This is a genomic window from Acinetobacter sp. YH12241, assembly GCF_013417535.1.
Taxonomy (GTDB): Bacteria; Pseudomonadota; Gammaproteobacteria; order Pseudomonadales; family Moraxellaceae; genus Acinetobacter.
This window is the reverse complement of record NZ_VPDQ01000002.1, coordinates 1-209,647: the sequence shown is the minus strand read 5'-3', so window position 1 is coordinate 209,647 and position 209,647 is coordinate 1. Positions and strand designations below refer to the sequence as shown.

Here is a 209,647-nt window from a genome sequence, read left to right as displayed (position 1 = left end):
TTACTGGAGAAATCTAGGAGGTATGTTTTGCCTGAGAGGAGGGTTAGAAGTTGCCCAAGAGTTGTGAAAGGTAAACCACTGAAATACCCAAGAAAATGCCAGTCAATTTCTTAACTGACTGGCATTACTCCACGGAGAGGTTTTTTATATCGATTCTTTAACGAGTCATACGATGCCAAGCATCTTTGATCGCAAATTTTGCTTCTTCCCAATTCAAACGGGATTCACCTTTTACCTGTTCCCATTTGGTTCGTAATTCAGGTTCGGCATGTTCGAAGTCAGTCTGACGGTCATATAGTGGACGGTTTTCATAACCCACTCGATAAGCACCACGATAGTCACGATCATAGTCGAGATCGCTGTAAGTAGTACGTGATTCGGTATAATACGGACGGTTGGTATGCTCATTTCTCCAGTAATCATCTTCCTGCTTAATCGTGTCCGGATGCTGATAATTATCTGCCTCTGGATGATTTTCTGGATGCTCATAGTTATCCGTTTGTTTCGGATGATCAGGTGAAGCAATATCATTCCCTGCAATACCGCCTACAACACCGCCAATGATACCGCCTACTACTGCCCCTGGAGGACCACCTACCAGACCGGCAGTCGCTCCAACTGCTGCCCCGCCTAAAGTACCTGCACTGGTAGCAAGTACATTATCCTCACCTTCATTCATATCTGGCACACGAGGATTATCTTTTTGAGGTGAATTTAAATCTGGTCGAGCACTGGCATCTGTTGCATCTTGATTTAATGCGTCACTACGTTCCTCTGGTAATTCAGTCGAGGTTTTATTGCCAAAGTCTGTAACTGGACGATTGGTATTTGTCATTATAGATCTCCCTTGATCATGAGAATGAACAAGATTGAATAAACATCTTGCCATGCTAGAAATTCAGCTTAGAGCAATTTCACGTAAACAATGTCTATGTCATGTCCAGTTTCAGTGAACTTAATATGCGGCTATGTTCACTACAGTCTTTAATGTAACGGAAGCATATAAAATTTTAGCTATAAGATAAAAAAGGTACTGTATTTACTACAGTACCTTTTGAAATAAGTAGGAAATCTATCTTTTTATTTAGTTTCTAACAGATTTACCTGATCTATTTGTACATCGCTCATGATATGTCCATGTTCCAGTAATCCATTAAAATAGTTTTCCACCACTTTATATTGATCGGCAGTGTTTTCTACTTGATACATATTTTGACGGAATTCATTACTCGAACGTAGTCCTTTGGTATACCAGGCAATATGCTTACGCGAAATACGGCAACCTGAATATTCACCATAAAATTCATAAAGCTCAGATAGATGTCCTAATAACACATCTTTCACTTCAGCAATACTTGGCGCAGCAAGATGCTCTCCAGTTTCTAAATAATGTGCAATTTCACGAAAAATCCAGGGACGTCCTTGTGCAGCACGGCCAATCATGATGGCATCTGCACCTGTATAGTCCAGTACATATTTGGCTTTCTCAGGGCTATCAATATCTCCGTTCGCAATCACGGGAATACTCAACATCCCTTTCACTTCCTTGATTAAGGAGTAACGTGCCGTATTGAGGTACATGTCTTCACGAGTACGACCATGTAATGCCAGCGCTGCAATCCCCGCGTCTTCAGCACGTTTTGCAACTCGCAGAATATTTTCATGACCGTTGAGATAGCCCAAACGGGTTTTTAAAGTCACAGGAACATCAACTGCAGCAACGACTGCATCTAAAATACGTGCAACCAGATCTTCATCCTTTAACAAGGCAGAACCGGCCAGCTTATTACAGACTTTCTTTGCTGGACAACCCATATTAATATCAACAATTTGTGCCCCATTTGCGACCTGATAGCGTGCTGCCTCAGCTAAGTCATGCGGATCAGAACCAGCAATCTGTGCTGAGATTGGTGCCAGCTCACCATCAAAATTCGCCCGATATAAGCTTTTTTTACTCATGCGCAAGGTCTTGTCAGAAGTCATCATTTCACTGACCGCATGACCCGCACCGAAGTACTTGCATAAGGTTCTAAATGGACGATCGGTGACACCTGCCATGGGAGCGACCCAAAGTTTCTTATCTATTGACCTATCAAACAATTCTGAAATTACATTATTTTTACTCAAAATCTTTAACCTCATTTAACTTCGTTTAGTCGCTCCGTATTGACTTTTAACGCTCTTTATTTGCAACCTATTTGCACCACTACATTTTTATGGTGCAAATTCATGGGCATGGTCACTAAGCGACAAACAAAAGACGGTACAACTCGGTATAGAGCTCAGATCCGTATATAACGTCAAGGCTACCCTGAATTTAAGCAATCCAAAACGTTCAGCAAAAAATCATTGGCTGAGGAATGAATCAAACGCACGGAAGCCGAGATTGAATTGCACCCTGAAAAAATATTGAACCCTGAGATGCAACTTAAGCACAAAACCCTTAGAGAACTCATATTTCAGTATTTGGATGAAGCGGACAGTTTTGCTAGGACAAAAACAGGAGCACTACAGCATATCGCTAGTTTAGATATTTCTAACAAGGATATCTATTCCTTAACCTATGAGTACTTCTAAATGATGGGATTTTGAAAGAAAAATGATGGGATTAAAGGATTATTCTTAGGGAGTTACTAATACTCATTCACCACCAGTAATTATAAGTATGTCAAAAGTACAAATTATATTTTTATTAATTTAAAAAACCTAACATGATGGAAAACTTGTTTACATTGAAATTAATGGTTTTTTAAACCAAAATTATACTTTTTAAGGGAAAAGTAAAAAATTAAAATAGATAAATTTATATTTTGATTCTCCAGTATAGCTACAGTGGTTGATCTTTAGAGCCTTTCACATTGTTGTTGAGTTCAATAACCTCCCACGACTTTCAAAATTTTTACAAGATCAAAATATAACCAAAAAACTTTAATACTTTAAATTAATATTAACATATATAGTTAAAAAAACATAAAAAATATTATTAAAATCAAATAAATATTTATACATCCAACTTAGGAAGTAAATCGTTATAAAGTTTAATGTGGTTAAGGTTCTTCATGATTCAAGTTTCCAGTAAATTTAAGAGCAATAGCTCTATTGATAAAAAAAACAGATCAATTTGTATTAAATATGTATATTTTCCGTTTAAAATAAGTTAACAATTAATTAATAATTCTGCTATTTTTCTCAACATAATTTGCAATATTGTGATTGAGTTCATGTCTAGATTGTTTTTTTTAGTAAGTTTTAATTTTTGGGTACTTTCCTGCATAATTTGTTTAGGGTTATCAATAGTTTTTAAAGATATTTTCTTCTTGGAAATTTCAGGACTGATTGCTCTAATTGCAATTTTAACTCACCTAGAAATTAAGCTAATCAAGAATGATCCTTTTCTTCAATAAAGTCTTTTTTAGAGGTTAATTTGTTTTTTGATTGTAATTTATACAATCTCTATTATAGATATTCGATTAAAAAATCAACTATAAGAAGGCCTCCTATAGGAGGCATTTTTATATAATAGACCTCTTTCATAAATCATTTTTTGCTCAGTTCCAAGTTGTAGATTCCAGCGACTAAACTGAATCTCAAACCAACCCTTTTACCTCTATTTCGATAACGCTCAGCAAGGATTTTGAAGGTTTTCAGGCTGCCAAATACATGCTCAATTCCGATTCTTCTTTTATTGATTTCTTGATTATAGATTTTCAATTCAGGATCCAATTTACAGTGTCTTTTGGCTTTTAATGGCAACAGGCTATTCGGATACAACACATAAATCCCCTGATAGCCTTTATCTGCAAGAATAAAAGCCCCAAAAGGAAATCTGATTTAAATTGCGTTTGAATAACTCGAAATCATGCACTGCACCGCGATTGGTACATAAACTCAGAATTTGCTGAGTTTTGTAGTGAATCATGGCCTGTACTTTGAAAGTGTGGGGCTTTTTCTTGCCGCTATAGCTTTTCTTCTGTTTTTTTAGGCCTTTGGATTGGAATTTCTGTGGCATCCACGATCACAACATTCCAATCGATGCCTTCGCCCTCGGGTAAATCTTTGGGTAAATTAAACAGATTGGACCGAATCAGGCAGTCTTCAACATGACGGACAATTCTTGAGGCTGTGGGCTCTGAAACCCCGTAACTCGTCGCAACGTGAAATAAGGTTCGGTATTCCCGCCAATAGCTCAGACAGAGCAGAACCTGATCCTCCAGGCTTAACTTGGGCGGTCTGCCTTTGGCAGAGACATGCTTCTGCAATTGCTCAACCATCAAATAGAAAGTTGACCATGAGATGCCTGTGTATCGCTTGAACTGAGGATCAGAAAGCTTGTTTGAATCGATGTATTTCATCCGCAGATTATGCACGAATGCTAAGAAATCCGGAGTGCAAATATCAATTAAAAAGAAGATCGTTTTTTGATTTATGAAAGAGATCTAATGAAATTAAATACATAAATTCAAAAGCATAAATATATACTTTTACTGAAATAAAAGATCACAAATATAAATTATTTAGATTAAAAAATTATTACTTAAACTTATAGTTCACATAAAATAATTAAATGAATTTTATTATTAGACCTCTTTCATAAATCATTTTTTGCTCAGTTCCAAGTTGTAGATTCCAGCGATTAAATTGAATCTCAAACCAAGCCTTTTACCTCTATTTCGATAACGCTCAGCAAGGATTTTGAAGGTTTTCAGGCTGCCAAATACATGCTCAATTCCGATTCTTCTTTTATTGATTTCTTGATTATAGATTTTCAATTCAGGATCCAATTTACAGTGTCTTTTGGCTTTTAATGGCAACAGGCTATTCGGATACAACACATAAATCCCCTGATAGCCTTTATCTGCAAGAATAAAAGCCCCAAAAGGAATCTGGTTTAAATTGCGTTTGAACAACTCGAAATCATGCACTGCACCGCGACTGGTACATAAACTCAGAATTTGCTGAGTTTTGTAGTGAATCATGGCCTGTACTTTAAAGGTATGGGTCTTTTTCTTACCGCTATAGCTTTTCTTCTGTTTTTTTAGGCCTTTGGATTGGAATTTCTGTGGCATCCACGATTACAACATTCCAGTCGATGCCTTCGCCCTTGGGTAAATCTTTGGATAAATTAAACAGATTGGACCGAATCAGGCAGTCTTCAACATGACGGACAATTCTTGAGGCTGTGGGCTCTGAAACCCCGTAACTCGTCGCAACATGAAATAAGGTTCGGTATTCCCGCCAATAGCTCAGACAGAGCAGAACCTGATCCTCCAGGCTTAACTTGGGCGGTCTGCCTTTGGCAGAGACATGTTTCTGCAATTGCTCAACCATCAAATAGAAAGTTGACCATGAGATGCCTGCGTATCGCTTGAACTGAGGATCAGAAAGCTTGTTTGAATCGATGTATTTCATCCGCAGATTATGCACGAATGCCAAGAAATCCAGAGTGCAAATATTAACCAAAAAGAAGATCGTTTTTTGATTTATGAAAGAGATCTATTATCTATCACAGCATTTATAACATATAATATTTATGTGATTTATCATCCATTTTAACAGGTTATTGTTAAATGAAACGTATTTTTATGTTTTTTTTGCTATTTATATCTTCTATTACTAGTTTAATCACGTTTAGTCTAGCTGGTTTAGCTAAAGATGTTTTTTTTCTGGAAATTGGTGTCTTATTTACCATCATTACCCTTCTAGTTTTTGCTGAGATTAGGTCATGGAAAAGTGACCCTTTCAGGGAGTAACATTAAAATTAGATATAGGCCCATATTTAGTGGGCTTTTTTTACAATAAATTTATTTATTAAATCCTATATCTTAGAATAAATTTTATTTTATAAATATGCTTTCATGGATTTTAGACATCTACGCTTGAGAAACTGACTATTAACTACAATGAATATAGATATAAATTCATCACTTTTCTGATGGGCATAGTATACTGCATCTGCCTTGTTCACTCATCTTTTCAATTTATTTACGACACCATGAACAAATATTTTGCTCAAGTTTTTTCTCTTAAGTCCGTATCCATACTTGCTTTATCTATTAGCCTTGTAGGGTGTGGCAATGGTTCATGGTGGTCAAATGATGAACCAACTCTTGAAGTTGAACATATTCGTAAAGCCATTCCAGGTCGTGTCAGCCAGCGTGAATCCTGGGCACAAGATATTTATGACATCACTGACCAGCTCGGTATTCCACAAACCAAAGAGAATATCTGTTCAATCGTGGCAGTTGTCGATCAGGAATCTAACTTTAATGCAGACCCGGTAGTTCCTGGTCTTGGTGAAAAAGCCGTTAAAGAAGTTCAGGAACGTCTGGAAGAAAAATTTAAAGATAAACTTGGTGAAAGTATCGGTGGAACAGTTGCAGGATATTTCCAGGATGTACTGAAAAACCAGCCAAGCCCAGAAGACAATTATCTAAGCCAGATGCGCCGGGTCAAAACCGAACGTCAATTAGATGAACTTTATCGTGAAATCTTTGATTACATGGCCAAGCATTATCATGTAAGTGCACTGACAGGTGCAGCCAAACTATTTGGACAAAATATTGGCGAAAAAATGAATCCGATTACAACTTTGGGTTCCATGCAGGTTCATATCAGCTATGCCAAGGAATATAAACGTCAAGGGGGCAGTATTGCTGATTTGCGTAGTGACCTGTATAGCCAGTATGGTGGACTGTATTATGGGATTCATCGATTGATGATGTACCCTGCGGATTATGAAAAACCGATTTATCGTTTTGCTGATTATAACTCTGGGATGTATTCCAGCCGTAATGCAGCATTCCAGAGCATGTTAAATAGCTTAACCGATGCCGAATTGAGCCTGGATGGCGATTTACTACTATATACTAAAGATGGCGCGATTCGCTCACAAAAGAGTCAATCTGAACGAGAGCTCATCAGCGTTTTTGCAAAAAATAATTTTATTATTACTGAACGTCAGATTCGGGCGGATTTAAAAAAAGAAAAAGTTAAAGATTTTGAAGATACTATAACTTATCGTGGCATCAGTAAACTTTATCAAGAAAAAACCGGTAAAGAGCCAATTTATGCAATGATGCCAGAAGTCGTGATCTCAGGCCCAAAATTGAGTCGTGAGTATAATACTAACTGGTTTGCCAGCCGTGTCGATGGTCGTTATCAAACATGCATGCGCCGCATCAAAAACATAAAACTCTAGCCTTATTTGATTTTGATGGAACCCTGTATCCTTATGACAGTTTTACAGGGTTCATTTTCTATGCTTTAAAGAAAAGGCAGATTTTAAAACGTGGCATTCGTATTCTGCCTTGGATTCAGGCTTACTATCTTAAGCTCTATCCTGCTCATGCAATGCGCCCAAAGCTGTATTACACCATGTTCAAAAATAGTCATGCGCATGAAATTCAGCAGCTTGCCGAAGAATATGCACAGCAGCTTGTTTTAAGATTAAATCCCAAGCTATTAAAGCAACTTAGACAACATCAGCAACTCGGGCATCAAGTCGTTCTCGTTTCTGCTTCACTGGATTTATATTTAAAACCGGTTTGTACTTATTTAGGCATTGACCTGATTTGTAGTGAAGTAGAAATTCTGACAGGCAAAATGACAGGTTTATACAACACACCTGATTGTAGTAAGGATCAGAAGAAAAGTAGAATCTTGGAAAAATATAATTTAGAAGATTATGCTGAAATTTATGCTTATGGAAATAGCGAAGAAGATGAGGCAATGTTATGCCTTGCACAGTATGCTTATCTGGAAGGACGAGATAAAGTACTTCCACTACTTGAAATGAATTTACCCGAGTCTGAGCTTAAAATAATTAATTAAACTGAGAATAATAAAAAACCGCTATGAATAGCGGTTTTTTATTGAAATCCATCTTACTTCTTAAACGGAAAAGCATATTTCACAATACGTTTAATTACGCTGCCATACTGTTTTACCAGACTAGCATTGTTATAGTTCAGACCATATTTTTTACATACCGCTTCTACCTTTGGCGCCATTTGACGATAACGGCGTGCAGGCACATCTGGATATAAGTGATGTTCAATCTGATGGCTTAAATGTCCAGTCAAAATATGAAACGCTTCTGAACCGGTTAAGTTTGAAGAACCACGAATCTGGCGCATATACCAGTGACCACGACTTTCATTTTCCATCACAGCTTTCGGAAACACTTCTACATCTTTAGTAAAGTGACCACAGAAAATAATACTGAAAGTCCAGATATTACGAAGGCCATTTGCCACCAGGTTACCTGTCAATACCGGTAATGCTGCAGGACCTGCAATCAACGGGAAGAATACATAATCTTTGAATAATTGCTTGCCAATTTTACGCTGCATTGGCTTCCATTCTTCAAGAGTTTGTTCTTTGGTTTTACGGCCTTTGAAGTATTTACCCAATTCAAGGTTTTGAATGGCTACGCCCCACTGGAATAACAAGCAAAATGGAATACTGTAAATTGGCTGTAATAAATAACCTGGTTTCCAGCGTTGCTCAGGGAACAAACGCAACAAGCCATAACCAATATCATCATCCATGCCTTTAATATTGGTATAGGTATGATGCTTGAAGTTATGGGTTTGACGCCAGTTGTCTGAAGTTCCGACAATATCCCACTCGTAGGTTTGGCCATTGAGCTTCGGATCATTCATCCAGTCATATTGACCGTGCATGACATTATGACCCAATTCCATATTTTCCATGATTTTGGCAAAGCCTAATAAGCCTGTACCCAACAACCATGCTGGCGGGAACCATCCTGCAAATAATAAGGCACGACCTGCAATCGATGAATAACGGATACTCGAATATACGCGACGGATATATTTGGCATCTTTTTCACCTAAATCATCCAGCACTTCCTGTTTGATGGCATCAAGCTCACGTGCAAGTTCATCTAGCTCAGACTGGGTCAGTTCACGGTTTTTAGGATTTTTAAAATACTGTAATTTTACTGGCATATTCATAGGATAAAACTCGCTTATAAGTCGATGACAAGGTCAGTCTGCGCTGAGTTAACACAAATTTTTAAAAGATTACCCGGCTCGGTATTTTGTGCGCCATTGACCAGATTCTTGGTTGAACCTTCCGCTTTATTACAGGCACATTTATTACAGATGCCCATACGACAGCCATGGGTCGGTCGGATATTCTGTTGTTCCAGACTCACCAGAATCGACTGGCCTTTAGGAATCGTGACGATTTTTTTTGATTGAGTCAGGGTTACATTGACAAAACCGGTATCAGCTTCATCATTCAGACTCATGCTGAACGCTTCACTTTTGAACAGTTTCGCTGAAGCAAACAGTCGTTCTGCAGTCGCAACAAAACCTGATGGTCCACATGCATAGACTGTACTTTGTTCCAATGCTTGCAATTGGTCTAGATAAGATTCATCAAGACGCGGTGCAGCCGGTTGTTCCTGAGTTGCAAATACCTGATAAGAAAAGTTTGAAAACTTTTGTGCCAGCTCTTCAAAACGCGCAATGAAAGCAGCATCCTGGTTTTTCTTAACCCAGTACCATAAAGTTACTGGTGCAACCAGTTCAGCTTTATCTTTTAAAGCTTCCAGCATACTCAGCATTGGGGTGATACCACTACCCGCAGCAAGCAAAAGCAATGGGCTGTCCTGTTCTGGCAAAGTCATGTCACCGAAAGGCTGACCGAATTCAATGATATCGCCGACTTCAGCCTGTTCAGCAAACCAGGTAGTAACTTTACCCGCATTCACTTTTTTAACCGTCAATAAAATATGCTGCTGATCAATACGGGTCAGACTATAGCTACGTTCATAACGAATGCCGTTCACCACCACAAATACAGGATGATGCTGGCCCGCCTGACCGAACTGGAATAAATGATTGACACGAATCGTCAGGCTCAGCATATCCTGCGCAGCATGTTCTTTGCGCACAATCTTGCCTAAGGGCTGATTCATTGACCATAAAGGATTTAATTTCTGCATCCAGAAATTAATCGCATATGGATCAATCACACTCTCTTTCAGCGTATTTAATGGCGTTTTAAGCTTTTCGAGTACAGGCATCGTTTTAGACATCACCTTGGATTTTTAATTATTATACACTTGTATATATATTTGTATATACATTTGTATTGTTTCTAATCATTTCACAAGCTGGACTGCCTTCGTTATAATGTGTTAATGCCTTTTACTAATCACCTCATGAATGAGCCTTCAATGAAAATAAGCAGTGACGCGTCTTTACCATCGAAAAGCATTGATGAGCCCATTATTGTCCGTAGTGTGGGCCGTAAAGCGACCATTACCAAGGAAGAACTGTTCCAGGCTGCTTTAAACCTGATCGGACCACAAAAAAGTATTTCATCTTTAAGCTTGCGTGAAGTTGCTCGTGAGGCTGGAATTGCTCCGAACAGTTTTTATCGTCATTTTAAAGATATCGATGAACTGGCGATTGAGCTGATTGATCGTGCCGGGATTGTGCTGCGTCAGATTCTCAATGAATCTCGTCTAAAAGCATCGAAACAGAACAGTATTATTCGTAGCTCTGTTGAAGTCTTTATTGCTCAGCTGGATGCTGATGAAGGCAATTTAAGCCTGTTGTTACGTGAAGGCTATACTGGTTCAAAATCTTATAAACAGGCAGTCGAACGCCAATTGAATTATTTCCAGCAGGAGCTTCAGGAAGACCTGATCCGTCTGGAACGACTAAATAATAAAAAATTATTTCATCCCGAGATTGCGGCCAGAGCGATTACCCAACTGGTATTTAATATGGGTGCCAATGTGATCGATATGGCACCTGAAGACCGTAAGGAAATTGCGGAACAGACCATGATCATGATTCGCATGATTCTGGAAGGTGCCCGTCATCTGGATCAATCTCAGATCCGTTAAGCCAGCTGAAAAAAAAGACTCTTAGTGAGTCTTTTTTATTACCAAGATTAAAGCTTATTCAATCTGGCTTTAACATGGTTTGCCGTCATTTCCGGATGCTCTAGTGGAAACATATGTCCGCCCTGCACCACCGAATAATGAATTTGGTAAACCTTATGCATGCCTTGTGGTAAACCTTGCTGATAAAACTGGCTGCGCTCTGCTGTGATTAAATGTATCGGAACCTGGGGTGGTTTTCTTGGTGTACGCCACCACCAAGCCGGTACAGTCCGGAAAATTTCTGCCTCAATCTGTTTGGGAATGGCTAAAGTTACCCCTCCACGCTCTTGATCAGGCACAATCCCGCTTTCGATATAATCCTGAAAACATTGCTCATCAAAATGCTTAAACAGACGATTCGATCTCAGCGCTTCAACGGCGTCCTGTTTAGATGGCCAGTAATCTTTACGTTTTAGGGTAATACCTGCCGGAGTGAAACGGTCAATACTTTTTAAGTTGAGCTTTTTCACGACTTCAAACAGTGCACTGTTTTTACCAATCACGAAAGGTGGATCCATGATCACCAGTTTGGAAAATAAATCCGGACGTTGATAGGCTGCCATTAAAGTTATCAAACCACCAAATGAATGTCCCAGCCCAATCACCTTTTGATCCGGAGATTGCTGCTGGATATCCTGTATCACTTCATTTACTAGATAACGCCAGTCTTTGGTAATTGGATAGGCTGGATTCATCCCGATCAGCGGAATTGCCTTGACCTGATATTCATCCTGAAAATAATTTAAAAACTTGCGATAGCTTGCCGATGGAATGCCATTGGCATGAGTAAAATGCAAAACCTGTTTCATTATTTTCTTTGATCATTTCTTTATAAAGTCTGAAAGAAGCTTAATATTGAAATGCAAAATTCTACAGAACCAAATTCATCAATCTATGACCTTTAAGTCACTATGAACTCATGTCTGGATATAGATGATTATTTTTTGGAAATAGTCAGGTTTTGCATCGGCAAAAAAGTGGCTCCACAACTGGCTTTATCTCCAGCAATGATTACAGCCCTGCCTTTGACTATTGTAGATAAATCACTAGCAATAGCTGTCACGGTAGTTTGGCACTTGGGACAGTAATGCTTCATGCCATTCAGATGCACCGCCATGCCATTAATTAAAAAAGAGTTTTCACATTCAGTGACCATACCGCCATGGCTGGTTTTCGCGCCAACAGTAATCAGTGCTTTGGACATAGTATTTATTTCTTATTCTTAGAGGTGCTGATTTTAAACAATACAGAAAATATCAGCTAGCACAGCCCGACCAAAAGCTCAATCATGACTTTAATTCCAGCCATAAAAAAGCAGCCCGAAAGCTGCTTTCATAATTCATTAGATCTTATGGCTTAACCACGACCATTACTTGAATCGCTTCAGGTGTTACAGATAAACCTTCTAACAAACTCAAACCTTCTTTCTGCAATTTCTGTAAACGTGCGATTTCATCTTCACGGATACTTGGGTTGAACTGTTTTAAGTAAGTCAGACGGTCAATTTCATACTGCCATTTATTACCATATACTTCTTTAGCCTGCTGCTTGAAGTTTGGCAATGCTGAACGAGCCAATTCCAATGCTTGTTGATAACGCGCTTCAATTACTTCACGGCGCGCTTTCACTACCTGACGGCAGCTATTGCCATCTAAATGATGTAGATATGGTTTCAGGATTTCAGGCGCAATCTTCTGAGACAGATCCTGACCTTTTTCACTCAGCAATACACGGATCAGCTGCTGTGGCAAGCTTGACGGTAAGTTCAGTGCTTTTGGTGCAACCACATCAACCTTGAACCACACTTCCATCAATACAGAACCTTGTGGCAATGCTGCAGACTTTAAGACCGCAACGTTGGTACTACCAAAGCCCTGAGTATTGATCATTTCCATCACGCTTTCAGTGAATGGATGCTCTAAAGTTAGATATTGAGCATCTTCACGGATCTGAGCCTGGTCACGATAGAAGGTGGCTGTCATACCCTCTTCATCCAGGGTCAAACCTTGTACCTGCATCTGATCCGTTGGCTTGATGATCACCGTACCATTGCTTTGCTCATCAAAGTCGATATTGGTCGATGCCATAAAACGCTTCATGAACATTGGCAAGGTGGTATTGTCATCATAGTCTTCAAGCGCATTAACAATTTCCTGTGCCACGACGGGACGGCAAGAATTGTACTCAAGCAGACGGTCACGACCTTCCTGCAACTCGGCTTCAAGCGCTTCACGTTGTACGCTAACTTCTTCCAGCAGATCTTCAAATTCCTGACCTTTATCTGCCAGCAAGCAATCTTTCAGGGCAACAATAAAGTTTTCTTGCAGCGTTTGCGCCGTTGGAGAAATGTTGCTGAAAATATTCAGCGCTTCGTTATACCAACGGAACATACGCTCCTGCGCAGTACCCACCAGATAAGGCACATGAATCTGGATACGGTTTTCCTGACCGATACGATCCAGACGACCAATACGCTGTTCCAAAACATCCGGATTGGCCGGTAAGTCAAACAGGATCAAGTCTGATGCAAACTGAAAGTTACGGCCTTCTGAACCGATTTCAGAACATAACAGAATCTGTGCACCATAAGATTCTTCAGCAAAATAAGCTGCTGCCTGGTCACGTTCCAAAAGACTCATGCCTTCATGGAACATGGCAGTACGGATACCTGCATGCAGACGTAATACATTTTCCAGTGCTTCAACCACTGGACCACTACGGGCAATCAGTAATACTTTTTTGTGTTTCAGATCAGTACGCAGCTTTTCCATCAACCACATTACACGCGGATCGGTTTCCATCCACGAGCCATCAAGTTGAGATTCTTCCGGCCACATCTGTTCACGTAGTTTGCCATCTTTAGACCAGTTTTCTGGCGCTGGCAATGGTGCTGGCTGACAGTCACGACCCGGGAAGCCCTGAATCGCTTCACGTGTGTTACGAAACAGGATACGACCCGTACCATGACGGTCTAGCAATTCATGAATGGCACGGAAACGTTGCTCTGGGGTATCTTCAATCGCATGACCAAGCAGGCTTTCAATCGCAGTGAAATGCTCAGCTTCCAGTGGAAGGTCTGACATCAGTACTTCAGCGATTTTAGCGGTATGCTGATATTGCTCTTCTTCATCTAGGAAACGATCCAATGAACTGAAACGTTGCGGATCAAGTAAACGTAGACGTGCAAAGTGAGATTCTACACCGAGCTGTTCTGGTGTTGCAGTCAATAACAATACGCCCGGTGTTTTCTCTGCCAGCTCTTCGATCAGATCATAACGGTCATTGCCGCCTTCTTCCTCAGACCACATCAGGTGATGCGCTTCATCGACAACCAACAGGTCAAAGCCCGCTTCAATCGCCTGTTCGCGTAGATCTTCGTGATCCACCATCAAGTCCACAGAAGCGATAATGCGCTGCTCAGTCAGGAACGGATTTAGATCAGGATCATGCTCTTTGATCGATGCAGTACGAGCCAAATCAAATAGGGAGAATTCAAGATTGAAACGACGGCGCATCTCAATCATCCACTGATATTGCAGTGAATCCGGGACCAAGATCAGAATACGTTCAGAACGGCCAGTTTTAAGTTGCTGATGAATGATCAGACCTGCTTCGATGGTTTTACCCAAGCCTACTTCATCGGCCAGTAAAACACGCGGCGCGAAACGCTGACCGACTTCATGTGCGATATACAACTGGTGTGGAATCAGACCCACACGCGAACCGACCAAGCCACGCAATGGACTGGTTTGCATATTGGCTTGCATGAGCAAGGCTTCAATACGCAGGTCATACCACTCTTTATAGTCAATCTGGCTAGCCAGTAAACGATCTAAAGGTTTAGACAACTGGATCGTTGCACCTACACGGGTTTCATTTAAAGCTTTACGTTCTTCTGTACCATCTTCAAGAGTACGAACCACGTGATAACGCACTACACCATTGCGGTCTTCAACTGACTCAACGGTCCAGATCGTACCTTCCTGATCTTGCAGTTCGTCATTCGCATTGAATACGATACGAGATAAGGGTGCGTTACTGCGAGCATAGACGCGAGTTTCATCGCTTTTTGGGAATAAAATGCTGACCGATCGCTCATCAACATCAATGAGAACCCCTAAACCGAGTTCTGTTTCAGTATCTGATAACCAACGTTGACCAATAGCAAATTGCTGCAATTTTTCCACCTTTATCTTAAGTACAAGATTATGAATATCAGGCTCAATCACGAAACGTCATTTGAGCAAAATTTCACACCTTCAAGCAATGTATTTTGACATAAAGCCCACTAAAAAGTGAGCATAATTCACGTCGATTAAACAAGTATTTCCTAGAATTCAGCCGGACAATTAAATTCAATTAACTGTTGTGTTTTAGGATGATAAAAACTTAAACGCTCGGCATGTAAGCATAGACGCGGACTAAGCTGTTGCTGCTCTGGCGTTGCATACAAGGTATCGCCAATAATCGGATGCCCGAGATATTGCATATGTACACGGAGCTGATGTGAACGACCGGTAATCGGAGTCAGTTTCACCCGAGTCACAGCTTGCCTCTGAATTTCAAAATGTTCGATGGCCTGCCATTCTGTAATTGCCGGCTTATTATGATTCGGTTCAGCAATATGCAGTGGTGGACGGCTTGGATCGTAAATGACAGGCACATCAACTGTACCCTTGCCTTCTAATGTTCCAGCCACGATGGCTTGATAGGTTTTATCGGTTTGGCGTTCCTGGAACTGGCGGGAGATGGATTTTTGCCCTTCACGGCTTAAGGCAAATACTAAAATACCGGAAGTGTCTCGATCCAGACGATGGATCAGCAAAGTTTTAGGTTCTAATTTGATGAGGCGATTGATCAGGCAATCTTGTAAATCTTCTGTTTTACCGGGCACTGTGAGTAAGCCTGCAGGCTTATGGATGACCATAAAATCTTCATCACGATGTATCAGATGTTCGGTTAGAAAATTACTCAAAGTTCAATCCCACGCTGATCGCGAAAAACAAGGCGGCCATAATAGAAAGCTTGAGTGATAATTACAATGCGCATTTATGTAAATGGCGATGAAATTTCCGATTATTTTAAGAAAATTACCCAATTACCGATTATCGACGTGCAGATTGCATTACAAAGCTCGCTAAATCATGTAATGACGAGTGTTCCAGCACATCTTCATAACGCAGATCAGCACCATGCGCACGCCATGTGCCAACCAGACTGACTACTGCTACAGAGTCCAGTCCATACTGCTTTAAATCAGCATAAGGATCAATTTCCAGCGCATCCATATCCAGCTGTTCAGCTACTGCCAACATGATGCCTTTAGTTGACAATACATATTCTGACGGCGCACTTAAGTTCCATAATCGGGTCAGACTATAGCTGTTCATATGATGCAAAGCTTGTGCCGATATATTCTCAATCCACTGGATATGCTGTTCCTGACTAGGCATCAAAATTGCATCATTAATTATGCAAATTTGTTCTGTCACACTTTGCAGATGTGGCAAGATCTGTTTCAGCATCGGTGTGATTTGTCCGGCAAAAATCAGTTGTGGATGAGTTGAAGCATATTCTCCAAGTTGCTGCATACCTTGCATTAAATCATCGCCATACAAATCAACGATTGGAATATCGAGTGCTTTGGCTTTATTACTGATCTGGATCAGATGAGTTATCAGGTCGCTGTCTTGTATGCCCTGCTGCATACGCAAGTTTTGCAATCCGACTAAAACCAAAACAGATTCATTTGATGTAAGCTGCCATTTGGCTTGAGATGGCGCGAGTTGGATTTTTTTGGGCATGGGGTACAGCATGGGAGGCTCTTATAAATACAAAATAGCATGATGATTCATGCTATTTTAGTTTAGCATCGATTTGAAAAACACTTTGATTTTACAGACGTTTATTGTTCTAATTTCGTATAACCACCATTATGTTAAATAGAATCAAAAAACCTCCAATAAAATCGTTATAATATTATTATTTATTGAGTAGATAAGAGAATTAAATTAGTGAAATACTCAAATGAAAAAATAGTAAAAGCTCTCTTACTTTCTCCTTTACCACTACTTTTTTTCACAGCAGTCCTGTTTATCGTAATGAATCAGGAATACAGCCTATACTCGATTTTAGTGGTTCTTGTAGGGCACGGTCTTGTCTACTTGGCTTATTGTATTTTGACTGTACCTTTCAGCTTCATATTCTCAATTCTTTTAAATCGTTATAACAGTCTTAATTTATTAACTATCTGTATTGCCTCTATAATTATTGCTACTCCATTTTTTATTCTTTTTGGATGGAGTCACACAGGAGAAATTTCGAAAGAGTGGTGGAAGATGTATACAGATACATGGACTATCTTTATGGCTCTATTTCCTGGCTTATGTTATTGGCTATTTCTGATTAACCTAAAAGATAAGAAATCAAAGAATATTGAATAAACCATTGCATAGAGATTCTTAAATTTCCCTAAAATTAACATAATACACCTTATACGAAATCATTTTGATTTCCTTTTTAAATCATAACTTTATTGTATATAGACAAGCCCTCTCATTAGCGATTGGGCTTTTTAGTTGATATTTCACGTTCCACGCTTCATTTTGGAACATCGTTGGATGATTTTATTAAATTGAGCTGATCAATTTCTATTTTGGATTAGCTTTGCTTAGCCAAAAACTTTTCAATCGCCTGCTGTGCAATCTCCGCATCCTGGAAAGACTTCACTCCAGAAACACCCATCGCACCAACTAACTGACCTTGATACATAATCGGTTCACCACCTTCCAGCATACCTGAGAAAGTATCCATGGTCAGAAAGCCCATTTGACCGCCTTTGATAATATCTTCAAACAGTTTGGATGGGCGGCGACTAATGGCAGAACAACGTGCTTTTTCCAGACACAGGTTTGCTGTCATCGGTGAAGCACCATCCATACGCTTCATTGCCAGCAAATTGCCAGTTTCATCAACTACAGCAATACTGACATTAAAGCCATTTTCTAGCGCATATTCATAGGCCTGATTTAATAAAAACTCAGCATCGCTTAAGGTCAGATAATGTTTGGTTTTCATTCAACTATCCAATTTCTAATTTATCAATTTCAAATCTTTGCGGTCTAATTAAAAGAATAAAATAAGCCCGAACGAATTCGGGCTTATGTTCCCTCTCCTTTTAGGAGAGGGTTAGGGAGAGGTTGTATTACCCTTTCATTTCAGCAAAAGTTTCTTTAGCCGCTTGAATCGTAAATTCAATATCTTCATCACTATGCGCAGCTGAAATAAATCCTGCTTCAAATGCAGATGGAGCCAGGTTCACACCACGACTTAACATGCCATGGAAGAATTTCTTGAAAGCTTCTACGTCACATTTCAGCATTGAATCAAAGCTGGTGATGTCTTCTTGATCAGTGAAGTACAGGCCAAACATGCCGCCCACTTGCTGGGTCTTGAATGGAATACCGGCTTCATCCGCAGCTGCTTGTAAACCTGCAAGAAGTTTTTCAAGTTGAGCAGTCAGTTTTTCATAAAAACCTGGCTCACGCAGATGTTTAAACATCTCGATCCCGGCACGCATTGCTAGCGGGTTACCGGACAAAGTACCTGCCTGATACACGTTACCTAGTGGCGCGATGCATTCCATCACTTCACGCTTACCGCCAAAAGCACCGACTGGCAGCCCCGCACCAATAATTTTACCCAAAGTCGTTAAATCAGGAGTTACGCCATAATGTGCCTGAGCACCACCTAGACCGACACGGAAACCTGTCATCACTTCATCAATGATGAAGACTGAACCATGTTCATCACAGACATCACGTATCGCTTGCAGGAAACCATCAATCGGTTTCACCAGATTCATGTTTCCTGCTACTGGCTCTACAATTACACCGGCAATTTCTGAACCGAACTTGGCAAAGCATTCTTTTAAAGTGGCGATGTCGTTATAAGGAAGAGTTAAAGTATGTTTGGCAAAATCAGCAGGTACACCCGCAGAAGTCGCTTCACCTTCGCCTTTAGTTAACAAGCCAGAACCTGCTTTTACCAGCAACGAGTCAGAGTGACCGTGATAACAACCTTCAAATTTTACGATCTTGTCACGACCAGTATAACCACGTGCCAGACGAATCGCAGTCATGGTCGCTTCAGTACCAGAATTCGTCATACGTACCAATTCAATGGATGGCATGATGTCGCAAATGATATCTGCCAAAGTGGTTTCATGCACGGTTGGTGCACCAAAGCTTAAACCATCAACAGCTGCATCTTGCACCGCTTTAATGATTGATGGATGCGCATGACCCAGAATCATTGGGCCCCATGAACCCACATAGTCCACATAGCGCTTGCCATCGACATCGTACAGATAAGCACCTTGTGCTTTCTCGATAAAGATAGGCGTACCACCCACGCCATTGAAAGCACGTACAGGTGAGTTAACACCACCCGGAATATGTTTATTGGCTTGTTTAAATAGTTGTTCTTGCTTTGGAGATAAACTCATGAGAATCACTCAACTCAAAAATACAATAAGAAATAAAAATTAAGCTTGTTCAGCAAATAGTTCCGACCAGTCATATACACGTTGACCGACAGTCGACATTGAGCGACCTAAGACATCACTAATAACTGCACAAAGATCTGCACCGGCTTCAATGACTTCTTTGCCGTTTTCCACCGTCAAACCGCCAATAGCGCAAATCGGTACATTTAATTTACTTTTGGCTTGTTTTAAGGTTTCCAGACCAATATTACCTGCTTCTGGCTTGGTATCAGTCGCATAGATCGCGCCAAAGGCTACATAATTAGCCCCATCAGCAATGGCTTGTTCAGCAAGCTCAAGTGAGTTATTACAACTGCGGCCAATCAATACATTTTTAGGCAAACGCTCAACAGCTTCCTGGATTGAACCATCATCCTGACCCAAATGCACGCCTACGCCATATTTTACTGCAGTTTCCAAATCGTCATTAATCACAAATGGAACTTTATACTGTTCACACATTTGTTTCATATATTCGATTTCGTAAGCCTGATCTTCTTTCGCTACTTTTTTACGACGATACTGAAGTACCGCAACTTCATAAGTCGCCATTGCACCTTCAAGTTTCGCCAGAAGAAGCTCAATAGGATCATCATTGGTAATTAAATATAAACCGCGCATGACTGCCGCCATTCAAAATACATACGCTATTATAGGCATAAATGGGCGAGTTTCCCCATCCTAAACACTGAATAATACCCGATTCAGGTATTAGATTATTATTTGTACTTTTTATACAGGTGATTGATCAATATCCCTATTTTCAGTGATAGGCGGCTGCCAGAATTTACGTTTTAATGGTTTTATAACAATAATAATAAAGTGTTAATGCTTACGCCCTCCGACAAACGCTTTTAGGATTTTGCAGATAACTTAGTGGAGAAGTTGCAAAATTCTGAAAGCGATTTTTTTATGTCCGGATTTTACGATTCCTGTGTATAAAATTGCTTGAATACCATTAATCACAAAACTTAAAGAAAACTTCAAAATACCCAATTTCAGGGATAGGTCTACATGCATTAAAGGATTTAAATAAGTTCGAACACAACACATAAATAGAAAAGCAAAAGCTGTGTTTTATCTACCAGATCCTTTCTAGCTTTGGGTAAACCGTTTATGGGGAGACGTGTCAAAGCTAGAAAGGATCGACCCATCTAAGCAGAACTGACCATCTTATCTCTCAAACTTGGTTCATTCATCTCGTGAATATTTTCTAAATCATTCAGATAAATTAAAAATACGTCAATGCAGATCTTTCTATTTTTTTAAATATAAAAAAAGCCCGGAGAAGGTCGCTCCAGGCTTGGAAAACTGATTTATTCAGTGAATTATACTCTTTGATAAAATACTGAATAAGCAATAAAACAATTAATAGAATAATAACTCTACACTTGCAAGTGTTTTTATCGTTTTTATTGCAATACTTAAGCATAAATCCGATAAAACGTCATAAGCCCTAACTTGGAATTTTGTCGTGCTTACGATCGACCAGGCTCAGGTTACCACGTAATACATCGGCAAACATACGCCAGTCTGAAATAAAACTGTATAGCGGCTGTTTAAAGCTGGCCGGTTTATTCTTTTCAAAAATGAAATGACCAATCCAGGCACAGGCATAACCTGAGAGTAGTCCATAGGCCAGATATTTAGCTTTACGCTGATGAAGGGCTTTGCTAAAAAAATATAAACCGATACTGCTGCCTGCGACATGCAAACGGCGGCTCATAATATGGCGATGCTCGGTTAGATAAAACCGGTAAAACTCATGATAGTCATGAATCGGCATTTGTGGAGAAGTCAGTTCTGCAATCTCATTGCTCGGCTGCACTTGTGCATTCATTATCATCATCCTGATCTTTTTTCTTCACCTTAGCGCATAATTTAGGCAATTAAAAGTACCTTTATTTTCATGTAATTCTGTACCTGAATTTGGCTTAGATATTGAATTGTCATGCTTTCAGTAGAAACCAGCGAATGAGATCAGCATTTTAATTTTTCCATTTCCATTTTTTTCAATCGGTCAAGTCTTACATCAGATTGGTTTTTCGTTACAATCAGCCGCTCAAAAGTCTAAAAAATATTTCCGTTTCATATCGGAATTTCATGCAAGCGAATAAAAATTCAATTTATTTTTTAATATTTTTCAATAAATTGAATAGACAGGATGATTATCATGGTTGAAGTTGAACTCAAGTTCCAGATTCCCGCGGCACGCCGTACTGCCCTGCTTAAGGCACTTGATCCCAAGAAATCTCAACAGATCCTGCTTCAAGCCAAATACTATGATACTGCAGACCGTCAACTGGCCCAGCATGGAATTGCCCTACGCCAACGATTAGAAGGCAGTCGTTGGGTTCAGACGTTAAAAGCGGCAGGCAAAAGCCACATTGAACGTTTCGAGCATAATCATGATCTGGGTGAATTAGAATATTCTCCTGAGCTGGACCTGAGTATTTACCAGCAGTCTGCTGAAGCGCAAACCTTGCTTAATCGTGCTTTAGGTGATCAGTTTGACCAGCTGCAATTGCAGTTTGAAACCGATATTGCCCGTACCTTGCGCGTGATTGAATATGAAAACACATCAATCGAAGTCAGCCTGGATATCGGCTGTATTCGCACGCCTCATGCTGAACAGGAAGTGCATGAAGTTGAATTCGAGTTAAAGCATGGTTCAATTCAGGATTTGCTGGCCTTTAGTTTTGAATGGGTCAAAAAATATCAGCTGTGGCTGGATGTACGTAGTAAGGCTGAAATTGGGAATTTGTTAGCGACTCATCAGAATGTAAGTCCCGCTACTTTTGCCAAAGAATTCCAGATCAGCAAAAAAGATAGTGCAGGCAAAAACCTGTGTCATCTGGTGGCCCAGCAAATGCAGCACCTGTTGCCCAATATTGCGGCAATCTCCGCGCAAGTGGCAGAGCAGGAACATATTGATCAGGCACAACAGGCCTTGGATCATCTCTATCTGACCCTACTTTTGTTTAAAGATTGGCATACTCAGGTTTCAGACAAATGGGCTCATCAGCTGTCTGCCTTTAAACAGCAGTTTGAACATCTGCAACATTTACAGCACATGCAGAACACTCTGGCTGGCTTCCTGCAAAATCCTACAACCGCAGAGAACCTGACTAAAGATATTCTCTATGCCAAAGAGAAGCTGGGCAATCTGGTGAAATCCACCCAAAATGTGCATCACTATCTGGAATTGCTGATCTTCAGCTTAAGTACAGATGAAGCAAAACCGTTGGAATTAAAATTTGCAGCGCAAACTACCTTGCAGCAACAATACAAAGTCTTGCAGGAACAGATGAACCAGACTGATATTACCAATTTTGAGAGTCTGGATCAGCTAGCAATTCGCATTCAGGAATTAAAATTCAGCTTCCCAATTTTGACCACGATTTATGATGTCAAAAACCTGCAAAAATACAGCAAGGCACTCAATGATGCGCAGCAAGCAGCAAATGAATATCAGACGCTGGCCTCTTCTGCAGCCTATATTCAACAGACCGAGCTGGAAGCCAGTGACTGGTTTGTGTTGGGTTGGCTGACTGCCAAGCAGGAAGTCTATGCGCAGCGCTTACTGGAAGCGACAGAACAGTTTCTGGTCAGCCGCAAATTTCTTAAATAAGTATTTAACTGACTTTCAAAGCACGCTACGGCGTGCTTTTTGTTGCACAAGCACATCACAATACTTTTGTTGTTTGGTCTATATTGATTGTTATGAGCTTCATCGAGAAGGAATGGCCCGATGGCAGAAATCGAACTCAAATTCCAGATTCCGCAAAGTATACGTCACCAATTCGAACAAGATTTTCAGCAGTACGGGCCAACTCGACATCATTTATGTGCCAAATACTTTGATACTGCCGATCAGCAGTTACAGCAGCACAAAATTGCACTCCGGCAGCGTCTGGAAGATCAGCAATGGTTTCAGACCTTAAAAGCACCGAGCCAGCATCAATTTGAACGCTTTGAGCTGGAAGAAAGACTGGATACCGCACCGGACAACTGTGATTTAAAAGCTTATGCCAAGCATAAACAGGCTCGGAAGATTCTAAAACAGGCACTTCACACCCTAGATACGTCTCTGACTCTACAATTTGAAACTGATGTAGAGCGGGATCTCTGGATTGAAAATTACCGAGGAAGTCAGATTGAAATTGCACTGGATAGAGGTGAGATTCGTTCTAATGGCCAGACCTTGGATATTTATGAAGTTGAATTTGAGCTCAAAAGTGGCAAACTTGATGACTTAATTGATTTTGTTAAACCCTGGATTCAACGTTATCAGTTATGGCTGGATGTACGCAGCAAATCTGAACGTGGTTATGCTCTGCTGAATAATAAAACTGATCTTCCGGTCCAGCATCAGACAACCTTAGAGCTCGCAGCTAAAGACGATATTCATCATATCTTGCAAAAAATTATCACCAACTGTCTGACGCACCTGTTTCCCAATGCGACGGCGATTGCGCTAGAGAATTACAATAGTGACCATGTGCACCAGGCCCGCGTCGCTATCCGGCGTTTACGCAGTGCCTTAAAAATCTTCCAGCCCTATCATCAGGATTTGCCAGAGGAATGGCAGGATCAGTTACGCAATATCTTCCAGCAATTAGGCTCTACTCGGGATCGCGATGCTTTAGCTGAAAGTCTGCTTCCTCAGCTAGAAGCTGCGGGTTCACCAGTATTGCAGTTGCCTCCAGCCCAACAGGATCAGGCAGATATTAGCCAATTATTCAGAAAGCCAGCTACGATGGAGCTGATACTGGAGCTACTACAATTTAGTCAGGATCAGAGTGCAAACCAGCAAAAGTCCTCGCATAAAATCCTGTGTAAAGGACTCAGCAAACTGCATCAGAAAGTCTGTGCAGATGCAGAGAATTATCAGGAACTGGATATTGAATCACGCCACCGAACCCGCAAGCGGGTTAAACGCTTGCGTTATAATGTGGAATTTCTGCAAAGCCTGTTTCCGGAAAAGGAAATCAAAAGATATCTGAAAGCGTTAAAGCCCTTACAGGAGACTTTAGGTCATTATAATGACCTGTTTGTCGCAGAAAGCCTGTATAGGCCTTATGCCAAAAAACATTCCAAGGCATGGTTTGTCATCGGCTGGCTCACCGCAGAACAGCAGCATCTGTCGGAACAGGCTGCCGAGCAGTTACAAAAATTTTCTCACACCCAGCCATTCTGGTAAGAGATAAATAGACAAAATTGCTCTAGCGATATTTTCCATATACTTTCCAGGTATTGTTATCAGCTAATGGATCGCTATAACTATCGCTGCGCTGCTTACGCGGCTTATCACGGGCATCAACCAGTTCAAAATGTGGTTCGACACTGAGGACGATGCCATTCACATAGAACCGAGTCCGGGTGTATTCACTTTGACCATGCTGGAATACATAAGTACGCAGATCTACAAATTCACGATGTGCCACAAGTGCCGCTGTCTCATCACTGTCTAGCCAGCGTTGCATGGCCTGAATCTGTTCCGGTTCAAATTGCCCACATTTTTCAATCAGGCTGGCAATGCCACGAAAAGTTTTGGATTCTTTGGCACGGGTTTTATTAATCCGGATGCGGTCCACATGAAAATAGAATAAAGGCAGATTCAAATGGCTTGGCAAATGAATCGCATCCAGAACTTCATCTTCCATAAAAGGCTGAAACAGGTCTTGTGCCCTTTCAATCAGACCCAGCCATTGCTTGTAATATTCTTCGACCTGCGACTTGGTGCCATAATAAATTGGCAATCCTTCCACATTGGCCAGATTTGCTGGTGGCCAGATATTCTGGCGTAATAAGGCAATATCACTTTTCAGACTCTGTACAGCAATTGCATCTTGCATGAGATTTACATTTTTATTGCTTAGGCTATTTTTTAGATTAAGGCAAAGGTTTAGTTTCTGCAAGGCTTTGCCTATAATTAGTGATTAAGATTTTATTATCAGGAAAAATTCATGGTTCAAAAGATTGAAGCAACCGATGTAACCGAAGAAGAAGCGTTAAATGCTGCATTCTTTGAACGTGCTGATGAATTTATTAAACAGGCCAACGAATTTAGCCGTGTAGAAAAAGGCTCTCAGGAAAACCCGGCAGAAAAACGTGGTCAAGTCAGCGCTGCAATGCTGTTTGGTACTGCCCGCTTTAATACCTGGGTCGCTGCCAACAATTTCAAAGATGGCAACGAGATGCGCGACGCTAAAGATCAGGTCATGTCTTATATCTTGCAGCAATTTCAGATGATGCTGGAAGATAACTACGATGAATACTGTGAGCAGTTTGAGAACTATTTACGTTTCCGTCGTAATGAAGAGTTTCATGCCAACAAGCATCAACACGACCACGATCATTAATGAAAGCCCTACGGGGCTTTTTTTAAATCTTTGATTTTTAATTTGACTTTAATACTGGATTCATCCTATAAAAAATGAATAAAAATTAAACGATGACCAAAAATATCATGCAACAACTGCCCTTTCCGATTATAGATCCGCATATTCATCAATGGGACCCTTATACCACACCGCATGCCGCAGCCTCAGCCGTAAAATTATTTGGCAAACATCCCAAACTGCTGAACAAAATGGTGCGACTGATCAAGCCCAAAGCGGTGATCGATACCATTGGTCTGACCGAACATCTGACCGCGCCTTACCTACCTGAAAATTATAAACGTGACATCGGTCATTATCAGGTGGAACAGATTGTTCATATAGAAGCAAGCTGGCATGAGCATAAAGGTACTGGCGTGGTTAATGAAACCAGGTTTATTGCCGGGCTGCCTTTTGCTGAACAGAATATTCAGCTAGGCGGCATTGTGGCTACAGCTGATCTTCGTCAAAAAAACTTTAAACAGCTGCTGCAATTACATCAGGAAGTTTCGCCTAAATTACGTGGTATTCGTAAAATGGCATCGTTCCATGCCGATAAAGGCATTCATGCTTGGACCGATGAACCGCATTTATACTGCAATAAGAAATTTCTGAAAGGATTTGAGGAATTAGCCAAAGCCAATTTAAGTTTTGATGCCTGGGTTTATTCTACCCAAATTTCTGATGTGGCCCATCTGGCCAAAACATTTCCTGAAACGCCGATTGTGCTGGATCACTTGGGCACACCTGCCGGCATCTTTGGGAAAGTCGGTAAAGCAACAGGACAAACAGCACAGCAGCGAGACTATATTTTTCAGACCTGGAAAGAAGACCTGGCTGAACTGGCAAAATGCCCAAATGTGTATAGCAAAATTTCCGGTCTGTTTATGCCTGTACTCGGTCATCGTTTTCATTTAGAGCGAAAACTGGCAAAAAAAGATGAACTGATTCAGCTCGCGGCTCCATTGATCCAGCATGCCCTACAATGCTTCGCTAAAGATCGCATCATGTTTGCTTCTAATTTCCCGATGGATCGTGTCAGCACAGATCTGGTCACCATCATTGATGCCTTTAGCGATATTGTGCAGAGCTATGACGAACATGCTATAAAGCCGGTTTTTTATGAGAATGCCAAACGCTTTTATCGCCTATAGATACGTGGAAACGTCATCCGTAACTGGTTGAGGTAGGACTACATCATAAGAGGATTGTTTCTACAATAAATTTATTTCGTGAAGGTGGTGGACGAGTTTTGCGGATGACAAATGGTTTTGGCTACTTTTGCCGAAGCAAAAGTAGCCATATAGACATCTAAACATTTATTTAAAATGAAAAGAGACCGTCATAGACTTATAAAAAATTACAGAGTTTATTTCACTTCTTTCCCATACTGATCCGCCATGACTTCGACCAGTTGATCCGGTTTAACATATTTTTTGATAACGGCATCGACATCTGCCTTGGTCAGCTTGGCAATCGCCTGATCACGTTTCTCCCGATAGATCAGATTACGATCTTTTTCCAGTTGTGGAATCAGCATGCTGTGAATACGGCGATCATCTTCTAGTGCAGTGACGCGCTGTTTCAAAATCGTGGCTTTCGCTGCTTCAACTTCCTGCTCGGTTACCCCTTTGGCCAGAAGCTCATTCAATACCTTATGCACCGCTTGTGACACCTGTGCTGATCGGCCAGGCGTATAATTCGCCTGAATGCCTAATGCGCCTGAATCAATCCATTCATCATACTGAGCATTGGCACTGAAGCCATAAACCAGCGCATTTTTCTCACGCAGTTCCTGTGCTAAACGTGAAGACAACTGAGAATCACCCAGAATATGCCGGAAGACCAGCATGGCTGGTAAATCTATATGTTCTGCACCGACAGGGAATGTCATGACAGCCTGATAATGACCGAACTCGCGCTGTTCAGACAACGCATGGATTTTCTGTGCCGGATAAACTGTATATTGACCACTTAAGCGCTCATAAGGCTGCTTCGCTTTCCAGCTCGCAAAGTTATTTTTGAGGACTTCGCTCACGGACTTCGGATTAAATTCCCCTGTCACTGCGATCTGGGCATGATGCGTATTAAAGAACTGCTGATATAACGCTACGACATGTTCACGAGTAGCAGCCTGAATCTGTTTTTTCGCCAGTTCAGGTTCAAAATGATAGCGGAGGTCACCCGGCTGATAAATCTCGGTCGCGCGAGACATGGTCAGGCCGGCCACCATATTGGGCTCAGTATAAGGACGGTCTAACGCAGACAGGCTTTGTCCTTTAAACAGGTCAAACTGGCTCTGCTCAAAGGCCGGTTTATTGAGCACATCCAGCACATACTGGAAAAATTCCTCAAACTTCTCTTTTTTGGCACTGATCTGAATGCTCATGCCATTTTCAGAGGAACTGGCCGTGGCTGAACCACCGGACTCAATAATTTTATCGGCAATCTGTTGCAAGCTTTGGGTTTCAGAAGAACGCAGCAGTAAGTAAGCTGTCAGATCCAGAATCTCGCCTTTATTGAACAAACTTTGTTCCGTACCAAAGTTAAGTGCAATAGTGGCATAAACTTTGTCATCCTGAGTCTGAGTCGGGAATAAAGCGTATTTAATGCCATTCTTCAGTTTGCCACGCTGAATCTGTTTGTCCTTAGCCTGTAAATATTGCTTGGACTGCGCCACATACTGCTTTACTTCTGCCTGATAGACACTGACATCTTTCAGCGGTTCTGCTGCTTCAGCCTGCTGGTCCAGAGTTTGAGCCGGTACTTCAGTCTGGGGCAACTCCTGTGCTTTTTTCTGATCTTCTGGTGTCGGCAAGATATTGCCAGAAATACGATATTCTGGCTTAAAGAATGCCTTATACACCTGATTGATCTGATTGACATCCAGCTTTTCTATGGCTTGCAGATCTTTGAAATACTGGCTCCAGTCACCTGAATAAGCCACTACATATTCACTTAAACGCGAACCTAAAGCGGTTGCGCTATTTTTAACATTGTCCGCCTGGTTTCGGGTTAGACTTTTAGCCCGGTTTAATTCGGTTTCGTTAAATGGCTGGCTCTGCTCTACACCCTGAATCAAACCCTGCTCAACCTGCTTGACTTGATGATTTGGCGCATAGATGGCACCCATAAACACCAGATTAAAATCTTTATCCAGCCAGGTCATAGACTGCACCGTAGTAGTTTTACCCGTCTCGACCAGACTCTGATACAGGTGTCCGCTAGGTTGCAATGTATATAAGATTGGAGACATGGCCAGCGTGGTTTTAATACTTTCTTCTGACTGGTTCAGATAAATATTAAATTTGGCCAGATCACTACCCTTTTGCACGGTAAATTCACGTTGTTTGATCTGTTCAGGTTTTAGCGCAGGCACTTTCACCGCTTCAGGCACTTTGCGGGACTGAATCGGACTGAAATGGGTATCAATCTGCTTCAGCACTTCTGCCTTATTAAACTTGCCTGAAATAATCATCAAAGCATTATTCGGTGCATACCAATGACGATAAAACTGGTTCAGCTCCTGCATCTTGATCGATTGCAGTTCGTTCAAGTCACCAATCGGTAATCGCCCCAGATACTGATTGCCATAAGCTGATTTAAATACCTGATCCATCAGTACGGAAAATGGCTGATCCAGACGGATTTCACGCTCACGTTTCACGATGTCAATTTCAGTCGGCACATACTTTTCTTGCAGGACCAGCTTATCCATGCGTTCCGCTTCAAGGAAAATCACTTCATTAACCGCAGTCTGCTCAGGACGAATCACATTGGTATATTTGGTTGAGTAATAGTCGGTACTGGCATTGGTCATTAAGGTATATTGATCCAGACGGCGCTGAAACTCATCTCCCTTCACATTTTCCGTGCCTTTAAACGCCAGATGTTCAAGCAGATGCGCTAGACCACCTTTACCTTGAGGATCATTCAGTGAACCGGTCAGATAGACCGTATTCATAAACACTTTATTTTCTTTATCATTGGGCGCAAGAATAATTCTTAAGCCATTTTCCAGTCGATATTCTTCGATATTCTGTTCTGTTCTCACCAATACCGGCTGTGCAAAACTGGCCGCTGTCCAGCCAGATAATAAAATCGCCAAGCTTAAACGTTTAAAGCGTATTTGCATTGTTCATCCAAATTTTTAAGTGTGAATTTTTATTTACAGTCACTTTGATCTTAGAGAAAAGTCTTTATTATGAATAGTCTATTTTATGAGAAGCCAAATAAAATACCGCGCAATTTCACGGTATTTTATTGAGTATGCTAGCTAAATATAAAGTTCGGCCAGCATAAACAGTTTGGCATAACCTGAAATCTCAATGCGGCCTTGTTCTTTTAATGCGCAATACAATACACCGCCACGCTGAGAGGCCTGATAAGCCACCAGTTCAGTTTTATTTAATTTCTCCGCCCAGATCGGTGCAATCCCGGTATGAATTGAACCGGTGACCGGATCTTCATTAATCCCGTTACTCGGTGCAAAATAACGTGATATGCAATCATATTGGGTATCACCAGCGGTAATCGCGACATCCAGTAATGGACCCGCCGCTGTAATCGCGGTTCTTTTTCCATTCAGCTGCTTCAGCAATTCAATATTGGGTTGCTCATCCAGCACATCTTCTACTGATTCATATTCAATAATATAACCTTGTGTATTCAGATAAACGTTTTTAAAAGGTTTCGTCAGGGCCTGTCTTAAGGCTTCCGGATAATCTGTGATGAGTTCAGGCTGACGGATCGGGAAATTCATCCGGATTTTGCCATCTTCATCCTGGCATACTGTAAAAATGCCCAGATCTTTGACATGAAAATAAATGGTTTTTGCAGAGCTAAAGTCCTTGAATAATACAAAGCTGCTGGCCAATGTGGCATGTCCACAAAAATCCACTTCTTTGGTCGGTGTAAACCAGCGAATTTCATAATTTTCTGCATCCAGTACTTTGACAAAAGCGGTCTCAGACAGATTATTTTCCAAGGCAATATTCTGCATCAGGTGATCATCCAGCCAAGCATCCTGCACGATGACTGCAGCAGGATTGCCCTTAAATAGGGCCGTCGTAAAAGCATCCACCTGGTACATTTTCATTTTCTTTACTCCTGTATGTAGGTGTTTAGTTTAAAAGCTTTTTTCCAGAAGGGGAATTTTATATGCTGTGAATCAGATGATTTATTTTTCTCCCATTTCACTCATTAAGGTTCTTTATGAACAATTCACATATTCAAACTGTACCTTTAGAAAAAGCCTATCGCCTGATTACACATGGCCCCACTGTGTTAGTGTCTGCCAATGATGGGCAAGACACTGATGTCATGGCCGCTGCCTGGGCATGTGCACTCGAATTTAGTCCAGCAAAAGTCACCGTAGTGCTGGATAAAAGCACCAAGACCCGAAAAATAATTGAAAATTCAGGCTACTTTGCCCTGCAGATTCCCACCCTCAAACAGCTGGAAATGGTCTATAGCCTGGGAACATTGAGTCTGTACAATGCCCCAGACAAACTGGAGCAGTCCGGTGTGCAGTTATTCAAATTCGTAGATCAAGAGATCCCAGTTGTAGAAGGTTGTGCCGCCTGGATTTTATGTGAGCTGATTTCCGAGCCACATAACCAGCAAGCCCATGACCTGTTTATTGGTAAGGTCATTGCCGCTTATGCCGATGATCGGGTGTTCCGTGACGGGCACTGGTACTATCATGAAGTCAGCGAAGAATGGAAAAGTATTCATCATGTCGCTGGTGGCCACTTCTATACCATTGGCGAAGCTGTCGCAGTAAAAGATGCAGAATAAATAACTGATCTTTTTAAACAAATCATATAAAAAATTCTTGCAAACAGGCAGCTTTGACCACAGTCAGACTGCCTGAATTTATGCTACTTTATCCATAATATCTGTTTGGTCTGATGTCTTATGATGCCGTTTAAAATCCACTGTATTGATGTCAAAAACTCATTACAAAATTATATCTGGTTACTTGAACATACACCGACGCATCAGGTCGCGGTCATTGATCCCACTGAAGCGGTGCTAGTTCAAGATTATTGTACCGAACACGGGCTTGAGCTGAGTCAGATCTGGCTCACCCACTGGCATAAAGACCATATCGGGGGCGTTCCGGATTTAATTCAAAAGCAATCATTACCGGTATATGGCCCAAAAGCTGAGCTGGAAAAAATTCCGTTTATTAACCATCCACTTGAACATGACGACCAGTTCAGTTTTCATGGTGTTGAGGTAAAGATTATTGCCGTACCGGGTCATACCCTAGGCCATATCGTGTATTTCCTGGATGCCATTGATGTACTGTTCTGTGGCGATACCCTGTTTGCTATGGGCTGTGGGCGGGTATTTGAAGGCACTTATCAGCAGATGTACCACTCTCTGACTCGTCTGGCTGCCTTACCGCCACGTACCCAGGTTTATTGCACGCATGAATATACACTGTCGAATGCACAGTTTGCCAAACATGTTGAACCGGATAATCCAGCAATTCTGGAGCGTTTCGAACAGGTTGAGCGTATGCGCATGCTAGGACAATGCACCTTACCCAGTACTATTGCAGCAGAACTGGAAACCAATCCTTTTTTACGCGCAGACAGTGTCGAAGAGTTTCAACGTTTACGCGTGATAAAAGACTCGTTTTAAACTTATAGCTGCTTAGAGTAGCTGATGCTTCTGAGCATAGTCATCCAGTTCTTGCTGGGTGACCACTCGTACCGCATTCATTTCATCAATCCTGACCAGCAATAATCCACCCAAAGCAGGTTGATAACGGCGCGCACTGCCAAATGGCGTATAAGCCACCTTGGACTGTACCGAAAAATCCAGCCAGTCTTCATGACCCAGCATCACAGCAACAGGCTCCTGCCCTTGCTGCTGCATAAGTTCAATTTGCTGTTTGACGTACTGTTCAATATTTAATTCAGTCATCATTAATCTTATTTAAATTACATCAATTTCAGTATAAAGGATTGAGCCTAACACCATGACCTGAATACTCTGAGACTTTACTGGATTGTATATTTTTAAGCCTTACTCAAACTCTAAAACCTTAAACCACGCTAATTCCTAATTTAAAATGAATAACAAATAAACAATTATTGATTTAAATATTTGAATATTAATAACTATTCGAAAAATTATTTAGGCTTAAATTAAAATATTTAGTTACAACATCTTGAAAATAATAAAAAACATAGACTTAGATTAAAAACCTTATGTTTGGTCTATATTATCTTGTTCATTAAATCTGCAAATTCAATTAAATTAATTTAGATAAGGGTATTTGCCCTTTAAAACGAAAATTCTCACCCTTATCTATGATTTAACTGATGAAGGAGTTATCTCGTGAAAAAAGTGGTCAAAGCAAAAAACGTTCTCGCATTTAGACTTTGGTTAGAAAAATTGGGGTATTCGGTTCGCACCCTGGCAGACAATCGTGGTTTTAGTTTCAGTTTTAAAAAAGAATATGGTCTGGTGACTTGTGATCTTTCAGGTAATGCATTGGCCATGCAACTGGGTGAGGAGTTTGAAGATCATCTGAAAGCTTAAATTTAATTAATCAATGCACTCATGATTTACCCTTTTATTTGAGTAAAATTCTCTTATTCCTATAATCAGCCCATTTCGATGGGCTTTTTTTCGTTTATAAAATTTCAGGCAAAAAAAAACAAGGCATCAACCTTGTCTCTTTTGATGGTGGGGACGGAGAGACTCGAACTCTCACACCTCGCGGCGCTGGAACCTAAATCCAGTGCGTCTACCAATTTCGCCACGTCCCCATCAGGGTACCAACTTAGTGTTGGACTTTTTTTCAAACTTTGGCAGAGGATCAAGGATTCGAACCTTGACGAACGGTTTTGGAGACCGTCATGCTACCATTACACCAATCCTCTACTCGGCCATTTTACTCAATCTCTTGAGTAAATTGGTGGGGACGGAGAGACTCGAACTCTCACACCTCGCGGCGCTGGAACCTAAATCCAGTGCGTCTACCAATTTCGCCACGTCCCCGATGGCTGTGTATATTATAGAGATAGCAGGTCATTGACAAGTGATTTTACAAGCAATCACTGCCTATTCCGCTATAAATTAAACAGTTAATGCAATTTTTTTATTTTTTATAAGATTTAACAAGAAAACTCGGCCTTATGAGGTTTCTTTGCTACTGCTTTGAACTTAATCTCTAAGCTTGTCTAGCTCAGTCTCAGCAGATCAGACCTCTAGAACCTCACTTATCTTGATCAAGCATGTTGTTTAAACAATAAATGAATCCAATACAAAGAATAAAAAGCCGAGCCAATAAAAATGTCGCACTAAATTTCAGGCAAAAAAAAACAAGGCATTAACCTTGTTTCTTCATATATGGTGGGGATAGAGAGACTCGAACTCTCACGCCCAGAAGGCGCTGCGACCTGAACACAGTGCGTCTACCAATTCCGCCATATCCCCGTGGCTGTGTATATTATAGCGATCGCATCTGCTTGACAAGCGATTCTATGATCAACTCGGTGTTTTTATATCAAAAATTAATCAGTTAATTCTTTGATGATTAAATACTGGCTTATTTTTAATAAAACCGCTTAATTTCATTTCTCCAATTTAAAAAATCAAGTTATTTGAAAGAGTGCTGAATATTAATTTTAATAGTGTTTAGATCAGCCAATTGATTGGATATTTTAAAGGACTTCCCTCTTCTCACCTTCACTGATACTTAGTTTGAGTATTTAAAATCTACTCATCGAAAGTAAGCGAATAATGAAAATGAGATTAAAAGATGGCTCAGCCTTAAATTCCAGGCAAAAAAAAACAAGGCATCAACCTTGTCTCTTTTGATGGTGGGGACGGAGAGACTCGAACTCTCACACCTCGCGGCGCTGGAACCTAAATCCAGTGCGTCTACCAATTTCGCCACGTCCCCATCAGGGTACCAACTTAGTATTGGACTTTTTTTCAAACTTTGGCAGAGGATCAAGGATTCGAACCTTGACGAACGGTTTTGGAGACCGTCATGCTACCATTACACCAATCCTCTACTCGGCCATTTTACTCAATCTCTTGAGTAAATTGGTGGGGACGGAGAGACTCGAACTCTCACACCTCGCGGCGCTGGAACCTAAATCCAGTGCGTCTACCAATTTCGCCACGTCCCCGATGGCTGTGTATACTATAGGGATCAATTTCACCTGACAAGCTCTTTTTAAGAAAAAACCACTCGTTTGATTAAATAAAAAACAATATACAATTTATTGTATTTTTCTCATGCAATTTCAGTAAGTAAGGCCTGTTTTACGGCTTTGAAATCAGACAATCTATCCTGTGAGTGCTTTCGAAGCATATTTTGTAACAGGCTTTGCAAAGCTTGGAATTGTGTAGGTAGCTCAGGTTTAAAATGCTGACAATGCAATAATGCCCAATCTTGATAATCTGTCGCTTCTAGGCGCTGCCCTGTAAGCCATTCATAAAAAATGATACCCAGCGCATAAACTTCGCTCTGTAGCGACTTGGCTTGCCCTTGGAACAATTCGGGCGCCATATAACGAGGCGTTGCGTTCATTGCTTGGCTGGTAGTGTTGAGGAGCTGCACCTGCTCAAAATCGATCAAACAGACCCATTTCTGATAAATAACAAAATGCTCTCGTTTGAGATCAGCATACAGATACCCGAGTTCTTGTAAGCTTATCAACGGTTCTAATGCTCGTAGCATATGCTGACGAATTTCTTGAATCGAGAACAGCTTAGGACATATATCAAAATGTGCTGGCGCATTAGGTAAGATCAAAGCCTGATTGAAAAATTCATTCCTAATCTGAAATGGCTTTCGAATAATTTGATGCGGAAGCATGAAAGTCCGCCCTTCTTGCTCACCATAAGCTTCATAAAAGTCCAGCTCATGACTTAAGCCAGTTTGGGCATACCGAGAAATAGCCGTTGAATCAAGATTCTGGGTTTTTAACCAAAGTGCTGACGCGGTCTCCGGATTAACTTCTAGATAATAAAGACGGCGACCAAAACCCAGACTTCGGGCTTTGGTCTTAAGCTGGAAATCAAGCTGATGCAGTTTGGCGGGGTTAAGTAACAATATATTCTTGCTTGGTATCTGGTGCATGCTGGTAATTTAGCAGTTCCAGACAATGCTGAATAGTTTTACCTACCCGCTCCTGAGTTTCGATCAGGGAGATTTTTGGCCAGGTCGCCCGCTCACCTTCACGCTGCAACACCTTGAACAAATGCGGACGAGGATTTTGCAGCATATAGCTGTAATGACGCAGGCTATATTTACCGACGATATTTACATCACCATAATAACGTTGATCCACCACGCCATAACCATGATCCAGCAAACGGCGGATTGGCGGCAAACTGCCCGCATGCTCACGGGCAAAATCCATGATTCCTTTGGTAAATACCACACTCTGACGGCGTACAATGCGTTTCGGCCAGCTTAAAGTTCCTTTACGGAAGCGTGAAATATCATCCTGCATAAAAGGCACAATGTGCGGATTGGCCTGACTGGCAATGGTGTAATTGATATTGTACAGCCGCGCCATTTTCTCCTGCGGGAAATCACTACGGACACTGCCATCTACCCAGCGCGTTGCGCCCATATAAGGCGTATATTGCCCATCATGACGTTTACTGGTGAGACGTACCGGCGGGAACAGAATCGGCACGGCACAAGATGCCAGCACCGCACTCCAGACCAGTACATCTGGAGAGGTATAGGCATTCATGATCCGGGCATCCTGCGCAGCATCATAAGGTGCGACTGCAATATTGATATGTAGACCGGAAGTTTTTAGTGCTTCTTCAAAGGTCATATCTCCCAGGTTTTCAATCAGGAATTTTTTCAGGTATTTGACATCCGCCAGACCACCATTACCCTTCATTAATTCACTCATGGTACGGAAATGAAAAGCTTCATGGAAAAAGTTATGGCCTTTTAAAATATCTACATACTGCGCAGGTTTGGAAACGCCCAACATTGCGGTCATAATTGCACCAGCACTGGAACCCGACATCACTCGAGGTAACAAATCCTGTTCCATTAGCGCCTTACATACACCGGTATGAAATAAACCGAGTGTGGCACCGCCCGAGAACATTAAGGCTGGCTGACCATAAGCACGTTGGCAGTGCTCAAAATATTCAATTTTCTCTTCAAGAGTCAGACAGGTACATTGTGCAGAAGCAATATAAGCCAGGCCCAGACTGACTTCTTCTACATAATCCTCAATAATTTTTTTAGTACCGACATAAGTGACGGTAAACAATAAAGGATGGGCGATATTGGCAATATCATAACTCAGCCCTTCACGCAGGATATACATCAGGTCACGAGTGCGTTTCTGCTGACGGTAACGTTTTAATTTCCCCAGTCGATGCGCAATCACTTCAGCATCAAAATACGGTGAACTATTATCCAGTTTCCATTCTTGTGCCCCAGATTCTTCATCGATCTTTAAGGCAATATATTTCCATTCTTCGTAAGTTTCAGCCTGCTGCAATTGCTGCTTCAGCTTTTTGATACGATAGGCCTGATGTGGATTGATATCCTGAGTAAAATCTTTAAACAGCATCTGCCCTCTTCCCTATATTGTAATTTTCAGACATCCTGCAGCCATGAACAAAAAACAGGCATCTATTTTCTTTGTACTACAATAACGAAAATTCACCACTTTAAGCAAATTATCACACTTTCCAGACTTTGACTGTGAATTTTACAGTGATAGTATTCTAGCCATAATTGTAAAAGTACTGCTCAAATCATGGCGAAAATTGATTTACCTGACAATATCTTAAATGCTCTTTCCACTGTTCTTCTCCAGCTCCAGCAAAGTCTGCCTGAATTAAAACAAAGTCCTGATTTTTCTGCTTATGCCTATAAATGGCAGGCTGGAGAACTCAAACCCATTCACCAGCTCAAACAGATTGAACTGGCAGATTTAAAAGGTATTGAGCGACAAAAAGAAAAAGTCATTCAGAATACTTTGCAGTTTCTAAAAGGATTACCTGCCAATGATGTCTTACTGACTGGCTCTCGCGGTACAGGCAAATCTTCGATTGTGCGTGCCTTGTTGACTGAATATGCAGATCAGGGTCTACGCCTGATCGAAATTGAACGCGATGATTTGTCAGATCTTCCACAAATTCAGCAACTGATCGCCGGTCGTCCGGAAAAGTTTATCGTCTATTGTGATGACCTGGCCTTCAATGCGGAAGATGAAAACTATCGCAGTCTGAAAAGTGTGCTAGATGGTTCATTACAGTCCGGTTCAAGTAATTTTGTGATTTATGCGACCAGTAACCGTCGTCATTTATTACCGGAATTCATGCATGAAAATACGCCAGTAACCAAAGTGGATGTGCCTCAATATACTGAGCTCCATCCACAAGAAGCGATTGAAGAAAAAATATCTCTTTCTGACCGCTTTGGGATGTGGCTGTCTTTTTACCCAATGGATCAAAATTTATATTTAGAAATTGTTGAACATTATTTGGCTAAAGCCGAGATGCCTTGGACAGATGAAGCGCGTGCTGAGGCACTACGCTGGTGTCAGGCGCGTGGTCAACGCTCAGGTCGCGCAGCCTATCAGTTCTCTAAACACTGGATTGGTTCGCAGCAGTTGAATTCTCTGTAAATTCTTCCCCAAATAAAAAAGCTCCTTGATGGAGCTTTTTTTATAAGGTTAGTTCTTATTTTTTATTGCCAATAATCGTAGACCACAACAGATCATCCAGCTCACTGCCATTGAAATAGACAGTTGCTTTTAAGGATTCAGGCTGATTCTGTTTGACCTCAATCACCTGATCATAACTGTCAGTAATTTCAAGCACACCCTCTTTCGGCAGATGCTTATAATTATTCAACACCGTTTCGTCCATCTTGAACGGTGTAGTCGTATTAAAATCAAAACCATAACGGTAATCCGCCAGATTGGGTTGACCAATAATGCTGCCGCTGCTGGTTAAGGTACGAATACCATTACTGCCACTACCATAGTCATCTACAAGGCTATAGTTGTAATTACGCACCAGCAGATATTCCTTGCTCAGCTCATCATACTCAGCGCCAGATTTGCCTGCATTCTTGTCTTCTGCTACTCGCTGAAATTCCAGACGGTCAATTTTATAGCTTTCCAATGCACCTAGATTGTTTTTGCTTTTGGTATGAACAATCGTACCTGAAATCAGATAGTCATCTTTTAGATTAAAATCAACATTGGAACCATAACGTACATTGCTAAAGGTCAAGGTCGTAGTATCACCATTGACTGTCTGGGTAATGGTTGAATCTTTGCGATAGGTTTTATCCAGAACAATACAGTTATTTTTATCTGTTTTTAATTTAAAGGTTTTCACCGCACCATTGGTATTCACCTCCGAACAGATCAGATTTGGATACTTGATGCTATTCACACCCAGATTATAAATCTTGATAATACGGCCCGTGCGTCCATAAGGATAATCCGCAAACACCTCACCAATCATATGACCTAACGCAACGTTATAGTCCGTATCATTACTGGTGCTATTGTTAATTTTATCGCGGATTTTATCGATGATATCGCGATCCTCAAAAGGAATAAATTCTTCTGAAAGTTCAGGAGAAATACTCTCCTCTGGAACATTTGGCGGTGTGGTCACTGTAGGATTATCTGAACTACCTCCACTGCCACCACATGCTGTAAGCAAGCCTGAAACCAAAACCAGCCCAAAGAATGATATCTGCTTTTTCATAAAATTTTATTCCCTAGAATTTCTTTGCATTTTTATTCAATGAGAATGAAAGATGGGCGTATTAAAATCACACAATACAAACCCAATAACTGTCGATCATATTTTTTCTGGACAGTATTTCTTACACTCTGATCGAGCACTATCTTTCTTTTAATAAATCAGGGATTAACTCTGTAATTTTAATGTATATTTCATACAACAATGATCATAAGAAAATAAGATATTACTTCTAGAGCTAGGTCTTGTTAGCTCTCATAACTAACTCTTAGAAATCAACCTAGATAACGCATATTTTCTTTGCAACAATACTTATGAAATTTGTAACTAATGGGTTAAAAAGTCGAAAAATTATCTTTTGAATGGTTGTTATGTCTAAACAATTAAATTTTGAATAAAACCTAAAAAAATAAGAATAAAAGGAAATTAATTACTTCTATTTATTGTGGGCTTAAAATTTGGCAGCTCATAGCTGAATATTCTCAGACACCTCCTTAAAAATATTAAAAATCAAAAATATTTAAACAGACTTTTTCCAGCGCTTGTACTCAAACATATTTTTGTCTGCTTGCCACTGAGCCTCAACTAAGCCAGTCGTTGGATGACGCATCGCCATACCAAATGCGGCTTCAATTTTTGCTTCGGCAAAGGCTTCAATTAAACGATCGAGCAAACGCTCAGTTCCCGTTTTGTCATTTTCTATGCTCAGGATTACGAATTCATCACCACCGATACGCGCCACAATATCATTGCTACGTACATTTTCTTGAAGGACTTGTGCTGTATGCTGAATTAATTGATCCCCTTCCTTGTGCCCCAGACTATCATTCACTTTTTTCAGGTCATTCAAGTCTATAAATAAGATCGCAGCAGGATGACCGTACTGTTTACAACGTTCTTCTTCTGCCTGTAGCAGTTTCTCCCAGGCACGACGGTTGTATAACCCAGTCAATTCATCTTTACTGGCTTGTTGCTGTAGCAGTTCTTGCTGACGAATTTGCTCATTCTGACGCAATTCAGCTTGTAAGATGGAGCTCAAAAGCTTGCTAAATAACTCGACCATGGCCAGATCCTGAATGATGGCATCTGACTTGGCTTCAGGATCAACCGCACATAATGTTCCAAATAGACTGCCATCTTCTTTAAATAGTGGTTGACCAATATAGGATTTGATGCAGAAATGCTGGTTAATTGGCGCAGTCGCATATAAAGGAATTTCTTCAGAGCGAGGCGCGATTCTTGGTCCTTTGCCTGTGACCATATGACAGCAGAAAGAATTGGCCCATTCAAATACCTGACCTGGCTGGACAGCATAGCCATGATCTTCGCTTTGCAGCACAATCCAGTCATTGTCTTCTACCCGGGTGATCATCCATAAATTAAAGCCAAAATGCTGATGCAGATATTTTAAAACTGCCTGTCCCGCATCCTGAAAACCTTTAAAACTGATATTATCCATCCGAAATAGTCTCTGCATCATTCCGCATATAATAGAGTGGGATTTCTATATTATTAAACTATTTTACGGTATCAATAAGAAAATACTTACTGTGGTAGAGTTAAAATAATTAATTTATTAATATTATTTGTTGAATATTTCTACTCCACAAAAGCAATCTAATAAAAAAAGAGGCTTAAGGCCCCTTTTCTTCATCCTGAATCTTTAAATCAAGCTTCTGCCGGATTCGTCAATTCTGTCATTGGCCAACGTGGAGTTGTGGTCACAGCCAAACCATCTTGCTGTCCGGCTTTTAGACGTTGATAACCCGCAAAGGCAATCATCGCACCATTATCGGTACACAGCGCAGGTTCTGCATAGTACACGGTGGCTTTGATTTTCGCCAAGTCTGCTTCCAGGCGTTCACGTAAACGCTTGTTGGCACTTACACCACCAGCAATCACCAGACGTTTTAAGCCAGTCTGTTTCAATGCCTTCACTGATTTTTTAACAAGTGTATCGACAATGGCTTCCTGGAAGCTCGCAGCGATATCTGCATCACGTCTTTCTTCACCGAGTTTCTTCATTTGAACAGAAACTGCAGTTTTTAAACCACTGAATGAAAACTCCAAACCTTGATGCAGCATTGGACGTGGGAAAGCAAAGGCGTTCGGGTCGCCCTGCTCAGCTAGTCTGGAAATATTCGGGCCGCCCGGATATGGCAGACCCATCATTTTCGCAACTTTATCAAATGCTTCACCCGCCGCATCATCAATCGATTCACCGAGTAATTCATATTGTCCAATACCATAAGCGGCCATGAGCTGTGAGTGACCACCAGACACCAGTAATGCCACAAATGGAAATTCCGGTGGCGTTTTAGAAAGTAATGGTGCCAGCATATGACCTTCCATATGGTGCACACCAATTGCCGGTTTATTTAAGGCAAAGGCCAAAGTCCGACCAAACAGTGCGCCAGTCATTAACGCGCCCATCAGGCCCGGACCACGGGTATAGGCCACCGCATCAATTTCAGTTTTTTTTATGCCACTTTGTTCAAGCAGTTCATTCAATAAGGGAATGAGTTTACGCACATGGTCGCGCGAAGCCAGTTCTGGTACGACGCCGCCATATTCAGCATGCAGTTTAATCTGGCTGTACAGCACCTGTCCGCGCAAACCCAACTCGCTGTCATACAGCGCAAGTCCTGTTTCATCACACGACGTTTCCAAGCCTAAAACGATCATTAAACTGCCTATAACCTGTATCAAATCTATTGCAGCAACTATTATAGACTTGTGATATGAGATGTAAATGAGTAAAATACTGACCTTCACTTGTGATCGAGGGCAATTCGGCCCTGATCTTATCCATAACTTAATGAGGATTCTTCATGCCACAAGTTAAATTGAAAGAAGGCGAACCAGTAGACGTAGCTATCCGTCGTTTCAAACGTTCATGCGAAAAAGCGGGTGTTCTTGCTGACGTTCGTAAACGTGAATTCTACGAAAAACCAACTCAAGAACGTAAACGTAAAAAAGCTGCTGCTGTTAAACGCTACCAAAAGAAATTGGCGCGTGAATCAGTACGTACTACTCGCCTTTACTAAGATTAATTTGTGATTGACTGCTTGGAATAAATAATGACTACTTTAAAAAACCAGATTACTGACGTATTGAAAGCCACCATGCGTGCCAAAGATATGTCAAAGTTGACGGTCATTCGTAGTCTGCAAGCAGCAATTAAGCAAATCGAAGTCGATGAGCGTAAAGAACTTGACGATGCTCAAGTTCTTGCGGTCATTGAAAAGCAAATTAAACAACGTAAAGAATCGATCAAAGCCTTTGAAGGCGCTGGTCGAGATGATTTAGCTAGTAAGGAACAAGCCGAAGTTGAGGTTCTCTCTCAATTTCTACCAGAAGCTATGACTGAGGAAGAACTTGATTCCCTGATTGCGCAAATAATTGAAGCGCAACAAGCTACTAGCATGAAAGATATGGGTAAGGTGATGAATTCTCTGCGTCCGCTCATAGCCGGGCGCGCCGATCCTGCACAAGTTTCAGCAAAAATTAAAGCAAAACTTGCTTAATTCCCCCATTATATTTCAAATCTAAATCTGCGTTGAACTGCCTCCATTCCGGACAGTTCTCAGCATTTCCTTATTTATTCTTACTGTAAATTACAGTCCACATTATAACGTTTCAGCAACTGCATCTCTTTTGAAGATTTTACCTGCAGTATGACATCCTGCTTGCCTAAATTTTGATACTGACGATCTAGATAAGCCCGGTTCTGGTCTGCCGCCTTATACAAACGATCCACATAACGATGCACAATCGCACAAAACTGCTGATTCTGTGATGCGCTAAAACCTTGCTGCTGCGGATTTAAACCTTTTAAAAACTGACGTGATTCTTTTTGATAATCAGCATTAATCTGCTCAACGGACTGCACGTATTCTGCCGCACTAGCCGCCAATAAATTTCCGCCACACCCCAATATCCATAAACCCAAGAATATTTTTTTCATAAAATAATTAAAATAGACAACTTAGCTTTGTCCGGATTGTAGCGTGATTTAGTGAACTTCGGCTATATCTACTGAAGCTAAAAATCATTAGAAAAATAGACTTAAATTTTAAACTGTCGCGTTTGCTGCATCTGTTTTAAACGCTGGCCAATCGTTGCCGATAAAGACTGATTGCCTTTGCTGATGCGTTGAGCATGTATTAAGGACTTAATCGCAGTTTCTTCATAGCCTGACCAGTACTCTACTTCAGCCCGATAACGCAAGACGTTGGCGGCTTTTATTGATGAATCAGGTGCTGCATTCGCTGCCAGTTGCATTAATCTCCAGCCACTAACATCACGGGTATTGCTATTTAAAAAGCGCTGCACAATCGTTCTGGCCTGATCAGGCTGTTTAGCACGAATCAGGGTTTCAGCATATTTATAATTTAAAGCACGGTTTTCCGGCATGATCCGTGCGGCTGAACTAATGCTTTTTAGCGCATTATCCAGCTGATTTTGTCCCAGATAAATATCAGTTTGAAATAACACCTGCAAAGGATGCATGTTATTGTGCTTTTTGGCTTGATCCAGTGCGACTTGTGCCGCCTGAAAGTCTCCCTGCTGAAGCTGATAAGCCGTTAAAGCCAGCTGGCCAGGAAAATCATTACGTTGCACCATTAAGTTGAGCTGTTGTTCAGTGGTCTGACGTGATAGCACCCGCGTATACCATTTAATGATTTCAAAATCCTGATCATTTAAATTACGCTTAACCGCAGGCAACTGATTGGCGCGCAAACGCGCTTCACTCATACGCTCAGTAGTTAAAGGATGCGTCAGCCAGAAATCTGGCATAAAGCTTAAACGGCTAGTGGAACGATGCATCACTTCAAAGAAATCCGCCATACTGTGCGGACTATAGCCGGCAGCATACATATATTGCATCCCGATCCGGTCCGCCTCACGTTCCTGATTACGGCTATAAGTCAATTGCTGATCCAGTAGTGCTGCCTGAGAACCCATCATCACTGCTGCACCGGCATCACCATCTGCCTGTGAAGCGACTAATGCACCCACCAGAATCCCTGCTAGGGCCAACAGTCCTTGTCCTTTAAAGGTTTCTTGCGAACGACTGTAATGACGTTGTGTGACATGTGCAATTTCATGTGCCATCACCCCTGCCACTTCATCCGTATTTCGGGCAGAATTAATCAGGCCAGCATTTAAAGCAAATAATCCGCCGGGTACTGCAAAAGCATTAATTTGCGGATCATTGATTAGCATTAAACCAATCGGTTGCTGTAATTTAGTCTGACTGAGAATGTGGGAAAATACAGAAAGCAACTGATCTTCAAGCCATGGATTCTGAATCACAGGCATTTGTTTCTGGACTTGACGATAGACCTTTTCGCCGATCATTTGTTCTTTTTGCTGATCGATCAATCCGACGCCCGCACCAATATCCGGTACAGAAAATTGTGCAGCAGGCTGATTAAAATAATTATTATCACTATGTCCTGCCGTTGCACACAGACCTAACCCGCACGCCAATACCAAACGTTTCAATGAAAAATCTCTAAAATTCAGTTTCAACCTGTCTCGAATATAGCATCGAAAAATGAGCATAGATGCAGGAAAATGTTATTTAATATTACTTAGATGAACCAATTACTTGAGGATTCACCACATAGCGTGGCACCCGCCCTTCAAGTGCATCGACCAGATTCTGATAAGCCAGCTCAGCCATTTTTCGACGCGTCGCCACTGTGGCCGAACCGACATGGGGCAAGGTAATGACATTATCCAGCTCAAATAATTCTGATTCTTTTAAAGGCTCTTTCTCATAGACATCCAGACCCGCAGCAAAGATTTGGTTGGCTTTTAAGGCTTCGATCAAAGCCTGCTCATCAATCACAGGCCCACGGGAGATATTTACCAGCACCGCATGTGGCTGCATCTGTGCCAGTTGTTCTGCTCCAATCAGTGCTTTTGACTCAGCATTTAAATCCACGGTAACCACCACGAAATCTGAGCGCTGCAAAAGCTCATTCAGAGAACAATACTGTGCACTGAGCCCTTGAGCCAATTCCGGTTTTTCATGGCGATTATGGTACAAGATATTCATATTGAAACCGTAAAATCCACGGCGTGCAACTGCTGCCCCAATATGCCCTAGCCCGATTATCCCCAGCGTTTTTCCGAAAATATCCATACCAAACTGTGCTTCACGTGTCGTGCGGTGCCATTGTCCCTGTTTGGTCCAGTGATCCAGATAAGCCACTTTGCGTGCAGCTGCCATTAACAGTGTGAATCCCAGATCTGCCGTGGTTTCAGTCAAGACATGTGGAGTATTGGTCAGATAGATATTTTTTTCATTCAGATAATCAACTTCATAGTTGTCATACCCTACACTGACACTAGAAATGATTTTAAGTCGGGTTGCTGGTGCCAGATTATCGCGATTGAGCAGTCGGCCTGCCCCAATCATGCCATCGGCATCGCGCACATGTTCCAGCAACTGTTCATGTACATTGCCCAGTTTCGGCTGTAAAGTTACTACATTAAAATTTTGTTCGAGTTTTTTCTGGACATCCTGATCGATCTGGCTAAATACAATCACTTTTTGTTTCATATGTCCCTATTCCACATCAATATTATTCTGAGTTCTCTGGCCTGTTTTGCATAAACTGCCATAAGCGTTTTTTAAGTATGGGCTGATCCAGCATTTCCTGTAAAGATGCCAGTTGAATCATTTTATTATGTGTCACATGCGGAATAGAGCCAAGGGAAATGATATTTTTTTCCAGGCTCATCATGTCCAGAAAACCCTGAATATAAGATTCAACACCCCGGCCATCTTGCAGATTCACCCAAGGAAAGGGCCAGTTCAGTTCATAAAATTCACTTTGCAGAGCACGCTGGATATTGCTCCATAAATGCTGGGTTTGCTCGGTCATTTCTGTGGCATCGATGACAATCGTGCAATGTTCCAAGCTTAAAGCCTGCAAGTTGAATGGCGGAATATGCAGAATTTCCCGCTGTTCCTGAATTGATGCAACAATTACTGGTACTTCACTTTTAACTTCAGCTTTTGCTTCAACTGTAACAGGCTCAGGCGCAATTAAAGGAGCTTTTTCTACCGGAGCAATCTGAGTCGGTTGTGGCAGGATGATTTCGCTATGTAATTCTGCTGGGGCCTGATCACGCCAGATCGAAACCTGATGCTGCTGACATACGTCGCCCTTGGGAATCCAGATATCGATTCCTAATGTTGCCAGTATGTCACGCTGATGCCCAATCATCTTTTCTTCATCACCTATTTCAGATTGAACATTTTAACGGGATTCGCTTTTCTTTGCCGAACTATTTCCAGCTTTTCACTCTCTATCTTGAGTCATTTTAACTCAAAATAGAAATCAGTTTATAAGATTACTTTTTTTCTACTGCAAGTTTGTTTATAGATCAGTTCTGGAAAGACTGGACTTAAATACATCTTATTAATTTAAAAATACTAGATAATCATCAAGCTGTTTTTCTTAAGCATTTGCTGGGTAATTTCATTGGATTCAAAGCCCAAGCGCCAGTATAAAAGCTCCATCACATCCAGCTCATCCTGAGTCATGATCCGGTCTCTCCAGAGGCAAACTTCTGCAATTCCTAACATGCTCAGACGATCACGTAATAACAATCCGGCAATATCATTTAAAATCTCGGCCAAATCAATCGGCTCATCTGAGATTTCACTATACAGCTCAAGTTCTCGCGGGCTAAGAATACGATTTAAAATCTTTTCCCGAACCTCCAGCTGATTATCGCTATTAATCTGCTGCACATGCAGCAAGGCATCAATCAGACGTACAATCTGTGGTTTGACCTCATCTAAAGACGTTGGCGTATGCATCGGCAGCAAATTCAGTTCATACTTCACCCGCTCTAGCAATAAGGCATCCAGCAAACCGATTTCACCATCTTCCTGAATAATCCTTGCCAGCTTCATTAAAAACTGCCGTGCCACCGTGGTTGGCATTCCACCAATATTTTTACAGGCTTGCTGGAAAATCGAGATATGTACCCGTCCATCCAGATTTAATAATGAATCAATAATCGCACGACTGACTTCTGCCTCGGTCGGAATAAATTCACGATATTGCCGGATCATCAAAATTGCGACCATCACCTCACGTGAACCCGTCGAAGTTTGCAAAGCACGTTCAATCAGCTCTGGACGCGGCATATTGGCACGTAGTTCAGGATTCAATGGCTTGATGGCATCTTTGATCGCAAAACTGATCGGAGACAAACGCAACAAAGGCAAAGGCTGTGGGGATTCCCAGACTGCTGTGCTTTCAGGCACGACATCTTCGAGTGAACGAAACAAACTAAACAAAGGCTGGTTTTTTAATTTCTTCAGATTTTCGAGCTGCAAATCCTGAATCAAAGCAGGATTTAATTCATAAATACGCTGATTAATATTCGGATGAATATTCAACCAGTTCTGTGGACTTAAAGAATTGGCAAAACACATATGCGAAATGGATTCGGCATATTCACTATAAATCTGTGAACCTGAATGATGCACATGAATGCGCAATAAAGTCTGAATATTGGCATCATTCTGAATCAGGCGTCGGGTTTTCTGATCATTTTTATAGGTACGTCCGCCCAATGAAATATATTTAATAAAACGCGTGATCAAAATACCCAAGCTGCCAATCAACCAGATGACTGCTCCGATTGAGACATAGAAGGTTTCAAACTTGTTTTCGCGAGGTACATCATTTCGATAAAACCCCAACTTCGCAATCTTGCTGCCCCATTGGCTAAAAGTGGTCAGACTGCTATATAGAATTTTCAGGCGGGTATTTTCAGCTGTTTCACCAGATAGAATCTTGTTAAATTCATGGCTAAGCAAGCCATAAAGTTCAATTTCATCTAGAGTCTGTAATGCACCCCAAGTCAGAATAATAGCAGTATCACGTGGACTAAAACCCGCTGTTAATGCATTGACCCCCACTTCATTCGGCAGGACATACATAGCTGGCGGTTCAATCAGGAACGTATCTGCCAGTTGAGTATTGATCCGTAGTGCAGCACTTTCTTCCGGAATACTTTCCATCTGGTTCAGTCGACGCGCGCCCATTTGCTGGGCTAAAGAATAGCCGCCGGCACGGAATGTATAAAACTCATAGATGACCGAAATAATCATCAAAAATAAAACTAGCGCAACCAGATAAGGACTAAGAACATGCCACCATATGGACTGGCCAGGATCAGCATAGAAAACAAACAGGCCAACCACTGTATTGATAATCAGAACTGTTAATAGTATCGCAATCAGACAAAAGCTGGCTAGCAATAGCATATTCTTGTTTTTGACCAAAGCATATCCTACGCTTTTCAATCTACCACCCTAACTGATCTGGTCTTTCCTTGGGCTCATCATAAAACAAAAAAGCGGGAAATTCCCGCTTTTTCATCATGATTTTAATTGCTTAGACTTCCCGTACACCGGTCAGATCAACTGATGCTGCATCAATATTCACATCAATAAAATTGTCGCCTTTTTTGGCGCCATCACTGCGTTTTTGCTCTAATTGATCGAGGTATTCAGCATTGATTCCACCTGCGACATACACACCATCAAATACAGAACAGTCAAATTCACGCAAATGAGGAACTTTTTTGGTACGTACTGCATCTTTCAGGTCTTCCAGATCCTGGAAAATCAGACGGTCAGCACCAATAATTTCACGGATTTCTTCTACACTACGTTCAGAAGCGATTAGTTCAGATTTCGCCGGCATATCAATACCGTATACGTTTGGATATTTCACCATAGGTGCCGCAGAAGCGAAGAATACTTTTTTCGCACCCGCATCACGTGCCATCTGAATAATTTCATTACAAGTCGTGCCACGCACAATCGAGTCATCGACCAGTAGAACGTTTTTGCCCTGGAACTCGAGCTCAACCGGGTTCAGTTTTTGACGTACTGATTTTTTACGCAGTTGCTGACCTGGCATGATGAAGGTACGGCCGATATAACGGTTTTTCATGAAACCTTCACGGAATTTCACGCCTAGCATATTAGCCAGTTCAAGTGCAGAAGTACGTGAAGTATCCGGAATTGGAATCACCACGTCGATGTCGTGCTCATCGCCCCACTCGCGCAGAATTTTTTGTGCCAGCTTCTCACCCATTTTCAGACGGGCTTTATACACAGAGATCCCATCAATGGTTGCATCTGGACGGGCAAAGTACACATATTCAAAAATACATGGACGGTATTCTGGATTTGCTGCACATTGCTGGGTAAAGAAATTACCGTCAGAATCAATGAAAACCGCTTCACCCGGTTCGATATCGCGTTCAACTTTGAAGCCTAGTGCCGTAATCGCTACAGATTCAGAAGCAATGATATATTCCATACCATTTTCTGTTTCGCGCGAACCATAAATTAATGGACGGATACCGTTTGGATCACGGAAGCCTACCAGACCTTGACCAGTAATCATCGCAACAACAGCATAACCACCTTTGCAACGTTCATGTACACGCGTCACAGCCTGGAAAATATCTTCAGATGTTGGTACCAGCTTGCCACGTTTTTGTAATTCGTGCGCCAGTACGTTTAGTAGCACTTCTGAATCTGAATCAGTATTCATGTGACGCAGGTCAGTTTTGAACAGGTCATCATGAATTTCTTCAGCATTGGTCAGGTTACCATTATGCGCCAGTGTAATCCCATAAGGTGAGTTTACGTAGAATGGTTGCGCTTCGGCACTGCTTGAAGTACCCGCCGTTGGGTAACGCACATGACCAATACCATAATTACCCTGTAAAGCACGCATATGACGGGTATGGAATACATCACGGACCATACCGACATCTTTACGCAGGAACAGGCGGCCTTCCTGACAAGTCACAATCCCAGCTGCATCTTGTCCACGATGTTGTAACATCGTTAATGCATCAAACAACATTTGGTTAACAGGTGATTTACCAGCTATACCAACTACTCCACACATAGCAACCTCGCAGACAAGCTAGGATTAATAAAAAGGATTATTCGTTGACGCATCTGAACTCTTGGCCTTGGATGCCGGTTCAGATGAGGAATCTGAAGGTTTCTGTGCCCCTTCAGACTTGATATGTTGCAGGGCGCCATTTGCAGCTTCTTTGGAGAGCTCTGTTGCCCAAGGCGCATATGGCAATAAGACCTGTATAAATTTGGACTGCTTCCAGTGCGGCGAACTTTCCACCCAAGGGCCAATCCCCTGCATGGTAATCAGGACAATCAGCAAACCTTTCAGGCTGCCGAAAACACCCCCCGCAAGACGATTCAGCGGACCAAGTTTCAGGGTTTTTAAAATGCGGTTGAGCAGAAAGGTGACAATCCAGGTGAGTACCACAATCATCAGAACGATAAAGGCAAAGGCTGCAATCTTCTGTACCACTGGATCTGTACTGAGAGCAACCATTGAGGGCGCAAGTAGTGTTGAATATTTCGCCGCAATAATCAAGGCAAAAATCCATCCCACTAAGTTCGCAAAGGCTTTAATAAATCCTTGGCGCAAACCGTTGAGCCCTCCAATGAGCAAGATAATCAGTAGAAAGATATCAATGGCATTCATAGGATTTAAAGCGCGGCTACACAGTCTTTAACCAGTTCCGGCCCAGTATATATGAGGCCACTATAGACTTGTACAAGGCTTGCACCAGCTTTTTTCTTGGCCAGCGCATCCGCACCTGAAAGAATACCACCCACACCAATCAATGGAATTTGTCCCTTTAATTCCTCTGCAAATGCAGCCAGACATGCCGTGCTTTTCTCAAAGACTGGCGCGCCTGATAAACCGCCCGCTTCTTCTGCATGCTCCAGACCTTCCACACCTTCACGTGACAATGTGGTATTGGTCACGATCAGACCATCAATCTTGTATTGCAATAACTGCTTGGCAATAAAGGCAATATCTTCAGCTTCAAGATCCGGTGCAACTTTTAATACCAGAGGAACGTAATGCTGATGTTCCTGAGCCAGTTCCAGCTGACGATTCTTCAGCGTTTCCAGCAATTCAGTCAGTGCATCGCCACTTTGTAAACTGCGCAGGTTCTTGGTATTTGGAGAAGAAATATTAACGGTGATATAGGAAGCATAATTATAGACTTTTTCTAAACAAATAAGGTAATCATCTACTGCTTTTTCTACCGGAGTATCAGCATTTTTACCGATATTGATTCCCAGTACACCTTTAAATTTTGCAGCTTTAACGTTTTCAATCAGTTTGTCCACACCATCATTATTAAAACCCATACGGTTAATAATCGCTTTGGCTTTCGGAAGACGGAATAAACGTGGATGAGGATTACCAGGTTGCGGGCGTGGAGTAATGGTACCAATTTCAATAAAACCAAAGCCTTGACTGGCCAAGGCATCAATATAGGCACCATTTTTATCTAACCCTGCTGCAAGACCGACCGGATTAGGAAATTCGATTCCCATACAGGTCACAGGTTTCACAGCAACATTTTGACGCATCATGCCCATTTTATGGGATGATTTTAATAGTGATAGTGTCAGCTCATGTGCACGCTCTGGTGCTAAAGAAAACAACAAAGGGCGGGCTAGAGAATACAACATATCTAGAAAAGTCTACTGCTTTTTAAGTCGGCATATTATAGGCATAGGCTGACAAAAAAACCATGCTTTGCAAATCTTTATTTTTACCAGTTATTGCACAGTCGCTGTTAATTTAATCTGCCCTGCTTCATTATTTAGTTCCATTTTCTCGATACTTAGCCCCATTTGTGCCAACTGTGTCAGGAAGTTGGCCAGCACAGAATAATTTTCATGAGACAGCATCAACTGAATTTTTCCATCCATTTGCTGTGATGCGACCGACAGCCCTTGTTGCTGAGCAATACGCTGCACTTTTTCTGCTGCATCTAATTGCAAGTCTCCTGCCGGCTTCATAGTAACAGCATTGCTTTGCATCCAGACCAGCGTATCTTTTAGATCATTTAAACGTTTCTGCTGGGTATCTGCTGCCTGATGCATTGCCCAGAGTGCACTCGCAACAGCGGTCACCAGCACAAAGATTGTGGTAAAGATTACCAGAATGCGTTCACGTGCTGACAAACGATCCAGATAATCGGTCAGTTTTTCAATTTGCAGATCCATGCGGTTCTGTAAGGTTTCAATAGCTTTCATTATTGTATTTTCACCAGTCCTACGGCGCCTGTTCCATTCGCCTGTATATTCCCCAATTCTACTTTAAAGCCCTGCTGCCCCAGTTGCTTGGTCAAAGTATTTAAACTTTCAGATGAATTGGACTGTAACTGCAGACTCAATCCAGACGGATCATAATTGACACGCTGTGCCACAATCTGGTTTTGCATCAACACCGGCCCGACTCGGCTAATGAGCTGCAAAGCCTGAGTATCCGCAGTCTGACTTTGACGAAGCTGGGCTTCAAACTGACTTTTAATATTCTGCTCAGTGACCGGATAATTTTGTCCGAACCAATATTTAAACTGGTCAATCGCCTGCATCGCAGTGGTATTGGCGACTTTTTTATATTGATACCAGCGCACCGCATCATAAGTAAACTGTAGTACTAAAATCCCAAGAAAAACCGCCGCACAGGCTTTCCAGTAACCGGAAACAGTATGATCCGATTTACCCTTTGGCAGGATATTAAATGGATGCTGTTTCGGTTTTTTTAGCATTGGCAACGTATATTGGAACGAGTTTAATTGTTCACGTGTTGCTACCGCTTCTAAACTGCTCATTTGTTCAGGGCTGAGATTGCTGACCTGATATTCCAGATCTTTAGACTGAAAATCCAGATAAAGGCTCAGATCATCCACTGACTGGCCGATATATTCAGCTTCACGTACCAGCAAATGCCCACCAATTTGTGCAATAACGCGCTGCTGCGCATGTTCAGGCACTGGCAAAACCAGAAAGTCTGGCAATAATGCAGCGAGTTTAACAGGAATCAAATTCAGGGCATGCTGCAAAGTTTCAACTGTAGAATTTGCAATCCCCAGAATACTGATCTGGTCAGGCTGCTGAAAATGATGCAGCACTTTCATGGTATCGACAGGCAGTACTACATATTCTTCTAACAGATATTTAATGCCATCATTGCCCATTTTTTTATATTGGCTCTTTGGCAAAGTCTGCTGCAAAATTTGCACATGACGACTGGGAAAAAAGACCGTCGCCTCTTCACCATGATAGGCCTGAATATCCTGAATCAGCTGCTCAAGTGTTGCAGCAGTGTTCCAGAACTCCCCCTTTGACCATTGCCAAACCCCATTGGCTTCCGGCATCCATAAATACAACATCGATTGTGTTCTACCGTTTTAATTGGTTTTTATACTGTTGGAATAAAGCTTTTAACTTGTGTTGATAAGCCTGGTGCAATCACGGCCTGATCATAAATACGTGCTTCTGATAAATGAAATGGATGAAAAGACTCAGTCACGAGAATGGAGGCAATATGCGCCACAACATTCATATGACAAACCACCGCAATGGACTCATACGGCAGTTGCGATAACCATTCAACTGCAACTTTAGCATCATCATCAGGCTTGATGGTATTACAGATCACAACGGGTACATCTTTAAAATAGTGCTGTAAATGCGCCAGAGTTTCCTGTGCACGCAATAAAGGACTGACCACAAATACTTCCGGTTTGATGATATCCTTTAAATACTGCGCTGTCTGTTCCGCCTGTTGATGCCCGCGCTCCGTTAGGGGACGTTTGCTATCATTCCCATTCACTGGTGGCGCGGCTTCGCCATGTCGCACTAAAGTCAGTTGCATCTTATTTCCCTATTTATTTGGTCGCTACGGTCATCAGTCAGCATTATAATCATCGCGCTTCCTGTGTTATAGATCAGACTTGATGATGTGGCAAGACAAATTCGACATCACTGCGATGACCATTTTTCATCAAGGATAAAGCGATCGTCAGCGGCGGCGCTCCTTCAAAGATCACTTCATACAAGGCAGTTGTAATCGGCATATACACATCCAGCTCTTCTGAACGCGCTTTTACCTGCACAATGGTGTTGATCCCTTCCGCAGTTTGACCCAGTTCAGTCGTCGCCTGCTCTAGGGTTTTACCCTTACCTAATGCATAACCAACCTGATAGTTACGACTCAGCGGACTGTTACAAGTGGCAAATAGATCACCTACACCTGAAAGCCCAAGGAAAGTCAGCGGGTTTGCACCCAGCTTGACTGCAAACCGACTCATTTCCGCTAGAGCACGGGTCAGAATCATACTCTTGGTATTCTCACCAACATTATAGGCAGCCGCCATCCCCATCGCGACCGCATAAATATTTTTCAGCGCACCGCCCAGTTCTACGCCATGTACATCATCACTGGCAAAAACACGGAATAATGCACTATGGAGTGCCTGTTGCACTGCATAACGTACCAGTTCAGATTCACTGGCAATCACCGTACCTGCCGGCTGACCTGCGACAATTTCTTTGGCCAGGTTTGGACCAGACAGCACACCATAAGGCACTTCCGGTAGTTCTTCACGAATGATGTCACTCATAAAGCTGAAGGTATTGGCCTCAATCCCTTTTGTCAGGGAAATCACGGCTTGAGATGTGATAAAAGGCTTGATCTGCTGCAACACATCACGAAAAGAATGGCTTGGAATTGCGACTAGAATAATATCGCGATCACGAACAGCCTTCTCCAGATCGGACACAGCAAGCAGATTTTCTTCCAGCTTAAAATCCGGTAGATAGCGTTTATTGATATGTGTTGCATTAATATCTTCAGCTACTTCCGGATCACGAATCCAGATCATGGTATCGCAGCCATTTCGAACCGCGGTATTGGCCATTGCAGTACCAAAACTACCACCGCCTAAAACTGTAATTCTTAAAGCCGTATTCTGGTTGACCACTACCGGTTCAATCAAATCGGTAAAATTTAATTCTGACATCTTGTTTTCTAATATCCTGTGTCTTGAAATGCCTTAGTTTTGATTCCAATAACTTACATAATTCTGGGTCTGGATTTCAGCACGTGGTGCAATCGCTTTTGCCGCCGTACCGATATAGATAATGCCAGAAACCAGATCATCCTTACCAATGCCGAGCGACTGCTTGAAAAATTTTGATTCTACTACTGCGCCACTACGCCACATAGTTGAAAAACCTTGAGCCTGCAAAGACAGCAAGAAGTTTTGAATAGCGGCACCTGAACTCAAAATCTGCTCAAAATGTGGCACTTTCGGATGATCCTGCAAACGGGTTAATGCCAGTACCAGCAAAGGTGCACGAAAAGGATGATTCTTAACCCGTTCAATCTGAGCTGATTCAGTTTGACCCAGATCTATCAGTGCTTGCGATAACAGTTCACCAAATGCTTCACGTTGCGCATCCGGGATGATCACAAAAGTGGTAGGTTTTAACCGGTGATGATCCGGTGCTGTCAAAGCAGCTTTAAATGCCATTTCTAACTGTTCTGCATTCGGCGCAGGTGCCAGCAAATGTCCTATTGATTGACGTTGGTGAATATTTTGATGAACGATGTCGACCACAGATTCCGTCATTGCTTTATAGATCTATAACTTAAAAACTACGGTCAAGATTAGCATATTCCACTAGTAATACTCTAGAAACTTGCAAATACCTCTACCTTGAAAATATTTAAGGAAGATTACAATATTTTCTATGGAATCAATAAAAGGTCTCTTTCATTCACTTTTCTCTCATAGAGCAACATCAAAAATTGCCAAACTTATACAACAGCTCCTAATTCTGTGCTTTTTACTGTGTTTCAATATTCCCAGTTCTGTTTTCAAGCGAGATTTTATGATGAAAAAAACAATTGCGATCAGCGGATTAGCAGCTTCAGCTCTACTTTTAACTGCCTGTGCATCTAACCCGACTTCAGTGGCGGTTCAAAAGGAAAATAATCAGTTTGAAGTAACAGGATTAGGTAAAAACCAGTTAACCTCTAAAAATAATGCAGTGAATGCCGCCAGCAAAACCTGTGGCTCCAAAGCAACTGCGATTATTCTGGATGAAAAAACTTCTTATAATGGTGCACTAAAAGGTGTAGTCGATGAACAGACCGGACAAATGATTCAGGCTGCTGCGACTGTATTAGGCAATATTGCCGGCACCAACACCGGATTGAACCAGAATGATGATTATCAGACTGTTTTAACGTTCCGCTGTGAAGCAAAATAAGCTTCAACATGTGCAGTAATAAAAAACCGCTCTTTAAGAGCGGTTTTTTTGCAGTTTAGATTAGCAATAGCCTTCCAAACGGGTCAGCGGTAATTTTTGTCCAATCGCTTTTTCAATCTCTGGCAAATAGAACGCATCATCTTCCGCCAGGAAACTGATACTTACACCACGCGTTCCCGCACGACCAGTACGACCAATACGGTGTACGTAATCATCGGACTGTTCAGGTAAAGTGAAGTTAATCACATGAGATACGCCATCCACATGAATACCACGACCGGCAACGTCTGTCGCAATCATGATGTTATGTTTACCATTTTTGAACTGGTCTAACATTTTTAAGCGTTTGTCTTGGGCAATTTCACCTGACAGCATTACCACCTTATAACCATCACGTTTTAAATGATCATATAGCTTACGTACCTGATCACGACGGTTAGCGAAAATCATGACCTTTTCAATCGGCTCATCACGCAGAATGTCTTGCAGCAGTTTGTATTTATCTGCCTTCGCGACCATATAAACACGTTGTTCAACGTCGGCATTGGTTTTCTTTTCCGGCTCAATTTCAACAGTCACCGGTTCAAATAACCATTGCTGTGCCAGATTCAAGACATCATAGCTAAAGGTTGCAGAGAACATCAGTGTCTGACGCTGCTCTTTGCGTGGCGAGAAACGCACGATACGTTTTACTGATGGAATAAAGCCCATATCCAGTAGACGGTCAGCTTCATCAATCACCAGGAATTCAATCTGATCCAGCCAGACTTCTTTTTGTTCAACGAAGTCAATTAAGCGACCTGGCGTTGCCACCATGATATCGACTGGCGCTTTATCCAATTGAGCTTTCTGCTTGTCAAAATCTACACCACCTAGAAGTGTTACGACACTCAGGTCAGTAAACTTGGTCAGCTCATGCGCGTCGCTTTCGATTTGCAGGGCAAGTTCACGTGTTGGTGCCAGAATCAGTGCACGCGGTTCACCACGATAACGCTGTTCTTTTACCGGATTATTCAGCAAGTCATTAATCACGCTAATCAGGAATGCGGCTGTTTTACCCGTACCCGTTTGTGCACGACCAATAGCATCATGTCCTGCCAAGGTGAATTTTAAAACCTTCTGCTGAATCGGCGTCATGGAAGTAAAACCTAAAGCATCAATTGCCTTTTTCAGTTGGGGATGTAAATTTAAGGTTTCAAAACCAGATGACATAAAGCGCTGCTCTAATTTGATAATCACTAAGATGGAATAGTATAAACAAAAAACGCCCCAATTTATATTGGGGCGTTTATTAGCTTAATCCGAAGATTAGTCTAATGGTTGAACTTCTTCAGCTTGGAAGCCTTTTTGGCCTTTAACTACACTGAATTCAACACGTTGGCCGTCACGAAGTGAACGGTGGCCTTCGCCTTGGATTGCACGGAAATGAACGAATACGTCATCACCGCCGTTGCGTTGAATAAAGCCGAAGCCTTTAGTGTCGTTGAACCATTTAACTACGCCTTGTTCACGAGCAGCTGTCATAAGTTAATCCTCATTGATACTAAAAAAAGGACCACCCGGTGTTGCAAACAGCAGAGCAAACAAGTTTGAAAATATTATTTTTAAGCTTGTAATCATTCTGTAAAACTATTAACAAAATCCCGGTTACATCCATTGTGTATAGGGCGAAAAACAATCAATTTGTTTATCTGAAATCCTAAATACGCAACGAGCTTAACATGGGTTTATGACAATTAATAGATATTTTTTAGCTTTGTTCCTTTTGATTTAGTTATTTTTTTCACAATATATATCAGAAAAATTATATATATTATTTCATGTAACTTTTTAGCTAAATAGTTGGGTTTTGGCATCCTATTTGCTAATATTTATAGCCTTTTTTGCGATATGAATAAAACGGAAATGAGTGATAACCACGGTCAAGCGCATATTATTGATGCCATGGGTAAACCCTGTCCGATGCCGCTCCTGATGTTAAAGCGTGCATTAAAAGCAGATCAGGGCAAAACATTCTTGTTAAAGTCATCAGATCCACATAGTCAAACTGATGTTACACGGTATTGCCAAATGCATCAGTTAAAATGCGAATCTCAACAGATTTCTGCAACCGAGTATCACTACCTGATTGAATCTTAAAAATTTTCAATTAAACTGGATGCTCTCCATACTCGTATAAAAGTTTACATTTCTCTACCCAAATATCCATTATTTGAGGAGAGTTTGGATTAAGATAAAACCTAGTTAAGGGTTAAATCCCCCGCACTTCAAGGAGAACACATGAGTGACAGCCGCAATCAATTGATGCCCCTGTCATTATCGGCGCCAGGTGTCAATCTTGGTGCTTATATTAGCACTGTCAATCAAATTCCTATTTTAACGGCCGAACAAGAAAAAGAGTTGGCTGAACGCTATTACTACGACCAGGACCTGGACGCAGCAAAAATGCTGGTCATGTCTCATTTGCGTTTCGTGGTACATATTGCACGTAGTTATGCAGGTTATGGCCTGCCTCAAGGTGACCTGATTCAGGAAGGCAACCTTGGCCTGATGAAAGCCATTAAGCGTTTTGACCCGAGTATGGGCGTACGTCTGGTGTCATTTGCGGTGCACTGGATCAAAGCTGAAATTCATGAATATGTAATTCGTAACTGGCGTATTGTCAAAATTGCGACCACTAAAGCGCAGCGTAAACTGTTCTTCAATTTACGTAGTCTGAAAAAGTCTTCTAAAAAGTTAACGCTTGAAGAAGCTCAGTCGATTGCCAATGACCTGAATGTAACACCAGAACAGGTGTTGGAAATGGAAGGCCGATTGACGGCTTATGATGCAGCATTTGAAGCATCAGGTGACGATGATGACGAAAATTCAACTCACGTTGCTCCAGCACTATATCTGGAAGACAACCGTTATGACCCGGCACGTCTGATTGAAAATGAAGACTATGAGGAACAAAGCACCTCTGCCCTGCATGAAGCGATGGAACAGTTAGATGACCGTTCCCGCAATATCTTGCAGCGTCGCTGGCTGGATGATGAAAAGTCAACCTTGCATGAACTGGCAGCTGAATATAATGTTTCCGCCGAACGTATCCGTCAGCTTGAAAAGAATGCAATGGAAAAAATCAAAGTGGCAATGTCTTCAAACTAATGTATTGAATTAATAAACTAATAATCTTAAGAAAAAGCCTTCATATATGAAGGCTTTTTTTGTCTTTTAATGCCGTGTTTCAGCCTTAGCTTTTATGCTAAGGTTAAGCGCAAACTTTATTGGGAAGGTCAATTCAAATGTGGATTGCGATTTCAGCACTGAATCTTGCGCTTGCAGTCATGCTCGGCGCATTTGGTGCCCATGGTTTAAAGACTCGAGCGACTGAAGCACAGTTGAGCTGGTGGCAAACGGCCACAGATTATTTCTTCTACCATGCTCTTGGCTTACTTATTCTAGCAGTGATCAGCCGAGTAATTCCTGAATTGCCAATCAAATGGAGTTTTCTCCTGATTCAGGCGGGAATTTTCCTGTTCTGTGGCTCACTCTATGTCATGGCACTGGGTCTACCGCGCGGTTTAGGTGCAATTACACCAATTGGTGGTGCCTTAATGATTGCTGGCTGGTTAATTCTGGCCTGCAATGCCGTAAAATACCTCAAATAGGTCTGATGCTTTAATCAATAATCATGGAGGGTTGCCAAGATGCTGGTATATATCAATGGCGAACAACAAGAAACTCAATGCAAGAATCTGCTGGAACTGGTTCAAAGTCTGGCGCTTGAGGGTAAGCGCTTTGCAGTTGAGGTCAATGAAATGATTATTTCTAAAAGCAGATTGGGTGAAACGCCCATTTGCGAAGCGGACAAAATAGAAATTATTCACGCAGTCGGTGGCGGCTAATAACACTTGGAACAATTATGCAAGATTTATTACAGATCGGTTCACGCCAATTCCAGTCTCGTCTTTTAGTAGGCACAGGCAAATATAAAGATTTAAATGAAACAGATCAGGCCATTCAGGCCAGTGGTGCAGAAATTGTAACGGTTGCTATTCGCCGGGTGAATATTGGTCAGCATCCAGACCAACCGAACCTGCTTTCAGTGGTTCCACCAGAAAAATACACCATTTTACCAAATACTGCGGGCTGTTTTGACGCTAATAGCGCAGTACGCACCTGTATGCTAGCACGTGAACTGCTGGATGGTCATAACCTGGTAAAACTGGAAGTTCTGGGTGATGAAAAGACTCTTTATCCAAATATTACCGAAACTTTGAAAGCAGCGCGTACCCTGATTGATGACGGTTTTGAAATCATGGTCTATACCTCAGATGATCCGATCGTGGCACAAGAACTGGAAAGTATGGGCTGTGTAGCAATCATGCCTTTAGGTAGTCTGATCGGTTCAGGTCTGGGGATTCTGAATCCACACACGATTTCGATTATTAAAGAAAATGCCAAAGTGCCTGTGCTGGTTGATGCGGGTGTCGGTACTGCCAGTGATGCAGCGATTGCCATGGAACTCGGCTGTGACGGCGTACTGATGAATACTGCGATTGCTGCTGCACAAAATCCGGTCTTGATGGCCTCTGCGATGCGTAAGGCGGTTGAAGCGGGTCGTGAAGCATTCCTGGCCGGTCGTATGCCACGCAAACGCATGGCCAATGCCAGCTCACCTGAAACCGGTTATTTCTTTAAATAATAATCGAGGCTAGAGGCCCAAAAAATTATTTAAATCATGTCGATCTGTTCAGGAGTTTCCAGCAAACTCCTGGACTTTTAAATTTAGATACCCAATACCCCGGTCAACTTTGAAAATTAAATATTAAAAGTTCACGTCTTGGTTCGGATTAATTCGAATAGGAACTTCAAATCCATAGTTGAATTTATAAAAAAGCTTTAAAGTTCACCATAAATATCTATCCAATATTCAAAGAGATGACTTAACCTATTTTGCTAAACTTATCACTCAGCTTTGATCATCAATAAAATTATAAATAAAAGGAATTTAAACCGATGCTTTATCAGATCAAACTGCCTTTCCTATTTAGCACCCTGCTGTGTCTAGCATTTACACAAAGTGCTTGTGCGAAACCTCAGACAGGTAGTTCTCCTAAATCAAGCTATCAATCTTTTATTCCGAAAAACTGGAAAGTTCTAGAAAAAGCGCAAGGCGATTTAAATCAGGACGGTCAAGCAGATCTCGCGCTGATTATTGAAGATACTAATCCCGAAAACTTTGTTGCAAATGCAGGTGTAGGCAATCATGTTCTGAATACCAACAAACGAAAACTTTTGATTTTATTCAAGCAGGCAAATGGTTATCAGCTTGTAGCTAGTAATACTACTTTACCAACCGAAGGTGATGTAGAGTCGCCTTGCCTCACTGATCCACTTGGTGAATCCGAAGCCTTAAGCATTCAAAAAGGTGTACTTCGGGTTCATTTACATTACTGGCTAAGCTGTGGTTCATGGTATGTCACCAATTATACTTATACCTTTCGATACCAAGATAATGCTTTTAAATTGATTGGCTATGATGTAGATGATTTTCACCGTGCCTCGGGTGAGAGTACAGCACGAAGCATTAACTTTTTAACAGGCAAGCTAAAAACTACAACAGATGAAAATGAATTTTCAGAACAGACGCAACTTGCCAAAGTTCAATGGTCCACCTTAAAACACCGCTACGCACTGAAACTTGAACAGGTTCAATTTAATCAGCCACAAGAGTTCGAATAAAATTAAATATTACAAACTCTTTCAAACTGAGAATTACAGCTTAAAGTGCTTCTAAAATCCGAATCTTTACACTCGCAACCGCACCTTGAGCGGCTTTAGCATGTTGCTGCATATTTACACTATGCATGTGGGTTTCCAGATGCTGAATACTTTCCCATTTTTCAAACATCATGATTGAAAAAGGCACTTTGGTCTGTAATCGGCTCTCAATCTCTGGATGATCAATATAAACATCATAAAGATGACAGCCTGGCTCTTGTAATACCTGTGCGCGGATGTTGTTAAATGAATCCAGCACTGTTTTCATATCTTGTTCCGAATGACAGATGATTTCAGCAATAACGGTTAGCATGGTCATATCTCCTGATTAAGCAAAAATTTGAGTTAAATGTTCACGGTACTGTGCGATATACGCTTCAACTTCAGGGGCTTTAATTACATCATTCACAATAAATGTCGGTAAAGCCTGCATCCCCAAGAATTGGTTGGCTTTATGAAAAGGTAGGTAAACGCCGTCTACGCCCACGCCATGAAAAAACTGCTCGGTATCCGTAAACGCATCCATCGGTGCATTCCAGGTAAGAGATAACATATAGTTTTTATCGTGAATCAGGCCACCTGAGCCATATTTTTTTGAAGCATCTGAACGTGAGCGACCATCATTTGCATACAGGCTGCCATGCCCTTCGGTAAAAACATCATCAATATACTTTTTCACTGGCCACGGCGCACCCATCCACCAGCCTGGCATTTGGTAAATGACCGTATCTGCCCAAAGGTATTTTTCTACTTCTGCTTTTGCATCATATTCATTGTCAGCACGAGTTACCTGAACCTGATGCCCCAGCTTTGTTAATACTTCTTGAGCCAGTTCGGCCAAAGTATCATTTAACTGACCATTTGAGTGGGCAAAAGCTTTTGCGCCATTAATTAATAAAATATTTTTCATGGAAAGAACCTGAAACCAAAAATTTATGCAGGCACTATATAGACTCTGCTTATTGCTAAAAAGCAGTGATTTTGCAAATCATTATTGACTAAATATCAACAATTACTTTGGAAGCAATAAAAAAAGCGCCTTATGACGCTTTTTCAAAATTTTAGTATTAAGGAATCAAACCTTCATCACGCATTGCAATCTGTACAGACTGACGTTCTGCAACCTTATTACGGATATGAATAATATTTTTATATGGACTCAGATCATGTTCAATCTGGTTCGACCAGTTGGTGAGAACAAACAGGTAAGCATCTGCCGGACCGAAATTATCATCGACCAGATAATCATTGTCCGATTCACCAATCGCCTTATCGATATAACTCAATAAACGGTCAATTTCTGCATATGCTTTTTCTTTGGCTTCATCTGATAATTTTCCAGTGAAGAATACAGCATAAGCATCATGCAACTCTGAGTTGAGATAACCTAACCACTCCAGCACTTTGGCACGTCCCATGCCAGAAGGTGGAATCAGATCTTGTTTTGGATCGTGTTGAGCAAGAAACGGTAAAATTGCAACATTTTCTGTAAGAATTAAACCCGGATTAATTTCTAATGCTGGTACATAACCCTTCGGGTTAATTTCGTAATAATCTGCACCTTTTTCTGTTTTATGGGTTTTTAAGTCAACACGTTCCAAATCAAAATCGACATTAATTTCATTTAAAATAATATGAGCTGCCAAAGAGCACGCGCCTGGCGAATAGTAAAGCTTCATTTCTGATCCTTGTTATACACTTCTCAATGTTTTAAATCGCTTCTGACAAACTTTCAAGTGATCAAACCTGTAAATTGCAAAAAAGCGTAACTGTGATTCAGCACAGTTACATATTCAATATTGAGGAATTTACAGGTTTTTGCAAGTCAATCTTGTGTAGATTTTTATCTGTATCTGTTTAAGATACGCAGGTTCTCAAAATTTAGATGATATTTCGTGATTAACCTGAAAAAAGAAGAATGGTTTTCCAATATCCGGACTGATGTACTGGCAGGTTTGGTGGTTGGACTCGCCCTGATTCCTGAATCTATTGCCTTTTCTGCGATTGCCGGTGTCGATCCGCAAGTCGGCTTATATGCCTCTTTCTGTATTGCCGTGTCCATTGCCTTTTTCGGTGGTCGTCCTGCCATGATTTCTGCGGCTACAGGTGCAATGGCACTATTGATGATTACGCTGGTCAAGGATCATGGCCTGCAATACCTGCTTGCAGCCACGATTCTGACCGGAATCATTCAGGTGATTGCGGGCTTTTTTAAAGTTGCCAAGCTGATGCGTTTTGTGTCGCAGGCTGTGGTATATGGTTTCTTGAATGCCCTCGCGATCCTGATTTTTGTGGCACAAATCCCGGAAATTCACCGGATGGACAGTACGGCTTATCTGTTCATTTTAGTAGGTTTGGCAATTATCTATCTGTTTCCTTATATCCCGAAAATCGGTAAAGCGATTCCATCGCCTCTGATCTGTATCGTCGTACTGAGCGCACTTGCGTTAGTGCTTGGTGCAGATATGCGTACTGTGAGCGATCTGGGACAGTTTCCAGATACCTTGCCAGTCTTTCTTCTTCCAGAAATTCCACTGAATCTGGAAACTTTGCAGATTATCCTGCCTTATTCCTTTACTCTAGCCACTGTAGGTCTGCTTGAAAGTATGATGACGACTACAGTGATTGATGAAGTGACTGGAACTGAAGGTGACCGACATCAGGAATGTCGTGGTCAGGGTATGGCCAATATTGTCAGCGGTTTTATGGGCGGAATGGCCGGTTGTGCCATGATTGGCCAGTCGATTATCAATGTCTCATCAGGTGCTCGTACACGTTTATCGACATTAGTTGCTGGCGTATTTTTACTGTGTCTGGTGGTCTTCCTGAAAGACTGGCTGGCTTATATTCCTATGGCAGCACTGGTAGCTATTATGATTATGGTATCATTTACCACCTTCCAGTGGGGTGCAATCAAACAATTCGGCAAGCATCCGCTAGAATTTAATACCGTGATGATTGCTGTGATAATTGTCGTGCTTGCTACTCATAATCTGGCGCTCGGTGTATTTGTCGGTGTATTGCTCTCTGCTCTGTTCTTTATTAATAAGCTGGAAAGAACTGTACATGTCTCGACTTATTTGCATAAGCCTAATTCACGTAGCTATATAATTTCTGGACAGATCTTTTTCAGTAGTACAGAAAAGTTCTATCAATTCTTTGATTTTAAGGAAAGGCTGGATCATGTTGAGCTGGATCTGACGCATGCGCATGTCTGGGATGTGACTTCAGTAAATATGCTCAATAACGTCATCCAGAAGTTTAAAGCCCAAGGCATAGACGTGACTGTAATTGGTTTAAATGAAGCCAGTAGCACTTTGATCGATCGTTTTAGTACCTGATCAAGCTTGATCTATAAAAGAGCCAACTGGCTCTTTTATTTTGTCTGAGATCTCTGGCTCGATTTTTATGGAGAAATACCGAGAAAAGTTTGACTTGCACCGCTCAGGACTTAAAATACCGCATTCTGAATTTTTAGATTTGCCAAAATTATGTCGAACGATCAATTAGACCAGCAAGTCGTGGAGCTGGACAATTTAAGCGAGCACCGTGAAATTGTGACGTTTATGCGCCGCTCAGCGCCATTAAATACCTCTCAACGTACTGCGCTTGAACAATATGGTCACTTAATTTTGGAATATCCGGTAGGTGATTTGCGTCAGTATTTTGAACATCCTGAACGTCCGCTGACTGTAGAAATCGGTTTTGGCATGGGCCGCTCTCTGGTACTCATGGCTAAAGCGAATCCAGAGCGTAACTTTGTCGGAATTGAAGTACATGTACCGGGTATTGCGCAGTGCGTGTATGAAGCAGGTATGGCGGGCGTGACTAACTTACGTGTACTGGATGCTGATGCGATTCAGGTGCTTCGTGAAATGCCAGACAATAGCATTAACACCGTTCAGTTGTACTTCCCTGACCCATGGCAGAAAAAACGTCACTTTAAACGCCGTTTTGTATCTCATGACCGCATGCCATTGGTTGAGCAAAAGTTGGAACTTGGCGGTACTTTCCATGCTGCAACAGACTGGGAACCGTATGCTGAGTGGATGCTGGAAGTTCTGGAAGAACGTCCACGTTTAGAAAATCTGGCGGGTAAAGGCAACAGCTACCCTCGCCCTGAATGGCGTCCACAAACCAAGTTTGAGCGTCGCGGAATCGAAGCTGGCCACAAGATTAATGACTTTATCTTTAAGAAAATTTCTTAATATCTATAAGTCTAAAAAGCGCTGATTATTCAGCGCTTTTTTATTAGCTATGATGGTGTTCTAAAATCTGCTGACTGAGTAATTTATACACATCTGCCAAGTCTTGTCGTTCAGATTGCTCTAGCATCTGCTGATGCATATTCAGAATATTCTGATCACCACGCATCGCAGGTCCAGTCTGCCCCTGACGAGGATCATTTTTCGTCGCTTTATTGGCTGTTTCCAGAATCAATGGATAAAGCAGGCTAAAGTCTACCTGCTGTGCATCCACAATCTGCTTGGCCATGTCATAACAGTAGTTGCTAAAATTGCAGGCAAACACTGCAGCCAGATGTAAGCTCAAACGTTGGTCTGAACTATATTGATAAACTCGTTTGCTTAGGCTATTTGCTAAATGAGTTAAGATTTCTTGATCTTCTGGCTCAGACGCTTCAATAAATAAAGGCGTATTTTCCCAGTCAATTTCACGTTCCAGACTAAAGGTTTGCAATGGATAAAAGACGCCAGACTTTGCATGTACATCTGCTAGAACATTCAGGTGAGAACTGCCTGAAGTATGGACAATCAGCACATCTTGCAAGTAAAAATAGACTTGTCTGATGACCTCAGCAATTGATTGATCACTCACGGCAATGATCATCAAGTCTATATCCTGATTCAGATTTTCAGGTTGAGCGATGGCTTGCGCTTTAAATTGATCAGCCAGTTGCTGTGCTTTATCCAGAGTCCGGCTGTAGATCTGTACAATTTCATGTTGTGCTGACAATGCATGGGCAAGATGATAAGCCACACGCCCTGCCCCAATAATACTAATCCGCATTCATCAATATTCCTGAACCATTGCGCACAGCATGCCAATAAAAAAAGGATGAATCAATTCATCCTTTTGCTTTTAAATCAGTTTTAGAATTTTCGTAAGGTCAGAATCTGTTCACTGCGACCGAAAGGCCCGTGAATATCATGCAGCACACCGCTGGTGAGACCAATCCCATCTTCACCATACTGTTGCACCACTTCCAGCCCCAGCCATTCACCTTGCGGCAGACGGTACATATGAATCTGTAAATCTAGATTCGGGAATCCCCAGCCCGCATTCGGGTCCTGACGTGGCACAATGCCATTCGCGGTATCGACCATACCGAGTAAACGACTAAAATCTGTAGTCGGTCGTCCTTCTACCATATCCAATGAATTTCTGAGCCAGACAATGCCTTTGCCTGCACGATGATCAGGATGTGCACGGGTTTCAATACTTTGAATATAACCGCCCGGCCAGCAACTCATACCCTCCCAAACCGGTAAAAACTCAGGGCTTTCAATCGGAAAATCTTCGATACCTGCAATGGCCCGGCTATCCGAAGTCAGCATCCTCCAGGCACGAGCAACGATACAGGTTTTTCCATTGGCACACATTTCCGCCTCAATCAGTTCAATAGTTTTGCCAGGACGGATCATGCGTGTAGTAATAGAAAATTCACCAAATGCAATCAGCCCAAAAATATCCAGTCCAACCCGGCCAATGCGCATTTCTGATCTAGGCTGAAACTGTTCTAGTTCAACACATAGAATACCGGTTGCTGGCGCCATGTGCTGTTCATGAGGATTCCACGCACCTTGAGCATGAATATTGGAACGATAATAGGCAGTAGTACTGCCATCTGCATGCTGCTCGCGCTGGATCAAACTATAATATGCTGACATTCTTCTTAAACTTCCTTGATTATTCTCTTAAACTTTAAAATTCATATAAAGTATCATGATCTTTATTTTCTGAGTAAAAAACCATAATAATTCATGATTTGACTATAAATTTTGTGTTGTTTAAATCCGACTTTTGTTAAAAGTTCATTTGAATCTTCCGCTGAAATCAGAAAAAAGTCCTGCTGCAATCTGGCCAGCATATTTTCGCTTTGCTGCACACTAAGTCCGGTTTGCTGTGCCATTTTTTGCATTACCTTTAATTCATTCTCATCTTCTGGTTGCATCAGATCATAGGTCAATCCGATCCCGCCAGCTTTAAGGCTCTGATAGATAGCCTGAAAAAAATCAGATTTCTGAGGTTCAGGAATAAAATGGACGACTAAAATAGCGAGTGCAGCATCGAATGAATTTTGTTGATCCAGTTCCTGAGTGGTGCACTGTATAAACTGAACTCGTTGTTCAGCGCCAATAGAAGCCAGCTGCTTCCTTGCCTGCTCAAGCATTGCAGCGGAAGGATCAATCGCAGTAAATGTCCAGTTTGGATGCTGTTGCAATAAATAAGATAGTTCATAACCAGTTCCGCAACCCACAATCAGGATATGTGCATTTTCTGGAAGCTCAGTACTGAGTATGGCTTCAATCTGCTGATGCACCAGTTCATAGCCAGGAATCAGTTTACGGATATGATCATCATAACTTGCGACCACCACTTCACTGTGAAAGTTTTTTGCCATCTGTTTACTCTGATTTATATAGAAATAGATTTTTATCTATTTAAAGAAATTGCTAAATACATGACCTCAATTTGCAAGATGGATTCTTCTTCCATTGTGCAGGTGCTTCGTTACTTTGACTGGGCAAAGTAACCAAACCCCTCTGTTTCATTGATATGGCATCCTTGCCATACAATGAAACGGCGGCATCCATGCCGCCAGGTCATCTGATCAAATACTATTTAAACTTAGCTTTAATTAATTTAAGCAATCTCTTTTAAATTTAATTCTTCACGCATAAATTCACGCAACTTGAACTTCTGTGCCTTGCCTGAAGCTGTCATCGGGAAGTCATGGAAGAAACGCACATAACGCGGCACTTTGTTATGCGAGATATGCTCGGCACAATATTGGCGGATGGCTTCTTCGGTACATGGATCATTCTCATGCAGGATAATGCAGGCACAAAGCTCTTCACCATATTTATGGTCTGGCACGCCAATCACCTGCACATCCGACACCGCTGGATGGGTGTAAAGGAAATCTTCAATTTCTTTCGGGAACAGGTTTTCACCGCCGCGAATCACCACATCCTTGATACGACCCTTGATTTTGACAAAGCCTTCATCATCCATTTCCGCAATATCACCGGTATGCATCCAGCGTGCAGCATCAATCACTTCCTGAGTCTTGTCCTGATCTTCCCAATAACCGAGCATCACGGAATAACCACGCACACAGAGTTCACCTAATTGACCGCGCGGCACCACCTTGCCATTTTCATCGACAATTTTAACTTCCAAATGCGGATGGACACGGCCAACTGTACTCACACGACGTTCAACACTGTCTTCTGTTGAACTTTGGGCACTTACCGGTGCTGTTTCAGTCATGCCATAACAGATGGTAATTTCAGACATATGCATTCGCTCTATTACACGCTGCATAATTTCCTGTGGACACGGGCTACCCGCCATAATACCGGTACGCAGACTGGATAGATCAAATTCGTCAAACTGCTCATGTTCCAGCACGGCAATAAACATGGTCGGTACGCCATAAGCCGCAGTACATTTTTCCTGCTGAATGGCTTTCAAGGTTTCCAGCGGATTAAATACGGCAGATGGATAAATCATGGCTGAACCATGGGTAATACAGGCCAGATTGCCCATTACCATGCCAAAGCAGTGGAATAGTGGAACAGAAATACAGACACGGTCTTCCGGACTTAAGTGAATCGCCTCACCGACAAAGTAACCATTATTTAAAATATTGTTATGGGTCAGCATCGTACCCTTAGGATTCCCTGTGGTGCCTGACGTAAACTGGATATTGATAGTTTCATCGAACTGCAAATCAGTGGAGATCTGTTGCAGCTGTTCCAGCTCTTGAGCACTTGGTGTAGGCATTAAATCCTGAAAACGATGAATGCCAGTATGCTGCTGCTCATCAATTTTAATGACATGCTTTAAATGTGGGAGACGCTCTGCATTCAGTAATTTATTTTCAGCCTGTTTTAATTCAGGCGCAATTTTGGTCAGGATTTCCTGATAGTCCGTGGTTTTAAACTGCGATGCAATGACCAGTCCCTTACAGGACACTTTATTCAGGACATATTCCAGCTCATTGCTTTTATAGGCCGGATTCAGGTTAACCAGAATAATGCCTGCCTTGAAAGCTGCGAACTGGGTAATAGTCCATTCCACACAGTTCGGCGACCAGATCGCCAGACGGTCACCTTTTTGCATACCCAATTTCAGCAGCTGACAGGCAAAGGCATTGACCTGATCCTGTAGCTGCCGATAACTCAGGCGTATGTTCTGATGCATACTGACAACTGCATCGCGATCTGCATATTGTTCGCAAGCCTGATCAAATTTTTCACCAATCGTCATACCCAATAAAGGCTGGCTGCTGGTTCCATAGGCATAGCTTAACCGTACTTGTGTCATTGAATCGATCTCCTTGATTCTTTGTAATTCTGATTTTCAACTTTACTAATTGTTTTATGACCACGACGACCTTGTCTATGTGCCTGTTTTTGTGCGTCTATGCTGCTGAATTTCCTTCCTGTCGATGTACTGCGTTAACACAAAAATCGGCAATCTGTTTGACAAAGTGATCCTTGTAGTTCTGATCAAACATTACATTACGGGACGGATTTAAAGGTTCAATCACGACAAAGGTCATGGCACCCACCACGCCCAAAGCTGCCGTATTTAAATCTTCAAACTCGAACTCTCCATTCACCTTTCCTTCGGCCAGGATTTCCTTAATGCTTTGTTTAAGCAGCTGTTTACTGCGAAAACGCTCATGTTCCATTTCCGGATCAACCGGTTCAAACATAAGTGAATACGCCAACTGGGGGCTATTCATGGCACGTTTCACAAAAGTTGTAACAGATTTTTGCAATTTCAGTTTTGGCGACAAATCCGACCCGGCAATGGAAACAAGAATTCCAACTTCATGCTGAATCGCTGCCGACAAAACCTCAATCAAAATCTGGCTTTTGTTTTCAAAATATCGATATACCAGCCCTGTAGAAACGCCTGCGCGTTCTGCAATCGCCTGAATCGACGCCTCTTTAAAGCCCCCTTGAGTAATCAGTTCACGAGCAGACTGTAAAATCGACAAACGATTTTGTTCCATTCGTTCCTGCATCAGTGATGATCTTTTATAACTCATAATCTTATTCTCAACCAGATAAAATGAATTGTAAATCATTTTGTGAATATAGGTTCACTTTTTTAATTTTTCGTTGTATGTTAAAAAAACAAGCACAACAAAAATGCTTTTGGACACAACAAATATAATCTCAGGATGGATGAAGAATGAATTTACAAAGCTTAGATTTCGGTTTGGATGAAACTCTTATTGCGCTTCGTGATTCAGTGGCCGCATTTTGCGCCAAGGAAATTGCCCCAATTGCCCAGCAAGTTGACCGTGACAATGAATTCCCGGCTCACCTTTGGAAAAAATTTGGTGATATGGGCCTACTTGGTTTAACGGTCAGTGAAGAATATGGCGGTACCAATCTGGGGTATCTGGCCCATATTATTGCCATGCAAGAAATTTCCCGTGCTTCAGCATCCATTGGTTTGTCCTATGGCGCCCATTCTAACCTATGTGTAAACCAAATTAAGCGAAATGGTAATGAAGAACAAAAGCAGCGTTATCTGCCAAAACTGATTTCTGGTGAATATGTCGGTGCATTAGCAATGTCTGAGCCGAATGCCGGATCAGATGTGGTCAGCATGAAACTGAAAGCTGAAGATAAAGGTGATCATTATCTACTCAACGGTTCCAAGATGTGGATCACCAACGGCGGCGATGCTGATGTACTTGTGGTCTATGCCAAAACCGATTTACAAGCTGGCGCCAAAGGCATGACCGCCTTCCTGGTTGAGAAAAATATGCCAGGTTTTAGTCACGGCACTCATTTAGACAAACTGGGTATGCGTGGTTCCAATACTTATCCCCTGTTTTTTGACAATGTCGAAGTTCCTAAAGAAAACGTCCTTGGCGGTGTCGGCAATGGGACTAAAGTGCTGATGAGCGGTCTGGACTATGAACGTGCGGTTCTCAGTGCTGGTCCATTGGGCATTATGGATGCCTGCATGGATACCGTGATTCCTTATATTCATGACCGCAAACAGTTTGGTCAGGCACTCGGTGAATTCCAGTTGATGCAAGGCAAAATTGCTGACATGTACTCTACCTGGCTGGCATGTAAGGCGCTGGTGTATGCCGTTGGTGCTGAATGTGACAAGGCTGATCATAGCCGTAGCCTGCGTAAAGATGCTGCCAGTGCCATTTTATATGCCGCTGAAAAAGCTACATGGATGGCGGGTGAAACCATTCAGACCCTAGGTGGGAACGGTTATATCAACGAATTTGCTGCAGGCCGTTTGTGGCGCGATGCCAAACTCTATGAAATTGGCGCCGGAACTTCCGAAATCCGCCGTATGCTAATTGGCCGTGAGCTCTTCAACGAAACAGCCTAAACATTAACACTTAGAATAAGACAAGGATGTTCGTCATGAATCAGTTACAGAGCAAAATCAATATACGTAGTGAAGAGTTTAAGACCAACCAGGCTGCCATGCTGCAACTGGTGGATGACCTTAAACAGAAAGTAGAAAAAATTGCCTTGGGTGGCGGAGAAACTGCCCGTCAGAAACATCTGGATCGCGGCAAATTACTGCCGCGTGAACGGATTAATCATTTAATTGATCCAGGCACAGCTTTTTTGGAAATCGGTCAACTGGCTGCCTATCAGGTTTATCAGGATGATGTTCCTGCAGCAGGTGTGGTCGCAGGTGTAGGTCAGGTCAATGGTGTGACCTGCATGATCGTGGCCAATGATGCCACAGTCAAAGGCGGGACTTATTATCCCCTTACGGTGAAAAAGCATTTACGTGCCCAGGAAATTGCCGAACAGAATCATTTGCCATGTATTTATCTGGTGGATTCTGGCGGTGCTTATTTACCTTTACAGGATGAAGTATTTCCGGATCGTGATCACTTCGGCCGTATCTTTTACAATCAGGCACGTATGTCGAGTCTGGGTATTGCCCAGATTGCAGTGGTAATGGGTAGCTGTACGGCAGGTGGTGCTTATGTGCCAGCGATGTCAGATGAAACCATTATTGTGCGTAATCAAGGCACGATTTTCCTCGGCGGCCCTCCTCTGGTGAAAGCGGCAACCGGTGAAGTGGTTTCTAGTGAAGACTTAGGTGGTGGTGATGTACATACCCGTTTATCTGGGGTTGCCGATCATCTGGCAGAAAATGATGAACACGCAATTGCCATTGCCCGCAACATTGTGGCGAACCTGAATAAAAAGCCAAATAAAACTGCAGATGAAATTGAAGCACCGCGTTTTGACAGTTCAGAGCTGTATGGCATTGTGCCAAGCGATGCACGTAAACCGTTTGATATCCGTGAAGTGATTGCGCGTATTGTCGACGGTTCACGCTTTGACGAATTCAAGGCACGCTTTGGGACTACCCTGGTCACTGGCTTTGCCAAGCTCTATGGAATGCCAGTTGGAATTATTGCCAACAATGGAATTTTATTCTCTGAGTCTGCACAAAAAGGCGCGCATTTTATTGAACTATGTACCCAGCGCAATATTCCGCTGATCTTCCTGCAAAACATCACCGGCTTTATGGTGGGTCGTCAGTATGAAAATGAAGGTATTGCTAAAAATGGTGCCAAGCTGGTGATGGCCGTCGCGACAGCCAATGTGCCTAAACTGACTCTGGTGATTGGCGGTTCTTTTGGTGCCGGTAACTATGGCATGTGTGGCCGTGCTTACTCGCCACGCTTTATGTGGACCTGGCCAAACTCGCGTATTTCAGTGATGGGCGGTGAACAGGCCTCTAGCGTATTGTCGACTTTGAAACGCGATCAGATTGAGCAAAAAGGTGGAACCTGGTCAGCTGAAGAAGAAGACCAGTTTAAACAGCCAATTCGTGACCAATATGAACGCCAAGGCCATCCTTATTATGCTTCTGCGCGTTTATGGGATGACGGTGTCATTGATCCAGCGCAATCGCGTGAAGTCCTGGCCCTAAGTCTGGCTGCAGCGATGAATGCACCAATCCAGCCAACCAAATTCGGCGTGTTCCGCATGTAAGAGGTGACAAAAATGGACTATCAATTTTTACAGCTCGAACAGCAGAATCAGGTGGCAACGGTCTGGATTAACCGGGCTGAACTGCATAATGCGTTTAATACCCAGGTCATTGAAGAGCTACATGCCTGTTTCCAGTCTTTAAATCAGCGTGATGATGTACGTGTAGTGATTCTGGCAGGCCGAGGTAAAAGCTTTTCTGCGGGTGCGGATCTGAACTGGATGAAAAAGGCCGGTCAGGCCTCACAGGCAGACAATGAAGCCGATGCTCTCAAACTGGCAAAAATGCTGCAAAGTCTGGCGACCTTGAAACAGCCAACGATTGCCCGTGTCCATGGTATTGCTTTTGGCGGCGGTATGGGTCTGGCAGCCGCTTGTGATATCTGTATCGCCAGCACTGATGCCAAGTTTGCAACGTCTGAAGTACGTTTAGGATTAGCCCCTTCGACCATTAGTCCGTATGTAATTCGTGCGATTGGCGCCCGTCAGGCGTCACGTTATTTCCTGACTGCTGAGCGAATCTCAGCTGAACAGGCGAAAACCATTGGTCTGGCACATGAAGTGACTGCACCAGAACAGCTCGACAGCAAAATTGATGAGATTGTGGAAGCGCTCTTACTCGGTGGACCAGCAGCGCAAAACGCCTCAAAACAGCTGATTCAACTGGTCGATCAACAGGTCCTGACTGAAGATCTGCTGTTTAAAACCGCACAGCATATTGCCCATGTTCGCCAGGGAGATGAGGCGAAAAATGGACTGAATGCATTTTTAAACAAACAAAGCCCGGCCTGGATTAAGACCACGGCATAACAACAAGAAGGATCGTAGGATGTTTGAAAAGATTTTAATTGCCAATCGTGGTGAAATTGCCTGCCGTGTGATTCGTACAGCGAAAAAGTTAGGGATTGCCACCGTTGCCGTATATTCCGATGCCGATGCACAGGCACAGCATGTCAAACTGGCAGATGAAGCCATCCATATTGGTGAATCGCCTGCTGCACAAAGTTATTTACAGATTGAACGTATTATTCAGGCAGCAAAAACTACCGGTGCTCAGGCCATTCATCCAGGTTATGGTTTCCTGTCTGAAAATGACCAGTTTGCCCTGGCCTGTCAGGATAACAACATTGTCTTTATTGGTCCGCCAGTGGATGCGATCTTAGCAATGGGTCTGAAAGCGACCTCTAAAGCCTTAATGGAAAAAGCTGGTGTACCTTTAACCCCCGGCTATCATGGTACCAATCAGGATGCCGATTTCTTGAAACAACAAGCTGACAGTATTGGCTATCCAGTACTGATCAAGGCTAGTGCTGGCGGTGGCGGTAAAGGCATGCGACTGGTCGAGCGTAGTGAAGATTTCCTGAGTTCACTCGCTTCCTGTAAAAGCGAAGCACGTTCCAGCTTCGGCAATGAAGATGTGCTGATTGAACGCTATGTCGTGCAGCCACGCCATATTGAAGTTCAGGTCTTTGGTGATACACATGGCAATTATGTGCATCTGTTTGAACGTGATTGCTCCGTGCAGCGTCGTCACCAGAAAGTTCTGGAAGAAGCACCTGCACCTAAAATGCCAGAAGACAAACTTGAGGCGATGCGCCAAGCCGCAATTGATGCTGCACGTGCTGTAAATTATGTCGGTGCCGGTACAGTCGAGTTCATCGTTGAGCAAGACGGTACTGCTTACTTCATGGAAATGAACACCCGTCTGCAGGTTGAGCATCCAGTCACTGAAATGATCACCGGTCAGGATCTGGTGGAATGGCAGTTACGTGTAGCGTTCGGTGAACCTTTACCGAAACAGCAGCATGAATTACAGATACACGGTCATGCACTGGAAGCCCGTGTTTATGCCGAAGAACCAGAAAAAGGTTTTATTCCTGCCATCGGTCAGATCAGCTATTTGCACTATCCAGAACAAAATGACAGCGTGCGTGTGGATAGTGGCATTGTCGAAGGTGATGAAATCAGCACCTATTATGATCCGATGATTGCCAAACTGATTGTTTGGGGCAAAAACCGTGAAGCTGCTTTAACCCAGATGCATCATGCCTTGGGTCAGTTTCATGTCGATGGTCTTGGCAATAACATCGCTTTTCTTGATCGCTTAGTATTATGTGATTCATTTAAAAATGCCCATCTCGATACTGGCCTGATTCAACGTGAAGAAGAGTTCCTACTCAAACCATCTGCTGATATCAGTGCAGAATTAGTGGTCACTGCAGCCTTGGTTGAACTGTTATCGCGTCTGGCTCAAAACCCGACTAGCAATAATCCCGTCTGGCAGCAAAAGGCATTTTGGCGTCTGAATCAGCAAAATAACTACACAATTAAATTACAATGTAATGACGTTTTACGTGTGGTGAGCTTTAAAGCGCTAGAAAATAGTTTCCTGGCAAATTATGAAGGCCAGACACTTACCATCCAGGGTGAGCTGCTTGATCAACACCTACTCCAGTTAAATCTTGCGGGTCAGCAGCAGAAACTGGCATTTAGCCAGACTGAGCATGGCATTACCCTGTTCCAGAATGGTCAAAGCTACAAGTTCAATTATTTGAAAAATGACTTTAATAACCAGGATGAACAAGGGACTGAAAATAACTTGACTGCGCCAATGCCTGGCGTGATTACTCAGGTTCTGGTCGCGGCAAATGACAAAGTGAAAAAAGACGATGTACTGCTGACCTTGGAAGCAATGAAGATCGAATATACCATTCGCGCTCCGCATGATGGCATTATCGCAAACTCATACTTCCAGAAAGGTGATCAGGTTAAAGCCGGTGATGAACTGGTTGAGTTTCAGCCTCTAGCGGAGGAAGTTGCATGACAGATTTCGTTAAAATCGTAGAAGTCGGGCCACGCGATGGCCTGCAAAACGAAAAAACACCTTTAACACTAGATGACCGTAAAAATCTGATTCTGGACCTGATGAAAACAGGTTTGCAGGCGATTGAGGTCGGCTCCTGTGTTTCAGCCAAATGGGTTCCACAGATGGCAGATAGCGATACGCTATTTGCCAGCTTGCCTAAAGATCCGAATATCCAGTTCAGTTTGCTGACGCCAAACATGAAAGGTTTTGAATCAGCGCTGGCTGTGGATTGTAAAGAAGTTGCGGTATTTACCGCAGCTTCTGAAAGCTTTACCCACAAGAATATCAACTGCTCGATTGATGAAAGCTTTGAGAAGTTTGCAGATGTGATGGCAGCTGCCAAAGCAAATGATGTCAAGGTGCGTGGCTATGTCTCTTGTATGGTGGACTGCCCTTATGAAGGTGCAATTGATCCGAAGCAGGTCGTCAAAGTTACACAGCGTCTACTAGACATGGGCTGCTATGAAGTGTCATTAGGTGAAACCATTGGTACGGCAACTCCGGATCGCGTGAAGAACGTCTGGGATGCCTGTCTTTCAGAAATTGATAGTAAAGTGCTAGCCGGTCATTTTCATAATACCTATGGCATGGCCATCGCTAATATTTACCAGTCATTGCTGCAAGGGATTCGGGTATTTGACTCCTCTATTGCCGGTCTCGGTGGCTGTCCTTATGCCAAAGGTGCTTCCGGCAATGTTTCAACTGAAGACCTGTATTACCTGCTCTCCAAGATGGGCTTTGAAACCGGTATTCAACTGGATGCTTTGATGCAGGCCAGCCGTAATATCAGCGAGGTATTACAACGCAATAATCCATCCAATTATGCCAATGCCTATTGGCAAAAAGCCTGTGCTTAAAAACTTGAAATAGCCGGACACTCTATAAGTCCTCATGGATAGAAATCAGCAGATCTTTAGATGAAAGAGATCTGCAAGAGAAGAATAAATCGAGGTAAAAATGTCAAATAAAGTGTATGACAGTGCAAAAGCCGCTTTAGACGGCGTGGTTCAGAATGGACATACCTTGGCGGTAGGCGGTTTTGGTCTATGTGGTATTCCAGAAGCCCTAATTGCAGCTTTAAAGGAAACTGGTGCCAAAAATCTGACCTGTATTTCTAATAATGCCGGTGTGGATGGCTTTGGCTTGGGGCTATTGCTGGAAACCAAACAGATTAAAAAGATGATCTCTTCCTATGTGGGCGAGAATAAGGAATTTGAACGCCAATACTTAAGCGGTGAACTTGAAGTTGAACTGACCCCGCAAGGAACTTTAGCTGAAAAATTACGTGCTGGTGGTGCAGGTATTCCCGCTTTCTATACCGCGACTGGTGTCGGTACCGTTATTGCTGAAGGTAAAGATGTCCGCGAGTTCAATGGCAAGTCTTATATTCTGGAAGAATCCTTAACTGCTGATGTGGCTTTGGTTAAAGCCTATAAGGCCGATAAAGCCGGCAACCTGATTTTCCGTAAAACTGCCCAGAACTTCAATCCGGTCTGTGCCATGGCTGGTAAAGTGACCATTGCTGAAGTTGAAGAAATTGTCGAGATCGGTGCCCTTGATCCAGATGAAATTCATCTTCCCGGCATTTATGTGAACCGGATTGTACTGAATACCCAACCGGAAAAACGGATTGAACAGATGACTTTAAAGGCGGAGGCTTGATCATGGCTTGGACACGTAATGAAATGGCGCAGCGCGCCGCACAGGAACTTGAAGATGGTTTCTATGTCAATCTAGGTATTGGTCTGCCAACCTTAGTCGCAAATTATATTCCAGAGAATATTAATGTCTGGCTTCAGTCTGAGAATGGTCTGCTGGGTATTGGAGAATTTCCAACGGCCGATACTGTGGATGCAGACCTGATCAATGCTGGCAAACAGACGGTAACTGCCCGCAAAGGTGCTTCTTTCTTTTCCAGTGCTGACTCCTTTGCCATGATCCGTGGCGGTCATGTCAATATCGCCATTCTGGGGGCTATGGAAGTCTCAGAAAATGGTGATCTAGCCAACTGGATGATTCCAGGCAAGAAAGTCAAAGGCATGGGTGGTGCCATGGATCTGGTCGCAGGTGTGCAAAAAGTTGTGGTGCTGATGGAACACTGCGCTAAAGATGGTACGCCTAAAATTGTCTCACAATGTAGTCTTCCGCTTACTGGCCAGGCCGTAGTGAACCGGATTATTACTGACTTAGGTGTATTGGATGTCACACCTGAAGGTATTCAACTTGTAGAACTGGCACCCGATGTCAGTTTTGATGAAATTCAGAAAGTCACCGGCGTACCTTTACTCCGTAAAGCAGCCTGATTTTTCCCAGCCCTTAAAATGAAAAATTTTAAGGGTTTCTTTTTGGCTGAAGAAAGCCGCTTCTTAATAACAAATGCAGAATAAATGGATTTTAATCATGCAAACTCAACAAAATATCTTGCAGCGCTTTGCCATGCGCGTCAGCGACTGGTCTGAAAAATGGTTTCCGGACTCTTATATCTTTGCCCTACTCGGTGTCATCATCGTTGCGATTGCCGCGATTGGCATTGGTGCGCCGGCACAAGACGTCGCGATTTCATTTGGTGACGGATTCTGGAGTCTGATTCCCTTTACCTTACAGATGTGCATGTTGATCGTGGTCGGTTATGTAGTTTCAGTTTCCAAACCGATGCAATTACTGATTCAGAAAATGGCGCGCATTCCCCATTCCGGACGTGGAGCCATCGTTCTTGTCGCCACAGTTAGTCTACTGATTTCCCTGATTAACTGGGCGATGAGTACGGTTCTAACCGCACTTCTGGTGATTGCGCTAGCGCAGCGTAAAGAACTGAATATGGATTACCGTGCGGCTGCCGCAGCAGCGATTATCGGGATGGGCGCAACCTGGGCACTGGGTATCAGCTCTTCAGCAGCGCAATTACAAGCCAACAAATCCAGTCTACCAGAACCACTTTATAATCTGACTGGTGTGATTCCATTTACTGAAACGATTTTCCTGCCGCAATCCATGATCATGACAGCAGTCTTGATTATTGCTTCGATTGCCATTGCCTACTGGTCTGCGCCCAAAGGCAATCATATTAAAACTATTGATCACTTCCCGATCCAGATTGAAGAAGAAAAGACTGAAACCGTGACCCATAAACGGCCGGGTGACTGGCTTGAAAACTCGCCAATCTTAAGTATTCTGATTGTGGTTCTGGGTCTGGTCTGGATGTTTAACGAGTTTTCCAAAAGTAATCCTATTCTGGCAATCTCCAGCTTAAACACCTATAACTTTATCTTTCTGATTTTGGGTGTAGCTTTACATGGTACACCACGTAATTTTCTCAATGCTGTGTCCAAAGCTGTGCCGGCCATTTCAGGGGTGCTGATCCAGTTTCCGCTTTATGGCAGCATCGCCTTTATGATGACCAATGCCCTGAATTCTGCTGACCTGTCCCTATCGCACTATATCGCCGAGTTCTTCGTTTCGATTGCCTCGCAGGAAACCTTTGCAGTGGTGATGGGAATTTATTCAGCGATTCTAGGCTTCTTCATTCCTTCTGGTGGAGGAAAATGGATTATTGAAGCGCCTTATGTGATGCAGGCTGCACATGACCTGAAAGTGCATCTGGGCTGGTCTGTCCAGATTTACAATGCGGCCGAAGCCTTGCCCAATCTGATCAATCCTTTCTTTATGCTCCCTATGCTGGGTATCTTAAAATTAAAAGCCAAAGATGTGATTGGTTTTACAGTGACCCAACTGGTCTTTCATCTTCCATTGGTACTATTCTTGCTCTGGTTCCTAGGAAGAACCCTGACTTATACCCCACCTGTCTTCTCTTAATTCATAACAAATAAAAAAGGACGAATCATTCGTCCTTTTTTATGATGAAAGAATTATTTAGCTGGCTTTCTTTTCAACTACGCCTTCATTATCTACAGTATGTACACGACCATCTTCGGTACTCATAACTTCAAAAGTTACACGACGATTTTGATACTGACCGTTCGAGGTTGCATTCGGTTGAGCAGGCTGATTCGCCGCCATACCTACAGGTTGTAATTGTGCCGGATTCACCCCTTTCTGTACCAGATAATTCACAATGGCTTGAGCACGTTTTAAAGATAGCTCCTGATTTTGAGTGCTGCTGCCTTCCGTATCAGTATGGCCTATTACGGTTAGACGTACATCTTTGGCATATTGCAATAAAGCTGCGGTCTGATCCAGCAAGCTTTTATTCACTTCAGGAATTTCTGTAGAACCTGTCGCAAAATGAATAAGTTGCAGGTTTAAGGCAGTTGCAACATCCAATGCCTCAATATTCTCCATCTGAAGTTCGTCTAAAGCTTTTTTAGCCTCGGTATTGGCTGTATTGATCGCCTCATCCATATCCACTGGTTTTTGGGTCACGACTTCTACATTTTTAGCTAAGCCACGAATTTGACCTGCCAAACGCTGTGCATCTGCACTGTTCGCTGCCTGCACAGACACCTGATTACCTGCCCAAGTCAAAGTCACATTTGACATGCCTTGCAGCAGTTTTAGTACTGAAGGAATCGTATCCTGATCAATAAATTCTGAGTGGTAATTTTCATTGGCTACTGCACCACAGCCAATACTGTAATTAAAGATCTGCTTAATTTCATTTTGCAGAATTTGCATATATTTCGGATCATTCATCTGTACCTGACAGTTGACGATTTCACCCTGACTACCGGTGCTGATTTTGAGAATTGCAGGGTTTGTTGCAGCAGCTTCGCTTACCGCCTGAGCATTTCGTAATTCATCCGGATCATCATCACGCAGGCATCCACGGAAGAAGAATAAGATAATCGCAGCAATAATCACGAGGAGAATAAAAGGCCAGAACACCACTGCCTTTTTCTCTTCAGTCAGTACTGGTTCTGCTTCCGGTTCGGAAGCCAAACCCGGTGCGCGGTTCAGATTTTGTCCCGCCAGCGGAGATACGCCTAAAGATGCCAGTATAGAACCAGCCCAGACTGGTAATGCTCGTTGAATCGAATCTGCATGGGTATCTAGCAAATGGCCTACTGCTTCAGCAGTGGGTGCACCAGCCTCTGCCTGCAAGAAGTTCATGGTTGGAACAATTGCCCGGTTCAGGGTCTGTTCAATTTCATCTTGAGGTGCAGTTGAATCTAACTGAGCCAGGAATTGTTGTTTTAGGGTCGGATTATTATTAAATAATTCATCAATCTTGGGATTAAGTTGCTGACCCAGACTTTCAATCCAGGCCGGTCTTGCACGAAGAATACTTAACAATACAGGATAGAATTGGGCTAAGGCCTGATCCTTGGCAAATAGATGTTCTGTTTCACCTTGCAGCACAATGGCGGTCACATCACTCTTTAAACGTTCAATTAAATCTGTATTCATCAAGATCACCATTATGTATTCATCAAGATCACCATTATTCTGATTTATAATGTTTAATATTTAATCAGTGTAGCGACCCACCCTCTTTGGAATGTTAATAATTGTACTGATATCATAAAGTTTCACTGTTTATGTAGGGCTAACTTTTCTAGTATTTTATTTAAGATATAAAAAAGTCAGCCGAAGCTGACTTTTTGTAAACGCGAAATGTAAGTGTTATGCAGCAATAAAAGTTTGCAGCACTTTACCTTTCACTTTTTGATTGAGCAGTGGTGTATTTTTACCTTGAGAAACGATCGTTTCTTTGCTTAATGTCCACTCCTGTTCTGGATCAACCAGTACCCAGCCTGCTTCCGCTTTCCAATGCTCAAACATACTGGCGACTTTCGCAGGAGCAACTGTGACTTTCTCCACCCATTCCAACGGCGTAAAGAAGCCTTCATTCACTAGTTGGATACCGAACGGTACGTAGGTATCAAACGCGGTAAAGCCAGGCTGTGTTTCCGCAAAGGGTGCCATTTTGGCAGAGCTGCTCAGGGGTTCATGATGGGTACAGATCGCATCAATCACACCAGATTTTACGCCCTGACGCAGTAATTCTTTGTCAGATTCAGAACGTAATGGTGGACGTACGTGTGCAAGAGAGTTAAAGCCATCAATCAGATGGTCAGTCAGATGCAATTGGTGCATAGCGACATCACAAGTTACTGGCAAGCCTTTTTCTTTAGCAATACGAATCAGTTCTACTGATGCACCACAAGATAACAAGCCAAAATGAGCACGTACTTTAGTTGCTTCAATCATGAGCAGGTATTTGGCAATGGCCACAGTTTCAGCTAGCGATGGAATCATTGGCAAGCCTTGGCGTGAAGCAATAAAGCCTTCATGCACACAGCCATCTTTGGCAATTTGCGGCTCTTCTGCATAGAACACTACAGTCAGGTCCAATCCTGCTGCATATTCAAGTGTACGCAATACCACATCATCATTGGCAAACGGCGCACTGGCATTAGAAACCGCAGTACAACCGCCTTTTTTTAAACCAGCCATATTGGCCGGTTGCTGACCTTGCAAACCTTGGGTTTGCGCACCGATCACCTGTAAATAAATACCGCCATCCAGCATGGCTTTTTCAACCAGACCATGAATCAGCGCACCATTATCCTGCACAATCGGTTTGGAATCTGGCGGGGTAAAGACATGCAGAATACCGTTTTCACGTGCAGCCTTACCTTCAGACTTTAAAGTTCCGTGTTGCTGCTGGCCCGGTTCTCGTAAACGTGCACACAGGTCCACCATGGTTGGCATCAGCCATTTGCCCTGTCCATCAATGGTTTCAGAGACGTTAGCAGTCTCTGCAACACGTTTACCATTTTCCACATAAACCGTTTCGACTGAATCAGTGTTTTGGATTGGGTCAAGAACACGGACATTTTCAATTTTTACAATAGACATGACTTATTCCTTATACCGCAATCGCTTCAATCAAACCCTGTTCCTGTAACTGCCCCTGCATTGCAAGAGCCAGTACCGCCATACGTACTGCAATCCCGTTAGTAACCTGTTTCAGAATCACGGATTGCGGACCGTCTGCAATACTGGAATCAATTTCCACACCACGGTTCATTGGTCCTGGATGCATCACGATACAATCCGGCTTGGCCATGGCGAGACGTTCTTTATTCAGGCCATACATTTTGTAGAATTCAGCCTGAGAAGACAGCGCTGGCGAATCAATACGCTCGTTTTGAATACGCAAGGTAATGATCACATCACAGTCTTTGATGCCATCTTCCATATTATTGAACAGGCGTACATCTTCACTGTAATCATCAAAACCGTATGGCAGCAATGTATTCGGTGCAATCACGCGAATATCTTTACAGCCTAAGGTTTGCAGTGCCGCTACATCTGAACGTGCTACACGCGAATGCTTGATATCGCCAATAATAGCAATCGACATATCTTCGAATTTTTTATTGGTCTCGCGGCGAATGGTCAGCATATCCAGCATCGCTTGAGTTGGATGGGCATGACGGCCATCCCCTGCATTAATAATGGCGACATTTGGACAGACATCTTTGGCAATAAAGTGTGCTGCACCTGAAGATGAATGACGTACCACGAAAATATCTGCCGCCATAGCCTCAAGATTCCACAAGGTATCACGTAAAGTTTCACCTTTAGAGGTACTTGAACGGGCAATATCGATATTCAGCACGTTGGCAGACAGACGTTTGGCCGCTGCCTCAAAAGTAGTACGCGTTCGGGTAGAATTTTCAAAAAATAGGTTCATCACCGTTTTGCCTTCGAGCAAATTATTGGTGATCAGCTGATTTTGGTCATTAAAAAAGGACAACGCAGTGTCCAGTATTTTTGTAAGAGTTTCTTTAGAAAGACCTTCGATGGTCAGGAAATGTTTAAGATTACCTGCTTTGTTGAGTTGAATCTGGCTCGGTGTATGCAATGCCGCCAAGTGCATGAGAGATTCCTTATACGTTAAGTCAACGTATTATACAGAGATTAGCGAATCTTTATAGTTGATAAAGAGCTCGGTTGTACAAAAACCATCTCGGTAATAAGAATGGAAATTGAAATTCCCATGTATTTTTTCAATAAGATAATTTAACCTGTCTATCTATATGCTTGTTTTTTCATTTAAACATGAGTGCTTCAGTCTGGAGCATCCACACTCAATCCCCCAATTAGCGCAATGCGCCAATATAATGATGTGAAACCTGTGCGCGATAGATATCTTCTTCACTTGGTTCCACAGAAATCAGTTCCTTTTCCGCCTGTTCTTCAGCCTGCAGTTCTGAAAATGACGATAAATCCAGAGTGGTTTTTAAACGATTGACCAGATGTAATAACTCAGGATCTTCAGTCTGCTCTGCCAGCCCAATCACATGCTTTGCATAGTGGATATTTTCTGCAAGATACATGGCATCAATTACTCGCCCAGTCACTCGTCTTAAACGTGCATAGATCAAGGTAGCGATTGAAAATGCCTCATTCCTGCGTAATTGAAGATCCAACATCTAAGCCCCTCCGAAATAATAATTAAGAATAAAGATGAAGCTGTAATGATTCCCCTCAGCATTACAGCTTCATTGATATTAGATAGAGCAATAAACGTACCAAAATTAATAAATAAGTTATGTGAGTTATAAATTGATATGAATAAAAATTGATCCACCCCGAGCAATAGTTAGGTCAGCGTCTTTTTTGTTTTAGATTCACTCCTCGTCTAGCTAGTCAATTCTTAGTTTCGATCACTTAACATGAATGACCAAATTTTAGCTTTTACTTTTTAAAGTAATGCTGATGCCATGAGGTGTATATAAACGACCCTGTATCAGATCCATCACATCATTAACCCGATTATTTATCTTTCTAAATTACACATACAACATGGCCGCAATTGAAGATCTAGATTGCGAATTAGTTTAATACCCATTACATATCCATCTGTAAAATAAAAGTTTTATTCAAAATATTTTCATTCTTGGTATTTTGTAATTTTACATCTCTCGTCAATTTTTAGTTTACTTTTTAAGTCAACATTTAGCGCTTTTTAGGATGAGTAAAACTAGGCTGTATATGCTCGAATTTAAAAAATTTCCAAAGCTTTAACAGGCAAAATACGCTAAACTGAGCGCAGTTTTTTATTTATTCTTTTCCGGTCTCTCTATTTTATGAATACCTCTTCACGTTTAAGCAATTATTGGGTCACCTGTGCCGATGGTCTGGAAACCTTATTAGAAGAAGAAATCAAAGGTTTAGGTGTTCAGGATATTGAACGTTTCCCAGGTCGTCTGACCTTCAAAGGTACGCTTGAAAATGCTTACCGCATCTGTATGTGGTCTCGTCTGGCTTCTCGTGTCCTGATGCCAATTCACACGCATGAAATCGAATTCTCCCACGATGCGCGTGATGTTGCAGAAGAGCTTTATGAAGGTGCGATGAGCTTCGACTGGTCACTGATTTTTGCACCACAAAGCACCTTCGCAATTCGTCTGCACGTTGAACGTGATATTAAGGTTAATACCCAGTTTGCGACCCTTCGTGCCAAAGATGGCGTCGTCGATTCCTTTATGGAAGCTGTGGGCAAGCGTCCAAGTATTGATACCAAACAGCCAGAAATCACCATGTACATTCTGGCCGGTAAAAAAGAACATACTTATTGTTTAGACTTATCCGGTGATTCCCTGCATAAACGTGGCTATCGCCGCTTTATGACTGAAGCACCAATCAAGGAAAATCTGGCGGCTGCGATCCTGCAAAAAGGCGGCCTGAAAGACATCAACCCGGATATTGTGGTTGATCCAATGTGTGGTTCAGGGACGTTTATCATTGAATCACTGATGATTCTGACTGATCGTGCCCCAGGTCTGGTGCGTCGTTTCGGATTTAATGGCTGGAATGGTCATGACCATGAATTATGGATGGGGATTAAAGCTGAAGCGGCTGAACGTCATAAAGCTGCGCTAGAAAACCCATTACCCAAATTCTATGCCTTTGATGCCGACTGGGAAGCGGTAAAAGCCACTAAACAGAACATTATTGCGGCAGGTTTTGAATCTGCGCTTGATCAGATCAAGATCGAAGAGCGTACTTTAAATGACTGGCCAGATTTCCAGGCGGAAGGCAAAAAAGTCTTCTTCGTCACCAACCCGCCGTACGGTGAGCGTCTGGGCGATAAGGCATCTAACCGTGCCTTGTATCTGGGTTTGTCTAATCTGCTGCAAAAGAATTTCCCGAATCAAAAAGCCGCAGTCATTGCTGCTCAGGTGGAACAGGCCGATGTCTTGGCGTTCAATGATCCACAAATTCTGCGTTTGATGAACGGTAAACTGCCGATCTATATCCGTTTCGGTACGGTAAAACCGGCAGCAGTCACACGTCCTTTCCTGGAAAGCTGGCAGCCGCAACAATTCGAGCCGATTGAAGGTGCGATGGAATTTGCTAACCGTCTGACCAAGAATATGCAAACCCTGAAAAAATGGGCGGTAAAAGAAAATATTCACTGCCTGCGTTTGTATGATGCCGACCTGCCGGACTTTAATGTAGCAGTTGATCTATACGGCGAACGTCTGCATGTTCAGGAATATGCACCACCGAAAAAAATCGATCCTGAAAAAGCAAAAAAACGTTTTAACCTGGCTCTACAGGCAATTCGTGCCGTGACCGGTTTGGGCCGTGATGCGATCTTTATCAAGACGCGTGCCCGTCAGGAAGGTAAAAACCAGTACACCAAACAAAGTACAGCGTCTAAACGTTTTATCGTCCAGGAAGGCCAAGCCAAGATTCTGGTCAACCTGACCGACTATCTGGATACCGGTTTGTTCCTGGATCACCGTCAGATACGTTTGCGTATTGCCAAAGAAGCCAAAGGCAAGCACTTCCTGAATCTGTACAGCTATACCTCTACCGCGAGCTTACATGCAGCTTTAGGCGGTGCAGCGAGTACCACCAGTGTCGATTTGTCTAATACTTATTTGAACTGGTCAAAAGAGAACTTTGTTCTAAACGGCCTGACTGTAGACCATGCCGATCAACAACATCAATTCTTTGCATCTGACTGTTTTGAATGGCTGAAAGAAGGTCATGAACAATATGACCTGATCTTTATCGATCCACCGACATTCTCTAACTCGAAAAAATTCTACGGGACTTTCGACATTCAGCGTGACCACGTCTCTTTATTGAAACGTGCCATGAACCGTTTAACCACTGACGGTACGTTGTATTTCTCGAACAACTACCGTGGTTTCGAAATGGATGAAATGATTGAAGGTTTATATGACGTGGAAGAAATCACGCATGAAACCATTGGTCCAGACTTCAAGCGTAACCAGAAAATTCACCGTGCCTGGAAAATTACTCATCCAAAAATGTAAGGTGTGAATATAAGATAAAGAAAAACCCAGCCTAGGCTGGGTTTTTTTGTTGCGAGGAGAACTTCTATTAGCTGAGTTTCATTTTTTCAAAGACCAGCTCGCCACTTTCACCACGAACGACGATGGTATCACCAGGGCCAAACTCACCTGCCAGGATGCTTTGTGCCAAACCATTTTCAATACGTTGCTGGATCGCACGTTTTAATGGACGCGCACCATACAACGGATCGAAACCAGCTTCGATTAACTGATCGAAAGCACTGTCATCCACAGACAGACGCATATCGCGTTCTGCCAGACGTTGACGCAAGCGGTTCAACTGGATATCGGCAATACCACGGATCTGGTCTTTTTCCAGTGCATGGAACACCACTAGCTCATCAATACGGTTGATAAACTCTGGACGGAAATGTTCCGATACCGCATTCATCACCACTGTACGGACTTCTTCACGAGTTGCTTTATCGCCCAGTTCACGGACATCCTGTGAACCCAGGTTCGAAGTCATCACAATCACGGTATTTTTAAAGTCCACCACACGACCTTGCGAGTCAGTCAAACGACCATCATCTAGCACTTGCAGCAGAATGTTAAATACATCCGGATGCGCTTTTTCGACCTCATCGAATAACACCACGCTATATGGTTTACGGCGCACCGCTTCAGTCAGCACACCACCTTCTTCATAACCGACATAGCCCGGAGGTGCACCGACCAAGCGGCTCACCGAATGTTTTTCCATAAATTCGGACATGTCGATTCGGATCATGGCATCGTCACTGTCGAACAGGAAGTTCGCCAAAGCTTTAGTCAATTCTGTTTTACCCACACCTGTTGGGCCTAAGAACAGGAATGAACCACTTGGACGGTTAGGATCGGACAAGCCAGCACGTGAACGGCGCACAGCATTAGATACAGCCACTACGGCTTCTTCCTGACCAACAACACGGTTATGCAGGAATTCTTCCATATGCAGCAGTTTATCACGCTCACCTTGCAGCATTTTCGCCACAGGAATACCGGTCGCAGCACTGACTACTTCAGCGATCTCATTGTCAGTGACTTTGTCACGTAACAGTTTTGGTGCTTCACTTTCTTCAGCCGCTTCAATACGTTCCAACTGTTTTTGCAGTTCAGGAATCACACCGTATTGATAACGTGCTGCTTCAGCCAGATCACCTTCACGCTGGGCTTTTTCCAGCGCAATGCGAGCCTGATCCAGTTTCACCTGAATATCTTTGTTGCCTGCTACCAGCGCTTTATCGGCACGCCAGATTTCTTCCAGCTCGCTGTACTCTTTCTCTACAGTGGCAATCTGCTCTTCCAGATGTTTCACTTCGCCTTGTGCACCAGAGTCTGCATCTTTTTTCACCGCTTCAAGCTGCATCTTCAGCTGAATCAGACGACGTTCGAGTTTATCCAGCGCTTCAGGTTTAGAATCCAGCTCCATTTTGATACGAGATGCTGCTTCATCAATCAGGTCAATGGCTTTATCCGGCAATTGACGATCTGTGATGTAACGATGCGACATTTTCGCCGCAGCAATGATTGCAGAATCCAGAATCTGCACACCATGGTGAGTTGCATAACGATCTTTCAGACCACGCAGAATCGCAATGGTATCTTCCACGCTTGGTTCATCCACCAGCACTTTCTGGAAACGACGCTCTAAAGCTGCATCTTTTTCAATGTACTGACGATATTCATCCAGAGTCGTTGCACCGACACAGCGTAGTTCACCGCGCGCTAATGCAGGTTTCAGCATGTTACCCGCATCCATGGCGCCATCGCCTTTACCGGCACCGACCAATGTATGCAGCTCGTCAATGAACAGGATGATTTCGCCTTCATGTTTAGCCAGATCTTTCAGAACGGCTTTCAGACGTTCTTCGAACTCACCACGATATTTGGCACCTGCCAGCAATGAACCTAAGTCCAGTGATAATACACGTTTGCCTTTCAAGCCTTCAGGAACTTCACCGTTAACAATACGTTGTGCCAGACCTTCGACAATCGCAGTTTTACCGACACCTGGCTCACCGATCAGTACCGGGTTGTTTTTGGTACGGCGTGACAGCACCTGAATTGTACGACGGATTTCATCATCACGACCAATCACCGGGTCCAGTTTGCCAGCCATGGCACGTTCAGTTAAATCAATCGTATATTTATTCAGTGAGTCCCGTTGATCTTCATGATTATTGCTCATGACTTTTTCATCGCCTCGAATTTGATTAATGACCTGTCGTAAAGTTTCTGTTTTTACGCCAACACTATTTAATAAGGTTTTGGTGGCACCCGTTTCTGCAAGTGCCAGTAATACCCAGTCTGTAGACAGGAACTCATCTCCTGCTTTCTGTGCATAACTGTCCGCAAGATGCAGAGCTTTGGCTGCTTCCTGACTGATGTTGATATCGGCAGAGGGATTACCGAGCGTAGCTACATTATTTAGCGCAGTTTGTACTTTGCTTTGCAGGTCACGCAGGTTCGCTCCTGCCTGTTGCAGCAAGCTCACATTCGATGCTTCTTCCATCAAGGTGGACAAGATGTGAATCCCTTCAATGGCAGCATGATCCTTGCTCATTGCCAGAGATTGCGCATCGGAAAGGGTTTGCTGTAAGCGATTGGTAAATTTCTCAAAACGCATTCTTGTTATTCCTCACAACAAATTTTCTACTTGATGGATATATGGGTGCTGGAAATAAAATTTCAAATAATTTTTTATATATTTTTCAAAAATTTAATTAAATAAAAGACAGAGTTATCAGTATTAATATTGGTATTCAATGAAAATATTTCAAGTGAGCGAAAGTAGAATTTTTAAAGTGAAGATCAATAATGAATATCTGATTTAATTTACTCTGCTATTTTTCGGATGGGTAGAAAATAGAGAAAGACCTTTAGTGCGGTTGCAAGCGTCCTAGTAATCGCAATACTGCACTCAAACCATGTTCTGTTTGCATCAAGGATCTTGGTATTTGCTGATCCAAAAGCTTGTTAGGTGAATTGATAAACTGGCGCATCCAGCTCAAGTCTCCACCATTCAGACCAAATAACGCTTGATAGATATTGATTAAAGTTATCGCTCTTTTACCTGCGCTAGTATCTGGTTCTAATTCTTTTTGATTTATGATTGACGATAATTCTGCTTCAGATAGATCCAGAACTAATGCAAGCTCGGATTCTTGCAATTGCAACTGTTCAGCTAAGTTGAATATAGCTTTGGCTAATACTTGGGATTTAGAAATATCCGTTTCATTATTCATTTTTATTAAATCCTATTGATGAATCTTGTTTTGATTATGCTGCCTTTATCCTTTTCTTGCTATGTTGTTTATCATCAAATTTACTCATCAAATTAAAAGCACCCTCGCTTAGAGGGTGTTTTAGAATGGTAATATCGTGATTATGGTGCCGGATTGGGCTGCTGACGGTGAATGGCTTCAATGCCCTGCAAGACTTCTTCAGACAGATTCACGTCAAACGCCTGAATGTTTTCTTTGAGCTGATCCAAGTTGGTCGCACCAATAATAGTACTGGTCACGAAGAACTGCTGTTTAATGAAAGCCAGTGACAACTGGGTTAAGGTCAGGCCATGCTGCTCAGCCAGTTGTGCATACTGCTCGACGGCCCACTCGCTTTCCGGATTGCTATAACGGCTAAAACGTGAAAATAAAGTCACACGTGCATTGGCTGGACGTGCACCATTGCGAAATTTACCAGTCAGATAACCGAATGCCAGTGGAGAATAAGCCAGCAAACCTATACCTTCGTATTTGGCAATTTCCGACATACCAATTTCATAAGTCCGATTCAGCAAGCTATACGGATTTTGCACGCTAACAAATTTAGAAAGTCCCAATTTCTCTGCCAGATGCAGGAACTTCATGGTGCCCCAAGGTGTTTCATTGGACAGGCCAATATAACGGATACGACCTTTCTTAATTTCGTCATGCAAAGCAGTCAGGGTTTCTTCCAGATTCGTTACGGCACGATCATCTGCAGCTTCTGCATTGCCATAACCCAGCTTGCCAAAGAAATTGGTTGCGCGCTGAGGCCAGTGCAATTGGTACAGGTCGATATAATCAGTTTGCAAACGTGACAATGAATTATCAATTGCTGATGCAATCTCATCTGCCACAAACCGGGTCTGACCATCACGGATATGGCTCCCACCTTGTGACGGACCCGCAATTTTCGAAGCTAAAAACAGTTTGTCACGTCCACCCCGTGAGGCAATCCAGTTACCAATAATGCGTTCAGTTACCCCTTGCGTTTCCGGCTTGGGTGGCACCGGATACATTTCTGCGGTATCCCAGAAATATAAACCTTGATCCAAAGCATAGTCTAATTGCTGAAAAGCCTCTTCCTGAGTATTCTGCTCACCAAAAGTCATGGTGCCCAAACAGATTTCTGGCAATAAAATCCCAGTATCCGCCAATGGTCTGAATTGCATAAAAATGTCCTTTAAGTTTATCTGTTATTTATCAAGAGCAAGTGTGCTATAGCCTATCGGAATTATAAGACGGACTTAAATCATCTTTTCTAACAAGCTTGTGCCAATTTGTTATGTTCTGAATCAGGCTGAAATTTTTAAACAGGAATAAAAAAAGCAAACCCGAAGATTTGCTTTTTATCGTGCTTTTGGCTTATTCGTCTTCGAACTCGCCAGCACCCACTGCTTCAGGTTCTTCCAGCGATGCATCAAAAATCAGAATCGCCTTACCATCGGTTTCAATCATGCCCTGTTCTTCTAGAGTTTTTAGAACACGACCGACCATTTCACGTGAACACCCAACAATACGGCCAATTTCCTGACGGGTAATACGGATCTGACGACCATTTGGCAAGATCATCGCTTCTGGCTGAGATGACAGGTCAATCAGACAACGTGCAATACGACCAGACACATCGATAAATGCCAGGTCAGTCACTTTACGTGTGGTATTTTTCAGACGGCGAACCAGCTGGGCAAAAACTGCATAGCTAAGGTCTGGATATTGTTTGCTAATTTCATGAAAGTTTTCATAGGTAATTTCAGCAATTTCACAGACATCACGAGTACGCACTTCTGCAGTACGCTGTGGATTTGCTTCGAAAAGACCCATTTCCCCAAAGAAGTCTCCCGCATTTAAATAAGCTACCACAATCTCACGTTCATCATCTTCACGAAGAATGATAGACACAGACCCCTTCAGAATTAAATACAGAGATTTAGATTCTGATCCTGCATCCACGATCGTGGTACGTTTTGGATAGCGATTGATATATGCACGTTTTAATAACGCCTTCACTGATTCAGGTAGTTGCCCCGGCGAAAGTGCGTCTGTGCTTAATTGTGAAAAGTTTGAAGTCATGCTTACAGTTCCGAATATGGATAATTTATAGATCGCACAAGACCTAATGTGAACTTGTCACACAGTGGGATTGAAATTCCTTATCAACCCAATTTATGTTAGTGTACAGTTACTTCGTAAATTTATAGCTTTTTTTAGGTAGTTGCAATGCAAACGAGTGTTCATTGGCTAGAGAATGTTGCTTTTGAAGCAAAAACTCAAAGTGGTCACAGTATCATCATGGATGGTTCACCTGAATATGGCGGTGAAAACCGTGGTCCTCGCCCAATGGAACTGATTTTGACCGGTCTGGGTGGTTGTGCTTCTTTTGACATTGTGACGATTTTAAAGAAAGCACGTCAGGAGATTACTGATGTACGCTGTGAATTAAAAGCAGAACGTGCCGATACAATTCCTGCGGTATTTACCAAAATCCATCTACACTTTGTGGTCAGCGGTAAGGGCATCAAAGAGAAACAGGTCGCTAAAGCCGTAGAGCTTTCTGCTGAGAAATACTGCTCTGCCAGCAAAATGCTGTCTGATGGTGGTGTCGAAATCACCCACGATTTTGAAATTGTAGAAGTGGAATGATCCGCTAATTTCATTAAAAAAGCAGTCTTCGTGGCTGCTTTTTTTACGTCATTTTTTGAGTGAAATACTGCTGGCCATCTTCAAAAATCACCAGATTTTCAGGCAGTCTTAAAGCCCCAAGATGATGAGCATACTCAGCCTGTTGCTGTCGGTCACGATAACGCCTGCCCACTGAATAGTCGACACAGAATACATTCTGCTGCTGTCCAAACCATTGCAGAGCATCAATATGCTTAAACAGACCGGATTTTTCTTCGGTGGTTTTAAAGTTTCTCCAATAATGGCCAATCACCACAGGTATCCTATCTGTATAACGCTCCCACCATGGCAAACGGTCAATCATACGCCAGCGCCCCCCTGCATAGACTGGACGTTGTGCAATTTTTTCTGCGCCTGAGCTTAAGGTACGAATCGGATTTTGCATCTGGTCGCGTAACTCTTTTTCAGCGATATATTTTAATAAGGGAATACTGGCTGCTGGATCCTTGAATTGTCCTTGATATTGCTGCTGTTCACTCTGGATATATTCATCAAAGCCCAAAGTCTGCAACTCAAGCTCATTTTTCAGAACAAAATGATTATAAGCCTGTCTGATTGAATTAAAAGGAACAGATTTCAATTGTTGAATTGCCTGCGTATCCCAGCAAGCATGCACAATTCTTAAATGGGGTGCATCTAGAGCCAAAGGCAGGCTGTTTAGAAATTCTAGAATCCATGCACGATCCTGAATTGAAGCCTGAACTGAATCAAAAGTTTTGAGATCATCCTGATGCGGTGAACCAAAAAACCAGCCATTACCTTCCCGTAGCGTATCGGTTAACAAGTTGATTTCATGATTACCCAGAATGCATTGCGCATTGCCATTTTCTATTAAGGTTTTAACCTGTCTGATGACAGCGATACTGTCTGGTCCACGATCACACAGATCTCCGACAAAAATCAGTTTACGCTGTTCAGGATGACGACCTTGCAGATCGTAGCCCAATACTTTTAATAATTGATGTAGCGCATCAATCTCACCATGAATATCGCCAACAATATCCACCGGACCATCAAAAGTCTGCTGTATGAATATCTGATTACTCATGGCTCTACCCTACCCAGGTCAATAAAACCTTTTTTTAATATAGCGCTTATACTTTAAATCAATATAACAAGTTCAGAATTATTTTTTAATCATTTTGATTATTCAATCAAATAACGATAGATCAGAAACTTAACTGAAATCTCATTTCTTCATTTCTTATCTAAATGTATATCTAAAAACAATAAAAAACCGGCGCCTAAGCACCGGTTTTATTCACTTTACGAGCTTTAAAGCTAGTACAGCCTGATTAAGCGTTTAGTGATTCAATGATTTGGTTCAATGTAGCACTTGGACGCATTACAGCATTTACTTTTGCAGGATCAACTGCATAGTAACCACCGATATCTACAGATTGGCCTTGAACTGCATTCAATTCGCTCACGATCTTCTCTTCATTTTCAGCAAGAGATTGAGCGATCGGTGCAAATTTCGCTTTCAATTCTGCATCTTCGTCTTGCGCTACAAGTTCTTCAGCCCAGAATTTAGCCAGGTAGAAGTGGCTGCCACGGTTGTCTAGCTCGCCAGTACGACGTGATGGAGACTTGTCATTGTCAAGCAATTTACCAGTCGCAGCATCCAGTGTTTTCGCAAGCAGTTTCGCACGTGCATTGTTTTCTTTAATGCCCATTTCTTCCAGAGAAACAGCCAATGCCAAGAACTCACCTAGAGAATCCCAACGTAAGTGGTTTTCTTCTACCAATTGTTGTACGTGTTTAGGTGCAGAACCACCAGCACCAGTTTCGTACATACCGCCACCTGCCATTAGAGGCACGATAGACAGCATTTTCGCAGAAGTACCAAGCTCCATGATTGGGAACAGGTCAGTCAGGTAGTCACGCAGGATGTTACCTGTTACTGAAATGGTATCTAGGCCACGAGCAACACGTTCAAGTGTATAACGCATCGCACGTACCTGAGACATGATTTGGATGTCCAAGCCTTCAGTATCGTGATCTTTCAGGTAAGTTTGAACTTTTTTGATCAGTTCGTTTTCGTGTGGACGGTACGGGTCAAGCCAGAAGATTGCTGGCATGCCAGAGTTACGTGCACGAGTTACAGCCAGTTTCACCCAGTCGCGGATCGGTGCGTCTTTCACCTGGCACATACGCCAGATATCACCTTCTTCCACGTTTTGAGACATCAACACTTCACCAGTTTCAAGGTCAGTGATGTTCGCAACACCCGCTTCTGGAATTTCGAAAGTCTTGTCGTGAGAACCGTATTCTTCAGCTTTTTGAGCCATCAGACCAACGTTAGGAACTGTACCCATAGTACGTGGGTCGAAGTTACCATTCCATTTACAGAAGTTGATCATTTCCTGATAAATACGTGCGAATGTAGATTCAGGCATAACTGCTTTACAGTCGTAAGGTTTACCGTCAGCACCCCACATTTTACCGCCAGTACGGATCATTGCAGGCATAGAAGCATCTACAATCACGTCGTTTGGAGAATGGAAGTTAGTAATACCTTTTGCAGAATCAACCATCGCAAGTGCTGGACGGTGTTCTTGACATGCATGAAGATCTTCAATGATTTCTTCACGTAAAGAAGTCGGTAAAGATTCGATTTTTTCGTAAAGACCAGCCATACCGTTGTTTACGTTAATGCCGAGCTCGTCGAATAATTTACCGTGTTTCTCAAACGCATCTTTGTAGTAAATACGCACACAGTGACCGAATACGATCGGGTGTGATACTTTCATCATGGTCGCTTTAACGTGTAAAGAGAACAGGATGCCAGCTTCTTTACAATCTTCTAATTCTTTTTCATAGAAGTCGCAAAGGGCTTTTTTGCTCATGAACATTGAGTCGATGATTTCGCCGTCTTGAAGCGCAACTTTTGGCTTAAGAACGATAGTTTCACCAGACTTGGTGATCAGTTCCATTTTCACATTACGTGCACGGTCTAAAGTCATAGACTTTTCGCCATGGTAGAAGTCGCCTTCTTGCATGTGAGAAACGTGAGTTTGTGACCAAGGTTTCCATTCACCCATAGAATGTGGGTGTTTTTTCGCGTAGTTTTTCACTGCTGTCGGCGCACGACGGTCAGAGTTACCTTCACGAAGTACTGGGTTCACTGCTGAACCTAGGCACTTGCTATAACGCGCTTTAATTGCTTTTTCTTCTTCAGTAGTCGGGTTTTCCGGATAATCAGGCAGTGCATAGCCCTTAGACTGAAGTTCTTTAATGCATGACATCAACTGAGCAACAGACGCACTAATATTAGGGAGTTTAATGATATTAGTATCTGGGTCCTGAGTAAGACGACCTAATTCTGCCAGGTTATCTGAAACTTTCTGCTCATCGCTTAGATAGTCTGCGAATTCTGCAAGTACGCGTGCGGCTACAGAGATGTCTGTCTTAACAATCTCAACGCCCGCCGGCTTAGTAAAGGTCTCAATGATCGGCAGTAGAGAGTAAGTCGCCAATAATGGCGCCTCGTCGGTCAGTGTGTAAATGATTGTTGACTTTCCACCAGCCATATATAGCCCCTTGCTTTGGATTGAGTTTCTGATCATCAGGCTTTTGGCCTAATTTCAGCGAACCGGTTACTTAAATAAACTTTGAAAGTAGTGGTGCTGGTTGCACCTCAGTCAAAGGAATATCAATACATATTCAACTTTGCCTGAAAAATTCGTAAAAATTGTCAGCGTGATTCACCGACAGCAGTATTCTACGTGAAAATGAACCTTTTTTCGAATCGGCACATTGCCAAACCATGCGATTTGTGCATTAGAAGGTTAATTTGCAGATTTTGCTTAATTTTACCAAAAATTATAATTTAATCATTATAATTCAATTACTTAAATTAAAAATCAGACAAATTCACCTATAAACTTAATGTGTGCTTAATTCGGTTTTTTGCCATCAATTTTTATCTACATGTTGGGTATCATGAAAATAAATTATCAATGGCCGTAATTTCCATAAGTATGGGTTAAAAAGCGAATTGAAACAGATCTGCTATTCCCTATCGAAATTTATGATCTGCACCTGATAAATTGATAGTTAATCCTAAAGGCTTAAGACAACCTAAATAATAGTCACCTTTCTACTCTTTCTTCAGTTTAAATTATGTGCATTTTTTTAATTACCTTTACAAACACTGGAAATGTATCGACCGTAATTCAAATAAAAAAAATGGTTCTATTGGTTTAATAGGCTTTAGATAATGCCAGTATGTTGGTTTAATTAATAAGAATCTTCTAATTAAATTTGGGTAGAATGCTGATTAATTTACAATAAGGACTTATTTTATGCTGAATTATTTAGTTAGTTTTTCGACATGGGCTGAGAGCAATTCAGGACAGATTCAGATTCTGATAGGCATATTAGCGCTAAGTCTTGCAATTTTTGGTTATAGACAAATAATTGAACAGATAAAAATTGCAAAAAAACAGGAAGATCGTGCAGATGAACAAAGAAAATTTGAATTAAAGATACAATCCCTTAATATGTCACTCATAGCTTTAGATAAAAACGCATTAAAAATAAATAATTTTAAAAAAATATTGAAATTGTCGGAAGGGTCTATCAAATCACTCGATCAGAATAGCGAAGTAATAGAAGGTGATATTCGAAAGTTAATTACACTCACTAAAGAAAAAATTAACCATGCTGAAGAAGTCCAAGAAGATATTTTTGATATGTGTAAGCGTATAAACAGAAAGAGCGCTTTCCATAGTCTAGATGAGCTAACTGCTATATATGATGTATTAATTTCTATAATAAATGATGCAAATAATACTGACTTAATGAGACATCACTTTACGATAACTGAAGATTAACAATCTCATATCACACAAAAATCCTCAGCCTCACTACTCACCCTACCCCATTAACTGAATAAGGCTTTTCGTATGCAGCCTCTAACATGTCAGCAATATCTTCGATCCCGGGTGTAGTAAGTATTTGCCAGCACTTTGATATACGCCCAGTGATCAGGGCCAGCACATCAATCGATAATTTCTATTTATTCACAAAGGGTTGAGTGCTTTATGTCGCGTGTCATAAAAATGAATATCTGGAAGCCCTGCCTTTTGCTTTCTACGTTTCCATATCAACTTAAATGAATTCTCTTTTTGAGGGATTAATATTAAGTCCGTCATATTGAATCAAATCCAGAAGCTCTATAGCCTTTATAGTTAACGGCATATTAAGTGCATCACCATTTTTAGTCTTTGGCAGATGAACATTTCTATCGTAAATATTTTTTATCTTTATACCCATTTCCCCCATCACATTGCAGTTTTAAGTGCAAACCGAAATGTCCATATAACAGAATGATCTGACCTTATTCATAGCATTATTTTATTATCAAAAGATTCAATGTACTTTCTTATTCTTGGCTCAGTTAATTTCATGACGTACTTTCCAAAATTCTTGTCGTAACCTTGACGTAAATTAAGCTGGGCGAATTCAAACATGAGGTGCGACAGTTTCAAAAGCCTTATGATAATCAACAAGCTGAGCAAATTTCTCTAATGGTGTAAGCCAATCTAACGCTTTTCTAGGACGAGTATTCAGTGACATGGCGACTTGATTTAAATAATGCTGATCTGCCTGATTTAAATCAATCCCTTTAGGTAAATATTGCCTAATTAAACCATTCATATTTTCGCATGTACCTTTCTGCCATGGCGAATGTGGGTCACAGAAATATACATCTATGCCTAAATCTTCTTCGAGGATTTTATGTTCTGACATCTCACGTCCACGGTCATAGGTCAACGTTTTACGTAGTTCTGCAGGTAAATATTTCAGAGCTTCAGTTAAAGCCTTGCGCACTGATTCTGCCTTTGCATCAGGTAATGTTGCCAAGATACAGAGCCGTGTATTTCGTTCAATAAGTGTTGCTATCGAACTTTTATTGTCTTTACCTTTAATTAAATCGGCTTCCCAATGACCCGGTATTTTTCTTTCTTGAACTTCGGCTGGGCGCTCATGAATAGTTTTAATATCCTGTAATATAGAATCTTTTTTAGGTTCACCGTTAGCTTTTCGCTTTTTATTTTCATGACGCAGACAGGATAATAAGTCTTTTTTCAACTCACCCTTTGGTAATGCTCGTATAGTTGAATAAATCGTTGTATGGCTTACATTCATTGTTTGATCCAAATCAGGAAATGTCTTTAAACGCTTTGCTATTTGCTGAGGAGACCATAAACAACGGATCGCTTCAACAATAAATCTCCAGAGAATTGAGTCGATTTTGAGTTTTCTGTGACCGCGTCTACGTCTAGCGAAGGTGTTATCAGAAGCATATTGAGCTTGATAAACGTCATTGATGCTATTTCTTTTAAGCTCACGATAGATCGTACTAGGATGTCTTTTAATGAGTTCAGCAAATTTTCTGGCTGAAAAGCCTTCTTTTCTTGACTCAAGCATTAATGCAGTACGATCTTCAAAGTTAAGATGATGGTATGACAATTTTATATACTCCATAAACCCTTTAAATTAATTAGGTGGTTTATGTCGCACTTCAAGTTTTACTCTGCCCTGTATAATCGGTAAAAAGCAGCGATTTAAAGGATAACGCGGATAAAGATACTTTTTATTGTAGGTATAAAAAAAGGGTTTTAAGCTACTGTTTTCGCTTAAAACCCTTATAACATTAGTTTTTGAATCCTGGTAGGTATATCCAGACTCGAACTGGAGACCTCTACGATGTCAACGTAGCGCTCTAACCAACTGAGCTATACACCTAGAATGCTTGGCATATTATAAATTTTTCGATCTCAAAACAAGTCTTTTCATTTAATTTTCAATATATACGTACAAGTTTTAAGCAAATCTTTGAATTGTTTCAGATCTTGGTCTGAGAATTCCCTGCCTGAATAAATTGATTTTTCAAATAGTCTAATTGCTTCAAAAAATACAGTCTGATCTTTGTCCTGAACTTGCTGAGATAGCCTTAACATCCACTGATGAAAAGTTTCCACAGGCTGTTTTCTTAAATCTTTTTTTAAAGACTGATTAAACTGCTGAATGGAGTAATCAAAAGGCGATTTTAACTGACGGTTTTTAAGATAGATTTTTAAAATATAAAGCAATATGAGTATGCCAATCCCGGATATGAGAATGATCACACTGGAATAAACTGAACTTAGACCTAGCTTCGCTAACCAGCCTTGTTGAGATTCAGCATTATAGCCCACGACCTTACTTTGCCATTGATAACTTGCATAATCACTCCAGACTCTTAATTTAGTCAGCCATGCATTACGATGTGATGTCCAACCAGAATTACTTGCCCATACTCGCTCATCTTGTGAGATTAAATTTTGCATCCCATCATCAATACGTCGCGGGGCTACCATTGCGGTAGGATCAAAACGCTGCCATCTTTGGTCAATCCAGACTTCTGTCCAGGCATGAGCATCCAACTGACGAACTTCCCAACTTTTCCCATCGGGCGCCAATTGTCCGCCTTGATAACCTGTGACCACACGTGCCGGAATTCCCACATATCGCATCAGCATCACAAAACTGGAAGCATAGTGCTCACAAAAACCCTGCCGGGATTTAAACAGAAATTCATCAATCCGGTTTTTGCCGAGTACACCTGGTTTCAGGGTATATACAAAATGATTTTGCTGGTACCAGTTCAAGACTGTTCGGATATAACGTCGCGGATCCTCCCCACTTTGTAGATATAAACGCTGTGCCAGCTGTTGTGCCTGAGTATCCAAATGGACTTGAGTCTGGGTATTCAGTCGCTGAACAAATTGTTCTGGTAGAGCACTTTCAGCATTGTGATTACCCAGCCATTGCAAATGGATCGGTTCTACTCGTTGGGTTAAACGCCTTGGTACGATACTCCAGTCCTGACGATTATAATAACGGCGTTCCAAAGGCATCGATTTTTCCAGGCCCATCACCCAGAACACAGAAGGATCAGCAGCCAGATATTGGTAATTCCACCCTGATGTGGATACTGGAACAACTTCTCCAGGCTGACGGATTAAAGGCTGCTGATTAATAAAGCTACTGGTCCAGCGCTGTCCATCATATTCATCTAGCACCAATGCCCGCCAATACAACTCTGAACGTGGCGGCAGTTTACTCACATCACCAATAATCCTGAAAGCTAGAGCATTAGATTGAGATAATTCAGCAATATCGCCCGGTGACATACTGTCACCGATTCCGGTTATACCTTTATTTTCTGGAATTGGGATATGCCAAAGCGGTGGCAAACGCGGAAAGAAAATGAATAACAAAATAAAAAACGGCAGAGCATAAAGCACAAATCTGCCGACATATTTGGCATCTTGCTGTAAGGCTATACGTGGTGATTGCTGACTCTGCTGAAACTCACTGGTCTGAATCCGGTATAAGCCAATTAGACAGCTTAATAAGCATAGAATAATCACAACAGCCATGCCAAAAGATTGGCTATATAGAAATGAACTGGCCGCAACAAAAAGCGCAAAATTAAACAGAATAATCAGATCCCGCCGGTTTTTCGTTTCCAGTGATTTGGCAAATAAAAAAGTGGAAAGAACTGCAACACCTGCCTCCACTCCAATAAAACTTTGGTGGCTAAGATAAATACTACCTAATGCTAAGGCCGTGAGAAGAAAAGTTCCTATTTTAGGAAATGGCTTTTGCCGTTTAAGAAAAATCCAGATACACAGTAAGCTAATGACAAAGATAATGCTGAGCAGCACCGGGATGAAAGCTACTTGGGCAAGGATGATCAAGCCTAGGGTCAAGACGATCGAAATTCGGATTTTTCCATCAATCATAGATTCACCCGTTATGCCTGAGCCAATAATTGTTTGGCCTTACGTAACTGTTCTTCACCTGCTCCCTGCGGCAATTCTGCCTGAGGTAAATGCAGTGCATATGCACATTGCTGCTGCTCACATTGCTCAATCAGTCCCATCATCAAGCCCAGTTTCTCCTCATGCGACTGGCTAGGCATGTGTTCATAATGAATCTCAAAGCTATGTTCATCCTGATACTGTTCAAAGACTTTGACATACAAGCCTTGCCCACGTGCAAACTGTTTCCAGGAAACCGCCTGCAATGAGTCTCCAGATTGATAATTTCGTAATTCACGGAACTCATCCATATCCGGTTCAAAGCTATTCTGATAAATCTTGTTTTCTGAAGTATTGATTTGAGCTTTAGGTGCCACCCAGGCAAACTGATGATGATAAAGATAGGTCCAGGCTCGAACCAGGCCAAAGGGATAAACCGAATAGATCTGAATCACTGGATACTCAAATTTACCGCGACATTCCGCATAAAATGGTAGCATCCAATGCTGCTTTTGTTCAGTCAGATAAACTTTCTCCAGCTGATTGCCCGCCTTGATATACAGATAACGTGGCTGGGCTGTCGCTTGCTGAAAATAAAAATGCAGATTAAGTGCATGACCCACCTGCCCGACGTCTTCAGCAATCATTTCAATATCCAGATCATGCAACTGTTTAAAGGTCAGATAGAAGCTGACACATAGCACTGCACTAATCAGAAAGCAGAAACCTAAAATCAGGTTATTGGCATAGTTCACGCCAGCAATAAAGGTGATAAAAATCAAAACCAGATACAGATAACCCTGCTGATAAATAAAGACCAGTACATCCTTTTGAGAAAGTCGTTTTTGCTGTGAAAATTGAAAGCGTTTCGCCAGCCAGTTTTGCCAGGTTTTATCCAAGAGCGGACTCCTTTAACTGACTGCGACCTGTTGCATCACATTTAATGTTTCTGCATCGCTCAGCCCCAGACGATGGGCGGCGACTGCCACAAAAACGGCTTGTACATCGTCCGGAGTTACGAAGCTACGTTGCTGAATAATGGCATTCGCCTGTGCTGCACGCTTGAGTGCCAGCAAACCTCGTGTTGATAAGCCTTGGCGTTTCTTACGGGTTTCTTCCGCAAGATCTAGCATATATTCCTGAACCGCTTCACTGATAAAAATCTGCTGGGTCAACTGCTGTAATTCCAGCACTTCATTTTCAGTAAATACATGTGCCAAGCTAGCGATCAAGGCAAAACGGGATTCTTGCTGTAATAACAGTTTTTCAGCATGACGGGATGGATAACCTAAAGACAGACGCATTAAAAAGCGGTCTAGCTGAGATTCAGGCAAGGCATAAGTGCCACTTTGAAATAAGGGGTTCTGGGTCGCGATTACCCAGAATGGCTTAGGCAAAGCATAACGTATCCCATCGACAGTGGCATAGCCTTCTTCCATCGCCTCCAGCAAGGCACTCTGAGTTTTGGGACTGGAACGGTTAATTTCATCTGCCAGCAAAATCTGGGTAAAAATAGGCCCCTGCTTAAACTCGAATTGATGTTCTTTCTGGTTAAACATATTGATACCGATCACATCACTGGCCAGCATGTCATTGGTAAACTGAATTCGCTGAAATTTCAGTCCTGTAAGATAGGCTAGGCTGCTTGCCAATGTTGTCTTGCCCAACCCGGGTAAATCTTCAAACAAGACATGCCCGCCTGCAATCAGACAGCATAGTGCTAATCTGGTCTGTGCATGTTTATCCAGAACAATCGCATTAATTTCTTGGAAAAATTTTTGAATCTTGGGGGCATAATCAGCCAGCTTCTGTTCAAGCTCATCATTGTTGTGCGCAATATCCAGCTTTTCTTTTTGTTTCATGCCCCAGATCACAATATTTTCCCTAATAAAACATGCTGTAGGATTAACATACACTGTTTTTTAAAATTCCCCAAAGATCAGTCATCTGCCGACTTTATTTCTGCAGAATAAATTGGGAATTTTAGAAATTTTATATGATTAAATTTCCTATAAGAACCAATTGAAACTTTAAGATTAAAGTTTAGAAAAATTGCATTTTCCTTGGCATATTTATTAGAGAAAACAGGTTATTAAAAACCTTTGAGATCTGAACTTATACCTAAAAGGTAAAGACTTTTAAAAATTTAAATTCCCAATGTCAAAATAGATCATAATTTTGTTTTATCTTGTTTGAATCCTAAAATTTGCCCGTAAAAAAGCGCCCCGAAAGGCGCTCATTTTATTCATCTATTAGCATGGACACTTCTTCATATCTCCACCGGCAGATGGATAACGCGAATCTACACAGTGACGATAAAATGTTTTAGGGTCCATCGCTTCCAGATCAGGATGGTGCTTTTTCATATGCGCCAGATAGGTCTGATAATCCGGCACACCCACCATCAGGCGGAAACTCTGCTGTAAACGCTGCCACAACGTCGCAATCCGTGACCAGTTTTTCGGGTTCAGGATCAGGTCTTTTTGTGACATCACGGTCATCTTGATGATTTTATAGATAACCGCTTTTCCACCTTTAGCAAACTTCAAGTTCATGCGCTGCTCCTTAATGTCCTTTTGCAGGCTGAATTTCTTCAGGATCGCGATATACTGCTTCGGCTTCATTTACGGTTGGTACCGGGCTCGCCAGGGCACGACGGATCACGCCAATCGCAGCAAATAGCATTACAAACGCTACGATCATGAAGAAGCCACAAAGTGCTGCGTTGATCTGGTTCGACATTGCGACAGTCTGCATTTCAGCCAAAGTTTTCGCTGGTGCCAGAATTTCATTATTCGCAATTGCCGTATTAAAACGCTCTGCCTGTGCCAAGAAACCGATCTTTGGATTTTCATGGAAAATCTTTTGCCAACCGGCTGTCATTGAAGTAATAAACAGGAATACGGTTGGAACAATGGTTACCCACACATATTTCTCTTTCTTCATCTTGAACAGGATGACTGTACCCAGAATCAATGCCATTGCAGCCAGAATCTGGTTACCAATACCGAACAGTGGCCACAAGCTGTTAATACCGCCTAATGGATCAACAACGCCCTGATAAACGAAGAAACCCCAGCCAGCAACAGCAACGGCTGTACCCAGCATATTACCGAAGAAGTTATGAGATTGTTTTACCGCAGGAATCACGATACCAACTGTATCCTGAACCATGAAGCGACATGCACGAGTACCCGCATCTACCGCTGTCAAAATGAATAAAGCTTCAAACAGAATTGCAAAGTGATACCAGAAGGCCATCATTTCACGGCTGTTAAAGATTTCGGTAATGATATGCGCCATACCAATCGCGAAAGTTGGTGCACCACCCGTACGTGACAGAATCGAGTTCTCACCTACTTCCTGAGCCAAGAGAGTCAGCGCTTCAGGCGTTACCACAAAACCAAGATTACGTACTGCTTCAGCTGCAGTATCTACGGTTGTACCTAGTAGTGCTGCTGGTGAGTTAATCGCGAAGTACACACCTGGATCAAGAATCGCGGCACAGATCAAAGCCATGATCGCTACAAAGGATTCCATTAACATACCGCCATAACCGATTATCCGGATATCGCGTTCGTTGTTGACCAGTTTCGGTGTCGTCCCTGAAGAAACCAGTGCGTGGAAACCGGAAATCGCACCGCAGGCAATGGTAATAAACAGGAATGGGAACATTGAACCAGCGAATACTGGGCCTGTACCATCGACAAATTTGGTAATCGCTGGCAATTTCATTTCCGGCATCGCGAACAGAATACCAATCGCCAGACCGGCAATCACACCAATTTTCAGGAAGGTAGATAAATAGTCACGTGGAGCAAGTAATAACCAGACGGGCAATACTGATGCAATAAAACCATAAATGATCAGTGCCCAAGTCAGTTCAGTACCAGTTAAAGTGAACAACTGTCCCCAGTATGGATGCTGTGCAACGTTTTCACCATAGATAATGCCAAGCATCATCAATACGAAACCAATGATCGAAACTTCTGCAATTTTACCCGGACGGATAAATCGCATGTAGATCCCCATGAAGATGGCGATCGGAATCGTAGCGGCAATACTGAATACACCCCATGGACTGTTGGTCAGCGCTTTAACAACCACTAGTGCCAATACTGCAAGGATGATGATCATCACACCTAGCGCACCAAGCATCACGATAATACCAGCAAAGGTACCCAGTTCCTGTTTTGCCATTTCACCCAGTGAACGACCGTCACGACGGGTAGAAATAAACAGTACCAGGAAGTCCTGTACCGCACCTGCCAGTACCACACCGACCAGTAGCCAGATCGTGCCTGGCAGATAACCCATCTGCGCTGCAAGGATAGGACCGACTAAAGGACCCGCACCGGCAATCGCGGCAAAATGGTGACCGAATAACACGCTTTTATTGGTCGGCACATAATCCAGACCATCACCCAGACGATGTGCGGGTGTTAAACGGCGTGCGTTCAGTTCAAAAACTTTATTGGCAATAAATAAACTGTAGAAACGGTAAGCGATGCTGTACACACAGGCTGCGGCCAGTACCAGCCAGACTGCATTCACATGCTCACCACGACTGAGTGCAAGTATCCCGAAGGAGACTGCCCCGACTATGGCTACCAGGAGCCAGATGATTTTCGAAGTCATGGTTGACTTCTGTTGTAAAGTTTCCATTCAATCCCTCATTTTGTGAAGCATATAAATCAGCGTGATTTTTTTATTCGAGGTACTGCTGTTTTCCCTTGCGACTTTACGCTTGTTCCTTTCAAATTCCTCTAAGACTTTGGCATAAAAAAAGGGGATGATTTTAGTCATCCCCTTTGATAATAGTCTATTTTCCGACCATTATGCACGTTCTAAATAGTCACCAGTACGGGTGTCTACGCGAACGCTTTCTTCTTGCTGAACGAATAATGGAACACGTACTACTGCACCTGTTTCAAGTTTCGCTGGTTTACCGCCACCGCCAGAAGTATCGCCACGAACGCCTGGATCAGTTTCAACGATTTTTAATACTACGAAGTTTGGTGGGCTTACTGTTAAAGGTACGCCATTCCATAACATGATAGTACATTTTTCATTTGAATCGTCTTTTAACCATTTTGCAGCATCGCCCATTGCTGTTTTATCAGCAGCGATCTGTTCAAAGGTTACAGGATCCATGAAGTTCCACATTTCGCCATCGTTGTACAAGTATTCCATTTCCACTTCTACGATGTCTGCAGCTTCTAGAGAATCACCAGATTTAAAAGTTTTTTCCAAAACTTTACCACTGCGAAGGTTACGTAATTTAACGCGGTTGAACGCCTGGCCTTTACCTGGTTTAACGTATTCGTTTTCCATGATTGAACATGGGTTACCATCAAGCATAACCTTCAGGCCAGACTTGAAATCGTTCGTAGAATAATAGGCCATGATTGGCTCACTCCAAACTTACTAACTTTAAGCTATTGATGCTATGGGCTGTTGCAATGTCATTTAGCAAGTCTGACACGAACATGAGTTGCCACATGCACATTCATTTAATGTTGCGTATTCTAAATGAGCAATACACCAAGTCGCAACGAAAAAATCGGTTTTAACTTGCTGACACTGCTTAACTTAGCATCAGCTATTCCAATACTGATGCACAACCAGTCTTCCAAACACATAAAAGTCTCTATGCTTTTGCATACCATAGCAAACTGATCGTGTTTAGAGAAATTTTAGCCAGCTTTCACATTCCCATCTGTAGACAAACTGCTAAACTGCGCACTTCTGGCTATCGCCTTCATCTTTTTTTGATCTTCCGGCATGACACAGTATTTATATCAAGAAGCAAATTGGCAATCGCAACTGAGCGACCTGATCACCGATCCACAGGAATTACTGCAAATTCTACAGCTTTCTCCAGATCAGCTGTTATCTGGTGCTCTGCTGGCCTCTCAAGCCTTTAAACTACGTGTGCCGCGAGCTTTTGTTTCCAGAATGCAGCCAGGCAATCCTTTAGATCCACTTTTATTACAAGTGTTACCGCATCATCTGGAACTGGAAGACCATCCGGGATTTGTCACCGATCCCCTAGGTGAAGAACAGGCCAACCAGCAGCCTGGTGTTCTACATAAATATAAGTCACGTTTTCTACTGACCTTGACCGGTGCCTGTGCAGTCCACTGTCGTTACTGTTTCCGACGCCATTTCCCCTATCAGGAAAACCTGCCTAAAAATGAGGACTGGATCAATATCAAACAATATCTGGAAAGCCAGCCAGATATTAATGAAGTAATTCTAAGCGGCGGCGATCCACTGACCTTATCTAACCGAAAATTAAAAACCTGGATTGAACGACTAGAATCGGTACCACATCTCAAATTTTTAAGAATACATTCACGAGTTCCTATTGTGATCCCAAACCGGATCGACGAAGAGCTACTAAGCATGTTAAAAAACAGTAGGCTACGTATTATTCTAGTGGTACACTCGAACCATGCATCAGAGCTGGATGACCTGACCTGTAAGCAGCTTAATCAGCTGGTTCAGCATCAGATCACGGTACTCAATCAAGCAGTTTTATTAAAAGGGGTTAATGATTCTGCTCAAGTTTTGATTGATTTAAGCTATCGCTTGTTTGATGCTGGCGTGATGCCCTATTATTTACATGTACTTGATAAAGTAAAAGGTGCGCATCATTTTGATTTACCTGCTGAGCACATCAATGAGATTTATACAGAAGTTTTAGCGAACCTACCGGGGTATCTGGTTCCTAAACTAGTTCGAGAAATAGCGGGCGAGAAGAATAAGACACCGCTTTTTGGGGTTTCAACATTTTTGAGTTAAATAATAAAGATGAGTAAGCATACTGCAGACATTTTTCAGACAACGGCTGAACTCACCATAGAACAGCTAAGTTTTTGTCCCACAAATGCCAAAGCATTGCAGGAATGGGTCGCAGGAATTTCAATCCTGCAATTGGGGAATTCATCCAAGTCTCTGTTCAGTGCTTTACTGGAAATTTCCGAACTGAAATGTGCGGAAACCTTGCGTTTTGACCTGATTCAGGTATTGCACCCTACCCTTGAAAATGTTTTGGCCAGTCTTGAGAAACATTTCGTCAATCAGGGTCTGATCACGACAGATCGCAATGACCAGATTATTGAGCTGGCTATGCTGTTACGCAGCTATTTTGCCAAAATCTATATAGATATTGCCAAACGCTGTAATCATCAGCTGAATCATCAAAAGTTTTCACTATTTTCCTTGGGCAAAAAGAAAAGCCTGCAAAGTGCCCGGATGGTGTCTATTTACTATGGCCTGCAACAGTTAAGTCTCCTGCTCTATCAACAGCATATGCTGTATAGCACACCTGGCGCCGGTCAGTGGTTGGCAGCACATCAGTTGCTGGAATGTGCGATGGAAAATAATTTCTATCAGACCAACATCAATCAGGTTCTTGGCACCCAGCACGAAATCCAGAATATTACCCAAGCCTATGCACGACTGATTTTGCTGGATATTTTCAATACTCATCAGATCCGCCCAGCTGAGATTCAGGGATTATATTTATGCAGTGCGGACTGGGCGAAACTGGTTCAGATTCTGCCAAAAGAAACCACACTGTCACGTTATGTGGTTGATGCCAGCAAAGATCATCCACCTTTACTGAATTCTCATCAGGGTCAGCATTTCCAGCCAAGTTTCTATATTTCGACACAAAACCTGATGGAACACCTGACCGGCACTCAAAGCAAAAATGCCCAGTATCTGTCACGTAATGAAAAGCTGTTCCTGACACCTGCCCTGCATTTTCATATCTATAACCTGCTTTCGAATAATGTCGAACGCCGTCATGAACGTTATGAATATTCCGCACAGATCAATATCTGCTTTGGCTTAACGGTGGCGCATTTTTATCTGTCTAAGGGTAAAAACTTTAATGAAACGCTGGAACTGGAAGGTAATTATGGTTTCCAGAGCGAAAGCAGTTTTGTCAGCTCAATGCATAATGCCGTTCCAAGCGGATTCAGCAGTATCAAGGCGCTCGATCGCGAAGCCAAACAGATTCATACCGCTGAAGTTCTCGATATCAGTGTCAATGGTTACCGGATTAAATGGTCAGGTATCACGCCTGCCAATCTGAAAACTGGTGAATTTATTCTGGTTCAGGAAAAATCTCAAAGCCAGTGGCGTGGCGGAGTCATTCGCTGGATCAAACAGTCAGCAGATAAAAGTCTGGAAATTGGCCTGGAAATTCTCGCACAGGAACTGTTCCCTTGCGCAGTCTATGCCCGTACCGACAAACATAGTATCAATTATCAGCCAGCTATTCTGGTACAGATGACCCAACTCGATCAGGTCTCAACCAGTATTATTGTCTCTGGCTCACAAATGTTTAGGGAAAAACAGACCATTCATTTACGTCTTGGCCAAAAAGAACTCAGAATCTACCTGACCAAGGCACAGCTCATTACACAAAGTTTTATCCGTTTTGACTATGAATTATTAAATGATCAAGAAGAAGATGTCATCGAAAACTTTATACATAAGCAATTGAATGAAACTAGAAATCACGATTTATGGGAAGCATTGAAGTGAGAAATCCATTATTGTCTAAAAAGTTAAAACGTACTGAAACACGTTTACTGATCATTGATGATAATCAAATTAGATATAACCAAATCCGTGATCTCTTAACCAGTAATGAATATCAGGTCGACGCCGTTCTGCTTGATGATCTGCAATCTTTTGAAAAACAGTTAAACTTTAACTGGGACCTGATTATTTTTGGTCGTGCTTATGATCTGAAATATGAACAGGCCTTAAGTCTGGTTCAACTTTCGCAGCAACCTGATCTTCCTATTCTTTTGTTAAAGCCGGAAGATTATCAGGCTGAACAATATGCCCAATATATCCGTAAAGGCATTTTTGACATTCTGAATCTGGATTATCCAGACCGCTTCTTCCTGAATCTGGTGCGTGCCCTTTCCTTTAGCCGTACCATGCAAGCCCAGCGCCATTTAATGGAAGAACTGGAAACTGCACAAAGCCAGGCACAATCACTGGTAGAAGATAGTAACCGTGCAGTCGCAACCATTCAGGAAGGCATCCATATTCAGGCCAATGCCGATTATCTCAAATTGTTTGGACTCAAAAGCGAGGACGATATTATCGGTCTGCCACTTTTAGACCTATTACAGCCGCAAGATTTAAATGATTTTAAATCCCGCTTTAAAAAGATTTCTCAGGGTCAGTTTGATTTAGGCCGTTTTGATATTACTTCTTCGAATCCAAATGTGGCTGCTGCCAACCCGCTAAAACTGGAATTTCTGGCATCTAGCGCTGAAGAAGATGCACTTCAAATCACGATTGATACAGCGACTAATCAGGCGAGTGCCTCTTCTGAAAAAGTTGCAAACAAGCCAAATACCTTACAGTCACTTAAGCGTGAACTCAATCGTGAACCGGCCAAAGCCAATGCATTGATCACGTTCTCCTTTGCTGCGTATGAGCCGCAAGTCCTGAATGGTGATTGGGCGACCTACATAGGTTATTTCCATGAAGTTAAGAAATTTCTAAAAGAGCAGGTTCGTATTCCACTCTTTAAACTGGAACATGATGTTCTGGTGGGGATCATTCAGGCAGATGCGCAAGACATTCTGGAATCCAAACTTGTTGGGTTAGGTTCATTGACCAAACCACAGCTTATTACAGTGAATCAGCAAACTTATCCGCTCAATCTACGCATCGGTTATACCCTGCTTGACGGTGAGTTGCGTGATGAAAGCCATTGTAATGAATTAGTCGGTCGGGCCTTCTCTACTCCTTTACCACAAGCACAAAAAACGTCTGAATTTGTTCTGGATATTCCTGCAACGACTCAGGAATCGATTTCAATGCCGAGCATTGACTTCACGGTTTCAGAACCCGTTATTCCAGCGTCTGAGTCCATACCGGTCAGTCCGGCAGTCAGCACTGTACCACTCACAACCTCTCCAGTATTAAAAGCACTGCGTGAATGTCTGGAACGTGGTGAAATTCATCTGAAATATCAACAGCTCTATGATAAAGAAGATACCAACCTCTATATGTATGAGGTGACTAGTGGCTTTATCTTTGAAAATAAATGGCAGGATATTTCTTCCTTGATGGAACTTAATGAAGATGATGAATTGTCTATTAAACTGGATCGTTGGATTCTGGTTGAATCAAGCAAGCAGTTGCACAACTTTATTACCCAGTATCCGGATGCCCGTTTAATCGTGAACCTGAACCGTGCGGTGCTATTTAAAGACCGTACTTTCCCTGAATTTATTTCCAAACTGATTACCATTATTCGCAGTAAAGTCGAGCATCCTTTAACTTTACAGTTCTCTGAAGAGGATATCCTGATGAACCAGCAGGATGCGCAGAAATATCTACGTACTTTACGTGAACATGGCGCGCGGATTGCGATTCGTAACTTTGGTCACTCTATGTATAGTGAAACCCTGCTACGTGAGTTCGATATTAATGGTCTGAGCCTGGATAGCAAACTGACCAAGATGCTGAACAATGATGCTGAAATTGAACAGTTACAGGAAAAAATCACCACGTACAATGAAATCAAACCAGTGAATATCATGATTCGTGAACTGAATGACATGACCTTATTTGCGAATGCCTGGAACGTCGATGCCCGCTTTATTCAGGGTGATTATTTCCAGAAAAAACTGGATCATCTGATTGATGTACAAGACCACTAAGGTCTTGTACTCGCCTTTCAATCTAGAAACGTGAAATGATTTTCTAAATTGCAGGCACAAAAAAACGGGCATAAAGCCCGTTTTTTCATTTTGGGTATTAACGTTTAACAGAACGTGACATACCAGCAAAACGTTGTTTGAACTTGTCGATACGGCCGCCAGTGTCAACGTTCTTTTGCTTACCAGTGTAGAATGGGTGGCAAGCTGAGCATACGTCTAGGTAAAGAGTTTCTTTACCAACAGCTGAACGAGTTTCGATTACGTTACCACATGAACAAGTAGCAACTAGTTTTTCGTATTTTGGGTGAATATCGGCGCGCATCGTCGATTACTCCATTAAGATGAAAGAAGGTTTTGCTGTCATCGCAATTGATCACTCTCAAATATTGAGGAAGGGCCAGAAACAGGATTCAGGCAGATCAACACCACAACAGACCATTCTTTTGGCCCACCGAGACGGATACCGTCAGAGCTAAGCACAACAAGTTGGGCAGTATTATACGGCAAACAAAAGCAATAAGCGAATTATTCTTCTGTATGTACCGCCTGTTTGGCCCAGAGATTCGCAATCACACCGCAGGCCATAAGCTGGATTTGATGGAAAATCATAATCGGTAAAACTATCATACCAAGTGGCTGACCAATAAACAGAATCTGTGCCATCGGTACACCACTGGCCAGCGTTTTTTTAGAACCACAGAAGAACACCGTTTTTTGGTCGGCACGATTAAAGCCTAACCAGCGTGGAATAAATAGCGACAATAGCATTACGATGGTCAATAAAACCGAACATGCCAGCAGCAGCAAGAGCAAAGTACTTAAGCTGACTTCACGCCAAAGTCCAGCCACCACCGCACTGCTAAATGCCCCATAAACCACCATCAGAATTGAGCCCTGATCGAATACCTTGACGATCTTCGGCATTTTTTGCATTTTTGGGAAGATCCAGGGACGTAGTAACTGACCTAAAATAAAAGGCACCAATAACAGCAGTGTAATCTGCAGGATCGATACCGTCGGATCGAAACCGTGCTGGGATTGTCCAAGAATAAAGAATGCCACCAGCATCGGGGTAATGAACATCCCGATAATATTGGAAAATGAAGCACTACAGATCGCACCAGCAATATTTCCTTGAGCCACTGAGGTAAAGGCGATCGAAGACTGTACGGTTGATGGCAAGAAGCACATAAACAGGAATCCCCAATATAATTCCTGCCCCAGCATTGGCAATAATATTGGCTTTGCCAGCAAACCTAGAATTGGAAAGAGTGCAAAGGTCAACGCAAAGACCAAAGTGTGTAATTTCCAGTGCATCAAGCCTTCAATTACGGCTTCACGCGAAAGCTTGGCACCATGTAGGAAAAACAGGATCGCGATGGCTGCTGTGGTGATCCAGCTAAAGACTTCAGCTGCCTGCCCTGACACTGGCAATACACTGGCCAGTAACACCATAACAAAGAGCAAGATCGTAAAGCGGTCCAATGCCAGCAGTTTAAGCATCTGATGTCCTTCCCTCAAAATTTTATTATTCGATAAAAAATACCCGGCTATCTTAACAGATGCCGGGTCCATGTTATGCATTCAGATTGATGTAATATTTTCATCCATACATGAATACATTTCACATATATCGCTTTATAACACTTAGTTATTACGTGCGTTGTTGTCTTGCTGGATTAGCTCGATTTTATAGCCGTCTGGATCTTCCACAAATGCAATGACAGTGACACCGCCTTTCATTGGGCCAGCTTCACGAACGACATTGCCACCACGTGCTTTGATTTCTTCACAAGCTTTATAAGCATCATCTACCGCAATCGCAATATGACCGTAGCCATTGCCTAGGTCATAGCTTTCTGTATCCCAGTTATGGGTCAGTTCAAGCACAGTGTGATTTTCCTCATCGCCATAACCCACAAAAGCCAAGGTAAAACGACCTTCTTCATAATCACGCTTACGAAGTAAAGTCATACCAAGAACTTCAGTATAGAACTTGAGTGATTGTTCCAGATTGCCTACACGTAACATGGTATGCAGCATGCGCATATTAATCATCCTTATTTACAGATTGTTTTTGGTGTTCACCGAGCAATTTTGCCACCCAAACGACCAGAATCAGGATTGGAATCCCGATTAAAGTGGTCATCAGGAAGAAATTCGGATAACCGATATTGGTCACTATAGTACCCGAATATCCACCTAAAATCTTAGGAGTCAAGGTCATGAGTGAGCTAAAAATAGCATACTGAACAGCGGTAAAGGACACACTGGTCAGACTGGACAGGAAGGCAATAAAAGCAGCGCCTGCGAGACCTGCGGCCAGATTATCGACAATAATTGCAAAATATAGCCACCATGAACTATACGGTTTAATCACTTTACCTTGAATTTCAACATTCTCGCCTGTTCCAATTGTAATCGGCTGAATATCAATATCCATCGGATTGGCCTGAGTCTGCGACAAGTCCACAGCATATGAATGCTGCTGGGTCACTATTGGCTGCTCCTGCTGCATTAAGCTTGCATTGATTCGCTTCACAGGTGCAGTAATCAGTTTCTCGGCAGGAATAGCAGCACTAAAGACACGCTCTTCATCCAGCTTGGCATCGAATTTATCGCCATTCAGCTCTAATACAATTTTTTGCTCTGCAGTTAAATCCGGCCCTAGATACTGACCGCGAACCACGATGCTATTCTCCTGCTCATTGGCACTGATCAGGTTATCTGTGGTAACAGGCAGAAGCTGTAATTGTGCTGCTTGCGAAGCATTCTGTTGCAGATAAGGCAGGTTGACTTGTACTGCATCTGCCGGATGATTCAGATAATGTGCACGAACCTGAATCTGTTCGGCCTCTTTAAAAGCAGTAGTGGGTACATTCAGTTTCCAGTAACCGACTTCATCTGTATCTGCTCGAAAGGTTTGCTGACCTACCTGAACTTCGACCTGCCCCAGCTTTTCACCAGACTTCACTAAGCCAATAAAAATCAGATTGGTTGAACAGGCCAAAATCGCGCCTACAAACATCAGTTTCATGATGTTCATTTTCTGAGCCAGCAAGCCACCTAAAAAACCGCCAAGCAGGGAGAAAATTACCCCATACACTTTCACAGCTTCAGCAATCTGCTCCTTGCTAAAATTTAAATCCTGATAGAACACATTGGAAATCACACCGGCAATAATATCGGAGACCCGATAGAAACCGATCAGCAATAACAACACCAAAGCCAGCTTTAAGCCATAACGATCAAAGAAATCTGCTACGGGATTCACCCAGGTCTCGAATGCCATCTGTTTATTCACAGCACCCATTTTGACCAGAATCGTACCCACACCGAAAGCGACAGCACCTGAACCGATAAAGCGTAAAGCCTCAAAACAGAACAAGGCAAAAGTATCCTGAATCGTCCATTGTTCAGTGATACTCGATACCAAGTCACCGGAATAGACATAACTCAGAACAAAGCTGATAACTGCCACAAAAAACACGCCGACGAGACGGAAATAATCACTGCGCTGATAATCTTTACGTACTCGATCCACTTGAGGCTCACGGATGACCAATGTGGTGATAATCCCAACCAGCATAACCGCCGCCATCGCCAGATAAGTCCATTTCCAGGCATCATAGATATAGTTGCCTTTGGCTGTACCTAAATATGCCGCCAGAAACAGAGCTCCAGCGCCAGCCACAATCATCCCGATCCGGTAACCCGCATTATAGGTCGATGCCAGGACGGTCTGCATCTGGGTTTCGGCCAGCTCAATACGGTAAGCGTCAATGACAATATCCTGCGTTGCCGCCGAAAACCCAAGCAAGACTGCACCCAATGCCATCTGCTGTAAATGTGCCTGCCCCAATGCCGGATCTGAAAAAGCCATAATTGAAATTGCAGTCACGATTAGAATCTGGGCAATCAGCAGCCAGGCGCGCCGGCGACCCAAAGCTTTGGTCAGAAACGGGACAGGTAATTCATCGATCAGTGGCGCCCAGACGAACTTGAATGAATAGCCCAGTGCAGCCCAGCTGAAAAAAGTCACCGCACTTTTACTGATTCCGGCTTCACCGAGCCATAAAGACAAACTGGAAAAAATCAAAAGAATCGGGACACCGGCTGAAAATCCGAGAAACAGCATGATCAGGGCACGTCGATCCAGAAATGCTGTAAATGCGGATTTCCAACCCGTCGTTTGTGTTGTCATTGCCTTGTTATTTTCCACGAAAACCAATTGCTGCTATTCAATCCTTTAATAACGTATCTTTCAACAAAATTTATATATTTCTCGCATGCCCGATTTTTTATTTTGTGGCAAAACTGACATGTTGGCTTGAATTTTTCAAGTAAATCTGTATACCTTAAACCTTATCCACGTCATATTTCGTTTTGGACTTTCAACAGTGACTCAGAGACTCGATCAAATTCATTCTTCAATTTCAAGTAATACAACTATATCTCAACAAAACATCAGCTCCGACCTACTTATCTCAGCCTTTGAACAAAGCGAAATTACACCAACCCTTGAAAAGACATGCCTGAAACCGGCACAACTGACGCGTATTGCAGATCCGGATAAAATCCCGGCATCGACCAAGCGTATCAAGCCTTTAAATAATTTTTTAGGTCAGGATCGTGCCCGCGCTTCGGTTGAAGCCGGTATTGCCCTGCCATATTCAGGCTATAACATTTTTGCCGTGGGTACGGCAGGACTCGGCAAACGCACCATGGTAAAGCGTTTGCTGCAGCAACATGCCAAAACCATGCAAACGCCAAATGACTGGGTCTACGTCAATAATTTTCAGAATCCTCGTCAGCCTATCGCACTGGAATTTCCAGCCGGTCAGGGACCCAAGTTTCAGGCGATGCTGCACCAAAGCTGGCAATCCATTCTAAAACAGATGGAGCGCCGTTTTACTGCGGAAAGCTATCACAACCGGATTGAAATGATTCGTCAGGAAACGGGGGATGAACAGCAACTCGCACTGATTGAACTGACCCGTGAAGGTGAAGAGCTCGATCTGAAACTGATTTCTCGTAATGATGAGCATTGTTTTGTGCCAATTCATTTAAAAGATGACAAAGTACAGGAAATGTCTCAGGAAGATCTGAATGCTTTAAGCAATAAAGATCGTGCTGAAATCGCCTCTAACATGCGTTACATGGACAAGAAACTGGAACGCCTGGGACTTCATTTGGGTGATCTGGAAGATGATGCGCGTGACCGTGTTCAAGTATTGAACCGTGATATCGCTAAACAGGTAGTCATGCCACGCGTTGAGCAGATGCTGACTAAATTCAAGCATGTCGAAGGTCTGGAACAATATCTGAAGCAATATGCTGAAGACATTATTAATAATGTTGAAATTGTACTGGAACAGGAAGAAGACGATTTTACCCCTGCCCAGTTTAGCCGCGTACCAGCGCGCTTCCAGGCCAATGTGATTGTCACCCATAAGCCAAATAGCGGTGCACCCGTTATTTTTGAAGATTTCCCGACGCATTACAATCTATTGGGTCATGTGGAACAGTTGACCCAAAATGGTACGATTACTACAGATTTCACACTGATCCGTCCCGGCTCCTTGCATAATGCCAATGGCGGTTTCCTGATGCTTGAAGCTGAACAATTACTGGAACAGCCATATGCATGGCAAGGTCTGAAACGTGCCCTGAAATCTGGGCATCTCAAGCTTTCATCTTTAGAGCATATGCTGACTCTCACCGGTAGCATTTCCATTGAACCAGCTTCTATTCCGCTGAATATCAAAGTGGTGCTGCTGGCAGAGCCAGAAATTTATTATGAAATTCTGGAACTTGAACCAGAACTAGGCAGTATCTTTAAAATCCGTGCTGATTTTACCGATACCTTGCAACGTAATGATGAAAATGAGCAAGCCTATATGCAGCTCATTGCTGACTATGTGCAATCAGATAAATTATTACCATTTGACCGTTCTGCATTATCTGCTCTGCTGACCGACTCAAGTCGTCAGGCTGAAGATCAGAGTTCCCTGTCACTACATGCATTAACGCTGGGCGACCTGATTCGTGAAGCGCATCATCATGCATTCGAAGCGGGTGATAAGATGGTGTCAGAAAAGCATATCAATACCGCACTGGATCATCGTAAATATCGCTTAGGCTATTTACGTGAGCTATTCTGGCAAGATCTGACCCGTGGCACTCAACTGATTGAAACTCGCGGTCATCGTCTAGGCCAAATCAATGCGCTATCTGTGATTCATTATGCAGATGTTGAATTTGGTCTGCCTTCACGCTTAACTGCTTCTGTATATCAGGGTGGTGGCGATATTCTGGATATTGAACGTAGCGTAGAACTTGGCGGCTCTTTACATGCCAAAGGCGTGTTACTGATGGCCTCTTTCCTGAAAGCCCATTTTGGTCGTGAACAGACTCTGCACTTCTCTGCCGCTTTGGCTTTCGAACAAAGTTATGGTCAGGTGGATGGTGACAGCGCGACAGTGGCTGAACTTTCAGCGCTTATTTCTGCGATTAGCCAGTTACCGATCGACCAGTCCTGGGCAATTACTGGTTCCATGAACCAACTCGGTCAGGTACAACCGATTGGTGGAGTTAATGCGAAAATTGAAGGTTTCTTCGATGCCTGTAAGTTGCAAGGCCTGACAGGTAAACAGGGTGTGATTATTCCACGACAAAACATGCAGCATCTGATGTTACGCAAAGATGTCATTGCTGCAGTCGAAGAAGGTCAGTTCCATATTCATGCCATTGATAATATCGCGCAGGCTTTGGAAATCCTGATGGCACGTCCGGTCGGGACTATGGACAAGAAAGGCCGTTATAGCAAAAACTCGATCTTTGCTGCTGTGATGGAACAACTCGAGTACTGGCAAGCCATTGAAGATGGTGCCGAGTTTGAGGAAGAACCTAAGAAAAAGAAAAAAAAGAAGAAAAAGAAGAAAGATAAGGCGCCTATAAAGGAAGTTCAGACCGATCCAGATACCTTAGCTGAGGCCTTGGTTGCTGAATCAAAAGAACTGGAAAAATCTGAGGATCAGGCAGAAGATTAATTCTGCCCCCCTATCTCACTATTCACCCATAAAAAAAGCGCTTCTTTCGGAAGCGCTTTTTTACATCTATCAGTTTAATCTAAAGATTAAGCTTCAGGTGCTGGGCTGTATTGTTCTACTAAAGGCTGTAACTCACCTTTTTGGAACATTTCTAGCATGATGTCACTACCACCGATCAATTCACCATTGATCCAAAGTTGTGGGAATGTCGGCCAGTTCGCAATTTGTGGCAGAGTTGCACGAATATCTGGGTTTTCCAGAATATTAACATAAGCAAATGGACGACCAATTTGACTGAGTGCTTCTACCGCACGTGCAGAAAAACCACATTGTGGAAATTGTGGTGTGCCTTTCATATAAAGAAGTACTGCGTGCTTGGCAATTTGGTCACGAATTAACGCTTCGGTATCGCGTGCTTGTTCAGTCATTGATAAATCCTCAACTAATCTGTCTCGCATTATACCCAAAACAGAGAAAAACAGTACGTCTAAAGTAATAAATCCATTTTTATTTACAATTACCCTTTAAATCTGACCAAGTTTTTGCTTATATAAGTTTTTCTTTCCACCTAACAGTAAAGAGTTAGTCATGAACAATATTACCCTCGCTCCGGTACAAACTGATCAACCTTCACATTTGATGCCAGTCTTTGGTCGTCAACCGATCAGCTTTGTCCGAGGACGAGGTGCATATCTTTATACCGAAGATGGTACAGAGTATTTAGATGCCTTAACTGGGATCGCTGTTTGCGGTTTGGGTCATGCTCATCCAGTGATTGCTGAAGCAATTGCGGAACAAGCTGCAACCCTGATTCATACCAGCAACCTGTTTGAAGTGCCTTGGCAAACTGCTGCTGCACAGAAACTGGCTGAAGTCGCTGGCATGGAAGAAGTTTTCTTCTCCAACAGTGGTGCAGAATCGAACGAAGGCGCTATCAAAATTGCGCGTAAATTCGGTCATATGCAAGGTATTGCGTCACCAAAAATTATTGTAGCTGACAAATCTTTCCATGGCCGTACGCTGGCAACCCTATCTGCAACGGGTAACAAAAAAGTTCAACAAGGCTTTGGTCCATTGGTTGAAGGTTTTATTCGTGTACCTTTTGGTGATATTGAAGCCATTGAAGAAGCTGCAATTAACCATCCGGATATCGTGGCTATTCTGGTTGAACCGATTCAGGGTGAAGGTGGTGTCAACACTGCACCGCAAGGCTTTAGCTACCTAGAAGAAATCCGTCAGATCTGTAATCAGCACAACTGGTTAATGATGCTGGATGAAGTACAAACAGGGAATGGCCGTACCGGTAAATATTTTGCTTATCAGCACACCAATATTGTGCCGGATGTACTGACCACAGCTAAAGGTCTGGGCAATGGCTTCCCGATTGGTGCCGTGATGACTCAAGGTCGTGGTGTCGGTGTTTTGACTGCGGGTAACCACGGTTCGACTTATAGCGGTACTGCATTGGGTTCACGCGTGGTTTATACCATTATCGATATTATGCAAAAAGAGAATATCGTGGCCAATGCCGCTGAAAAAGGTGCATATATTGTTGAGCAGTTACGTAACCAGCTTGCAGATCATCAAGTGACTGTACGCGGTTTCGGTCTGATGATCGGGATTGAGTTGCCTAAAGACTGCGGTGAGCTGGTGGATATTGCACGCGATGAATACAAAACCATTATCAACGTGACTGCAGGTAATGTCGTTCGTCTGTTGCCTACCCTGAACATTACTCAGGAACAGGCCGATCAACTGATCGAACGTTTAGTGAAAATGATCAAGGCTTATCTTGCTTAAGTCTATCTTGAACAACAAAAAAGCCGCTTTAAAGCGGCTTTTTTGTTTATAGGGAATTTATGATGCGACTTGTAACAAACGTCCACCAGAGATCTGGCTAAAATATTGTTTCAATGCCTCCAGACAGCGCAGGACTTTAGTCGGTTGCTGTTCTCGATTAGGCATAACTGCATAAAGGGTGACTGGCGGAAGTTTCCATTCAGGCAAGACTTCAATCAGTGAACCATTTAATAAATCTTTTTTAACATCAAGATATAAAATCTTAGCAACCCCATTGCCTTGCAGGCACATGGCTTTTGCAACTAGGCTGTTATTGGTACTAAAGCGTGAGCTCAGTTCAAATTCAACCTTTTCTGCACTATGCACATGCTGAAAACTGAAATTCTGATGATTTTTAATATGCGTTAAAGGCAAAACATCATGATGTTTCAGGTCTTCAGGACGCGAGATAATGGCGGTCTGGTTAATATAGCTTGGCGCAGCAACAAGAATCTGTTCAATCTGCATTAATGGCACAACCTGAAGGTTGTGATCATCATCGTTCTGGTCAAATCGCAGGGCAATATCAATACGCCCTTCCAACAAATCAACCTCATGATTGTTTGTTTCCAGGTGGACTGTCAGGCCACGGTGTGCGGACATCCAGTGAGAAAGTGCAGGAATCACATGATTCGCACATACTTCCGGTAAGGATACAATACGAAGTTCACCAACAAGATCATCACGTAACTCGTTAATGCGAACCTTTCCACGCTCAGCAGCAGACAACATTTCCTGGCAGCTGTGAAAAAAAGCTTGTCCCGCTTCGGTCAGACTTAATTTTCTCGTAGAACGATTTAGAAGTACAACTTCCATATCCTGTTCTAAAGAGCGAATTTGTTGACTCACGGCGCTGGTTGTAATCCCTAGCTCACGTGCAGCACCGCTAAACGAGTTCTTTTCCACAACACAAGCAAAGACACCCATTGCTCGAAGTTGATCTAACATAAATTCCCCTCTAAACTTATGAGATGCTTCATCTTTTGATAAAAGCAACTCATTGTATTATACGGTGAAATTTACGTTTTGCATTATTTATTTAATTATTTGGTAAAACTGCTGTTGGATTAATCGGTTTTCCGTCTAAGCGAACCTGAAACTCAAGCATAGTACGGGTTGTACCAGTCGCCCCCATCTCGGCAATTTTTTGACCAGCCGTTACATTTTGGCCACTTTTCACGCTTAATTTACTGTTATGCGCATAAGCGGTGATATAGCCATTAATATGTTTAACTAATACCAGATTACCATATTCCTTCAGGCCATCTGCTGCATATACCACCTGCCCATCTGCTGCAGCAAAGACCGGATCTCCGACATTACCGCCATAACGGGTACCTTTGATATTTGCAGCCAGATCATAGTTTTGTAATACCGGACCATTTGATGGCTTGACCCAACGTAATCCCGCTGCTGTCGATACTGGGGTAATCGGTGCAGAAGTAGTGGTGGCAGGTTTTGGCGTAGTCTTAACAGCCGTTGGAGCTGGAGTGGTTGGCGCTGAAATCGCAATCGTTTGACGCTGAATCGGGGCAGCTTGGGTAACAGGTTGAGTCGCTGTAGTACGGCGAGCAGTAGTGTTATTTTTCAGGCGAATCGACTGACCCACATAAATACGATACGGCGGAGCAATATCATTCATCTCTGCCACACTGATATAGCTCAGACCATAACGTGCTGCAATGCCACTCAAAGTATCCCCAGAGCGTACCGTATAGAAGTCAGGCGCTGCGGCATAGCGCGTCATATTATTGACCTGAGGTTTAGTGGCACAACCAGTAATAATCATTGTGGAAACAACCACAGTGGACAAAACCAGAGTTTTGATGAAGCTGGATGGTGAAGCATGAATGAAGTATTTCGGTGACACCAAGGACATTATCTTCCTCTCTAACATCTATACGGTTGCAAAAACCCAGTAAGATTAGCAAAGTTTTACTACAATATACTTGTAAGCTTTCATTTTTCACAAACTTATAACATTCATTAGATTTTATTTAGAATCTGGGCTTGCAAAGTGTGAAGTGTGTCATAGTTTGTGGCATCCATCTGAATTGGCGTCACGCTTACATAGCCATTGGCAATTGCAAAAAAGTCTGACTCGATTTCAGTTCCTTTATGTTTTGGCATTGCGACTGCTTCACCCGATAGCCCAATCCAGTAAACCTGACGACCACGTGGATCTACATGACTGGTAATCGGCTTGGACTGGCTACGGCGTCCCTGAAAGGTCACTTTAGTTCCTTTCAGCTCAGCCACATCAGGAATATTCACATTAAAAATATGACGCTCAGGCAAAGTCGGCAAACCTGCCGCAATAAAATCATGTACCCATTGCGCTGCAATGCGATAATCTTCTGGTAAGGTATAAGATCGAACGTTTTGCCCACATAGAGAAACTGCTAATGCAGGTTGTTTGGCCAGACGGCCTTCAAATGCAGCCCCCACCGTACCCGAGTACAGCACATCATCTCCCAGATTGGCACCACTGTTAATGCCGCTGACCACCAGATCGAATTCAACATCAAATAAGCCGTTCATGGCCAGATAGACACAGTCAGCCGGCGTGCCATTAACCGCCCATACATCGGGAGAAATCTGGATCGGTCTTAATGGTCGGTCTAAAGTCAGTGCACTGGAAAATCCGCTACGTTCACTTTCTGGAGCTACCACCACAACACGTCCTAAAGGCCTCAAGGCCTGCGCCAGTGCCTGTATACCTGGTGCAAAAACGCCATCATCATTGGAAATTAATATATTCACTGCAAAATCTCGTTGAGCTAAAAAATGACTCGCTAGGACATTTCATTGTATTAGTTCAGGAATTATATATATTTGTAGCACGATATCCATTAATACATATGGCTTAAGATGATGAAAAAATTCTCTCTTTGGGGTACTTTGGCTTTAAGTTTGGCAACTTTTGTTTCTCCTGCAGTTATTGCCAATGATTTGACAGCTGAAGAAAATGACATGATCGTGAAAGAAGATGTCGCATCTGCACAGGTAATGATTGAAGTATGCCCGGGCATTATTGGTCAGAATGCAAAATTCGATACAACGATTCAGCAGCTGATTCAATCTTATCTAAAAGAATACTCAGACAAATCGATGACCTATCAAAAACTTCAGGCAGACAGTGAATACAAGACTGTGCTTGAAGAAGCACGTCAAGGTGCAAAACAGACTGCAAAAGACGAACAAAAAACAGCGTGTGAAGACGTTTTAGCCTATCAGGAATAAGGTCTTTCTCACTGAAATGAGACGATGCCAGCATCGTCTTTTTTCTCTTACACATTTCTTCATAATTCTACAGCTTCACTACATTTCCCCTCTTTTCAATTTTGAAAATATCTTTAAGCTAACAAATTATTGTTCTACATGTAATTTTTGAGTTTTTTGATGAAACATACATTAATTAAAAGTTTAAGTTTATCTGTTGTTGCTGGTATGACACTTTGGGGAAGCTCGGTTTATGCAGCAAATGAAAATATTGAAGTCACCCCGAGTCAGGAAATCACCAAGCAAGAATTAGCTGCAATTTATGTCCTTTCTGAAATTTGCCCAAGCATGGTCAAAGACAAAGCAAAATTCAATCAGGGGTATAACCAGCTGGTGACTGAATATTTGCCCGGCCAAAAAAATCCGGTTGAGCGCCTGAACCAGATGGTAAAACAGTCAGATTTCCGTAACATTCTGGCCGAAGCACAGAGTGATGCCAAAAAGGCTGGCAAGAAAAAGAATCAGGCCATTTGCAATGAGTTGGTGAGCTACAGTAAATAATCCACTTTTTGTGTGATTGCTTACAATACTTTTGAAATAACCCCGGGTTTCCCATAGAAGTCAGCCTAGCTTTGTCCTAAAATGCTAGGCTCTTCGTGCTTACATCAAGATATTGGAACCCACTAGAAATGACCCAAAAAACTGCCCTTGCTGCATTATTATTAATTCCTAGTTTTAGCTTTGCAGCAACTGTCTTATCTGCACCACCAGAATTGAATAATAAATCTTATGTGCTAATGGACTACGAGACAGGGCAAATTCTCGCATCAAAAAATGAAAATGAAAAATTAGCCCCTGCTTCAATGACCAAGATGATGACCAGTTACATCATCGAGCAGAAGTTATTAAGTGGTGAGCTGACTGAAGATGAACAGGTTCGCATGAATGAATCTGCATGGTGCCGTGGTAGCAGTGCAGAATCATGTATGTATGTACCTTTAAATGGTACGGCGACTGCACTAGAAATGTTGCGCGGGATTATTATCCAGTCTGGTAACGATGCATCTAAGGCGATGGCTGAACATATTGCAGGGAACGAGGGTACCTTTGCACATATGATGAACCAAGAAGCGAAACGGATTGGCATGACCAATACCAGCTTCATCAACTCGACTGGTATGCCAGCTGAAGGCCATTATTCGACTGCGAAAGATATGGCAACTTTGGCTCAGCACATCATCAAAGACAGTTCAAAATACTATCCAATCTACTCTGAAAAAGAGTTTACTTTTAACGGGATTAAGCAAGGCAACCGTAATGCCCTGCTCTATACTGATCCAAGTGTAGATGGTTTGAAAACTGGTCATACTGATGAAGCCGGTTACTGTTTAACGACCTCTTCAAAACGTGGCCCGACTCGTCTGATTTCAGTGATTTTCGGTGCACCAACCATGAATGAACGTGCATCGCAAACACGTGAACTTCTGGCTTGGGGTTATGCAAACTTTGAAACCAAAAATGTTCAACCCGCTAAACAGGTTCTAGCCAAGTCTAAAGTCTGGTTTGGTAAGGAAAATGAAGTGCAGATCGGTCTTGCAGAAAACTTTAATGTGACTATGCCTAAAGGTCAGGCCAATGCCATCAAGACTCAATTAGTCGTTCAGCCTAAACTGACTGCGCCTTTACAACCAGGTCAAGTCGTAGGTAAATATGTAGCGACTTTAAACGGCAAAGTGATTGCTGAGAAACCACTTGTTGCACTGAAAGCAGTTGAAGAAGCTGGTTTCTTTGCCCGCATGCTGGATCATATCAAACAATTCTTTAGTAACCTGTTCTAATATTTATTATCAATATTAGATCTTACTAAAGCCAAAGCACACATTCATCGAATGTGTGCTTTTTTATTTTATAATGCTTATAAACTTTCAGGATGATACTGACATGAGCCAAAACATTCGCCCTTATCTGGATACTCGCCCGCAAGTCGCTGACTCTTGTTATATCGATCCGATGGCGGTGGTCGTAGGTGATGTCGTTTTAGGCGAAAATGTATCTGTGTGGCCTTTTGCCGTAATTCGTGGTGATGTGAATCATATTCGTATTGGCAAGAATTCAAATGTACAGGATCATTCTATGTTGCATGTGAGTCATAAAAAGGCGGATAAACCTGAAGGTTCACCACTGATTATTGGTGAAGATGTGACGATTGGTCATCATGTAAAATTACATGGCTGTACCATTGGTAATCGTGTTTTAGTGGGTATCGGTACAATTATTCTCGATGATGTAATCGTTGAAGATGATGTGATGATTGGAGCGGGTTCACTGGTACCACCGAATAAGGTATTAGAAAGTGGATACTTGTATGTAGGCAGTCCAGTCAAAAAAGTGCGTCCACTGACTGAAAAGGAAATAGCTTTCTTGCCTTATTCAGCACAAAACTATGTGAAAGTCTCAGGCCATTACAAATAAATCGATAAATTAAGGAATAATTACATAATCATTCTTAAAACTATTGGCTTCAAAGTCTCCCTCTACCAGACGCACAAATTTCTGGTCAATCTTGTTCAGTTCTAAGCAATCATCTACATCAATCACGGCATCGGTATGAGGTTTAAACCAGGTCTTTTCAATGGCCAGCTTGCCTTGTGCTTTAGCCTCAGTCTTATTTTTTGCAGCAACTACCAGATATTTATGGATTTCACCAAACTGATCTGGCACATAAGCACCTAGATTGATCAGGAATAATTTTAAATCCTGTTTTACAGGTGTGTCTGTCACCTGAACCTGATAATTCAGATCCTGATAGCTGACACCATTGATCGTCATCCAACCATCGACATGCAGGCCTTTTTGCACACCAAACCATTGTTCCTTCAGATATGGAAAAGCCGTCTTAATATCTGAACTAATGACCGGAACTACATCATGTACTTCTACATTGGCTTTTTCATGCTTACCGCCCAATAAAGTAATGTAGAGCTTGAGTTCAGACATAAAAAAATCCTTTAAAAGCAAAATAGAGAGACTTTAGCCGCATAGTGTAAATGAAACTTACTCGTTCAACTTCAAGTCAATCATCTCATATTTTTAAAAACCTGAAATTTACTTAAATCAGCATCAACATATTGGATAAAAAAATCCTAATTTGATCTATTTTTAAGCAAGCTTATTTGTATTAAAATAAGGTCCGAATTCCCCTTCTCTTATAAGTGAGTCACGCCAATGAAGTAAGTCTATTTTTCTCATCAACGATTATTTTTAGATTGATGTGCAAAATAGATTGTCTGGCTTGATCTTTCTTCTAGAAAAAAATCCCTTGTTTATTTTGTGCATCCTGTATTTATGAGGTTATTTATGACTCAGCAGGCATGTGTAATATCCAGTCTGACTTTAGAATTCCCTTCCAAAGTCATATTTCAGAATTTAAATTTTACCCTTCCTAAAGCTCAGGTCAGCGCTTTAATTGGCCGTAATGGACAAGGTAAGTCTTTGCTCATGCAGCTTTTGCATCAGACTCAGCATTCTTCTCCACATTGCTCAGGTCAAGTTTCCTGGCAAATGCATCATGCCTATCTACCACAATTGCATCGGTTAAAGGCAGCCACAATTGCTGAAGCACTCGAAGTAAGTCAATTACATCGTGCTTTTAAAAATGTTGAACATGGTACAGCCAGTTTCGAGGATTATGAGCTACTTGAGGATAGTTGGCATTTGCCGCATGAATGGCAGCAACTGTTGAGTTCAGCACAATTACCCACCGATCTGGACTTTCCCGTACAATATTTGAGTGAGGGCAAAAAGACCAAACTTGCTTTATGTAGCTTGTTCTTAAAGCCTGAATATTATTTATTGCTGGATGAGCCGAGCAACCATCTGGATCGTGAAGCACGAACATGGTTAATAGAGCATTTAAAGTTACATCCTGCTGGTGTGATGATCATTAGTCATGACCGGACTTTGCTAGATCAGGTTGATCATATTTATTATTTAAATGAGCATGGATTACAGCACTCTACAGGAAACTATGCGGAGTTTTTTGAACAGTATCAGAAAAATGTCACTTCACTCGAACAGTCAATTCAGCAGAGTCAGCGTGATATTAAACAGATGAAGCACAAGCAGCATGACGTTTTAATGAAAGCACAAAAGCGGGAACGTGCCGGAAACAAATTACGTGATTCGAATTCCCAAGCCAAAGTGCTTTTAGACTTTAAAAAGGAACAAGCTGGTCAAAGTATAGGTAAAGTTCAGGCACAGCACCAACGGCAAATTTTGAATGAACACTCTGAGTTAAAAGTTCAAAAGCAGCAACTTGAAAAGATAAAACCTCAGTTATTTCAATTTCCAGATTTTAAACCACAGTCTGGTGAAATTCTGCGGGTTAAAGAGTTAAAGCTTCCTTTTGGTACTCCACAGCCTGTGAATCTTGCTTTAAGTGCAGCTGAAAAGATCCATATTATAGGCCGAAACGGAATTGGTAAATCCACTTTGCTGAAACTGGTCGCCCAACAAAAGCAGCAACCTCTAGATCAAATCTTTCTGGCACGAAGCTGTTTTTATCTGGATCAAAATTTTAGTTTTCTCAATGAGACATTAAGTACAATTGAAAATTTAAGGCAGATAAATCCTGATTTTCCGGAGGTGGAATGGCGTAATCTGTTGGGTCAACTTAGAATTCGTGGTGATAAAGGTACTTATCCTTTGTCTCAGTTAAGTGGTGGTGAAAAACTCAAAGTAGCATTATTAGGTCTTAGCCAGGTCTCCCCTCAACCCGAACTTTTATTATTGGATGAGCCAGAAAATCATCTGGATATTGAGTCTAAAGCTTTGCTGGCAAGTGCAATTCGGTCTTATAAAGGCGCTGTAATTTTAGTTTCACACGATGAACAGTTTGTGCGTGATTGCGAGATCACTGAAGTATTCAATATGAATGAATAATTTTCATTAAACTTATATATGTAAAAGCCACCTCAATGGGTGGCTGATCAATCACGGGAAATAAGCTTATTGTTTTGTAGTCACACCCTGAGAATATAAATTTAATAAGTATTTTGACAGTATGGTATTCCCTACAAATAGAGAGCCTGATTCACTTAAGTGACCATAATCCACCTGAAGCAGATCTTCTCCTTGAGCTGCACGAATCCGACATTTGTATTGCTGCTGAACATCATCTTTTTTACATAGATGATCAATAAGAGATATATAGGTAATTCCCTGAGGATATTGTAATTTTTTCATTTTCTCGTCTACCTGAACTGCTCTTAAATCCAGTCCGGCATCAAATATAAAATCTTCAGCACTATTCCAGTTTTTCGGTTTCACCATCACTTTCGGAAGTGAAGGTTTCCATTGTGAAATTGGCCCCACAATGACGATATTGGATACGCCAAGTTGAAGTAAACTTTTCCCGATATTTTCCCAATTGGTTTCGTCGTGTTTCAGGGCTTGGGTGATAACCACAATTTTGGGCTGAAGTTCTGCGATGCTCTTTAGTGCCAGTTTATTGGAATAATCACAGGCTTCTTTATAAGCTCCTTTATGGTAATTGATCTCGGTCAGCGATGCCCGGCAGATAGAAGAGGTTTTCTGATAAAAAGGAATATCCTTGGATTTCAGCAATGTCCTCAACCCTAAAGAAAGTGCCTCAGCATGAGAATCTCCCCATAAGAACACCCCGCCTTCCTTTTGTTTCGTGATACAGACCGGATCAGGATCATAACTATTATGCTCGGTCAGGCTCACGTAAGTATCACATTTTAGCCAGTATGCATCCCTTAAATTTTTGAATTTCTCATTATAATAATCTAAAAATTTTGCCTGTTCTGAGGCTGCACCTTGGCGCAGATCTGTATTAAAACCATTAAATATATTTAGAGTAACGCCTAAGCTCATGAGCACTAGAGAAAAATAAAGTGGTTTTATACGATAAATATCTTTCCATTGATGATATGAAGGTAATTTAATCTGCTCAATATACTTATAGCTCAGAAAACCTAACACTATAGAAAGTACTATTCCGGCATACACATAATATTCAGGTAATGAGTAAATATAGATCAGAACCACCAAAGGCCAGTGCCAGAGGTAAATAGAATAAGACCAGGTTCCTATTTTTTGAAATACAATATTATTGGTAATAACGCTGTCATTTTGATGTGCCTGAATCATCAGGAAGGTACCGATAACAGGAAAAACTGCCAGATAGCCAGGCCACAAATCTTCTGCTGAAATGAAGAAGTAAGACCCTAAAATAAGTGCCAATCCCGTTCTTTCCAGCAACCTTTTCTTATTTTCCTGCAAGGTCAAAGGGTAAAGATAAGCAATTCCCCCGATCATCATTTCCCAGGCTCTGGTAGGTAACAGGAAATAAGCCGGATTTGGCCATTTGTAGGTAGCGATCACAGATAGAATGAATCCTAAAATCGTTCCTGCCAGCAGCACAAATTTCATGGTCTGGATGGACATGAACTTGCGCATGGCAATGAGAACGAGTGGATAAATCATATAGAATTGCCATTCTACGGAAAGTGACCAGGTATGTAATAACCACTTTTCGTGAGTGCCTGCCTCAAAATAACCGGATTCCTTCCAGTAACTGATATTGGATAAAAAAGTCATGCTACTCGCGGCATGCTTACCCAATAACTTGTAATCAAAAGGCGTCAGATAAAACCAGCCAAAAATCATTAATACCAGACACAGCGCGGCCAAAGCCGGAATAATCCGATTCGCACGAGCCACATAAAATTTCAGAATAGAAAATTTTTCATGTTCTAAATCTTTAAATATGATTCCAGTCATTAAAAAGCCTGAAATCACAAAGAAGACATCTACTCCAACAAAACCGCCAGGTATCCAGGCCGCATTAAAATGAAATAGCATGACTGCAATCACGGCAATTGCTCTGAGGCCATTGATGTCTGTTCTGAATTTCATTGGAATCCTGTCCTATAAAGCCTGTTATTTATTTTAATTGTTATGAAATACTGCTAATTTTTATTAAATTTTATTTTAAATCAAATTCTTATATTAAAGCGTAGAATGCAAATATTACTGTTTTAGTATTTTATGTACTCATTATATTCTACGTTTTCTTTTTCGCCAAATACCTTTATTGTTAATCATCTAAATTAAAATCCCGAGTATCGACATAGCCACCGCCGCCTAAATTTTGTAGAATACAGTTTTTATTCCATGGTGCTCCTTTATGACCGCTTGGACTGCTCACGTCACTGTTGCAACTGTCGTCGAAAAAAATGGAAAATTCCTGTTCGTTGAAGAACATACTGAAGGTGTCACCCATACCGTATTCAATCAGCCAGCAGGCCATGTGGAGGCAGGTGAAACCATTGTCGAAGCAGCTATTCGTGAAACCATGGAAGAAACCGGCTATCAGGTTAATGTCACTGATCTGATCGGCATCTATACCTATACCCCACCGATGTTCCCGGATCGTACCTATTTCCGTTTCTGTTTGAGAGCAGAAGCCATCAGCCATGATGAAAATGCTGAACTGGATACCGGTATTGTCGGTGCAGTCTGGATGACGCTGGATGAACTGGTTGAAACCGCACGTGCTCGCAGCCCATTGGTGATTAAAGCCGTGCAGGATGCCCAAGCTGGCAAACGCTATCCTTTATCGCTCATTTACGAGCACCAAAATTCTCCCTTAATTTCAAATTTGGATGCCTAATCCTATGCAACAACGTGTCATCGTCGGTATGTCTGGTGGTGTAGATTCATCTGTGTCTGCAGCTCTCCTCCTTCAACAGGGTTATCAGGTTGAAGGTCTTTTCATGAAAAACTGGGAAGAAGATGACGGCACAGAATACTGTACGGCAATGGAAGATCTTGCCGATGCACAAGCCGTTTGCGACAAGATCGGGATTAAACTGCATACTGCCAACTTCGCGATGGAATACTGGGATCGCGTGTTCGAGCATTTCCTGGCTGAATATGCTGCTGGCCGTACGCCAAACCCGGATATTTTGTGTAATAAAGAAATTAAATTCCGTGCCTTCCTGGATCATGCGATCAATCTCGGCGCCGACTTTATTGCCACCGGTCACTACTGTCGTCGCGGCGAGACCATGACCAATTCACGTGGTGAGCAATATGCTCAATTACTGCGTGGTTATGACAATAATAAAGACCAGACTTACTTCCTGCATGCGGTTCATGGTCGTGAAATTAATAAGACCCTGTTCCCTGTCGGTGAAATTGAAAAACCACAAGTACGTAAAATTGCAGAAGAATTAGGTCTGGCAACAGCCAAGAAAAAAGATTCTACGGGTATCTGTTTTATTGGGGAACGTCGCTTCAATGACTTCTTAAAGCAATATTTACCGGCTCAACCTGGAAAAATCGTGCTGGAAGATGGCAAAGAGGTTGGTGATCATCACGGCTTAATGTACTATACGCTCGGTCAACGCGGCGGGATCGGTATTGGCGGTATGAAAGGCTCGGAAGAAGGTGCCTGGTTTGTGCTGCATAAAGATATCGAAGGTAACCGTCTGGTGGTCGGTCAAGGTCATGAACATCCACTGATGCAAAGTACCATATTGTGGTCTGAAGCGATTGACTGGGTAGCCGGTGAACAGGATATTCCTGAATCAGGTTTCCGCTGTACGGCAAAAACCCGCTACCGTCAGCCTGACCAAGCGTGTACTATTTTCAAGGATCCAGAAACACCAAATGGTGTTCGTGTTGAATTTGATGAGTCGCAACGTGCTGTGACCCCGGGTCAAAGCGTTGTATTCTACTCAGGTGAAGTTTGTTTAGGTGGTGGCGTGATTCATCATACCAATGCGCCTAAACCTGATTTTATTAAAGGATGATTTCGGCATGACGGAGTTACCGTTTCAACAAGCCACAACGTTGAATGTTCGTCAAAATCGTGCGTTGGCGCTGGCGGGGGTTTTTCAGGCCACTCAGCTGACGCATATGACTGCATTGACGGGACAGCAAAGCATTGGTGAAAGCGGTAATTTCTATTTTGAGCAGTTGATTAAAGCCAGTTTAAATATCCGTCCAAGCGGCAAGTTAAATGCCCAGACCTTAGACTTCTTTAATCAGCTGGCCGATATTTCCCTCGGTTTAAAAACCCTGGAAAGCAGCATTACCCAACCTTTTAATACTTCCCCAAAATCCCGACTTCCAAAACTTTCATCGACCAAGCTTCCAATGTCCTATGCCATGGCACTTCTTCAATTAGAAAAGAAGGTCTATAGTAATCCCAAGTTTGTTGAAATCATCGAACAATCCCAGCAAAAAATCCTCAGACAGCTCTCCTTCTTCGATAACAATTACATGCACCCCAGCATCATTGCCAATCTCGCTCAAACCTATGTCGATACCGCCGGACAGATCAATCCGCGGATCATGGTGCGTGGCAATGCTGAAGCCTTTAAAGATTCCGGTCATACCAACCGCATCCGTGCTTCACTATTTACTGGACTGCAGATGGCGCACTTATGGCGTCAGCTTGGTGGCAGTTCATGGGGCATGATTTTTGGCAAGCGCAAGCTGCTACAGGATATCCAAAATCTCGCGCGCTTACAGTTTCAGGTGATCTAAACCATGTTGTTGTACGCGCACCGTTTTTCGTTTAATTCCAAAATTTAGGGAATCGATATGAACGCTTTAACTGCACTTTCTCCATTAGATGGACGCTACGCTAGCAAATGTGATGCGCTGCGCCCTTTTCTTTCTGAGTTTGGTCTGATCCATGCTCGTGTGACTGTTGAAGTGCGTTGGTTACAAGCGCTTGCCAACCGTCCTGAAATCACTGAAGTGCCAGCTTTCTCATCTGAAACCAATGCTGCACTTGATGCGATTGTTGCCAACTTCTCTGAAGAAGATGCCAACCGCATTAAAGAGATCGAACGTACTACAAACCATGACGTGAAAGCGGTTGAGTATTTCCTGAAAGAAAAAATTGCAGGGATTGAAGAGCTGAAAAATGCGGGTGAATTCATTCACTTTGCATGTACCTCTGAAGACATCAATAACCTGTCTCATGCTTTAATGCTGAAAAATGGCCGTGATGTTTTAATCGCGTCTATGCAACAAATTATCGATTCAATCGTGGCTTTGGCTGAGACTCACGCTGAACAGCCAATGCTGTCTCGTACTCACGGTCAAACTGCCAGCCCAACCACTTTGGGTAAAGAAATGGCGAACGTGGCTTACCGTCTGGCTCGTCAAATCAAACAGTTCAAAAATGTTGAATTGCTGGGCAAAATCAACGGTGCTGTAGGTAACTACAATGCACACTACTCTGCTTACCCAGAAATCAACTGGCCTGCTCACTCACAAGCTTTCGTGGAATCTTTAGGTCTGACTTTCAACCCGTACACCACTCAGATCGAACCGCACGACTATATGGCGGAACTGTTTGATGCACTGCGTCGTTTCAATACCATCCTGATCGACTTTAACCGTGACGTTTGGGGTTATATCTCTCTCGGCTTCTTCAAACAAAAACTGAAAGAAGGCGAAGTGGGTTCTTCTACCATGCCGCATAAAGTGAACCCAATCGACTTTGAAAACTCTGAAGGTAACCTGGGTATTGCAAATGCCGTATTGGCTCACCTAGGCGAAAAACTGCCTGTATCTCGCTGGCAGCGTGACTTAACTGACTCTACTGTGCTTCGTAACATGGGTGTTGGTTTTGCACAAAGCTTGATCGCGTTTGAGGCATGCTTAAAAGGTATCGGTAAACTTGAACTGAATGCTGCTCGTATTCTTGAAGATCTTGACCACGCACAAGAAGTTCTGGCTGAACCAATCCAAACAGTAATGCGTCGTTATAACGTTGAAAAACCATACGAAAAACTGAAAGCACTGACTCGTGGTCAAGCGATGACTCGTGACATGATGGTGAGCTTCGTGAATGGTAATGAGCTTGAAGCAGTTCCTGCTGCAGACCGTGCACGTCTGGCTGAAATGACCCCTGCAACTTATACAGGTAATGCTGCTGACCAGGCAAAACAAATTAAAGACTTAATTTCTAAAATCTAATTTAGATAATTAAGACCAAAAGCGAGGCTCCGGCTTCGCTTTTTTTATTTATAATTATTTTCAACTTTAAAACAAAACGACAGATAACAAGATGATAGATCATCGATTGAGCGGCAAACATTTGATCAGCCTGGGGGTTTTGGTGGCTGCGATCATTGTTGCCAGCATTCAGCCTCTGGAAATGCAATCCTATTTACTGCATCAGACCGGTACCCTATTTATGATCGGTATGCTGATTTTCTGCCTGTATAAAATCGGACTCAGTTTTCTTAGTTTTAATCTGTATATTCTGTTTTTATTCATCCATATCGTTGCAGCACATTATCTATATTCTTATGTGCCTTATAATGACTGGATTCAGACACTGTTTGGCTTTGACCTAAATGCTCTCATAGGCTGGTCTCGCAACATGTTTGACCGTTTTGTGCATCTGGTTTTTGGCCTGTTGCTCTATCCTGTTTTTTATCGACTGTTTCAGGTCTGGTTACCCCAGCAAAAACCATTCACCATTTTTCTTTTAGTCATTCAATTTGTGATGGCAACCAGTCTGATTTATGAATGGATTGAATGGCTGATCGCCATTGGCTTATCACCTGAACAGGTGGAAAGTTATAACGGCCAGCAAGGTGATATGTGGGATGCCCATAAAGATATATTATTAGCGACAGTTGGGGCGATGTTTACTGGTGGATTGATGTTAATTCCAGCAAATAAAAAAGCCCACTAAAGTGAGCTTTTTTATTTGCTGGAATTAAAGACTTAGATTTTATATTTTCTTATTTTAAATTATGGAAGTGGGCAATATCGCTGCCAATCATCTTTCATTTTTTGCAATTCATTACCCGTCAATATCTCGCTGTAATAAATATAATAGGTGGCATCGGGATATTGAATCTCATGTCTGTACATAATTCCACGTAGAGAAACAGGCAACTCTTCTGGGAAGTCATCCGCTAAATTCAGTTCCTCAAATTCATAGTTAAAATAACAATTTTGGATTGCTAAAAATGCTTCAGCCACGGTCATCTTTCTGCTCTTAATGGAAATATGCTTCATTTTAGCTGATGAGCAGTAACCATGGCTGATATTTATGAAGGTTCAATCCATTTAACCAGCTTAGATTCTGCCAAATGCGGATATTTGAACTTATCTAAATATTCAAAGCAGGCTTTTTGACCTTGAGGAATTTTCTTTAGATGCTTATCAAAAAATAGATGACGATTATGTTGAGTATCATCAAAGCGGATGCTGACACGCTCAAAGTAACCACTCCGACGAGCATTGAATTGGTAAAATTGAATCACGCCACAGTCCTTCGAAGGACTAACTGGTGGAGCATCTGGCTTTAAAAATGCGTAAAGTAAAAAGATTGAAGTGCCCGGAAGAAAGCTGAGCCAAAATAAAATCTTCTTCGATTCGTCAGTGGTTAATTTCGCTTCAGAATAGAGCATAAATAGCATCGGAATAAAAATGATACTGAATAAGCCTAATAGTAAAAGAAACGTGAGCATATAAATGAGAAACCACTATAAGTCAGTTATTTATAGCACAATTGTTTAATTTTAGATCATAAAAAAGCCCACCGAAGTGAGCTCTTAGATTCATAACTGAATAATGAATTAAAGTTTAGGATCGCGCATCTGAACCAGATTTGAATTGGCTTTGGTTAGCGTATCTACTACTTTATTCATCACCGCAGGGATAAAAGAATCTGCAATTTGTGCTGCTTGCAAACCTAGTTTTTCGCCCAGCGTTGGTTTTTTACGGGTCTGGATTAAATACACATCATGTTGTGGTAATAGGCCTAGCAGATATTCATCGGAAGTTTGCAATTTATCTACCAGATTCAGGTCTAGGGCATCCTGACCATACCAGTGTTCACCCGTTGCCACTTTTTCAACATTTAACTGTGGACGATATTTTTCCACGAAGTGTTTAAACAAGGCATGTGTCTGTTGCAATTCTTCTTCAAACTTGGCTTTGCCTTCTTCGGTATTTTCACCAAACATGGTCACCGTACGTTTGTATTGACCCGCAGTATAAAGTTCAAAATCGATCTTGTTTTCTTTCAGCAGACGGTTAAAGTTCGGCACCTGTGCCACTACCCCAATTGAACCCACAATCGCAAACGGCGCAGAAATCACTTCATTTGCAATACACGCCATCATATAACCGCCACTGGCTGCCACTTTATCGACACAGATGGTCACATGGAAACCCGCTTCACGTAAGCGCACCAGCTGCGCAGCTGCAAGACCATAACCATGCACCATACCACCCGGACTTTCTAAACGTACAATGATACGGTCACGACCAGCTTTCGCTGTAGATAGAATCAGGGTAATTTCTTCACGCAGGCTTTCTACCGCAGACGCAGCCATATCGCCTTTAAAATCGAGCACATAGATTTTCTGGTTAGTTTTCTTACGCGCACGCGCTTCTTTTGACAATTGCTGGCTCAATTGCAAAAGTTCCAGTTTAGATGAAGTTGTTTGCGCTATTTTTTTTCGTTGCTCGTTAATGCGCGCATTCAAGTGACTAATACGGATTTCAGCGGGTAATTTGGGGGTATGAAATAACATAAAAATCGGGTCTCAATTATTTATATAGGTTTCAATTTAAGATAAGGTCAAATGATTTTTTTTCAATAGAATATTGTTGTTTAATTGCTGAAACAGAGCAGTATCCATGGGGCTCTAGTAGAGCAAAAATAATTTGTACTATAAAAGATTAATGCCATGTTGATAACCTGCCCAGAGAATAACACCCAGCAATACAGCAGAATTCGCATATAAGGCTTTTTCCTGCTTTTTAAAATAGAAATTCAAACTGAGTCCATACAGCAATCCAATCAGTGTATAAAACATGCTGCCGCCTTGTAATTGATGCCACAAACCACCAATGCCTAAACTTAATGCGATCAGCAGCATCAGAAAAACTGACATCTTTTTGAGTGTTTCCATAGCGGATGCAACCTTTTCTTAACATCTATCTTTTGACAGCTCTGCCATGTCAAAGACGGCATATTCTATAAGAATTTAGGGCACAATAGGATTCGGTTTATTTTTCCACATTTCACTGATTCAATTGATATATCTTCTATTCTTTGGTTACTTTTGGATATAAAAAAAAGAGCTTTTTAGCCCTTCTTTCTTGAGATAAAACTTCTTAACCAAAACGCCCTGTAATATAGGCCTCAGTGAGCTGATGATCTGGCTGGGTAAAGACTTTCTCGGTCGAGTTGACTTCGATCAGATCACCTAAATGGAAATAAGCGGTACGATCAGAGACTCGCGCTGCCTGCTGCATGGAGTGAGTCACAATAGCAATGGTGTATTGGGTTGAAAGCTCGGAGATCAGTTCTTCAACTTTGGCTGTTGCAATCGGATCGAGTGCTGAACAAGGTTCATCCATTAGAATCACTTCAGGAGAAACGGCAATCGTCCGTGCAATACATAAACGCTGCTGCTGACCACCCGACAGCCCCGTACCCGGCTGATTTAAACGGTCTTTGACTTCATCCCATAATCCCGCTTTACGCAAGCTGTTTTCTACAATTTCTTCCAGATCATATTTATCCCGTGCCAGACCATGCAATTTTGGCCCATAAGCGACATTGTCAAAAATCGATTTTGGAAAAGGGTTTGGCTTCTGGAACACCATCCCCACCTGCGCACGCAGCAATACCACATCCAGATTCGGATCATAAATATCCTGATGATCCAGCAACACCTTACCGGTCACACGACAGCGATCAATCGTGTCATTCATCCGGTTTAAAGTACGCAGGAATGTTGACTTACCACAACCTGAAGGACCGATAAAAGCAATCACTTCATTTTCATAGATGTTCAGATCAATGCCTTTAATTGCTTCTGTTTCACCATAGTAAACATGTACATCTGAGGTACTGATTTTGACCTGATCTGACTTTTTCGGTGCTTTGTTTTCAGCCTGAGTATCAAACTGGGAAACAAAAGCAGTCGCCGGCTTTTGGGTTACAGAATCTTGGATAAATTGTGTATGTTGTGGATTCACAGACGGATCCTTTTCTAAGGCATTTATAGTTGGATTTGCTGTATTCATATTCTGCCCCTCCTTACCAACGGACTTCAAATTTCTTACGTAACCAGATGGCCAAGCTGTTCAGGCTGATCATCATGGCCAGAAGTACAATAATGGCTGCTGCAGTACGCCCTTCGAAGAAGTTACGCAGCTCATTGCCTTGCCACAGGAAAATTTGCACCGGCAATGCCGTGGATTGATCAAAAGGCGAAGCCGGAACACTCGCCACAAAAGCACTCATCCCGATCAATAATAGTGGGGCCGTTTCACCCAGTGCTTGTGCCACACCAATAATCGCCCCAGTCAAAATACCCGGTAGTGCAAGCGGTAAAACATGGTGAAATACGGTTTGTAAGCGTGATGCACCTAAGCCTAATGCTGCCTGACGGATGGATGGCGGTACGGCTTTGAGTGATGCACGCGTAGTAATAATCACAGTCGGTAATGTCATCAAGCTCAGTACCAGACCACCGACCAATGGTGCTGAAAGCGGCAAATGCATCCAGCCAATAAAAATCGCTGCACCGAGCAAACCAAAGACAATGGAAGGAACTGCCGCAAGGTTATTAATATTCACTTCTACGACATCGGTAATCCAGTTCTTCGGCGCAAACTCTTCCAGATAGATAGCCGATGCGACCCCGATCGGAATCGAAATAAAGATCACGATCAGCATCATGAACAATGAGCCCATAAATGCGCCTGCGAGACCTGAGGTAGCAGGTGAACTGCGCGAGTCCGGACTGGTAAAGATATTGGTATTAAAGCTACTTTCTATGATTCCGGCAGCTTTCATATCATCCGCAAGCTGACGGACTTCAAGACTGAGCTGTTGCTGTTCATCGGGCAGATCGCGGTCAATATTGCCAGCCAGCCAGACATCAACATTGGCATCTGCCAGAATTTTCACGTCCTGAGTTTGACCAACCAGAGCCGGATTATTCAGTACCATATCCCGCAGACGATACGCTTCTGAACTGGTATATAAATAGCCCAGTTCATCACGCTGGCTTTCCAGCTTACTGTTTTTGGCAATCATGCCATTTACAATCAAGGCATCCCAGTCGACCAGACCGACCTGCATTTGCCAATCCACCATACGCTGTTCAAATTGTGCCTGGGATTCTCCCGCAGCCTGTTTAGGTTTAGGATTAATATTGACAATGGCTGGATCAAAATGAATCGGCAAGCTCATACTGCTTTGCCAGAATGCCGGCAAACCTTTGCCCAAAATACTGCCGAAAAGAACTACCACAAAGAACAAACCAGCCAATACGGCAGAAAGCCCCATGACACGAAAGGTTTTTTCTTTGCGATGACGTCGTGCCAGAGAGCTTTGAATGGTCTTCCTGCGCTTTTCACGTTGCTCAGCAGCCACAGATGGATCAATAGGCTGATCTACAGGCGTTGTATTTGAAGTACTCATTAGTCGTATTGCTCTCGATATTTACGCACGATGTACAGTGCAACAATGTTCAGCCCTAATGTAATGACAAACAGGGTAAGACCCAACGCAAAAGCCACCAGCGCCTGCGGACTGGCAAAGTCAGTATCACCCGTAAGCTGATTGACGATAGTAATGGTCACTGTTGAGACTGCTTCCAGCGGATTGGCATGCAGTTGCGGACTGTTTCCTGCTGCGAGTACCACAATCATGGTCTCACCAATGGCCCGCGATGCCGCCAGCAAAAAAGCGCCAATAATGCCGGGTAAAGCGGCTGGTAATACGACCTGACGAATCGTTTCAGATTTGGTCGCGCCCAGACCTAAAGAACCATCCCTCAAGGCACGTGGTACCTGGGTAATAATGTCGTCTGATAAAGATGACACGAATGGAATAATCATGATGCCCATGACGAAGCCAGCAGTAAGCGCACTGGTGGCATTAATATCAATACCGACCAAAGCACCTAGACTTTTAAGAAATGGCCCCAGAATCATTAAGGCGAAAACACCGTAGACAATCGTTGGAATTCCAGCCAAAACCTCAATGGTCGGCTTTGCCCAAGCTCGGAAGCGTGGTGATGCGTACTCGGCCAGATAAATCGCAATCATCAGTCCTAAGGGGACTGCAACAAGTAATGCAATCCCGCTGACCATCAATGTTCCCCACAGCAATGGCAATAATCCATAACTGCCTTCGGCATGACCCGTGGTGCTAAAACCCGGATCCCATTCGGTGCCAAAGAAGAAATCCAGTGGACTGACAAAGCTGAAGAATCGCATGGCTTCGCCAAACATCGACATCACAATGCCGAGTGTGGTCAGGATGGCTACTCCAGAACACAAGGCCAGCCCGATATTCATGATCTTTTCGACCTGATTCCGTGCACGAAAATTCTGGCTGATCCGTTTTTTTGCCCAGACCAGACCGGCCAAAGCCACAGAAATGACAACTGCCAGTTTGGCAAAAGTACCGATGGTAGAAAATTTAGCTAATTGTTCTGCTGCTGCAAGTTCATAAGCAGCCGGCTGATCACTGACACCGAAACCGGAAGCCAATGCCTGTACACGATCTATGACCACACTCAGACTGGCTTGATCCAGATGAGTCAAAACATCATGAGGCAGGTGTTTAATTACGACCTGTTCCAGCAGGCTAGGTTCAACAATGTTCCATGCCATCAGAATCAAAAATGCAGGAAGTCCACACCACAAAGCTACCAGTGCGCCATAATATCCAGGACGTGAATGTAGCATCGCAGAATTATTGCCCTGACCTGCTAGTTTCCGGCTTTTACTTAATCCGATTTGATAGGCGATGGCAATTAAAGCCAGTAACACACCTATAAGTAGCAGATTCATGTATTCTCCATGCTTCTTTCAAGGATTTTAGTCTGTGAAAAAACTTGCTTGTTATGAAAAGCCGATGACAGGTCGACTGTCACCAGCATTTTCCTAAATCCTGTTTTATTTCACTACTACGGCTTTTGCAGCCTTAAAGTTTGCCAGCACTGCTGCACGTTCTTTGTCTGACATTGAAATCAAGCCGGCTTTTTCCAGCTTGGAACCCTTACCCGATACCTTTTTATTCAGGAAATACTCTGTGAACTGTTGCAAACCTTTGATTGATTTCAGGTGTTCGCCTTTGACATAGAAGAACAATGGACGAGATACCGGATAAGCACCGTTTAAAATGGTCTTTTCAGAAGGTGCCACGTTATTGACTGTAGCTACACGCAGACGATCACGGTTCTGGTCATAGAAGCCCAGACCAAAGACACCGACTGCACTTGGTGAGGTCTTTAAACGTGCCAAGGTTTCAGTATAGTCACCTGATATTTCAATGACGCGTCCATCCTTACGGAAGGTGCTACACGCCTTTTTCTTGGCATCTTTATCTAGAGACTTAATTGCAGCATACGTTTCACAGCCTGCATCCACCATCTTCTCCTGGAAGACTTCACGTGTGCCATGATTTGAAGCCGGAATCACTAAAGTGATGGGTTCATTCGGCAAAGCTGGATCAATCTGGTTCCAGCGGGTATATGGATTAGCCACCATTTTCCCTTTAGAAGGTAACTGCGCAGCTAAAGCAGCATAAACATGCTGAGGTCGTAATTTATAAGCGGCTTTATTCGAATTAGATGCAAAGACAATCCCGTCATACCCGATCTTGATTTCTAGTACCTTGTTGACACCATTCTTTTTACATTCTGCCAGTTCGGCACTTTTGATTTGACGCGAGGCATTGGCAATATCAATGGTATTGTCCCCTACACCATTACAGAACTGTTTTAGGCCGCCAGATGAACCACCTGAACCAACGACTGGTGTTTTAAACTGAGGGAAAGTATTGCCAAATTCTTCAGCGACAATACTGGCATAAGGTAAAACAGTAGAAGAACCTGCGATTTGAATAGTGTCACGTGCTGCATTCGCTGTCGTGGATGCCGCTACCCCCGCTGCAATTAAGATTGCTATATTTGTTAAGCGCATTCTGGATCTCTCTCATTTATTAAAATTTCGAGTACACCACTTTTGATTCAGTTGAGTACCTGTTTTCGATACTCACATTTTGATTTTGGAATATGACAGCCGGGTTACAGCTTTATGACGGTTTTATGATAATTAATCCGTCACCTGATCAAGACAATATAATAGAAAAAAGACCCTGTTCAGGGCCTTTTTATTTAAGTGGTGGGTTCAGCAGATTCAGGCAAGAGCACAGGTTTCCTGCGATATTTCATCACATACATCACCGTCAAAAACAGCAACCAGACCGGCACCAATGCAACAGCAATCTGCATTTCTTTGGTAAAGCTCATGATCATTAAAATCATGATAATAAATGAAATCGTCAGGTAATTACTCCAGCGGCCAAACAGACTTGGGAATGCGGTCGTCTGCTGCTGTTCCTGCATGGCTTTTCTGAATTTCAGATGGGTCAGTGAAATCATCAGCCAGTTAATCACCAGAGCTGAAACCACCAGTAGCATCAGAATACCAAAAGCTTCACCCGGCATGAGGTAATTCATTAATACACAGATACCGGAGACTGCTGCCGAGAATAGAACAGCATTCACCGGGATACCACGGCGGTTAATTTTCTTTAAGAATGCCGGTGCATTACCCTGCTGAGCCAGACCCAATAACATACGGGTATTACAGTAAATACAACTGTTATAGACTGAAAGTGCAGCGACCAAGACTACAAAATTAAGAACATTGGCCACGCCGTGACTATTCAATGACTGGAAAATCATTACGAACGGACTACCGCCTTGCGCCACCAGATTCCATGGATAGAGACATAGCAACACACCTATGGCGCCAATATAAAAAATGAGTACACGGTAGACAATTTGATTGACTGCTTTTGGAATGGTCTTTTCTGGATTTTTGGTTTCACTGGCGGCAATACCAATCAGCTCCAGCCCACCAAATGCAAACATAATCACAGCAAGTGCCATCATAAAACCCGACCAGCCCTCAGGGAAAAATCCGCCATGCTGCCACAAGTTGGTCACACTGGCCTGACTTCCTGCAGAACCGCTAAACAGCAGATAGATCCCGAATCCGATCATGCTTAAAATGGCAATGATCTTGACCATGGAAAATATAAATTCGCTCTCACCGAAGAATTTGACATTGACCAGATTGATCCCATTCATAAGCAGGAAGAATGCCAGTGCCGTGAGCCAGGTCGGAATCTCCGGCCACCAGAACTGAATAAAAGTACCAATTGCACTCAACTCAGCCATACTCACTAAGACATAGAGCACCCAATAGTTCCAGCCTGAAATAAAGCCTGCTTTTTTGCCCCAGTATTTATTGGCAAAATAACTGAATGAACCACTGACCGGTTCATGCACCACCATTTCACCCAATTGGCGCATGATCAGAAATGCAATGATGCCAGCGATGGCATAGCCCAGAAGCACTGATGGGCCTGCCAGCTGAATTGTATGTGATAAACCTAAAAATAATCCTGTACCGATCGCTCCACCTAAGGCGATTAGCTGGATATGCCGGTTGGAAAGCTGTTTTTTTAATTGATGATCTTCAACATCCATATTGTCACTCCTTGTGAACAATTTTTTTAATTTCTACATTTTGCTAGATTGCCTTTTTGTAGGGAGGTGTATTCTGCTCAACCAGCTGCTTATAACCATATTCACCATAGTCATAGCGTGCCACGACTTCAGCAAACTGTTTTAAACGTTGTGGTGCATCCATACGTGGGAGTTGCAGTTCAATCAGACATAATTCCTCAGCCTGATGAACTTGTGCGAGTGTACGCTTTAATTCTGCCGGGGTTTTCACTATATGAGCCTGATGCGGAGTATCAGCAGAAAAGACTTGAGCAAACTGGCTGTATTGCCAGTTCTGAATATCGTTGTACTTGGCATTTTCACCCATGATCAAACGTTCAATGGTATAGCCGCCATTATTTAAAATAAAAATTACGGGTTTTAAGCCTTCTCTTAATAAGGTAGAAAGCTCCTGAATGGTCAGCTGAATCGAACCATCACCAATAAACAGCAGATGACGGCGCTGTGGTGCAGCAAGCATACTGCCAAGCAAGGCAGGCAAGGTATAGCCGATTGAACCCCAGATCGGTTGTACCAGATACTTGGCGGTCACTGGCAAGGTTAGTCCAGACAACCCCGCATTGGCGGTGCCCACTTCTGCCACAATCACATCATCTTCCTGTAAGAATTCAGAAATCTGCTGCCAGAGTGCAGTTTGGCTCAGCGCAGTATTTTCTTCGATCTGTTGAGTTTGTAACGATGGTTTCGGTGCAGGATTAAAAGTACGTGGTTGATCATCTAAAGTCTGTTTTGAGATAGCTTGGATCAACTGAGCTAAATCCAGTCCACTGATCATCTGCCCATCCAGACAAAGACAGGAATCCGCCAGATACAGCATATTTTGTGCGGATACACGATGTGAGAAAAATGCGGTGGCAACATCGGTAAAACGTGGCCCAATAGCGATCAGGCAATCCGACTGTTCCACCAGCTGACAGGTTGATGCTGCGCTTGCTGCACCTGCATAAACACCTGCATATAAGGGATGGCTTTCATTCATGATATTTTTGGCAGTAGACAGGCAGGTATAGGGGATTTGCATGCGCTCAGCCCAATTTTGCAGCATATCGGTAAGCTGGAAAATTTCTGCTCCATTGTCAATGAGCAGGACTGGCTGACGTGCCTGTTTGATGCGTTTAGCTATCCGTGTCGCAGTTTCTTGCAGAAGTTTTGGATCACTCTGTGGACGGCTCAGATCTAGAAGTTGCTTAGGTACTTTAATCTGGAGATGGGTAATATCTGAAGGGAGCTGGATATGAACCGGTCGACGCATCAATATACATTGCTTTAATACCCGGTCAATTTCACTCACTGCATTGGCTGGAGTCAAACGTGTCTGTGCCACGGTAAATTCGCGCATGCAGTTCATGATATTGTCATAATCGCCATCAATCAGGGTATGGTGTAACAAAGCGCCCTGCTCTACGGCATGCAAAGGTGGAATGCCGGAAATATGCACCATGGCAACCTGCTCAGCATATGCACCTGCAATACCGTTAATCGCACTTAGATCGCCCACACCATAAGTGGTCAGTAAAGCGCCGACACCATGCAGACGGGCATAACCATCTGCTGCATAAGCTGCATTTAGCTCATTACAGTTACCGATAAATTCCAGTTTTGGATCAATTTCAATCTGTTCTAAATAGGAGAGATTAAAGTCACCTGGCACACCAAAAATATACTGAATTCCTAGTTCTTGCAGGCGCTGATTAAGGTACTGACCAATTTCCATAAACATTATTATTTTCCCTATCACTTATTATGCTTCAATTACAGAATATTGCATTTCATTTTCTGATTTCGTGCATAATGCAAGTCACAATGATTTAAAAATACATAGAACGTGTATCGAATAAGGATTCAATGCAATGGATGCAATGGATAAATTTGACTGGAAAATCATCCAGGCTTTGCAAAAAAATGGGCGCCTGACGAATCAGGAAATCGGAGATTTAATCGGTATGTCAGCCTCTCAATGTTCTAGACGGCGTCAGCTGCTGGAACAAAAAGGAATTATTTTAGGTTATAGCGCCTGTATTCATCCTGAAGCTTTGGGAATTGCGGTTTTGGCTATGGTTCAGGTTAATCTCAAAACACATGACGCAGCAGCGAAGAGCGCTTTCCAACAATTGATTGAAGAAGAAGAAGCTATTCAGGAAGCTTTTTCTTTAAGCGGTGATGCAGATTTCATGTTAAAAGTAGGCGCTAAAAATCTGGAAATGCTGGCAAATTTTGTGACTGAAAAATTACTAAGCTGTAATTTTATCGGCCATATCAAATCTTATATTGTCTTAAATAAATTCAAGCAGTTACATTTTGATTTTCAGGCTGCCCGCCCTTTATTACGTTGATATATTTTAAGTAAAAGAAAAAAGCTCAAGTTAAACTTGAGCTTTTTTTGATTTAATTTTTATTGATATGAACAACCTGTTGAATCGTATTTTCGAGCAGGCCACTCAGTCCAAACTGTGCGCCGATGCCCGAATGTTTCCATCCACCAAAAGGTACATGCGGGAAAATCTCACCATGCGTATTGATCCACGCCGTACCACAACTCAGTCGTTGAGCAAACTGCTGCGCCTGCTCCAGATTGGATGACCAGATCGAACCACCTAAGCCAAAATCCGTATTGTTGGCTTCAGTCAGTACTTCTTCAATATCGTGATAACGAATCAAAGGTAACACCGGACCAAACTGCTCTTCCTGCACCAGACGGCTATCTGGGCTTACATTGGTCACAATTGTTGGTGCAATAAAATAGCCTGTATCCGGTAGATTCTGACCAGATGTCATGACTATTGCACCTTCATCCTGAGCTTCCTGAATCATGGTCTGAACTTTTTGGTATTGCTTGATGTTTTGCACTGGGCCAAAAGTAGTCGTCTCGGCTAAACCATCTCCCAGAGATTGTTGCTGTGCGACTTTTACTAATTCCTGTGCCAGTGAATCATATTGGCTGTCATGCACATACAGCCGTTTCAACGCTGCACAGGTCTGGCCCATGTTGATAAAAGCTCCATTAAAGATTCGGGTTGCCATTGCCTGGATATCGGTATCTGGCAAAACAATGCCTGCATCATTGCCACCAAGTTCCAGTGTCAGATGCTTGAATGTCGCAGCTGCATTCTGCATGATTCTTTGCCCAGTTACGGTCGAACCGGTAAATACTACTTTGGCAATTGCAGGGTGACTGGTCAGCTTAGCCCCAACTTCTCCGCCTCCTGTAAGTATAGAGACCACTCCAGGTGCAACTTCTTGCTGAATCAACTCACCGAGTCGAAGGGTAGACAATGGGGTAAATTCTGAAGGCTTATTGATCACTACATTGCCAGCGCGGATTGCCGGCATGATATGCCAGACAGCAATCATTAAAGGCCAGTTCCATGGAGTAACCGATGCTACAACTCCTAAAGGCCGATGATGAAGTTCGATCCGCTTATTAGCATCATCCTGTAAGATTTCAGTTTCAATCTTGAGTTCTGCCTGATAGCGGGTCCAGGCAATGGCCCCACCGACTTCAAATTCAGCCAGTGCATAAGGTTTGCCCTGCTCCTGCACCACTAAACGCGCTAACTCTTCCCGATGTTCTTCAATACGATCTGCAATACGATGCAGGATTGCCTGTCGCGTTGCATCATCCGTATTTTTCCAGTGTTGAAATGCCTGCTCGGCACTACGGATGGTATCTTCAATTTGTGCTTCCGAGGGAGAGGAACATAGGGCCAATACCTGCTCATCAGCAGGATTAATCACCACAAAACTTTCGGCAGCGCCTTGTACCATTTTTCCTTGAATAATACAACCAACGGGTTGGGATACATGCAAATTAGTCATCTCTTCATCCTGAATCAGATATTTTTGTTGTTCCCTGACATTAGCTGATTTTGTCTGAATGGAGCTTGCATATCACATTAGGCATAAAGTCCTGAATGCACATTTTGTGCATGGAAAATAGAAGAATCATCTTTCGGGATGCTTTTTTGGAACTTTAAATATTGCTTCCTTTAATTTTTTGCCTATAGCTCATTCTTCCTTACATCCTGTTCGAATTTATGCAACAGGATGTCCTGATCTTTGAAATTTCGTAGAACATCACATTGGCCTATATTGGAAATAAAGAATCACAGTGATAGCGTCATGAATAGCACAACCATTCCAGTTTTCAATCCAGATTTACCGATTCACATGACATTTGAAGAACATGACTGGCATCTCCTGGCTCAATATTGGTATCCAGTGGCCTTAGCCCGTGATGTCTCTGAACAGCCGCTAGGGACAATGTTGCTAGATATGCCACTGGTCATTTATAAGATGCAGGATGAACTGATCGTGGCCAAAGATGCCTGTCCGCATCGTGGCGTGCCCTTAAGTCTGGGAAAAAATGATGGTCAAGGCGTCGTTTGTCCTTATCATGGCTTGCGTTTTGGTACACAAGGTAAATGCAACCGTATCCCTGCACATCCACAGCATAAAATTTCAGATCGGTTTCATTTACGGACCTATGCCGCGGTTGAACGTTATGGTCTGATCTGGTGTTCACTGACAGCTGACAAAGATGCTGAACCGAATATTCCAGTGATGCCTTATTGGAATGATGCAGATTATCAGCAACTGATTTGCCCACAAGTCGACATCAAATGTTTTGCTGGCAGACAGCTAGAAGGTTTTATTGATGTCGCCCATTTTGCCTGGGTACATCCGGATACCTTCGGTGATCCGAATGATGTTGAAGTCCCGAATTACACTACAACAGAAACTCAATATGGTTTCAGTGCTGACTATATCAGCAGTGTCGGCCGTTATCCGATTGGGTTAGATCAGCGTGGTCAGGAAGATTTTAAATGGCTACGGCATTTTGAAATTAGTCTGCCCTTTACCGCAACCCTGACCATCCATTTCCCTAATGATGCCAAACAGGTGATTATGAATGCTGCTTCACCGATGACCGCCCGTCAGACCCGACTGTTTGCTCCTATCTGTCGTAATTATGATAAAGACTTACCCGTCGAAGAAGCCTATGATTTTAATCTGAAGATTTTTGAAGAAGATCGTCTGATTGTCGAAAACCAGAAGCCTGAGTTTTTACCGCTAGACTTATCTCTGGAAGCACATTTCCCGGCAGATCGCAGCTCCAGTATGTACCGTAAACTGTTAAGGAAAAAAGGCTTTAATCCTTTATTTGCAGCTTAATCACCTTGAAGCTGATGATCTATATGGATCAAAACCCAATAAAAAAGGAGATCATCTAGATCTCCTTTTTTCACCTGCAACCGCTTATGCGATTGGCGGTGTATAAGTCCCATCCGCAATTGAATCTTTGATACGGTCCGCTTCTGCAAGCACAAGTGCCAACAGGTTCTTCACGTTTTCAAGCGTTGCAACCGGGCTTAAAGTCGTCATTTTCAGTGATTGAACTTGACCCACTTTAGTCACACCAATATTCGCTTCACCACGTGCAAACAGTTCGTCTGCGACGTTCTGGTTCAAGGCATCGACAAACTCAGCTGGATAGCCTGCTGGAACTACACGGAACAATACTGATGCGAATTGTGGCTCAACCAGAAGTTCTAAACCATCAGTTGCTTTGATGTAGTCTGCCACTTCGCGAGTCAATTTCACGCCATGGTCGATCATCGAACCATAAAGCTCTTCACCCAGCGCTTCTACAGTCATCCACAATTTCAATGCGTCGAAACGGCGAGTGGTTTGTAGTGACTTCGATACCAGGTTAGGAACACCGTGCTCTTCGTCATAAGCAGAGTTCAGATATTCTGCTTCGTAGTGCATGAAACGATAGTTCGCTTCATCTTTCAGCAAGAACGCACCACATGAAATCGTCTGGAAGTAATGCTTATGGAAATCCAATGTCACTGAATCAGACAACTCGATACCATCCAACATAGAACGATAGTCATTCGACAGGATCAGTGCCCCACCCCATGCTGCGTCGATGTGCATCCACGCGCCATACTTATTGGTGATTTCACGAATCTGTTTGAGGGGATCAATTGCACCAGCATCAGTTGTACCAGCAGTTGCCACCACACATGCCACGATCTTGCCTTCAGACTGAAGATGTGCCATGGTTTTTTCCAGAGCATCAACATCCATCTGCGCATTTTCGTTCACAGGAACAGTCACAACGGACTGGAAGCCCATGCCCATCATCGCCATGTTCTTTTGCACAGAGAAATGCGCATTTTCAGAACAGATGACTTTGACGTTACGCATTGCATCCGCTGGGATACCATCACGCTGAACCGACCACGGATTACCGTTTTCATCTTTCCAGTTTTTTGCGATACAGGCATCACGCGCCAGCAATACGCCCATCAGGTTGGATTGTGTACCACCAGAAGTGAATACACCCGCCTGACCTGAACCATAGCCAACTTTCTGACGTAGCCAGTCAATTAGCTGCACTTCCATCAAAGAACCCGCTGGGCTTTGATCCCAAGAGTCCATTGACTGGTTAGTGGCATTAATCAACACTTCCGCGATCTGGCTAGTGACCATCGTTGGGCAATGCAAATGCGCTAAAGAATGCGGGTGATGTACTTTCAAGCTCTTGTTGAGGAATAGCTCAACCATACGCTCTAAAGACTTTTGTACGCCCAGACCTTCTTTAGAAGGATTGAAAGCAATTGCGCTACGCAATTCCTTGATGCTACCGCCAGTATACATCTTGTCGTTTTGCAACCATGCTGCAACCGCTTTGGTCGCCTGATCCATCGCCGACTCATAGTCAGCGATAGATGCAGCATCATTGCAGAGTAACGCTTTACGGTGTTCTGCAAAATCTACCATGAATTATGCGCCTCGAACTGCGACTAGAGCTTCAGCAACCGCTTTCTTGAAGCGAACCAGAACTTCTTCACACTCAGCTTGAGTGATGATCAATGGGCAAAGTAAACGGATCACTGTACCGTTACGACCACCTTTTTCCAGCAACAGTTTGTTGTTGAAACAAGCGGTTTGAATTGCTGCAGCCAATTGGCCATCAGCAGGGAAAGAACCCATATGGTCTGCTGGTTTACGCTCGTCGACGATTTCAACACCGATCATCAGACCGCGACCACGTACGTTACCAATACATGGGAATTCAGCCGCCAGTTTTTTCAGTTCAGCTTGCAGGAAATCACCACGTTCTTGTGCATTTTGCGCAAGATTTTGTTCTTTAATGGTTTGTAGCGTCGCAAGACCTGTACCCATTGCCAGCTGGTTACCACGGAAAGTACCGGTATGGCCAGCAGGTTGCCATGCATCGAACTTACGTTTAATACCCAGTACTGCAAGTGGCAAGCTACCGCCAACGGCTTTAGACATTACAACCACATCAGGTTCGATACCAGCATGTTCGAATGCGAACATTTTGCCTGAACGCGCAAAGCCTGCTTGAACTTCGTCAAGAATCAACACAATGTTGTGTTTTTCAGTCACTTCACGGATTTTCTGCAACCATTTTACAGGTGCTGTTACCACCCCACCTTCACCTTGAATCGCTTCAAGAATCACAGCTGCTGGCTTGGTTACACCGCTTTCGACATCTTCAATGAAGTTTTCGAAATAATAGGTCAAAGCATCAACACCCGCTTCACCGCCTAGACCCAATGGGCAACGGTATTCATGCGGATATGGCATGAATTGAACGCCTGGCATTAAACCATTCACCGAGTTCTTCGCAGACAGGTTACCTGTCATTGCCAAAGAACCGTGAGTCATACCGTGATAGCCACCAGAGAAGCTGATCACTGAACTACGGCCAGTAAAGGTTTTGGCAAGTTTAATCGCTGCTTCAGTCGCATCTGCACCAGATGGACCACAGAACTGCAGGCAATATTCTTCTTTACCACCTGGCAGGTAAGCAAGAAGTGCCTCAGTAAAAGCATCTTTTAAAGGAGTGGTGAGATCCAGCGTATGCAGTGGAAGACCGCTTGCAAGTGTGTCCTGGATACTTTGAATGACCGCAGGGTGATTATGGCCTAATGCCAATGTCCCTGCCCCAGCTAAACAATCAAGGTACTCCGTACCTTCAACATCGGTAACCCAGCAACCTTGTGCTTTCGCTATCGCTAACGGTAATTTACGTGGATAACTACGCACATTCGATTCCATCTGACTTTGGCGAGTCAAGTAGTATTCGTTTGTGGAATTGGTGGCAGGATTTACAGAAGAAACGCTCATATCGAATTACCATCTCTGATATGGGTTGAAAGAAATAAGTCTGGTGACTTGCGGTCGTTTGACTCGGTGCTTTATATAATCTAGTTAGACAATTTTCTATTCAGTAACTAGGAGAGGCGGATGATACAGTTTTTTTCAGGAAAATAAATAACTTTCAACTCAATTTACCTGAAAATTTATCGAAAAAAAATATCATGCCTGTCTAAGCTCTAAATTATCATCTTAACGTGTGACAAAGGAAAGAAAAGCAGCTTCTTTTATACTTTTTTGTAGCCTTTCAGAAAAGTTTGCAATTATTTTAATAATGCATTAATAAATATATAATTTTTAAAATAATTAAACTTTAAAACTACAGAAAAAATAATCGAAAACTTAACACTCTTACCACAAATATTTCGTAAAAAGATCACAATTGAGATTTAATATTTTAACAACGGCTTAGATGGCCAATTTTAAGAAAAACAGGACAATTTCATGCGTCTCTTAGCACTTACCAGTTTGATCCTTGCCAGCACCCTCGCCACAGGCGCATTTGCAGCTCCTGCTGAATCTCTGAATTATAATGTTGTTAATCTTTCAGCAGAGGCTAGCCGTGAAATCTCAAATGATGAAATGCATGCTGTGCTTTATATTGAAAAATCCAACAAACAGCCGGCTGAACTAGCCACTCAAATTAACCAGCTGATGAATCAAGCAATTGCCACAGCACGCAAATATCCAACTGTGAAAATCGAGACTGGGGCACAAAGTACTTACCCTATTTATGACAATGACAACCGTAAATTGAAAGAATGGCGTGGTCGTGCCCAGATTCGTCTAGAATCAAAAGATTTTAAAGCGACATCTCAATTAATTGCTGAATTACAACAGCACTTCCAGACCCAGTCGATTAATTTCAAGGTATCTGACGAAAAGCGTAAAAAAGTTGAAAGCGAACTGATGATTGAAGCCACCAAAAACTTCCAGCAACGCGCACAGGCACTCACCCAGACCTGGAACAAACCGAGTTATCAACTGGTGAACTTAAACCTGAATACTAACAATTATTCACCACAGCCAGTACCGCGTATGGCCATGATGAAATCTGCATCGGCTGATATGGCGGTTCCTGAGCAGGAAGTTGCGGCAGGCGAATCGCAAATGACCGTCAGCGCGAATGGGGCGATTCAGTTTAAATAATCGACTAATCTCCCATAGCAAAGTAGATAATTAATATTATTTTAAAGAGAATTTATTTTTGCAATAATTGATTAAATACTAAAAAACCTCTCAAATTGAGAGGTTTTTTTAGTATCAACGAGGTTTTGTTATAAGAGGACCAATTAGTTGTACGATAGATTTTAGGTGTGGGCTTATTCATCTAAGAATTATATTGCTGAATAAGCTGTTACGGACAGGTTTGTGCAACAAAACCTGTTCGAAGTAATTCATTTCGCTCTAGCGAGCTACTCTTTGTATCTTTCCATGGTTTCGCATTTTTTCTAGGTGGAATCACCGCATGTGCTTGCCGATCTGCAATGACCTGACGGCATTGCTTGGTGTCATAAGCTCCATCGGTATAAACAGAGTCAATCTGCTCATCTTGTGGAATCTGATTAAGTAGATCACCAAGCACCTGTGAATCACTGACATTATTGGTTGTGAGCTGAATAGCGCGTATTTGTAGGGTTTTGGCATCTATACCAATATGTAGTTTACGCCATTGGCGACGATATTCAGCTCCATGTTTCTTGCGTTTCCATTCACCCTCACCTAGAAACTTCATGCCTGTAGAGTCTACGAGTAGATGCAGCCCATCGCTACTTTTTTGGTAGCTGATTGCAATATCAATATGCTTTTGTCTTCTACAAAGCGTACTGTAATCTGGTGCGGTCCAATTTAATCCGCAAAGTTCAATCAGACTTTGCACAAAGCCAGTAACCATACGTAAAGATAGACGGAATAAGGATTTAATCATTAAGCAGCATTGGATAGCTGCGTCGGAGTAGGTTTGATTTCGCCCTTGTTTGCCTTTTGATGGAGCATACCATTGCGTAGCAGGATCAAACCAAATGGCAATATTTCCGCGACTCATGAGTGCTCGGTTATATGCGGGCCAATTGGTTGTGCGGTAGATTTTGTGTGTAGGCTTCTTCATTTGAAAATTATATCGCTGAAAAAGCCTTTACGGATAGGTTTGTGCAACAAAGCCATATGTAGACGTAATAGAGCAGTCATAGATTTCCACCTTTTTTACGCGGATGAATCTGAAATAAAGCAACTTGATCAGTCGTAATCATGTATTTAAAGTGACGACATAAATACATATAGATAAAAATCATAAGTATACTTGTGATTAAAATAAAAAGAATGGCAAATGATATGTGAAAAAAATCCTTAAATGGATAAGCAAGCCATAAGCTAGTGAAGATCAAGATAAGTTGAAAACTGGTGAATTGAATTGCTAATTTTTTGCGCTTTCGCGTCTTTTTTAATTCATTCAAAGGCTTTGGATTTTGCCAAATTTGCTGTGCATATTCACATTTGCTTAGTTTGATTTTTTTATGTTTTTGATGATCAAAATCAGCCAAATTGGAAGATAACGCTAGCTCAAAATCGTGGATATTTTCAATCTGGCTCAACAGATAAATGTCTTCAAAAATCTGCCCTTTAAATATATACGACCAGGTCTCACTCTGTGCCAAATATTGAATTTCAATACTATGTAGATCATCAGGGTGAATTACTATAGGCAGCGGGAGCGGGCCTTGGGTGAATAGCCAAAAAGGTTGGCAATTAAAGAAAAAACGGCTAGGTTTAAACTTCACGTTTTGTAGTTCATGATCTTTTAAATATAGTTGAAGCAAAGTTTCAGACTCAGAAGATAAATAAAGAATGACAGACTGATTTATTAAAGCGTAGATAGCGCTTTCTCTGTCATTAAAATCATCAGGATTAAAAATATCAATTTGGTAAAAATGTTTAAAAATACGTGTTTGAATTTGAGATTCTCGATTCAAATATTCAATCTCAAACTCAATCAGATTTTTTTTAGGCATATGGGAAATAATTTTTCTGATGATGCCTGTTGAAGAAAAATATGTATATTTCTCATTCTCAGGTTTAATTTTTTGCTTGATTTTATAGTCAATCCAGATTTGATAAGCCGATTGGCAAATCATGAGTACAGACAAAATATAAATATAATGTTTGATTGTAAGCCCTAAAAAAAGCCTATTTTTATCAAATAACAAAAGTATCAAAGCCAACAGGAAGAGTATAGGAAAAGTATTTTTGTGAACTAAAAATGCATTGATTTTTGAATGTTTATAATCAAGTTTCGCCTGCTTTAAAAGTTGAAATTCAAATAGTGATTTCTCCTCTTTGTTAGTGCAAATACTATGTTGACCTAAGGAATCAGGTATCATCATGGCTGATGCCCCTGTATTACTTCTAAGTGTTTAAAGGCATCTTTTTGAATCCAAAAATCTTTAAAATATCCTTCATTAATGGCAACTGGGTAGGATTGCCCAGATTTTAAGTTATGATTAAATCCTGCCCATTTTTGATTGATATAAATTTCATCTAGACCAGTTTTTTCAGTGAGTTCTAGTGGGAGTTGCCAAGTCTGATAACGCGCATTGGTTGCAATCAGTTGAAGTATGTGAGTGTGTGTGATGGGAGCTTGAGCTTCATTGTAAAGGCGATTTGCTTGTAAGCCGACAAAATACAAACACGGCCCGAGCACTACACTACATATTAAAGTCGTGATAAATGCATATGCTTTTCTCTCTGCACGAATCACTATATAACCAAGAATAAAAGTGAAAAGAGTGGCAGGAATTAATCCTAGATAAGATTCAGTACCAAAATGTAGACCATCCATTGGTAGAAAGACGCATAAAAAACCAAGAATCACCGCTATAAAAATTAGAATAAGAGGAGTTTTACCAATATCCTGATGAAGCTCAGGTTTAGTGGACTGATGGGGTTGATTAACAACCGGAATATCAAAATACCAATCCTGCTTTAAATGTCTTAACAAGCTCTCGCTTTGTTCTTTAGAAAGCTCTTGCAGATTAATCTGTTTTAATACAGAGAATTTCTGAATGGCTGAAATATTGGATTGAGTATGCAATGGAATGAATTGTAAAAGACCAATTTCTTTTAGATTCAAGTCTTGCTTATCATCAGATTTACGACTGAATAACTTTTTAGTCAGTATGGGGTGCTTTTGCTTAAATGCCATATTAAAAGGTAGTGTAATATGCATTTTCTCGATATCACTTCGTGCGATTCTCCTCCGGAATAGAGGTGTATATGCCAGCTCCAAATAATGTGTTGTGAGGATGAGTTTTGTTGAGCTGGAAATTACAAAGACAATAATAAAAAGGCCAAAATCAAAATAATCAATATTTTGAAATTCTCCGACTAGGATGTGCTTTAGATTAAAACAGACCAAGAGGATTAGAGCAGATAAAGATGCCCAACTAGCGAGTTTATACTGATAAGGTTTGAAATTTAAAATTTCACGTTCGGGTAAATAATAATTAGTCATAGGTGATCTTATTGTTTTGATTTTAAAACATTATATAAGAATCACTGAAATTTTCCATCACCACTTCTGACTTATAACAGTCCTTTCCTTTTGACTTATTCAGAGCATTTATACATTTTTATGAACTTCATCCTAACTACAAAGAAATCGTAGATTGATCACCACTACATAAGATAAAAGCCCATTTTAAAATGGGCTTTTATAAATTCATTTTCAAGTTTTTCTCAAGGAATACATTCCTAAAAGACTCAAACTAGTAAATCGCCATATGATTGTGATTTAGCATAGATTTAACCTCATGTTTTTATTGTATTTTATTTTCTCATTTAAATTTTAACCTCCAGCCTAACCTCCAGCACTCTAAAAAAATCACAAAATACTTTCGATTGCAGATACGTGCATCCAGTCGCGTGTGCTTGGCCGCGGTTGGAGATTTTGAATAAGCTGCTCCCCTATGTGGTGGCTCAGGTATGGTGGTCTTGACCATCGGGGGGGATTGTTGTTCTTCAGCACATCAAAGATAAGGAACCGGCCTGCTAAACTCATCTTAATTCTATTGGGATTTTAAGCCCTAAAACCACAAGTTAGCCGTGTTGTGCGCGCGCGTACGCGAATACATCAAGTTTAATAAATAGTCAATTCAGGCGTGTTTTGAGTGGAAATAAGGCAGTAAAAATATAGCTACCTCCAATCTGGTGTGCATATCCACCATCTCATCATTCATAAACTGAGTGAGCAACTCAAGCGGATCGGTTGAATTGTTAATAATCTCTGGAATGTTAATATTTTTAGGTTGTATATCTCTCTCCAGATAAAACCTCACCTGTTTATCTTGCATCAACCTATAGCCTTGTTGCTTTGCTGATTTTTCAGGACATCCAGCATAAATAGCAGCCTCCTTTTGATTCATGCCTTGCCTGATACCCTCAATAAATTTCTGTTTTTTCTTGGTTAGCTCCATCGGTAAACATTCCTAAAAAAGCAGTTTTTTTTGCAAATGTGAGGGTGCGCGATTAACGACAAACACTTCCCTTTTTTTATCAATCAAAGCCCGCCCCTACCTCTCAAGGTCGCTTCTTCTGCTGTCTTTAACTCATGACAAGGTGATTTGCATAATAGCTGTAAGTTATTCAGGTTATTCGATCCACCCATCCACAATGGTTTTATGTGGTCTACTTCCATCTCAAACATGCTGACCCTGCCACACTTAGCGCAAGTGTATTCACCTTTAAGCAATACCTGTTGTCTGATCCGCTGCCAAGTGTTGCCATATAATCGGGCTGTCCCTCTCTGCACCTGGTCAATCCGTGACTTGGTCTTTGCTATCTGAAGTCGTGGTTTTAATGTTGGTAATCTTGCCATTGTCCTGTCCTAAATAAAAAAAGTGATGGGACTAGCCCACCACCTGTATTGAATAACTATGCTTTAAAGGATCGGGTCTGATTGCTTTTAATCCTTCCCCATATTTCAAAAGCTCTTTTAACTTTCGGGTTGCTTCTATTGTTCTTCAGATAAGCATCAAAGTCATTTCGATAAATATGAAACAACATGGCAATCTTAACCAATTCCAGCTTATTCTCCTGGCTCTCCCATAAGCACAGCACCTCTGCAATTCCTTCAAGCGGTAACCTTTGCACACTAGATATAAAGTCAATTTCTGCTGGCTTCATTTGTCGGCCGTTATGCTGATGCACCTCCACAGAATACTCGCGGAACTTATAATCATTCTTTGGGAGCATTGCCATCATTCTAGTTTTAAATGTTGGTTTCATAAGTCACCCCTTAAACTGTCTGCCATCAATCGAACCTTATTGGCTTTATCTTCACCAAACTCATTAATGAATGGCTCCAGCAAGCTCTTGCGCTTCACCTGATCGGCATAGGCCAGTTGAGCAGCTAGTAGCTTCTCCTGGTGGCTTAATCCATCCGCTACAATATCTGCACCGATTGGTGATAACTTCACACCGCCTGTATTTAATTTAACAGTCCTATGTCCTGATCCTGATAATCGCACCCCTGCATTAGATGCTCGCTTAACCTCGGTAATTGTGGCCTGAGCATTACATGGGATTGTTACGGCTGATACTTCAAAAATCTCGGTAGCCGTGTAATGAATGCCACCACCTGAACGAACATCATAATCTAATGGTCTAAAGCCAATACTTAAACCACGAACCAAACCTTCCTTGATTGCATTCCAGGCATGATCTACCTGATCCTTTAAACTTCCAGCTTCTTTGATTTTTGCAATCTGCACCTCGATTTCTAAACCTTTACTGGAACGCTTTGCAGCAACTACATTGCCAATAGGCTTCGAGTGGTCATGCTGCCAAAGAAAGGGGAAAGGTAGATCGAACAACATGCCATTGGGTTCAACAATATCGTTTGCCCGATCCGGTGAAATAGTGGAGGCCATCCCCTTAATGATTCGCTTTTCGTTATCTACTGATTTTATTGTCAATGTTGAATAGGCTTTTTCCATATCATCAACCTCCTACCACTTCAGCATCTTCAATCACTGTTGCTGCATATCCATCCAGGAACTTGTAGCCATTAATACCCATTACTTTAATTGCCACCTTATTTTCCTGGAATAAATAAACAGGCTCGTTTGTCATCGTGGTAACTGTGGCTTCATTAGTAAGTTTTATTTCTACACTTGGATCGGTGGCAAAAATGAGCTTGGTTAGATCAAGTACAATCTTCTGATTTTCATCTACTGATTTATTTGTGATAACTGGAATACCTCGGATTGATCCGCCATTTACACCCAGGCTATCTAGCTCCAACTCATTCGCAATATTTAAAGCAGTAAACGGATTAAGCAGTAGGATTGCGTCCTGTGGGTCATCAATCGAAGCTAAGGCATTGGTAATGTCTGCCAGTAGTGTCGGCATTGTGGAGCCTGTTGCGGTGACTGTGGTCGCGTCTGTTGTAATGGATTCGATAAAGTCTGCATTCTCGCCAGCAACATAGCTATTAATTAAAGCTGTGTTAATCAGTGGCTCTACAAGGTCATAAGTGCTGCTTTCAAAATAACGCTCTGGAAAGATTGCATAGCCACCAATTTTTTTAAAATCTAAAGTAATTCCAATTTGAGATTTTTCAGTCAAAATTTTAGTAGGTTCTTTTTGCGGAACAACTTCACAAGGTGCTAAGTCGAAGGCACTAAGAGGTTTATTTAGTGGCATGTATAAGTTTTTGCCAAGTGCTTCAATCTGACCAATCAAACTTTTTTCTTTTACTAAATTAATAAACTGCTGACTGGCTGCAATGGCTGCATAATCTGCCTGTGTTGGGTCTGTGAAGCCTTTTGATGCCATCATCTGTGCAACGGCTGAAGCTGCGCCAAAGTGCTTAATTGCTACTTCTTGCGCTGGGATATGGTCTTTTTCTGCCTGACGTTGAGCAAATACGCTTTTAACTAAGGTAGTGACATTGGTTTTCATAAAAAAAATACTCATATAAAGGATATGAGTAAATATAGGGTTTAATTATTATTCTATGTTTTGGCTTTATAACGCCTTATAACTATCTCGTTTAGCCAGGTATTCGGCAATGCTGTAGATCGTGTATCTGTACTCATTGCCCACCAGTACACAATCTGGAGTTAATCTTTTTTGCAGTCTAGCCACCCTAAAAAATGCTTTTGATTTATCCAGCAACTTAACTGCCTGCTGCTCTGAAATCGTACCGTTTTGGCTTGGCTTAATATTCATCTCGATAGCTTTCACATATAGATTATTTATATAAGGCTGAATATCTCCCGACCTCTCTGACATGACCTTTTTTAATTGCTCTACAATCATTTTTGCATCTGGTCTATTAATGCCATTTTCCTGTAAAACTGTTTCTATAATTTCGGGTTGAATCATCATAATTAATCAATCCTGTATCATTTGTATTTTTCCTAAATCCAGTACATAATTGGCTTATAGGGTTATATCTTCTTGCCCTTCTAAGCCACCTTTCTAGCCCATTGGTGGCTTTTTAATGTCTGTAATTTTCTGCCAACTCTATAAATTTTGCGATTTTGCGATTTTTCCTTGTAAGCCTTGCCCTGTCTATCTTTCCGCTTCGCATTGCTCTTGCGATTCGTATGCGACATATGCGGAGTATATCGGATCATTTCGCATACTCCGCATTGGAATCGCACACCCTTTGCGACATGGATAACCTTATGCCATAAGGGTTTCAGCCATAAATCGCAAAATCGCAACTATTTCAGCAATGCCGGATTTAATTCAATGTAAGTGGAGCGGTTAATTGTCACCAGTCGCACATAATTAAACTCGATCAGCTCATTCAAACAAGGATCAAATTCCTTCGCTTTTCTTATTTGAAGTGGTGCGCCTTTCATCGCTACCGTTCTTTGCAATCGGTTGGTTTTTTCCTTTTTGCATTTGGTTAAAAGGTACTTAATCAGCTTCTCAGAATCACTTTCATCGGCTACTTCAATATCTGAATATCGGAACCACTCAGACAAAGAATGTCTAATAACGGCACAAGCTGCCTGCATGATTTCAGAATCAATTTCAGACTTGTTTTCAAAGTAAGCCAGGACAGCACCTAAACGTCTGGCAAGCTCATTTGCACGACTGGCAAAAGGCTGCATAAATTCAAACTGTTTTCCGCTACCCTGCAAAATCTCACACTCATTGTAAAATTCAAGCTCCAGCAACTCGGCTTCACTGGATAGCTGCATCACTGGAAAGTATGGAACCTCTCCCGATTCATTTAAAAGGACTGGTAACTCATCTTTTAAAATATCTCTACAGCGATTCCAAAATTTAGTTAATCGAGGGTCATTGTGTGAATTTTTTAGCTTTTGTCTAAATTCAACTGTATGCGTCCGCTGCCCAGCAATACTCTCTGGAGCGGTTAAAATGAATCGAGGTAAAAAGCCCTGTCCTCTTAATGTCGGATCGTTTAAAGCTCCAGCCAGTACAGCACGTTGCCCAAGTAGGTTGAAGGTTAGGCGAACATCATAGGCCATTCCGTTGTCATCAGATGAAGCACGGTTTCTCTGACAATAGCCATCATCAAATAACTTGGTAAATGCACCTAACGCACTTTTGGCCGTGTCACCCTTCATTGTGTGACCATCAAAGAACTGTCCAGCCTCATCGCTACTCAATGAAGCATTTTTCACAATTCCTTTAATGTAAAACTTGGTCAGGGTTTCAATAGTAATGTCTGAAAAAATACTAGTCGGATCGGTTGGTCTGGGATTATCTAAAGCCCACTGCGCGAACTCTTTGGATTCAATTGTTTTTGACCGTGCATTCCAATCTTCCAGTGATTTTTTATACTCATCATACTGCTGGCGTTCATGCTCTCGAATGGGTAATTCAACCAGCTTTTGACAAGATGATTTACGCCCACCGCTACCACCTTCCGTTAAAAAGAATAAGGAGGCTGGCATCCCCTCCCTGTTGGTTTCTTTGGGTGCATTTACCTTACCTTGTGCTAAAAACGAAATACTGGCTAAAACACATTGAGCAGCCATTGCAACCGGAGCTTGCACATATTCAGCGGTTGCAAGGATTGCATTCTTCACAACTTCCGGTAGCTCATCAATAGGATAAGGTTTTGATTGGATCAGGGTGTCATTTCTCAGGCTTATTGGAGCTTGCCAGTTATCCAGCTTTTCAGCTTCCCGATCCGCTGGCATATACTCAACTTGAGGCTGTGCGATTAGGTCAGATTCGATTGATTTTATGATCTGCTGTTTTTTATCAAAGAAAAACTTTTTAATCAGATTAGGACTTAAATTTTTTAAATCCTCATCTGCCTGGATAAATAAATCAGCATTATTGACTGGCGGTTTTTCACCGACCATCATTCTAAATATTGTTTCAGGCATACCATTGTTTATAATCTGATACGCTGCATCAATATCTTTATGAAGCACAACGGCCTCCCCAGCCTTAGCAAGTTTCACAAATAAATCTATATTGTCTGTACCTAGAACATACGGCATATATTTATTATTTGTGTTGCTTGCGATTACTCCAGCTTTTCCAATCAAAAATGATACTTTCTGAGAATCAATTTCTTTGTGTGGTGTCTGATCCGTGTCGTATTTTTTGGCAATGCCTTTGATTGCATAGCCTACAATTTCGCTCAATTGCTCAGGATTCACATAAGGCAGTACTGTGCATTCTTCACAGTTATAATCCGGCAATTTAGAGTAAATATAACTCTCAGGCTTAACTTTGAGATTGCGCTCATCAATACAGCCTGTCGTAAAATCTTCAATTGAATGAAATTCAGTTATATTGCCTGTCACTGGATCGGTGCTGACTGCTAAGGGAGCGGAACCACCAAACAAGTCGATAGTTTTATCACACGGGATTTTTGCATTCATACTGCACCCCCTTTCATAACAGCATAAACCGCAGTTTCTAATGATTCTTTTAATTGTCCAGCCACTAAGAACAGGCCGTGTATAGCTGCTGCTGTGTGGCCTTTAGCTAGATTGAAATCTGATAACTCATCAATAGTGACTACAATGCCATTCGCTAAGTCGATATAAGCGGAAATATATAATTTAGTTTTTACACTAGCACTTTCAATATCTTCTAAAGCACCATTCGCCAGCACTTCACACACACTGAGCATGGCCTTTGCGTCACCATCTGAAAGGCTGCACTGGTCGTAGCTAGTGTATAAGCGAAGCAATACGCTCTCTAGTGATTCAAGATAGACTTGAGCATCTTCTAAATGATTTGCTGCTGTTTTATTGATTTGATTAAGCATGAGAATGCGCTCCTGAGTTTGTAGGAGCCTTGCCAATTACGACCAAGTAATTTAGGTGGCAAAGCTGAAAGGGGTTGGTCGACCAGTAACTCAGGTGACTGGCAAGCGCGAACGCTTCCCCCTCCAGCTTCGCCATAACATGCGAACGCATAGAGATATTACGCATACAAAAAAAGTCCATTAAGCGGACTGTATGCGCTGAGTATTCATAGCCGACCAAAGCTAACTTTGAGATTTTGCCCAAAGCAAGAGAACTATAACCAATATGATCTGGTCTTTGCAATGTGAATTTTTCAAATAGTTTCATTTTTTCCCACCTTTAATGCCCTGGTGCTGCTGGGATAATTTGAAGTTTTTAAAATAGTGGCTCTCTGCTGCCAGTGGCTTCATGTATTCAACAAGTGATTTCAGATAGTGCTTATGATTGTTTTTCATACATCAAACTCCTCTTGTATGATTTCAATCACTTCAATCATTTGCTCTCTGATTTCTGCCATTGAGAAGATGCGCCCCTCCTCAATCTCAATAATTAAACCGACTGCAACATCGTAGATATTGGCTAACCGCATTTCGTCATCGGTCATGGGTTGGCTGTCGGCTTGAGTTTCAGATTTAAAATCTATTATTTGGCTCATGCTGCCACCTGCTTAATAAGTTCATAACGTGCATGTCTGCCAATGCCTGACTTATTGCGCTCGTTATGGGTCACAATGTCATAGCCTGCATTGCGTAAACGCTGAATAATTGCGCTCAGTCGGTAGCAGTTAAAAAGGTCGATAGCCTCGGCCTGTGAAATGGTCTTGCCTTGCTTGAGGTGTGCTAGGACTTGTTTTAATTGGGTGTTATTCATGCTGACTGCTCCTCAATCCACTTCTGAACGTCTGAAGCTCTCCAGACAGTGACATTGCCACCCATGCGGATCGGCTGCGGAAATTTACCTTCACGTGTCCAGGCCCATAGAGTTTTTTCTGAGATTGGCAAAATACCTTGTCGTGCTGGCTTGGCGTTTAGTTTTCGGGTTTTTCCGGCATTTGCGCCAGTTTTATAAACGTGGATTTTTTCTGGAGTGGCTGGAGCTGAAGCGATTTGTTTAGCTCGGTAGAATTGTTCGCGCGTTTGCATACTGCACCTTTCTATTACGTTATGCGTTATTGCATAGGTGCAGTTTCGTTTTTCTAAGATTTGTGTATCAGGGTAGAAAATCACCCTCTTTAAGTTGAATAACTACCTGTTTTTATTTTTACTTATAATTTTTCTAATCTTATCAATATCTTTTGGAACTGTTGGTATTTGATTTAATCGCAAAAAATCACTAATAAAACTGTATTTATCTTCAGCCTTAACCTTGCCAGTCTTACACTTTTCAAAAAGAAAATTTATTGTGCAGATAAGATTAGCCTCAATATGATTTGTATTTCTTCCCTTTAAATTAGAATATTTTTTGATTTCTTCTTTTGAGTAAATAATTGAGCATTGATATTTAATTAATGAGGATTTTAATTCTTCATCAAGTAAGCTACTTAGCCCCATCTTGTACCAGGCTTCAAGCATATAAGCATTTTGATTTAATGATGTTAGATTAATTTCATCAACTAAATTTTTAATTAATCTCTCCATTTTCTCGAGGTGGATAACATCCTCCTGCGCTGAATTTCTTGTTTCTCTGACCTGAATATCTAGTTTCGCTCTACCCAGAATCAAGCCAGCATCATCTAAAAAAGATTGCCTATCAATATTCAGGCCATCAAATAAATATAAGCTCTGCTCAGATATAGAGGTATTCAAAAAACCGCCATCACATTGTTTTTCTCTTTTTCTAGCCATCACCCCACCCCATTAATTTTATTCGCCAGCTCTGTCGCAGTCGGGTTGTAATACTTCATCAGCGTTTTTAAATCTTTATGTCCTGTGACTTTTGCCAAGTCTTGAACTGGTAGTTTTTGGGATAGTCTTGTGGTGGCCTCATGCCTGGTGTCATGGAAATTTAAATCTTCAATTTTTAGTTTTTCAGTAACGACCTGCCAGAAATACTGTGAAAGTGTATTCGCGCTTGTGAGAGTGCAAACTGTTTCTTCATGGATTCCCTTCATCAACTCCAGCAATTCTTTTGCTTTCATGGAGAGTGGAACCTTCCGTGAAGTACCGTTTTTTGTATCAGGCAAAAGCACATAATCATCCGTGATATTCGCCCATTTCATACCAACGATTTCGCTGGCTCTCATCGCTGTTTCGATAGCAAATAAGAATGCCCAGGCGGTCTGCTGTTTTTTATTCACTGGCTGGGATGTTGGGTGATAACTGAATGCTTTTAGAATCTGATCTATTTCATTTTGAGATATGCGCCTGTCCCTATGGTCTGATTCGCTTGGCTTTGAAATATCAGTCAATGGTGAACCTGTGATGATACGAAGCTCCTGTCGTGCATACTTGAACACACTACCCAGCAAGCCTAAATCTCTCTTAACTGTTGCAGCCTTAACCATCTTCAGGCGTTCATTTCTAAACTCAATCATATCGAGCTGATCCACCTGGCTAACTGGCTTCTGCATAAGTTTAGGAAATAACCGGATAAATAAGTTGAGAGAAGCAACTTCCTGCCTATGTCCTTTATGAGTGGGGGATACAACATCCCTATAAGATTCAATCAACTCTCTAAAGCTCATGCCTTCAAGCTGCTTTTGCTTTTCTTCTTTCTTTTTCTGACCTGGACTTATACCACTGGCCAGCATGATTTTTATTTCATCACGCTTTAATCGTGCTGCTTTAATAGAGATAAGCGGATACTCGCCTATTGTGATAGTCCCTTTTTTCCCATCAAGCGTATAAAGCACCTTCCAGACTTTCTTCCCAGTTGGAGAGGTGAATATATATAGCATGTCACCATCACTGACCTTGAACAGCTTTTCTTTTGGCTTTATAGCTTCGATCTGTTGTTTAGTAAGCATTGCACACCTGTGGAGGTTAGAACCACATAAAAAAAAGAGGTTAGACTGATTTAACCTCCAGTTTAACCTCCATGTGTACGGTGTTTCAATGAAATTACTTGTTATTGCTTAACAGTACAAAACGATATAAAAATATTGATTTTCAATCACTTTCATAGTGTTTTTCACACTGCAAGTAAGTGCATGTTTTTGCTAGTAAATAGCCATATGATTGCGATGAATCATTTCTAGTGAACGTGCCTCACCTAACACCTGATGTACTTTATCTGATGCCAGACCACGAACGATATCTGCTGAACGCGAACTGAAATTGACACGACCGACCGCAATCCGGTGACCTTGTGTATCGACACATTCAACCACATCACCGCGTTCGAAATGACCCTCAACCGCTTTCACCCCTACAGGCAACAAGCTGCGATGATTTTCTTTGATGGCTTTAACCGCACCATCATCAATTACCAAACGACCTGCGGTTTGCAGATGCGCTGCCAACCATTGCTGATGTGCAGTCATGCGATCATCATCAGTGATAAATAACGTACCCAACATTTCACCTGCCATCAGGCGCGATAAAACATTGTCACTATCACCACTAGCGATCAAGGTTGGGCAACCAGATTTCGCAGCCAGACGTGCAGCACGAACTTTAGTCAGCATACCGCCACGACCAAATTTTCCGCCGCCGCCTGCCATATCAAACAGGCTTTCATCCATGGCACGCACGGTATGGAACAGTTTGGCATCCGGATTAGAACGTGGATCCGAGTCAAACATGCCTTCCTGATCAGTCAGGATAATCAGCAGATCTGCGTGAACTTGTCCCGCCACCATCGCAGCTAAGGTATCGTTATCACCAAAGCGAATTTCGTCAGTAGAAACCGTGTCATTTTCATTAATGACCGGAATCACATGCCAATCAATCAGGTGCTGCAAAGCATCACAAGAGTTGAGATAGCGACGACGGTCTGCCAGGTCATCATGAGTCAATAACACCTGAGCAGTTTGAATGCTGTGTTTTTCCAGCACACTTGACCAGGTCTGGATTAAACCCATCTGACCAATGGCAGCACAAGCCTGAAGACTGGGTAGATCGGTGGGTCGATTCTCAAGTTTCATTCGAACCATACCTTCAGCCACAGCTCCGGAAGAAACGAGAATAATCTCGTGTCCGGCATTGTGTAGATCCGCGATTTGTCCCGCCCAATGCGAGATAGCATCTAAATCTAAACCTTGCCCGTTTGCTGTGAGTAAAGATGATCCGATTTTAACAACGATTCGTTTACAACCCTTGAGCTGACGTTGCCCATCTACCACTTCTATCATCTTGTCCTCAGACTTATCTTTAAAAGATTAACGTACGTAATATACTTCTACGTCGCTGTCGTCATCATCTTCATCATCAAAGTCATCGCCGCCCAGACGTTGAGCGCGACGCATTTCACGATAAGCTTCTTTCGCAGCAATCGTTTGTTCACGTGTTTCAGCTTCAAGCTGATCACGGAATTCTTTCATCTCTGCTGCGTATTCAGGATCTTCAACTTCGCGTTCGCGTTGCTGCTCGATTTGATCCATCAGGTAATACACCACATCCTTAGTTCCTTCAGCCGTTAAGCCTGAAGTTTTAAAGACAGGACCTTCCCACTGCAATTCTTCAAGAATGTGATTACACCATTCATCGCGGGTATCTACAGCAAGCTGATCGACCTTATTCAGAACCAATACCACTGGTAATTTTGAAAGTGTTGGGGAGAATTTTTGCAACTCATTCAAAATCGCTTTGGCATTGTAAGCTGGATCTGAACCGTCAATCGGTTGAACATCTACAATGTGAAGCAGAATACGGGTACGTGCCAAATGTTTCAGGAAGCGAATCCCGAGACCTGCACCTTCTGCCGCACCTTCGATCAGACCTGGAATATCCGCCATTACAAATGAACGGTGACGATCCGCATCCACTACACCCAGGTTAGGTACCATGGTCGTAAATGGATAATCTGCAACTTTTGGTTTTGCAGCAGAAACTGCACGGATAAAGGTTGATTTACCTGCGTTTGGCATGCCGAGCAAGCCAACATCAGCCAGCACTTTCAGCTCAAGACGGATTTCACGGAATTCGCCTTTGGTACCATGCGTACATTTACGCGGAGAACGGTTGGTCGATGATTTGAAGTGGGTATTACCCAAACCACCTTGGCCGCCATGTGCCACTAATACTTTCTGGCCGTCTTCAACCAGATCGCCAATAATATCGCCAGATTCTGAATCGACGATAGTTGTTCCCACAGGAACTTTTAAAATAACTGATTCGCCACCACGACCAGCACAGTTTGCGCCAGCACCGTTTTTACCACGTTCAGCGCGAAATTTACGGGTATAACGATAATCTACAAGGGTACTCGTGTCGTCGTCAGCCTGAATATAAATGCTGCCGCCACGACCACCATCACCACCATCTGGACCACCAAATGGTACGAACTTTTCACGGCGAAAACTGGCTACGCCATTGCCACCGTCGCCAGCCTCTACGGTAATGACTGCTTCATCAACAAAGCGCATAATGCCAATCCTCTAAAAACTTTAAAAACCGCCTATTCTGCCATATTTTAAAGCATTTCTCGACTACATTTATGCACTATTCCATGAAGATCGCTCATTTCAAGGGTAATTTCATTCAGCTTGTCTCAAAATACAAAACCGTCTGAAAAATATTCAGACCTATAAAAATTCAAAATATAGTTTTTAAAGCTTAATTGATCGTTTTTTATTATTTCTGATTTGGCATCGAGCTGCCTATAGTGCTCAACGTCGAAAAAGAGCCCATGGTATAGCTATGACCACAGAAAAGAATTCTGTCAGCCCATTGTCATCACAATTTGTATTACTTATGGCAATGGCATGTGGTCTCTGTGCCGGATCAGCTTATTTTAATCAGCCCTTAATCTATTCAATCGAGGAAAGTTTAGGAATTACAACCAGTCAGGCTGGCTTAACGGTAGTAATCGCCCAGATTGGATACGTACTGGGCTTAATGCTGTTAGTACCATTGGGAGATTTCTTGAATAAACGTAAGCTGATTGTCAGTCTGATGGTCTTTGCAGCCATTTCGCAGATTCTGCTTTCATTCAGCACGACTTTATCAACGCTTTATGTGTTTACCTTATGTGCGACATTTGGCGCAATCTCGGCTCAGGTTTTAATCCCTTTTGCTTCTACGATTAGTCCATCTGAATCCAGTGCTACCATTGTCGGTAAACTGATGAGTGGCTTGGTGATGGGCATCATTCTGTCGCGGACTTTTGCTGGCTTTGTTTCGACCTACTGGTCTTGGGAAGGTGTTTACTTATTTAGTGGAATCATTACCCTGCTTTTTGCCACTCTCATGTGGAGAAAACTACCGGATACTCAACCGCAGGCGGGTTTGACCATTGGCAGTATCTATCGCTCTTTATTTGTCATCGCTAAGCAGAACCCGCATCTGATTCGTCGTGCCTGCGCAGGTGCTTTAGGCTTCGGTATTCTATCTATGGTCTTTACTTCCATGACCTTCGTACTAGGTAGCGCACCTTACCATTTCACTGATTTTGAAATTGGCCTGTTCGGCTTACTCGGTGTGATTGGAATTTATTCATCAAGCTGGTCAGGCAAAACCGTAGGACAAGGCAGAGAAAATCTGGTCGCCAAGCTATGTATTGCTTTAATGCTCAGCTCTACACTGCCCTTATATTTTGCCCAGCAGAATATTGTGATCTATGCGATTGGCGTATTGATGGCTTATTTTGGCCTGACCGCATTCCATGTATTAAATCAGAATCTGGTTTATCGGATTGACCTGAAATCACGTTCCAGAATTAATGCAGTATATATGACCATTTATTTTAGTGGTGCAGCTTTAGGCTCACTCGGTGCGGTTTATGCCTGGGAGCACTTTGAATGGGTTGGTTGTGTGGTACTTGGCCTTGTTTTCTCGATTGGGATTTTGCTGATTGATCGGTGGGATTTTAAGAGGATGGAATAATTTTATATGTAATAAATAATAGACTTCTTTCATAAGTCAGAGAATACTCCATATTAAATTTATAAAATCAGCACTGCCTCACATTGCATTTTTTTATTTTGATACCTTTGAGTGGGCCATCGCTCTACTTTTGAAAGGTCAAAAGTAGCAAAAAACCTTTTGTTTCCCATACACAACATCCTTGTTGTGATGGGAAACGTGTGGCATCCCTGCCACACTTATGAATCCAATACCAACTCAAATCTATTGTTTATTTTAGATATATAATTTACTTATAGTCATTAAAAAATGATTTATGAAAGAAATTTATTTTTGGTGTTTAAAATATGCCATAAGTAAATATTTAGATTCTTTAATTACTTCACGCATTACCTCAACTAGGTAAGGAAAATTATTATCTAGAATGATATTTTTAAACTCAGCTCCTTCAAATTTTTCTAATGTCTTATATACTCTTGTAATCTCATCTTTTAACTCTAATAGCTCATCATGCTTATTGAAGGTGAGTTCATAAAAAAACTGGGCTTTCGATCTTATTTTTAAAGCTATATTCTTAAGATTTTCGAGTTCTACTATAGCTCTTCTTTGGTTCATAATTGCACTATGAACTTCTAAGCATTGACTATCATAATCATTTATTAACATTAATAATGATTGAGCCTCATTAGCTATTACTTCACTACTTTTCTGAGTCTTCCATTCCTTTGAAATCAGCCATGCCACCCCAGCCGCTATAAGCGTGGCCGTTGCCCCCCAGTCCCAATTAGATATATCCATTTACTGTCTCTTCTAAATTTAATCTAAATTAAATTTGTTATATACGTTCTTTATTTTCCAAAATCTCAGGCAGGCTTTTCTCAATCCAGCCAATCAAATTCATTATTTTTTCAGCTGCTTGTGAGCCAGTAATCGTCAACTGATATTCTACTTTAGGTGGCACCACCGGATAGACAGTACGCAGAATAAAACCATCTTGTTCCAGCATTTTTAAAGTCTGGGAAAGCATCTTTTCACTGACACCTTCAATGCGCTGTTTCAACTCGCTAAAGCGATGCACACCTTCACTCAGGCAACGTAAAACCAAGATCGACCATTTATTGGTGAGATGTTCCAGTATTTCACGGGATGGGCATTCATTAGATAGCACCTGCCCCAGTAATGGACTGATTGCATACTTGGTCATTGAAGAGTTCCTTTCTTGATCACGGTTTTTAGTTATTACTTACTATTTTTAATGTACTTACCATTTGTAAGCTAACAGATTCATATGAGCGTATCAAGGTGAATTTTCCATCAATTAATGCATATGATTTGATAAAACTAATTTTCCACCTTTATCTTCCACAATAAAAAAGAGCCTCAAAAGAGGCTCTTTTTTTAGATGACTTCTACAAATTATGCATTTGTTTCAGCAGGAACTTTTGGATAGCTTACGCCGCCCATTTGTTCAGCAATGCGAAGTACCTGGCAGCTATAACCTACTTCGTTATCATACCAAACGTAGCAAGTTAAACGGTTGCCTGAAGTGATGGTCGCTTGAGCGTCGAATACACCTGCAGTACGAGAACCGATAAAGTCAGAAGATACAACTTCAGTCGAGTTTGTATAACCGATTTGACCTTGAAGGTTAGAATTGATTGAGATTTGGCGAATGTATTCATTTACTTCATCACGATCAACTTCTTTGTCTAAAGTCAGGTTCAGAATTGCAAGAGATACGTTTGGCGTAGGAACACGTACAGAGTTACCAGTCAACTTGCCTTTCAGTGCAGGAAGTGCTTTCGCAACCGCTTTAGCAGCACCAGTCTCAGTGATAACCATGTTCAATGTTGCAGCACGGCCACGACGGTCAGCTTTGTGGTAGTTGTCGATCAGGTTCTGGTCGTTTGTGAACGAGTGAACTGTTTCAACGTGACCATTGATCACTGTGTATTTGTCGTTTAACACTTTCAGTGTTGGAGTGATCGCATTGGTAGTACAGCTTGCAGCAGAGATGATTTGATCTTCATCAAGGATGTCAGCCTGGTTCACACCAAATACAACGTTCTTCATGTCACCTTTACCAGGTGCAGTCAGAATTACGCGAGCAGCGCCTGGACATTTCAGGTGTTGAGCAAGACCTTCAGCATCACGCCATTTACCAGTGTTGTCGATCACTAAAGCATTTTCGATACCGTATGCAGTGTAATCCACTTCAGATGGATTAGATGCATAGATCACTTTGATGAACTGGCCGTTTGCAATGATTGCTTCGTTTTCTTCGTCTACAGAAATCGTACCCGCAAATGGACCGTGGATTGAGTCACGACGTAATAAAGACGCACGTTTTTCAAGGTCACCGTCAGATGATTTACGAACTACGATTGCTTTCAGGTTCAAGCCGCGGCCTAGACCTGACTGGCTGATCATCAAACGGGCCAGGATACGACCGATACGACCGAAACCGTAAAGCACCACGTCTTTACCTTCTACAGAAGTTGCATTGCCTTCAAGTGATTTCACAGCGTCAGCAACGAATGCGTTAACATCACCACCTTTTGCTTTGAATTCAACAGCAAGTTTGCCTAGATCAATTTCAGCAGTACCGATGTTTTCCACTTTTGCCAATGCTTCAAGGATTGGGAAAGTGTCTACAACAGAAAGCTCAACGTCTAATACGCGAGTACGACGATGCGCTTTAAGTATCTGGATTACAGAACGGTTAATTAAAGAGCGACCGTAAACTGTAGCTACGATATTTTTTTCACGATATAACTGACCTACTAGGGCAATCATACGTTCCGCAAGTTCTTCACGGTTTTTCCAACGACCTTGGTGCTCTGCATGGAGGGCAACGATAGTGTCTTTGCTCACAGATACGTCCTCTAATTAATTGTAAATCTAAGCATAAATTTCAAAACCCGATAATTGTAATGGAATTGGCCGCAAGTTTGAATCAAAAGCTGATTAACTCTGGCCGAAAATCCGATATATTCACTATAAATTTTGAAAATAATTGTAATTAGTCAGATGATTTTGCATTTAAAATTTGAAAAATCATCTATTCCCTGTAAAAACCAGATTTTTGTTAAATGTTGTTTATTCAGCCAAATTTATCATTCAAGAATCTAAACGTTTCTGATAACGCTCTAAATTTTGTGCTAGTGTCAGGCGTCTTTTTCGTTGTTCAATAATGTGTAGTATACCTTCAATTACCAACAATACGACGGCCAGCCAGATCGGAAGATAGGTCAGCCATTCGCCGGCTTCAACCCGCTCCCCTAATGCCATAGACGCAAAAGCCAAAAGTACTGGCTCCAGATAGCTCAGCAGACCAAAAATTACGAAAGGCAGATAACGGCTTGCCAGAATATAACTACCTAAGCCTAAAGCACTTAAGAAGCCCAAACCCAACACTGCCAAGATGAGATGAGGGAAACTGACCATAAGCTTGAGAGAATCGCTATGTACAAAGCCCAGATAGAAAGCCACTGGCAGAATCAGACACAAGTCCCACCAGAATCCACCCAAGTGATCCGTACCAAAGCGACGGCGCAGGAAGAAATACAGTGGATAAGCCAAAGCCACATAGACCGTTTCCCAGGCGATCGAACCGATTCGCCAGATTTCATGTCCCACACCTAATATGGCCAGTGCGACTGCTGCCATCTGCCAGCGCGATAGTTTTTCCTTATAAAGCACACATCCGACCAGCACCATGACTAAGGGCAACAGGAAATATCCCAGGGATACCTGTAAACCGCGGCCATTAATTGGTCCCCATAAAAAGAGCCACAACTGTGTCGTACATAACAGGGAACTGATGATCAACCAGATCAGAAAAGCAGGTTGTTTGAGAATGCGTTTTAAAATTTGAATGATATGGCTGAGGTCACCTGACCACCACATGAACGCAGTCAAAAATGGAATGGTCGCCAACATCCGCCAGGCAAAGGTCTGTTCACTGTCTAAAGGCTGCAAAAATGGCGTGAATATATAAAGAACACCAAATACTACTGATGCCAATACCGATAATGCAATGCCTTTATACATGCTTCAAACCCAAGATCATTCCAGCGCATTATAACGATTAGTCTAAAATAAAGCTTGAAGATTCATCTGCCCAAAGGCCAAAGGTAATTACAAGGCAAAATACATAATTTAAAAAAGAGAAGGATTAAAAAAACCATGCCGAAGCATGGTTTTTATAAATAACCCGAGTGGCCTTTTATTTTCTTGCCTGTTGGGTCTGTTTAGTATGAATTACATCACTCAAATCATAACCCACAGATTGCGCATATTGCAGGTATTCATTCACCACATTCTGATCCAGTTGAGGATCACGTGACAATACCCACATATATTTACGTTTAGGCTCACCGACCAGTACGGTTTGATAATTATCGTCCAGCTTCAATACCCAATAATCGCCACGGCCCACTGGTAACCAGCGAATAAACTCTGGTAAGAAACTTACCTTAAGCTTGGTGTTATAAGGTGCATTCTGAATGTATGCCTCACCTACGGATTGAGTCACCTGACCATTTTTCTGGATACAGCGGTTATCTACATTAACGTTACCATTTTCATTTAATGTATACGTCGCCGTAACGTCACGATCACACTTGTTCTGGAATGTAAGTGGCTTACGAGCCACTTCATACCAGGTGCCCAAATAACGGTCCAGTTCAACTTTCTCTACAGTGGGTAAAGAATCGTTCTTGGCATAAGCCATGGTTGCAGCCCCGAGTCCAAGTAGAACTGCACCACCCACTGCAATTTTTGCAAGTTTCAATCCCGCATGAGGGAGATTATTTTTAGTTGTCATACGATACCTATTTGATCAGGACAAAATTTTCAACATGAATATTTCGTACTTACAATAGCGGCATCCGCAGACATATTTTGTAGCATTATGTTAGTTTTGTGATTGATTTTACGTAATTTAAATCTGTAATTTATACACAGACCTAACTTAACATCTGCGCTTTTAAACGTAAAATTTCATCCCGTATACGTGCGGCCTGCTCAAACTGTAGCTCCTTTGAAGCCTTGAGCATTTCTTTCTCCAGTTTATTGATATGCTTCGCGAACATCTTTGGATCGGCCATGATATGGCGTTCATCTGCACTAATTGCACGGGCCTGATCGGAAGCTTTCAGCTCAATAGTTTCATCATCCAGCACTTCGCCTGTATCAATTTCCTTAATCACCTGACGCACTGCACTACGTGGTGTAATACCATGCTCTTCATTAAACTGGATCTGTTTGGCACGACGTCGTTCAGTCTCATCAATCGCTTTTTGCATAGAATCGGTAATGCGATCCGCATACAAAATCGCTTTACCTTTCAAGTTACGCGCAGCACGACCAATAGTCTGGATCAATGAACGTTCTGAACGCAGGAAACCTTCTTTATCCGCATCCAGAATAGCAACCAGTGAAACTTCTGGCATATCCAGACCTTCACGCAGCAGGTTAATGCCGACCAGCACATCATGCACACCGGTACGCAGCTCATGAATAATTTTCACACGCTCTACGGTATCAATATCGGAGTGTAAATAGGCAACCTTGATTCCATATTCTTTTAAATAGGATGTCAGGTCTTCTGCCATACGCTTGGTCAAGGTCGTCACCAGCACACGCTCATTCATTTCCTTACGAATATTGATTTCAGACAATACATCATCGACCTGCGTCAAGACTGGACGGATTTCAATTTCCGGATCAATCAGACCGGTTGGACGAACCACCTGCTCGACCACCTGTTCAGATTTTTCCAGTTCATATCGTGCAGGTGTGGCACTGACGTACACGGTCGTCGGTACAATACGTTCCCATTCCTCAAATTTCATTGGACGGTTATCCAGCGCACTTGGCAAGCGGAAACCGTAATTCACCAGATTTTCTTTACGGGAACGGTCACCTTTGTACATGGCTCCAATTTGTGGAACAGTCACGTGCGATTCATCGATAATCAGCAAGGCATCATCGGGTACATAATCAAAAAGCGTCGGCGGTGCTTCGCCTGCCGGACGACCCGATAAATGACGTGAATAGTTTTCGATACCGTTGGTATAACCGAGCTGCTGCATCATTTCCAGATCATAACGGGTACGCTGCTCGATCCGCTGAGCTTCCAGCAACTTGTCATTTTCACGGAAAAAGACCAGACGTTCTTTTAATTCATCTCGAATGGTTTCAATCGCGCGAGCCAGATTATCTTTCGGTGTTACATAGTGACTTTTAGGATAGATCGTGACACGCGGCACTTTACGGATCATTTTCCCGGTTAAAGGATCAAACCAGCGAATGGAGTCGACTTCATCATCAAACAGTTCGATCCGGATGGCATCCTGATCCGATTCGGCTGGGAAAATATCAATGATCTCACCACGAATACGATAAGTACCGCGCAGGAATTCCAGTTCATTACGCGAATACTGCATTTCAACCAGACGGCGAATAATATCATCACGTCCAATACGGTCGCCTTCGACCACATGCAGCAACATGCTCATATAGGCATTCGGATCACCCAGACCGTAAATCGCAGACACTGAAGCGACAATAATTGCGTCGCGACGTTCTAAAAGTGCACGGGTGGCCGAAAGACGCATCTGGTCAATGTGGTCATTAATTGCCGCATCTTTCTCGATAAAGGTATCTGAAGATGGTACATAGGCTTCTGGCTGATAGTAGTCATAATAACTGACAAAATATTCAACCGCATTATTCGGGAAAAATGCTTTAAATTCGCCATAGAGCTGTGCAGCCAGCGTTTTGTTATGGGCCATGACAATAGTCGGACGCTGGGTACGGGCAATGACATTGGCCATAGTATAGGTTTTACCTGAACCGGTAACCCCCAGCAAAAGCTGATCGTGATAGCCTTTTTCTATACCCTTGACCAGCTTTTCAATGGCCTGTGGCTGATCGCCAGCAGGTTGATAATTGGTCACCAGTTCAAAGGGTTGTTTATCACTCATAGCTTTAATCATTTCACTGCGGATATCGACTCAATTTATTATGGGGGTAAAACTGAATTACTCAATCCCTATCCAGGTTTCTGTTTAGTAAAATAAATCGAGTGAAATATTATGCTTTCGTAGCTTAAAGTCGTTTTAGATCTAAACTTTTCTATCAAAATTGAATCAGCATAAATTTCGAGCCGGATCATTACTTCATTCTAGCTTATTCGCTATTCAGCTAAAATTTCTGGACAAAGTTCTGCCTTATCTGATGATGTAATAAAGATTAATTTCACCTTGACCCTTATAGCGTTCAAAGGCAACATGAAGCTAATCAGGACATCGAATAAAAAAGCCATGACTTACCATTATCACGATGAAAGTATTGTTAAATCTCTGCCAGAAAATACGGTATTTGTTTTCGGAAGCAACTTGGCTGGACAACATGCCGGAGGAGCAGCCAGAACAGCTTATGAGCATTTTGGGGCGGTCATGGGGGTTGGTCGTGGCTGGGCAGGTCAAAGTTATGCCATTCCGACTATGAATGAGCATTTGCAACAGATGCCTCTCTCACAAATCCAGCACTATATTGATGACTTCAAGATTTACACCAAGAACCATCCTAAAATTAAATATTTTATTACTTCGGTCGGTTGTGGCATTGCTGGTTATAAAGTCGAAGAGATCGCTCCTATGTTCAAAGGCATTTCTCACAATGTCATTTTTCCGCAATCTTTCCGGCCTTTTGTAGAAAAAGCGCTTCCGAAAATTACGTCGCAATTCCTGCATACCATCTTTCGGGATTCGGTGATTTTTACTCCGGCAACAGATGAGCTGATTGATGTTCTGGCACTGACCGACAATGAAAAGAGTCTGGCCAAGATTCTGCTTAACACTCAGATTTATCCGGTCGACAGCAATGGTCGTGATCGTGTATTCGAGATTGAAGATATTCTGCATAACCTGAATGGCAAGATTTTTGATTTCCAGAATAATTCTGAAGGTTCCATGCTGTTTGGTGCTGTGATTTTGGCACTTCTGGAACTTTATAATATCAATGAAAAAGACTTTATTGATGTCTGGAAAGGCGATCGTGAGATTGCCCCGCCAAAACCTGAAAATAAGGCGCGTAAAACAGTTCGCTAAGAAAATCTCAAATTTTACTCATAAAAAAGCCATGAACTTCATGGCTTTTTTATTTATTAACGTTTGCCCATTGAACGGCGTGTACCACGAGGTGGCATCCAAGTACGATCGGCATAACGCTGCGGTTTAGGTCGCAGATCTTCCAGAACTTCATCTGAAGCAGATTGTTCTGCCTGTTTTAATGGAAACGGTAAATTAACCAGTGGCTTTTTCTTGGGAGAATTTTGGGAGCTCATGCGCAATACTCAATAATTTATGCGGCTATTGTACAAAAAAACTCTATCTGCTGTGTACCATCGGTTAGCTAAATTTATTCAAGCTTTTTCTAGTGAGTTTAAAGCAGAAAATTTCCTGATTTCTTGTACAAATCACGTCCAGGATAGAAAGCTTAAATCATTATTTAAAACTTAGATTAATGAGAAAAATGTTACCCACTTATTATTCTATTACTTCGATAAAACTGAAAATTTTATAAAAATTAATATCCTATTTATCTTCACTATTCATAATAATTTTTACATAAATATATATTTTATTAATACAATTTATACAAACTTTGGCATTTTTTACTTTCTGTTAACTTTTCACTACTCGTTCTGTAACTGTGTAAATTGGTAAGATTTAACTAAATTGTTCAATAGAAAAACAAATAACTAGCACGGACAAGGAGTCCTCTGAACAATGAAGACAATCATGGTATGCATGGCAGGTCTAGCCACATTACCCCTGCTTGCACATGCAGAATCCCCATATTTCAGCCTACAGGATGGCGATGGCTTTAAACGATTTTCCGTTTCAGTCGGTGCACTGCATGTCATGCCACAAGGAAAAGCTCAGCCCTTTCAAGTTAATACTGCTGTAAAAAATGGTGAAGTTGCCAGAAATGGTGCTATTCAAGTCGATACCGTATTGAATAACTTGAATTCTAATGTTGACCAAGAGGGTCTTGCAGCAGCATTAGAATTTCTGGGTTTTTTTACCGGTGGTGAATTAGGTAGTGGACTCAGCGGTAGTTCACGAATTCAAGGGTTGGAGGAGTGGAATAATCCAGGCACAGGTCTGGAAGCAGATGATGTCACTACCCTTGGGATTTTAAGTAATTACTTTTTTACCGATCACGTATCACTTGAAATGAAAGCCGGCATTCCACCCAAAGTGGACTTACAGGGCAAAGGAAAAATTTATGCTCCTTTCGCTGCGATCGCTACACCTCAAATCGGTAGTTTGCCTTTAGAATTCCTGAATATCGATCTGCAAAATGATATTTTTATTACTGATTTAGAAGCTCATGGTCCTGCAGCGTCAGCACGTGCTTGGACGCCTGCCTTTGAATTACAATATCATTTTGGAAAAACCGGAGTTAATAAGTTTCGCCCTTATGTCGGCTTAGGGGTAATGTACGCTTACTTTAATGAATTGGAGATTAACCCGCGTACTGAACAGGATTTGATTGCAGCCGGTCATATGATTGCCAATATCAAAGAAGGCAATGCCGGAGCTTCACTGGAAGGTAAACCGAGCAATGCCAATCCTACAGTAGATCTTGAAGCAACCGATGCATTCGCTCCGATAGCCACCGTCGGTTTCACCTATGATTTTAATGAACGCTGGTTTGCAGTGGGTTCAGTGTCTTATGCCCACCTTAAAAATGAAACTACTATTACTGTTTCTGATGATAGTTTGGGGGAATTAATTACCTCTAAGGCCGATATTGAAGTCAATCCAATTCTGGCCTATGCCGGATTCGGGATGCGCTTTTAATCAATTAATTCTTTCATTAAAAAACTGAATGCTTCAGAACAATGGCTACGGCCGTTGTTCTGCGTTTAGGCATTTTATATAACTATAAAAAAAATTTATCGTTTGATTAATTTTTATTTTATCGCCTCTCTAGGTTGAATCGAATACTATACCTATCAACTTTATATGCTTGAATGACTTATGGCTGACAGTCAATTTTCCAGGACCCTGATTTTAATGCTGATTGGCGCTGCCATTATTCTGGCTTTATCTTTGGGGATTCGTCATGCATTTGGCCTATATCTAGTGCCAATGAGTGAAGAATTTGGTTGGGGTCATAATGTCTTTAGTTTGGCCATTGCCATGCAGAACCTGATCTGGGGTGCTGTTCAGCCTATTACTGGTGCCTTCGCTGACAAATATGGCAGCAAGATTGTCGTTGCCATTGGCGGTGCCTTATATGCGCTTGGCCTGTTATTGATGGCTGTCAGTTCGACTGGATTATTATTGAATCTCAGCGTCGGACTGATTTTAGGTTTAGCTTTGTCTGCCACTTCTTTCCCAGTTTTATTGTCTGCGGTTGGACGAGCTGCACCACCTGAAAAACGCAGTCTGGCAATGGGGATCGCCAGTGCAGCAGGCTCCTTCGGCCAGTTTATTATGCTGCCCTCAACGCTGTTACTTTTACAGAATGTCGGCTGGTCAGCAGCACTTGTCGTCAGCGCAATTTTAATCGCTTTGATTGTACCTTTGGCCTGGATGCTAAAAGCCCCGATGTATGTCGATCCAAATGCCGTATCTACACCGAATAAGGTATCACTCAGCTTTAAACAGATTTTAGTGGTAGTCAAAAACCATAAGCCATTCTGGTTTCTGGCGATGGGCTTTTTTGTTTGTGGCTTTCAGGTGGTCTTTATCGGGATTCACCTGCCGGGTTATCTGATTGATCATGGATTCAATGCTACAACTGGCACCATTTTCCTGGCGCTGGTGGGCCTGTTTAATGTTGTCGGTACCTATACGGCTGGCTGGCTCGGTGGAAAGTATTCCAAACCACGTCTGCTAATGGGCTTATACGGTCTGCGCGGGATTGCGATTATCGCCTTTTTGATGCTGCCTTTAAGCACCTGGACGGTCTATGCGTTTGGTGTCATCATGGGATTATTATGGCTTTCCACCGTACCACTGACCAACGGTATTGTTGCCAATATGTTTGGCGTGAAATATCTAACTATGCTCAGCGGGATTGTATTCTTTACCCATCAGGTCGGTTCATTCTTTGGCGGCTGGCTTGGTGGTGTAAACCATGACATGAGTGGCAACTATAATGCGGTATGGATGCTGTCGATTGCCTTAAGTATTTTTGGCGTACTGGTGCACGTATGGGTGAATGAGGAGCAAATCGTACATGACTGATTCGACCTTTCTGCTCAAGCTTTCCATTGCGGTAGCGATGGTACTTCTCCTCGCTATTTCTCTATTGCTCTGGAGCCAGACTCCGGAGCTGTTTGAGTACTTTAATCAGGCGTTTTGTGCACACTGATTGTCAAATATTTGACATTTTTCAGCAGCTTTAGGACTTTGTTTTGCCATATTAATTAAAAGATTTCAAATCAATCATTTAGATATTTTTATTCGGTTTTTCATAAGTTTAGCAATTCTTGTGATTTTATTTTTGCTCTGGTTTTTTTTAGATTTTCTGCAACAAGAAAATTCAGAGACTTTCCAATGACAAGCTTGACCCAACTTTCACAAGCCATTCACGATGCACCACGCTGGCATCAGCAAGATCAGTTCCAGAATACTGATGAAATCAAAATTGTCCCGCAGGCAGATCAAGCCCTAGGCGCAGTGGTTTATGGCCTCGATGCCCGTAAAGCCCAATCTGGCGAAACTATCCTGCGTCTGAAGCAGGCTCTGGCTGAACATTTGATCTTGATCTTTAAGAATCAAAGTCTGGATGATCTACAGTATCTGGCATTTGCCACCTATTTCGGTTCGATTTTCCGTCCAGATGCCGACACGCCAGTGCTGGCTTCTAAAACAGATACGGGCACTCCACCTGATGTCGTACCAGTTTCCAATGCAGTCGGTCAAGGGGATTACACCGGTCATGGTGAACTTGCACCGCATGCCGATCACCAGTGGACACCGTTACCTTCTTTTGGCTCTTTACTCTATGCCATTGAACTGCCAAAAGACGGTGGCCAGACGTCCTGGATCAATACCATCAAGGCTTATGAAGCATTAGATGAAGAAACCAAAGCACAAATCAATCAATTACAGCTCATTACCTATAATCCATTTGTACGCTTCCAGAGCAATAAAGGTAGTAACGCTTATGCGGGTAATATGCCAAAATATCGCTTTAAAGATCAGCCAATTTTAGGTCATGCCTACCCGCACCCACTGGTACGTACCCATCCTCAATCTGGCCGTAAAGCACTTTGGTTAAATACTCATACCGAAGTTGAGTTGGTAAATTATGATGATCAGGCAGGCAATGAACTGATTGCAAAATTACGTGAGCATGTCTTAAAACCTGAATTCGCTTATGAGCACAATTGGGAAGCAGGCGATATCGTATTCTGGGACAATCAAGTTACTTTACATTCACGCCGTCCGTTCCCCGCTGATCAACGCCGTTTATTAAAACGGATCAGCCTGGCAGGTAGTCGTCCATTTTAATCTCCATAAAAATATAATAAAGAGAAAGGTCATTTAAGCCTTCGACAATAACGACTCATCATGTAGATTTTCCGCCATTGAGGAATGACCGCCTCAATGGTTTTATTTTTAAATCTTTAATCATCCTATTTTGGGAAAATCAGGATAGATGCTTTGAATTAAATTTTTTAGAAATACAGCTTTTAACAAAATCGGTGATTGGATTACTTTTTCTCACTCAAACTGCCTAGTGTATTTTTCCTTTTCTGCTTAGTGTATTAAAAATCAAGCCATTGCTATAAGCTGCAAAAAGGAGAAGAAAATGAACGAGATTCAATTTTCAGATTGTGTCCGCGCATGTATGACCTGCTCGCTGGCCTGTACCAACTGTGCCAGTGCCTGCCTGAAAGAAGAACATTTAGAAATGATGCGGGAATGTATTCAGCGCTGTCTGGACTGTGCTGATCTGTGTCAGCTCTGCGCCCGCATGCAACAAAAGCAATCTCCATTTATCAAAGAGATTTGCGAGCTATGTGCTAAAGCTTGCGATTATTGTGTAGAAGAATGTGGCCATCATGAGGATGATCATTGCCAGCAATGTGCCGAAGCTTGCCGTCGCTGTGCTGAAGAATGCCGCAAAATGGCAGCCTAATTTCCAGCATTACTGACAAGATTGAATTTTTTCAATCTGGAAAATAAAAAACCCGCAAGCTAAACCTGCGGGTTTTTGATCTAACCTGAATAAATCAAATTAGAATAAACGGTTCATACCATTCAAGGTTGCCACACGGTAAGCTTCTGCCATCGTTGGATAGTTGAATGTAGTTTCCACAAAATACTTGATCGTATTGTTCGGGCTGTTCATGACTGCCTGACCAATATGGATAATCTCTGATGCATTATTACCAAAGCAATGCACACCCAGAACTTCCAGCGTATCGCGATGGAACAGGATTTTTAATTCACCAACCGTATCACCGGTAATCTGTGCACGTGCCAGATGACGGAAAGATGCCTGCCCCACTTCATACGGAATTTTTTCTTCAGTCAACTGCTGCTCAGTTTTACCGATTGAAGAGATTTCCGGAATGGTATAAATACCAGTCGGAATATCAGTCACGGGTGCAACATCTTGCTCACCGCTCATGTTAGCACCTGCGCAACGACCTTGGTCATAGGCAGCAGAAGCCAGTGATGGCCAGCCAATCACGTCACCTGCAGCATAGATATTTTCGACTTCAGTCTGATACTGCTCATTCACGGTTAATTGACCGCGACTGTTTGGTTTCAGGCCAATATTTTCAAGGCCTAAACCGTCAGTATTCCCTGAACGGCCGTTACACCACAGAATCGCATCTGCCTTAATTTTCTTACCGCTTTGTGTATGTAGAACCACATAATCATCAGAAGTTTCAAGGAAGTCGATCTGTTCATTATGACGGATCAATACACCCTGTTCACGTAAGTGATAAGACAGTGCATCGGAAATTTCGTCATCCAGATAGCTGAGCAGTTTTGGTTGAGTATTGATCAGGTCAACTTTATGTCCCAGACCAATAAAGATCGATGCATATTCACAGCCAATCACACCTGCGCCATAAATAATGATTTTTTGGATTGAGAAATCCAGATCCAGAATTTTGTCTGAATCAAATACACGTGGATGATTGAAATCAAGAATCTCTGGACGGTATGGACGTGAACCAGTCGCAATCACCAGTTGCTGGAACATAATAGTTTCTTTTATGCCATCTGGTGTAAATACAAAGATCGTATTTGCGTCTTGAATGTAAGCACGACCATGATAGATATCAATCTTGTTACGGTCATAAAAACGTGAGTGAGTATCCACCTGCTGCTGAATCACTTTATGTGCATTGCGCAGTACCTGTTTCATGGTGAATTGTTTCCATTCACCTACTTTTTGAAACATTGGATCACGTTGATAACGGATAATGCTGGATACCGTTTGACGCAATGCCTTACTTGGAATCGTACCTACGTGAGTACAGTTACCACCCAGCTGTTCACGCATATCCACAATTGCAACACGCTTACCAGATTTGGCAAGTTTCATTGCCGCGCCTTCGCCCGCAGGGCCTGAACCTAGAACTACCGCATCGTACTTAACGAAAGTCCCACTAACGACCTCTTTTTTACGTGGCATTCAACGCTCCTTAAAATTAAAAAATTTTGCTTTAATCTACGCTATATTATGACGTAATTGCTGCCAATTTGGTGTATTTAACTTACATATATTGTGTGATAAGAACATTTTTTAAATGAATAATCCTTTTCGCCCTATTTCACCCGAGTTTCGTTATAATTAAAAAAGTGTTAACTTTGATTTATCTCCCTCCTTCAAAACAGTGGAAAAGTTATATATGTCTGAAAACCGTAAACCTGAACAGGGTATCAAACTTCGCGGCGCAGAAAAGGTCGCCCGTATTCCTGTAAAAGTTGTTCCTACGGTTGAAACGCCACGTAAGCCGGACTGGATCCGCGTGAAAATGGCCGCTCCCGAGGAAGTTCAGCGTATTAAAACTACACTTCGTCAGCAAAAACTGCATACCGTATGTGAAGAAGCGGCTTGTCCGAACCTGCCTGAATGTTTTGGTGGGGGTACAGCAACCTTTATGATTATGGGTGATATTTGCACGCGTCGCTGTCCATTTTGCGATGTGGCACATGGTCGTCCAAATGCACTTGATCCAGACGAGCCGCGTCATATGGCAGAAACGATTGCCAACCTGGGTCTAAAATATGCAGTCATCACTTCAGTAGACCGTGATGACCTACTGGATGGCGGTGCACAGCATTTTGTGGACTGTATTAAAGAAGCCCGTGCTTTGAGCCCAAAGACTTTGCTGGAAATTCTGGTACCTGATTTCCGTGGTCGTATGGACATTGCTCTACGCATCATGACTGAATGTCCACCAGACGTGTTTAACCACAACATCGAAACTGTGCCACGTCTGTATAAAGCCATGCGTCCAGGTTCTGATTATCAGCACTCTTTAAATCTGTTGAAAATGTTTAAAGATTATTGCCCAGAAATTCCAACCAAATGTGGTTTGATGGTCGGTATCGGTGAAACTGAAGAAGAAGTTCTCGCTCTGTTAGACGACCTGAAAGCACATGACGTGGATTATGTAACGATTGGCCAGTATCTACAGCCATCTAAACAGCATGCGCCAATCGACCGTTTTGTAACGCCAGAAGAATTTGAACGTTATGCAGAACATGGCCGTAAGCTTGGCTTTAAGAATATCTGGTCAGCACCGATGGTACGTTCAAGTTACTTTGCGGATCGTCAATACTACGGCGAACCGGTTCCAGAAGTACGCCGTAAAGTTGATCCAGCGAAGAAAATCGCTGTACAGGCAATTGAAGCTTAAAATGACTTAGATCAATGCCCTCTCAAGTAGAGGGCTTTTTTATGCCTAACTAAATTTATATTTGTTCACTTTTTAATTATTTTAACTACCCTCTCTTAAAGATTAAGTTATTACTTATCTTCACATTTCTTTGCGTGTTCTCACTTGAAGACTGTGCATTTTTCAAACAATCTCAAAAACAGATAAAACACTTCAATATATCGTTGAAATATTTAATAACGATCGTTCTCACACCAACAATTGTGAATTTGCCAGTTGCTTAAGCGATGTAAAAAAATTGATCAAGTCTTATGAAGACACCTTAGGGAGATCGGCAGCATCACAATTGTATGACCCTGGAGAAATATAACAATGCTATTTATTTTCGCCGTACTTCTTCTCATTGCCAGTTTATGGGCGATTTTCTTTTTTCAACTCTCCCGTACCACTGGTGCAATTACCCTGATTGTCATGTCAGTGGTTTGTGCCTTTATCAGTCCTTGGTCACTGATTCTGGGTATTCCTCTGATCCTGATCAGTCTGGTCGTCATGATCGAACCTTTGCGTATGTCTTTCATTTCCAGGCCAGCCTATAAGGCATTAGCGGATGCCATGCCGAGCATTAGCCCGACAGAACGTGAGGCTCTTGATTCCGGCACCAGCTGGTGGGAAAAAGAACTCTTTATGGGTGCGCCGAACTGGGAAACCTTTAATAGCTATCCCTATCCAAAACTTTCCATTGAGGAACAGGCATTCTTGGATAACGAAGTCGAAACGCTGTGTAGCATGCTGGATGAATGGGAAATTCATGAGAAGAAAATGCTGCCTGAACATATCTGGCAATATATTAAAGATAATGGCTTCTTGGGACTAATTATTCCCAAAGAATACGGCGGTCGTGCCTTTAGTTCCTTTGCTCAAAGCCGGGTGATGAGCAAAATTTCTTCACGCTCTCTCACTGCTGCTGTGAGCTGTATGGTGCCTAACTCACTTGGGCCGGGTGAGTTGTTACTACATTATGGTACCGATGAACAAAAAGATCGTTATTTACCCGGTCTGGCCAAAGGTGAAGAAATCCCATGTTTTGGTTTGACCAGTCCTGAAGCCGGTTCAGATGCCGGTGCGATTCCAGATACCGGTGTGGTTTGCTATGGACAGTTTGAAGGTCAGGAAGTCTTGGGAATGAGAATGAATTTCTCCAAACGCTGGATTACCTTGGCACCGATTGCCACTGTCGTCGGTTTAGCTTTTAAAATGTATGATCCTGACCATCTACTCGGTGATAAAACGGATTATGGGATTACTTGTGCCTTGCTACCGGCCAATCATGAAGGGGTAAAAGTCGGTCCACGTCATAATCCTGGCTCCCCTTTTATGAATGGTACTGTTGAAGGTAAGGATGTATTTATTCCTTTAGACTGGATCATTGGTGGCGTGAAAAATGCCGGCAAAGGCTGGCGTATGCTGATGGAATGTCTGGCAGTTGGCCGTGGTATTTCCCTACCGGCTTTATCTACCTCCAGTGCCGAAATGACTTATCTGAATGTCAGTGCGTTCTCGCGAATCCGTCAGCAATTCAAGATTTCAGTGGGTAAATTTGAAGGCGTACAGGAAGCCAATAGTGAAATTGCCAGTGATGCCTATATGCTGGAAGCATTCCGTTATTTAGTGACTTGTGGCTTGAATCAAGGTGGTAAGCCGGCAGTTATGACCGCGATTGCCAAATACTATGCCACAGAGACCATGCGTAAAATCGTCAATCATGGTATGGATGTCGTGGGCGGTCGTGCTATTCAAATGGGGCCTCGTAACTTCCTGGCTCTCAACTATCAGGCCATTCCAGTATCGATTACAGTCGAAGGCGCCAATATTCTCAGCCGTTCATTGATGATCTTTGGTCAAGGCTCAATGCGTTGCCATCCTTATCTATATGAAGAATTACAGCTTCTGCAAGCTGAAGATCCAAAAGCCGCTCTGAATCCATTCGATACTATGTTGTTTAAGCATCTGGGTTATACCTTTAACCGGACTGCCCGCTCTTTTGCCTATGCTTTTAGCGGTGGTTCAAGTGCTGCGCCACAAAGTGCAGTTGATTTTACCCGTCCCTATTACAAGATTATCAACCGGCTCAGTGCCAACTTTGCCCTGACTGCAGATATGTGTTTAGGTTTATTAGCAGGTGATATTAAACGCAAGGAAATGCTTTCTGGCCGTCTGGCTGATATTCATGCCCATCTGTTTATTGCGACGGCAATCCTGAAATTCTTTGAACATAGCAAAAAAACTGAAGCTGAACGTCTGCATGCACAATTGGCAATTGAGAAATCTTTATATACGGCTCAGGAAGCGTTTTATGACCTGTTTGCAAATTTCCCGGTGGGTGTTGCTGCTGGCATGGTCAAACTTATCTGTTTCCCATTTGGCCGCCCTGTCGCGAAGCCATCTGACCGACTTAAACAGGAAGTCGCAAATGTCATGATGGAAGATAACGCTTTCCGGAAAGTACTGAAAAAGCATGTTTTCTATAGCACAGCGGAAGATGATGTGAATGGTCGTATGGAGTCAACCTTCACCATGTTATTGGAGATTGAGCAGCTTTGGGATCGCTTTAAAAAAGCCGAAAACAAAGGTCAATTTAAAGGACTCAGTTTTGCTGATCATGTGGCTGATGCGCATGAACAAGGCTTTATTAATGAAGAAGAAGCCAATAAGTTGCTGGACTATAATGCGCGTCGCTACGACAGCATGTTGACTGATGTCTTCGATCTGCATTTACAGGAAGTATTGGAACTTGAAAATCCTCATATTTCGAAAGCAGATGCAACAGGTACTGATACTTCAGTTCAAAGTGCACCTTCACATTCAACCAGTCCTTAGATAGAACTTTTATCTAAATCGGATCTTGCTTTCCAAAGTGAAGTTATTTCTTGACTTCACTTTGGATATTTCAAGTGGCTATTCAGCCACTTTTTTACGACTATTGCACGATGGTATTTAAGAGATAAAACGTTAAGCTAGACCCATAATAAAATTGAGGGTCAATGATGTCACAACAAGATTATGAAAATGGCTTGAAAGTCCGTACTGAAGTGATGGGTGCAAGTTTTGTAAAACGTGCTCAGGACAATACAGTTCCTTTTACTCAGCCTTTGCAGGACTGGATTAATGAACATGCTTGGGGTTCAACCTGGCAACGTGAAGGGATTTTACCACGTAAATACCGTTCTTTAATTACCATTGCTTTTCTTACCGCGCAAAAAAGCCCAACTGAATTGAAAGGCCATGTTCGTGGCGCTTTGAATAATGGTGCAACAGTTGAAGAAATTCAGGAAGTGCTACTGCATAGCCTGCCTTACTGCGGTGCCCCTGCTACTCAGGAAGCCTTCCGTGCAGCGCTTGAAGTGATCCAAGAATATCAATCGAATCAGCAGAGTTAAGAATTGCTTAGGCTATTTAGCCATCTTAGCAATAATAAAGCCGGGAATTAAAATTCCCGGTTTTTTAAATTTTGAATCGATAAATCTATTGTTCTTTAATTAAAGAATCATAGTTTCTCTGTTTAATAAAAAATTAAAAATAAACTTATCCTCTTAATTCAATTTGAGTACGTTGCTCCAAGCCTTGCACCGCAGCGGAAAAATCTAATTGACTGGCCTGAGATTTCGCTATTTGCTGAAACTCTTGCTGAACCAAAGACATCACCGATAAATCCAGTTGCTGTTGTTGTACCAGCTTCAAAGCAATGCCAATATCTTTCTGCAATAGATCCAGTGCAAAGGTCTTGTTAAATTCACGGTTCAGTACACGCTGCGCCATGATATTTTCCGACATGCTGCTTTTACCACTGGAATGATTAATACAGTTCAGTGCACTGCTTAAATCAACGCCCTGTCCTTTCAGTACAGTCAGTCCTTCAGCCAATGCCCATAAGTGAGTCGCCATTAAGGTATTATTCACGGCTTTCACCGCAAAACCAGAACCGCTTTCTCCCACATATTCAATCAAACCTGCAAAGGCATCAATGATCGGCTTGACTTGTTCAAAGGCTTGTTCATTGCCTCCGACCATCACAGTTAAAGTACCGCGTTCCGCTCCAATGGTTTGGCCAGAAACCGGTGCATCCAGATAAAAACTGCTTTGTTGCTCCAAGAGCTTCGCCAGTTTCTGTGCTGATTCCGGTACACCACTGGTACAGTCAATCCAGATTGCACCTTGTTTGGGTGGATGAGCTGCAATTAATGCTTCTACATCCTGACTGGTCGGTAAACAGGAAAAGATAAAATCTGCCTGAACCGCCTGCTCAATACCAACTGCCTGCGTTACAAAAGTTTCGGCATGCGCTACAGCTTTCTGTTCAGTACGGTTCCAGACCCACACCTGATGTCCGAGTTTTGGCAAATGGGAGGCCATATGCCAGCCCATTGCCCCGAGTCCTAAAAATGCAATTGTATGACTCAAAAAATGCTCCTCATTTTAAACGACTGGCTTAGCCTCAACTTCGGTTACAGTTTCAGCTGGTTCAGATGCTGGTAATTCTTTATCTTCACCACGGTTCAGGAATAGATTCAATAGAATTGCGGCTAAGGTTGCGGTACCAATACCACCCAGATCAAAACCACCGATCTGCAAGCTATAGTTCCCTGTACCCATGATCAGACACACGGCACCAATAATCAGCGTACTGTTCTTGGTGAAATCAACACGGTTATCTACCCAAATTTTCGCACCAGCCACCGTAATCAGACCAAATACGACAATCGATGCACCACCCAATAAAGCCACTGGAATGGTACTGATCACTGCGCCAAATTTAGGCGAAAGTCCGAGTAAAATTGCGAAGATACCAGCAAAGACAAATACAGTGGTTGCATAAACTCTGGTGACTGCCATTACACCGATATTTTCGGCATAAGTGGTCATGCCTGTACCACCGACAGAAGCTGACAATGAAGTACACACCCCATCAGCAAAGAAACCGCGTCCCATATACGGTGACAGGTTTTTACCGGTCATCGCAGAGACTGCCTTAAAGTGTCCCAGATTTTCTGCAACCAAGATAATTGCCACTGGTGCAATCATCAGCATGGCATTCATTTCAAAGACCGGACTCTGGAAATTCGGCAAACCAAACCATGCTGCTTCACTGACCTTGGTAAAATCAATCGCAGGTCCGAAGCCCATCACATTGGTGAAAAGGAAATAAATCAGGTAGGAAGATAATAAGCCCAATAACAATAATAGACGGCGTACCATTCCTCGGGTAAATACTGCAATCACACTGATACAGATAATGGTGATTAATGCCATCCACGAATCAAACTGATTCGCTGAAACACTCTTAATCGCGACGGGTGCCAGATTCAAACCGATGATCATCACGATCACGCCTGTCACTACTGGCGGCATCAGTTTTTCAATCCAGTTGGTGCCAGTTTTCATCACCAGCAGACCAATCAAGGCATAAACAATACTGCAAGCAATGGTACCGCCAAGGGCTAATCCTATATTTGGATTGGCTCCAACCCCTGAATAACCCGTCACTGCGACGACCGCACCAATAAAGGCAAAGCTTGATCCCAGATAACTAGGCAATCGACCGCCCGTGATCAGGAAAAATAAAATGGTCCCAATCCCGGTAATGAAAATCGTGAGATTGGGATCAAACCCCATTAATAAGGGTGCCAGCACGGTTGCGCCAAACATGGCAAACACATGCTGCAACCCGAGAATAATACTTTTTCCAGCAGGCAGATATTCATCTGTTTGCACGGGTGTGGTATCGAGATTGCCTTGGTAAGGCTTAAATTTTGGAAACCACGTTTCTTTTTCTTGCATCGGCTTCCCCTCCTTGATTAGGATTGAATTGAATTAGCACATTTTGTGTGGCTCACAGTAAGAACGGTTGAAGTACATCAGCGCATTGCCTTGACTCTGGCACATCGCTTTCACCTCACAGAACAGCACGTCATGACTGCCTACGGATAAACATTGGACCACCTCGCAGTCAAAACTGACTAAGGCATCCTCAAGTACAGGTGACTGGGTCACCAAAGTTTTCCAGTTCCCCTGACTGAAACGCTCTGCCATTGGTGTTTTTCCACCAAACAGATTGGAAAGATGTTGTTGATGTGATGCCAGGGTATTCACACACAACACCTGATTCTTTTTAAAGGTTTCATAAACTGAAGCAGAACGGTTCAGACACACCAGCAACGTTGGTGGTGTATCCGTCACGCTACATACGGCTGAGGCAGTAAATCCTGCCTGTCCTGCCTCACCTTGCGTGGTAATGACATTGACTGCAGCCCCGAGATTGGACATGCCTTGACGGAAAATCTGCTGATCAACTTGGGTAAAGATGTCATCTGATGCGTTAGTCGCCAAAACCTTATTTAATGCGTTATTTTCTGCAACTGTTTCTGTGATGATTTTAGATAGTTTGGCATTCATGCTGTTCTCCCGCCCCCAAGTCAATATTCAGTTTCAGACCTGGGGCATCTAGTAATGAGATTGAATCAGGTGGATCGGCTTATACATGGGCAATCGAAGCAATTTCGACCAGCGCATCAGGTTTGACCAAACCTGTCTGTACGCAATACCGTGCCGGCTTATCTCCCGGGAAATACTCTGCATAAACTGCATTAATCGCAGCATAATCTGCCCAGTCTTTGACAAAGACATGGTTAAAGTTCACGTCATCCATACTGCCGCCTGCTTCCTCAATCACACGCTTGATAGTTTCCAGAATATGACGGGTCTGTGCTGCGGCATCACCGACATGCACCACATTATTATTTTCATCAAAAGCTAATGTACCGGATACATACACGATATTGTCTGCCTTGGTTGCCGGTACATACGGTGCTAATGGTTTCGATGTTCCTGCTGGAATAATGATTTCTTTAGGCATACTATTTTTTCCTTAATTCTGTTCTTTAATTCTTTATGCGCTTACAGCTAATTTAGTTTCTTTTAGTGACTCACTTTCTTTTTGAAAGGTCTCTACAAAATTTTTGGTATCTGATACCCAGCCAAAGAAAGTCTTGATGTTATACAGACTGGCTTCATGCGCTTCGACTGGACCGGCCTGATGGCAAGCATCGGCAAGTGCGATACCAAAATATTCTAAGAAGAAGCCATCACGTAGTGTCGACTCCACACACACGTTGGTGGCAATCCCCACAAAGACCAGATTGCGAATTCCTCTTACACGCAACATGCTGTCCAGCGCGGTATTAAAGAAACCGCTATAACGTGGCTTTTCGATCACCAGGTCTTGTGGCAGTGGTTTTAACTCATCAATCAGCTCAAAATCCCAACCACCTTTTGCTAACAATTGCCCCTGTAATTCAGGACGTTTACGCATGGTCTTTAAGGCATTGGATTTATGGAAATTTGGAGAGTCCTTACCACCCGCTTCCTTATATTCTGCATCCCAGCCATTTTTGAAATAAATCACCTGAATACCGGCTGCATGTGCGGCATCAACGGCCTTTTTAATATTTTCAACCACGGGCTTGGTTTTCGAGACATCAAAGCCCGCCAGATCCAGATAGCCACCCTGAGAGGTATAGGCATTTTGCATATCAATCACAATCAAGGCTGTCTGTTCTGGTGCAAGACAAATCGCTTCGGGTTCCGCTTTAAGCGTTTTTCCTGTGCCGAGTTTTTCCGTAAAACCGGCTGTTACGACTGATTCACTCATGCGCTTTTCTCCAAAACTGGCGCTTCATCTTCAATGACAATATGATCACGGCATTTCATTAGCGGCTGGATTTTTTGACCAAAGTCTTCAACCCCTTGAATAAAATCATCAAAAGTTAGTAGTACGCCTTCCGTACCTTTGATCTCACCAATTTCATCCAACATTCGTGCCACATTTTCGTAAGAACCCACCAGCGTACCCATATTGATGTTGACTGGAGATACGCTAGAAGCCATTTGACGGATATTGGTGTCTGCACCGGAAGTGGTATCTTTACCGCCTTGATTCATCAGCCAGTTAATCGCTTCCATATCAGCACCATCGTTATAGTGCTGCCATTTGGCTTGCGCTTCTTCATCAGTTTCTGCAGCAATCACCATAAACAGCACATAAGTCTGTACATCACGGCCAGTCACATCTGTTTTTTCTTTGAGGCGGTCATTAATTTCTGCATAAGCTGTTGGAGTATTCAGGCCTTTACCAAACACGAAGTTATAGTCAGCATATTGTGCAGAAAACTCTAAACCTGCATCAGATTGACCTGCACAGATAATCTTCATGTCGGCTTGTGGACGTGGGCTAACACGGCAATCTTCCATCTGGAAATGTTCGCCTTTAAAGTCTGATTTACCAGTCGCCCAAAGTTCACGCAGAATTTGTACATATTCAGACAGATATTCATAGCGTTTGCCAAAATAGTCATTACCTGGCCACATACCCATTTGGGTATATTCAGGTGGCTGCCAGCCAGTTACGACATTCAGACCAAAACGGCCATTTGAAATCGAATCAATGGTTGATGCCATGCGCGCGACAATTGCAGGTGGCATCACCAGAGTTGCGGCAGTTGCGAAAATTTTAATTTTGCTGGTGACAGCCGCAAGACCTGCCATCAGGGTAAACGTTTCCAGGTTATGTTCCCAGAATTCAGTCTTGCCGCCAAAGCCACGCAGCTTGATCATGGAAAGTGCGAAATCGAAACCATAGTACTCAGCGCGCTGTACGATTTGTTTATTTAACTCAAAAGTCGGCATGTACTGCGGTGCATTTTCAGAGAGTAACCAGCCATTATTTCCGATTGGACAGAAGACACCTATTTTCATTTTCACACCTCATTATTTTTAACACTTATTCAAAATTCTGATTCCACTTCGGGAATTTTATTTACAAGATAAACATTGCAAAGCGTGTGCCAACTATATTTAATTTATAAATATCATACACTTAATATTTTATTTTTTGAATTTTTAGTAAAATATCTATTTTTACCTATGAGTCAATTTTGAACATACTGTTTCATTCAAGTGCACTCGTAGCAATTTGTGCATTTGCAGTTCATGCATCAATTCGAAGTAAAAACCATGCTGATGCTACAAAAATAATTGATTAGAAAAATAAAAAACCAGACACGAGGTCTGGCTTTTTAAAAAACTGCAGACTAAGGGGAAATCAGGAAGGAAAGGATCCGTTGATTGACCTGATCTGTCTCGGTCACGGTGGAAGCATGTGCACCTGTATCAAGCAAACTGAGATGACTATGCGGCAAGCATTGTTGTAATTGCTGTGACCGTTGATAAGGCACCAGAAAATCATCCTGATTAGCAAGCAGATGCACACGAACATCTTTGAGTGCTTGCTGATGCTCTTCGTTCAGTTTAAAGGCCTGTACAGCTTGTAAGCGTGCTAGAACATTTGAAATTGGAGGAAAATCTAAAAGCTGCTTATTTTCTGCTTCAGTTAACTGATCAATATGAGTCGAGATCCATTGCGGCGGATAAAGAAATAAAGCCTGTGCTCTCACATATGCCTCTGCTCCGCTATTCACCAATAACGAAGTCCGTGCCTCGAAACATTTCTGCGTATGGGCATCAAGCTCTCCCCAGGCATTTAACATGGTCAGACTGAGCAGCTTAAACTTTCTTTCAGTTTGATAGGTCGCTAATTGCATGCCGATATGTCCGCCCAATGCATGCCCGATAAAATGAAACTCTCGAATACCATCATTGATCAATAAATCCAGAATCTGGCAGGCCATATGGTCGATCGAATAAGACATGGGCAAGAGTTCAGAATCTGAATGACAGCCTTCCTGATCATAAGTGACTACATGAAAATGCTGCTGTAAAACTCTAATTTGAGGATTCCAGAAACTGGCATGCCCGCCCAGTCCGGATGAAAGCACCACATAAGGTGCATCTGCCCGTGCTGCAGGATGAATAAATAAAGACATAAATTTCTCATAGTTTCGTTATGAGGTAAATGCAGCAAAATATATGCCTGAACAGGATTTTTTTTGAACAATTGATAAAATTATAGCCAGTAGACATTAAAGCTATAATAAAATTCCTGCACCTCAAAGCGTACGTTATAACCAAGCTCAGTCAATTCCGCCGAAAGACCACGAATTTCTTCCAAGGGCAAATGTTTGGGAAATACCGTTAGCACAGCGGTATTGCCCAGTCGGGCATTATCTTCAATCAGTTGAGCCAAGCGAGGCTTGTACATTTCAATATTTAAATTAGCCACGTTCGATAAAATTTTGGCCTGATCTGCAGTCATAAAACTCATTGTTCTTCACTCTTTTTGATTTTTATTCAATGAAGTTAAATGATTTAATTCACATAAAATATTTTTGTTTTGTATCTAATTAAATAAATCGTGCATAAAAAATCCCTCACATGGAGGGATTTTCCTGAAGAAAAAATTACTGACCTGGTAAAGGAATATATTGTGAAGAACTGCTTTGCGTTTTACGTTCACTAATCACCACATCCAGTGTCATGGTTTTTCCAGCGCGTTCTACTTCAATCTGAACAGTACTGTTTGGGGCCTGTAAAGCGACAAAATTAATCAGATGTGAGGCAGAAGTAATCACTTCATTATTCACCTTAATGATTTTATCACCACGCTGGATGCCAGCTTTTGCTGCAGGTCCATTTTCCAGCACTTCAGCGACCACTACACCTGATTCTTTAGGTTGCAATACATCATTACGTTCTGTCGGCAACAGACTGATACCCAGCCAGCCACGAACGACACGGCCATCTTTCAGGATTGCATTCATGACCTGTTGACAGATTTTAGCTGGAATCGCAAAACCAATCCCCAGTGAGCCACCTGTTTGGGAGAAGATTGCTGTATTGACCCCAATCAGGTTACCGGCGACATCAATCAATGCACCACCCGAGTTGCCCGGGTTAATCGCAGCATCTGTCTGAATAAAGTCTTCATAGGTATTGATGCCCAGATCAGAACGGCCTGTTGCAGAAATAATCCCCTGAGTCACAGTTTGACCGACACCAAACGGGTTACCAATTGCCAGAACAACATCACCGACTTCATTGCCACTCAGCTTGAATGGCAGAACTGGTAATTGTTCAAGTTCGATTTTGATTACAGCCAAATCCGTATCCGGGTCTGTACCCACGACCTTGGCTTCAGCACGGCGTCCATCATGTAAAGCCACTACAATCTGGTCTGCCTGTGCAATCACGTGGTTATTGGTCAGGATATAACCATCAGGACGTACAATTACCCCTGAACCCAAACTGTTTTCATTTGGACTTTGACCAAACTGGTCTGGTAACTGATCACCGAAAAATTCACGGAAGACTGGATCTGTCAATAAAGGGTGCGCCTGCTGTTTTACTTTTTGTGTGGTAAAGATATTCACCACCGCAGGTGCTGCGACTTTCACGGCAGCACTATAGGAGACAACCCCTCCAGAACGCGAAGTATCAATCAACGGTTCTACTTTTTCAGCAGGCATTTTTACGCCATCCGGCGCAATCGGTGATTTAGGTTTCTGCAGCTGCTGCCACCCCAAAAAACCGATAATGACTAAAATCAGTAACACCCAAGGTAACCATGTAAAGGTGCGGCGCACTTTGCTATCCTCTAAAATATTTTAATTCGTTGATGACTAAGTAATTTGTATCCTATTGTAATGCCAAATACATAACTAAACACAAAAAAATCCACAGAGATTTGTGCTGCTTTAGTTACAATTGGACATATAAGTAAGAATTGGCAAGTTTATAAACTGACAGGAATTTTATGGCGAATTTAAACGATATTATCCGCTGGTGCGATCAGACTTTGGCATCTACCGAATTTAAGGACTATGCACCGAATGGCTTACAGATCGAAGGCCGCGCTGAAGTCAATAAAATTTTATGTGCGGTTACTGCCTCACAAACTGCAATCGAAGCTGCGATTGAACAAGGTGCTGATTTATTATTGGTTCACCATGGTTATTTCTGGAAAGGTGAGGCCTACCCGATTACCGGGATGCGTGGTAAACGAATTAAAAGCCTGATCCAAAATGATATTTCGCTTGTTGGTTATCACCTGCCTTTAGACAGCCATCCAACTCTGGGAAATAATATTGCGATTGCAGACCTGCTGGAACTGGAAAACCTTGAACAGCTTGATCCGAGTGAGCGCCGTCCAATTGGGAATATTGGTTATTTAAAGCAGGCCATGACGCCAGAAGGATTCAAGGCCTATGTATCAGAAAGACTTGGCTATGATGTGTTGCATTTACCTGCCGAAAAGAGCCTGATTCAAAAAGTCGGTTTCTGTACTGGTGGTGCACAGGATTATATTCATAAAGCGGCGGCACAAGACTGTGATGCTTATATTTCTGGCGAAGTCAGTGAACGTACTTTTTATGATGCTCAGGAACTGGATGTGCATTATTATGCCTGCGGCCACCACGCCACTGAAAAATATGGTGTACAACGTCTGGCTAAAGCTATTTCAGAACAATTTAATATTGAGTATAGTTATTTCGAATTAAACAATCCGATTTAATTTCGATTGGCAAGTACATTGGTGGCTTTATCTTTAAATTTTCAGGCTTTATTCTGTATTGTTATTTATACACAGTGCCCATTTTTGCCTAAGAATCTATTACAATAACGCCACTTATTGTCAAAACCCAGCAAAATGCAAGGAATTGAAAACATGACAACCATTACTTTACCACCATTACCATACGACTACGACGCTCTTGCTCCACACATCAGCAAAGAAACTTTAGAATACCACCATGACAAACACCACAATACTTATGTGGTTAACCTGAACAACCTGATCGCTGGTACTGAGCTTGAAGGCAAAACTCTAGAAGAAATCATCAAAGCAACTGCTGGTGATTCATCTAAAGCAGGTGTATTTAACAATGCTGCACAAGTATGGAACCACACATTCTACTGGAACTGCTTGACTAAAAACGGTGGCGGTAAAGCAACTGGCGCTTTGGCTGCAAAAATTGACGAAGCTTTCGGTTCTTACGAAAAATTCGCTGAAGAGTTCGCAACTGCTGCTGCAACTCAGTTCGGTTCAGGTTGGGCTTGGTTAGTTGCTGATGAAGTAAACGGTAACCTGTCTATCCTTAAAACTTCAAATGCCGACACTCCAATGGCGCACGGTAAAATTGCTGTGTTGACAATCGATGTTTGGGAACATGCTTACTACATCGACTACCGTAACGCTCGTCCTAAATACATCTCTACTTTCCTAGAAAGCCTGGTGAACTGGGACTACGCAAATGCGAAATATGCAGGTCAACCTGCTGGTGTTGAGAAATAATTTTTTATTTCCAGCTTAAAAAATCACCCTTTATGGGTGATTTTTTTATTTTTAGGCCTGAGGTGCATATTAAAAAAGCAAATGATTCATTTCTTTACAGGAATTGATTGACGGTCTTTATTTTCCTGCCTAAAATGCGCATCAGATTCTCCAATAGCTCAGTCGGTAGAGCGACGGACTGTTAATCCGCAGGTCCCTGGTTCGAGCCCAGGTTGGAGAGCCAATCTATTCTCCCATAGCTCAGTCGGTAGAGCGACGGACTGTTAATCCGCAGGTCCCTGGTTCGAGCCCAGGTGGGAGAGCCAAGATTCTAAAAAAACCCACTCATTGCGAAGTGGGTTTTTTTATGTCTATCTTTTTGGGATTAAATATCTATATGAGTCTTGTTTATAATTTTAGCGACTCTCAACCATGGCAGCGAATAATCACGCAACCCCTCTACCCTTAATCTGGGTTTACATAAACATAACATTTTGAACTACAATCATTTTTGATTATTTTTAAAACACTTGATTCAGTTTTTTTAGCTTTTTTATAAAAGTGCCTTGACCCCTTTTTAAATCTCTCTATAATCGCTTGCAGATTCTCCAATAGCTCAGTCGGTAGAGCGACGGACTGTTAATCCGCAGGTCCCTGGTTCGAGCCCAGGTTGGAGAGCCAATCTATTCTCCCATAGCTCAGTCGGTAGAGCGACGGACTGTTAATCCGCAGGTCCCTGGTTCGAGCCCAGGTGGGAGAGCCAAGATTCTGAAAAACCCACTCATTGCGAAGTGGGTTTTTTTATTCTTTTCTCTTTTATGATCCGTGTTTGATTTGAGTCAGTTTATATTCTTTGTGATTGGCTGTCTGGCAAGCTTTGCCTTAATTTGCCTGCTCTTCCCCCATCTGTTTACCCGCCAGAAGAAATTCTATCCCAAGCGTGTCATTACAGCTTTCGAAAACAAGATGTTTACTCGCCTGAAAGATGCTTTTCCGCACCATCACATTCTGGCACAGGTCGCATTTAGTGCTTTGATCACACATGACAATATGAAAATGCGCAGCAAGTTCAACCGTAAAGTGACCGATTTTGTGGTGATGGACCGGGAATATAATGTAGTGGCGATTATAGAACTGGATGACCCTAGCCATATTGGCAAGGAACAGGAAGATGCGGAACGCGATGCGATGCTGATTGCTGCCGGCTACACAGTCATCCGCTACACTGAAATTCCAACGATCCGGCAGCTTCAAAGAGATTTGAGATAAATAGTTTAATGAGAGGAATTTGTTTCAGCTTCGGAAGCAGCTTGAGTTGCTTGAGTCTCCTGCTCTGCCTTTGATTTTTCAGCCGCTTCGCGTGCTTCAATCCGGGCAATCATGTCAGCCTGTTGCTGTTTATATTTTTCCTGATTTTTCGCATCGCTATTAACTGCCAGAAATGCCATGGTCACCAAAAAAATTGGAACACACAAAGCCAAGGTTCCAAAGATAAGCAGTTTTTTGATACTACGGGGTTTTGTCTGTTCCGACATAACGAGCCTACACTGATAACCTATAATCTTAAGCCACTATAACAAACTTAAATGATTGCTCAAGGCCTAGCATCACAAGGAATAAAAAGGAGCCGAAGCTCCTTTTAGGATTAAGGATTGACAGAAATACCTGAAGGCATATAGGTATTAATAAAGGTCAGCAGCTGGGTTCTGCTTTGTACAATGGCCTCGGTATGTGAAGCATTCTCTACCTCTACAAAATTCACTGTGGTTCCCATATCTTTCAAGCCCTGTTGTAAAGTATTTGTTACTGGATACGGAACAGCCATATCTGCAGTACCTTGAATGATCATCACAGGAACATTAATTTTTTCAGTTGCAGGCTGATTGTTCTCAAGGAACTTTTCAACCGACGAATTATTCTGGAAGTTTTCTACTAATCCCGGATAGTCCACGACCGTTTTTTCCGGATTATTCACCAGATAATCATCAATATCTTGCATATATTCAGTAATCAATGGCCCTAAACAAAGTCCATTTTCTCCAGTCGTGCCTTCCGCCTTTTCAGCCACAATCCCTGCACGGCTTGAGAATATATTGCGATAGTTAAAGCGTGGTTCATAAGCTTTAATCCCTACAGCCACATAAGCCGCATATGCCAGTAATTCTGCATAGACCGCTTTCGCAGCATTATCTTGTCCAGCCTCAACCAAAGCATTAAGCGCTTGCGGTGCTACTTCACTGATAATATAACCCAGACTTGAAGCCGGAGCTGCTGCAATTGCTGCCTTATAATTTGGATCTTCATCGGCAAACTGGGCTGTGGCAAGTGATGCGTGTCCTCCCTGGGATTGTCCCACTGAGACCCAGGCACCATTAAATCGATTTCCTTGTTGTTCTTTAAAGGCTCTTACTGCATAGATAGCCGATTGTGCCGCACTTTTTAAATTTAAATAAGGATGGATCCCCCGAGTACCTAATCCTTCATAATCGGGTGCAACAATCACATATCCCTGTGCAAGCAAGCTGCTGGCCAATCCTCTAAAATTATTATTCAGCTGGTTATTACTTGGTGCACAAGAATCACCGCTACCCACCGTGCCATGTTCCCAAACCACCACCCTCCATCCGTCTTGAGGTTGAGGTATATTTGGATAAAACACCATGGCTGTCGCTTCAGCCCGTTCACCATTTACGTTTGGCATATTATAGCGTATGACTTGAATATCCGATGCTTCAGGCAAGGTATCCTCATCATAAGACTGTTGACTTAAAAATACCCTTTCCTGTGGTCGGAACGAATCATTATCATCGTCATTACACGCAGTCATAAACAATGACATGGAACATACCAGTGCCAGACAGGTTTTTTTGAAACCGTTTTTCACTACATTATTCATATTCTAATCCCTTATTGTTGTTTATGATTTTCATGAAGAATCTTGAATTAAGCATAAAAAAAAGCACCCTTATAGGATGCTTTTGTTATGAATCGACAAGGTGCAGTTACAGAAGCGCGGCAAAGATTCCAAGAAAAATTATCAGCCCCACCCAACGGTTATGACGGAAAGCCCAGAAACAGCGCTGCGGGTCCTTATCTCGAGTTTTTGACCATTGGTAAATAAAATCAATTGCGACGGCTAGAAGCCCCATCAGACCAAATGGAATCAGCAAATCCTCAATCCATAATGCTGAGCCAATCAAGACCAGACTTAGAGCCTGTAAGGTACTAATGATCTGAATATCATGCTGACCAAATAAAATGGCTGTGGATTTTACGCCAATCTTTAAATCATATTCACGATCGGTAATCGCATATTGCGTGTCATAGGCCACGGTCCAAGCCAGATTGCCAAAATAGAGAAGCCAACAAGTTAAGTCCGGTGTCTGTCCCACTGCGGTATAGGCCATAGGAATGGACCAGGAAAACGCAGCTCCCAAAAATACCTGCGGCAAATGGGTATAGCGTTTCATAAATGGATAAATGAACGCTAAAAATAACGCGCCAAATGACCAGTAAAAGGTTTCAATCGGTAGGAAAAATAACAGGCAGGCACTGGCTGCGACGAGCACCAGAAAGACCATCACTGCTTCTTTAGCACTAATAATACCGGTGGCTAAGGGACGGGTTTTGGTACGCTCGACATGCGCATCCACTTTACGGTCGGCAAAGTCATTAATGGCACAGCCCGCTGCGCGCATAAAAATTACACCTAGAATCATCAGCACTAGAATACTGAGATCAGGGATTCCTTTTGCTGCGACCCATAGCGCCCACATGGTCGGCCAGAAGACCAGCTCTGTGCCAATTGGCTTATCAAAACGACAAAGATAATAATAGGCGCTCAGACGTTCACGCCAGGTAATTGCTTGTGCAGTTGCCATATCAAGTTAAGCCTGTTGATTTTGTATAAAGTGTTCAAATGCCGGTAAAAATGTTTCTTGTACGATAAATTTACAACCATGCCAAGTATAGCAGCTCTGACGGGTCCAACCCTCTTCCAGATAAATCACACGTCGTTCACAGTTTGGATTGGTCCGCTGGAATAATAGCCAGCCAATCGGCTTCGATCCAATATGCTGAAAAATCCGCGCACGTTTTTGCAAGCTTAATATCGGAAATATACTTTTTGCTTTGACCCATGGCTGCTCTTCACAGCCATATAAATAACTTTCCCGCACCCAGGACGTATGCTGATGTGGCATCTGCATCCACCGCGCATCCACAAATTCCAGACGCTGAAAATGTTCCTGCTGTGGTTCTACCCGAAACTGTCCACTAGCCAGATCCGTTAATTGCTGCGTCAATGATCCTGAGGCATACAGCCATTCTCGAAGCGCAGCAGGTATATGCGGTCCATGTGGATTTTTAAATTTTACACTCACAACGTTATCAACTTCACGATTAGGCATTATCTGTCTTGGCAATCACTTCATATTTTCCACTTGGCAGCTTTTTCAAAATCATGCCATCTGTGGTGAGATAAAAACTTTGGGGGTAGTCATAGTCCAGAGCCAGTTCAGGATGACGTAACGCCACAAACTCAACCTGTTTATAACCTTCAGGTGTACGCGCAACTTCTACATAGGTCACTTCAGAAAAATTCAGTTTAAAGCCTTTACTATGATCCTGAGGATCAATCCAGGGAAAAAAGCCGGTATGTCTTTTACGTTGTGCCATAACTTCATATCTTTGATCAATAACAGCATCATACAAAAAAACCCGCACAAAGGCGGGTCTTTTTTACAGTGAAATTCAGATCAGAATTACAGACTGTAGTACATGTCGAATTCAACTGGGTGAGTAGTCGTGTTCAGACGACGTACATCTTCAGTCTTAAGTTCGATGTAAGCATCAAGCATTTCTTTAGTAAACACGCCACCTTTAAGCAGGTAGTCATGATCTTCTTTAAGAGATTCAAGTGCCATTTCAAGGCTGTGTGCCACTGTAGGGATTTTCGCTTCTTCTTCAGGAGGAAGATCGTACAGGTTCTTGTCAGCAGCTTCACCAGGGTGAATTTTGTTTTGGATACCGTCGATACCCGCCATCAACAATGCAGCGAAACCTAGGTACGGGTTCATCATTGGATCAGGGAAACGTGCTTCGATACGTTTGCCTTTAGGGCTAGAAACATAAGGAATACGGATAGAAGCTGAACGGTTACGCGCTGAGTAAGCAAGCATAATCGGTGCTTCGAAGTGAGGTACCAAACGTTTGTATGAGTTTGTAGATGGGTTAGTGATCGCATTCAATGAACGAGCATGTTTGATCACACCACCGATGAAGTACAATGCCATTTCTGAAAGGCCTGCATATTCATCACCAGCAAACAGGTTCTTGCCATCTTTAGAGATCGACATGTGAACGTGCATACCAGAACCGTTGTCGCCTACCATTGGTTTAGGCATAAAGGTTGCAGTTTTAGCGTATTGGTGCGCAACGTTCCAAACAGCATATTTGAACTGTTGTACTTCGTCAGCTTTACGAACCATTGTGTTGAAGCTCACGCCAATTTCTAACTGGCAAGATGCAACTTCGTGGTGATGCACTTCTACACGACCTGGGCCCATGATTTCTTCAATTTTTGCACACATGTCTGCACGCATATCTTGATGAGAATCAACAGGAGGAACTGGGAAATAACCACCTTTAACACGTGGACGGTGACCTGAGTTACCTGCTTCGTAATCTTTACCAGTAGACCAAGCAGCTTCTTCAGCGATCAATGTGTGGCGCGCGCCAGACATGTCGATGTCCCATTTCACTTCGTCAAATACGAAGAATTCTGGTTCTGGACCGAAGAATGCAGTATCACCGATACCTGTAGATTTCAGGTATTCTTCTGCACGGCGAGCAATCGAACGTGGGTCACGTTCATAACCTTGACCAGTTGATGGTTCGATAACGTCACAAGTCACAACAACAGTTGGCTCTGCAAAGAACGGGTCGATGAAACCTGTTTCTGCATCTGGACGTAAGATCATGTCCGATGCTTCGATGCCTTTCCAACCTGCGATTGAAGAACCGTCAAACATTTTGCCGTCTTCAAACGTATCTTCATCAATACTGTCTGCTGGATAAGTAACGTGCTGTTCTTTACCCTTGGTATCAGTAAAGCGAAAATCGACCCATTTCGCGCCACTTTCTTGTATGAGTTGAAGGACCTTGTTCGCCATGCTCATTTTGCTCCGATGTTTTTTGTTGCACTCGCAAAGTGCGTGTTAGAAGTTGGTATCTATTAAGCAATTAGCGTACCAACTTTTAAAAGTATATCTAAAATCTTGAAATCTTTATAAGAAAACATAGGAAGATAAAAATACCTTGTCGCTATTATACTGTGACTTAAACTAAATGCACTATATTCAAGCATTCTTCCTGAGATTTGTTGCAGGTATTTTTTTAGCGCACCTAAATAGTGCGATGATTTCATATTAGGTAAGAATAGGAGCACTTTTCAGTGAGGAATTGCGTTTTTATGCTAATTTAGTTTAAAAAATATTCGATTTCGTTTAATTCTGGTTAAGTTTTATCAGTTACAAAGCGTGATCTGTAGGTTTATGTACTTAAAAAGATCACTATTTTGAGTCACTTTTATTCAAATTGTCGATCTTATCGTTTGATTTATCCCACGCATTATTATTCAAATGATGTTTTTTTCAGCATAATTATTTTAATCATTTAAAACTTATTTATTATTACGCAGATTCAAATCCCAAGTGCAACACATTTGTAGTTAGTTGAAAAAGTTAGGTGTATTCATAGAATCATTAGACTTTTTCAACTCGCAATTGGAAAGCACACAATGAAGAAATACACCCAACTTTCTCAAGATGAAAGATACGAAATTTATGCTACTTTGA

General features: G+C 42.2%; 197 protein-coding genes, 12 tRNA genes and 2 pseudogenes. 70 read left to right on the top strand and 141 right to left on the bottom strand.

Annotation, left to right across the window (positions count from 1 at the left end):
- Positions 1–157: 157 nt before the first annotated feature.
- Both FTV18_RS02520 and dusB read right to left on the bottom strand, forming a co-directional pair.
- Complete coding sequence (locus tag FTV18_RS02520; protein WP_180016640.1) at positions 158–835, bottom strand: hypothetical protein; 678 nt, start codon at positions 833–835, stop codon at positions 158–160.
- Between the two features lie 245 nt (positions 836–1,080).
- Positions 1,081–2,127: a tRNA dihydrouridine synthase DusB gene (gene dusB / locus FTV18_RS02515; protein ID WP_180016641.1), complete on the bottom strand. Its 1,047-nt coding sequence runs from the start codon at positions 2,125–2,127 to the stop codon at positions 1,081–1,083.
- Positions 2,128–2,229: 102 nt separating this feature from the next.
- Here dusB and FTV18_RS15800 point away from each other — a divergent pair.
- Positions 2,230–2,574: pseudogene (locus FTV18_RS15800) on the top strand (site-specific integrase); the annotation flags it as partial.
- 963 nt (positions 2,575–3,537) lie between these two features.
- Here FTV18_RS15800 and FTV18_RS15665 read toward each other — a convergent pair.
- From FTV18_RS15665 to FTV18_RS02495, 5 genes are all read right to left on the bottom strand, one after another.
- Positions 3,538–3,774: a transposase family protein gene (locus tag FTV18_RS15665; RefSeq protein WP_257229507.1), complete on the bottom strand. Its 237-nt coding sequence runs from the start codon at positions 3,772–3,774 to the stop codon at positions 3,538–3,540.
- Positions 3,775–3,793: 19 nt separating this feature from the next.
- The gene (locus tag FTV18_RS15840; protein ID WP_373686943.1) at positions 3,794–4,009 is read right to left on the bottom strand and encodes a transposase; all 216 of its coding nucleotides are present in this window, start codon (positions 4,007–4,009) and stop codon (positions 3,794–3,796) included.
- Positions 3,957–4,352, bottom strand: coding sequence for a transposase family protein (locus FTV18_RS02505; protein ID WP_008306679.1), 396 nt, complete (start codon positions 4,350–4,352; stop codon positions 3,957–3,959). The genes FTV18_RS15840 and FTV18_RS02505 overlap by 53 nt, the downstream gene beginning before the upstream one ends.
- Before the next feature lie 243 nt (positions 4,353–4,595).
- Positions 4,596–5,066 carry an IS5/IS1182 family transposase gene (locus FTV18_RS02500; protein ID WP_032069767.1) on the bottom strand — a complete coding sequence of 157 codons (471 nt, stop codon included), beginning with the start codon at positions 5,064–5,066 and terminating at the stop codon, positions 4,596–4,598.
- On the bottom strand, positions 5,014–5,409 hold the full coding sequence (locus tag FTV18_RS02495) for a transposase family protein (protein ID WP_180016642.1): 396 nt from the start codon (positions 5,407–5,409) through the stop codon (positions 5,014–5,016). The genes FTV18_RS02500 and FTV18_RS02495 overlap by 53 nt, the downstream gene beginning before the upstream one ends.
- A 583-nt stretch (positions 5,410–5,992) precedes the next feature.
- Between FTV18_RS02495 and FTV18_RS02490 the strand changes: the two genes are divergently transcribed.
- Together FTV18_RS02490 and FTV18_RS02485 are read left to right on the top strand one after the other, a co-directional pair.
- Positions 5,993–7,198 (top strand): DUF1615 domain-containing protein, encoded by a 1,206-nt coding sequence (locus FTV18_RS02490; RefSeq protein ID WP_180016643.1) that lies wholly within the window; start codon positions 5,993–5,995, stop codon positions 7,196–7,198.
- The gene (locus FTV18_RS02485; RefSeq protein WP_180016644.1) at positions 7,165–7,830 is read left to right on the top strand and encodes an HAD family hydrolase; all 666 of its coding nucleotides are present in this window, start codon (positions 7,165–7,167) and stop codon (positions 7,828–7,830) included. Before FTV18_RS02490 ends, FTV18_RS02485 begins: the two co-directional genes overlap by 34 nt.
- A 53-nt stretch (positions 7,831–7,883) precedes the next feature.
- On the opposite strand, the gene FTV18_RS02480 is transcribed toward FTV18_RS02485, so the two are convergent.
- Positions 7,884–8,978: an acyl-CoA desaturase gene (locus FTV18_RS02480; protein ID WP_004786314.1), complete on the bottom strand. Its 1,095-nt coding sequence runs from the start codon at positions 8,976–8,978 to the stop codon at positions 7,884–7,886.
- Between the two features lie 14 nt (positions 8,979–8,992).
- Positions 8,993–10,057, bottom strand: a complete 1,065-nt coding sequence (locus FTV18_RS02475; RefSeq protein WP_125279328.1) for a ferredoxin reductase — start codon at positions 10,055–10,057, stop codon at positions 8,993–8,995.
- A gap of 153 nt (positions 10,058–10,210) precedes the next feature.
- On the opposite strand from FTV18_RS02475, the gene fabR reads away from it, so the two are divergent.
- Entirely contained in the window at positions 10,211–10,888 is a 678-nt protein-coding gene (gene fabR / locus FTV18_RS02470; RefSeq protein WP_004786319.1) for an HTH-type transcriptional repressor FabR, read from the top strand.
- Between the two features lie 47 nt (positions 10,889–10,935).
- Here fabR and FTV18_RS02465 read toward each other — a convergent pair whose 3' ends face one another.
- The 5 genes from FTV18_RS02465 to FTV18_RS02445 all read right to left on the bottom strand — a co-directional run bounded on the left by FTV18_RS02465 (position 10,936) and on the right by FTV18_RS02445 (position 16,743).
- Positions 10,936–11,736 (bottom strand): alpha/beta fold hydrolase, encoded by an 801-nt coding sequence (locus FTV18_RS02465; RefSeq protein ID WP_034702914.1) that lies wholly within the window; start codon positions 11,734–11,736, stop codon positions 10,936–10,938.
- A 128-nt stretch (positions 11,737–11,864) separates the two neighbouring features.
- The gene (locus tag FTV18_RS02460) at positions 11,865–12,131 is read right to left on the bottom strand and encodes a PAAR domain-containing protein (protein WP_180013129.1); all 267 of its coding nucleotides are present in this window, start codon (positions 12,129–12,131) and stop codon (positions 11,865–11,867) included.
- A 145-nt stretch (positions 12,132–12,276) separates the two neighbouring features.
- Entirely contained in the window at positions 12,277–15,114 is a 2,838-nt protein-coding gene (rapA, locus tag FTV18_RS02455; RefSeq protein ID WP_180016645.1) for an RNA polymerase-associated protein RapA, read from the bottom strand.
- Between the two features lie 143 nt (positions 15,115–15,257).
- Complete coding sequence (locus FTV18_RS02450; protein WP_306669877.1) at positions 15,258–15,854, bottom strand: RluA family pseudouridine synthase; 597 nt, start codon at positions 15,852–15,854, stop codon at positions 15,258–15,260.
- A gap of 178 nt (positions 15,855–16,032) precedes the next feature.
- A complete protein-coding gene (locus tag FTV18_RS02445) occupies positions 16,033–16,743 on the bottom strand; it encodes a phosphopantetheine-binding protein (RefSeq protein WP_180016647.1) in 711 nt (236 codons plus the stop codon).
- Positions 16,744–16,941: 198 nt separating this feature from the next.
- Here FTV18_RS02445 and FTV18_RS02440 point away from each other — a divergent pair, with 198 nt between their 5' ends.
- Positions 16,942–17,370, top strand: a complete 429-nt coding sequence (locus tag FTV18_RS02440) for a hypothetical protein (RefSeq protein WP_000877730.1) — start codon at positions 16,942–16,944, stop codon at positions 17,368–17,370.
- Between the two features lie 217 nt (positions 17,371–17,587).
- Here the strand turns inward: FTV18_RS02440 and FTV18_RS02435 are convergent, their stop codons facing one another.
- The 4 genes from FTV18_RS02435 to FTV18_RS02420 all read right to left on the bottom strand — a co-directional run bounded on the left by FTV18_RS02435 (position 17,588) and on the right by FTV18_RS02420 (position 21,312).
- Positions 17,588–18,004: a heme-binding protein gene (locus tag FTV18_RS02435; RefSeq protein ID WP_180016648.1), complete on the bottom strand. Its 417-nt coding sequence runs from the start codon at positions 18,002–18,004 to the stop codon at positions 17,588–17,590.
- A 127-nt stretch (positions 18,005–18,131) separates the two neighbouring features.
- Positions 18,132–19,433 (bottom strand): glutamate-1-semialdehyde 2,1-aminomutase, encoded by a 1,302-nt coding sequence (gene hemL / locus FTV18_RS02430; RefSeq protein WP_034706389.1) that lies wholly within the window; start codon positions 19,431–19,433, stop codon positions 18,132–18,134.
- Positions 19,434–19,472: 39 nt separating this feature from the next.
- Positions 19,473–20,093 carry a thiamine phosphate synthase gene (gene thiE, locus FTV18_RS02425; protein WP_004786336.1) on the bottom strand — a complete coding sequence of 207 codons (621 nt, stop codon included), beginning with the start codon at positions 20,091–20,093 and terminating at the stop codon, positions 19,473–19,475.
- Positions 20,094–20,928: 835 nt separating this feature from the next.
- A complete protein-coding gene (locus FTV18_RS02420) occupies positions 20,929–21,312 on the bottom strand; it encodes a DUF962 domain-containing protein (RefSeq protein WP_159123774.1) in 384 nt (127 codons plus the stop codon).
- A gap of 333 nt (positions 21,313–21,645) precedes the next feature.
- Between FTV18_RS02420 and FTV18_RS02415 the strand changes: the two genes are divergently transcribed.
- Positions 21,646–23,103 carry an inorganic triphosphatase gene (locus FTV18_RS02415; protein WP_166138638.1) on the top strand — a complete coding sequence of 486 codons (1,458 nt, stop codon included), beginning with the start codon at positions 21,646–21,648 and terminating at the stop codon, positions 23,101–23,103.
- A gap of 120 nt (positions 23,104–23,223) precedes the next feature.
- The gene (locus tag FTV18_RS02410) at positions 23,224–24,675 is read left to right on the top strand and encodes a CYTH and CHAD domain-containing protein (RefSeq protein ID WP_180016649.1); all 1,452 of its coding nucleotides are present in this window, start codon (positions 23,224–23,226) and stop codon (positions 24,673–24,675) included.
- Between the two features lie 22 nt (positions 24,676–24,697).
- On the opposite strand, the gene FTV18_RS02405 is transcribed toward FTV18_RS02410, so the two are convergent.
- A complete protein-coding gene (locus FTV18_RS02405) occupies positions 24,698–25,330 on the bottom strand; it encodes a hypothetical protein (protein WP_004786345.1) in 633 nt (210 codons plus the stop codon).
- Positions 25,331–25,441: 111 nt separating this feature from the next.
- On the opposite strand from FTV18_RS02405, the gene FTV18_RS02400 reads away from it, so the two are divergent.
- Both FTV18_RS02400 and FTV18_RS02395 read left to right on the top strand, forming a co-directional pair.
- Positions 25,442–25,837 carry a DUF3144 domain-containing protein gene (locus tag FTV18_RS02400; protein WP_004786347.1) on the top strand — a complete coding sequence of 132 codons (396 nt, stop codon included), beginning with the start codon at positions 25,442–25,444 and terminating at the stop codon, positions 25,835–25,837.
- 107 nt (positions 25,838–25,944) lie between these two features.
- Positions 25,945–27,009: an amidohydrolase gene (locus FTV18_RS02395; RefSeq protein ID WP_180016650.1), complete on the top strand. Its 1,065-nt coding sequence runs from the start codon at positions 25,945–25,947 to the stop codon at positions 27,007–27,009.
- A 215-nt stretch (positions 27,010–27,224) separates the two neighbouring features.
- Here the strand turns inward: FTV18_RS02395 and FTV18_RS02390 are convergent, their stop codons facing one another.
- Positions 27,225–29,990, bottom strand: a complete 2,766-nt coding sequence (locus FTV18_RS02390; protein WP_180016651.1) for a pitrilysin family protein — start codon at positions 29,988–29,990, stop codon at positions 27,225–27,227.
- 141 nt (positions 29,991–30,131) lie between these two features.
- A complete protein-coding gene (locus FTV18_RS02385; protein WP_180016652.1) occupies positions 30,132–30,953 on the bottom strand; it encodes a PhzF family phenazine biosynthesis protein in 822 nt (273 codons plus the stop codon).
- Between the two features lie 116 nt (positions 30,954–31,069).
- Here FTV18_RS02385 and FTV18_RS02380 point away from each other — a divergent pair, with 116 nt between their 5' ends.
- Together FTV18_RS02380 and gloB are read left to right on the top strand one after the other, a co-directional pair.
- Complete coding sequence (locus FTV18_RS02380; RefSeq protein ID WP_180016653.1) at positions 31,070–31,654, top strand: flavin reductase family protein; 585 nt, start codon at positions 31,070–31,072, stop codon at positions 31,652–31,654.
- A gap of 120 nt (positions 31,655–31,774) precedes the next feature.
- Complete coding sequence (gene gloB, locus FTV18_RS02375; RefSeq protein WP_180016654.1) at positions 31,775–32,509, top strand: hydroxyacylglutathione hydrolase; 735 nt, start codon at positions 31,775–31,777, stop codon at positions 32,507–32,509.
- 12 nt (positions 32,510–32,521) lie between these two features.
- Here gloB and FTV18_RS02370 read toward each other — a convergent pair whose 3' ends face one another.
- Entirely contained in the window at positions 32,522–32,794 is a 273-nt protein-coding gene (locus tag FTV18_RS02370) for a hypothetical protein (protein WP_004786360.1), read from the bottom strand.
- A 417-nt stretch (positions 32,795–33,211) separates the two neighbouring features.
- On the opposite strand from FTV18_RS02370, the gene FTV18_RS02365 reads away from it, so the two are divergent.
- Entirely contained in the window at positions 33,212–33,415 is a 204-nt protein-coding gene (locus FTV18_RS02365; protein ID WP_004786362.1) for a hypothetical protein, read from the top strand.
- A 145-nt stretch (positions 33,416–33,560) separates the two neighbouring features.
- On the opposite strand, the gene FTV18_RS02360 is transcribed toward FTV18_RS02365, so the two are convergent.
- The 9 genes from FTV18_RS02360 to FTV18_RS02320 form a co-directional block, all read right to left on the bottom strand.
- A tRNA-Leu gene (locus FTV18_RS02360) sits at positions 33,561–33,645 on the bottom strand.
- Between the two features lie 40 nt (positions 33,646–33,685).
- A tRNA-Trp gene (locus tag FTV18_RS02355) sits at positions 33,686–33,759 on the bottom strand.
- Between the two features lie 33 nt (positions 33,760–33,792).
- Positions 33,793–33,877 (bottom strand) — tRNA-Leu (locus tag FTV18_RS02350).
- A 352-nt stretch (positions 33,878–34,229) separates the two neighbouring features.
- Positions 34,230–34,315, bottom strand: a tRNA-Leu gene (locus tag FTV18_RS02345).
- A 384-nt stretch (positions 34,316–34,699) separates the two neighbouring features.
- Positions 34,700–34,784, bottom strand: a tRNA-Leu gene (locus tag FTV18_RS02340).
- Between the two features lie 40 nt (positions 34,785–34,824).
- Positions 34,825–34,898 (bottom strand) — tRNA-Trp (locus FTV18_RS02335).
- A gap of 33 nt (positions 34,899–34,931) precedes the next feature.
- Positions 34,932–35,016, bottom strand: a tRNA-Leu gene (locus FTV18_RS02330).
- A gap of 107 nt (positions 35,017–35,123) precedes the next feature.
- On the bottom strand, positions 35,124–35,972 hold the full coding sequence (locus FTV18_RS02325) for a protein kinase (RefSeq protein WP_180016655.1): 849 nt from the start codon (positions 35,970–35,972) through the stop codon (positions 35,124–35,126).
- Positions 35,935–37,443 carry a DUF3336 domain-containing protein gene (locus FTV18_RS02320; protein ID WP_180016656.1) on the bottom strand — a complete coding sequence of 503 codons (1,509 nt, stop codon included), beginning with the start codon at positions 37,441–37,443 and terminating at the stop codon, positions 35,935–35,937. Before FTV18_RS02320 ends, FTV18_RS02325 begins: the two co-directional genes overlap by 38 nt.
- 189 nt (positions 37,444–37,632) lie before the next feature.
- Between FTV18_RS02320 and FTV18_RS02315 the strand changes: the two genes are divergently transcribed.
- Complete coding sequence (locus FTV18_RS02315; RefSeq protein ID WP_180016657.1) at positions 37,633–38,505, top strand: ATP-binding protein; 873 nt, start codon at positions 37,633–37,635, stop codon at positions 38,503–38,505.
- Between the two features lie 55 nt (positions 38,506–38,560).
- Here FTV18_RS02315 and FTV18_RS02310 read toward each other — a convergent pair whose 3' ends face one another.
- The 3 genes from FTV18_RS02310 to tsaD form a co-directional block, all read right to left on the bottom strand.
- A complete protein-coding gene (locus FTV18_RS02310) occupies positions 38,561–39,604 on the bottom strand; it encodes a hypothetical protein (RefSeq protein ID WP_180016658.1) in 1,044 nt (347 codons plus the stop codon).
- Between the two features lie 517 nt (positions 39,605–40,121).
- Complete coding sequence (locus FTV18_RS02305; protein ID WP_180016659.1) at positions 40,122–41,060, bottom strand: sensor domain-containing diguanylate cyclase; 939 nt, start codon at positions 41,058–41,060, stop codon at positions 40,122–40,124.
- 209 nt (positions 41,061–41,269) lie between these two features.
- The gene (gene tsaD, locus FTV18_RS02300) at positions 41,270–42,286 is read right to left on the bottom strand and encodes a tRNA (adenosine(37)-N6)-threonylcarbamoyltransferase complex transferase subunit TsaD (RefSeq protein WP_159123897.1); all 1,017 of its coding nucleotides are present in this window, start codon (positions 42,284–42,286) and stop codon (positions 41,270–41,272) included.
- Positions 42,287–42,432: 146 nt separating this feature from the next.
- Between tsaD and rpsU the strand changes: the two genes are divergently transcribed.
- Both rpsU and FTV18_RS02290 read left to right on the top strand, forming a co-directional pair.
- Entirely contained in the window at positions 42,433–42,648 is a 216-nt protein-coding gene (gene rpsU / locus FTV18_RS02295) for a 30S ribosomal protein S21 (protein WP_001136722.1), read from the top strand.
- Between the two features lie 33 nt (positions 42,649–42,681).
- A complete protein-coding gene (locus FTV18_RS02290) occupies positions 42,682–43,128 on the top strand; it encodes a GatB/YqeY domain-containing protein (protein WP_004782432.1) in 447 nt (148 codons plus the stop codon).
- A gap of 80 nt (positions 43,129–43,208) precedes the next feature.
- Here the strand turns inward: FTV18_RS02290 and FTV18_RS02285 are convergent, their stop codons facing one another.
- The 13 genes from FTV18_RS02285 to FTV18_RS02225 all read right to left on the bottom strand — a co-directional run bounded on the left by FTV18_RS02285 (position 43,209) and on the right by FTV18_RS02225 (position 56,143).
- Positions 43,209–43,568 (bottom strand): hypothetical protein, encoded by a 360-nt coding sequence (locus FTV18_RS02285; protein ID WP_180016660.1) that lies wholly within the window; start codon positions 43,566–43,568, stop codon positions 43,209–43,211.
- A gap of 101 nt (positions 43,569–43,669) precedes the next feature.
- A complete protein-coding gene (locus FTV18_RS02280) occupies positions 43,670–45,112 on the bottom strand; it encodes a M48 family metalloprotease (RefSeq protein ID WP_171521883.1) in 1,443 nt (480 codons plus the stop codon).
- A gap of 85 nt (positions 45,113–45,197) precedes the next feature.
- On the bottom strand, positions 45,198–46,178 hold the full coding sequence (locus FTV18_RS02275; RefSeq protein ID WP_180016661.1) for a D-glycerate dehydrogenase: 981 nt from the start codon (positions 46,176–46,178) through the stop codon (positions 45,198–45,200).
- A 22-nt stretch (positions 46,179–46,200) separates the two neighbouring features.
- On the bottom strand, positions 46,201–46,848 hold the full coding sequence (locus FTV18_RS02270; RefSeq protein ID WP_166138416.1) for a hypothetical protein: 648 nt from the start codon (positions 46,846–46,848) through the stop codon (positions 46,201–46,203).
- 209 nt (positions 46,849–47,057) lie between these two features.
- Positions 47,058–48,947, bottom strand: a complete 1,890-nt coding sequence (locus FTV18_RS02265; protein WP_180016662.1) for a M48 family metalloprotease — start codon at positions 48,945–48,947, stop codon at positions 47,058–47,060.
- Between the two features lie 91 nt (positions 48,948–49,038).
- Entirely contained in the window at positions 49,039–50,574 is a 1,536-nt protein-coding gene (purF, locus tag FTV18_RS02260) for an amidophosphoribosyltransferase (protein WP_004782444.1), read from the bottom strand.
- A gap of 24 nt (positions 50,575–50,598) precedes the next feature.
- Positions 50,599–51,180, bottom strand: coding sequence for a CvpA family protein (locus FTV18_RS02255; protein ID WP_005235088.1), 582 nt, complete (start codon positions 51,178–51,180; stop codon positions 50,599–50,601).
- Between the two features lie 5 nt (positions 51,181–51,185).
- A complete protein-coding gene (locus FTV18_RS02250) occupies positions 51,186–52,187 on the bottom strand; it encodes a quinone-dependent dihydroorotate dehydrogenase (RefSeq protein ID WP_005235085.1) in 1,002 nt (333 codons plus the stop codon).
- A 90-nt stretch (positions 52,188–52,277) separates the two neighbouring features.
- A complete protein-coding gene (gene gspM, locus FTV18_RS02245; protein ID WP_004782448.1) occupies positions 52,278–52,757 on the bottom strand; it encodes a type II secretion system protein GspM in 480 nt (159 codons plus the stop codon).
- Positions 52,757–53,899, bottom strand: a complete 1,143-nt coding sequence (gene gspL / locus FTV18_RS02240) for a type II secretion system protein GspL (RefSeq protein WP_166138419.1) — start codon at positions 53,897–53,899, stop codon at positions 52,757–52,759. The genes gspM and gspL overlap by 1 nt, the downstream gene beginning before the upstream one ends.
- Before the next feature lie 29 nt (positions 53,900–53,928).
- Positions 53,929–54,384 carry a phosphohistidine phosphatase SixA gene (gene sixA / locus FTV18_RS02235; RefSeq protein ID WP_166138422.1) on the bottom strand — a complete coding sequence of 152 codons (456 nt, stop codon included), beginning with the start codon at positions 54,382–54,384 and terminating at the stop codon, positions 53,929–53,931.
- Positions 54,385–54,457: 73 nt separating this feature from the next.
- Positions 54,458–55,531 carry an NAD(P)H-dependent glycerol-3-phosphate dehydrogenase gene (locus FTV18_RS02230; protein WP_034704062.1) on the bottom strand — a complete coding sequence of 358 codons (1,074 nt, stop codon included), beginning with the start codon at positions 55,529–55,531 and terminating at the stop codon, positions 54,458–54,460.
- A gap of 33 nt (positions 55,532–55,564) precedes the next feature.
- Positions 55,565–56,143, bottom strand: coding sequence for a nitroreductase family protein (locus FTV18_RS02225; protein ID WP_034169994.1), 579 nt, complete (start codon positions 56,141–56,143; stop codon positions 55,565–55,567).
- Between the two features lie 265 nt (positions 56,144–56,408).
- Between FTV18_RS02225 and FTV18_RS02220 the strand changes: the two genes are divergently transcribed.
- Entirely contained in the window at positions 56,409–56,786 is a 378-nt protein-coding gene (locus FTV18_RS02220) for a hypothetical protein (protein ID WP_171505595.1), read from the top strand.
- Between the two features lie 60 nt (positions 56,787–56,846).
- Here the strand turns inward: FTV18_RS02220 and rhlB are convergent, their stop codons facing one another.
- Both rhlB and FTV18_RS02210 read right to left on the bottom strand, forming a co-directional pair.
- Positions 56,847–57,998, bottom strand: a complete 1,152-nt coding sequence (gene rhlB, locus FTV18_RS02215; RefSeq protein WP_004782458.1) for an ATP-dependent RNA helicase RhlB — start codon at positions 57,996–57,998, stop codon at positions 56,847–56,849.
- Positions 57,999–58,094: 96 nt separating this feature from the next.
- Positions 58,095–58,310, bottom strand: coding sequence for a cold-shock protein (locus FTV18_RS02210; RefSeq protein ID WP_004782461.1), 216 nt, complete (start codon positions 58,308–58,310; stop codon positions 58,095–58,097).
- 381 nt (positions 58,311–58,691) lie between these two features.
- On the opposite strand from FTV18_RS02210, the gene FTV18_RS02205 reads away from it, so the two are divergent.
- The 6 genes from FTV18_RS02205 (at position 58,692) to FTV18_RS02180 (ending at position 62,516) form a co-directional block, all read left to right on the top strand.
- Positions 58,692–58,925, top strand: coding sequence for a sulfurtransferase TusA family protein (locus FTV18_RS02205; RefSeq protein ID WP_175968201.1), 234 nt, complete (start codon positions 58,692–58,694; stop codon positions 58,923–58,925).
- A gap of 141 nt (positions 58,926–59,066) precedes the next feature.
- Positions 59,067–59,936 carry an RNA polymerase sigma factor RpoH gene (gene rpoH / locus FTV18_RS02200; RefSeq protein WP_180016663.1) on the top strand — a complete coding sequence of 290 codons (870 nt, stop codon included), beginning with the start codon at positions 59,067–59,069 and terminating at the stop codon, positions 59,934–59,936.
- 137 nt (positions 59,937–60,073) lie between these two features.
- A complete protein-coding gene (locus tag FTV18_RS02195) occupies positions 60,074–60,439 on the top strand; it encodes a DUF423 domain-containing protein (protein WP_180016664.1) in 366 nt (121 codons plus the stop codon).
- Between the two features lie 39 nt (positions 60,440–60,478).
- On the top strand, positions 60,479–60,676 hold the full coding sequence (gene thiS, locus FTV18_RS02190) for a sulfur carrier protein ThiS (protein ID WP_005235073.1): 198 nt from the start codon (positions 60,479–60,481) through the stop codon (positions 60,674–60,676).
- Positions 60,677–60,693: 17 nt separating this feature from the next.
- Positions 60,694–61,476: a thiazole synthase gene (locus FTV18_RS02185; protein ID WP_034702140.1), complete on the top strand. Its 783-nt coding sequence runs from the start codon at positions 60,694–60,696 to the stop codon at positions 61,474–61,476.
- A 314-nt stretch (positions 61,477–61,790) separates the two neighbouring features.
- The gene (locus FTV18_RS02180; protein WP_180016665.1) at positions 61,791–62,516 is read left to right on the top strand and encodes a hypothetical protein; all 726 of its coding nucleotides are present in this window, start codon (positions 61,791–61,793) and stop codon (positions 62,514–62,516) included.
- A gap of 40 nt (positions 62,517–62,556) precedes the next feature.
- Here the strand turns inward: FTV18_RS02180 and FTV18_RS02175 are convergent, their stop codons facing one another.
- The 3 genes from FTV18_RS02175 to FTV18_RS02165 all read right to left on the bottom strand — a co-directional run bounded on the left by FTV18_RS02175 (position 62,557) and on the right by FTV18_RS02165 (position 64,234).
- A complete protein-coding gene (locus tag FTV18_RS02175; protein WP_180016666.1) occupies positions 62,557–62,868 on the bottom strand; it encodes a putative quinol monooxygenase in 312 nt (103 codons plus the stop codon).
- A 15-nt stretch (positions 62,869–62,883) separates the two neighbouring features.
- The gene (locus tag FTV18_RS02170; RefSeq protein ID WP_179992280.1) at positions 62,884–63,465 is read right to left on the bottom strand and encodes an NAD(P)H-dependent oxidoreductase; all 582 of its coding nucleotides are present in this window, start codon (positions 63,463–63,465) and stop codon (positions 62,884–62,886) included.
- 157 nt (positions 63,466–63,622) lie between these two features.
- The gene (locus FTV18_RS02165) at positions 63,623–64,234 is read right to left on the bottom strand and encodes a glutathione binding-like protein (protein ID WP_004782472.1); all 612 of its coding nucleotides are present in this window, start codon (positions 64,232–64,234) and stop codon (positions 63,623–63,625) included.
- Between the two features lie 216 nt (positions 64,235–64,450).
- Between FTV18_RS02165 and FTV18_RS02160 the strand changes: the two genes are divergently transcribed.
- Together FTV18_RS02160 and trmB are read left to right on the top strand one after the other, a co-directional pair.
- On the top strand, positions 64,451–65,896 hold the full coding sequence (locus tag FTV18_RS02160) for a SulP family inorganic anion transporter (protein WP_180016667.1): 1,446 nt from the start codon (positions 64,451–64,453) through the stop codon (positions 65,894–65,896).
- A 150-nt stretch (positions 65,897–66,046) separates the two neighbouring features.
- Positions 66,047–66,763 carry a tRNA (guanosine(46)-N7)-methyltransferase TrmB gene (gene trmB, locus FTV18_RS02155; RefSeq protein WP_125279238.1) on the top strand — a complete coding sequence of 239 codons (717 nt, stop codon included), beginning with the start codon at positions 66,047–66,049 and terminating at the stop codon, positions 66,761–66,763.
- 43 nt (positions 66,764–66,806) lie between these two features.
- On the opposite strand, the gene FTV18_RS02150 is transcribed toward trmB, so the two are convergent.
- The 5 genes from FTV18_RS02150 to FTV18_RS02130 all read right to left on the bottom strand — a co-directional run bounded on the left by FTV18_RS02150 (position 66,807) and on the right by FTV18_RS02130 (position 71,862).
- Positions 66,807–67,583: a Rossmann-like and DUF2520 domain-containing protein gene (locus FTV18_RS02150; RefSeq protein WP_180016668.1), complete on the bottom strand. Its 777-nt coding sequence runs from the start codon at positions 67,581–67,583 to the stop codon at positions 66,807–66,809.
- Positions 67,584–67,666: 83 nt separating this feature from the next.
- The gene (locus FTV18_RS02145; protein WP_180016669.1) at positions 67,667–68,464 is read right to left on the bottom strand and encodes a thioesterase family protein; all 798 of its coding nucleotides are present in this window, start codon (positions 68,462–68,464) and stop codon (positions 67,667–67,669) included.
- 62 nt (positions 68,465–68,526) lie between these two features.
- Entirely contained in the window at positions 68,527–69,198 is a 672-nt protein-coding gene (locus FTV18_RS02140; RefSeq protein ID WP_180016670.1) for a class I SAM-dependent methyltransferase, read from the bottom strand.
- A 242-nt stretch (positions 69,199–69,440) separates the two neighbouring features.
- Complete coding sequence (locus FTV18_RS02135; protein ID WP_180016671.1) at positions 69,441–71,129, bottom strand: AMP-binding protein; 1,689 nt, start codon at positions 71,127–71,129, stop codon at positions 69,441–69,443.
- Between the two features lie 97 nt (positions 71,130–71,226).
- Positions 71,227–71,862, bottom strand: a complete 636-nt coding sequence (locus tag FTV18_RS02130; RefSeq protein WP_004782481.1) for a TetR/AcrR family transcriptional regulator — start codon at positions 71,860–71,862, stop codon at positions 71,227–71,229.
- A 146-nt stretch (positions 71,863–72,008) separates the two neighbouring features.
- On the opposite strand from FTV18_RS02130, the gene FTV18_RS02125 reads away from it, so the two are divergent.
- The 8 genes from FTV18_RS02125 (at position 72,009) to FTV18_RS02090 (ending at position 81,494) form a co-directional block, all read left to right on the top strand.
- The gene (locus tag FTV18_RS02125) at positions 72,009–73,181 is read left to right on the top strand and encodes an isovaleryl-CoA dehydrogenase (RefSeq protein WP_004782484.1); all 1,173 of its coding nucleotides are present in this window, start codon (positions 72,009–72,011) and stop codon (positions 73,179–73,181) included.
- Positions 73,182–73,216: 35 nt separating this feature from the next.
- Positions 73,217–74,818 (top strand): carboxyl transferase domain-containing protein, encoded by a 1,602-nt coding sequence (locus FTV18_RS02120; protein ID WP_004782485.1) that lies wholly within the window; start codon positions 73,217–73,219, stop codon positions 74,816–74,818.
- Positions 74,819–74,830: 12 nt separating this feature from the next.
- A complete protein-coding gene (locus FTV18_RS02115) occupies positions 74,831–75,625 on the top strand; it encodes an enoyl-CoA hydratase/isomerase family protein (RefSeq protein ID WP_159123879.1) in 795 nt (264 codons plus the stop codon).
- A gap of 19 nt (positions 75,626–75,644) precedes the next feature.
- Positions 75,645–77,639, top strand: a complete 1,995-nt coding sequence (locus tag FTV18_RS02110) for an acetyl/propionyl/methylcrotonyl-CoA carboxylase subunit alpha (RefSeq protein WP_179992276.1) — start codon at positions 75,645–75,647, stop codon at positions 77,637–77,639.
- Positions 77,636–78,538, top strand: a complete 903-nt coding sequence (locus FTV18_RS02105) for a hydroxymethylglutaryl-CoA lyase (protein WP_004782490.1) — start codon at positions 77,636–77,638, stop codon at positions 78,536–78,538. Before FTV18_RS02110 ends, FTV18_RS02105 begins: the two co-directional genes overlap by 4 nt.
- Positions 78,539–78,638: 100 nt before the next feature.
- Positions 78,639–79,343: a CoA transferase subunit A gene (locus tag FTV18_RS02100; protein ID WP_180016672.1), complete on the top strand. Its 705-nt coding sequence runs from the start codon at positions 78,639–78,641 to the stop codon at positions 79,341–79,343.
- Between the two features lie 2 nt (positions 79,344–79,345).
- Positions 79,346–79,984 carry a CoA transferase subunit B gene (locus FTV18_RS02095; RefSeq protein WP_004782495.1) on the top strand — a complete coding sequence of 213 codons (639 nt, stop codon included), beginning with the start codon at positions 79,346–79,348 and terminating at the stop codon, positions 79,982–79,984.
- Between the two features lie 97 nt (positions 79,985–80,081).
- Positions 80,082–81,494 (top strand): short-chain fatty acid transporter, encoded by a 1,413-nt coding sequence (locus FTV18_RS02090; protein ID WP_004782496.1) that lies wholly within the window; start codon positions 80,082–80,084, stop codon positions 81,492–81,494.
- Positions 81,495–81,551: 57 nt separating this feature from the next.
- On the opposite strand, the gene FTV18_RS02085 is transcribed toward FTV18_RS02090, so the two are convergent.
- The 4 genes from FTV18_RS02085 to FTV18_RS02070 form a co-directional block, all read right to left on the bottom strand.
- Positions 81,552–83,045 carry an OmpA family protein gene (locus FTV18_RS02085; RefSeq protein WP_180016673.1) on the bottom strand — a complete coding sequence of 498 codons (1,494 nt, stop codon included), beginning with the start codon at positions 83,043–83,045 and terminating at the stop codon, positions 81,552–81,554.
- 216 nt (positions 83,046–83,261) lie between these two features.
- Positions 83,262–84,500 (bottom strand): dihydroorotase, encoded by a 1,239-nt coding sequence (locus FTV18_RS02080; RefSeq protein WP_180016674.1) that lies wholly within the window; start codon positions 84,498–84,500, stop codon positions 83,262–83,264.
- 10 nt (positions 84,501–84,510) lie between these two features.
- The gene (locus FTV18_RS02075; RefSeq protein ID WP_004782500.1) at positions 84,511–85,527 is read right to left on the bottom strand and encodes an aspartate carbamoyltransferase catalytic subunit; all 1,017 of its coding nucleotides are present in this window, start codon (positions 85,525–85,527) and stop codon (positions 84,511–84,513) included.
- A 223-nt stretch (positions 85,528–85,750) separates the two neighbouring features.
- The gene (locus FTV18_RS02070) at positions 85,751–86,083 is read right to left on the bottom strand and encodes a hypothetical protein (protein ID WP_034170006.1); all 333 of its coding nucleotides are present in this window, start codon (positions 86,081–86,083) and stop codon (positions 85,751–85,753) included.
- 657 nt (positions 86,084–86,740) lie between these two features.
- Here FTV18_RS02070 and rlmKL point away from each other — a divergent pair.
- Positions 86,741–88,945, top strand: a complete 2,205-nt coding sequence (gene rlmKL, locus FTV18_RS02065) for a bifunctional 23S rRNA (guanine(2069)-N(7))-methyltransferase RlmK/23S rRNA (guanine(2445)-N(2))-methyltransferase RlmL (protein WP_180016675.1) — start codon at positions 86,741–86,743, stop codon at positions 88,943–88,945.
- A 67-nt stretch (positions 88,946–89,012) separates the two neighbouring features.
- Here rlmKL and clpB read toward each other — a convergent pair whose 3' ends face one another.
- The 4 genes from clpB to crp all read right to left on the bottom strand — a co-directional run bounded on the left by clpB (position 89,013) and on the right by crp (position 94,302).
- Positions 89,013–91,592, bottom strand: coding sequence for an ATP-dependent chaperone ClpB (clpB, locus tag FTV18_RS02060; RefSeq protein ID WP_004782517.1), 2,580 nt, complete (start codon positions 91,590–91,592; stop codon positions 89,013–89,015).
- 253 nt (positions 91,593–91,845) lie between these two features.
- Entirely contained in the window at positions 91,846–92,211 is a 366-nt protein-coding gene (locus FTV18_RS02055; RefSeq protein ID WP_180016676.1) for an antitoxin Xre/MbcA/ParS toxin-binding domain-containing protein, read from the bottom strand.
- Between the two features lie 140 nt (positions 92,212–92,351).
- Positions 92,352–93,401, bottom strand: a complete 1,050-nt coding sequence (locus tag FTV18_RS02050) for an NADP(H)-dependent aldo-keto reductase (protein WP_180016677.1) — start codon at positions 93,399–93,401, stop codon at positions 92,352–92,354.
- A gap of 193 nt (positions 93,402–93,594) precedes the next feature.
- A complete protein-coding gene (gene crp / locus FTV18_RS02045) occupies positions 93,595–94,302 on the bottom strand; it encodes a cAMP-activated global transcriptional regulator CRP (protein ID WP_004782527.1) in 708 nt (235 codons plus the stop codon).
- A 147-nt stretch (positions 94,303–94,449) separates the two neighbouring features.
- On the opposite strand from crp, the gene FTV18_RS02040 reads away from it, so the two are divergent.
- Positions 94,450–94,872 carry an OsmC family protein gene (locus tag FTV18_RS02040; RefSeq protein ID WP_004782528.1) on the top strand — a complete coding sequence of 141 codons (423 nt, stop codon included), beginning with the start codon at positions 94,450–94,452 and terminating at the stop codon, positions 94,870–94,872.
- Positions 94,873–94,915: 43 nt separating this feature from the next.
- Here FTV18_RS02040 and FTV18_RS02035 read toward each other — a convergent pair whose 3' ends face one another.
- Both FTV18_RS02035 and FTV18_RS02030 read right to left on the bottom strand, forming a co-directional pair.
- Positions 94,916–95,959, bottom strand: a complete 1,044-nt coding sequence (locus FTV18_RS02035) for a metallophosphoesterase (RefSeq protein ID WP_180016678.1) — start codon at positions 95,957–95,959, stop codon at positions 94,916–94,918.
- Between the two features lie 247 nt (positions 95,960–96,206).
- Positions 96,207–98,444, bottom strand: coding sequence for an NADP-dependent isocitrate dehydrogenase (locus FTV18_RS02030; protein WP_180016679.1), 2,238 nt, complete (start codon positions 98,442–98,444; stop codon positions 96,207–96,209).
- A gap of 774 nt (positions 98,445–99,218) precedes the next feature.
- Here FTV18_RS02030 and FTV18_RS02025 point away from each other — a divergent pair.
- Complete coding sequence (locus FTV18_RS02025; protein WP_180016680.1) at positions 99,219–99,749, top strand: hypothetical protein; 531 nt, start codon at positions 99,219–99,221, stop codon at positions 99,747–99,749.
- Between the two features lie 631 nt (positions 99,750–100,380).
- Here the strand turns inward: FTV18_RS02025 and FTV18_RS02020 are convergent.
- From FTV18_RS02020 to efp, 8 genes are all read right to left on the bottom strand, one after another.
- A complete protein-coding gene (locus tag FTV18_RS02020) occupies positions 100,381–101,349 on the bottom strand; it encodes an IS30 family transposase (protein ID WP_253105210.1) in 969 nt (322 codons plus the stop codon).
- A gap of 241 nt (positions 101,350–101,590) precedes the next feature.
- Positions 101,591–101,667, bottom strand: a tRNA-Val gene (locus FTV18_RS02015).
- Between the two features lie 47 nt (positions 101,668–101,714).
- Positions 101,715–103,712 (bottom strand): DUF3488 and transglutaminase-like domain-containing protein, encoded by a 1,998-nt coding sequence (locus FTV18_RS02010; RefSeq protein ID WP_180016681.1) that lies wholly within the window; start codon positions 103,710–103,712, stop codon positions 101,715–101,717.
- Between the two features lie 11 nt (positions 103,713–103,723).
- On the bottom strand, positions 103,724–104,629 hold the full coding sequence (locus FTV18_RS02005) for a DUF58 domain-containing protein (protein WP_180016682.1): 906 nt from the start codon (positions 104,627–104,629) through the stop codon (positions 103,724–103,726).
- Between the two features lie 12 nt (positions 104,630–104,641).
- A complete protein-coding gene (locus FTV18_RS02000; RefSeq protein ID WP_034702154.1) occupies positions 104,642–105,592 on the bottom strand; it encodes a MoxR family ATPase in 951 nt (316 codons plus the stop codon).
- Positions 105,593–105,982: 390 nt separating this feature from the next.
- Positions 105,983–106,285 (bottom strand): YbdD/YjiX family protein, encoded by a 303-nt coding sequence (locus FTV18_RS01995; protein ID WP_004782606.1) that lies wholly within the window; start codon positions 106,283–106,285, stop codon positions 105,983–105,985.
- A 10-nt stretch (positions 106,286–106,295) separates the two neighbouring features.
- On the bottom strand, positions 106,296–108,395 hold the full coding sequence (locus FTV18_RS01990) for a carbon starvation CstA family protein (RefSeq protein ID WP_034702078.1): 2,100 nt from the start codon (positions 108,393–108,395) through the stop codon (positions 106,296–106,298).
- A gap of 171 nt (positions 108,396–108,566) precedes the next feature.
- The gene (gene efp, locus FTV18_RS01985; RefSeq protein WP_004782608.1) at positions 108,567–109,136 is read right to left on the bottom strand and encodes an elongation factor P; all 570 of its coding nucleotides are present in this window, start codon (positions 109,134–109,136) and stop codon (positions 108,567–108,569) included.
- A gap of 378 nt (positions 109,137–109,514) precedes the next feature.
- On the opposite strand from efp, the gene epmB reads away from it, so the two are divergent.
- The 3 genes from epmB to FTV18_RS01970 are packed head-to-tail and all read left to right on the top strand — an operon-like array spanning position 109,515 to position 114,439.
- Positions 109,515–110,537 carry an EF-P beta-lysylation protein EpmB gene (epmB, locus tag FTV18_RS01980; RefSeq protein WP_004782609.1) on the top strand — a complete coding sequence of 341 codons (1,023 nt, stop codon included), beginning with the start codon at positions 109,515–109,517 and terminating at the stop codon, positions 110,535–110,537.
- A gap of 9 nt (positions 110,538–110,546) precedes the next feature.
- On the top strand, positions 110,547–112,292 hold the full coding sequence (locus FTV18_RS01975; RefSeq protein WP_179992265.1) for a GTPase: 1,746 nt from the start codon (positions 110,547–110,549) through the stop codon (positions 112,290–112,292).
- The gene (locus FTV18_RS01970; RefSeq protein ID WP_004782613.1) at positions 112,274–114,439 is read left to right on the top strand and encodes an EAL domain-containing protein; all 2,166 of its coding nucleotides are present in this window, start codon (positions 112,274–112,276) and stop codon (positions 114,437–114,439) included. Before FTV18_RS01975 ends, FTV18_RS01970 begins: the two co-directional genes overlap by 19 nt.
- Before the next feature lie 97 nt (positions 114,440–114,536).
- Here FTV18_RS01970 and rpmE read toward each other — a convergent pair whose 3' ends face one another.
- The 4 genes from rpmE to FTV18_RS01950 form a co-directional block, all read right to left on the bottom strand.
- Entirely contained in the window at positions 114,537–114,761 is a 225-nt protein-coding gene (gene rpmE, locus FTV18_RS01965) for a 50S ribosomal protein L31 (protein ID WP_004782616.1), read from the bottom strand.
- A 203-nt stretch (positions 114,762–114,964) separates the two neighbouring features.
- On the bottom strand, positions 114,965–115,942 hold the full coding sequence (locus FTV18_RS01960; protein ID WP_180016683.1) for a bile acid:sodium symporter family protein: 978 nt from the start codon (positions 115,940–115,942) through the stop codon (positions 114,965–114,967).
- Positions 115,943–116,086: 144 nt separating this feature from the next.
- The gene (gene gloA, locus FTV18_RS01955; protein WP_004782618.1) at positions 116,087–116,488 is read right to left on the bottom strand and encodes a lactoylglutathione lyase; all 402 of its coding nucleotides are present in this window, start codon (positions 116,486–116,488) and stop codon (positions 116,087–116,089) included.
- A gap of 1 nt (position 116,489) precedes the next feature.
- Entirely contained in the window at positions 116,490–118,661 is a 2,172-nt protein-coding gene (locus FTV18_RS01950) for an MFS transporter (protein WP_373686942.1), read from the bottom strand.
- Between the two features lie 178 nt (positions 118,662–118,839).
- Here FTV18_RS01950 and FTV18_RS01945 point away from each other — a divergent pair, with 178 nt between their 5' ends.
- Positions 118,840–121,491 carry an ATP-binding protein gene (locus FTV18_RS01945; protein ID WP_180016685.1) on the top strand — a complete coding sequence of 884 codons (2,652 nt, stop codon included), beginning with the start codon at positions 118,840–118,842 and terminating at the stop codon, positions 121,489–121,491.
- 86 nt (positions 121,492–121,577) lie between these two features.
- Here FTV18_RS01945 and grxD read toward each other — a convergent pair whose 3' ends face one another.
- Positions 121,578–121,919, bottom strand: a complete 342-nt coding sequence (grxD, locus tag FTV18_RS01940) for a Grx4 family monothiol glutaredoxin (protein ID WP_034702064.1) — start codon at positions 121,917–121,919, stop codon at positions 121,578–121,580.
- Positions 121,920–122,079: 160 nt separating this feature from the next.
- On the opposite strand from grxD, the gene FTV18_RS01935 reads away from it, so the two are divergent.
- The gene (locus tag FTV18_RS01935; protein WP_034702061.1) at positions 122,080–123,291 is read left to right on the top strand and encodes an aspartate aminotransferase family protein; all 1,212 of its coding nucleotides are present in this window, start codon (positions 122,080–122,082) and stop codon (positions 123,289–123,291) included.
- Between the two features lie 57 nt (positions 123,292–123,348).
- Here the strand turns inward: FTV18_RS01935 and FTV18_RS01930 are convergent, their stop codons facing one another.
- The 3 genes from FTV18_RS01930 to surE form a co-directional block, all read right to left on the bottom strand.
- Entirely contained in the window at positions 123,349–124,278 is a 930-nt protein-coding gene (locus FTV18_RS01930; RefSeq protein WP_034702058.1) for a LysR family transcriptional regulator, read from the bottom strand.
- A 91-nt stretch (positions 124,279–124,369) separates the two neighbouring features.
- On the bottom strand, positions 124,370–125,209 hold the full coding sequence (locus FTV18_RS01925; protein ID WP_180016686.1) for a peptidoglycan DD-metalloendopeptidase family protein: 840 nt from the start codon (positions 125,207–125,209) through the stop codon (positions 124,370–124,372).
- A gap of 107 nt (positions 125,210–125,316) precedes the next feature.
- Complete coding sequence (gene surE, locus FTV18_RS01920) at positions 125,317–126,093, bottom strand: 5'/3'-nucleotidase SurE (protein WP_125278414.1); 777 nt, start codon at positions 126,091–126,093, stop codon at positions 125,317–125,319.
- A gap of 108 nt (positions 126,094–126,201) precedes the next feature.
- Between surE and FTV18_RS01915 the strand changes: the two genes are divergently transcribed.
- From FTV18_RS01915 to FTV18_RS01900, 4 genes are all read left to right on the top strand, one after another.
- Complete coding sequence (locus tag FTV18_RS01915; protein WP_004782632.1) at positions 126,202–126,573, top strand: MCR_0457 family protein; 372 nt, start codon at positions 126,202–126,204, stop codon at positions 126,571–126,573.
- Positions 126,574–126,732: 159 nt separating this feature from the next.
- A complete protein-coding gene (locus FTV18_RS01910) occupies positions 126,733–127,113 on the top strand; it encodes an MCR_0457 family protein (RefSeq protein WP_004782633.1) in 381 nt (126 codons plus the stop codon).
- Between the two features lie 128 nt (positions 127,114–127,241).
- Positions 127,242–128,390 carry a D-alanyl-D-alanine carboxypeptidase PBP5/6 gene (dacC, locus tag FTV18_RS01905; protein WP_004782636.1) on the top strand — a complete coding sequence of 383 codons (1,149 nt, stop codon included), beginning with the start codon at positions 127,242–127,244 and terminating at the stop codon, positions 128,388–128,390.
- A 103-nt stretch (positions 128,391–128,493) separates the two neighbouring features.
- Positions 128,494–129,024, top strand: coding sequence for a gamma carbonic anhydrase family protein (locus FTV18_RS01900; protein WP_125278412.1), 531 nt, complete (start codon positions 128,494–128,496; stop codon positions 129,022–129,024).
- Between the two features lie 9 nt (positions 129,025–129,033).
- Here FTV18_RS01900 and FTV18_RS01895 read toward each other — a convergent pair whose 3' ends face one another.
- The gene (locus FTV18_RS01895) at positions 129,034–129,549 is read right to left on the bottom strand and encodes a DUF1543 domain-containing protein (RefSeq protein ID WP_180016688.1); all 516 of its coding nucleotides are present in this window, start codon (positions 129,547–129,549) and stop codon (positions 129,034–129,036) included.
- A gap of 360 nt (positions 129,550–129,909) precedes the next feature.
- On the opposite strand from FTV18_RS01895, the gene FTV18_RS01890 reads away from it, so the two are divergent.
- Positions 129,910–131,493, top strand: coding sequence for an ATP-binding cassette domain-containing protein (locus tag FTV18_RS01890; RefSeq protein WP_180016690.1), 1,584 nt, complete (start codon positions 129,910–129,912; stop codon positions 131,491–131,493).
- 66 nt (positions 131,494–131,559) lie between these two features.
- Here FTV18_RS01890 and FTV18_RS01885 read toward each other — a convergent pair whose 3' ends face one another.
- Positions 131,560–133,494, bottom strand: coding sequence for an acyltransferase family protein (locus FTV18_RS01885; RefSeq protein WP_180016692.1), 1,935 nt, complete (start codon positions 133,492–133,494; stop codon positions 131,560–131,562).
- A gap of 271 nt (positions 133,495–133,765) precedes the next feature.
- Between FTV18_RS01885 and FTV18_RS01880 the strand changes: the two genes are divergently transcribed.
- The 5 genes from FTV18_RS01880 (at position 133,766) to FTV18_RS01860 (ending at position 138,307) form a co-directional block, all read left to right on the top strand.
- On the top strand, positions 133,766–134,251 hold the full coding sequence (locus FTV18_RS01880; protein ID WP_179992255.1) for an NUDIX hydrolase: 486 nt from the start codon (positions 133,766–133,768) through the stop codon (positions 134,249–134,251).
- Positions 134,252–134,255: 4 nt separating this feature from the next.
- Complete coding sequence (mnmA, locus tag FTV18_RS01875; protein WP_180016693.1) at positions 134,256–135,395, top strand: tRNA 2-thiouridine(34) synthase MnmA; 1,140 nt, start codon at positions 134,256–134,258, stop codon at positions 135,393–135,395.
- A gap of 7 nt (positions 135,396–135,402) precedes the next feature.
- Positions 135,403–136,134 (top strand): high frequency lysogenization protein HflD, encoded by a 732-nt coding sequence (gene hflD / locus FTV18_RS01870; RefSeq protein WP_004782648.1) that lies wholly within the window; start codon positions 135,403–135,405, stop codon positions 136,132–136,134.
- A gap of 57 nt (positions 136,135–136,191) precedes the next feature.
- Positions 136,192–137,580: an adenylosuccinate lyase gene (gene purB, locus FTV18_RS01865; RefSeq protein WP_034703634.1), complete on the top strand. Its 1,389-nt coding sequence runs from the start codon at positions 136,192–136,194 to the stop codon at positions 137,578–137,580.
- Positions 137,581–137,671: 91 nt separating this feature from the next.
- Positions 137,672–138,307 carry a DUF2238 domain-containing protein gene (locus FTV18_RS01860; protein WP_180016695.1) on the top strand — a complete coding sequence of 212 codons (636 nt, stop codon included), beginning with the start codon at positions 137,672–137,674 and terminating at the stop codon, positions 138,305–138,307.
- 59 nt (positions 138,308–138,366) lie between these two features.
- Here the strand turns inward: FTV18_RS01860 and FTV18_RS01855 are convergent, their stop codons facing one another.
- The 10 genes from FTV18_RS01855 to FTV18_RS01810 form a co-directional block, all read right to left on the bottom strand.
- Positions 138,367–138,606 (bottom strand): hypothetical protein, encoded by a 240-nt coding sequence (locus FTV18_RS01855; RefSeq protein ID WP_159123128.1) that lies wholly within the window; start codon positions 138,604–138,606, stop codon positions 138,367–138,369.
- A 62-nt stretch (positions 138,607–138,668) separates the two neighbouring features.
- Complete coding sequence (locus tag FTV18_RS01850; protein WP_180016697.1) at positions 138,669–139,091, bottom strand: hypothetical protein; 423 nt, start codon at positions 139,089–139,091, stop codon at positions 138,669–138,671.
- A 108-nt stretch (positions 139,092–139,199) separates the two neighbouring features.
- Entirely contained in the window at positions 139,200–140,162 is a 963-nt protein-coding gene (gene sohB / locus FTV18_RS01845) for a protease SohB (RefSeq protein WP_159123126.1), read from the bottom strand.
- Between the two features lie 138 nt (positions 140,163–140,300).
- On the bottom strand, positions 140,301–140,543 hold the full coding sequence (locus FTV18_RS01840) for a hypothetical protein (RefSeq protein WP_180003462.1): 243 nt from the start codon (positions 140,541–140,543) through the stop codon (positions 140,301–140,303).
- A gap of 205 nt (positions 140,544–140,748) precedes the next feature.
- A complete protein-coding gene (pstB, locus tag FTV18_RS01835; protein WP_218945514.1) occupies positions 140,749–141,666 on the bottom strand; it encodes a phosphate ABC transporter ATP-binding protein PstB in 918 nt (305 codons plus the stop codon).
- Between the two features lie 13 nt (positions 141,667–141,679).
- On the bottom strand, positions 141,680–143,071 hold the full coding sequence (pstA, locus tag FTV18_RS01830) for a phosphate ABC transporter permease PstA (protein WP_180016699.1): 1,392 nt from the start codon (positions 143,069–143,071) through the stop codon (positions 141,680–141,682).
- Positions 143,071–144,450 (bottom strand): phosphate ABC transporter permease subunit PstC, encoded by a 1,380-nt coding sequence (gene pstC, locus FTV18_RS01825; protein ID WP_180003467.1) that lies wholly within the window; start codon positions 144,448–144,450, stop codon positions 143,071–143,073. The genes pstA and pstC overlap by 1 nt, the downstream gene beginning before the upstream one ends.
- 105 nt (positions 144,451–144,555) lie before the next feature.
- Positions 144,556–145,584, bottom strand: coding sequence for a substrate-binding domain-containing protein (locus FTV18_RS01820; protein WP_180003469.1), 1,029 nt, complete (start codon positions 145,582–145,584; stop codon positions 144,556–144,558).
- A gap of 194 nt (positions 145,585–145,778) precedes the next feature.
- Positions 145,779–147,161, bottom strand: coding sequence for an amino acid permease (locus FTV18_RS01815; RefSeq protein ID WP_180016701.1), 1,383 nt, complete (start codon positions 147,159–147,161; stop codon positions 145,779–145,781).
- A gap of 43 nt (positions 147,162–147,204) precedes the next feature.
- The gene (locus FTV18_RS01810) at positions 147,205–148,920 is read right to left on the bottom strand and encodes an alpha-keto acid decarboxylase family protein (RefSeq protein ID WP_180016703.1); all 1,716 of its coding nucleotides are present in this window, start codon (positions 148,918–148,920) and stop codon (positions 147,205–147,207) included.
- 139 nt (positions 148,921–149,059) lie between these two features.
- On the opposite strand from FTV18_RS01810, the gene FTV18_RS01805 reads away from it, so the two are divergent.
- On the top strand, positions 149,060–149,533 hold the full coding sequence (locus FTV18_RS01805) for an Lrp/AsnC family transcriptional regulator (RefSeq protein ID WP_180016771.1): 474 nt from the start codon (positions 149,060–149,062) through the stop codon (positions 149,531–149,533).
- Between the two features lie 52 nt (positions 149,534–149,585).
- On the opposite strand, the gene FTV18_RS01800 is transcribed toward FTV18_RS01805, so the two are convergent.
- Positions 149,586–151,016, bottom strand: a complete 1,431-nt coding sequence (locus FTV18_RS01800; protein ID WP_180016705.1) for an aldehyde dehydrogenase family protein — start codon at positions 151,014–151,016, stop codon at positions 149,586–149,588.
- Between the two features lie 303 nt (positions 151,017–151,319).
- Here FTV18_RS01800 and FTV18_RS01795 point away from each other — a divergent pair, with 303 nt between their 5' ends.
- Positions 151,320–152,372 (top strand): aromatic ring-hydroxylating dioxygenase subunit alpha, encoded by a 1,053-nt coding sequence (locus FTV18_RS01795; RefSeq protein ID WP_180016706.1) that lies wholly within the window; start codon positions 151,320–151,322, stop codon positions 152,370–152,372.
- An 84-nt stretch (positions 152,373–152,456) separates the two neighbouring features.
- On the opposite strand, the gene FTV18_RS01790 is transcribed toward FTV18_RS01795, so the two are convergent.
- Together FTV18_RS01790 and FTV18_RS01785 are read right to left on the bottom strand one after the other, a co-directional pair.
- The gene (locus FTV18_RS01790; RefSeq protein WP_125278393.1) at positions 152,457–153,989 is read right to left on the bottom strand and encodes an aspartate aminotransferase family protein; all 1,533 of its coding nucleotides are present in this window, start codon (positions 153,987–153,989) and stop codon (positions 152,457–152,459) included.
- A gap of 3 nt (positions 153,990–153,992) precedes the next feature.
- On the bottom strand, positions 153,993–155,366 hold the full coding sequence (locus FTV18_RS01785; protein WP_159123116.1) for a diaminobutyrate--2-oxoglutarate transaminase: 1,374 nt from the start codon (positions 155,364–155,366) through the stop codon (positions 153,993–153,995).
- Positions 155,367–155,840: 474 nt separating this feature from the next.
- Between FTV18_RS01785 and FTV18_RS01780 the strand changes: the two genes are divergently transcribed.
- Positions 155,841–156,545, top strand: coding sequence for an SIMPL domain-containing protein (locus tag FTV18_RS01780; protein ID WP_004646521.1), 705 nt, complete (start codon positions 155,841–155,843; stop codon positions 156,543–156,545).
- A 235-nt stretch (positions 156,546–156,780) separates the two neighbouring features.
- Here FTV18_RS01780 and FTV18_RS01775 read toward each other — a convergent pair.
- From FTV18_RS01775 to cgtA, 20 genes and pseudogenes are all read right to left on the bottom strand, one after another.
- A pseudogene (locus FTV18_RS01775) lies at positions 156,781–157,503 on the bottom strand (IS5-like element IS17 family transposase); the annotation flags it as partial.
- A 76-nt stretch (positions 157,504–157,579) separates the two neighbouring features.
- Entirely contained in the window at positions 157,580–158,776 is a 1,197-nt protein-coding gene (locus tag FTV18_RS01770) for a hypothetical protein (protein ID WP_180016708.1), read from the bottom strand.
- Positions 158,773–159,903 (bottom strand): hypothetical protein, encoded by a 1,131-nt coding sequence (locus tag FTV18_RS01765; RefSeq protein ID WP_180016710.1) that lies wholly within the window; start codon positions 159,901–159,903, stop codon positions 158,773–158,775. The genes FTV18_RS01770 and FTV18_RS01765 overlap by 4 nt, the downstream gene beginning before the upstream one ends.
- Before the next feature lie 640 nt (positions 159,904–160,543).
- Entirely contained in the window at positions 160,544–160,864 is a 321-nt protein-coding gene (locus FTV18_RS01760) for a terminase small subunit (RefSeq protein WP_180016712.1), read from the bottom strand.
- 83 nt (positions 160,865–160,947) lie between these two features.
- The gene (locus FTV18_RS15835) at positions 160,948–161,265 is read right to left on the bottom strand and encodes an HNH endonuclease (protein WP_180016714.1); all 318 of its coding nucleotides are present in this window, start codon (positions 161,263–161,265) and stop codon (positions 160,948–160,950) included.
- A 56-nt stretch (positions 161,266–161,321) separates the two neighbouring features.
- Positions 161,322–161,675, bottom strand: a complete 354-nt coding sequence (locus FTV18_RS01750; protein ID WP_180016716.1) for a hypothetical protein — start codon at positions 161,673–161,675, stop codon at positions 161,322–161,324.
- Positions 161,672–162,319 (bottom strand): HK97 family phage prohead protease, encoded by a 648-nt coding sequence (locus FTV18_RS01745; RefSeq protein WP_257218564.1) that lies wholly within the window; start codon positions 162,317–162,319, stop codon positions 161,672–161,674. Before FTV18_RS01745 ends, FTV18_RS01750 begins: the two co-directional genes overlap by 4 nt.
- Positions 162,320–162,389: 70 nt before the next feature.
- Positions 162,390–163,352, bottom strand: coding sequence for a hypothetical protein (locus FTV18_RS01740; protein WP_180016720.1), 963 nt, complete (start codon positions 163,350–163,352; stop codon positions 162,390–162,392).
- 66 nt (positions 163,353–163,418) lie between these two features.
- Positions 163,419–163,781 carry a hypothetical protein gene (locus FTV18_RS01735; protein WP_180016722.1) on the bottom strand — a complete coding sequence of 121 codons (363 nt, stop codon included), beginning with the start codon at positions 163,779–163,781 and terminating at the stop codon, positions 163,419–163,421.
- A 341-nt stretch (positions 163,782–164,122) separates the two neighbouring features.
- Entirely contained in the window at positions 164,123–166,273 is a 2,151-nt protein-coding gene (locus FTV18_RS01730) for a DUF3987 domain-containing protein (protein ID WP_180016724.1), read from the bottom strand.
- Positions 166,270–166,665, bottom strand: coding sequence for a hypothetical protein (locus tag FTV18_RS01725; RefSeq protein ID WP_180016726.1), 396 nt, complete (start codon positions 166,663–166,665; stop codon positions 166,270–166,272). The genes FTV18_RS01730 and FTV18_RS01725 overlap by 4 nt, the downstream gene beginning before the upstream one ends.
- Positions 166,658–166,972, bottom strand: coding sequence for a hypothetical protein (locus tag FTV18_RS01720; RefSeq protein ID WP_180016728.1), 315 nt, complete (start codon positions 166,970–166,972; stop codon positions 166,658–166,660). The genes FTV18_RS01725 and FTV18_RS01720 overlap by 8 nt, the downstream gene beginning before the upstream one ends.
- Positions 166,969–167,100, bottom strand: a complete 132-nt coding sequence (locus FTV18_RS15660; protein WP_005221560.1) for a hypothetical protein — start codon at positions 167,098–167,100, stop codon at positions 166,969–166,971. Before FTV18_RS15660 ends, FTV18_RS01720 begins: the two co-directional genes overlap by 4 nt.
- Positions 167,097–167,300, bottom strand: a complete 204-nt coding sequence (locus FTV18_RS01715; RefSeq protein WP_180016730.1) for a hypothetical protein — start codon at positions 167,298–167,300, stop codon at positions 167,097–167,099. Before FTV18_RS01715 ends, FTV18_RS15660 begins: the two co-directional genes overlap by 4 nt.
- Positions 167,297–167,515 carry a helix-turn-helix domain-containing protein gene (locus tag FTV18_RS01710; protein ID WP_151826045.1) on the bottom strand — a complete coding sequence of 73 codons (219 nt, stop codon included), beginning with the start codon at positions 167,513–167,515 and terminating at the stop codon, positions 167,297–167,299. The genes FTV18_RS01715 and FTV18_RS01710 overlap by 4 nt, the downstream gene beginning before the upstream one ends.
- On the bottom strand, positions 167,512–167,787 hold the full coding sequence (locus tag FTV18_RS01705) for an AlpA family transcriptional regulator (RefSeq protein ID WP_126562358.1): 276 nt from the start codon (positions 167,785–167,787) through the stop codon (positions 167,512–167,514). The genes FTV18_RS01710 and FTV18_RS01705 overlap by 4 nt, the downstream gene beginning before the upstream one ends.
- A 102-nt stretch (positions 167,788–167,889) precedes the next feature.
- Positions 167,890–168,489: a hypothetical protein gene (locus FTV18_RS01700; RefSeq protein ID WP_151833926.1), complete on the bottom strand. Its 600-nt coding sequence runs from the start codon at positions 168,487–168,489 to the stop codon at positions 167,890–167,892.
- Positions 168,489–169,610, bottom strand: a complete 1,122-nt coding sequence (locus FTV18_RS01695) for a site-specific integrase (protein ID WP_180016732.1) — start codon at positions 169,608–169,610, stop codon at positions 168,489–168,491. Before FTV18_RS01695 ends, FTV18_RS01700 begins: the two co-directional genes overlap by 1 nt.
- Before the next feature lie 192 nt (positions 169,611–169,802).
- Positions 169,803–170,936, bottom strand: a complete 1,134-nt coding sequence (proB, locus tag FTV18_RS01690) for a glutamate 5-kinase (protein ID WP_180016735.1) — start codon at positions 170,934–170,936, stop codon at positions 169,803–169,805.
- A 27-nt stretch (positions 170,937–170,963) separates the two neighbouring features.
- Positions 170,964–172,169 (bottom strand): Obg family GTPase CgtA, encoded by a 1,206-nt coding sequence (cgtA, locus tag FTV18_RS01685; protein WP_004782712.1) that lies wholly within the window; start codon positions 172,167–172,169, stop codon positions 170,964–170,966.
- 274 nt (positions 172,170–172,443) lie between these two features.
- On the opposite strand from cgtA, the gene FTV18_RS01680 reads away from it, so the two are divergent.
- Positions 172,444–173,628 carry an MFS transporter gene (locus tag FTV18_RS01680; protein ID WP_180016737.1) on the top strand — a complete coding sequence of 395 codons (1,185 nt, stop codon included), beginning with the start codon at positions 172,444–172,446 and terminating at the stop codon, positions 173,626–173,628.
- Between the two features lie 306 nt (positions 173,629–173,934).
- Here FTV18_RS01680 and FTV18_RS01675 read toward each other — a convergent pair whose 3' ends face one another.
- From FTV18_RS01675 to uvrB, 6 genes are all read right to left on the bottom strand, one after another.
- Positions 173,935–174,405: a hypothetical protein gene (locus FTV18_RS01675; RefSeq protein WP_005107387.1), complete on the bottom strand. Its 471-nt coding sequence runs from the start codon at positions 174,403–174,405 to the stop codon at positions 173,935–173,937.
- 37 nt (positions 174,406–174,442) lie between these two features.
- Entirely contained in the window at positions 174,443–174,811 is a 369-nt protein-coding gene (locus tag FTV18_RS01670; RefSeq protein ID WP_180016739.1) for a helix-turn-helix domain-containing protein, read from the bottom strand.
- 212 nt (positions 174,812–175,023) lie between these two features.
- Complete coding sequence (locus FTV18_RS01665; protein ID WP_004782721.1) at positions 175,024–176,481, bottom strand: glyceraldehyde-3-phosphate dehydrogenase; 1,458 nt, start codon at positions 176,479–176,481, stop codon at positions 175,024–175,026.
- A 246-nt stretch (positions 176,482–176,727) separates the two neighbouring features.
- Positions 176,728–177,660, bottom strand: coding sequence for an EamA family transporter RarD (rarD, locus tag FTV18_RS01660; RefSeq protein ID WP_180016741.1), 933 nt, complete (start codon positions 177,658–177,660; stop codon positions 176,728–176,730).
- A gap of 175 nt (positions 177,661–177,835) precedes the next feature.
- Positions 177,836–178,435, bottom strand: coding sequence for a lipocalin family protein (locus tag FTV18_RS01655; protein WP_004782725.1), 600 nt, complete (start codon positions 178,433–178,435; stop codon positions 177,836–177,838).
- A 142-nt stretch (positions 178,436–178,577) separates the two neighbouring features.
- Positions 178,578–180,599, bottom strand: a complete 2,022-nt coding sequence (uvrB, locus tag FTV18_RS01650; protein ID WP_034170047.1) for an excinuclease ABC subunit UvrB — start codon at positions 180,597–180,599, stop codon at positions 178,578–178,580.
- A gap of 339 nt (positions 180,600–180,938) precedes the next feature.
- Between uvrB and FTV18_RS01645 the strand changes: the two genes are divergently transcribed.
- Positions 180,939–181,727 (top strand): hypothetical protein, encoded by a 789-nt coding sequence (locus FTV18_RS01645; protein ID WP_034580895.1) that lies wholly within the window; start codon positions 180,939–180,941, stop codon positions 181,725–181,727.
- A 56-nt stretch (positions 181,728–181,783) separates the two neighbouring features.
- Here the strand turns inward: FTV18_RS01645 and FTV18_RS01640 are convergent, their stop codons facing one another.
- Entirely contained in the window at positions 181,784–181,963 is a 180-nt protein-coding gene (locus tag FTV18_RS01640) for a hypothetical protein (RefSeq protein ID WP_004782731.1), read from the bottom strand.
- A gap of 445 nt (positions 181,964–182,408) precedes the next feature.
- On the opposite strand from FTV18_RS01640, the gene FTV18_RS01635 reads away from it, so the two are divergent.
- The 5 genes from FTV18_RS01635 to FTV18_RS01620 all read left to right on the top strand — a co-directional run bounded on the left by FTV18_RS01635 (position 182,409) and on the right by FTV18_RS01620 (position 186,786).
- Positions 182,409–183,488 carry an OmpW family protein gene (locus FTV18_RS01635; RefSeq protein ID WP_180016744.1) on the top strand — a complete coding sequence of 360 codons (1,080 nt, stop codon included), beginning with the start codon at positions 182,409–182,411 and terminating at the stop codon, positions 183,486–183,488.
- 180 nt (positions 183,489–183,668) lie between these two features.
- Positions 183,669–184,883 carry an MFS transporter gene (locus FTV18_RS01630; protein ID WP_180016746.1) on the top strand — a complete coding sequence of 405 codons (1,215 nt, stop codon included), beginning with the start codon at positions 183,669–183,671 and terminating at the stop codon, positions 184,881–184,883.
- Positions 184,876–185,010 (top strand): hypothetical protein, encoded by a 135-nt coding sequence (locus FTV18_RS15655; protein WP_034170050.1) that lies wholly within the window; start codon positions 184,876–184,878, stop codon positions 185,008–185,010. The genes FTV18_RS01630 and FTV18_RS15655 overlap by 8 nt, the downstream gene beginning before the upstream one ends.
- A gap of 185 nt (positions 185,011–185,195) precedes the next feature.
- Entirely contained in the window at positions 185,196–186,155 is a 960-nt protein-coding gene (locus FTV18_RS01625; protein WP_180016748.1) for a TauD/TfdA family dioxygenase, read from the top strand.
- A 301-nt stretch (positions 186,156–186,456) separates the two neighbouring features.
- The gene (locus FTV18_RS01620) at positions 186,457–186,786 is read left to right on the top strand and encodes a four-helix bundle copper-binding protein (RefSeq protein ID WP_004782738.1); all 330 of its coding nucleotides are present in this window, start codon (positions 186,457–186,459) and stop codon (positions 186,784–186,786) included.
- A 99-nt stretch (positions 186,787–186,885) separates the two neighbouring features.
- Here FTV18_RS01620 and sthA read toward each other — a convergent pair whose 3' ends face one another.
- Positions 186,886–188,301 (bottom strand): Si-specific NAD(P)(+) transhydrogenase, encoded by a 1,416-nt coding sequence (sthA, locus tag FTV18_RS01615; RefSeq protein WP_004782740.1) that lies wholly within the window; start codon positions 188,299–188,301, stop codon positions 186,886–186,888.
- Between the two features lie 217 nt (positions 188,302–188,518).
- On the opposite strand from sthA, the gene lipA reads away from it, so the two are divergent.
- The 3 genes from lipA (at position 188,519) to FTV18_RS01600 (ending at position 192,948) form a co-directional block, all read left to right on the top strand.
- Positions 188,519–189,532, top strand: coding sequence for a lipoyl synthase (gene lipA, locus FTV18_RS01610; protein ID WP_004782741.1), 1,014 nt, complete (start codon positions 188,519–188,521; stop codon positions 189,530–189,532).
- A 351-nt stretch (positions 189,533–189,883) separates the two neighbouring features.
- On the top strand, positions 189,884–192,388 hold the full coding sequence (locus tag FTV18_RS01605; protein WP_180016750.1) for an acyl-CoA dehydrogenase: 2,505 nt from the start codon (positions 189,884–189,886) through the stop codon (positions 192,386–192,388).
- A 167-nt stretch (positions 192,389–192,555) separates the two neighbouring features.
- Positions 192,556–192,948 (top strand): carboxymuconolactone decarboxylase family protein, encoded by a 393-nt coding sequence (locus tag FTV18_RS01600; protein WP_180010855.1) that lies wholly within the window; start codon positions 192,556–192,558, stop codon positions 192,946–192,948.
- 145 nt (positions 192,949–193,093) lie between these two features.
- Here FTV18_RS01600 and FTV18_RS01595 read toward each other — a convergent pair whose 3' ends face one another.
- The 9 genes from FTV18_RS01595 to FTV18_RS01555 all read right to left on the bottom strand — a co-directional run bounded on the left by FTV18_RS01595 (position 193,094) and on the right by FTV18_RS01555 (position 201,102).
- On the bottom strand, positions 193,094–193,933 hold the full coding sequence (locus tag FTV18_RS01595; RefSeq protein WP_373686944.1) for an NAD(P)-dependent oxidoreductase: 840 nt from the start codon (positions 193,931–193,933) through the stop codon (positions 193,094–193,096).
- A gap of 51 nt (positions 193,934–193,984) precedes the next feature.
- Positions 193,985–195,346 (bottom strand): pyrimidine utilization transport protein G, encoded by a 1,362-nt coding sequence (gene rutG / locus FTV18_RS01590; RefSeq protein WP_180016754.1) that lies wholly within the window; start codon positions 195,344–195,346, stop codon positions 193,985–193,987.
- A gap of 33 nt (positions 195,347–195,379) precedes the next feature.
- The gene (gene rutF, locus FTV18_RS01585; RefSeq protein WP_373683632.1) at positions 195,380–195,895 is read right to left on the bottom strand and encodes an NADH-dependent FMN reductase RutF; all 516 of its coding nucleotides are present in this window, start codon (positions 195,893–195,895) and stop codon (positions 195,380–195,382) included.
- Positions 195,896–196,040: 145 nt separating this feature from the next.
- On the bottom strand, positions 196,041–196,421 hold the full coding sequence (gene rutC, locus FTV18_RS01580) for a pyrimidine utilization protein C (protein ID WP_180016756.1): 381 nt from the start codon (positions 196,419–196,421) through the stop codon (positions 196,041–196,043).
- Positions 196,422–196,454: 33 nt separating this feature from the next.
- On the bottom strand, positions 196,455–197,216 hold the full coding sequence (rutB, locus tag FTV18_RS01575; protein WP_004646492.1) for a pyrimidine utilization protein B: 762 nt from the start codon (positions 197,214–197,216) through the stop codon (positions 196,455–196,457).
- Entirely contained in the window at positions 197,213–198,319 is a 1,107-nt protein-coding gene (gene rutA / locus FTV18_RS01570; protein WP_180016758.1) for a pyrimidine utilization protein A, read from the bottom strand. Before rutA ends, rutB begins: the two co-directional genes overlap by 4 nt.
- A 335-nt stretch (positions 198,320–198,654) precedes the next feature.
- On the bottom strand, positions 198,655–199,446 hold the full coding sequence (gene rutD / locus FTV18_RS01565) for a pyrimidine utilization protein D (RefSeq protein ID WP_180016760.1): 792 nt from the start codon (positions 199,444–199,446) through the stop codon (positions 198,655–198,657).
- An 80-nt stretch (positions 199,447–199,526) separates the two neighbouring features.
- Entirely contained in the window at positions 199,527–199,784 is a 258-nt protein-coding gene (locus tag FTV18_RS01560) for a hypothetical protein (protein WP_004782755.1), read from the bottom strand.
- Positions 199,785–199,920: 136 nt separating this feature from the next.
- The gene (locus FTV18_RS01555) at positions 199,921–201,102 is read right to left on the bottom strand and encodes a S1C family serine protease (RefSeq protein ID WP_004782756.1); all 1,182 of its coding nucleotides are present in this window, start codon (positions 201,100–201,102) and stop codon (positions 199,921–199,923) included.
- A gap of 170 nt (positions 201,103–201,272) precedes the next feature.
- Here FTV18_RS01555 and FTV18_RS01550 point away from each other — a divergent pair, with 170 nt between their 5' ends.
- The 7 genes from FTV18_RS01550 to FTV18_RS01520 all read left to right on the top strand — a co-directional run bounded on the left by FTV18_RS01550 (position 201,273) and on the right by FTV18_RS01520 (position 204,059).
- Positions 201,273–202,031, top strand: coding sequence for a Nif3-like dinuclear metal center hexameric protein (locus tag FTV18_RS01550; protein ID WP_180016762.1), 759 nt, complete (start codon positions 201,273–201,275; stop codon positions 202,029–202,031).
- A 153-nt stretch (positions 202,032–202,184) separates the two neighbouring features.
- Positions 202,185–202,811 (top strand): superoxide dismutase, encoded by a 627-nt coding sequence (locus FTV18_RS01545; RefSeq protein ID WP_004782758.1) that lies wholly within the window; start codon positions 202,185–202,187, stop codon positions 202,809–202,811.
- Positions 202,812–202,958: 147 nt separating this feature from the next.
- A tRNA-Asn gene (locus FTV18_RS01540) sits at positions 202,959–203,034 on the top strand.
- 6 nt (positions 203,035–203,040) lie between these two features.
- Positions 203,041–203,116: transfer RNA gene (locus tag FTV18_RS01535), tRNA-Asn, on the top strand.
- A gap of 279 nt (positions 203,117–203,395) precedes the next feature.
- Positions 203,396–203,471, top strand: a tRNA-Asn gene (locus FTV18_RS01530).
- A gap of 6 nt (positions 203,472–203,477) precedes the next feature.
- Positions 203,478–203,553 (top strand) — tRNA-Asn (locus FTV18_RS01525).
- A 62-nt stretch (positions 203,554–203,615) separates the two neighbouring features.
- Complete coding sequence (locus FTV18_RS01520) at positions 203,616–204,059, top strand: DUF2726 domain-containing protein (RefSeq protein WP_180016764.1); 444 nt, start codon at positions 203,616–203,618, stop codon at positions 204,057–204,059.
- A 5-nt stretch (positions 204,060–204,064) separates the two neighbouring features.
- On the opposite strand, the gene FTV18_RS01515 is transcribed toward FTV18_RS01520, so the two are convergent.
- From FTV18_RS01515 to glnA, 6 genes are all read right to left on the bottom strand, one after another.
- Positions 204,065–204,325, bottom strand: a complete 261-nt coding sequence (locus tag FTV18_RS01515) for a hypothetical protein (RefSeq protein ID WP_034702851.1) — start codon at positions 204,323–204,325, stop codon at positions 204,065–204,067.
- A 110-nt stretch (positions 204,326–204,435) separates the two neighbouring features.
- Positions 204,436–205,686: a S9 family peptidase gene (locus FTV18_RS01510; protein WP_180016767.1), complete on the bottom strand. Its 1,251-nt coding sequence runs from the start codon at positions 205,684–205,686 to the stop codon at positions 204,436–204,438.
- 106 nt (positions 205,687–205,792) lie between these two features.
- The gene (gene ubiA / locus FTV18_RS01505; RefSeq protein WP_180016769.1) at positions 205,793–206,671 is read right to left on the bottom strand and encodes a 4-hydroxybenzoate octaprenyltransferase; all 879 of its coding nucleotides are present in this window, start codon (positions 206,669–206,671) and stop codon (positions 205,793–205,795) included.
- A gap of 6 nt (positions 206,672–206,677) precedes the next feature.
- Positions 206,678–207,199, bottom strand: a complete 522-nt coding sequence (locus tag FTV18_RS01500; RefSeq protein ID WP_125279763.1) for a chorismate lyase — start codon at positions 207,197–207,199, stop codon at positions 206,678–206,680.
- Positions 207,192–207,467 carry a hypothetical protein gene (locus FTV18_RS01495; protein WP_180004239.1) on the bottom strand — a complete coding sequence of 92 codons (276 nt, stop codon included), beginning with the start codon at positions 207,465–207,467 and terminating at the stop codon, positions 207,192–207,194. Before FTV18_RS01495 ends, FTV18_RS01500 begins: the two co-directional genes overlap by 8 nt.
- Positions 207,468–207,553: 86 nt before the next feature.
- The gene (gene glnA, locus FTV18_RS01490) at positions 207,554–208,969 is read right to left on the bottom strand and encodes a type I glutamate--ammonia ligase (RefSeq protein WP_171064793.1); all 1,416 of its coding nucleotides are present in this window, start codon (positions 208,967–208,969) and stop codon (positions 207,554–207,556) included.
- Positions 208,970–209,647 lie beyond the last annotated feature (678 nt).

Bases quoted from the DNA above. Each gene is read 5' to 3' on its own strand.
- FTV18_RS02520 (WP_180016640.1), bottom strand. From the start codon at position 835: ATGACAAATACCAATCGTCCAGTTACAGACTTTGGCAATAAAACCTCG.
- FTV18_RS15840 (WP_373686943.1), bottom strand. From the start codon at position 4,009: ATGCCACAGAAATTCCAATCCAAAGGCCTAAAAAAACAGAAGAAAAGC.
- FTV18_RS02505 (WP_008306679.1), bottom strand. From the start codon at position 4,352: ATGAAATACATCGATTCAAACAAGCTTTCTGATCCTCAGTTCAAGCGA.
- FTV18_RS02500 (WP_032069767.1), bottom strand. From the start codon at position 5,066: ATGCCACAGAAATTCCAATCCAAAGGCCTAAAAAAACAGAAGAAAAGC.
- FTV18_RS02495 (WP_180016642.1), bottom strand. From the start codon at position 5,409: ATGAAATACATCGATTCAAACAAGCTTTCTGATCCTCAGTTCAAGCGA.
- FTV18_RS02490 (WP_180016643.1), top strand. From the start codon at position 5,993: ATGAACAAATATTTTGCTCAAGTTTTTTCTCTTAAGTCCGTATCCATA.
- FTV18_RS02485 (WP_180016644.1), top strand. From the start codon at position 7,165: ATGCATGCGCCGCATCAAAAACATAAAACTCTAGCCTTATTTGATTTT.
- FTV18_RS02480 (WP_004786314.1), bottom strand. From the start codon at position 8,978: ATGAATATGCCAGTAAAATTACAGTATTTTAAAAATCCTAAAAACCGT.
- FTV18_RS02475 (WP_125279328.1), bottom strand. From the start codon at position 10,057: ATGCCTGTACTCGAAAAGCTTAAAACGCCATTAAATACGCTGAAAGAG.
- fabR (WP_004786319.1), top strand. From the start codon at position 10,211: ATGAAAATAAGCAGTGACGCGTCTTTACCATCGAAAAGCATTGATGAG.
- FTV18_RS02465 (WP_034702914.1), bottom strand. From the start codon at position 11,736: ATGAAACAGGTTTTGCATTTTACTCATGCCAATGGCATTCCATCGGCA.
- FTV18_RS02460 (WP_180013129.1), bottom strand. From the start codon at position 12,131: ATGTCCAAAGCACTGATTACTGTTGGCGCGAAAACCAGCCATGGCGGT.
- FTV18_RS02450 (WP_306669877.1), bottom strand. From the start codon at position 15,854: ATGGTCATCCATAAGCCTGCAGGCTTACTCACAGTGCCCGGTAAAACA.
- FTV18_RS02445 (WP_180016647.1), bottom strand. From the start codon at position 16,743: ATGCTGTACCCCATGCCCAAAAAAATCCAACTCGCGCCATCTCAAGCC.
- FTV18_RS02435 (WP_180016648.1), bottom strand. From the start codon at position 18,004: ATGAAAACCAAACATTATCTGACCTTAAGCGATGCTGAGTTTTTATTA.
- hemL (WP_034706389.1), bottom strand. From the start codon at position 19,433: ATGAGTTTATCTCCAAAGCAAGAACAACTATTTAAACAAGCCAATAAA.
- thiE (WP_004786336.1), bottom strand. From the start codon at position 20,093: ATGCGCGGTTTATATTTAATTACCAATGATGATCCTATTGAGCTTCTT.
- FTV18_RS02420 (WP_159123774.1), bottom strand. From the start codon at position 21,312: ATGAATGCACAAGTGCAGCCGAGCAATGAGATTGCAGAACTGACTTCT.
- FTV18_RS02415 (WP_166138638.1), top strand. From the start codon at position 21,646: ATGGTTGAAGTTGAACTCAAGTTCCAGATTCCCGCGGCACGCCGTACT.
- FTV18_RS02410 (WP_180016649.1), top strand. From the start codon at position 23,224: ATGGCAGAAATCGAACTCAAATTCCAGATTCCGCAAAGTATACGTCAC.
- FTV18_RS02405 (WP_004786345.1), bottom strand. From the start codon at position 25,330: ATGCAAGATGCAATTGCTGTACAGAGTCTGAAAAGTGATATTGCCTTA.
- FTV18_RS02400 (WP_004786347.1), top strand. From the start codon at position 25,442: ATGGTTCAAAAGATTGAAGCAACCGATGTAACCGAAGAAGAAGCGTTA.
- FTV18_RS02395 (WP_180016650.1), top strand. From the start codon at position 25,945: ATGCAACAACTGCCCTTTCCGATTATAGATCCGCATATTCATCAATGG.
- FTV18_RS02390 (WP_180016651.1), bottom strand. From the start codon at position 29,990: ATGCAAATACGCTTTAAACGTTTAAGCTTGGCGATTTTATTATCTGGC.
- FTV18_RS02385 (WP_180016652.1), bottom strand. From the start codon at position 30,953: ATGAAAATGTACCAGGTGGATGCTTTTACGACGGCCCTATTTAAGGGC.
- FTV18_RS02380 (WP_180016653.1), top strand. From the start codon at position 31,070: ATGAACAATTCACATATTCAAACTGTACCTTTAGAAAAAGCCTATCGC.
- gloB (WP_180016654.1), top strand. From the start codon at position 31,775: ATGATGCCGTTTAAAATCCACTGTATTGATGTCAAAAACTCATTACAA.
- FTV18_RS02370 (WP_004786360.1), bottom strand. From the start codon at position 32,794: ATGACTGAATTAAATATTGAACAGTACGTCAAACAGCAAATTGAACTT.
- FTV18_RS02325 (WP_180016655.1), bottom strand. From the start codon at position 35,972: ATGCACCAGATACCAAGCAAGAATATATTGTTACTTAACCCCGCCAAA.
- FTV18_RS02320 (WP_180016656.1), bottom strand. From the start codon at position 37,443: ATGCTGTTTAAAGATTTTACTCAGGATATCAATCCACATCAGGCCTAT.
- FTV18_RS02315 (WP_180016657.1), top strand. From the start codon at position 37,633: ATGGCGAAAATTGATTTACCTGACAATATCTTAAATGCTCTTTCCACT.
- FTV18_RS02310 (WP_180016658.1), bottom strand. From the start codon at position 39,604: ATGAAAAAGCAGATATCATTCTTTGGGCTGGTTTTGGTTTCAGGCTTG.
- FTV18_RS02305 (WP_180016659.1), bottom strand. From the start codon at position 41,060: ATGGATAATATCAGTTTTAAAGGTTTTCAGGATGCGGGACAGGCAGTT.
- tsaD (WP_159123897.1), bottom strand. From the start codon at position 42,286: ATGATCGTTTTAGGCTTGGAAACGTCGTGTGATGAAACAGGACTTGCG.
- rpsU (WP_001136722.1), top strand. From the start codon at position 42,433: ATGCCACAAGTTAAATTGAAAGAAGGCGAACCAGTAGACGTAGCTATC.
- FTV18_RS02290 (WP_004782432.1), top strand. From the start codon at position 42,682: ATGACTACTTTAAAAAACCAGATTACTGACGTATTGAAAGCCACCATG.
- FTV18_RS02285 (WP_180016660.1), bottom strand. From the start codon at position 43,568: ATGAAAAAAATATTCTTGGGTTTATGGATATTGGGGTGTGGCGGAAAT.
- FTV18_RS02275 (WP_180016661.1), bottom strand. From the start codon at position 46,178: ATGAAACAAAAAGTGATTGTATTTAGCCAGATCGATCAGGATGTCCAG.
- FTV18_RS02270 (WP_166138416.1), bottom strand. From the start codon at position 46,848: ATGATTGGGCATCAGCGTGACATACTGGCAACATTAGGAATCGATATC.
- purF (WP_004782444.1), bottom strand. From the start codon at position 50,574: ATGTGTGGAGTAGTTGGTATAGCTGGTAAATCACCTGTTAACCAAATG.
- FTV18_RS02255 (WP_005235088.1), bottom strand. From the start codon at position 51,180: ATGAATGCCATTGATATCTTTCTACTGATTATCTTGCTCATTGGAGGG.
- FTV18_RS02250 (WP_005235085.1), bottom strand. From the start codon at position 52,187: ATGTTGTATTCTCTAGCCCGCCCTTTGTTGTTTTCTTTAGCACCAGAG.
- gspM (WP_004782448.1), bottom strand. From the start codon at position 52,757: ATGAAAGCTATTGAAACCTTACAGAACCGCATGGATCTGCAAATTGAA.
- gspL (WP_166138419.1), bottom strand. From the start codon at position 53,899: ATGTTGTATTTATGGATGCCGGAAGCCAATGGGGTTTGGCAATGGTCA.
- sixA (WP_166138422.1), bottom strand. From the start codon at position 54,384: ATGCAACTGACTTTAGTGCGACATGGCGAAGCCGCGCCACCAGTGAAT.
- FTV18_RS02230 (WP_034704062.1), bottom strand. From the start codon at position 55,531: ATGTCAGAATTAAATTTTACCGATTTGATTGAACCGGTAGTGGTCAAC.
- FTV18_RS02225 (WP_034169994.1), bottom strand. From the start codon at position 56,143: ATGACGGAATCTGTGGTCGACATCGTTCATCAAAATATTCACCAACGT.
- FTV18_RS02220 (WP_171505595.1), top strand. From the start codon at position 56,409: ATGAAAAAAACAATTGCGATCAGCGGATTAGCAGCTTCAGCTCTACTT.
- rhlB (WP_004782458.1), bottom strand. From the start codon at position 57,998: ATGTCATCTGGTTTTGAAACCTTAAATTTACATCCCCAACTGAAAAAG.
- FTV18_RS02210 (WP_004782461.1), bottom strand. From the start codon at position 58,310: ATGACAGCTGCTCGTGAACAAGGCGTAGTTAAATGGTTCAACGACACT.
- FTV18_RS02205 (WP_175968201.1), top strand. From the start codon at position 58,692: ATGAGTGATAACCACGGTCAAGCGCATATTATTGATGCCATGGGTAAA.
- rpoH (WP_180016663.1), top strand. From the start codon at position 59,067: ATGAGTGACAGCCGCAATCAATTGATGCCCCTGTCATTATCGGCGCCA.
- FTV18_RS02195 (WP_180016664.1), top strand. From the start codon at position 60,074: ATGTGGATTGCGATTTCAGCACTGAATCTTGCGCTTGCAGTCATGCTC.
- thiS (WP_005235073.1), top strand. From the start codon at position 60,479: ATGCTGGTATATATCAATGGCGAACAACAAGAAACTCAATGCAAGAAT.
- FTV18_RS02185 (WP_034702140.1), top strand. From the start codon at position 60,694: ATGCAAGATTTATTACAGATCGGTTCACGCCAATTCCAGTCTCGTCTT.
- FTV18_RS02180 (WP_180016665.1), top strand. From the start codon at position 61,791: ATGCTTTATCAGATCAAACTGCCTTTCCTATTTAGCACCCTGCTGTGT.
- FTV18_RS02175 (WP_180016666.1), bottom strand. From the start codon at position 62,868: ATGCTAACCGTTATTGCTGAAATCATCTGTCATTCGGAACAAGATATG.
- FTV18_RS02170 (WP_179992280.1), bottom strand. From the start codon at position 63,465: ATGAAAAATATTTTATTAATTAATGGCGCAAAAGCTTTTGCCCACTCA.
- FTV18_RS02165 (WP_004782472.1), bottom strand. From the start codon at position 64,234: ATGAAGCTTTACTATTCGCCAGGCGCGTGCTCTTTGGCAGCTCATATT.
- trmB (WP_125279238.1), top strand. From the start codon at position 66,047: ATGTCGAACGATCAATTAGACCAGCAAGTCGTGGAGCTGGACAATTTA.
- FTV18_RS02150 (WP_180016668.1), bottom strand. From the start codon at position 67,583: ATGCGGATTAGTATTATTGGGGCAGGGCGTGTGGCTTATCATCTTGCC.
- FTV18_RS02145 (WP_180016669.1), bottom strand. From the start codon at position 68,464: ATGTCAGCATATTATAGTTTGATCCAGCGCGAGCAGCATGCAGATGGC.
- FTV18_RS02140 (WP_180016670.1), bottom strand. From the start codon at position 69,198: ATGGCAAAAAACTTTCACAGTGAAGTGGTGGTCGCAAGTTATGATGAT.
- FTV18_RS02135 (WP_180016671.1), bottom strand. From the start codon at position 71,129: ATGACACAAGTACGGTTAAGCTATGCCTATGGAACCAGCAGCCAGCCT.
- FTV18_RS02130 (WP_004782481.1), bottom strand. From the start codon at position 71,862: ATGAGTTATAAAAGATCATCACTGATGCAGGAACGAATGGAACAAAAT.
- FTV18_RS02125 (WP_004782484.1), top strand. From the start codon at position 72,009: ATGAATTTACAAAGCTTAGATTTCGGTTTGGATGAAACTCTTATTGCG.
- FTV18_RS02120 (WP_004782485.1), top strand. From the start codon at position 73,217: ATGAATCAGTTACAGAGCAAAATCAATATACGTAGTGAAGAGTTTAAG.
- FTV18_RS02115 (WP_159123879.1), top strand. From the start codon at position 74,831: ATGGACTATCAATTTTTACAGCTCGAACAGCAGAATCAGGTGGCAACG.
- FTV18_RS02110 (WP_179992276.1), top strand. From the start codon at position 75,645: ATGTTTGAAAAGATTTTAATTGCCAATCGTGGTGAAATTGCCTGCCGT.
- FTV18_RS02105 (WP_004782490.1), top strand. From the start codon at position 77,636: ATGACAGATTTCGTTAAAATCGTAGAAGTCGGGCCACGCGATGGCCTG.
- FTV18_RS02100 (WP_180016672.1), top strand. From the start codon at position 78,639: ATGTCAAATAAAGTGTATGACAGTGCAAAAGCCGCTTTAGACGGCGTG.
- FTV18_RS02095 (WP_004782495.1), top strand. From the start codon at position 79,346: ATGGCTTGGACACGTAATGAAATGGCGCAGCGCGCCGCACAGGAACTT.
- FTV18_RS02090 (WP_004782496.1), top strand. From the start codon at position 80,082: ATGCAAACTCAACAAAATATCTTGCAGCGCTTTGCCATGCGCGTCAGC.
- FTV18_RS02085 (WP_180016673.1), bottom strand. From the start codon at position 83,045: ATGAATACAGATTTAATTGAACGTTTAAAGAGTGATGTGACCGCCATT.
- FTV18_RS02080 (WP_180016674.1), bottom strand. From the start codon at position 84,500: ATGTCTATTGTAAAAATTGAAAATGTCCGTGTTCTTGACCCAATCCAA.
- FTV18_RS02075 (WP_004782500.1), bottom strand. From the start codon at position 85,527: ATGCACTTGGCGGCATTGCATACACCGAGCCAGATTCAACTCAACAAA.
- FTV18_RS02070 (WP_034170006.1), bottom strand. From the start codon at position 86,083: ATGTTGGATCTTCAATTACGCAGGAATGAGGCATTTTCAATCGCTACC.
- rlmKL (WP_180016675.1), top strand. From the start codon at position 86,741: ATGAATACCTCTTCACGTTTAAGCAATTATTGGGTCACCTGTGCCGAT.
- clpB (WP_004782517.1), bottom strand. From the start codon at position 91,592: ATGCGTTTTGAGAAATTTACCAATCGCTTACAGCAAACCCTTTCCGAT.
- FTV18_RS02055 (WP_180016676.1), bottom strand. From the start codon at position 92,211: ATGAATAATGAAACGGATATTTCTAAATCCCAAGTATTAGCCAAAGCT.
- FTV18_RS02050 (WP_180016677.1), bottom strand. From the start codon at position 93,401: ATGCAATTCAGACCATTGGCGGATACTGGGATTTTATTGCCAGAAATC.
- crp (WP_004782527.1), bottom strand. From the start codon at position 94,302: ATGACTTCAAACTTTTCACAATTAAGCACAGACGCACTTTCGCCGGGG.
- FTV18_RS02040 (WP_004782528.1), top strand. From the start codon at position 94,450: ATGCAAACGAGTGTTCATTGGCTAGAGAATGTTGCTTTTGAAGCAAAA.
- FTV18_RS02035 (WP_180016678.1), bottom strand. From the start codon at position 95,959: ATGAGTAATCAGATATTCATACAGCAGACTTTTGATGGTCCGGTGGAT.
- FTV18_RS02030 (WP_180016679.1), bottom strand. From the start codon at position 98,444: ATGGCTGGTGGAAAGTCAACAATCATTTACACACTGACCGACGAGGCG.
- FTV18_RS02025 (WP_180016680.1), top strand. From the start codon at position 99,219: ATGCTGAATTATTTAGTTAGTTTTTCGACATGGGCTGAGAGCAATTCA.
- FTV18_RS02020 (WP_253105210.1), bottom strand. From the start codon at position 101,349: ATGCTTGAGTCAAGAAAAGAAGGCTTTTCAGCCAGAAAATTTGCTGAA.
- FTV18_RS02010 (WP_180016681.1), bottom strand. From the start codon at position 103,712: ATGATTGATGGAAAAATCCGAATTTCGATCGTCTTGACCCTAGGCTTG.
- FTV18_RS02000 (WP_034702154.1), bottom strand. From the start codon at position 105,592: ATGAAACAAAAAGAAAAGCTGGATATTGCGCACAACAATGATGAGCTT.
- FTV18_RS01995 (WP_004782606.1), bottom strand. From the start codon at position 106,285: ATGAACTTGAAGTTTGCTAAAGGTGGAAAAGCGGTTATCTATAAAATC.
- FTV18_RS01990 (WP_034702078.1), bottom strand. From the start codon at position 108,395: ATGGAAACTTTACAACAGAAGTCAACCATGACTTCGAAAATCATCTGG.
- efp (WP_004782608.1), bottom strand. From the start codon at position 109,136: ATGGCCTATTATTCTACGAACGATTTCAAGTCTGGCCTGAAGGTTATG.
- epmB (WP_004782609.1), top strand. From the start codon at position 109,515: ATGACACAGTATTTATATCAAGAAGCAAATTGGCAATCGCAACTGAGC.
- FTV18_RS01975 (WP_179992265.1), top strand. From the start codon at position 110,547: ATGAGTAAGCATACTGCAGACATTTTTCAGACAACGGCTGAACTCACC.
- FTV18_RS01970 (WP_004782613.1), top strand. From the start codon at position 112,274: ATGGGAAGCATTGAAGTGAGAAATCCATTATTGTCTAAAAAGTTAAAA.
- rpmE (WP_004782616.1), bottom strand. From the start codon at position 114,761: ATGCGCGCCGATATTCACCCAAAATACGAAAAACTAGTTGCTACTTGT.
- FTV18_RS01960 (WP_180016683.1), bottom strand. From the start codon at position 115,942: ATGCTTAAACTGCTGGCATTGGACCGCTTTACGATCTTGCTCTTTGTT.
- gloA (WP_004782618.1), bottom strand. From the start codon at position 116,488: ATGCGCATGCTGCATACCATGTTACGTGTAGGCAATCTGGAACAATCA.
- grxD (WP_034702064.1), bottom strand. From the start codon at position 121,919: ATGACTGAACAAGCACGCGATACCGAAGCGTTAATTCGTGACCAAATT.
- FTV18_RS01935 (WP_034702061.1), top strand. From the start codon at position 122,080: ATGAACAATATTACCCTCGCTCCGGTACAAACTGATCAACCTTCACAT.
- FTV18_RS01930 (WP_034702058.1), bottom strand. From the start codon at position 124,278: ATGTTAGATCAACTTCGAGCAATGGGTGTCTTTGCTTGTGTTGTGGAA.
- FTV18_RS01925 (WP_180016686.1), bottom strand. From the start codon at position 125,209: ATGTCCTTGGTGTCACCGAAATACTTCATTCATGCTTCACCATCCAGC.
- FTV18_RS01915 (WP_004782632.1), top strand. From the start codon at position 126,202: ATGATGAAAAAATTCTCTCTTTGGGGTACTTTGGCTTTAAGTTTGGCA.
- FTV18_RS01910 (WP_004782633.1), top strand. From the start codon at position 126,733: ATGAAACATACATTAATTAAAAGTTTAAGTTTATCTGTTGTTGCTGGT.
- dacC (WP_004782636.1), top strand. From the start codon at position 127,242: ATGACCCAAAAAACTGCCCTTGCTGCATTATTATTAATTCCTAGTTTT.
- FTV18_RS01900 (WP_125278412.1), top strand. From the start codon at position 128,494: ATGAGCCAAAACATTCGCCCTTATCTGGATACTCGCCCGCAAGTCGCT.
- FTV18_RS01895 (WP_180016688.1), bottom strand. From the start codon at position 129,549: ATGTCTGAACTCAAGCTCTACATTACTTTATTGGGCGGTAAGCATGAA.
- FTV18_RS01890 (WP_180016690.1), top strand. From the start codon at position 129,910: ATGACTCAGCAGGCATGTGTAATATCCAGTCTGACTTTAGAATTCCCT.
- FTV18_RS01885 (WP_180016692.1), bottom strand. From the start codon at position 133,494: ATGAAATTCAGAACAGACATCAATGGCCTCAGAGCAATTGCCGTGATT.
- FTV18_RS01880 (WP_179992255.1), top strand. From the start codon at position 133,766: ATGACCGCTTGGACTGCTCACGTCACTGTTGCAACTGTCGTCGAAAAA.
- mnmA (WP_180016693.1), top strand. From the start codon at position 134,256: ATGCAACAACGTGTCATCGTCGGTATGTCTGGTGGTGTAGATTCATCT.
- hflD (WP_004782648.1), top strand. From the start codon at position 135,403: ATGACGGAGTTACCGTTTCAACAAGCCACAACGTTGAATGTTCGTCAA.
- purB (WP_034703634.1), top strand. From the start codon at position 136,192: ATGAACGCTTTAACTGCACTTTCTCCATTAGATGGACGCTACGCTAGC.
- FTV18_RS01860 (WP_180016695.1), top strand. From the start codon at position 137,672: ATGATAGATCATCGATTGAGCGGCAAACATTTGATCAGCCTGGGGGTT.
- FTV18_RS01855 (WP_159123128.1), bottom strand. From the start codon at position 138,606: ATGACCGTGGCTGAAGCATTTTTAGCAATCCAAAATTGTTATTTTAAC.
- FTV18_RS01850 (WP_180016697.1), bottom strand. From the start codon at position 139,091: ATGCTCACGTTTCTTTTACTATTAGGCTTATTCAGTATCATTTTTATT.
- sohB (WP_159123126.1), bottom strand. From the start codon at position 140,162: ATGTTATTTCATACCCCCAAATTACCCGCTGAAATCCGTATTAGTCAC.
- FTV18_RS01840 (WP_180003462.1), bottom strand. From the start codon at position 140,543: ATGGAAACACTCAAAAAGATGTCAGTTTTTCTGATGCTGCTGATCGCA.
- pstB (WP_218945514.1), bottom strand. From the start codon at position 141,666: ATGAATACAGCAAATCCAACTATAAATGCCTTAGAAAAGGATCCGTCT.
- pstA (WP_180016699.1), bottom strand. From the start codon at position 143,071: ATGAGTACTTCAAATACAACGCCTGTAGATCAGCCTATTGATCCATCT.
- pstC (WP_180003467.1), bottom strand. From the start codon at position 144,450: ATGAATCTGCTACTTATAGGTGTGTTACTGGCTTTAATTGCCATCGCC.
- FTV18_RS01820 (WP_180003469.1), bottom strand. From the start codon at position 145,584: ATGCGCTTAACAAATATAGCAATCTTAATTGCAGCGGGGGTAGCGGCA.
- FTV18_RS01815 (WP_180016701.1), bottom strand. From the start codon at position 147,161: ATGGATGTTGAAGATCATCAATTAAAAAAACAGCTTTCCAACCGGCAT.
- FTV18_RS01810 (WP_180016703.1), bottom strand. From the start codon at position 148,920: ATGTTTATGGAAATTGGTCAGTACCTTAATCAGCGCCTGCAAGAACTA.
- FTV18_RS01805 (WP_180016771.1), top strand. From the start codon at position 149,060: ATGGATAAATTTGACTGGAAAATCATCCAGGCTTTGCAAAAAAATGGG.
- FTV18_RS01800 (WP_180016705.1), bottom strand. From the start codon at position 151,016: ATGACTAATTTGCATGTATCCCAACCCGTTGGTTGTATTATTCAAGGA.
- FTV18_RS01795 (WP_180016706.1), top strand. From the start codon at position 151,320: ATGAATAGCACAACCATTCCAGTTTTCAATCCAGATTTACCGATTCAC.
- FTV18_RS01790 (WP_125278393.1), bottom strand. From the start codon at position 153,989: ATGGTAGATTTTGCAGAACACCGTAAAGCGTTACTCTGCAATGATGCT.
- FTV18_RS01785 (WP_159123116.1), bottom strand. From the start codon at position 155,366: ATGAGCGTTTCTTCTGTAAATCCTGCCACCAATTCCACAAACGAATAC.
- FTV18_RS01780 (WP_004646521.1), top strand. From the start codon at position 155,841: ATGCGTCTCTTAGCACTTACCAGTTTGATCCTTGCCAGCACCCTCGCC.
- FTV18_RS01770 (WP_180016708.1), bottom strand. From the start codon at position 158,776: ATGATGATACCTGATTCCTTAGGTCAACATAGTATTTGCACTAACAAA.
- FTV18_RS01765 (WP_180016710.1), bottom strand. From the start codon at position 159,903: ATGACTAATTATTATTTACCCGAACGTGAAATTTTAAATTTCAAACCT.
- FTV18_RS01760 (WP_180016712.1), bottom strand. From the start codon at position 160,864: ATGGAGCTAACCAAGAAAAAACAGAAATTTATTGAGGGTATCAGGCAA.
- FTV18_RS15835 (WP_180016714.1), bottom strand. From the start codon at position 161,265: ATGGCAAGATTACCAACATTAAAACCACGACTTCAGATAGCAAAGACC.
- FTV18_RS01750 (WP_180016716.1), bottom strand. From the start codon at position 161,675: ATGAAACCAACATTTAAAACTAGAATGATGGCAATGCTCCCAAAGAAT.
- FTV18_RS01745 (WP_257218564.1), bottom strand. From the start codon at position 162,319: ATGGCCTCCACTATTTCACCGGATCGGGCAAACGATATTGTTGAACCC.
- FTV18_RS01740 (WP_180016720.1), bottom strand. From the start codon at position 163,352: ATGAAAACCAATGTCACTACCTTAGTTAAAAGCGTATTTGCTCAACGT.
- FTV18_RS01735 (WP_180016722.1), bottom strand. From the start codon at position 163,781: ATGATGATTCAACCCGAAATTATAGAAACAGTTTTACAGGAAAATGGC.
- FTV18_RS01730 (WP_180016724.1), bottom strand. From the start codon at position 166,273: ATGAATGCAAAAATCCCGTGTGATAAAACTATCGACTTGTTTGGTGGT.
- FTV18_RS01725 (WP_180016726.1), bottom strand. From the start codon at position 166,665: ATGCTTAATCAAATCAATAAAACAGCAGCAAATCATTTAGAAGATGCT.
- FTV18_RS01720 (WP_180016728.1), bottom strand. From the start codon at position 166,972: ATGAAACTATTTGAAAAATTCACATTGCAAAGACCAGATCATATTGGT.
- FTV18_RS15660 (WP_005221560.1), bottom strand. From the start codon at position 167,100: ATGAAAAACAATCATAAGCACTATCTGAAATCACTTGTTGAATACATG.
- FTV18_RS01715 (WP_180016730.1), bottom strand. From the start codon at position 167,300: ATGAGCCAAATAATAGATTTTAAATCTGAAACTCAAGCCGACAGCCAA.
- FTV18_RS01710 (WP_151826045.1), bottom strand. From the start codon at position 167,515: ATGAATAACACCCAATTAAAACAAGTCCTAGCACACCTCAAGCAAGGC.
- FTV18_RS01705 (WP_126562358.1), bottom strand. From the start codon at position 167,787: ATGCAAACGCGCGAACAATTCTACCGAGCTAAACAAATCGCTTCAGCT.
- FTV18_RS01700 (WP_151833926.1), bottom strand. From the start codon at position 168,489: ATGGCTAGAAAAAGAGAAAAACAATGTGATGGCGGTTTTTTGAATACC.
- FTV18_RS01695 (WP_180016732.1), bottom strand. From the start codon at position 169,610: ATGCTTACTAAACAACAGATCGAAGCTATAAAGCCAAAAGAAAAGCTG.
- proB (WP_180016735.1), bottom strand. From the start codon at position 170,936: ATGATAGAAGTGGTAGATGGGCAACGTCAGCTCAAGGGTTGTAAACGA.
- cgtA (WP_004782712.1), bottom strand. From the start codon at position 172,169: ATGCGCTTTGTTGATGAAGCAGTCATTACCGTAGAGGCTGGCGACGGT.
- FTV18_RS01680 (WP_180016737.1), top strand. From the start codon at position 172,444: ATGACCACAGAAAAGAATTCTGTCAGCCCATTGTCATCACAATTTGTA.
- FTV18_RS01675 (WP_005107387.1), bottom strand. From the start codon at position 174,405: ATGGATATATCTAATTGGGACTGGGGGGCAACGGCCACGCTTATAGCG.
- FTV18_RS01670 (WP_180016739.1), bottom strand. From the start codon at position 174,811: ATGACCAAGTATGCAATCAGTCCATTACTGGGGCAGGTGCTATCTAAT.
- rarD (WP_180016741.1), bottom strand. From the start codon at position 177,660: ATGTATAAAGGCATTGCATTATCGGTATTGGCATCAGTAGTATTTGGT.
- FTV18_RS01655 (WP_004782725.1), bottom strand. From the start codon at position 178,435: ATGACAACTAAAAATAATCTCCCTCATGCGGGATTGAAACTTGCAAAA.
- uvrB (WP_034170047.1), bottom strand. From the start codon at position 180,599: ATGAGTGATAAACAACCCTTTGAACTGGTGACCAATTATCAACCTGCT.
- FTV18_RS01645 (WP_034580895.1), top strand. From the start codon at position 180,939: ATGACTTACCATTATCACGATGAAAGTATTGTTAAATCTCTGCCAGAA.
- FTV18_RS01640 (WP_004782731.1), bottom strand. From the start codon at position 181,963: ATGAGCTCCCAAAATTCTCCCAAGAAAAAGCCACTGGTTAATTTACCG.
- FTV18_RS01635 (WP_180016744.1), top strand. From the start codon at position 182,409: ATGAAGACAATCATGGTATGCATGGCAGGTCTAGCCACATTACCCCTG.
- FTV18_RS01630 (WP_180016746.1), top strand. From the start codon at position 183,669: ATGGCTGACAGTCAATTTTCCAGGACCCTGATTTTAATGCTGATTGGC.
- FTV18_RS15655 (WP_034170050.1), top strand. From the start codon at position 184,876: ATGACTGATTCGACCTTTCTGCTCAAGCTTTCCATTGCGGTAGCGATG.
- FTV18_RS01625 (WP_180016748.1), top strand. From the start codon at position 185,196: ATGACAAGCTTGACCCAACTTTCACAAGCCATTCACGATGCACCACGC.
- FTV18_RS01620 (WP_004782738.1), top strand. From the start codon at position 186,457: ATGAACGAGATTCAATTTTCAGATTGTGTCCGCGCATGTATGACCTGC.
- sthA (WP_004782740.1), bottom strand. From the start codon at position 188,301: ATGCCACGTAAAAAAGAGGTCGTTAGTGGGACTTTCGTTAAGTACGAT.
- lipA (WP_004782741.1), top strand. From the start codon at position 188,519: ATGTCTGAAAACCGTAAACCTGAACAGGGTATCAAACTTCGCGGCGCA.
- FTV18_RS01605 (WP_180016750.1), top strand. From the start codon at position 189,884: ATGCTATTTATTTTCGCCGTACTTCTTCTCATTGCCAGTTTATGGGCG.
- FTV18_RS01600 (WP_180010855.1), top strand. From the start codon at position 192,556: ATGTCACAACAAGATTATGAAAATGGCTTGAAAGTCCGTACTGAAGTG.
- FTV18_RS01595 (WP_373686944.1), bottom strand. From the start codon at position 193,933: ATGGGCTGGCATATGGCCTCCCATTTGCCAAAACTCGGACATCAGGTG.
- rutG (WP_180016754.1), bottom strand. From the start codon at position 195,346: ATGCAAGAAAAAGAAACGTGGTTTCCAAAATTTAAGCCTTACCAAGGC.
- rutC (WP_180016756.1), bottom strand. From the start codon at position 196,421: ATGCCTAAAGAAATCATTATTCCAGCAGGAACATCGAAACCATTAGCA.
- rutB (WP_004646492.1), bottom strand. From the start codon at position 197,216: ATGAGTGAATCAGTCGTAACAGCCGGTTTTACGGAAAAACTCGGCACA.
- rutA (WP_180016758.1), bottom strand. From the start codon at position 198,319: ATGAAAATAGGTGTCTTCTGTCCAATCGGAAATAATGGCTGGTTACTC.
- rutD (WP_180016760.1), bottom strand. From the start codon at position 199,446: ATGTCTTTATTTATTCATCCTGCAGCACGGGCAGATGCACCTTATGTG.
- FTV18_RS01560 (WP_004782755.1), bottom strand. From the start codon at position 199,784: ATGAGTTTTATGACTGCAGATCAGGCCAAAATTTTATCGAACGTGGCT.
- FTV18_RS01550 (WP_180016762.1), top strand. From the start codon at position 201,273: ATGGCGAATTTAAACGATATTATCCGCTGGTGCGATCAGACTTTGGCA.
- FTV18_RS01545 (WP_004782758.1), top strand. From the start codon at position 202,185: ATGACAACCATTACTTTACCACCATTACCATACGACTACGACGCTCTT.
- FTV18_RS01515 (WP_034702851.1), bottom strand. From the start codon at position 204,325: ATGTCGGAACAGACAAAACCCCGTAGTATCAAAAAACTGCTTATCTTT.
- FTV18_RS01510 (WP_180016767.1), bottom strand. From the start codon at position 205,686: ATGAATAATGTAGTGAAAAACGGTTTCAAAAAAACCTGTCTGGCACTG.
- ubiA (WP_180016769.1), bottom strand. From the start codon at position 206,671: ATGGCAACTGCACAAGCAATTACCTGGCGTGAACGTCTGAGCGCCTAT.
- FTV18_RS01500 (WP_125279763.1), bottom strand. From the start codon at position 207,199: ATGCCTAATCGTGAAGTTGATAACGTTGTGAGTGTAAAATTTAAAAAT.
- FTV18_RS01495 (WP_180004239.1), bottom strand. From the start codon at position 207,467: ATGGCACAACGTAAAAGACATACCGGCTTTTTTCCCTGGATTGATCCT.
- glnA (WP_171064793.1), bottom strand. From the start codon at position 208,969: ATGAGCATGGCGAACAAGGTCCTTCAACTCATACAAGAAAGTGGCGCG.